The sequence below is a fragment of the Psychrobacter sp. VH5 genome, assembly GCF_050572635.1.
GTDB classification, from domain to species: domain Bacteria; phylum Pseudomonadota; class Gammaproteobacteria; order Pseudomonadales; family Moraxellaceae; genus Psychrobacter; species Psychrobacter celer.
Window position 1 is genome coordinate 115,344 of record NZ_CP192145.1, and the last position, 230,686, is coordinate 346,029.

A 230,686-nucleotide genomic window follows, 5' to 3' on the forward strand; every position below is an offset into this window, starting at 1 on the left:
TGATGATAGATCGAGCTCTAGCTTGCTCGAATACATCGCCGCTGGCGTATCGGCATCGTGCCATAAGCCTTGTGCCTTGGCATATTTTTCGACCAGCTCAATTTGCGCTTCGTTACGGCCTGATAGACGCAGATAGTCAATCGCCATTTGATCAATTGGGAAAATACCACAAGTCGCACCATACTCAGGCGACATATTGGCAATCGTCGCCCGATCCGCTAATGGCATTTGATGCAAGCCTTCACCGTAGAATTCGACAAACTTACCGACCACGCCATGTGCTCGTAGCATCTCGACCACACGCAATACCAAATCCGTCGCGGTGACGCCTTCACTGAGTTTGCCTGTCAGCTCAAAGCCAACCACTTGCGGGATGAGCATCGAAGACGGCTGACCGAGCATCGCCGCTTCAGCTTCGATACCGCCAACGCCCCAACCAAGCACACCGATACCATTAATCATCGTCGTGTGACTGTCGGTACCAAATACCGTATCTGGATACGCCATCAGCTCGCCATCAACATCCGCTGCCATCACGACGCGCGCAAGATACTCAAGGTTGACCTGATGCACAATACCGGTCGCGGGCGGGACAACGACAAAGTTCTCAAAGGCATTTCGGCCCCAATGGAGAAACTCATAACGCTCGTTGTTGCGTTTAAATTCAATTTTTTCGTTGAGATCGAGCGCATCTTCGCGGCCATAAGCATCGACCTGTACAGAGTGATCGACGACCAGCTCACTAGGGATAAATGGGTTAATCTGCTCAGCCTTCCCGCCAAGCTCAACCACTGCATCACGCATCGCAGCCAAATCAACGACTGAGGGCACACCGGTGAAATCCTGCAATACCACACGCGCTGGCATGAAGGCGATTTCTTTTGACGCCTCGGCGCCTGCATCCCAATTGGCAACCGCTTCGATATGGTTTTTGCCGACTGACTGACCATCATCTTCGTTACGCAATAGGTTTTCTAGTACGACTTTCATACAGTATGGTAGCGTATTGATATTGTCATAAGTCTCGGCAAGTTTGGGCAAGCTATAATAGGCATGCTCCTTGCCATCGACCGAAATGGTGTCTTTTACATTAAAAATATCACTCATGGTAGCTTCCTTATCTACAGGGTAGAAATTATTGTTATAACGGTGGCTAATGGATCTGTCTGAGCTATCTTTTTCATACATGACAACATTTGTAGTTGGCAAGTAGAAATATAGATCTGCAGGATTTACTTAAATAATAACATCAGTTTAATTGATTTTAATAAGACGCTTGCTCAACAGAATAGGTGTGCGTTCCTTTTGCTGTTAGTAGCAGCGTTCTTTTACCATAACAAATAAGTAGGCGTTTGTTAACGTCTAGGCGTAGGCATATGGTGGCAGAATCGTAACTGTAACAATGTGTTAGCGAGTTATTAATGAGAGGCTAACCAAATCCATTTTTATTATTTTTTACGGCGACCGCTACGAAAGACAAAAGCGTCCTCATAAAAGCTGACCTCGCTATTGTCGGACCAAAAATGCGGCACACCCAAAATCGGCAAAGGCGCAAGCTGACGCGGAGTGACGCCACTTTGTGCTAGCAAATCATTCATATACTCACTAAGCTTGTCATCCAAATAACTGATACGCTCAAGCTTTGATAAGGCAAAGAAATCTTGGCTAACGTGAATGACCACGCTATGCGCGCACAACGGCTTACGCGGATAGATCAACTGCTCAAGCAGCGCGTGACCGAAGATATAAACCGCAGCTTTAGCCTCTTTATTAGGGCTATCCATTTTATCCCAATATCTTCTTGGTTTGACTAGACTGTTTTGCCAATCAAAGTCGATCAAAGCCTCACCAATGCTAGTATCAGAGGTCACTAAAATTGCGCCGTTCTCATCAAACACGGTGATGGTATCGCGCACGCGGCCACGGTTTTTACTGCCAGTTGGCTCTTCACTACATTTGGCAATCTCAAGCATATGATAGTGGTTTAGCAGGGCTTTGGTCTTAGGAAAAGTCAGCCAAATACTGCCGTTAAATAAGTCGTGTAAGTTATCACGCGTCGGGATATTGCCCGTACTGCCGATGAAGCTCTCGTAAGCCTCGCCCTCTGGCAACGCGTCTTGCGAGACAAACTGTAAAGTCTGCACCTTATGGTTATATGCAGGCTTGGTGTGCGGTAGTTGCTGCTGCACGTCAGCTGCCTGCTGATGCAATGCGGTATTTAATACTTTCGCGATGATGTCTGGCGTGTTTTGGGTGCGGCTGATATCAAGGGCTTGAGTCTCAGGAGCAGAGCTTTGAGCATCAGCGCGCTCCATGCTCCAGTTACTCGCCGCACTAAGCCGAGTGATGGCTTGACTAATGGCATCTAACTGCTGCACATGCCCAAGCCACGGCGCACACCAGTCAATCTGGGCAAAGCTGTCATCAAGTCTACTTGCCGCTACGGCTGACGCCTGTATAGACGAATCGTTTGGCAAAGGCTTGTCAAAACGCGCATCTAAACGATGCAAAGGAGGCAGATTACTGGCAGTCATATCAAACTATCTCTCATAGGCGATGGGCGGCTTATGGTATCATGGTGCGCTTTTTTACGGCTAGACGGGCAGCTCGAAACGTTGTGTTCGCGCGCTATTTATTGATGAGTTTTTATGGCAAATTTTAATACCCACTTAAATGTCGCTTTTATGGTCAGCGGCACCCTGAGTTTGACGGTTTATAAAGCTGGATTGATTGATGATTCAGGGTTTTTAGTATGCGTGGCGCTTGGTACCATTGGTGGATTGCTACCAGATTTGGATTCAGATAATTCAACACCGATTAAGCTGGGTTTTAATATTACCTCGTTTGTCTTTGCCTTTGGCTTGGTCATGCATTGGCGTAGTGATTTGAGCTTGCTGGCATTGATCGCATTATGGCTGGCGGGTTATGGTTTTATGCGTTATGTGATCTTTCATATCTTTACCACCATGACCGTACATCGCGGCGTTATCCACTCTGTGCCTTATATGGCGATACTTGGACTGGGGTTAACCTGTCTAAGCTATTATGGTCTGCATCTACCGCTGACAACCAGTTGGTTTTATGGTCTGTTTTTATTTGGTGGCGCGATGGTGCATTTGGCTCTAGATGAGTTGTATAGCGTCAATTTGTCCAATATGAAAATGAAGCGCTCGTCGGGTACGGCGATGAAGTTTTATCAGCATAAAGACAAATGGTGGTATTTGCTGCTATACGTTATTTTGGCGTTATTGTTATATATAGCGCCGCCGTTTGACACCTTTTGGCAGCAGGTCAGTGATCCTGCAGCTTGGGCAAAGCTTAAGCTCGGTCTATGGCCAGAATTGATCAAAGGCTGGCGAAGTTAAGGCCGCCTCTACCAGCAAAAAATGATAAATAATGAGAGTACACTATGTCGACTTCTGCCGCCCTCCAAACCTGCCCTTGCCAAATCAACCCCGCGTCAGAGACCACCACCGCGCCCCTACTTTATAAAGACTGCTGTCAGCCTTATCATGACAGCCTGTTAAATAAAGAAGCGGATAAAACTGACGGCGTACAGGCAGAAACGGCGGAGCGTCTGATGCGCACGCGTTATAGTGCTTTTGTGCTTATCAAGCCAGAATACATCGTCAAAACCACACTACCCGCGCAGCAAAGCTTACTTGATGTGACAGCAATTGAGGAATGGGCCACTAAGACCGATTGGGCAGGATTAGAGGTTGTAGAACACAGAGCAAAGCTTGGCAAACGACACGCGCAGGTTGAATTTAAAGCTTATTTTAGAACGCCTAATGGCTTGCAAGCGCATCACGAGTTGTCGGCCTTTGTAAAGTTAGTAAATAAAGCCCATCATGATGCGCGTTGGTATTTTCTCGACCCGACCGTTCCTATGACTGTCACACAGAAACAGCCGTGTATTTGTGGCTCGGGTGAGAAGTTTAAGCGTTGTTGTGGATTATATAGTTAATTCACTGTAAAACCGATACAGTGCCTGCCAGCGCTATATAGTTAGCTGAATGTAAAACTGTTATGGATTTAAACGCGCTACTGGTATAAATTTTACTTGCGTGCTGCGTTCCCAGAGGCTGCGCAACCTACGTTTAAAAATAGCATCCCAGTAGCGCTATGACATTTTTAGAGTGTATCGACTATACACTCGCCCCTACCGCACGTGCCACCGCAATCCCTTCGTCAATGGTCAAAAACTTACGCTGGCTTGGACTGTCTTTATAAATAATCTCACCCTCAGAGAATATCAGACACTCATTGACCGCCAACTGTTGCCATTTTTCATTTTCAGTCAATGGCACGGTCACCAAAATCGTCACCTTATCGGTATCGGTGGTGACATCGCTAAAATTAATCGCCAAGTCATCGTCCGCCAGTTTCGCTTCGCCAAATGGCGCTTGGCGGGTGAGATAAAACAATAAGCTACCGGCATACGCCAATTGCCAGCGGCCGTTGGAGATTAGGCAATTAAACAAACCGTTGGCCGACAAATAACGGCACTGCGTGGTCAAAAAGTTAAACAGCGTCTGGTCGTCAGGACGGGTCTTAAAAGTGCTTTTTAAGCGATTGACCAGATAACAAAACGCTATTTCTGAGTCGGTGCTGCCGACAGGCTGACAATGCCCGGCGTTACCATTGTCTTGTAGCCGCTGACAGCGCTCGATAAAGGCTTTATTCATCTGACCATTATGCGCAAATACCCACTGCTCGCCCCAGACTTCGCGGACGAAAGGATGGGTATTTGCCAGACAGTTTTGTCCCTGCGTGGCTTTACGAATGTGGGCGATGACATTCATGGCCTTAATCGGATAGTTATTGACCAAATCAGCGACTGGCGACAGGTGGCTTGGGCGGTTGTCATGAAACAGACGTAGCCCTGTTGAGTCGTTTGCCGTCTCGCCATTATTGGTGCAGTCGCTACGCTCAAAAAAAGCAATACCAAAACCGTCCTCATGACTGTCCGTCATACCGCCGCGACGACGAAACCCTGCAAAGCTAAAGCCAATATCGGTTGGGGTGTTACAGTTCATTCCTAAAAGCTGACACATTTATAGATCACCATCATGATTGTCGTTATGGTCGTCGTTTTTGGTAGGATGTACAGTCGCGCTTGCGCCATTTTCTGCCCCTTCATCAAACATCTCATAGGGCGTCGCGCCTTCGGTATCGATACTGTCCAAGATACGTTTGGCATGCGCCAGCTCGGTATCTTGTATCCACAGCACAATACCTGAATTCATCCCTGGCATCGCGCTTAGCGGCTGCAAGGACACCGTGATACCATTATTACGCAGCAGATTGGCATGCAGCTCACCTTGCATATTGGTGTCATAGCGTGCCAGTTTGTGCCAGTTATCAACTTGATCGGTCATAGGGTCGCCTCTGTGGTTTGGATGCAAAAAATGGTATTGAGCAAAAAAACTTACGCCAATTGATCGAGCGTATATTCTTTGATGCTGATGTCACGACGATTACTTAAAGTAGCACGCGCTTGCTCAGCGTGGGTGATATCACTAAATATACCTATGAGTTGATTGTCACTCTTATCACTTGACAATACAAATACCGTCTTTTGCGCTTTTTCGACATGCGCCCAGTGATAAGCGGCCAGACGCTTCATAAGGTCAGGATTTTTCACCATGATATTGTCGCCCGTCCGACCTTCGGTACGGTTGTAATGAATGACATTAAGACGCAAAAGCCAGAAAATCACCGCCGCTTTGGCAAGCATAACAGGTAACGCGCGTTTTTCATCGCGGTTTAGCGCGCGTTTTGACTCATATCCTTCTAAAAACGCTGCCATCTTACGACGATCAAAATGTACCAGCTCGCCTTGCTCAGCATCACCCCACGTGGTACAAAAATCATTGATGGTAATGGCGATATCCATCACATAGTGCTCGACACTGACCTCAGTAAAATCTAATAGACCTGTTAGCTTTTCCTGCCCTTTAGTCAAGTCCCATAGGGTATTGTCAGCGAACATATCAAGATGACACAAGCCTTTTGGTAAGTCGGTCAGAGGTAGATTTGAATAAGCTTGCCAAATATCGCGCATGAGCTTGGCTTCATCGCCGGGCATAAACTGCATTTCACGGTCGCGCACCTCGCTCCACGGATAGAGGGGCACGCCGTAGTCTTGTGCCGGTTGTAGCGCTTGCAAGGTCTCATGCAGCATCGCTAACGCCGCGCCGATCTCATGACACATCGCAGGCGTGGTCTCTTGCGGATGCGCGCCAGACAAGCACGGCACCAAGGTGATTGCTTTGTCCTCATAATGAATGACATAGCGTTTTTTCGTATCAGCGTTATCATCAGCACCTAATGCTACCAGTGCCAACGGGGCAGCGACCGGCAGCTTGCCATCTAGTTGATTTAATATCACTGCCATTTTTTCGATGTCTTCTGGCGGACGCTCTTCAAACAAGGTGAAGACGTAAGAGTAATCGCCCTCAGCATCATCGGTAGTCTGAATAAACCAGTTAGAGTTTTTGATGCCTTGGGTAATTGGAATGGCGCGGGCAAATGACACGCCAAAACGTTGGCAAAAGGCGGCAAATTGATCATCAGTTAACTGGGTATAGACGGACATGACATCTCACTTTGGCAATTGGATAAGAAGATAAATAGAATAAATCTGGACGCTAATGACAATAATCGTCCCACGCATCAGCGAACCATCATAAAAAGCATAATAATCTTGTGAAAACCTGCCTGATATGGCAGCGATTTTGCTAGACTAGCGCTTATGGTTGAATTGATTATAAGGTGAAAGACCCTATGTTAGCAAAGCGTATCATTCCTTGTTTGGACGTGGACAATGGCCGCGTGGTCAAAGGCGTACAGTTTGTCGATATCAAAGACGCTGGCGACCCTGTCGAAGTAGCGCAGCGCTACAACGAACAAGGCGCTGATGAGATTACTTTTTTGGATATTACTGCCACCAGCGATGAACGTGATACCACCTATCATACCGTCGAGCGTATGGCGGAGACGGTGTTTGTCCCCTTAACTGTGGGCGGCGGCGTGCGCAAAATTGCTGATATTCGTAACCTGCTTAATGCTGGCGCGGACAAGGTGGCGATTAACTCAGCAGCAGTTTTCACGCCTGAGTTCGTCGGAGAGGCGGCGCAGAAATTTGGCAATCAATGTATCGTCGTCGCCATCGATGCCAAACGTGTGGCTGACGTAGAGGTGAATGGCATCCCCACCCCGCGCTGGGAGATTTTTACCCATGGCGGGCGCAAACCGACTGGCATTGATGCCGTCGCTTGGGCAAGCAAAATGGCCGATCTTGGCGCAGGCGAGCTATTGGTCACGTCGATGGACGGTGATGGTACCAAAAAAGGCTATGATTTAGCACTAATGAAGCATATTACCGATCAGGTCAACATTCCGGTTATCGCTTCAGGCGGTGTCGGTAATCTACAGCACTTAGTCGATGGCGTACTTGAAGGCGGCGTCGATGCGGTGCTGGCGGCCAGTATCTTTCACTTTGGCGAATACACCATATCGGAAGCCAAAGCCTATATGGCAGCACAAGGCATACCCATGCGCCTATAAGCTTGGTAAAATACAACTGCCTTGACAAAAAATGTTATCATAGCGCTACTTATTTATTTTTGTCAGTTAACTATTGAAAACAATCGAGATTTTGTACAAAAATTTTGCTTATAATGCTACTTATTCAAAGGATTTTTTATGTCAAATTTACAGCAGCAGCGCAATGATATTACCCATATCGATGGTAACTTGCATCAAAACGAAGCGGCGCGTATCGGTATCGTCGTTGGCCGTTTTAATGGGTTTGTCGTTGAGTCATTAGTCGACGGTGCTATCGACGCCCTATTACGTCATGGCGTATTGGGCAGCAACATCACTGTGATTCGTGTACCAGGTGCCTTTGAGCTACCACTCGTTGCCCAGCGTGCCGCTGAGTCAGATCGTTTTGATGCCATCATTGCGCTCGGCGCGATCATCCGTGGTAGCACGCCACATTTTGACTTTGTCGCTAGCGAGTCTGCCAAGGGTCTGAGCAGCGTTGCGATTGATTATAATATTCCTGTGGCCAACGGTGTTATCACCACCGACAGCATCGAGCAGGCGATTGAGCGCTCAGGCACCAAAGCGGGTAACAAAGGCTCGGAAGCGGCGATGGTCGTCCTTGAGATGCTAGCGGTTTTATCACAGTTAGATGTTGATGACGATTACGACAGCGATAATGACGCGTAGTCGCGTAGTCGCGTAGTATAGTCAGTTGAAAACAAAACTGGCATAAGTTCCAAAGCGCGACTGGGATGAATTTTTCGCAGCCTCTGTGTATACAGCACGCAAGGAAAGTTTATACCAGTAGCGCTATAACATTTTTAAATTGAATCTACCATATCGCAGTCGTTTTATAGATTTATTATTTACTGTTTATTGTTTTACTGTTTTTGATTGGCGCTGATAGGTTAAAAACTCGTGGCGTCAGTGTCTTAAAGCTCGCGGCACTGCCGACAAAACGCTGCAATTTTGCTTTAACACTCGATTGTCATCATCTGCCAGTCGATTACTATTTAACATTTTTAGTTCAAACGTCTATGCTTTTCTTATCACAGGCTATTTTTTACAATCAAGCTGATTGTACCCTGACGCTATTGGTATCTATATTAAATAGTCGTTAAATAATTGATGAATACAGTCAATCAAAAAATAGTTAATAAAAGCAGTTACTCAAAATAGCCACTTAACATTCAGGTATTTACCCCCTATGACTGACCAACTCAAGCGCGCCATCAACGCTGCAAAAACCGCACAAACCAATGACCAACAAGCTGAAGCGACTCGTCTCGCAAGCAGCAGTGCAGGTGAGCAAAAATTTGATATGAGTGAGTCTTCTTATAAGACCAGTCACACCGCTGTGCGCAAAGCAAGACGCTTTGCCATGCAAGGCTTATATGAATGGCTGGTCACCGACCGTCGTTTTGATAAAGACGGTAAGCTTGGCTGGAAAGACAATGCGCCGCACGATATCGCCGCACGCACCCGTGCGACCAATGCCATGCATACGGTACATATCGGCTACTATCACGAAATGATGCGCGATATTCCCGAGCAAATCGAGGCATTAGATGCGCTTATCAGTCAGCATCTCGATCGCGATATCGATAAATTAGACACCGTTGAGCATGCTATTTTATTGATTGGTGCCTACGAGCTGCAAAACCGCTTAGAGATTCCTTATAAAGTGGTACTAGATGAAGCAATGAAGCTCAACACTCACTTTGGCGCCACTGACGCGCACAAGTTAATCAACGCAGTGCTCGATAAAATGGCCACAGATCTGCGCGACATCGAAGTACAGGCCGACATCAAGGCCAACCGCCGTAGCTCACAAAAAGCCGCTGCACCCGCCGCACAGCCGCAGCCGCAAACTACTGATGAAACCAAGGCTGTCACTAACGCTGACGACACTAGCGAAACGCCGACCACAACTGGCAAACCTCGTCTCAGTGCCAATAAAGCCATTAAACGGCCACGTGCTAACAAGGCTCAGGCAAATATCAGTGATTATAGAGCCAGTAAAAAAGCCAGTGCACAGGGACATAATGAGGCAGCAGCCGCGCCTACCCCTGAGAGCACTGCCGCCGATGTTGGGCTACAGGACTCAAACCTTGTCAATTCAGACGAAAAAAGTAAAGACTAACCATGAATGAATTTGAGCTGATCGAGCGCATCTTTGCACAGATGCAAATATCGCCAGCACGCACGGCAACGGACGTCGAAAAAGGCATCGGTGATGACGCGGCGGTGATGAGCGTGCCTACAGGCGCGCGCTTGGTCAGCTGCATTGATACTCTCGTTCAAGGGCGGCATTTTAGCGCCGATTGCGATGAAGTAAATCAATTAGCCTTTCAAATTGGCTATAAAGCGGTCGCGGTCAATGTCTCAGATATCGCTGCGATGGGTGCGGCGGCGCACAGTATTTTGTTGGCGCTGGCATTGCCTGAGCGCTTGGTAAATGAGACTTGGCTCACTGAATTTGCCAAGGGTTTGTTTCATGCCTGCCAGCTCTTTGGCGTGACCCTGATAGGCGGTGATACCACGCGCAGCGATAACTTAGTGTTAAGCGTTAGCGCGCAAGGGTTTTTAGCCGCTGATACACCAGCCGTCTATCGCTCAGGCGCGCAAGTCGGTGATAAAGTCTATGTATCAGGCACGCTTGGGGATGCCGCATATGCGCTGCAGCATCCTGATAGCAGCCAAGGCATAGCACTGGCGCATCGCTTGCACATGCCGACGCCGCGTATCACCTTAGGAACCGCGCTGGCCAAAGTGGGCGCCACAGCGATGATCGATATCTCTGATGGTCTGTATCAAGACCTTGGACATATCTGCGAGCAAAGTGGCGTTGGCATACGTCTTGATTTAGAGCAGCTGCCAACCAGCCAAGCGTTAGCGAGCGTGGATATATCTGAGCGCTTACTATGCCAGCTGGCAGGTGGCGACGACTACGAGCTGGCTTTTACTTTACCTGCTGATATCGAGCCACCCGTCAACGATATCAGTGACACGCCAGTGACTTGTATTGGCGAGGTGATAGCATTGGCCAAGGCAGACACGGCAACCAACGTGCATGCTGAGCTGTATTATCAAGGACAGCAGGTTACACCGACGCACCCTGCCCCTTTTGCTACATGGCCCACGCTGACGGGTTATCAACATTTTATAGGTTAGCCCATGACTGACGACCTGCACAAACCTGATATTAGTAAAGCCAATGACTGCCCGCCGCTGCCAGCGGGTGCAAGTACCCTCGATACTATTGTGTATTGGCTAGGATTAGGTTTAGGTAGCGGCCTGCCGCGCCACGCACCTGGCACCTGGGGCACGGTTGGTGGACTGATTGTCGCTATTCCTTTATTAAGCTTAGGCTTTACTGCCTTTTTGATTATTACCCTTTTGTCTTGTGTCATTGGCGTTTGGATCTGTGATCGCAGCTCAGAGCTAATGGGTGTCCATGATGATCCGCATATCGTCTGGGATGAATGGGCAGGTATGTGGCTCACCTTGCTGCCGATGTCTTATATGGGCGTTGCCGATAGCAGTTTTTGGCAAAATATCAGCCAAACCTCTTCTTTCATCGCGCTTCTTATCGCCTTTATCCTGTTTCGTTTTTTTGACATCATCAAGCCACCACCGATCGGCTGGGCAGATAAAAAAGTCGCCGGTGGCTTAGGTATCATGCTCGATGACATCATCGCAGGCATCATGGCGGCAATTGTTTGGATTGTTCTTTATAGTAGCGTATTATCGCTTGCTAACTGATGCTGCTATGAGTCGTTAGCACATTTCGTGACGCTGCAAATAAGACGTTACAAAGATGTCACGACTTAGCAGTTTGGTTGGTTACGCATTTACGTTATAATTCAAATCACATCTTGTTACATTTGTAGGCCATTATGACTTCTCCTCTTTCGGTAATTATCCTAGCAGCGGGTAAAGGCACACGTATGCAGTCGGCCAAACCCAAAGTCCTGCAGACACTGGCTGGCAAGTCTTTACTCGCTCACGTTTTAGACACCTGTCACCAGCTGACGGTCGATGAGACCATCATCGTGCATGGTTTTGGCGGCGAGCAAGTCAAAGCTGAAATCACCACCCAGTATGCCCAGTCAGCCCTTACTTGGGTGGCGCAAACTGAGCAGCTAGGGACCGGGCATGCGGTCAAGGTCACGCTGTCTGATTTGCCAAAAGACGGTCAAAGTCTGATTCTTTATGGTGATGTACCATTGGTCAGTTGCCAGACGTTAACCGCATTAAAAGCGGCCAACACCGATGGCATGTCGATGCTGACGCTAACGGTAGATAACCCATTTGGGCTAGGTCGCATCAAACGTGACAACAACGGTAATATCGAGGCCATCGTTGAGCAAAAAGATGCCAGCGCTGATGAGCAAGCCATCAAAGAGATCAATAGCGGCATTTACTGCGTCGATAATGCCCTGCTTCATAAATACTTGCCAAAACTATCAAACGACAATGCCCAACAAGAATACTATCTGACAGATATCGTCAAGATGGCCGTGGCCGATGGTATCGCCATCGCTGCGATCGAGCCTGAGCATACCTTTGAGATTGAAGGCGTCAATAACCGTCAGCAGCTCGCCAGCTTAGAGCGGACGTGGCAAGGAAAGTTAGTCGCCGACTTACAAGAAGCCGGCGTGCAGTTTGCCGATCCTAGTCGTGTCGATATTCGAGGAACCCTAAGCGCCGGTCAAGATGTGTTTGTCGATGTTGGCGTGGTGTTTGAGGGTGATTGTACCTTAGGCGACAATGTCTATATTGAGGCAGGATGCGTCATCAAAAACGCTCATATCGGCAATGCTTGTCATATCAAACCCTACTGCGTCATTGATCATGCCAAGATTGGCGCTGGTGTCGATGTCGGGCCTTTTGCGCATTTGCGTCCTGAAAGCGTACTAGCAGACCAGAGCAAAGTCGGTAATTTTGTCGAAATCAAAAAATCCACCATCGGTCAGGGCAGCAAAGTCAATCACTTAAGCTACGTGGGCGACTCGGCTGTCGGAACAGGCGTCAATATCGGTGCAGGTGTCATTACCTGTAATTATGATGGTGCCAATAAGTCACAAACCATCATCGAGGACAACGCCTTTATCGGCTCCAATGCTAGCTTGGTGGCGCCGGTTACCATCGGTGATACAGCGACTGTAGCGGCAGGCTCGGTGATTACCAAGGATGTCGATGCCAGTGCCTTAGCGTTTGGCCGCGCTCGGCAAACGCAAAAAGAGAACTTTCAGCGTCCAACTAAAAAATAAAGACGGCGGTGATCGTTAACTCGATAAAAACGATAGTAAGACCACTAAGACAGTACGACAATAATTTGTGGTGCTGTTTATTTATATTTACAGATTAATGATTATCCATGTATTGGCATCTTTTCAAATCACATGGTATGAGAACATAAAATTTAAGGAATAATTATGTGCGGAATCGTTGGAGCAGTTGCTGAGCGTAATATCGCCAATATCTTACTTGAAGGACTAAAACGTTTAGAATACCGCGGCTACGACTCTGCTGGCCTAACGGTCATTCGTGATGGCGAGCTACATCGAGAACGCCAAGTGGGCAAGGTACAAGCCTTAGTCGATGCCGTCGCCGTCAATCCTGAGTTTTTTGATGGTCATATCGGTATTGCCCATACCCGCTGGGCGACACATGGCGAGCCTGCCCAGCGCAACGCCCATCCGCATATCTCTGGTAAGATCGCGGTGGTGCATAACGGTATTGTGGAAAACTATGCCGAGCTTAAAGAAACGCTGGTAGCAAAAGGCTACGAGTTTACCTCACAGACCGATACCGAGGTCGTTGCGCACTTAATCAATGATATCTATAAAACCACATCTGACTTATTAGAAGCGGTGCGTGCGGTCATTCCCATGTTGCACGGCGCTTTTGCCCTTGGCATTGTGCATATCGATTGCCCAGACGAGCTGATTACCGTGCGCCTAGGTTCGCCATTGGTCATCGGTGTGGGGATCGGCGAGAATTTTATCGCGTCCGATCAGCTAGCACTTCTGCCCGTGACCAACCGCTTTATGTATCTAGAAGAAGGCGATATCGCCAAGCTGACACGCGACAGTATTGACGTATATGCAGACGGTGTAAAAGTAAAACGTCAAATACATGAGATTGACGCCGCCCAGCATAATGCCGATAAAGGCGAGTTCAGACATTATATGCTCAAAGAAATCTACGAGCAGCCAGATGCAGTTGCTCGTACCATTGAGATGGCAGTAGATAGCGATGCGCCATCTAAGCTGCGTGATGATTTTTTACAGCGCCATGAAGCACTGTTAAAAGGCATTAAACAGGTCCAAGTCATCGCTTGTGGTACCAGTTATCACGCAGGTTTGGTGGCAAAATACTGGTTTGAAAGTCTAACTCGTGTGCCGTGCTCAGTCGAAGTGGCTAGTGAGTTCCGCTACCGCAATCCGGTCGTCGTCGATAACACACTGGTCATTTGCATCTCGCAGTCTGGTGAGACAGCCGATACCTTATCGGCGCTACGCGATATTCAAAAACACACCCCAGCCGGTCTTGTGAGCTTGGCACTGTGCAACGTACCGACGTCGTCTTTGGTGCGCGAGACCGATATCTTTTTGCCGACGCTGGCGGGCCCTGAGATTGGTGTCGCTTCCACCAAAGCTTTTACCACTCAGCTGGCCGCCTTGATGCTGCTGGTGTTAAAGGTAGGCGCCGTCCAAGCGCGCATGACAGACGAGAAACTGAGCACGCTGCTAGAGAAATTACAAGCGCTGCGTGGCCAACTGCATGCCAGCTTACACCTCGATGCGCCGATCAAAGTCATGAGCGAGCATTTTGAATATAAGAAAAGCTGCTTGTTTTTAGGTCGCGGTTTACAATTTCCTATTGCACTAGAAGGCGCATTGAAGCTAAAAGAGATCTCTTATATCCACGCTGAAGGCTATGCCGCCGGCGAGCTAAAACACGGCCCATTAGCCTTGGTGGATAAAGACATGCCAATCGTGGTGCTCGCGCCAAAAGACAGTATGTTTGATAAACTCAAAGCCAACATGCAAGAGGTGCATGCGCGCCATGGCGAGCTGTTTGTCTTCGCCAGTGAAGAGAGCAAGATGGTTGCAGAAGATAGAATGCACGTGGTCTATGTGCCTGAGGTTTGCGAGATACTGGCCCCCATCGTCTATAGCATACCTGTGCAGCTGCTGTCCTACCATGTGGCCGTGATGCGCGGCACAGATGTCGACCAGCCTCGTAACCTCGCAAAATCAGTGACGGTTGAATGATACAAATTATTGATTTTAAATGTTTTTTATGAATTAACCATTATATAACACTAACCCTTTACTATCTAGCATTACTAGATCACAAAGGGTTTAGTGAACGTTGTTAGCCAAAATAATATGATTAGGGCGTGTTCTCACTCTAAAGAGAACACGCCCTATTATACAAATATCATTCTCTAAACCAGCCCTTTATACAGAAAATAAAGTCCCACTACGAATAACAATATCGAAAAGCACTTCTTTAACAGTGGCGGTGAGAGCATATGAGCGACTTTTGCCCCAACTTTAGCGGTAAAAAAGCTCATACTCGCAATGCCCAAAAAGGCATAAATATGCACGAAGCCGATGGTATTGGGCACATCTACTTGCTTTTGCATCCCAAAGAACATAAACCCTAGAGCGCCTGCAACCGCAATCGGCAGACCGCACGCCGCTGAGGTGCCTACCGCTTTTTGCATCACCACATTATAACGGGTGAGATACGGCACCGTTAAGCTGCCACCGCCAATCCCAAAGATAGCTGAGGCAATACCGATGACGCCGCCTGCTGCGAGCTGCTTGGGTTTAGACGGTAATGCCACAGGCGTATGACTCGCATCACTCATATGTGTACGTCTTTTACCAGCGGTAAACATTCTATAAGCGACCCACAGTAAAAACACCCCGACAATCAGCTGCAGATATAACCCTGATATTTGCCCTGCTATCCCTGCTCCCAAAAAACACCCTAGCGCCAAACCAGGTGCTAGATTTTTAAAGACCGGCCACATAACGCCGCCCTTTTTATTATGCGCCATCAGCGAGCTGATCGAAGTGACGATGATGGTCGCAAGCGACGTCCCCAAAGCCAGATGCATAATGGTATCGGCATCGTAGCCCATTTGGGTAAAGACGATAAATAACAGCGGTACGATAATGGTGCCACCGCCCACGCCGAAAAGCCCGGCCGCAAAACCTGCTAGTGCACCTATGATTAAAAAAATGAGTAGTTCCACGGGATAGTGTCTTCTTATATAGATTTATTTTCTGAGCAAGTGCTCTATATTAATGCCAGTTATGACTTATACAAGCTCAACTTGACCGACGTAATGATAAGCACGGTTAAAATACACTAAACTCTCATCTTGCCCGCTTGGGGATTCTGGAGGTTTGATAGCGACCACTCGGCACATCAGCACACTATGCGTACCCACTTCTTGAATGTGCTCAATCTCACAATCAAAGCTCACTAGCGCATCTTTCAGGATAGGCGCGCCTGTCACAAGCTCAGTCCAAACTCCTTGCTCGAAGCGCTCATCTGAGCTTAGTTTAGAAGCAAAAGCATTGGATAAGTGTTCATGCTGGGCACCAAGCACATTGACGCTCAAGACTTTATTATCCACAAAATGCCCATGTGAGCGCGCGGCTTGATTCATACATACCAGCAGTGTCGGCGGTGTATCAGTGACGCTACATACCGCCGAGGCAGTGAACCCATGAGTGCCTGACGGACCATTGGTGGTGATCACATTGACCGCCGTGGGCAATAGCGCCATGGCATCTCTAAAATCAGTGGCTTCAATCATATCTTTTATCATTACTACAATCCTGAGAAACGTTAAATCTATAAGTACCTTGTTAACTGAGGCCACTCATAAGCTTAAACAAGTCAAAACTTGTTAAGTTTTGCTAAACGCTCAGCTCTTGCCGCACGATTGCCGCACCAGCGCTCAGCGCATGTAGTTTGCCGCGTGCCACCTCACGAGACAACGGCGCCATACCGCAGTTGGTCGAGGGATACAGCTTGTCCGCATCGACAAACTGTAAGGCCTTGCGTAGCGTATCGGCTACCTCCTCAGGAGTTTCAATATCATTAGTGGCGACATCGATTGCACCAACCATCACTTTTTTACCACGAATGAGCTCTATCAAATCCATTGGCACATGCGAGTTTTGACATTCTAATGAGACGATATCGATATTAGATTGCTGCAATTTAGGAAACGCTTGCTCATACTGACGCCACTCTGAGCCCAACGTTTTTTTCCAATCGTTATTGGCTTTGATGCCGTAGCCATAGCAAATATGTACCGCCGTTTCGCATTTTAAGCCTTCGATAGCGCGCTCTAACGTAGCGATACCCCAGTCGTTGACATCATCGAAAAAGACGTTAAACGCCGGCTCATCGAATTGGATAATATCCACGCCTGCTGCTTCTAACTCGCGGGCCTCTTGATTGAGAATTTTAGCAAACTCCCATGCCAGTTTTTCACGGCTCTTGTAGTGACCATCATACAGCGTATCAATCATAGTCATCGGCCCAGGCAATGCCCATTTGATCGGCTGATCGGTTTGCGTGCGTAGGAACTTTGCATCGTCCACAAATACTGGCTTTTGACGGCTCACCGCACCCACGACTGATGGCACGCTTGCTTCATAGCGATCACGAATTTTAACGGTTTTACGGTTTTCAAAATCGACGCCATCTAGATGCTCAATAAATGTAGTCACAAAATGCTGGCGGGTTTGCTCGCCATCACTGACGATATCGACGCCTGCTTGCACTTGCTCTTGTAGCGATACTAGCAGCGCATCCTGTTTTGCCTGAAGCAATTCTTCACCGTCAAGTTGCCACGGCGACCAAATTTTTTCAGGTTCTGCCAACCAAGAAGGCTTTGGCAAGCTGCCAGCGGTTGAAGTTGGTAATAATATATCCATGTTGTCTCATCTTTTGTATCGTAATATTTAATATCTAAAGCTCTATTAAGCCACTTGTTCATCAGCGCTTTTGTCTACTGCAAAGCCTGCTGCCCACTCATCTAGGATATCTTGATAAGGCGTAATAAATGTCTCTTCGGTGAACTTGCCTTGCTTCACTGCCAGCTGGCTGCGCTCCTCACGGTCATACACCACTTGCGTCTTTGAGTAGTCTTGGTAATTGAGACTGGGCTGATAGACCGCGCCTGCTCTGGAGTTGGCATTATAAATCTCAGGGCGATAAATCTTCTGGAACGTCTCCATCGTCGCAATCGCGCTAATCAGCTCAAGATCACTGTAGTCGCTGAGCAAATCACCGGCGAAATAAAATGCGAATGGCGCTACGCTTCCTGTCGGCATAAAGTAGCGCACCGTAAGACCCATTTTATGGAAATAATCATCGGTTAACGAATACTCATCCTGATGGTACTCCACCCCTAATACCGGATGCTGGTTGCCCGTACGCACATAGGTTCTCTTACTGGACACACTCAAGCAAATCACCGGCTGCTTATCAAACTGAGATTGGTAAGCCTCTGAACGCAATAAATGCTGAAACAGCTTACCATGCAGCACACCAAACTCCGCTGGCGGCTTTGATTCTGGATGGTTGGCAAAATGCGCTGGCAGTAACACACTAAAGTCATAATCGCGCACGTAGGATGAGAAGCTATTGCCGACCATACCGCTGATACGGGAGTTATCCTTGTGATCGACAATCGTGGTTTGTAGCATCTCGATACTGGGGAAAGTATGACCGTCGCCTGCCACGTCTAAGTCTGCCGAGATGATGTCGACTTCTACTGAGTAACGGTCGGCATGAGGGTTGTCCCAATGCGCTAAATCATTAAAGCGGTTGTTGATCATTTTCAAGGTTTTGCGTAAGTTGTCTTGACGACTTGCGCCGCGTGCCAAGTTGGCGAAGTTTGTCGTTAGTCGCGTGCTGTCGGCAGGCTGATAGTGTTCATCAAAACGTATGCGAGATATGGTATAGGTAAATGGCTGAGTCATGATAGTCCCCTTTACTACTCTGATAGCTCTCGTCTCGAGGCTTCAGATAAAAGCTAATTTGTGTATGGGATGAATCATACCTTGAACCTCACATGAATAAAAACGATGTTATTTAAATATAAGATGAATTTAATTCATCTATGCAGGTTAAGTGAGCGGCTATGAGAGTTCAATCACTGGTACCCTCAGCTCAATTGTCTTGCTCACCTCTAGGGCGTGTCAAACCTTCACAAAAGACACTGCTTTGCCCGTTCGCAATGCGAGAGCGATGCTCGAGTGGAGGGCAGAACTCTTTTTTGCCGCGTTATTGGTAACAATAGGCACTTAGAACGACTAAACTTAGCCAAGTAAGCCCGAAAAAATCCTTATTTAAGTGTGCTTATCAGTGCTCGACTGCGGCTTGCCACTCGGCGTCAACCATTTGGCAAACCATCCCGATAAATCATCCATCAATGTGTATACCACCGGAATCACTACCAAGCTCAGTAGTGTCGAGGTGACAAGGCCGCCCAACACAGCTGCGGCCATCGGGCGACGGAACGTCGGATCGGCATCGCCCCACCCAAATACCAAAGGCAGCATCCCTGCGCCCATGGCGATGGTCGTCATGATAATTGGGCGCGCACGCTTGCGACAAGCATCAATGATGGCATCAAAACGAGCCAAGCCGCGGCGCTGAGCGATCAAGGCATAATCCACCAATAAGATAGAGTTTTTGGTGGCGATACCCATGAGCATAATAAAGCCAATCATCGATGGCATCGACAGGCTACTATTGGTAATGACCAAACCCACAAACGCACCACCAATCGAAAGCGGCAACGCCATCAGGATGGTAAAGGGCTGCAATATACGGCCGAATAATAAGATAAGCACGCCCAAAATACAGACCACACCGACCGACATGGCGATGACAAAACCACTAAACAGCTCTGCCATGTTTTCTGCCTGACCTTGGTCAATGATGGTAATCGATGGCGGCAGCGTCTGCATCGCTGGTACCGACTTGACCGCCTGCACCAAGTCGCCAAGCTCGCCATCAGAAGGCTGCACAGTAATACTAATGGCGCGCTCACGATCGAGCCGGTTGATCTGGGCCGGGCCTGTCCCAAAGTTTAGATCGGCCACCTCGCCCACGCGTACCCCTTGTCCTGCAGGCAGCGCGCTTGGCACGTATAGGCCTTCTAATTGGCTGACGTTTTGTTTGGCGACATCAGGCAGTCGCACCACAATAGGAATCTGCCGAGTATCGAGATTAAGCTTAGATAAGCGCTGCTCATAGTCGCCGACTGTCGCCACTCGTAGCGTGGTAGCGATATCTTGCGTGGTGACGCCTTTATCTGCCATCGCCAGTCTGTCAGGCATAACCGTAAGCTCTTGCCTCGGCAGGCTACGGTCACTGGTCACTGCGCCGGCGCTGGGCAGCGCTCGGATTTCGGTCATAATCTGCTGGGCGGTCTGCTCTAGCACCTCTGGATTGGTACTGGTCAAAGAAAAGTTATAGCCCGTCTCGCCGCCGCTCGATAGACCAACGGTAAAGCGTGCGCCAGGTACCTCCGCGAGCAGATGACTGATTTTGCGCTCAATCTCTTGCTTAGAGATACGCTCTGCTCGCGGCGCAAGGACGATATCTAGCCCTGCGATATTTTCGGCTTTGCCACCAGAACTGGGCTCCATAGCAGCTTGCGCCTCCCCTACCGAGGTAAAGATATTGGTCACTTCGGGCATGGCCAAGATACGCTCACTGGCCATCGCTGCCACGCGCTCGGTATCTTCGAGCGCCACATCTGGCGTCAGCTCAATCTCAACACGCGTCTGATCGATATCATTGTCAGGAATAAAGGAGGTCGGTAGCAACTTCACCAGCATCAATGAAGCGACAAACAGCACCAAAGTTGCGCCGATGGTTATCCAGCGTTGTCGTAAGGTCCATGAAACAATCTTAAGATACCAATCCATCAGCGCGCTTTGTTTTTCCACGCGATTTTTTTCTGGCCGCAGTACGTAAGCTGCCATCATCGGCGTGATCAGTCGCGCTACCATCAAGGACGCAAATATCGCCAAAGCCGCTGTCCAACCAAACTGACGGAAGAACTGCCCAACAATACCGCCCATAAAGGCCGTCGGCAAAAACACAGCAATCAAGGTAAAGGTAGTAGCAACGACTGCCAGACCAATCTCATCAGCCGCTTCCATCGCCGCCTCATAAGGCGTCTTGCCCATACGCAGATGACGAATAATGTTTTCGACCTCTACGATGGCATCATCGACCAACACCCCAATCACCAATGACAATGCCAATAAGGAAATAATATTGAGACTAAAGCCAAACAGATACATGCCCAAAAAGGTAGGAATAACGGACAATGGCAACGCCACAGCTGCAACAATGGTCGCACGGATATTGCGCAAAAATAAAAACACCACCACGACGGCCAATAACCCGCCTTCTATCAGCATACGCAGTGATGCTTGATAATCCTCGGCGATAGGGGTGGCTCGATCATAGACTTTTTCGATACTGATATTGCCTGTATCGGCCGCCAGTTTGGCAAGCTCGGCATCGACGCGCTCCATGACCTCGACCTCACTGGCACCGCGCGAGCGGGTGATGTTAAACGCCACCACCGTCTGCCCATCGAGCTTAGCAATCGAACTTGGGTCAGCAGCACCATCGGTGATTTGCGCCATACGTCCAAGCGCTTGCGTGCCACCTGTCGGCACGGCCACTTGTAGGTCGTTTAAGTCGCTTGCGCGCTCGACCGCCCCAAGCACGCGAATGGTTTGCGTGGTTTTACCGACCTCGGCTTCACCGCCTGAGCTGTCCTGCTGAATCCCAGCGATTTGCTGCGATAGCTGAGAGATGGGAAACTTTAAACCACTGAGCGCAATCGGGTCCGCCGCCACGGTGATCTCACGCTGCAGGCCACCGATACGGCTAACGGTACTGACACCAGGGATATCAGATAACCGCTTGGTGACTGTATCATCAACGAACCAAGACAGATCTGCCACATTCATGTTTTCTGCGGCGACAGAATAAGTCACCACCGGAAACCCTGCGGTTGAGACCTTAGTAATAATCGGATCATTGGCCGCGGCTGGCAGATCCCCTCGCACCTCACCGACGGCTGAGCGCACATCATCGACCGCTTCTTGGATGTCTTTTTCTAGGACAAACTCAGTGACCATGGTGGCAGCGCCGGTTTGCAAGGTGGTGCGAATATGCTTGACACCTTCGATACTGGTCAGCTTATTTTCGACTTTTTTGGCAATGTCGTTTTCGAGCTGGGTAGGTGCCGCGCCAGGCAGGGTGACGGTCACCACCACGGCAGGCAAATCAATGTCAGGGAACTGCTGCACCTTCATTTGCATAAAGCCATAAATACCGCCCAACGTCAGCAGTACAAACAGCAAAATAGCAACCAACGGATTTTTAATCGAGTAAGCAGATACATTTAGGCTCATGAGCGCGCCTGCGAAGCTGTATCAGCGTTATTATTGGATTGATTCAGACCATCGACGATGCGCACCAAGTCGCCATCGTTTAAAAAACTACCGCCTTGCTTGACGATTTGACTGTCGCTCGGCAATGGCTCTGTGACCGCCACACTATCGCCGAGGCGCTCACCCAAACTCACACGCTGCTGCTTGATACGGCCTGTTTTTTGCGCTGCGTGGTCGGTGCGGATTTGTGTGACCATCATCACATAGTCATAGCCATCATTGCTGACCACCGCACTGTTAGGAATGGTTTGGGTGTTGCTGCTACCCAATAAAAACTCGCCCGTTTGATACATGCCAGCGCGTACTTTTGCGTTGGCCGCTAGACTAGCATAGATGGTGATTTGGCGATTGTTGTCCGCTGTCGGCGCGATGCGACTGACTTTCCCCATTACAGAGTCGCCTCCTGGCAGGCTGACACGCACAGGCGTGCCAACAGTGACTTCCCCAACAAGCTTTGGATCGATATCTGCGCGCCACTCTAATACCCCGCCTTTTATGATGGTAAATAGTGGTTCACCGCCTGCGACCATGCCGACCTCCACCATTTTGTCACTGATGACGCCGCTGACTGGCGCGACGACCTTAGCGTTATCCAAGGTCAAACGCTGACTGTTGAGCCGCGCTTTTGCCGCCTGCAAAGACGCCCTAGCACGCACCTCAGAGGTGCGATAGCGATCGGCTTCTTGCCTACTAATGGCATCGATGTCTATCAAGGGTAAGACCCGTGCGGCATCGGCACTGGCATTGGCAAGGGTGGCTTCGGCTTCGGCCACGTCGGCTTCGGCTTGCAACACCTGCTGCTCCATCGCATCGGTATCAAACACCGCCAGCACTTGGCCTGCTTTGACGCGATCGCCCTCCTCCACCAAGACGCGCTCGACAGCCACGCCATTGACTTTGGCACTGACATTGGCCGTATCTTTGGCACTAATCGTACCGTCGGCGCTCAAGGTATTGCCAATCGTATCTTGGCTGGGCATTACTGTCTCAACCGATAGCACCGCCTGCGCGTCACTAGCCGCCTTATCCCCTACCTTATTGCTTGACGCGTTAGGCGCAGTGGGAGTATCCGTCGCCGCCGTCTTATCAGCACCCCAATATCTCCCCAACAAGACACCTAACACCAGTACCACCACCAGTACCGGCCACAGCCATAAAGGCGGTTTTGCTGAAACGGTTGCGGGCGTACTGGGTTGACGGTACGGCGGTAGCTCTGTCTCGTTTACGGGTTTTGGGTGCGTCTTGTCAGAATCATTCATGGGTAGTCTCTATCAATACAAGCCATCATAAGATAAAACAGGGCGAGCAATGATGATTGCGCTATTTACTCATAACCTACTGTTTTTTAGTATAGTAATTTATAAAACCATTAAGAATAATATAATTTTGTTATTCTCTTATTACCCGCTGTTTTAAAGCTTTCAGCTGTAAAGTCCTCAGTTTAAAACGCTTCAGGCGACTCAAGCGGCTCAAGCACCTCAAGCATTGGTATAACGGCTGGCCTCAGGCATCCAGCGGTGTATTAATTGGCTGACGTCAGCTTTACGCGCGGGATCTGCTATTAGATGCTTGGCCAAGCGCTGCGCAATAGCAAATAACTGCTCATCGCGAATCAAATCAGCCAAATAATAGCCGACATTGCCTGTTTGTCGTTTGCCCAGCAGCTCGCCTGGTCCGCGCAGCTCCAAGTCTTTTTGGGCAATGACAAAACCATCAGTGCTATCTCGCAGCACATTTAGCCGCTCAGTGCCCGTCTCTGATAAAGGCTTTTGATACAGTAGGACGCAGAAACTCTTGGTTGAGCCACGTCCAACGCGGCCGCGCAACTGATGCAGCTGCGATAGTCCCAGACGTTCGGCGTTTTCGATGACCATCAGCGAGGCATTGGGCACATCGACGCCGACTTCGATGACAGTGGTGGCAATCAATAAATCAAGATTGCCTGCTTTAAACTCCTGCATGATGGCTTGCTTATCAGCAGCTTTCATTTTGCCATGCACCAGCCCGATACGAATATCTAAGCGTGCACTTAAATCCTCAAATGTCGCTTCTGCCGCTTGCGCATCGAGCACGCTCGACTCCTCTACCAACGAGCATACCCAATACGCCTGCCTACCTGCAGCACAGTTCACCGCAATACGCTCAATCACTTCATCACGGCGATTACGGTCAATCGTCACGGTGGTGATGGGCGTACGTCCCGGTGGCAACTCATCAATAATAGAGGTATCCATATCACCATAGACACTCATCGCCAGCGTACGCGGAATAGGAGTCGCGGTCATGATCAGCTGATGCGGCGTACTGCCTGCCACGCCTTTATTAGTGAGCGCCATGCGCTGCTCGACGCCGAAACGATGCTGCTCATCGATAATGACCAAGCCCAATTTGGCAAATTGCACTTGCTCCTGAAACAGCGCATGAGTACCGACCACCACTTGCACGGTGTTTTCACTTACTGCCTCTAGCGCTTCGCGGCGCTGCTTGGCGGTTTGCTTGCCCGCCAGCCAGCCCACACCGATGCCTAATGGCTCAAACCACTGTTTAAAATTTAACAGATGCTGCTCTGCTAAAATCTCGGTCGGTGCCATGACCGCCACCTGCCAGCCACTATCGAGCGCATAGCCCGCCGCGCCTGCAGCAACCAATGTCTTGCCAGCGCCCACATCGCCCTGCACCAGTCTGAGCATGGGGATCGACGTTGCCATATCTGTGGTAATGTCTGTGAGCACGCGCCGCTGCGCACCGGTCAAATCAAACGGCAACGCGGCAAACAGCTTGTCAGCCAAAGGGCTGTGAGCGGCACATTTAGGCGCTTTGTACTGATGCAACTGCTGGCGACGATATAGCAAGCTTAACTGATGGGCGGTCAGCTCCTCAATGATAAGGCGCTGACACGCCGCGTGGCTACGAGCGCTGAGCTGAGTCAGCAGCTGATATTGCTGTCTGGCATCGGTATAAGTGGGCGGGGTATGCAGCAGGACCAATGCTTCAAATATCGTCAAGTTATAAACATTATTATTGGCCGTACTAGCAGCGCTGCTGGACTCATCGGCACCATGAGCTAGAGTATGATCTGGCACACGCCGCGCAAGCGTTGAAAATATATCGTCTGGATAGTCTATCTCTGCGGTCACTGCTGGTTTTGGCACAAAAGGCACCAACGGCAAATCTGCCACCACCGCAAAATCCGCTGGCGTAAATAGCGTCATCGGCAGACCTTGGCTGCGCACCGTCTGGAGTCCCAGCTTAATCAAGGTGCGCAATTTGTTTTGATGCAGGCCTTTGACAGTAGGATAAATGGGTTGCAGGCCGGTATTGGTGATGGCAGTACTATCAGTTAGCACCTGATATTCAGGATGGTGCATCTGCTTGCCATAGCGGCTGACTTTGACCTCACCGAAAAGTTGCAGCCGCGTACCTACACTCATGGTCTGAGCAAGACCACGATAGACCTTAAAAAATCGCAGAGAAATCGTGCCCGTATCGTCATCGACAATGACGGTCATGCCATTTCGTTTGGTATCGACATGCACCACACGTCCCGTAATCAACGCTGCTTGCCCGTGCTCCACATCAGCGATGGCCACCAAGCGGCTACGATCTTCATAATCACGCGGCAGATGAAGCAGCAGATCAAATATCCGCTTGATATTCAACTGCGCCAACTGCGCAGCGACCTTTGTCCCAACACCCGCCAGCGCTGTCACTGGCATATCTAATGGCGAGACTTCGCCTGCTGGCCGTGCAGGTTCGGTAAAATGACTGAGGGTCTGATTGGCGGATGTGGTCATCGAAGATCCTAACAATTTTTTATTTCCATCGACAAAAGCAAGTATTATCATCACACTATAAATCACTGGCTGATTTTATTATAACTGACAACACCATCGATTATGCCAAGCGATTTGATAACACGGTATCTAGCAGTCGCCCCCCTCTAACAATGACATAGCGCTACTGGTATAAACTTTACTTGCGTACTGCGTGCCTTCGATTCAGTCGCGTGCTTAAACAGATAACCACTTTATTTTGAACGGACTAGAGCGTGTCGTGCGCACGTGCTGCAAAGATGCCTAATACGATAAAAGCACCACAATTGATACATTGCAGTGCTTTTTATTCATTTATCTATAGTTAATACACTATAAAAATGACTGTATAAGTAATGTGATGCCATGACTTAACGAGCAGTCATATCATCATCGCCGGCTACGAGGCTACTTGACGCGTGCGCGGTATTTTACTGCCACGGTGTCATTGAGACCGACGCCCTGCAAATCCCAGCGTACGGCTTTGTAATGCTTGAGATCGACATCGACCAGCTGATTGTCTACGCGAGTACGCAGCGGCATGCGAGCAAAGGTGTTACCATCGACGCTGCCGTATGGAAAATCAGGTGCTACTGTACGCAACAGCTCGACCTGCTCAGGTATGGTCATGGTCACGGTCATCTTACGCACGCGGTCAGCGTTGGTATTGGTAAAGTACCCTTGATACTCCAGCACGTTGCCTGACTGCAGGCGGGTGTTGGCATTGACTGGTACCAGCACTTCTTCGCCATTGGCATCGACACTGACCAAAGAGGCGGTGATTTTACTAGTGACTGCTTGAGCGCTTGAATTACCGGCGTTGCTAGTACTCGTTTGTACCGCAGCTGAAGCGTCTACCGTCTGCTCTGGCGTTGGCAACATGGCAGAGGCTTGCGTGACGACCATTGCGCCGATAAGCGTACCAGCAACAACGTGAAATAAGCGATGTCCGCTCCATGCGCTAAATGGACTGGCAAAGTGGTTGGTTTTTTTCATAGTGTTTATTATCCCTCGTTGATATATCGATAAAACGCCGCGCTACCGCTTCACTATCGGTATGACGCTCGCTCATCTATTGAGGCGCGCGTGGCTCTCCGGCATTGGGCAGTATATAGTCAGTTCAAAACAAAACTGTCATAAGTTCCAAAGCGCTACTGGGATGAATTTTTCGCAGCCTCTGTGTATACAGCACGCAAGGAAAATTTATACCAGTAGCGCTATAACCTTTTTAAATTAAATCTACTATAGTTGCATGCCAAAGGCGGCATTTATTTTTCTTGATTATCTTCGTTCGCGGTCTGTAAAGCAATAGCGTTTAGCATAGCAAAAACCCTATGGGTGTACATAAGCCCCGTGTTGCGGTTGTGTATATAGTGCATCAGCTCTGAAAATGATAAACACCACTGAAATAAAAGATGGCTCATAACGGCGTTTTTTGCTATGGTAATTCTTTAGCGATCGGCTTGTTTGCCGCGCCTTTTTTATTCTAACCACTACTGCCCCTATTATGACTACTAGCGCCATGCCACAGATCAATCCTGAATACGTTCATTGGTTTCGCAACTCAGCCCCTTACATCAATACGCATCGCGGCAAAACGTTCGTGATTATGTTTGGTGGTGAAGCGGTCAACCATCCAAATTTTAGCACTCTAATCCATGACTTTGCCTTACTCCATAGCTTAGGTATCAAGCTGGTGCTGGTGCATGGATCTAGGCCACAAATCGAAAAAAACTTAAAAGACGCTGCCATCACCTCGCCCCTGCATCAAGATATTCGTGTCACGCCGCGAGAAGCGATGCCTGCCATCTTACAGGCGGTCGGTGCCATCCGTCTACAGATCGAAGCGCAGCTATCGATGGGCTTGGCCAACTCGCCCATGTACGGCTCTCGTATCGATGCGGTCTCTGGCAACTTCGTCACAGCGCGACCTTATGGCGTCCGTGATGGCGTCGACTACCAAATGACAGGCGAAGTACGCTCGATCGACGTCGAAGCCATCAAAAACAATCTGCTCCACGACCATATCGTGATATTGGGCTCGATGGGCTACTCAGCGACAGGCGAAGTGTTTAATTTGCTCGCTGAAGATGTGGCGCTTAGCACCGCAGTGAGCTTGGGTGCCGATAAGCTTATTTTCTTAGGAGAAGAAGCCGGCATCAATGACAATGATCGCTTGCTACGAGAGATGATTCCAAACGAAGTCGATCGCTTCTTACGCGACCGTGACCTAAACTGTGAGATCAATTATTTCTTACACTGCGCCAGTGTGGCTTGCCGTCAAGGTGTCCATCGCACGCACATCATCTCATACGCCAAAAACGGCGCACTCCTCGAAGAGCTGTTCACCCGTGATGGCTCTGGCACCCTAATCAGCCACGACCCTTATGAAGAAATCCGCCACGCCAACATCGATGACGTGGTCGGCCTGCTCGAGCTTTTGACGCCACTTGAAGAGCAAGGCATCTTGGTGGCTCGCTCGCGCGAGCGCCTCGAGCAAGAAATCGACAACTACAGCGTCATCGAGCGTGATGGCATGATTTTAGGCTGCGCCGCTTTATACCCACTCGATGACGACTCAGCAGAGGTCGCTTGCGTCGCCGTCCATGCCGAATACCGTAACGGTAGCCGCGGCAATGATTTGCTGGCGTTTATCGAGCAGCAAGCACGTAGCCATGGCCTACACAAGCTCTTTGTCTTGACGACTCGCACCGCCCATTGGTTTGTCGAGCACGGTTTTACCGAAGTCGATGCCAGCGCTCTGCCCGCTGCGCGCCGCGAAAAGTACAACAACGGTCGTAACTCTAAGGTCTTTCAAAAAACCTTATAATTAATCTAGGCAGGCTTTAGTTAACTGCCGCGCCAAACCAAAAAAGCCCTCATTTATAAACGAGGGCTTTTTTATCAATACTAAAAAGCGATAGGACAATTTTTTATAGCGAGCTGACTATACTTTATCAATGTCGCTTTACAAATGGCACTTTATAAGTAATGCCTTATAAATGACACCTGCTAGAGACAATCTCGCACAGGTATCAGCCTATCGATGTCAAACATAACACTAAAAGCAATGAATGCCCCTAATGCGTTATTTTACGTTTAATAGCTCAACCGTAAAGATAAGCGTGCTGTTTGGCTCGATACCCGCGTTACCCGCTTCACCATACGCGATGTCTGATGGGATATAAAACTCGTATTTGCCGCCCTCTTTCATCAGCTGCAGACCTTCTGTCCAGCCCGCGATGACTTGATTGAGCGGGAACTCAATTGGCTCGCCGCGCTCGTATGAGCTATCAAATACTGTACCGTCGATCAGCTTACCTTCGTAATTGACTTCGACCACATCGGTGGCTTTTGGTGATTTGCCTGTACCTGCTTTGATGACCTTGTACTGCAGACCAGAAGAGGTTTCTTTTACACCTTCTTTCTTAGCGTTTTCTGCTAAAAAGGCTTCGCCTGCCGCTTTGTTTTCTGTAGCTTTGGCTTCCATGTCTTTAACAAACTTTTCTTCTTGCTCCTTTTGATAATCCATCAAGACTTGTTGCATCTGCTCTTGGGTCAGTGCTGAGTCGTTGCCTTCATAGCCATCGCGAAAGCCTTGCTCAAAAGTATCAAGATTTAGATCACCGACCGCTTCTTTATTACCTTCGGCCATCATATAACCCAAGCTATAGCCTACTTTTTCGTTCGCCGAGCTTTGCTCAGTGATCGAAATGCTTTGCGCTGCGGTTTCTTGATTGCCGTTATTGGTGCTACAGCCTGTAACTAACAACATAGCGCTAGCAAGTGCACCAACGCTTAAGGTAGTGATTTTTTTCATAAAGTACTCTCAAATTGTAAGAATAGTGGCAAGATGTCACATGTTCCTATGATAGCAAATCTTGGTTTTAGGAGCCATGTTTGGCAAAAAATTATCGGGCGAATGTACAGTCTGTGTTAATATTTCCCTGTCACGATAACAAGTTATCACACAAATACAGTAACACGTTAAGCTTTCTATCTTTAAATCCCCTAATACATCAGCTAAGCTGAATGAGTTGAGGTGATAAGTAACCGAGTGTAACTCTTTATCATGGATGATACGACATTGGTAGTACATCAGTTGGTACAAGATAAGCCGATGTTTTTTCGATGAATTTTTACACTTAAAAATTATAATATCGCCGCATAACTGATTTAAAAAAACTATTTATCATAACCATCTATGTTGGTTTCGCTCGCTGATAGCAGTACCTAGCCTATCGTTTGGCGGCTTTTATATGATGATTAAAGGAGGATAAGATGAATCCAATGTATGCGTCTTTTAACGGTTATCTGGGTGGGCCTATTGGTTCCATCATTGGGGCTATTTTGATATTTATTATTGGTTGGCTTGTCGCACTGGGTATCGCGGCTTTGGTTCGCAATGTATTGTCTAAGGTGAATCTCAACCAACGCATGAATTCTTCAACCGGCAAAACCTACGATTTAGAAGGCATCATCTCTAAAATCGTATTTTGGTTTATCTTTATCATCGCCATTTCTGGAGCGTTGAACCAATTGAATCTGAACTCCATTTCGACGCCGTTTGCCAATATGGTCAATCAAGTGCTGGCCTTTATCCCTAATCTGATCGGCGCTATCGCTGTTGGGGTGATCGGTTGGGTCATCGCCACTGTGGCACGTACCGCTATCAATGCCGCCCTTGCTAAAACCTCGATGGATGAGCGCCTAAGCGCACAAGCAGGCGTAAAACCCATGAGCAGCACGATAGCCGATATGGTTTACTGGTTCATCTTATTGGTGGTATTGACCATGGTACTCGGTCAATTAGAGCTTGATGGTTTGTTTGCGCCATTGACCAACATGGTTGATAAAATCTTTAGCTTTATCCCTAACATTATCATTGCTGGCGTGGTGTTTGTCGTCGGCTACATCATTGCAAAAGTGGTGCGCGGTATCGTCACCAATCTTGTGTCTACCTTTAATATACAAGAGCTGGCCTCAAAAGCTGGCTTGAGCGAAAAAAACAGCCTGCCGAATATTGCAGGGTCTTTGGCGTTTTTAGTGGTGATTATCCCGACGATTATCGCGGCCTTAAACGCTTTAAAAATCGAAGTAATTGCGCGCCCAGCGACCAATATGCTAAACAAAATCATGGAAGCGTTGCCAAACATCTTTATGGCAGCAGCTATCTTAGTGGTGACGTTTTATGTGGTGCGTATGGTTGCCAATATCATCAAAGGTTTGATTGAAAACACAGAGATCAATCAGATACCTGCCAAGGTTGGCCTACAAGAAACCATGGGTGATAAGAAAGTCTCTGATCTTGTCGGCTATGCCATTGTCTTTTTTGCCATGTTATTTGCCGCTATCGCTGCTGCGGATTTATTAGGCTTTGAGCCAATCTCAGCCATCATCGCGATGTTTATCGCCTTTGGTGCCAATATTATCTTGGGCGCGATTATTCTGTTCATCGGCTTTTGGCTTGCCAACATCATCGCTGGTGTGGTGGAGCGCTCTGAGCAAGGCTCACAGTTCTTAGCAAACATCGTGCGCGTCTTAATCATGGGTCTCGTACTTGCTATGGGTCTAAAAGCGATGGGCATTGCTGACTCTATCGTCAACCTAGCCTTTGGTCTGACACTAGGCGCAGTTGCCGTGGCCTTTGCTCTCTCGTTCGGTCTTGGTGGTCAAGAAGCAGCTGCTCGCTTCTTACGTAAGATGCAGGACAAAATGGACAAGGAGCAAGAGGAAGCCAAAGCCAAGTCTACGCTACAGCCGAACGCATCAACTCGTGAAAAGTTTGCTGACTCTGTCCGCGAAAACACCCCATCAGCGGCAACAAAGAGCACTGATACTCACACTGATGTCGTCGATACCACTCGCGTCGATACCGATGCTATCGACACCGCTGATATCGATAACGATGTTACCGATGGTAGTATCACTGATGCAGATATCGACAATAACAACTTGCTACCAGGTAGCGGTCTAAACGACGATATCAATAATAAATAATTTGCTCTCGAAATATGTGTTCTTGAGATAAATTCATCAGTTTTATGCTCGCTCAAACCAAAAAAGACAGCTTAGGCTGTCTTTTTTTGTGGGCATAAATGTGTGTTTTATACCTATCAGTCGCTATCAATAGTGCTATTTATTACTTTTACAAGCAGGAATGGTGAGATTCAAGCGAACTTGCGGCAGGGCTTCTGCTGGACGGTCGTTATCCGCAGAAGTGCATGCCACTAGCATTTTTTGCTGTTGCAGCTGTTGTATCTGCTTGGTGAGTTGGCGCTCACGCTGGGTCATGGTCGCAACGGGTTGGATCCACAAATCGATATCGATAAAGGTTTCTTGGCCTTCATTGATAAATTCCACCCCCAAGATAATGACATGATGCAGCGCTGCTATCGGTAAGCGCGTGGCCACATCTTGAGCAATTTTTGCCAAGTTTGGCTGAATGGCTTGTTTGCTATGCTGCCCTTCCTGATTTTGGCCATAAAATATCAGCACATAATGCCGACCCAGACTCTCATACGAGTGCTGATGTACCACGTAACCGGCGCTTTTTAGGTTGTCTGGTTGTTTTGGATGTCGGTATAAAGTGCGTACCAGCTCATGACGAGAAAACAATGACTCGTCGAGTAGCTGCTGCTGCCAATATAAAAAATCAACCTCTGAGGACATTTGGGCACTATTTTTCAGTCGCTCATCACGGCACATCGCTATCATCTGGCCGCTTAGCTGTGACCATAGTGTGGCAGCTTGTGCCATGTGCTGCTGATACATCTGCGCTGTCGCACTTTGATTTTTGTGCGCCAGTGTCATGGCGATCAACGCCGCATTGGGCGCATCTTGCACGCCCGCTTTTATAAGGGCATTATCAATGGTGATGGCATGAGTAAATACAGACGGATTGTACAAAAACTGAGTGACCAAATCTGCCACCCTCTCAAAATGTGCGCGCTGATCGCTAAGTGACTGCTGGAGCTGCTGTAAATGATAGTGAAAAAACCGCCATAGCTCACAAGGCGTCTGTAGCGTTGACGACAGCTTCTGCCAGTCAGCGTAACTGAAGATTTGTAGCGGTCGCGGCTCACCACTCATATCGATGACCAAATCTTCCATAAAATAAGCAGTATCAAAATGATGCGTCAGGCGATTTGCTAAGCGCTGTTTCGGTGAGAGTGTCGGTATATCAGCGCTCATCTCTGTCTCATCAAAAAAGACGATATCAAAGATCAATACATCGCGGCGGCTTTTCTTGTCATGATTTTGAGTATCGCTTTGACCGTTATCGTTTCGATCATGCTTATATTGATTGTCATTGCTATCCGCGACGCAAGAAGTCTTATACCATGCCAGCACCGCCTTTAGCGTCGCCGTTCGCGCCGACTTAATAGTCTTCGCGCTACTATGCCTTGGTAGATACAGTGTCAGATCCAGCCGTTGCAACCGCCCAAGCGGCAGCTGATAGCAGGATTGCCGCGCGTCATAGTAGGCGTTATATTGACACGTCACTGCTTGCATATCGCCAACGCTTACGCCTGCCGCTGCGCCCTGCAGGTAGCAAGCCAAATCCTCAGTTAGGTCAGTCAAATCAGCCACCGTTTCAACCTTTTATGATTATGGCGTGCTCAACACGCCCTAAATATTATGAAAAATTAAACGACATAAACGTCATGAGACACAGTCGCTTTCACCGCAATGAGTTGTTATGATGATATCAGCACAGCAGCGCTTATGCGCATCTTTCTATAGTTTAGGGATTTGACGAGATGAGCCAGACGCGACTCGATACAGCTGATGGTCTTTTACTTACCCTCTCAGCATCTGTCACATCTGACACCTCAAGGATACTCGGCTCACATCGCCCACGATTGTCATATAATAACAAGGATTGAATACCATGAAACGCTTTAAAGAAAAAACCGTCATCGTCACAGGCGCAGGCTCAGGTATTGGCCGGGCGACTGCTATTCGTTTTGCCCAAGAAGGTGCCAATGTCGTCTTGGTCGGTCGTACCGCTGAAACCTTAGAAGAGACTGCAAAAGAATTTCCACAAGACCGTACGTGGATTCATACCGATAACTATCTGACCATCACTTGTGATATCAGCATACAAAGCCAAGTACAAGAGATGATCAAACGCGCCGTCGATAAGTTTGAACAGATTGATATCTTGGTCAATAACGCTGGCAAAGCCATGCAAGGGAAAATCACTGACTTGTCAGCCGAAGACTGGCGAGCTGCCATCGATGTCAATCTAAATGGTACGTTTTATGTCTCGCAAGCCGCCATGCCGCATCTGATTGCGACCAAGGGCAACATCGTCAATGTCTCCTCGCTCTCAGGGGTCGGCGGCGACTGGAACATGGCCGCTTATAACGCTGCCAAAGCCGGAGTGACCAACCTCACCCGCACGCTAGCCTTAGACCATGGGCCAGATGGCGTGCGGGTCAATGCGGTCAATCCCAGCGTTACCAAAACTGACATGAGCAGCGCCATTCAAAACAACGACAATAAAACCGATAAATTTTTGGCACGCTGTCCACTCGGCCGCTTAGCGACACCAAACGATATTGCCGCCGCCATTACTTTTTTGGCCAGTCACGACGCGGCGATGATCACGGGGGTCAACTTACCCGTCGATGGCGGCGTCAGTGCCTCAAACGGCCAGCCACAGTTTTGATCCAGCCATCAATCAAACACCATCAAACCTCATAATTACCGATACCTCGCTCGCTACTAGCCAGCGCTTCTTGTCTTTCTCATAAAAAACAGCCCTTGATATCATCAGATATCAGGGGCTGGTTATATATAAAACCTCAAAGCCTGTGCGGCGTATCAGAACCCATAGCGCTTAATCTGTCGCGCGATTGATGTCTTGCAGAGGCTGCGACAAGCGCTCAGGATGTCTGGGCACCACCCCTTTATACTGCGCATAAATTTTTGGCAAATCAGCGTCGATATCGCCACTCGGATAAATGGGCGACATAAAACGTATCTCTTTGGTTTTATAATCCATCGCCACTGGCAATATAGGCACGCCCGCACCCATTGCCAAGTAATAAAATCCCGACTTCCAGCCTTTGGTGTACTGGCGCGTGCCCTCTGGTGCCAAACCCAAAAACAGCGGCTGACCGGTTTTAAACTTATCGATACTCGCTTGTAGTACCGAGCCTTTGTTGCCCCGATCAATCGGAATCACGCCTATCCAATTTAACAACCGGGCAAAGACAGGTGCTTTAAACAAAGTATGTTTGCCCAAAATACTGATCTTAAGATCCAGCGCAAATAGGCTTGGAATGGCATAAATACCATCGACATTTGAAGTATGAGGCAGTGCCAATACCACCGCTTGTGGGATATTGGGCACCTCGCCGACTGTACGCCAGCCAGCTGCTTTGAGTAAGGCAGAAGCAAGGACAGGCGCAAACTTATTGCCCCGTCTTGGTACCAAATCACCCAGATGTTTTTTGCTAAGTTTTGGTAATGCTTTGACTCGTGCAGACTCAGAGCGGCCCGATTTAGCACGATTAAATAACGTTGATGTCATGACGGCACCATATAATTAAAGATAGCCATATCATAACATTAAGCTTATCGGGCGAGATTATCTTTTATACTTTTATTGCATAGGCGCTCGGCAGACACTGGCGCATGGGCGAGCGAGCGATGACATACATTACGGTATGTCTGCTAAATTACCTTTATTCTCTAACCACGACTTGCGATCGGCGGCGCGTTTTTTGGCCAGTAGCATATCCATCACGCCATTGGTCAGTATCATGTCATCCATATCCAGCTGCACCAGACGCCGCGTATCGCGGTTCATGGTGGTCTCACGTAACTGCTCAGCGCTCATCTCACCGAGTCCCTTAAAGCGAGTAATTTGCGCTTTTTTATTCCCCGGTACGCCCGCTAAAATATGCTCAAGCTCGCCTTCATCTAGCGCATAATGTACCTCTTTACCAATGTCAACTCGATACAGCGGCGGCATCGCGACAAATAAATGCCCGGCATCCACCAGTGCTGGGAAGTGTTTGACAAACAGCGCACAGATAAGCGTGGCAATATGTAGGCCATCAGAGTCGGCATCGGCGAGGATACATATCTTGTCATAACGCAGCTCAGAGAGATCATCTGAGGCAGGGTCAACACCGATAGCGATGGCGATATCATGAATCTCTTGACTGGATAACACGGTATCGGATGACACCTCCCACGTGTTCAAAATCTTACCACGCAGCGGCAATATCGCTTGATAATGTCGATCGCGTGCTTGCTTGGCACTGCCGCCCGCAGAGTCGCCTTCAACCAAAAACAGCTCTGCCCCATCACGCAGATCGCCGCGACAATCGGCAAGCTTACCTGGTAGCGCAGGCCCTTGGGAGATTTTTTTACGGGCGACCTTTTTGGCAGACTTGAGCCGTCGACCAGCTTTATTAATAGCCAGCTCGGCGATTTGAGTGCCTATATCGGCATGCTGATTGAGCCATAGGCTAAAGGCATCTTTTGCGAGGGTCTGCACCGCACCGGCAGCTTCACGGCTTGAGAGACGCTCTTTGGTTTGACCAGAAAACTGCGGCTCAGAAAACTTGAGCGATAGGATATAGTTGACCCCATCCCACACATCTTCTGCCGTCAGCTTCACATTGCGAGGCAATAGATTGTGGATATCGCAAAACTCGCGCAGCGCCTCTAAGATACCAGTACGTAGGCCATTGACATGCGTGCCGCCTTGCGCGGTTGGAATCAAATTGACATAGCTTTCTTGAATCGGCGTACCACCCTCAGGCAGCCACGATAAAGCAAAGGTAATACCCGCGCGCTCGCCGTCTTTTGCCTCATGATTATAATAAAATGGCTCAGGTGGCAGGGTCTCAAGTCCATCTAGCTGCTCACCGAGGTACTCAACCACCCCGTCAGTAAACTGCCAAACGACTTTTTCGTCATTGATATCATCGACAAATTCAATGGTCAGACCAGCGGCCAATACCGCCTTGGCTTTTAGGTTATGTTTGAGCTGTTTGACATTGAATTTCGGCGTATCAAAAAAACTGCCATCGGCCCAAAACTGCACCCGAGTACCGCGTTTGCGTTTATTGGAGCTGACAGACTTAGTCAACGGCGTCACCGCTGCGCCATTTTCAAACGCCATCGCAAACTGCGTACTATCGCGCCATACCGTCACCTCAACGCGTGTTGATAGTGCATTGACCACAGAGATACCGACACCGTGCAACCCGCCCGACACCTCATAATTGGAGGTCGAAAATTTACCGCCTGCATGTAGACGCGTCAAAATCAGCTCAATACCTGACTGACCAAACTCAGGATGGATATCGGTTGGCATACCGCGGCCATCATCTTCGACCGATAGCGAGCCGTCGCTATGCAGCTGTACCTTGATGGTCTTGGCATACCCTGCCAGCGCTTCATCGACGGAGTTATCGATGACTTCTTGGGCCAAATGGTTGGGACGGGTGGTATCGGTGTACATCCCGGGACGACGGCGTACCGGCTCCAGCCCTTCTAAAACTTCTAACGATTGCGCATTATATTGACTCACAAATGCATCCTTAACTGTTTATATACGATGAATTCTATACAGCCATTATAACGAAAAATAACGGCATTAAGGTCAATACTCAGTCGCTCACGTCAGATAATGTCGTCTCTTTAAACCAAGCGACCTTTGACCAGTTGCTGTATGACCTCGATTACTGTGGGCAATTGTGTTTTAAAATCACTAAAGCGATGATCGCCGCCTTTTTGCATATTGACCGTCGCTCCTTGCTTCCTATAGAAGTTGGCAGAAAGACTGCTATTAAGTAATTCATCACCCTCTTTGATTAGCGCGACTACTTTTTTAGGATAGTTAAGGCTCGATAGCTGATGGCACGCAAACCACCTTAAATCAGCATTTGTGATGCGCCAACCACCCAAAGTGCTGTATAGCACCTCAGACGCCTCGTCGTTCGCACTCTCGTCCTTCGCACCGTCATCCTCAGTCTCAGTGCTATGCTTAAATCGCTGCAGTGTCTGATGCGGCTGTATACTAGGGTTTAATAAAAGCGCCGGACAGCCGGTATGATTACTGAGCAACGTAGCAAAATACCCGCCTAATGAGCTACCGACCAAGACCGTATTTTGATCATGAGAGTTTTTGCTCGCCACACTATCGATTAACGACAGCATCTGGTCAAACGCTTGATCTGGCGTCTTATTTAGATCGGGGCGTAACACCTTGATATCGGGATCATACTGGCGGCAATACTCCTCTAATAGCGAGCCTTTTATAGAATTGGCATCACTGTCTAAGCCATGGATATAAATAATATTCACGTATCATCTCACTTATTGGTTTTGTTAAGATGGTTTTATCTCGATAATAAAAATCCAGCATAGCACTGCCGCAAGCAAAACAATAACACTAAAACGGCACACTATTATTCAGTATTTGCGCCATAATAACAGTATCTGACTATACGACGATATAAGTAAAAGGACTAACGACAATAGCAATGGAGCTGCCATGAGTCAGCAGTTTGAACTGTTCGAGATTGCCAATCCCTGTATTGGTGTCTGTCAAAGCAATAAAAAAGGCTATTGCTTTGGCTGTCTGCGTAGTCGTACAGAGCGTCAGCTATGGCATGATATGACGACAGAACAGCGCCGTGAAGTACTACGACTGGTCAATGGGCGCAGACAGCGTATCGAGCAGATGCGCCAGCGCAAGAACGAGCAGCTAGGCTTTGATTTTAATGAAGCGGCTGAGACAGGAGAATTGTTTTAATTAGCTCAAAACAATTAAGTAATATTTTACAATGGTTTTGATAATTATAGAAAAACTACATAGTAGCTATTGAAATATATATCTATATCCTCAAATATATACGAGTAGCCGTTAAAAATGTAGGAGAGCACAATGGATAACAGCCCAACAAATAGCGTAAAAGACACCGTTACCCAATCACGTCAAATCGAGCAGCTTTTTGCTGGGGTCGATACCCAAGACGGTGCTGGCGTTAAATTAACTCGCGTACTGACGCAGCAGCTGCAACAGCGCCTCGATCCGTACTTGATGCTAGATAACTTTAAAAGTGACAATCCAGATGATTATGTCGCTGGGTTCCCCAATCACCCGCATCGCGGCTTTGAAACCATTACTTATATGATCACCGGCCGTATGCGCCATCGTGATAGCGCGGGTAACGAAGGGCTATTACAGAACGGCGGCGTGCAATGGATGACAGCGGCGAGCGGCGTAATCCACTCAGAGCTACCGGAACAAGAAGACGGCGCGATGGAAGGCTTTCAGCTGTGGCTTAATTTACCTGCCAAAGATAAAATGAATGACCCTTGGTATAAAGATTTCCAAAGTGAGGACTTGCCTAAATACACAACTGAAGATGGCGTAGACGTTACGGTAATCGCAGGTAGATCGCATGGCGTAGAAGGTGCAGTCACCCGCGACATTACTGAGCCGACGTATTTGGATATTCATCTACCAGCAGGAACGAGCTTTAGCCAAGCCATTCCAGCCGATCACAATGCCTTTGCCTTTGTATATCGCGGTACGGTAGACATTGAAGGTAGAGAAGTACCAACTAAGACCATGGCTATCTTGAAAAATGATGACAATACGGATGGCGTTACCATTACTGCTGATAGTAGTGAGGATACTAAAGTGATCTTAATCACTGGTCGCCCACTCCATGAGCCCATTGTTCAATACGGTCCTTTTGTCATGAACAGTCAGCAAGAAATCATGCAAGCCGTCACTGATTTCCAAAGTGGTAAGTTTGGTGAAGGGGCTTAGTGATTAGCCTAGTTTGTTAACTACTCTATTAGATGTGAAAGCCCGTATTATTTGTTAATATGGGCTTTTTTATTAAGACAGATGTGTAATTAGAAACTGCTCAATATCTCTAATCATCATAGTTACATCATTATCAGAAAACTCTTCAGGCTTTCCGTGTGCAGCACTGTTTCTTATATCTGCTAAAGCAGTAATTCTTTTCTGTTGAAGCTTATTGTAAATACCTGCTTTAGCAAGATCTGAATTCATTTTGTCTAGTTTACCTATAGGTAGGCTATTTTGATTACACAGATCACGAAGTGTTGTTTCTAAAACTACTCCAGCAATAACCGCCGCTGCTAGTTTATATCCACTAGATAATAACTCTTGAGCCTGTTCAAGCTCGCTATCAAAAACATCGGCTTGTATCAAGTTTTTTATCGATGTCAAATAACCATTTTTATAATCATCCATTGCGGCTATAAATACAGACTTCATTCTTTTGAATGCATCCCATTGCGTTTGATAACCGTTAATTTTCTCTGCCTTTATAAACTCTTGATAGTGCTGTGACTCTAGGCCACACGTAGCTACTAGCAAGTTTTTAGATTTTACTTTCCAAGTTAAAGCTTTATCGTTATCTAGAACATCAATAGTTCCAAAAAGCTGACTATTCTGTTTTCCATGTGTTGCTTCAATCTCTTTAATTTCTTCAAATAATTGTTTATATCTATCAGATAATTTTTTAATCATTTGCATAATCCTATTTTAGTTTAAACTCAATCTACGCAGAAGTTATAAGTTATAGCTACGAAAAAGAGGCGACTAACTAAAAATCTAGACCTATCTACTCTATTATTATTTACTCAACGATACTTTCCTTTTGGTCAGTTAATTCTCGCTTCAAATTAGGTGAAAAGCCGACAACAATATTTAAGATATTTGAACCATGCTCTGATATTTTCTTTACAGAAGATGCTTTCTTAAACTCAATTAACTCCAAATATATCTCATTGTAAGTCTCATCTGCGACATTAGTTGAATCATCTGAAAAATAATCTCTAAATGATTTTAGTTTATTTATAAAATCTAATACTACCTCTGCGTCTAAATTATGAGATATACCAGCTAGTCCTTTAGGATTAGATGAACCATACTTGTTGAATGCTTTTTGCGCTGCGTTTAGTAACGCTTGAAGCTCTGATAGCTCTGAAGTTTTACGATGACTAATAAGCTGATGCTTTATTGATTGCGCCAAATTTGCAGCTTTCTTAGCGACATTTGCCTGTCTTAATGCATAGATTGCACCTAAAATAGAGCAAATCGAACCAATCCAATTGACTATTTCGCTCATCTCAAGCTTCCAATATCAAGGCTATCTGTTCTGTTGTAAGATCAAAATCAAAATTCCGCCATACTTTTAACTGTCTACGATACTGTTCAAGCATTCTAGTATGACTATTAAATTGTGGGAATGACTGACCATACTTTAGTTCTTCAAACCTTTCTAAGTCTAAAACAAAATACTGAACATAGTTTCTTAATGCTGATTCGTTATTGCCATCAAATCCTTTAAACTTAATACTATTAGGAATCTCCGCTCCTGAGTTATTATTGAGCCATGAGAAAGTAATAGATCGATACATATCTAAAATATCTAAAACTTCCTTGCACTCTTCAGTAGTTAAACCTTCGCTTAAATTCTCAGTCAACCAAGAGTACTGTAGTTCAAATCCATACTCTAATGCTTTTCTATTTTTAGCATGATAGTCAGCTTCATCTGGATATAATTTCTCTAGAATCAACAGTTGATTAATTAGTTCATACCTTTTTAATTTGTCCATTTGTTATCCCCTAAAGAGTAGCTATTATTTAATTTAAAACTAATACATTTTAGAAACTCTACCAATATATCATTAATGAACTAAAAATATAAATCTTAAGGATAGATAGTAAATCTAACAAAAAAAAGCCCCCTTAACAATTAAGTTAAGGGGGCTTTTGGAATAGAGAGCTGACGATGACCTACTCTCACATGGCCGGAGCCACACTACCATTGGCGCAACGATGTTTCACTTCTGAGTTCGGGAAGGGATCAGGTGGTGCCATCGTGCTATTGTCGTCAGCAAAGAGGGTTAGATATGAGTCTATGTTTGTTTTACTTAATGACTTAAGTATCACTTATCCTAACTGAATCAAGGATAACGGTGATATCGAATAATTGCTTGATACAAACCACTTGGGTGTTGTATGGTCAAGCCAAACGAGCAATTAGTACAGGTTAGCTACACGCATCACTGCGCTTCCACACCCTGCCTATCAACGTCCTAGTCTTGAACGGCTCTTTAGGGAAATCTAATCTTGAGGTGGGCTTCCCGCTTAGATGCTTTCAGCGGTTATCCCATCCGAACGTAGCTACCGGGCAATGCCATTGGCATGACAACCCGAACACCAGCGGTTCGTCCACTCTGGTCCTCTCGTACTAGGAGCAGATCCTCTCAAATTTCCAACGCCCACGGTAGATAGGGACCGAACTGTCTCACGACGTTCTAAACCCAGCTCGCGTACCTCTTTAAATGGCGAACAGCCATACCCTTAGGACCTGCTTCAGCCCTAGGATGAGATGAGCCGACATCGAGGTGCCAAACACCGCCGTCGATATGAACTCTTGGGCGGTATCAGCCTGTTATCCCCAGAGTACCTTTTATCCGTTGAGCGATGGCCCTTCCATACAGAACCACCGGATCACTAAGACCTACTTTCGTACCTGCTCGACTTGTGGGTCTCGCAGTTAAGCGCGCTTTTGCCTTTATACTCTATGAACGATTTCCGACCGTTCTGAGCGCACCTTCGTACTCCTCCGTTACTCTTTAGGAGGAGACCGCCCCAGTCAAACTACCCACCATACATTGTCCTCGGTATTGTGATACCTGAGTTAGAACCCCAACATGACCAGGGTGGTATTTCAAGGATGGCTCCACCAAGACTGGCGTCTCGGTTTCAAAGCCTCCCACCTATCCTGCACAAGTCAGGTCAAAGTTCAATGTAAAGCTGTAGTAAAGGTTCACGGGGTCTTTCCGTCTAGCCGCGGGTACACAGCATCTTCACTGCGATTTCGATTTCACTGAGTCTCTGCTGGAGACAGCGCTGCCATCATTATGTCATTCGTGCAGGTCGGAACTTACCCGACAAGGAATTTCGCTACCTTAGGACCGTTATAGTTACGGCCGCCGTTTACTGGGGCTTCGATCAAGACCTTCGCATACGCTAAGCCCATCAATTAACCTTCCAGCACCGGGCAGACATCACACCCTATACGTCCACTTTCGTGTTTGCAGAGTGCTGTGTTTTTAATAAACAGTTGCAGCAGCCTGGTATCTGCGACTGCCAATAGCTTACGGAGCAAGTCCTTCACCATCAGCAGCGTACCTTCTCCCGAAGTTACGGTACCATTTTGCCTAGTTCCTTCAGCAGAGTTCTCTCAAGCGCCTTGGTATTCTCTACCTGACCACCTGTGTCGGTTTAGGGTACGATTCGTTTATGACTATCGCTTAGAAGCTTTTCCTGGAAGCATGGTATTTGCCACTTCGTCCTACAAGTAGGACTTGCTATCAGATCTCGGTATGAAATAGCCCGGATTTACCTAAGCTATAAACCTACATCCTTCCACTCAGACAACCATCGCTGAGCTGGCATAACCTTCTCCGTCCCTCCATCGCATCATAAACAAGTATCGGAATATTAACCGATTTCCCATCGACTACGCCTTTCGGCCTCGCCTTAGGGTCGACTCACCCAGCCCCGATTAACGTTGGACTGGAACCCTTGGTCTTCCGGCGTGCGAGCTTTTCACTCGCATTATCGTTACTCACGTCAGCATTCGCTCTTGTGATACCTCCAGCATGCTTTACAACACACCTTCACAGGCTTACACAACGCTCCCCTACCACTTGAAACAAATTCAAATCCGCAGCTTCGGCTCCTAGTTTGAGCCCCGTTACATCTTCCGCGCGGGCCGACTCGACTAGTGAGCTATTACGCTTTCTTTAAAGGATGGCTGCTTCTAAGCCAACCTCCTAGCTGTCTATGCCTTCCCACCTCGTTTCCCACTTAACTAGGAATTTGGGGCCTTAGCTGGCGGTCTGGGTTGTTTCCCTCTCCACGATGGACGTTAGCACCCACCGTGTGTCTCCCGGATATCACTCATCGGTATTCGGAGTTTGCATCGGTTTGGTAAGTCGGTATGACCCCTAGCCGAAACAGTGCTCTACCCCCAATGGTGTTCGTCCGAGGCGCTACCTAAATAGCTTTCGGGGAGAACCAGCTATCACCGAGTTTGATTAGCCTTTCACCCCTATCCACAAGTCATCCCCTGGCTTTTCAACGACAGTGGGTTCTGGTCCTCCGGTGCCTGTTACGGCACTTTCAACCTGCTCATGGATAGATCACTCGGTTTCGGGTCTATACCCTGCAACTAGACGCCCTATTAAGACTCGGTTTCCCTACGGCTCCCCTAAACGGTTAACCTTGCTACAGAATATAAGTCGCTGACCCATTATACAAAAGGTACGCGGTCACCCAACAAGTGGGCTCCCACTGCTTGTACGCACACGGTTTCAGGTTCTATTTCACTCCCCTCACAGGGGTTCTTTTCGCCTTTCCCTCACGGTACTGGTTCACTATCGGTCAGTCAGGAGTATTTAGCCTTGGAGGATGGTCCCCCCATCTTCAAACAGGATTTCTCGTGCCCCGCTCTACTTAATATGTTAACGCTAATGTTTCGAATACAGGACTATCACCTACTATGGTCAGCTTTCCCACGCTGTTCTTCTACATTAGCATTAATCGGCTTCTCCCCGTTCGCTCGCCGCTACTAGGGGAATCTCAATTGATGTCTATTCCTAAGGGTACTGAGATGTTTCACTTCCCCTCGTTCGCTTCTTGTACAAGTACAAGATACTTACCTTATGGTAAGTGGGTTTCCCCATTCAGAAATCTCCGGATCACAGGATATTGCCGCCTCCCCGAAGCTTATCGCAGGCTGTCACGTCTTTCATCGCCTCTGACTGCCAAGGCATCCACCATGTGCGCTTAATTACTTGACCATACAACCCCAAGGGGTCTTTGTCAGCAATTATAACGATATCACCTATGTTTACGCTTGATTCAGTTCTCTTTACTTTGAAGACTAGCCCTTGGGATAACAAACAATGTCGTTAAAAGGCTAGTCTTCAGGTTAACAATAACACGTGAAATGTTATTGCTAACCCAGACTCATATCTATGTTTTTAAATAGTCTCTATGCTTTCGTCAAGTCATAGATTTCCGTATAAAACAGAAAGAAGTAATCGTGTCTTTATTCAAAGATAAATCACTTGTTTCTATTTAATACCTATTGTATTTATTTGCACGCTAAGCTTCCGAGGTTTGTAGTGGTGGAGCCAAACGGAGTCGAACCGTTGACCTCCTGCGTGCAAGGCAGGCGCTCTACCAACTGAGCTATGGCCCCATGTATAATGGTGGGTCTAGGTGGACTTGAACCACCGACCCCCGCGTTATCAACACGGTGCTCTAACCAGCTGAGCTACAGACCCTAGTACGTCCTAAAACGTAAGCTTAAACTAAAGAACAACTTGTTGTGAATTCTTGCTGACCGAATGCTGTCTATAAGGAGGTGATCCAGCCGCAGGTTCCCCTACGGCTACCTTGTTACGACTTCACCCCAGTCATCAACCACACCGTGGTGATCGCCCTCACTAAGTTAGGCTAACCACTTCTGGTGCAATCAACTCCCATGGTGTGACGGGCGGTGTGTACAAGGCCCGGGAACGTATTCACCGCGGCATTCTGATCCGCGATTACTAGCGATTCCTACTTCATGGAGTCGAGTTGCAGACTCCAATCTGGACTACGATAGGCTTTTTGAGATTCGCATCACATCGCTGTGTAGCTGCCCTCTGTACCTACCATTGTAGCACGTGTGTAGCCCTGGTCGTAAGGGCCATGATGACTTGACGTCGTCCCCGCCTTCCTCCAGTTTGTCACTGGCAGTATCCTTAGAGTTCCCGGCTTAACCCGCTGGTAACTAAGGACAAGGGTTGCGCTCGTTGCGGGACTTAACCCAACATCTCACGACACGAGCTGACGACAGCCATGCAGCACCTGTATCACAATTCCCGAAGGCACTCTCGTATCTCTACAAGATTCTGTGTATGTCAAGACCAGGTAAGGTTCTTCGCGTTGCATCGAATTAAACCACATGCTCCACCGCTTGTGCGGGCCCCCGTCAATTCATTTGAGTTTTAACCTTGCGGCCGTACTCCCAGGCGGTCTACTTATTGCGTTAGCTGCGTCACTAAGTCCTCAAGGGACCCAACGACTAGTAGACATCGTTTACGGCGTGGACTACCAGGGTATCTAATCCTGTTTGCTACCCACGCTTTCGAACCTCAGTGTCAGTATGATGCCAGGAAGCTGCCTTCGCCATCGGTATTCCTCCAGATCTCTACGCATTTCACCGCTACACCTGGAATTCTACTTCCCTCTCACCTACTCTAGCTTAACAGTATCAGATGCAGTTCCCAGGTTAAGCCCGGGGATTTCACATCTGACTTATCAAGCCACCTACGCTCGCTTTACGCCCAGTAATTCCGATTAACGCTTGCACCCTCTGTATTACCGCGGCTGCTGGCACAGAGTTAGCCGGTGCTTATTCTGCAGCTAATGTCATCGCTAACGGGTATTAACCGTTAGGTCTTCTTCACTGCTTAAAGTGCTTTACAACCAAAAGGCCTTCTTCACACACGCGGCATGGCTGGATCAGGGTTTCCCCATTGTCCAATATTCCCCACTGCTGCCTCCCGTAGGAGTCCGGGCCGTGTCTCAGTCCCGGTGTGGCTGATCATCCTCTCAGACCAGCTACAGATCGTCGCCTTGGTAGGCCTTTACCCCACCAACTAGCTAATCCGACTTAGGCTCATCTAATAGCGAGAGCAGTAAACTGCCCCCTTTCTCCCGTAGGACGTATGCGGTATTAATTCGAGTTTCCCCGAGCTATCCCCCACTACTAGGTAGATTCCTAAGTGTTACTCACCCGTCCGCCGCTCGACGCCTGGGAGCAAGCTCCCATCGTTTCCGCTCGACTTGCATGTGTTAAGCCTGCCGCCAGCGTTCAATCTGAGCCATGATCAAACTCTTCAGTTTAATCTTTCTGAAGCCTTTACCTATAAATAGGAAGATGACTTCTAATCTTGGCTCATTTATCTAGCAAATCGCTTAAAATTATGTTCGTAATGAATTAACTTTGAGTTTTTCTGCTGAGTAAATGATAATTTTTATAGTTAGATTTAACTCCCGAAAAGAAGTCAAAACCAACTTTATTTTTTAGCATTCTATATCAGCAAAAATCCACACAAGTTGTTCTTTAGTTGTGCTTTTAAATAGTGTCTCTTCACTGTCGTCCAGTTAAAGAGTTATATAACTAATAACTAAGCAATGTGCTTATCGTTATTAGCGAGCCGACTATCATATCATAAAGATTTGGTTTGTCAAGCTTTTTATCTAATTTGTTTCTCAAGGTTCGCTGTGTTGTTACTATGTAATCTACCCTAGTAATGCTTAGCTTGTCCTGATGAGGTGCGTATTATAGACGCTTTATTTGGTAAGTCAAGAACTAATTTGGTTTATTTTAAATTAGTTGGTCAGGCTTGGAGTTTAAGAGTTTAAAATAATAAATCATTCTTTGAATGAGCCACTCTTTAATCCGCCTTCCCTTTCGACTGGGTGGCATTATACGCGTATTTGGATGGGGGTCAAGGGGTGTTTGATCTTTTATTTAAAATAAATAATAACTCATTGAAATATATACATTAAAAACTCAAAATATACCAAGTCTTTAAAACCACAACTGCAACCGTAATCTATATACTCGGTAAACGAAGCTTGCAAACATTGATATTCCCACCGTCTAGCCATAGGGCTCTCTCAATAATAAAAGCTTGTCTATAAGGTAATAGTTTAGAAGGCGATTGTCTGCAAAACAATTGGGATCTAATCTAAAGATTATTTACGATCGCTAAGAGATATGAGAGATAAAAATAAGCTTTAACCCATCATCGTGCACTATTTAAACCTGTTTTTAGATTTTAGATAAAAAAAGCCCCCACTCGGATATGAGTGGGGGCTTTTAGGGAATAGAGAGCTGACGATGACCTACTCTCACATGGCCGGAGCCACACTACCATTGGCGCAACGATGTTTCACTTCTGAGTTCGGGAAGGGATCAGGTGGTGCCATCGTGCTATTGTCGTCAGCAAAGAGGGTTAGATATGAGTCTATGTTTGTTTTACTTAATGACTTAAGTATCACTTATCCTAACTGAATCAAGGATAACGGTGATATCGAATAATTGCTTGATACAAACCACTTGGGTGTTGTATGGTCAAGCCAAACGAGCAATTAGTACAGGTTAGCTACACGCATCACTGCGCTTCCACACCCTGCCTATCAACGTCCTAGTCTTGAACGGCTCTTTAGGGAAATCTAATCTTGAGGTGGGCTTCCCGCTTAGATGCTTTCAGCGGTTATCCCATCCGAACGTAGCTACCGGGCAATGCCATTGGCATGACAACCCGAACACCAGCGGTTCGTCCACTCTGGTCCTCTCGTACTAGGAGCAGATCCTCTCAAATTTCCAACGCCCACGGTAGATAGGGACCGAACTGTCTCACGACGTTCTAAACCCAGCTCGCGTACCTCTTTAAATGGCGAACAGCCATACCCTTAGGACCTGCTTCAGCCCTAGGATGAGATGAGCCGACATCGAGGTGCCAAACACCGCCGTCGATATGAACTCTTGGGCGGTATCAGCCTGTTATCCCCAGAGTACCTTTTATCCGTTGAGCGATGGCCCTTCCATACAGAACCACCGGATCACTAAGACCTACTTTCGTACCTGCTCGACTTGTGGGTCTCGCAGTTAAGCGCGCTTTTGCCTTTATACTCTATGAACGATTTCCGACCGTTCTGAGCGCACCTTCGTACTCCTCCGTTACTCTTTAGGAGGAGACCGCCCCAGTCAAACTACCCACCATACATTGTCCTCGGTATTGTGATACCTGAGTTAGAACCCCAACATGACCAGGGTGGTATTTCAAGGATGGCTCCACCAAGACTGGCGTCTCGGTTTCAAAGCCTCCCACCTATCCTGCACAAGTCAGGTCAAAGTTCAATGTAAAGCTGTAGTAAAGGTTCACGGGGTCTTTCCGTCTAGCCGCGGGTACACAGCATCTTCACTGCGATTTCGATTTCACTGAGTCTCTGCTGGAGACAGCGCTGCCATCATTATGTCATTCGTGCAGGTCGGAACTTACCCGACAAGGAATTTCGCTACCTTAGGACCGTTATAGTTACGGCCGCCGTTTACTGGGGCTTCGATCAAGACCTTCGCATACGCTAAGCCCATCAATTAACCTTCCAGCACCGGGCAGACATCACACCCTATACGTCCACTTTCGTGTTTGCAGAGTGCTGTGTTTTTAATAAACAGTTGCAGCAGCCTGGTATCTGCGACTGCCAATAGCTTACGGAGCAAGTCCTTCACCATCAGCAGCGTACCTTCTCCCGAAGTTACGGTACCATTTTGCCTAGTTCCTTCAGCAGAGTTCTCTCAAGCGCCTTGGTATTCTCTACCTGACCACCTGTGTCGGTTTAGGGTACGATTCGTTTATGACTATCGCTTAGAAGCTTTTCCTGGAAGCATGGTATTTGCCACTTCGTCCTACAAGTAGGACTTGCTATCAGATCTCGGTATGAAATAGCCCGGATTTACCTAAGCTATAAACCTACATCCTTCCACTCAGACAACCATCGCTGAGCTGGCATAACCTTCTCCGTCCCTCCATCGCATCATAAACAAGTATCGGAATATTAACCGATTTCCCATCGACTACGCCTTTCGGCCTCGCCTTAGGGGTCGACTCACCCAGCCCCGATTAACGTTGGACTGGAACCCTTGGTCTTCCGGCGTGCGAGCTTTTCACTCGCATTATCGTTACTCACGTCAGCATTCGCTCTTGTGATACCTCCAGCATGCTTTACAACACACCTTCACAGGCTTACACAACGCTCCCCTACCACTTGAAACAAATTCAAATCCGCAGCTTCGGCTCCTAGTTTGAGCCCCGTTACATCTTCCGCGCGGGCCGACTCGACTAGTGAGCTATTACGCTTTCTTTAAAGGATGGCTGCTTCTAAGCCAACCTCCTAGCTGTCTATGCCTTCCCACCTCGTTTCCCACTTAACTAGGAATTTGGGGCCTTAGCTGGCGGTCTGGGTTGTTTCCCTCTCCACGATGGACGTTAGCACCCACCGTGTGTCTCCCGGATATCACTCATCGGTATTCGGAGTTTGCATCGGTTTGGTAAGTCGGTATGACCCCCTAGCCGAAACAGTGCTCTACCCCCAATGGTGTTCGTCCGAGGCGCTACCTAAATAGCTTTCGGGGAGAACCAGCTATCACCGAGTTTGATTAGCCTTTCACCCCTATCCACAAGTCATCCCCTGGCTTTTCAACGACAGTGGGTTCGGTCCTCCGGTGCCTGTTACGGCACTTTCAACCTGCTCATGGATAGATCACTCGGTTTCGGGTCTATACCCTGCAACTAGACGCCCTATTAAGACTCGGTTTCCCTACGGCTCCCCTAAACGGTTAACCTTGCTACAGAATATAAGTCGCTGACCCATTATACAAAGGTACGCGGTCACCCAACAAGTGGGCTCCCACTGCTTGTACGCACACGGTTTCAGGTTCTATTTCACTCCCTCACAGGGGTTCTTTTCGCCTTTCCCTCACGGTACTGGTTCACTATCGGTCAGTCAGGAGTATTTAGCCTTGGAGGATGGTCCCCCCATCTTCAAACAGGATTTCTCGTGCCCCGCTCTACTTAATATGTTAACGCTAATGTTTCGAATACAGGACTATCACCTACTATGGTCAGCTTTCCCACGCTGTTCTTCTACATTAGCATTAATCGGCTTCTCCCCGTTCGCTCGCCGCTACTAGGGGAATCTCAATTGATGTCTATTCCTAAGGGTACTGAGATGTTTCACTTCCCTCGTTCGCTTCTTGTACAAGTACAAGATACTTACCTTATGGTAAGTGGGTTTCCCATTCAGAAATCTCCGGATCACAGGATATTGCCGCCTCCCCGAAGCTTATCGCAGGCTGTCACGTCTTTCATCGCCTCTGACTGCCAAGGCATCCACCATGTGCGCTTAATTACTTGACCATACAACCCCAAGGGGTCTTTGTCAGCAATTATAACGATATCACCTATGTTTACGCTTGATTCAGTTCTCTTTACTTTGAAGACTAGCCCTTGGGATAACAAACAATGTCGTTAAAAGGCTAGTCTTCAGGTTAACAATAACACGTGAAATGTTATTGCTAACCCAGACTCATATCTATGTTTTTAAATAGTCTCTATGCTTTCGTCAAGTCATAGATTTCCGTATAAAACAGAAAGAAGTAATCGTGTCTTTATTCAAAGATAAATCACTTGTTTCTATTTAATACCTATTGTATTTATTTGCACGCTAAGCTTCCGAGGTTTGTAGTGGTGGAGCCAAACGGAGTCGAACCGTTGACCTCCTGCGTGCAAGGCAGGCGCTCTACCAACTGAGCTATGGCCCCATGTATAATGGTGGGTCTAGGTGGACTTGAACCACCGACCCCGCGTTATCAACACGGTGCTCTAACCAGCTGAGCTACAGACCCTAGTACGTCCTAAAACGTAAGCTTAAACTAAAGAACAACTTGTTGTGAATTCTTGCTGACCGAATGCTGTCTATAAGGAGGTGATCCAGCCGCAGGTTCCCCTACGGCTACCTTGTTACGACTTCACCCCAGTCATCAACCACACCGTGGTGATCGCCCTCACTAAGTTAGGCTAACCACTTCTGGTGCAATCAACTCCCATGGTGTGACGGGCGGTGTGTACAAGGCCCGGGAACGTATTCACCGCGGCATTCTGATCCGCGATTACTAGCGATTCCTACTTCATGGAGTCGAGTTGCAGACTCAATCTGGACTACGATAGGCTTTTTGAGATTCGCATCACATCGCTGTGTAGCTGCCCTCTGTACCTACCATTGTAGCACGTGTGTAGCCCTGGTCGTAAGGGCCATGATGACTTGACGTCGTCCCCGCCTTCCTCCAGTTTGTCACTGGCAGTATCCTTAGAGTTCCCGGCTTAACCCGCTGGTAACTAAGGACAAGGGTTGCGCTCGTTGCGGGACTTAACCCAACATCTCACGACACGAGCTGACGACAGCCATGCAGCACCTGTATCACAATTCCCGAAGGCACTCTCGTATCTCTACAAGATTCTGTGTATGTCAAGACCAGGTAAGGTTCTTCGCGTTGCATCGAATTAAACCACATGCTCCACCGCTTGTGCGGGCCCCGTCAATTCATTTGAGTTTTAACCTTGCGGCCGTACTCCCCAGGCGGTCTACTTATTGCGTTAGCTGCGTCACTAAGTCCTCAAGGGACCCAACGACTAGTAGACATCGTTTACGGCGTGGACTACCAGGGTATCTAATCCTGTTTGCTACCCACGCTTTCGAACCTCAGTGTCAGTATGATGCCAGGAAGCTGCCTTCGCCATCGGTATTCCTCCAGATCTCTACGCATTTCACCGCTACACCTGGAATTCTACTTCCCTCTCACCTACTCTAGCTTAACAGTATCAGATGCAGTTCCCAGGTTAAGCCCGGGGATTTCACATCTGACTTATCAAGCCACCTACGCTCGCTTTACGCCCAGTAATTCCGATTAACGCTTGCACCCTCTGTATTACCGCGGCTGCTGGCACAGAGTTAGCCGGTGCTTATTCTGCAGCTAATGTCATCGCTAACGGGTATTAACCGTTAGGTCTTCTTCACTGCTTAAAGTGCTTTACAACCAAAAGGCCTTCTTCACACACGCGGCATGGCTGGATCAGGGTTTCCCCATTGTCCAATATTCCCCACTGCTGCCTCCCGTAGGAGTCCGGGCCGTGTCTCAGTCCCGGTGTGGCTGATCATCCTCTCAGACCAGCTACAGATCGTCGCCTTGGTAGGCCTTTACCCCACCAACTAGCTAATCCGACTTAGGCTCATCTAATAGCGAGAGCAGTAAACTGCCCCTTTCTCCCGTAGGACGTATGCGGTATTAATTCGAGTTTCCCCGAGCTATCCCCCACTACTAGGTAGATTCCTAAGTGTTACTCACCCGTCCGCCGCTCGACGCCTGGGAGCAAGCTCCCATCGTTTCCGCTCGACTTGCATGTGTTAAGCCTGCCGCCAGCGTTCAATCTGAGCCATGATCAAACTCTTCAGTTTAATCTTTCTGAAGCCTTTACCTATAAATAGGAAGATGACTTCTAATCTTGGCTCATTTATCTAGCAAATCGCTTAAAATTATGTTCGTAATGAATTAACTTTGAGTTTTTCTGCTGAGTAAATGATAATTTTTATAGTTAGATTTAACTCCCGAAAAGAAGTCAAAACCAACTTTATTTTTTAGCATTCTATATCAGCAAAAATCCACACAAGTTGTTCTTTAGTTGTGCTTTTAAATAGTGTCTCTTCACTGTCGTCCAGTTAAAGAGTTATATAACTAATAACTAAGCAATGTGCTTATCGTTATTAGCGAGCCGACTATCATATCATAAAGATTTGGTTTGTCAAGCTTTTTATCTAATTTGTTTCTCAAGGTTCGCTGTGTTGTTACTATGTAATCTACCCTAGTAATGCTTAGCTTGTCCTGATGAGGTGCGTATTATATAGAGTTTCTGACGGGTGTCAACTGCTTTTTGACAAGTTTTTTAATTAATTTCGACAAAAATAAAATAGACTAGTGTTTTCAATATGTTAGCGAAAAAAATTTTTAGGACGGCGCTGCGACTTAAACCATCATCACTTCATTAGTTATATAGTGGTAGCAAAATTGGCGTTATCTATTACCTATTGAAATCTGCTTAATAAATACTTATATAGTCAATCCGATATAAACATGATGCAGCGAGATAAAACGTTATTTTTTATAGCATCGGTAATTAGGATGATTAGATAACCTTGAAGCATCAAGTGCTGCATCGATACTTGAACAGTCACCGTGCTGACGTCGCTTGTTATAATACTTTTGTCACTTTGTATCTATAGTCTACAACCTAGTGTTGCTAGGCAGTGTTTGCTATAATAGTGGCTTTTATGACACTACCTTGCAATACTAAAGTGAGTCTTTAGATAAACTGGCCAAAAGCCTGCTGTTAATATCGTCTCAACTTAGTATTTTGGGTGGTACTTTTCTTAACATATCACAGCAGTTAGATATAATTGATGCGGTCTTACGGTTATATGATTGATGGTTGCAATCATCACTGCCAACGGATCCAAAAAGGTGAATAGATTATGGTAGCGATTACTTTACCAGATGGTAGCGTAAAAAACTTTGAAGGCAATACCACCGTCATGGAAGTGGCGCAAAGTATTGGTGCAGGACTTGCCAAAGCGACGGTCGCTGGGCGCGTTGATGGTCAATTAGTCGATGCACACGATCCGATCACCCATGATGCCAAAGTTGAAATCGTGACGCCAAAAGACGCTGACGGTGTCGATATCATTCGCCACTCCTGCGCCCACTTGTTAGGTCATGCAGTAAAACAGCTCTATCCAGAGGTAAAAATGGTCATCGGACCGGTCATCGAAGATGGTTTTTATTACGACATCTATAGCGAGACGCCGTTTACCCCTGAGCATATGGAAGCCATCGAAAAACGCATGATGCAACTGATCAAGCAAGATTATGATGTCATCAAAAAAATGACACCGCGCGATGAAGTCATCAAGATATTCGAAGCGCGCGGCGAAGATTATAAGCTGAAACTGATCAATGATATGCCGGGTGAAGAAGCCTTTGGTCTGTATCACCATCAAGAATACGTCGATATGTGCCGTGGCCCGCACGTACCAAACACGCGCTTTTTGAAGGTGTTTAAACTGACCAAAATGTCGGGTGCATACTGGCGCGGTGATGCCAAAAATGAGCAGCTGCAACGTATCTATGGTACAGCGTGGGCTGATAAAAAAGACCTAAAGGCCTATATTCAGCGTATTGAAGAAGCGGAAAAACGCGACCACCGTAAAATTGGTAAAGCGCTCAATCTGTTTCATATGCAAGAGCAAGCGCCTGGTATGGTTTTTTGGCACCCTAATGGCTGGACGATTTATCAAGTGCTTGAGCAGTATATGCGCAAAGTCCAACACGATCACGGCTATGAAGAAATTAAAACACCACAAATCGTCGATCGTAGCTTGTGGGAGCGCTCAGGACACTGGGGCAACTATGCCACCAATATGTTTACCACTGCCAGCGAAAACCGTGATTATGCGGTAAAGCCAATGAACTGCCCGTGTCACGTGCAAGTATTTAACCAAGGCCTAAAGTCATATCGTGACCTGCCACTGCGTATGGCAGAGTTTGGCTCGTGTCACCGTAATGAGCCTTCAGGTTCGCTACATGGTTTGATGCGCGTACGCGGCTTTACGCAAGATGATGCGCATATCTTCTGTACTGCAGCACAAATTCAGCAAGAGGTCGCTGACTTTATTAAACTGACCCTAAAAGTCTACGAAGACTTCGGCTTTGACAACATCATCATGAAGCTCTCCACCCGCCCTGAAAAACGTGTCGGCTCTGATGAGTCTTGGGATTTTGCCGAAAAAGCTTTGGCCGATGCTCTCGACAGCTCAGGTCTCGATTGGGAATATTTGCCGGGTGAAGGCGCGTTTTATGGTCCGAAGATTGAATTTAGTCTAAAAGACTCTTTAGGCCGCGTCTGGCAGTGTGGTACCATTCAGGTCGACCCCAATATGCCTGAGCGTCTTGATGCCGAATTCGTCAACGAACAAAACGAGCGTGAAACCCCCATCATGCTACACCGTGCTATCTTAGGATCGTTCGAGCGTTTCATCGGTATTTTGATCGAACACTATGCCGGTTGGATGCCAGTATGGCTTGCACCCAAGCAAGTGGTGGTGATGAATATCACTGACAAGCAAGCAGAGGCTTGTGAAAATGTGGTTAATGAGCTGAAAAACGTCGGTATTCGAGCCGTTAGCGACTTGCGTAACGAAAAGATTGGATTTAAGATACGAGAGAAAACATTAGAACGTATCCCCTATATGCTAGTATTAGGGGATAAAGAGATTGAAACGGGCAGCGTCAATGTCCGGACGCGTGAAGGCGAAAACCTTGGCGTGATGAGTATCTCTGACTTTATGGCATTAGTACAGACCGCTGTCGGTAAAAAAGGCCGACAGACCCCAAAAACAGATGAGGAGTAATACCTATTAAACAGTCCAACCGTTTGAACATCAACGAAGATATCAAAGTCAAAGAAGTCCGACTCGTCAAAGAAGACGGCGAACAAATGGGCGTGGTCGATATCGAAACCGCGATGAAAGCGGCGCGTGATGAAAACTTAGATTTGGTCGAATTGGTTCCTGAAGCAAAGCCGCCTGTATGTAAGATCATGGATTATAAGCACTTCTTATATGATCAAAAACAAAAGGCCAAAGAAGCTAAGAAAAACCAAAAGCAGACTCAGCTTAAAGAGATGAAACTACGCCCTAGTACTGAAGAGGCGGATTATCAAGTTAAGCTGCGTAAAATCATTAGTTTCTTAGAAAATCAAGATAAGGTTAAGATTAGTATTCGTTTCCGTGGACGCGAAATGGCGCACCAAGATATTGGTCGCAAGCAACTTGACCGCATCATTGAAGATACCGCTGATATCTCAAACGTCGAACAATATCCTAAGATGGAAGGTCGTCAGATGGGTATGCTGCTCGGCCCAACTAAGAAAAAGTGATCGACTAACCAGATTGCTATTAGTTAGTGGCAGCTATTAATCGGCATGCTAATCCGTCGATGTTAGATAAGTCGATATTGATTAATATGGATACTTATACTGTTGACCATCAATATGCTACGGGATATTGATGGTTTTTTTGTACATAGGCTTCTCTGCCTATTTATCATAAGCAGTGATACTGCCTTTATTAGCCATGGCTTTTATCACCTATAGTGTTTATCAGTTATAGCGTTTTTAAACACTGTTTTTGGCATCACAAGCTGACGCTATTTTACAAAACCTCTCTTCTCAAGCTTTTCATTACCAGTTAGTCTAAAGCTCAATGGCTCTGTATTTATTCGGCTTTATATAAACCACAGGCTGTGACATACAGGCCGCGACTTGTCTTTTAAATAAGACAATACCCGATATAGTCGACACTACATAAACCGCACGGATGATGTATTACTGATTTTTTCCCTCTAGATATTATAGGAAACTTTATGCAAGAATTGACGCCACCAGAAAATGCCGCTGCGCCAAGCATTTCACTGACGCCGCCTGAGCCCGTCAAAGAAATACAAAAGAGTGAAGCCGACCAGATGGTAACCCTCGATAAAAGCCAGATACCAGAGCTCGATGCTAAAGTTGATGCTTTTGTCGATCATGTCATCACCAACTCTGTACATAGCCCTGAGTTTCAACAAAACGTCCAGTCCATACACAACTTAGGCAATAAAGAGATTCGTGAGTCCGCACAAGTCTCTAATCGTATGCTCGAGCTGCCAGCAAAAAGCATCAACGACAATTTGTTTGATAACTCCCCCATCGCCAAATCTCTGACAGAGCTGCGCGGTATCGTCGAAGATTTGGACCCTAGCAAAAAAGATTTGACCAGCTCACGCAAGCTGTTTGGCCTTATTCCTTTTGGCAACAAGGTTCAAGATTACTTTCGTCAATACGAGTCAGCGCAGTCACATATCAATGCCGTCGTGACCAGTCTCTATAACGGCAAAGACGAGCTGCTCAAAGACAATGCCATGATCGAGCAAGAAAAAGTCAATATGTGGGAGCTGATGCAATCGATTCGTCAGTACATTTATGTGGGCAAAAAAATCGATGAGCAGTTGGAGCAAAAAGTCTATGCCATCGAGGCGACTGACCCAGAAAAAGCACGCATCATCAAAGAAGAGATGCTGTTTTATGTGCGCCAAAAAAACACCGACTTTTTGACGCAGTTGGCCGTCAACGTCCAAGGTTATTTGGCGCTTGATACCATTCGCAAAAACAATCTGGAGCTGATCAAAGGTGTCGATCGCGCGACCACGACGACCATCTCAGCGCTCCGCACGGCGGTGGTTGTCGCACAAGCGATGACCAATCAAAAACTGGTACTTGATCAAATCACTGCGCTGAATAAAACCACCAGCAGTTTGATCGAATCGACCTCTGCGATGCTCAAACGTCAATCGGGCGAGATCCATGAGCAGGCGACCAGCAGCAGTATCGAGCTTGATAAACTGCAAAACGCCTTCAATAATGTCTATGATACGATGGACATGATCAGCAATTATAAAGTTGAAGCGCTAGAAAATATGAAGCAAACGGTCAATACCTTGACCACTGAGGTCGATAAAGCACAAAAATATCTCGACAAATCCAATCAGACCACGGTGCTAGAGGTCTCAAAGGAATTAGACAGCAAAAAAATCACTGATAAGTCTAGTGCGGTGGATATCGATATTTGATGGGCTTTTTCAGCTGTCTTCTGTAAAAGCAGACAGCTTATTGCGACTTAATACAGATTAGGCGATTGACGCAAGATATTGCCTCGTCGTTCGTGTTAAGATAGCCATTATTAATAATTTTAAAAATAGATACGGTAATTTATGAGTTGGAACGATCCAAACGCCTCAAGTGAGGCAAAAAGATATGACAATCCTATCCCTAGTCGCGAGCTGATACTGAGCACGATTAATGAGCATGGCGAAGTCACTCACAAGCAGCTGGCGCAGATCTTTGAGATTGAAGATCCAGATCAGTTTGATGCGCTGGGCAATCGCCTAAAAGCCATGGCACGCGACGGTCAAGTAAGCCGTGAAGGTCGTCCTTATCGTTATCGGACAGTGACCAAGCAAGATGTGGTCACCGGTACTGTGTCTGCGCACCCCAAAGGTTTTGGCTTTGTGCTATTAGAAGACATGCCCGATTTGTTTTTGCACGAAAAACAAATGCGTTGGGTATTTAACGGCGATACAGTAGCCGCAATCGGCACCTCAACAGACAACCGCGGTCGCACCGAAGGCCGCATCGTCGATATCATAGAGCGTCGTCAAAACAACTTCATCGGTACGCTAGCACGTGATGACGAAGGTTACTGTGTCGAGCTTGGTAGTCCAAACCATCACCAACCCATTACTGTCACTGATGACAACGTACAGGCTCTAAACGCCAAGCAAGGCGCACCCGTTAAAATCGACATCATCGATTGGCCAAACCAGCACGAGTTTGCTACTGGCAAAATCACTGAAGTTCTCTCCGATGACAACGACCGCGAGCTGATCATCGAAACGACGTTACTTAATTATGATATTCCATCAGAATTTAGTGAAGCGGCTCTCAAGCAAGCCAATGATTACGAGGAGCCTACTGACAAAGACCTAAAGGGCCGTACTGACTTACGTCACTTACCCCTAGTTACCATCGATGGTGAAGACGCACGCGACTTCGACGATGCGGTATATGCCGAAAAACGTTCAGGCGGTAACTACCGCGTCTTAGTGGCTATCGCGGATGTCAGCCACTACGTCACGCCAAACTCGCCGTTAGATAAAGACGCGTATGAGCGCGGTACGTCAGTATACTTCCCGCATCGTGTCATTCCGATGCTCCCTGAAGTATTGTCGAATGGTCTTTGTTCGCTAAACCCTGATCGTGATCGCCTATGTATGGTGGCTGATATCAAGATATCGCGCGCTGGTAAAATCACAGGCTATGAGTTTTATCCAGGTGTGATGCACTCACAAGCACGCTTGACGTACAACCAAGTCAACGCGTATTTTGACAATCCAAAAGACAAAAGCGTGCCTGATTCTTTGACAGGCAATAAAGACGTCAAAAAATCAATTGATACACTGCATCAACTCTATGAGCTGCTTTTGAAAAAACGCGAAGAGCGTCATGCGATGGAGTTTGAGACAGTAGAGACCTATATTAAGTTTGATGAAAAAGGTGGCATTGAAGCAATATTGCCACGTACGCGCGGCGATGCGCAAAAGCTGATCGAAGAATGTATGCTACTGGCCAATACTTGTGCGGCAAACTTTGCTCTCAAGCATGAGCTGCCTGTCTTGTATCGTAACCACGATCGGCCAGATAGCGAAAAATCCATGCGTATCCATGAGTACGCCAAAAACTTTGGTTTGAGCTTCCCAGAAGAGAGCCCAACGCAGGCCGATTACCAGCGTATCATCGAAGCCACCAAAGACAGACCCGATGCCATTAGCATCCACAGCATGCTGCTGCGCTCGATGATGCAGGCCAACTACGCGCCTGACAACATCGGTCACTTTGGCTTGGCGTATGACGAGTACAGTCACTTTACCTCGCCTATCCGCCGTTATCCTGATTTGATGCTACATCGTGCGATCAAGGCAAAAGTCACGGGTAGCAAACAGCCAGTGATGGATTTTTCACTCGAAGACGCAGGCACGCAAACCTCAGATACCGAGCGCCGCGCCGAAAAAGCCTCGCGTTTTGTGGAGTCATGGCTCAAATGTCACTACATGAAAGATCATGTCGGTGAAGAGTTCAATGGCGTGGTGACCACCGTGACGAGCTTTGGCTTATTTGTCACCTTGACTGACTTGTATATCGACGGTCTGGTGCATATCTCAAACGTCGGTGATGACTTTTTTGTCTATGATGAGACGCAGCAGCAGCTTATCGGTAAAGACAAAGGTACGCTGTTTGGTCTGGGCGATTTGGTCAAAGTCAAAGTCGCAGGCGTTAATATGGACTTGCTACAAATCGACTTTGATTTACAAGCCAAGCTACAAGCCAGTGAGATGAACCAAACCAAAAAAGACCAAGCTAAAAAACCACCAGCCAAAAAATCACCAGCTAAAAAGAGCAGCAATCGCAAAGGCTCAAGCAAAAAAAGCTAAGCTATATAAGATGTGGTAGATAAAAAGGTATTGATAAAAAAGGCTAACCCAGTGTTAGCCTTTTTTTGTTCCCGTTACGCTACTGGGCTTTAGCCACTTGCGCGACTCGCTGCTGCTCGGCTCGCTGTGCTTGCTCTATCTGCGCGGTGGCATCATCCAAGATAGCCTTGGGCTGCTGACCTAACGGCTGATTGGCAATATTTTCGCCAGTGTTTGCACCTGCATCTGTCGCAGTCGCCGACTCAGCGCTATTATTGTTTACTAGTATCTCTCTGTGCTTATCACGCTGATGCCCGCTTATCAGATTAAAACCCAATAATACCACCATGCCCATAAGTGCAAAGATAATCAAATGTTTCATTTGCATAAAAGTGTCTCGTTTCTAGATAGTCATCAAATATCTATTTTATTGCACTTTTTATGCCGTTTTTTAGGGCGTGTTCGCATTTTAAAAATGGTGATAAAAATGAGATAAACTGCCGCTAAACATTTGCCACTAAACAAGGAAGATAGCGCATATAATCTCGAGATATTAGTCAGCTATTTGACCCTGTTTGGCCAGATTTAGCCATTTTTCATTCACTTAGATGGCTATCGATTGAGTTGCGGACAGGCGCTAAGCTGATTATTCTTGCGGGCTATTGTTATTTAGCAAATCAGTCTCATCTGAGTTTTCGGCGATTTCTTGCTCGACCTTTTCCATCAGCTTATCATCGGGGCGGGCATCGAGGACATCGCTGGCACTGCGGCCTTGCAGAATAGTTTTGGCACGCGCTTTTGCTTGCTCTTTATCTTTATCATCGGTGGAGCTTGGCGCTTGATTGCTTGAGGTAGCGCTGGGCACGGTGGTCGTAAGAGTAGCACCCGAGGTGGCGTTGTTTTGTGGCATATGCTCAAAAGCTTGCTCTAATTTATGGTTAAAACGCAGTCGATAAATGGGCTCAGGTAAGCTAAAGCCTTCATTTTCTAGCGCGTGCTTAGTCTCGCGAATAGCGATACTACGCGCTTTAGAAAAATCGGTCTCGGATTGATCCACCCATACCTGAAACTCTAAAATGATATTTGAGTCGCCTACATTGGTAATGACGGCAATCGCTTTTGGCTCATCTAAGACAAACGCCAACTGGTGTATCGCATCTAGTCCAACCTTGATGGCTGCCAGCGGGTCATCGTTGGCGTCCACACCCAGCTCAAAAGTAAAGCGGCGCTCAGGGTTTTTGGTGTAATTTAGAATAGTACCTTTAAAGACCTCGGCATTCGGAATGCGCAGCTGGTTGCCATCTAAGGTCATCAAAATAGTCGCCCGCGATGTCAGGCGCACGACGATACCCTCTTGCCCATTGATGACAATGTGGTCACGCGCGCGAAACGGTTGCCGGATGCTAAGCATGAGTGAGGCAATATAGTTTTCAATCGTGTCTTTGACCGCAAAACCAACCGCGATACCGATCACGCCTGCCCCGCCAAGTAGCGTACCCAAGACAGTCTCTGCGCCGATCAGACTCAGCGCCAAGATCAGACCAAAAATGATAAAAATAACTTTGATGGTTTGAGCCAGTAGCTCTGCCACAAATGGATTTGGCGTCAGACGTTGCCACATGTTTTTGCGATTGGAGAGCCAGCTGCCAAACCAAGTCACCAAGGCAAATAGCACTATACCGACCAATAGTAGCGGCAATGCCTTCACTAGATTGGTCACCTGTGCTTTTAGACCTTGATAGACAGTGGTAACGTTGTCTTGCACATCGAGGGTACGATTGATTCGGTCTTCGACCGTGACCACATCTGTCAAGCGATTGGTCAAGTTGATGGCTTGCTGCGCCTTTTTTTCATTGGGCGTCTCTCCCGTCAGGGTAACCACCCCTTGCGTCACGCTGACATTGACCGCTTGCAACCCGTCTATTTCTGAAAATATGCCAGTGATACGTTGGCGGATATCATTGTCTTTTTGCGGAGTCGGCGTGGTCTCGATTTGCGCGTTATTGGTACTCTCACCACTGATGATAGGCGGCGGGTCAGTCTCAGGTGATGGCTCTATGATCTCTGGCGTCTCAGCTATGCTGTCAGAGGTAGCAGGTGCTGGCTCGGTATTGTCTTCATCAAGCGCTTCTGCATTGTCAACATTGTCACCGCTGAGCGCAGCGCTAATGGAGGCAGCGTCTTCAATAGCTGCATGAGCTGGCAGTTGACCAAGCAGCGCCAATAGCAACAGCAGCTGACCACATATACTGGCCAGACAGCGGATGATGGTGGGCGTTTTTTGCGTGAGATAAATCGACATAAGCATCCTTTGCTTGTTGCATCATTGCCAAAACCTCAAGGTCTTATGCAAGCGTGGTTCCTGCTCTTTGTCTTACTTTATCAGCTAGGCGCGAGTCTATCTACGATAAAGTAAACATACGGCTATGTGCTTGACGCCGCCGCTATGGCGCAGCAAACAGATAGCCGTAGTGCGTTGCCTATCCTCGCCATTGAGCGCTGAGCCCAGCAAGTAAGAACCTAGCGAGTAATTTTTTAGCAAATCTTAGGTGAGCTTAGCTGTCTAGATATGCTTGAGCAGCACGCAAATCAAGTGTGCCTTCGTAGATGGCGCGGCCGGTGATGATACCCTCGATACAGTCGCCATAGGGTTTTAGTAGCTCGATGTCTTTTATGTCGGTCACGCCGCCTGAGGCAATCACAGGCAGGCCACCTTCGCGAGCTAGATTGACTGTCTGTTCGACGTTGACGCCTTGCATCATACCGTCACGGGCGATGTCGGTATAGACGATTGACGATACGCCTACATCGGCAAAGCGCTTGGCCAGCTCGGTAGCGCGAGTATCAGTGACATTTGCCCAGCCATGGGTCGCCACCATACCGTCTTTGGCATCGATACCCACGATGATATGTCCTGCAAACTCACGGCAAGCTTCAGTGACAAAGTCGGGATCTTCGACTGCTTTGGTGCCGATAATAATATACGTCAAACCTGCAGTGATGTACTGCTCGATGGTGTTCATATTGCGCACACCGCCGCCCAACTGGATAGGCAGAGTTGGATAAGCCTTGGCGATGTCATTGACCACTTGTCTGTGTACTGGTACCCCATCAAACGCGCCATTTAAGTCCACCAAATGTAAGCGGCGCGCACCTTCTTCTACCCAGCGCGCCGCCATGGCCACAGGATCGTCAGAAAACACCGTATCATCCTCCATACGGCCTTGCTTTAAGCGCACACATTTACCATCTTTTAAATCAATCGCCGGAATAATGACAGGCACAGCACACATAGGACATTCCTTATAACGCACAAATAAAATAAGTAATCAACATATCACTGAATCAAAATATGACTGATATCGAAATACCATCTAGACAGCCACTTGATATATCGCTGATGACAGAGCTATACCGCAGACCATTTCGAAATCAGTGGCTGACAAAATCAGTCAGAATATAGTATCAGTAAATTCTCTTCGTGTTGGCTCAAATCTGAATAATTCAAACAACGAATAATGCCAAAAACTTAACAATCATAACCATAAGTTTTAGCAGACGGAATCACTGGCAACATTAGGTAAATTCACTTACCGGCTGGCAATTTTAGGTCAATTTAGCGTATAATCCTAGGTAAATTTGTATTTGTTTCTATATGATAGCAACCATGCGCCACACTTTTTTTCAGTTAACCATCACTGAAGTGCTCATGGCGGTCAGGATGAATCGAGCAACAGCTAAATGAACCAGTACAATATTGGCTGACAGTTGGCTAAAAGGGTTAACGTAACAATCTTCAATGCCAGTCTGAGAGCAGACTGCGCTACGCCATTACCCTTGAGACGTCTTTTTATATATCTCCCTTACATCCCTATCATGAGATAACGCCTTAGACAGTCACTCCTATATTCCCAGCGGCAGATGGTCATATATCGTATGTCTACCAGCGGCAGGGCTAGTGTGACTTCGACCAGTTTATCTATCTTTGTAGATTACTTGGCTGCGTTTTTATGTCATTGGCTCTGTAACAAAAAGCCAGTTCATAAAGCGACAATCGTGCTGGTTTACAGGTTTTAATTTTCAATGAAACGTATGATGGAGCTGTTTACGATCAATGCAGTCGCTTTTGGCCAATGCCCAAAGTGAGTGCGTTTGGTTTGATGGTTTTAGCATACACCTTGGTAGCCAGTCGCCAACTTTGGTAATTCGAATAAGACATTAACGTGTTGTTAAGGAGTCTAAGGTCAGCGTTAATACTCTTACTAGCAGTGATATTCTTGCGTTGTTTTCAAAGCCTTATGTATCTCTATCCTACTATAGGAATAGCGAGTTGAGGGCTTTATTAAATGACGCAGATGTTCATGCTACCGATATACCAAACAGGACGTCTGGTATCGTTTTAGACTATGGACTAAGTTTTCGCTTATGATTACCATCAAAAAAGGTTTGGATTTGCCCATCACCGGTGAACCCTCCCGCGAGATATCTGAGCACCAACCAACACATGTAGCAGTCATTGGCTATGATTATGTGGGTATGAAACCCACAATGAATGTCAAAGAAGGTGATGTCGTAGCTAAAGGCCAGCCCGTTTTTGAAGACAAAAAACGTGTTGGTGTTATCTACACTGCCCCTGCTGCTGGTAAAGTCGTCGCGATCAATCGCGGCGAGCGCCGAGTGTTTGAAAGCCTTGTGATTGCGGTCGACCCAAACGGTGAAGAAGTAGACTTCGAGCGCTATGACTCCCAGCAACTTGCTGACCTAGACTCGAAGGTCGTTGAAACCCAACTGCTGGCCTCTGGCGAATGGACTGCGTTTCGTACGCGCCCCTATAGCCGCGCACCAGAAATCGGTGCCCGTCCGCATGCCATCTTTGTCACCGCGATGGATACCAATCCACTTGCGTTTGACCCGATGCTGCTGATCAATGAGGAGCTGCAAGCGTTCAATGACGGCCTCGCAGTATTATCTACCCTCAGCCCTAAGACTTTTGTCTGTCATCATGGTGATGCTAGCCTGACGCCCGTTGCAAAAACCGCGGCAAACAACGTCACTGAGTATCATAGTTTTGCAGGTAAGCACCCAGCAGGACTCGCCGGCACGCACATTCACTTTTTGCATCCAATCATGCGCGATGTCACCGTTTGGACGATTGGCTATCAAGATGTGATTGCTATCGGTAAGCTATTTACCACTGGCCGCTTGTACACGCGCCGTATGATTAGCTTGGCAGGCCCTGCAGTCAATACGCCACATCTGATCGCAACCGAACGCGGTGCTGACATCACAGCATTGACCAAAGGCCAACTGGCCGCTGGTGAAAACCGTGTCATTTCAGGCTCAGTGCTGTCAGGACGCAAGGTATTTAGCAGCATCGCTTATCTTGGCCGCTTTCACAACCAAGTCAGCGCCCTACCTGAAGGCCGTGAGCGTCCAGCATTTCACTTCTTTACCGTTGGTAAAAACCGCTTCTCTAAACTGCCGATCTATATCTCGCAGTTTTTTGGTGGCAAAAAATACAACTTCACCACCACCAGCAACGGCTCACCGCGTGCGATGGTACCCATCGGTGTCTATGAAGAAGTCATGCCGCAAGATTATCTGCCAACACAGCTACTACGTGCCTTGATTGTTGAGGATATCGTTAGCGCCGTTGATTTGGGCGCACTCGAATTGGACGAAGAAGATTTGGCATTATGCACCTTCGTCTCTCCTGGCAAATATGAATTCGGTGATATCTTGCGTGATAACTTAACGCGCATTGAGCTGGAGGGCTAACCACGATGAAATTTTTACACAATATGTTCGATCGTATGGAGCCGTCTTTTACCAAGGGTGGCAAACACGAAAAGTACTATGCCGTCTTTGAGATGTTCGATACGTTTTTGCGTCAGCCAGGTACCACTACCTACGCCTCGTCACACGTGCGCGATGGTATCGACCTCAAACGCATCATGATTACCGTCTGGCTCTGTACCTTCCCTGCGATGTTTTGGGGTATGTACAATATCGGCCACCAAGCATTAACCGCCATCGCTCAGTTAGGCTTGCAACCTGAAGGCTGGCGCACGGTCATCACCAACATGGCAGGCTACAACCCAGATAGTATTTGGGCCAGCTTTGTCTATGGGGCCATGCAGTTCTTACCCATTTATATCGTCACCTTCGCGGTTGGTATTCTCTGTGAGATTATCTTTGCCGTGGTGCGCGGCCATGAAGTCAACGAAGGTTTCTTTGTGACCTCAGTACTCTTCGCGCTTTGTCTACCGCCAGATATCCCATTATGGCAAGTCGCCTTGGGTATCATCTTTGGTGTGGTCGTGGCAAAAGAGGTCTTCGGTGGTACGGGTAAAAACTTCCTAAACCCTGCCCTATCAGGTCGTGCCTTCCTCTACTTTGCTTATCCAGCATATATGTCTGGTGACTCAATCTGGACGGCGGTGGACGGCTTCTCTGGCGCGACCCCGCTTGGTCTTGCAGCGCTTGGCGTCGCTCCACAAGATTTCGTCGATGTCTATGGCAATGCCATCACTTGGAGTGATGCGTTCTTGGGCAACATGCAAGGCAGTATCGGTGAAGTCTCTACGCTCGCTATCCTCATGGGTGCGGCCGTACTACTGTGGACACGTATCGCCTCATGGCGCATCATGGCAGGCTGTGTGGTCGGCCTCATCGCCACCTCGCTGGTCTTTAATATGATCGGCTCAGAAGACAATCTGATGATGAATCTGCCGTTTTATTGGCACTTGGTCATCGGTGGCTTCGCTTTCGGTGCGGTATTTATGGCAACCGATCCTGTCTCTGCTGCGCATACCAATAAAGGCCGCTGGGCGTATGGCATCTTGATTGGTTTTATGACCGTATTGATTCGCGTCGTCAACCCAGCCTTCCCAGAAGGTATCATGCTGGCCATTTTATTCGCCAACTTATTTGCTCCATTGTTTGATTACTTTGTTACCCAAGCAAACATCAAACGCCAAACTGCTCGGAGGGTTCGTTATGTCCAAGCCCAAAAGTAATAACGCAAAAACCATCAGCGTTGCACTGACGCTATGTTTGGTGTGCTCTGTATTGGTCTCGGCAGTTGCTGTGGGTCTAAAACCAGCACAAATCGAAAACGCTCGCTTAGACCGTAACAAAAACATCCTCGTTGCCGCCGGCATGTACAATGCTGAGTCAGATACTGCAAGCGATGTGGCTGAGCGTTTTAAAGATTTTGATGTCGAGATCATCGACCTAAATACAGGTGACTATCTCGATGATGAGGCGCTAAAAGCCGCTGGCATCCCTGATCGCAACGCCTATGACGCCAGTCAAGCGACCAAAAACCAAGCTTTGAGTGAAGACTTGGGCGACAACGATCCTGCTGGTATTGGCCGTAAACCCAAATATGCCAAAGTCTACGTAAAAAGCGACGACGCTGGCAATCCTGAACTGGTGGTACTACCGATTCAAGGCTATGGCCTATGGGGCACGATCTATGGTTTCTTAACGCTTGAGAGCGACATGAATACCATCAAAGGTATCAGTTTTTATGAGCATAAAGAAACCCCAGGGCTCGGTGCTCGTATCGAAGAGCCAGAGTGGCGCGCCCAATGGAGTGGCATCCAGTCGTATGACGAAGATGGCAATGTGGCCACTGGCGTGACCAAAGCTGGCACACCAAAAGACAACTGGGTCGATGGCATCAGCGGTGCAACCTTAACGGGTCGCGGTGTCAGCAATATGATTCAGTTTTGGCTGGGTGAGCAAGGCTACAAGCCTTATCTAGATAAGCTGCGCCAAGACAGTGGTCAAACGATTGACAATGCAGACACACAAGCCAGTCAAGCGACGCTGACAGCTGAACCGAACACCGAACTGGCAGCGCCAGTAGTAAACGGCAAGGAGGCATAACATGGCTGACACCAAAAGTATTTTAACCACGCCTATCTTTGACAATAACCCCATTGCCCTACAGATCCTAGGTATCTGCTCGGCATTGGCAGTCACCACCAGCATGGCCAACGCCATGGTGATGTGTGTGGCCTTGACACTGGTAACAGCGTTTTCGAGCTTTTTTATCTCTATCATCCGTAAGCAAATCCCATCGAGCATTCGTATCATCGTCCAGATGACGATTATTGCCTCGTTGGTTATTTTGGTCGATCAGGTACTAAAAGCGGTGGCTTATGATGTGAGTAAAGGCCTATCGGTCTTCGTTGGTTTGATCATTACCAACTGTATCGTGATGGGCCGTGCCGAAGCCTTTGCCATGAGCAATCCGCCTGTCCCTAGCTTTTTGGATGGGATCGGTAACGGTCTTGGGTATTCAGCGGTATTGTTATTTGTCGCAACCATCCGTGAGCTACTCGGTGCCGGTACCTGGTTTGGTATCACCATCTTGCAGCCTGTCACTGATGGCGGCTGGTATATTCCAAACGGTTTGTTATTACTACCACCGTCAGCATTCTTTATCATCGGTTTGTTTATCGCCATTGTGCGTATCTGGAAACCAGAACAAGTTGAAGACGCTGAGTTTGTCATGAAGCCGCAATCTAAAGGCATGGTACATGGAGGCGGTCACTAATGGGACACTATGTTAGTTTATTTATAACCTCAGTCTTTATCGAGAATATGGCGCTGGCCTATTTCTTAGGTATGTGTACCTTTTTGGCGGTGTCCAAGAAAGTCTCAACGGCCATAGGTCTTGGGGTCGCGGTCATTGTCGTGATGGCCATCACCGTACCGCTAAACAATCTGTTGTTTCAATTTATCCTAAAAAGTGGGGCGCTGTCATGGGCAGGTTTTCCTGATATTGACCTAAGCTTCTTAGGCCTACTCAGTTATATCGGTCTGATTGCTGCGACCGTACAGATTCTAGAGATGTTCTTAGATAAGTTCGTTCCAAGCTTGTACAACGCGCTTGGGGTGTTCTTACCGCTGATTACTGTCAACTGTGCCATCTTGGGTGGTGTTCTGTTTATGGTGGAGCGTGACTACAACTTTAGCGAATCGGTCGTATATGGCGTGGGCGCAGGTTTTGGTTGGGCATTGGCGATTACCGCATTGGCTGGCATCCGTGAAAAGCTCAAATACTCAGACATCCCAGCACCGCTGCGTGGTCTTGGTATTACCTTTATCACGGTTGGTCTGATGTCACTTGGCTTTATGTCTTTTGGCGGTATGTCAATCTAAACCGCTACGCTGAAAAGCCTAGTTAGCGATTTGACCTATTTAATTCATTTATTCGGTAGGGGTAGCAGTAGACGCTGGGCGTCCTGTTACTCCCCTACTCCATAGATTAAGGATACATATCATGGATTATGCTACGGCGATTGGTGGCGTTGCTATGTTTACCTTGATCATCATGAGCCTTGTCGCCATTATTTTGGCGGCGCGCTCAAGACTGGTCAGTTCAGGTGATGTTACCATCCATATCAATGATAATCCCGATAATGACGTTGTGACACCAGCGGGCGGCAAGCTACTGCAAACTCTAGCAAGCGAAGGTATTTTCTTATCTTCAGCTTGTGGTGGCGGTGGTACGTGCGCGCAGTGTCGTTGCCGCGTTATTGAAGGTGGCGGTTCTATCCTGCCCACCGAAGAAGGCTATTTTACACAAGGCGAGATTCGCAATCACATGCGCTTAGCCTGTCAGGTAGCTGTCAAGCAAGACATGAAAATCGAGATCGACCCTGAGTTTTTTGATGTACAAAAATGGGAATGTGAAGTTATCTCTAACGATAACGTGGCAACCTTTATCAAAGAGCTGGTACTTAAAATTCCAGAAGGCGAGGAAGTCAACTTCCGCGCTGGTGGCTATGTACAGCTAGAAGCGCCGCCGCATGAAGTGCACTACAAAGACTTTGATATCGGTGAAGAGTACCGTGAAGACTGGGAAAAGTTCGGCGTCTTCAAATACGTCTCAAAAGTCGATGAGCCTGTTATTCGTGCGTACTCGATGGCCAACTACCCAGAAGAAAAAGGCATCATTAAGTTTAATATCCGTATCGCCAGTCCACCGCCGCGTGGTCCTGAAGGTATCCCGCCGGGCAAGATGTCGTCTTGGGTATTTAGCCTAAAACCTGGCGATAAGGTGACGGTATCAGGCCCGTATGGTGAGTTCTTTGCCAAAGATACCGATGCTGAGATGATCTTCGTCGGGGGCGGTGCTGGTATGGCACCGATGCGCTCGCACATCTTTGATCAGCTAAAACGTCTAAATTCTAAGCGTAAGATTAGCTTTTGGTACGGTGCGCGCTCGATTCGTGAAATGTTCTATGTCGAAGACTACGATCAGCTCGAAGAAGAGTTCGATAACTTTGAGTGGCATGTGGCGCTATCTGATCCATTACCAGAAGATAACTGGGATGGTCCGACCGGCTTTATCCATAATGTGCTACTTGAAAATTACCTAAAAGACCATCCAAACCCAGAAGACTGTGAATACTACATGTGTGGGCCACCGATGATGAACGCGGCGGTAATTGACATGCTCCATAGTTTGGGCGTGGAGGATGAAAACATCCTACTTGATGACTTCGGTGGTTAAATACCCCCGCCAGATAAACTTAAAAGTGTATATAAAAAGAGTCTCAATTGAGGCTCTTTTTTTGTGTGATTTTTAGCAGTCATTGTGGTTGTTGAGACTACAAATCTAACTGGTAGATCAGCATTGCTATCCTATATCATGAACGCTCTAAATATTAAGAAAGGACGCTTATGAAAACCAAATACAAAGATCTGACCATTTGGATCACGGGTGCCTCTAGTGGTATTGGGCAAGCATTGGCGATTGCCTTTGCCAAGCGTGGTGCTAGAATTATTCTCAGTGGCCGTGATAACCAAAAACTAGAATCCGTCAAGAAAAGCTGCAAGCGTGCGAATAGGCATATTGTCATTCCGTTTGATATCAGTGACGCTGCTCAAGCAAAAGCCGCCTATGACAATGCCAAAGCTCAGGCTGGAAACATTGATTGGCTCATCAATAACGCCGGTATTAGCCAGCGCTCACTCATCATGGAAACTGACGAAGACGTCGAGCGTCAGATTATGGAGGTAGATTACTTTGCTCAGACGCGACTAACCAGACTAATACTGCCTGATATGATCGCACAAGGTGGCGGCAAAATCGTCATGGTATCAAGTGTCGCAGGATTACTAGGGACACAATATCGCGGCGCTTATGGCGCAGCCAAAGCCGCATTGCATATGTGGGCAAACAGTTTACGGGCAGAGTTGCATGACAAAGGTATAGAAGTGGCGACGATATTCCCAGGATTTATTCAGACCAACATCTCTATCAATGCCTTGACAGGTGATGGCAGCGCTCAGGGCACCATGGATGAAGCAACCAGTAACGGTCTCACGGCAACTGAGTTTGCAAAGCAAGTGGTGAAGGCACTCTCAAAAGGTGAAGAATATATCGTGGTCGCTGGCAGTAAAGAAAAGCTGGCAACACGGGTCAATCGTGTCTCACCGCCCAAACTTTATAAGCTCATACGCGAGTCGCAAGTAAAATAGCTTGGTATGCATTAGATTAGTATGCATTAGAATTTCACTGGACATTGCCATCATTGGTATTTGTAGGGTCAAGGGGTGTAAAATAAGCGTGTATTGTTTTACACCCTATTCATTTCTGCGTCATACTGAAGATATTATGAAAAATACAATGTACCGTTTACTTTCTAAGAAAACGATCAAAAACACGCTGTTTGGCACAATGAGCCTTACCAGCATCTTAAGCCTCAGTGCTTGCCAGCAAACACCAGATTATAACTATCTGACTGGTGAAACGATGGGGACAAGCTACCATATCAGCTATCAGCTCCCTGATAATGCAGATGAAGCTGCCATACAAGCAGCCATCGATCAGCGGCTGCAACAGATCAATGATAGCATGTCGACCTATCAATCTGACTCTACTATCTCTAAGTTCAACCAGCTAGGAAAAGACACACCCATAGCGATCGATGCCGACTTTGCGCATGTGCTTGAGGTGTCGCGCACCGTCTATCAGCAGTCCGGCGGTGCCTTTGATCCAACAGTGATGCCCCTAGTAGAGACGTGGGGTTTTGGTAGTACCATGACCGTCGAGCGCTTACAAAATCCGCCCACTGCGCTCGAGATCGCTCAAGCAAAAGCCTTGGTCGATTTTGACAGTATCGTACAAGATCAGCAAAGCATCTACAAAACCAAAGAAGGCGTGGGGCTGGATTTTTCTGCGGTGGCAAAAGGCTATGGCGTCGATGTCATCGCTGATGTGCTCAAAAACGACTATCAAATCAGAAACTATATGGTGGAGATAGGGGGCGAGATTGCGACCTCTGGTGTCAACAAACAAAAACAACCTTGGCAAATCGCTATCGACGCCCCTATCGAAGACAGCACTGTCAGTGAGCGCGAGACCATATCAGCGATTCGCCAACCTATCAGCACGGCCAATCAAATGCATCTGGCGACCTCTGGCAACTACCGCAACTCTGTGGTGTTCGATGGCGAGCGCTATAGCCATACCATCGACCCCACCACGGGCACTCCCATCGCGGGCGGCGCGCCTTCTGTCACTGTCGCCGCAGAGTCTGTGGCGCTGGCCGATGCGTGGGCAACGGCGCTGACTGCCATGCCGTATCAGCAGGCGCTAGACGTCGCTCAAAAGCAAAACCTAGCGGCGATGTTTGTGGTATTAGCCGATACCGATAATGATGGTGATAAAAAAACCATCAAAGACGCTGACAATATTGAAAAATGGCAAGTGGTACAGACACCAGCGATGCAAGCATTACGCGCCGACAAACCCTTGTAAACTGCCAGCTGCATGCGCCAAACATCTTGATACACTCAAGCGGCATCTGCAAAAATCTGCTATACTATAGTTAGCTGAATGTAAAACTGTTATGGATTTAAACGCGCTACTGGTATAAATTTTACTTGCGTGCTGCGTTCCCAGAGGCTGCGCAAAATTCATCCCAGTAGCGCTATGACATTGTTAGAGTGTATCGACTATATAAAGGTGTTGTCTTTATAGATGACAGCCCTATTTTTAATACGAGGTTTCCTCTATGTTTACTCAATTGCTCCCCATGCTTGCGATTACCTTTACCGTATTTGTGCTGTTTTTTGTCTTTATGGGTATTGGATATATGGTGAAAAAAAAGCCCCTAAAAGGTTCTTGCGGCGGGGTGGCCAAACTAATGGGCGACGAGTATTGCTCATTTTGTGGCAACGACCCAAACAAGTGCGACTCACTCATCGCCGAGCAGCAAGAAACCGCGCTTAAAGCCGCTCAGTTAGGCAAATCTGTCTAGAGTAGATATAAATACCGCGTTTGTTACCATACGCTGGTAGTATTTAGTCATCAATTGTTCTTATAATAGCGTCAAACTCTACAAAATAGAGTTGGCGCTATTTTTCTTGTGCCATATTCGTTTTGATAGCTTTTATAAGCCGCTGATGTTTTATAAATCTAGAATCAAACCTTCATCGTTATCATCCATATACTAAGTTTGCCCTGCTTGAGAGGGCAGCAAGTTCATATGACAGGCTTTCTGCCCGTGTTGTAAAGTCCTAACAGCTTTTCTAACTCATCGTTTTCATGAGACTTTTCTGGTGTTATTTGATAAGCGGCGCTGCGGCGACGCTATCTAATGACGTGTTTTTTATTTTATATAATAGTCGTGCTGCCATGTCTACCTCCGCAAATCTGTCTGCTTCTCAAACAAAAGCGTCAAAATCCCCCATCCCGCCATCATCACGCTTTACTTTTTGGCTGGTGTTATGTGCGATCGTATTACTTGCGACCAACATGCGCGCACCTATCGTGGCGCTTGGCTCTATCGCACCTGTGGTGCAAGAAGCGCTCGGTATCTCTGAGACTGAGCTTGGCTGGCTGGGCGCAGTGCCGATGCTGACTTTTGCCTTGGGCGCGCTTATCTCGCCTGCCATCAGTAAGCGCTTTGGGCTTGAGAATACCTTGATTGCGATGATTGCCCTGCTGACGATTGGCATGGTCATCCGCTCGGTGATTCCCACTTGGATTGGCTTTTTGAGCGGGACGGTATTACTAACGCTGGCCATCGGTTTTGCCAACACCTTGGCCGCGCCTGTCATCAAACAGCGCACGCCCAATCACATACCGCTGGTAACAGGCTGCTTTAGCTTGACCTTGACCGTCGCCGCAGGCATCGTCGCAGGTGTGGTGCTGCCGTTATCTGAGCAGTTTGGTTGGCAGTGGGCGCTTGGCGGCTGGGCGCTTTTGGGCTTTTTTGCCTTAGTTTTGTGGGTGTTTTTGCGGGTGCGGCTAGGCTCATCGACACGGGTGGTGGCGCCGCTCGCTACCGGCTCATCAGACATTTCGGTATGGCGCTCAGCATTTGCTTGGCAGATTTCGGTCTTTATGGGTCTGCAGTCTTTGTTGTTTTATACGGTTGCCAGTTTTTTACCGTCGATTTGGCTCAGTAAGGGGCTGTCTGCGGTGAGTGCTGGACAAATGGGATCGGTGTTTCAGTTTATGGCACCGGTGGCCATTTTGAGCCTGACGTGGCTGGTCAATCGCGGTCGACCGATTCAGGCACTGGCCGTCTTTGCCGCCGCTTTAAACGTGTTTGGTGTATTGGGCATCATGTACCTATCGACCGACCTTGCTTGGCTGTGGTCTGGGCTCATGGGCATGGGCTGTTCGGCGATTTTTACCTTAAGTATGATGCTGTTTTCGATGCGCACTTATACCGCCAACCAATCCAGCGAGTTGTCTGGTATGGCGCAGGCAGTGGGGTATCTACTGGCGTTTTTTGGTCCGCTTGGTACTGGCTGGATCCATGATGCCACAGGCAGTTGGGACTTGGCGCTGTTTATGCTGCTGATCTTGATGATCATCAACGTCGTGATGGCATGGCTGGTCAGTCGCCCAATCATGGTCGATGGTAAGCACGCTTAACATCGGCTTAACCCTAAATCACGGTAACCTTATCATAATATTGGTCGCGATCTTATTTTGCTACACTGGTTTGATTGCTTATAGGATAGACTACGTATTATGAAACCATCTTCTCGTTTGACTTCGCACCTACCGGTGGCGGCTCTCTTAGCCATGGTGATGGCCACCAATGGTTGTCAAAAATCGCCTGATAATGCTGATACCACGCCAGCCGACAGCACACAACCAACCCCGCCTATCAGCCAAACTACTCAAACCAGTCAGACTGCCGATACATCATCCACCTCACGGTTGGATGAGCAGCAAGCAGCGCTGACCATCTTGGCGCTGGGCGACTCCTTGACCGAAGGCTTGGGCGTGTCGCCTGAAGATAACTACCCTGCCCAACTAGAAGCTCAGTTAAAAAAAATGGGCTATTCCAATATCACTGTCGTCAATTCCGGCTTGAGCGGCGAGACCAGCACAGGGCTGGTCAATCGCTTGGATTGGGTGCTACAGACCAAACCTGATATCACCATACTGACCATTGGTGCTAATGATGCCATGCGCGGTATAGAAGTCGCCACTATCGAAAATAACATTCGTACCGCCATCAAACGCTTGCAAGCAGGTGGCAGCGAAGTCATTTTGGGCGGCATGCAGATTTATGACAATCTTGGCTCAGACTACGTAGAGTCGTTTGCCGCGATTTATCCGCGCATCGCCGAAGACACGGGGGTTACGCTGATTCCGTTCTTTTTGGACGGGGTGGGCGGTGATGCCGCTCTCAACCAAGCGGATGCCATTCACCCGACTAAAGAGGGCTATCGCATGATCGTCAATGAAAATATTTTGCCAGTGCTCACGCCCAAGCTAGAAAAAATAGTCGAAAGTGAGCGTAATTAAAGGCGCTTATCTATAGCTGCTTCACTTCGATGCCTTATGGCCTTAAACCAACCAACCGGAACTGCCCATGACCGCCACACTTACCAGTAACGCCATACTCAGTGCCGAGCATTTACATAAAACCGTGCAAGTCGGTGAGCAACCGCTGGCCATCATCAAAGACGTCAGTATCCATGTCGATGCCGGCGAGTTTGTAGTGATTATGGGCAAATCAGGCTCAGGTAAATCCACCTTACTGGGTCTACTGGCCGCGCTTGATTATCCCGATAGTGGCTCGATTACGCTGGCTGGACAAACGCTAAGCGCTCTTGATGAAGATGCGCTAGCGGTGATTCGTCAGCGCGAGATGGGCTTTGTCTTTCAGTCATTTCATCTACTGCCGACCTTGAGCGTGCGCGAAAATATCGCTTTTCCGCTAGATATCGCGCGGCGTCCTGATCCTGCGCGGGTCGATGCCTTAATCGAAGCAGTCGGGCTCGGCCATCGACGTGATAGCTTGCCCAGTCAACTATCCGGCGGTGAGCAGCAGCGCACAGCGGTGGCGCGCGCGCTGGTCGCCCAGCCAAAGATTGTCTTTGCCGATGAGCCGACAGGCAACTTGGATGAGCAAAACGCCGAGCAGGTCATGCAGCTATTGCTAGACTTGCGTGCGCAGACAGGCTCAGCGCTGGTCGTCGTGACGCATGATCCAGCGCTCGCTGACATGGCCGATCGAGTCATCACCATGCATGACGGTACGATAGATGGGTCAAACGCTGATGAAAAATAAACCAAGCGCTGCTACAACTCAGTCTGCTACAGCCCAGTCTCATGGCCTGATAGGTCCGCTGTTTACTCGCACGTTAGGCGCGCAAGCCCTCACCCGTAGCTGGTGGCGACGCTGGGTGTATCCGGTATTGTTTTTATTGACGCTGACGCTATCACTGGCCACTTATCTGACTCTGGACTCTATCCAGCAGTCCGTTGATCGCTACATCACTGACAATCAGCGAGCGCTGGTCGGCGGCGATCTGATACTCAACAGCAAACAAGACTGGCCAAGCGAGGTCATGGCACAAGTCAACACCCTGCCTGCCAGCCAAGTCGTCTACGATCATCAGTTTAGTGCGATGGTGGTGAGCGCAGAGCAGACATTGCTGACGCAGCTCAAAGCCGTCTCTCCCGCTTATCCATTATATGGCGACGTCGAGCTGGCCTCCGGACAGCCGCTGTGGCAACAGCTGACAGCCGATAGCATCATCGTCGCGCCAGAGGTGCTAAATGGTCTTGGCGCTACCGTCGGCGATGTCGTCACCATCGGTGATGGGCGCTTTACCATCCGCGATGTACTGACCAAAGAGCCAGATCGCCCTTTAAGTGCCTTTGGCTTTGGCGGGCGGGTCCTGATGCAGCAACAAGCGCTGGCAGCCACCAACCTATTGGGGCAGCGCAGCCGTGTCAACTACCGTATCGAGATGGCAGGAGATGCCGAGACAATAGCGGCGCAGCATGCAACGCTTGAGCAGCTACTCGTAAGCCACCCTGATATCGAGCTATCTGACGCTCAGTCAGCGGATACGTCTGTCTCGCGTATTTCTGATAATGTCTTGATGTTTTTAAAGCTATTGGTCATCGCCGTCCTCCTGCTTTCGGCGGTGGCGATGTATGGGGTGATTAGTGCTTTTGTCAGCAAAGAGCAGCCGAACAACGCCATTCGCCTCGCCTTAGGTGAGCCGCTTGCCTCGCTCAAACGCAGCTACTACCAGCTACTACTTACAACCACCGTCATCGCTTGTATCGCAGCGAGTATCCTTGGTGCCGGCTTACTACAGGTCAGTCAGCCCTACCTTGGCGCTATCTTACCTGCCGATGTGGCGCTAGCGATCAACCCCATTAGCGTCCTAAAAACCATCATCATTGCGCTGCTCTTGAGCTTTGTCATCGCCCAGCGCGGTTTACGCCCGCTGAACCACACCAAGCCTGCAACCTTACTCAATCAAGGCGCAAGTCAGTCCAATCAAAACCTGCCATGGTATCGACGCCTGCCGATACTATGGTACGGGCTGATGCTAACAAGTCTGTATGTGTTTTTTGCTTATGAAGTGGGCTCGTGGCTACTGGGCGCGCAGCTGCTGATCGGCCTGATTGGCTTTGTCGCGATATTTTGGCTGCTTGCTCGTGGCTGGCTATGGCTCTTGACACAACTGGCCTCGCGCCGCCGTATCAGCTGGATGCAGCGTATCGCCATTCATAATTTGGCGCGCAAAGGCAACCAATCGGCGCTATTTTTTGTCACCTTATCGCTGTCGGTCGCCGTCCTAACACTTATCACCACGCTTAATCACAGTATCAACGAGCAGTTTATCAATACCTACCCTGCAGACGCGCCCAATATATTTTTGCTCGATGTACAAAGCGAACAACACGACGCGATTAATAACATCATTGGCGCACCGGTCAGCTATTACCCCGTTATTCGGGCGCGGGTGGTGACAGCAGGCGGCGTGCCTGTACAAGATATCGAGCCTACAGAAGGTTTTGATGATCCGTCGCGAGTGTTTAACTTAAGCTACGCCGACACGGTGATGGATACTGAGTTCATCACTGATTCTCTAAAAAAAAACGCGCTCTATGCGCCTATCACCACCGATCATACCGATAATAACAACAACGCCGCACAGACCATAGCACCCCTATCTATCTTGGATACGGCAGCCAGTTTGCTCAATGTCGGCATGGGCGACGAGATCATTTTTAATATCCAAGGGATCAAAATCATCGGGCAAATTACCAGTATCCGCTCGCGCTTCGAGCGTGGCCCGAGTCCGTATTTTTATTTTTTGTTTGAGCCATCGGTGCTGTCCAGCGCGCCGCAAATCCAGTTTGCCACCGCGCATATCCCTGAGGACCGTATCGCCGAGGTACAAGGTCAGCTGGTACGCAAGTTCCCTGCTGTCACCACCATTGACGGTACCGCTATCGCTGAGCAAGTCCAAGATTTGGTCGTGCAAATGAGCCGCTTGGTCTATGTCTTCACCTTACTGGCATTGCTAACAGGCATCATGGTATTGATTAGCTCGCTGCTGTCCACCTCACAGGACCGTATGACCGAGAGCGCCTCATTTCGCCTGCTAGGGATGCAAAAGCGCGACTTGTATATGCTTAATATCTTAGAGATTGGCGTACTTGGTGTTAGCGCCGCGGTGTTTGCGATGACGATTGCCAGCGCTGGCGCTTGGTTTGCGATTACCCAGTGGTTTGACTTACGCTTTAGCGTACCGTGGGCGAATCTGGCTATTGGTGGCGGATTGCTTCTCGCCTTACTGTTGGGTATTGCGATTATTTATGTACGCTTGGTGATTGGACGCGGGATTATGGCTCGGGTCAGGGCGATGATTTAGCGTATTCAATTTTAGCTTTGCAAGAATTCCGCCCCAAATCCCTGATTTCCTAAACCCTCAAATCAAAACGCACACTATGGATATAGTGGGCGTTTTTTTTACTTAAGACACAACTATATAAACCAATATCAACCCCGCACTTTGCTTATTTTATAGCCCTCATTTGCTATACTAGCCTAACTTTATCGATTAAATTCTCCCTTACACCTCTTTAAAACAGCACGGTAACCTTATGAAATTCTCAAAGTTCGGTCAAAAATTTACCCAGCCCACTGGCATCTCACAATTGATGGATGATCTGGGCGATGCGCTCAAAAGCGATAAGCCGGTCAATATGCTCGGTGGTGGTAATCCAGCGCGTATTGAAGCGGTGAATGAGCTGTTTTTAGAGACCTATCAAGCGCTGGGCAATGATGGTAGCTTTCGTGAGGACATTAACAGCACAGCGACGAGTAGCATGGCGAATTACTCCAATCCGCAAGGGGATGCTGGCTTTATAGATGCCTTAGTTGGCTTCTTTAACCGTCATTATGACTGGAATTTGACGAGTGAGAATATCGCACTGACCAATGGCTCGCAAAATGCGTTTTTCTATTTGTTTAATCTGTTTGGCGGTGCGTTCACTGATGAGAAGAATGAATCTGTCGACAAATCCATTCTACTGCCATTGACCCCTGAGTATATCGGCTATAGCGATGTGCATGTCGAGGGTCAGCACTTTACCGCCGTATTACCGCATATCGATGAAGTGACGCATGATGGCGAAGCAGGCTTCTTTAAATATCGCGTGGATTTTGAGGCGTTAGAGAGCTTGCCTGCGCTGACCGAAGGCCGTATTGGCGCGATTTGTTGTTCGCGTCCGACCAATCCAACAGGTAACGTGCTGACCGATGAGGAAATGGCGCATTTGGCGGAGATTGCTAAGCGTTACGATGTACCGCTGATTATTGATAACGCCTACGGTATGCCCTTCCCTAATATTATTTATTCCGACGTCACGCTCAACTGGGATGACAATACGATACTGTGTTTTAGCTTATCCAAAATCGGCTTACCCGGAGTGCGTACCGGCATTATCGTTGCCGCGCCTGAGGTCATCGCAGCCGTCAGCGCGATGAATGCGGTGGTTAATCTCTCGCCGACGCGCTTTGGCGCGTCTATTGCCACGCCTTTGGTTGAAAACGATGCCATTAAAGACTTGTCCGATAACGAGATTAAGCCGTTTTATCAGCAGCAAGCAAAAAAGGCCACTGCGCTGCTTAAACAAGAGCTGGGTGATTATCCATTGATGATTCATAAGCCTGAAGGGGCGATATTCTTTTGGTTGTGGTTTAAGGACTTGCCGATTACCACGCTTGAGCTGTACGAGCGCCTAAAAGAAAAAGGCACACTTATCGTACCGAGTGAATACTTCTTCCCGGGTGTCGATGTCAGTGACTATCAACACGCGCATGAGTGTATTCGGATGAGTATCGCGGCGGATGAGGACACGTTGGCCAAAGGCATTGCGGTGATTGGTGAGGTGGTGCGAAAGCTGTATGATGAGGCTAAGTAAAACCATCTCTTTTTGAATGTAAAAAACGGACTAATAAATAGTCCGTTTTTTTGGATTAAACGCATCAAAACCTGTTAATTAAGCGCTTTTAGTAAAGCTTTAGCACTTATCTTACCAAACTCATTGGCCGCGAGTGGCCCGTCACCTGAGATTAGCTTACGATCTTGATGCGTTTGCCCTGAGGCCAGTTTATTGTCGATGGTAACGCCTAAATCCTCTAACTTATCCGCAAAGTACCATGGCATCGTACCAGGCAGATAGCCAATTTTTGGCATTTGCTTATCCATAACCGTCGGGAAGGCTACCATCTTATAGCCTTTAAAAATAAAGTCACGCTCGGAATTGCCTTCATCAGAACTGTCAGGACTATTAAGGTCAGCCGCCAATAACGCTGCAGGCCCGTGACAAATCGCTAAGGTAAATAGATCATTATCGTGTCCCCAGCGTAGCAATGCACCGAGGTTTTTGTCTTCTGGCAAGCCGAGCATCGCGCCATGACCACCGGGGATAAAAATCGCTGCATAATCATTGCTATCAGCCATGTCATTTTTGACAAGATCCGCGATGCTTTTTGGACTCTCAAACTTGGAATCGTACTCGCTATAGATTTGTTTGACGTCGTCATCGTCCTCTGGCATCGCCCACTGCTCGACCTTGACCGCCTCGCCTGTTGGCGTAAACACATCGACATCGAAGCCTGCTTTTTTGAAATGTAATAACGGCACCATCATCTCCACCGGATGATTACCGGTATCAAATTTATTGCCGTTCTCCATAGTCATATACTGCTCTTCGGTACAGACCATCATGATTTTCTTATCGCCCGTATAGGGATTATCGTAATTAGTATGATCGTAGTTGGTTTTATTCGGCGCAGCTATCTTCAGCGATGATGTTGAGGGAATATAAATGCCTGCTTCAGTTTCTTGCGGCTCTAAGCCTAGAGTATTTTTGGCGTTGTCTAAGGTGTCTTTGGCTTTATCTAATAGATCCTGCATATTCATAGTGGCTTCCTTTTTTATTGCTTATAGTTTTATGACTTGTATTGGCTCATCAAGAAAGATGACACCTATAAAGTAGCAAAATAAGGAGACGTGAAATAGACGAGACTTTTTATGTTTCGTAAGCTTTGTAAAGATAAGGCCGCTTATGAGCCTGCAACTGGCAAAAATTTTTCTTGCGTGCTGTGCCTGCGCCGCTCAAGGCTACGAAAAACCACGTGTCTTCTCGCTGTATCGTTTTTATATCGGATTGACTATAGTGACGGGCGACAGCAAAAGCTAGCTTTAGCCGTCCATTTTTTTATGGCGCTTAAGCAAGGCTTTGGTATGGGGGGTGGGCTGAAATATTTTTAGCCATTTATTGGCCGCATACAGCACCAAGGGCAGCAGGCAGGTGTTTATCAGGTCGTGTAGGCTGGCTTTGATATCCAAGACTCCCAGCGCAAATATCCCTTTTGGAATGATGATATGGCGATTATCCAGATATTCCCCGAGTAGCGCCACGCTCACCACCACCAGCAGGGCCATAAAAGCTCTGAGATTTTGGTTTTTGATAAGAGGGCGCAGTATCAGTAGGCACAGCAGATAGACCCCGACACCGACATAGATGTGCAGCGCATCTTTGGCTAGGCCTGTGACGTCGATGATATTGATTTTAAACGCGGTAAAATCCACTGGTGTTTTCCGTATATAACAGCAAGCAATAGCTGCGGCCTATAAGAAGTGAGCAACGCCGTCGACTCACCTTTCAAGCTGATATCTGTTCAGCGTGACTACTGATGAAAAAGACAGCGTTGTCTGGCTATATATCCCATTCAACGAAGTTCTTTAACAGTTGCAAGCCAGCGGTATGGCTTTTTTCGGGGTGAAACTGGGTGGCAAACAAGTTGTCTTGGATCACGCTGGCACAAAACGGCTGGCCATAGTCGCAAACAGCGGCCACTTGTGCGCTATCGGCAGGCACGCAGTAAAAACTGTGCACAAAATAAAAATACGCATGGTCATCGATACCGCGCCACAATGGATGGTGAAAGTCCATACCGCTAATGGTATTCCAGCCCATGTGCGGTACTTTAATCGTCGCGCCTTGCTCGTCTGTCCACGCCGGATCAAAGGCTTCTACGCTACCGTTTAGGATGCCTAGGCAATTTGTGCCGCCATTCTCGCTTGATTGCTCAAACAGCGCTTGCATACCGACACAGATGGCCATCACGGGTTTGTTAAAGATCGCGTCGCGTACGACATCATCGATACCCGCAGCGGTCATACCAGCCATACAGTCGCGCATGGCACCGACACCGGGGAAGACGATTTTGTCGGCAGCAGCGACAACTTTTGGGTCATTGGTGATAGAGACGTCTGCCCCTACCGCTGACAATGCTTTGCCAGCTGAGTGCAAATTACCCATGCCGTAATCTAATAAGGCGATTTTGGTCATTGATTGGTTCTCGTTTTTGAATCGTTTTTATTATATTTGATAACAGCGGATGAGGTACAGATAAAATCCTGCTACGAGCAAAAGCGCCAACTGTACAAGCCGTGCAATAAGCGCGGCTGTGACCGTAGCAGCACCGCACCTATCCTTAAAACGCCTCTTTGGTCGACGGTAAGGTATTTAGCGCTCGCTCATCATATTCACAGGCCATACGCAGGGCGCGAGCAAAGGCTTTAAAGGTCGACTCGATTTGGTGATGGCTGTTTTTGCCTTTAAGATTGTCCAAATGCACGGTCATCCATGAGTGATTGACAAAGCCGTAAAAGAATTCGCTAAACAGATCGACATCGAATGTGCCGACATGTGAGCGGGTAAATGGAATATCCATATGCAAACCTGGACGCCCTGATAGATCGACGACCGCGCGAGTCAATGACTCATCGAGCGGCGCATAAAAATGTCCGTAACGGCGGATGCCTTTTTTATCGCCCAAAGCTTTGTTAAACGCTTGCCCCAAAGTAATACCGGTGTCCTCGACGCTGTGATGGTCATCGATATAAGTATCGCCTGTGCATTTTATATCTAAATCAAAGAGACCATGACGCTTGATTTGATCGATCATATGATCCAAAAATGGCACCCCTGTGTCGACGACGCCTTGACCGGTGCCATCGAGATTGACCGTACATTTGACTTGCGTCTCAGCGGTATTGCGCTCGACGGTAGCGGTGCGCGCTGGACGGCCATATAGGTTTGGGGGTTGAGGCAAGGACTGTTCAGGGGTATGGGTGGTCGAATTGGCTGTCATGGCTACTCTCTATCAATAAAAGCGGTCAATAAAATGTGCTCAATAAAATAGGACGATAGACGTCCAATAAACACTCGTACGTTGCGAGCGGTGTCAACAAAGTCTGTCAATGACAAAAGATTAAAAAAGACTAAAATATGGCTGGCGCGCATGGGCTAAATGCAGCCTGTCTGCCAGAGACAATACGCGGCCTACCTGCATCATAGCAAACCCTAACCACGACCGCCACGGCCAAGCGCCAAACCACGCACAAAATCTGCGTATTCTGCTAAAATAGTGCATTGAGTTTTATCAATCATCAATGCTGTGACGCTGTGATGCCGCGTGCTATCTTGTTTATACCGACCTGACCTTATCACTGTCTATTTATAACATTCCATTTTTGATAGGAACAACTGCCATGCCTTTAGAAGCCATTGCCATCAACCGCTTAGACGCCCCGCTGATCAAAAAACCTGCACGCGACAATGAGTTAGCCGAGCGCTTGGCGGCACTATATGACAGCGATGAAACCCAGCCTAGTGGTGCAGAAGTGCTTCGGCTCGTTGAGCAAGGGTTTAGCCGTGGGCAATATCTATACGTCGGCATGTTTAATGACAAGCCCATCGCTGCGGTGGCTTGCTTCGATGACGGACAAACTAATGCCAAACGCCTACAGTACCTCACCGTACATCCAGAAAACCGCAAACGCGCGATTGATGCCAAGTTTATCAAGCTGGTCTATGATGCCGAGGTCAAAAAAGGCGTGCGAGAGTTCGTCCCTGCCGATGATGCTATTCATCGTATCATGAGCGAGTATGAGCTGCTGCGCGTCAAAGACTAGGGCGTGTCCTCAATTCAATCACTCAAAGTAAGACAAAACCCGATTATTTCGCTTATATTGACGGATATAGAGACTTTTATCACATAAAATGCAAAAACCCCTTGACAGCAGCGGCGATATTTAGTTTAATAGCGCCTCAACGAAGACGGCTCGATAGCTCAGTCGGTAGAGCAACGGATTGAAAATCCGTGTGTCGGCAGTTCGATCCTGCCTCGAGCCACCATTCGTTTACTAGATTCTAAAACCCCAAACATTGAGAAATGTTTGGGGTTTTTTTATGGCTGATTTTTATAGATTAATACTCACTTAACGCTGGTATAGCCTACCGCGCAATAACAGCTCACAGCGCTCGCGCGAATCCAAATCATACACCGTCGCGCGGTAATCAATACCATGACGCCCCTCAAAAAACACCACCCGATCCCCCACCGCCAAAAAACACGACGTGCGCGCATCATAGATAAAACCATCAATCACAAAGGCCAAGTCACGGTCTATCTCACGTACGGTATAGGTTTCACCCTGCGGGATAAAATGCTCAAACCACGCGCCATATGCCGCCGTGGTACTGAGTACACTGATGAGTAGCGCCGCGACACCCAACCTATATTTTGAAAATAAAATCGAGGTGATGCCAAATGGTTTTATACGTTTTATTGTCATGGTTTTGACCTACTCAGTAATCATCAAACGCTATCTAATGCTGGCTTTAGCGATAAAGCCAGCAGCGGTGATTCATATAGTAATCGCTCACTGTCACGGTTGTATAACACTTTTGCGCTGTTTTTTAGACAGCTGCGCTCAGTATACTCGATAGTAGCCGTAAACATCATACAAAGGATAAGGGCACACGATGCGAGAGTTTGATTATGACTTAGATTATAAAAACCTAGACCTGCGCGCGCAGCCTGAGCTATACCGAGTCGGGCGCGGCGAGCAAGGAGTGCTGTTGGTCGAGCCTTATAAGTCTGAGATTTTGCCATACTGGCGCTTTGCCACTCCTGAGGTTGCCAAGCAAAGCAGCGAGACGATTTATCAGATGTTTTTGGATTACTTGGCAAAGGATGATTTTGTCGGTGCTGACATGGCGCGCAAGTTTATCCAAATGGGCTACACGCGTGCGCGGCGCTATGCCAATCACAAGGGCGGCAAAAAATACAAAGGGGCGGTACCTGACGATAAAAAAGGCCAAAGCGGCGCGCATGGCCGCGAAGAGTTACCGCGTCAGCAAGAAGATCCTATCAAAGCAGAGTCCGCTCGTATTTTTAAGCAAAAATGGGACGCGTGCCGTAAAAATGACACCTATCTACAAATGAAAAAAGCGCACCGCGAGCGCTATAAAGATGTCGACTAGCGATATTTAAGCCTGCATAAAAGTGGGTGCAAAAGCTTAGCTGTGCTATGGTAGCACAGACGATCAAGATAGCTATCCTTGTATAAAATAGATACAGCGCTTGGCTCGCTTGCAGCGCCCCCACTCATTGCACACTGTCGCTTGCCTGCCTTGCCTTATATTGCTTGGTATTGTCTGGGCATCGAAGCTATCTTAAATCCGCTATAGCAACACAAAACCGAGAGGAATAATGGATAAGCAACTGTTGATTTTTGATTTTGATGGTACGCTCATCGATAGCGTACCAGACTTGGCCGATGCCGTAAACGCCATGCTGAGCACACTTGGCAAAGACACCTACCCTATTGATACCATACGTAATTGGGTCGGCAACGGCTCACGCATGCTGGTGGCACGTGCCTTGGTCGGCAAAATAGAGGTACTAGAAGACGAGCTAAATACAGACACTCTGGATCACGCCGAAGCGGTGTTTTTTACGGCTTATAAAGATATCAGCGGTAGCAAAACGGTCGCCTATCCAGACGTCGATGATGGTCTCAAACAACTAAAAGCAGCGGGCTACACACTGGCTTTGGTCACCAACAAACCCATTGGTTTTGTCCCAAAAATCTTACAGTCTTTCGGCTGGCAAGAGCTGTTTAGTGCTGTGCTCGGCGGCGATAGCTTACCGCAAAAAAAACCAGATGCCGCGCCGCTGCTACATGTCTGCCAAACGCTGGGCGTCACGCCAGCACAAGCCATCATGATAGGCGACTCTAGAAATGATATCTTGGCCGGCCAAAACGCCGGTATGGACACGCTGGGGCTGTCTTATGGCTACAACTATGGACAAGATATTCGCAAGCTAAATCCCACCCATGCGTTTGATGACTTTGCCGCCTTAGTGCAATGGATCCTGCAAAACGATGCATAAGCGATAAAATACAGTCTATACATTGATAATAAAGCCTATAGACCTTTAACTTAGGCGAGCCTGATTTGCTCTTATGCTTTGCCCCGATAGCTGAGCGCCTCTGACAAATGAGCGCTGGTGACATCATGACTAGCGGCAAGATCGGCAATGGTACGAGCAACACGTAAGACTCTATGATAGCCACGCGCCGATAAATTAAGTCGCTGCTGCGCCAACTGCAACAGTTGCTGCTCGCCCTCGCCCAGTGGCACATACTTATCGATCTCGCTTGGGCTCAGTGCATTGTTGACCTTGTGTTGCCGCGTTATTTGGCGTTGATGCGCGGCGGCAACACGCTCGCGGACTTGGGCGGAGGTTTCGCCTGTCTGCGCGCTCTGCAAGTCTGCGATGGGTAGTGCAGGTACAGTGATGTGCAAATCAATACGATCAAGTAGCGGCCCTGAGAGTTTGTCTTGATAGCGTTTGATCTGCTCAGGTCGACAGCGGCAGCGTCCCGAGCCATCACCGTCATAGCCACATGGACAAGGGTTCATCGCCGCTACTAGCTGAAAGCTGGCCGGAAAGGTCATTTGTGAGTTGGCACGGCTGATGGTGATTTGCTTGGCCTCCAACGGCTGACGCAAGACCTCGAGCACAGTACGATCAAACTCTGGTAGCTCATCGAGAAATAAAACCCCCTTATCAGCAAGTGTTATTTCACCAGGTTTCGGACGTGAGCCACCGCCCACCAGCGCCACTGCCGATATGGTGTGATGCACTTGACGAAAGGGCCGTGTACCATAATCATAATCATTGTCTGCCACCGAGTAAGTGCTGGCTACCTCCAGCGCCTCCTCATCACTCAAATCTGGCAAGATGCTCGGCAATCTCGATGCCATCAGCGTCTTGCCAGATCCAGGCGGCCCTGTAAACAGTAACGAATGACCGCCTGCTGCCGCAATCTCTAATGCCCGTCTGGCATGATGCTGGCCTTTGACATCAGCCAAATCTACCTGATAGCCGACATGCCGCTGCACGGTGCTGGGCGTGACAATGGGTAAACGCTGAGAGGTCTCGTTTGGGTCAGTCAGTGACTGTAAGTGTTCACACACAGCCTGCAAGCTCTCGGCGGCCAATACATCTACACCCTCGACGCGGCTGGCCTCAGCACCATTATCCATGGGCACGATCAACTGCGGCAGTTTTTGCGCGCAGCCTTTTGGGTCAGCTGTCGTTGTCATCTGCCCTAACCGCGCCGTTACCCCCTCTGCTTTTATCGCCCGTGCTACTGCCAGACTGCCGCTGACTTGGCGCAGCTCGCCATTTAGCGCCAGCTCGCCGATAAACTCAAACGCGGACAAGCCCTCAGGCTCGATCTGACCACTCGCCGCTAAGATACCAATCGCAATCGGTAAATCCAGCCGCGCGCCATCTTTTGGCAGGTCCGCTGGCGCTAAGTTGATGGTCAGACGACGATTGGGAAATTGAAAACCTGAGTTTAATATGGCGGAGCGTACGCGATCCTTACTCTCACGGACGGCCGCCTCTGGCAAACCCACAATGGTGAGTGCAGGCAAGCCTTGCGATAAATGCACCTCAATGATGACCTTGGGGGCATGCAGCCCGACGACTGAGCGGGTATAGACTTGGGCAAACGACATCAGTACTTCCTAATATAGGGAATCAATCGATAATAAAACATTAATTATCAGTGCGCAAATGTCGTGTCTCATTCGCTTTGTTTTCAATGTTAATATCACTTAATACCGATGCGTTAAATAAGGCAGCATTAGCATCATGCTTCTATATTGTTATATGATGAATAGATGCGTCTTAATCTCAACCCTAGACTTAAACGCATGCGCAATAAAAGGATGTTATTGCCTCATAAAGCTGATTGAGTCGAGCTTTGTGTACCACGCTTTTTTTAACCAACCAAGAATGGATAAGTTATGAGCATCAATGTGCTTAGCCATCGGCGTGTGCCGACCCTTACGCTACTGACAGTGGCCGTCTCCTTAGCTCTATTCGGTTGTTCGGATAGTGACAACAGTTTTAATAACGCTGATACCGCCCAGCCCACGACCACCTACGAGGTGGACATCCAGCGCACCGAGTTTGGTATTCCGCATATCACCGCAAAAGGACGTTATCGAGCGGTGGCAGTATCGACGCGACCCAAGCCTGCACAGTGCTGAGCAATTGGGATCGCCGTAATAACTTAGACAGTAGGGGCGCTCATGTCTTTAGAGAGTTTTGGCGCAATGTCGACTTTACCGAAACCACTGATGATGCCTTTAATGTGCCGTTTGATGAGTCTGACCCTATCAACACACCGCGCGATCTTAAAATCACAGCGGGCACCCGTGCCGCCTTGGCAGATGCGATTGCCTACTTTCAAAACAATGGCGTGGCGCTCGATGCCACATTGGGCGAGCTACAATACACCCTTGATGCCAGCGAGTATGCCTTTATCAATAACGGCCCGACATATATGCAAGCGCCGTTTCAAGAGCGTAGCAATTCTAAGCCTTTACACCCCCGCTATCAATTCTCCACATCCCAGTCTTTACCCGACTGCTCTAAGTCGTCTCCCCACTACTGATAGGGATTTGTTATACTAGCGGTAGCAAGTCAGTCATCTCTATACAACCAAAAGCGACACCCAAAACCGCAGCCTGTATGGTCAACCCGAGGAATGCCGTATGACAGAATACTCACAACCAGATACTCAGCAGCCCTACAACCGCGCTGACGAGCAGCCGACGACCACGCGCCCTGTCATGCAGCCTGACAACCCATATGCCAGTACGCGCGGCAGTATCACCAGCAAGCAGCTGCCAGCGTTTGATGAAGCGATGATCCAAAAATACAATCGTTCAGGGCCACGCTACACTTCCTATCCGACTGCTTTAGAATTTACAGAGATAGCTGATGGTTTAGAGACTAAAATCCTTCAAAGCCGTGAAGCACGCGCGCCCTTATCGCTATATTTTCATATTCCCTTTTGTCGCCACCTTTGCTATTACTGCGCTTGCAATAAAATCATCACTAAGAAAAACAGCGACTCAGGCGACTACTTAGAGTATCTCATCGCTGAGATTAAACTCAAGCGGCGCTTGCTGACCACTGAAGGTGGCAAGAACCCAGTCGTCAAGCAGCTGCATTTAGGCGGGGGTACGCCGACATTCTTGCGTGATGAAGAGATGGTTCAGCTCTGGCAGTTCTTACAAACGCAGTTTGAGTTTTTGAGTGATGATGAAGGCGACTACTCTATCGAGATTGATCCGCGTGAGCTGAGCGGCAACACCCTCAAGGTCCTACGCGATCTGGGCTTTAACCGCATCAGCTTAGGGGTACAAGACTTAGATGAGAGCGTCCAAATCGCCGTCAACCGCGTGCATTCAGCGGAATTAATCGAAAACGTACTTACTGAAGCACGCGAATTGGGCTTTCATTCTATCAATATCGATCTGATCTACGGTCTGCCGCATCAAACGCCTGAGACATTGGAGCAAACCATACGTCGCATCATCGAGATGGCACCCGACCGGCTGTCGGTGTTTAACTACGCGCATCTGCCGGAGCGCTTTAAAGCCCAGCGCCAAATCAAAGAAGCGGATTTACCTAGCCCTGCAGCCAAACTGACCATGCTGGGCAACACCATTAACACGCTCACCGAGGCAGGCTATCAATACATCGGCATCGACCACTTTGCCAAGCCCGATGACGAGCTGGCTGTGGCACAGCGCGAGGGTAAGTTGCATCGCAATTTTCAGGGCTATACCATCATGGGCGACTGTGATTTGCTCGGCTTTGGCGTCTCTGCCATCAGTCAAATCGCCAATGCCAATAGCCGCTATATCTTGCAAAACGATACCGACCTGCAAGCTTATCAAGCCACCATCGATGCCGCGCAGCACAATCTGGCCATCATGCCTGCGGTCAAAGTGATCAAAACCTCTATCAAAGATCGCTTGCGCGAGTATGTGATCATGAATCTGCTGTGTCACGACTACATCGACTTTAAAGACGTCAATCAAAAATTTGGTATCGATGCCATCACCTATTTTATTGATGAGATTGCGCAGTTAGGCGCGATGCAAGAGGACAGACTTATCGATATGGATGCCGCTGGTATTCGTGTGCTGCCAAAAGGTCGTCTACTCGGTCGCAACGTCGCCATGGTGTTTGATGAATATTTGGACAAAAAGCATAAAAACCGCTTTTCTAAAGTGATTTAACGTACTTTAAAAAATACTTTATACACAAAAAAGACCTCGTTTTTGAGGTCTTTTGCTATGTCAATATGAGCGCTCAACCGTAGCGTTGTTACACCTTAAACTTATCGCCAACCATACCTTTGACCGTGCTCAAGATATCTGCAGGCAGTACCACCATTTTTGAGTTATCAGACTCTGCAAGCTGACGTATCGACTTGATGTATTGCTCGCCTAGCAGATAAACAATCGGCATCTCTTCATCGCCCATCGCAGCGGTAATCAAGCGAATAGACTCCTCAGAACCTTTGGCCAGTACCACTTGCGCTTCAGCATCACGGCGTGAAGCCTCAAGACGACCATCAGCTTCTAAGATAGCCGCTTGCTTTTGACCATCGGCGCGCGTTACGGTAGCCCTGCGCAGACGCTCTGCTGCGGCCTGCTCTTCCATTGATGCTTGCATAGTATCAGAAGGATTGATGTCTTGGATTTCAACCGTTTTGAGTGTGATACCCCAATCAGCGATGTCTTCTGAGATGGCATGCTTGAGCTTGGTTTTAATCTCCTCACGACTAGATAGTGCGTTATCCAAATCCATCTCACCGATGATCGAGCGCAGGGAAGTCTGTACCAGATTACGGATACCATACTCATAATCTTCGATACCATAGACCGCTTTGTCCGGGCGGACGATATTGATATAAGCCACCGCGTTGGCGATGATTACCACGTTATCACGGGTGATAACTTCTTGCGATGGAATATCAAGTACGATGTCTTTGGTGGTGACTTTATACGCGACGTCATCGACATAAGGGATAATAAGGTTGAGACCAGGCTCTAGCGTCTGGCTATATTTACCCAGTCGCTGCACCACCCACTTATAACCTTGCGGTACGATGCGCACCCCTTTAAACACAGTAAAGACTACCAGTGCAATCAACACCACCATCACAATGCTAAAGCTTTCCATAACTCATCCTTATAATTGACAATTATATTTGACTGGCAGTCAAACTTGCCTATTTTTTTGGCTCAGCGTAGGCGACTGCATACTTCTGACGATCAGCTCATTGCCCACGATATCTGTCACCACCACCCGCTCACCAACTGCAATCTCCTCTCCTGTGGTGCGGCACATCCACTCTGCCGCGCCAACGATAGGGACACTAAAGCGCACGATACCTACGCGCTCGGGCTGCGGTGATAGCACAATCATCCCTGTCTCACCCACGATGACACCACCGCCCAATCCAGCTTTGGTACGGTCCACTGATAAAGGCTTGATAAACTTAAACCATGCCACTAAAAACACCGCCGACAGCACCAACCAAATGACAACTTGCACAAAAAGAGAAATCGGCAGGAGCCAAGCCAATGCTGCGACAATAATGGCAGCGGCACCAAACCACAAGCTGGCGAATGTCGGCACAAACATCTCAACAATCAGCAACAAAAAGCCCAGTACCAACCAGTGCCAAGGCTCAATCATCAAAAATATCTCCATCATTGCCACCCTATTTGAATCATCCTAGCTTGCTATCCTAGCTTTCAATGTAGCATACTTTTAGCATCTATAACCTCTTAAAAATCATCAATATACACCACTCATAACACAACGCCCATATCTTAGATGAAATCAAAAAGCGCCGAATAACCTTTGCCACATAAAAAAACGACCGCCAAAGCGATCGTTTTTGAGCTATTTTTATACTGATTAAAACTTGAAGTGTGCGCCTAATGTGACACCATTGGCATCTAAGTCTTCGCCATCATCAAAATCGATGGTTGGATAAACATTGTACATCACTTCCACACTCGCCATTGGGCTAACGTTATAACCCAAACCAAGACCACCAGCTACACCAGTATCTGACATGCTAAAACTTTCGTTTTCGCTCGCATCAAGCTTGTCTGTATAGTCTACGTCTATCTCGTTTTTTGCGACCCCTAAACGGCCTTTAGCGTATACAGCAGTGTTTGGAAAAGCATAGTCATAAGTTGCGTATAAGCCATACACATCAGCATTATATTCCGATTTTTCAAAGCTATCTTCAAAAGCATCCGTGTCGCTAGTCGTCAAGTATTCAGCTTCAAGACCAAACTCTGGTGTAAACTTATAGCCACCATACACACCATAAGAAAACGCATCATCTTCTGCATCATCTGGGCTGTATTGACCGATTTTCACGCCTGCATAAGGCTGACCTGCATAATTAAGTGCCGCTTGTGCGCTTACGCTCATTAATGAGCCAATTGATAATGCAATTAAAGCTTTTTGTAGGGTATTCATATATCTTCCTATTAAATAAAACTAAAATGTAGTCTGAATGAATGTCACAGAGCGTATAATTTAGATGAACTATTGTTTAATATGGTAGTCTAACAGAATGCTATTTCCTATGCACTTTTTTTTGGTGACTTCAATAGTACGTATTTACAATAAAAAAACGACCGCCAAAGCGATCGTTTTTTGTCTGATATATAAATATAAGGTGTGGTCAATCAATGCCTTAGAATTTCACCTGAGCACCAACAGTCATTAAATCAGCATCACTTCCCAACTTGTCGTATTCAGCTTCAACGCTAAAGTTTGGACTCACTGAATAACCAAGACCAACACCGCCTGCTAGGCTCGTATCACTGTCCGAATAAGTCTCGGTTCTGATTTCAGTATTGCCAATATTGCGCGTATAGTCCCCTTCTATCTCAGTTTTTGCCACACCTAATTTACCTTTGGCGTATAACCCTGTATTTGGGAACTGATAGCGGTAAGTACCATAAGCGCCATAAGACTTAGCATCAATATCGCCACCGCGATAATCTGCATCATCTGAGCCGACATACTCAGCTTCGATACCAAAGTTAGGGTCAAAATTATAACCCCCATAGATACCATAAGCCGTTGGATCATCAGCATCATTGACGTCTAGATCAAATTGACCGACTTTGGCACCGACGTAGGCTTGACCGGTGTAACCATTGCCATAAATGACAGCAGCTTGTGCACCTACGCTGAGTAATGAACCTGCCGCTAAAGCCAATAGTGTCTTTTGTAAAGTTTTCATAATATTCCCCTAATATAGTGTAGTTCGTCAATCTTATATAGAATATTGGTTTGAGAAACGAGGTAGACAACTGTCGTTTCTCAATGACTGCATTTCGCTTATAAAGTTCTAATCCGGTAGACTTTAAGTCATTTCATCATCGATTTAGAATTTTAAATGAGCGCCCACTGTTAATAGTTTGGCATCAACATCGCTATCCATCATGGCGTATTCAGCTTCTACGCCAAAATCAGGATTCACCGAATAGCCCAAGCCAACACCACCAGCGATACCAGTATCACTACTAGAATTTGAAACTTTAACTGGTCCCACAGTGTAATCGCCTTCTACTTCAGTTTTGGCTACCCCTAGTTTGCCTTTGGCGTATAAGCCCGTGTTTGGAAACTGGTAGCGAGCCGTACCATAAGCACCATACGTTTTGGCATCTAGGTCACCATTTATGTAGTCAGCATCGTCTGAGCCGACATATTCTGCTTCGATACCGAAGTTTTGGTCAAAGTTATAACCACCATAAACACCATAAGCTGTTGGGTCATCAGCATCGTCGATATCTAAGTCAAACTGACCGACTTTTACACCCACATAAGGTTGGCCTGTGTAGCCGTTACTATAAGTCGTCGCAGATTGAGCACTGACTGTCAACAATGAACCAGTAGCTAGTGCAAGTAGGGTTTTTTGTAGAGTATTCATGATAAGCTCCTTAAAACTATGACAAACAAGTTATCTATTTATATAGGTTTTTGGCCTTATCGCCTTGTTTGCTAACGATGAATAGATAGTAACAAACTATTTCAAACTCTCTGTCAGTGTTTGATGGTATGAGAGTTAAGATTTGCAAGTATTTATCAGCGTGTGGGTTACAAAGGCAAAGATATGAAATCTTTTGTTACAACCTCCATTTTTGTGCAATAATTCCTACTTATTTCATCGAAAGCGATGGCAGCGTGTGTGTCTGAGCACTAGGTTTTACCGAGCGTATCCTCATATTTCACCCAGTTAGACGATTATCGCTTGATAGAATACATGCCCTAGCCACAAGGAACAAAGAGACCGAAAAAGGCCAAAAAATCGCTTTGTTTTATCAAAATAACAGGAAAAATAGATGATGAGCCTCAAGGACGAGCTGGAGCAAGCACTACAGACGTTAAAGAAAAATGAGCAGTATCGGCAGATACCGACGCTGGCACATGATGGGCGCTATGTTGTTTATCAAGGCAAACGCTTACTAAACATCGCCAGTAATGACTATCTGGGCTTGGGCAGCGACAGTAGTCTACAAAGGGCGTTTTTTGAGCAGATGGATCAATTGTCTGACACACATTATCCTAAGATGAGTGCCACCTCCTCAAGGCTACTCACAGGAGACGACACGCAGTTACAAGCCTTAGAGCTTGAGATGCAAGCGTGGTATCAAACGGCGGTGTGTCAAGAAGATGCCTCTAATAGTCCTAGCAATCTGAGTAGGCCAAAATCTGTGTTGGTATTTAACAGCGGCTACCATGCCAATATCGGTATTTTGCCCGCGCTGACCGCCTTACCCATCAAAACGCTGGTATTAGCAGATAAGCTGGTGCACGCCAGTATTATCGATGGGCTGCGCCTTAGCCAAAACAAAACCGTTGGCTATCGCCGTTATCGTCATAATGACTACGCGCATCTGGCTCGGCTTATCGAGCGAGCTGATAACGATATCAGGCGCATCATTATCGTGACCGAAAGCGTGTTTAGTATGGATGGTGATCGCGCAGACTTACAACAACTGGTACAAATAAAAGCTCAAGATACGCGCATTGAGCTGTATGTCGACGAAGCTCATGCTATCGGGGTCTTAGGGGAGACAGGGCTTGGGCTGGCAGAGGAAACGCAGACACTCGGGCAGATTGATTATTTGGTTGGTACCTTTGGCAAGGCATTTGCCTCCGTTGGCGCTTATATCATGTGTGATGAAATTATCAAGCGCTGGCTGGTCAATCACATGCGCTCACTGATCTTTAGTACCGCATTGCCGCCCATCAACCATGCTTGGACACGTTTTGTGTTGGCCAAAATGCCAAGCTTGACGTCGGCACGGACGCATTTGGCGCTACTGTCTACCGAGCTGAGCGAGGCCATTGCTCGCAAGCACTCTACCAGCGCAGCCAGCAGCGCCTACGCCTCGCCTATCGTCCCTTATATATTGGGCGATAATGCGCGCACACTGGCCAAAGCCCAGCAGCTACAGGCCGCTGGGTTTTATGCACTGCCTATTAGGCCGCCTACGGTGCCTGCCAATAGCGCGCGCATTCGTCTCGTGATGAATGCCAAACTGACCTATGATGACTGTGAGCGGTTAATTCAGCAGCTGTAGTTGTCTTAAATATAGGTTGAATCGCTACTAGCGATGACGTACAGATGCCTTACGATCAGTCACAGACTGATAATATGGTTTAGGAAAAATGGCTCGCCGACAGGATGTAATAGCATAGATGACACACTCAGCCGCACTCAAGCTAGATCACAGAAAGCAAACCATCGCGCGCCATTTTGCCAATGCCAGTCATTATGATGAGCACGCCACTATCCAGCAAAAGATCTGTCACGACTTGCTGGCGACCATCTCAAAAAAAACGCAAGACAGCGTCTTAGAGATTGGCGCAGGTACAGGTCAGATGACCCGCCTATTGGCCGAGCACATTCAAAGCCAGCACTGGCTGATCAATGAGCTATGCGCCGAGCAAACAGCCACCTTGAAAGGCATTTTGCCAAATGCTCAGATCGCCATCGGCGACGCTGAAACTATCGACTTCAAAGGAGAACATAGTTTGGTTGTCAGCGCCAATGCTGTGCAATGGTTTGATAACCCTCTCAGCTTTGTTACCCACTCTGCCTCTCGCCTCCAAGCAGGTGGCCAGCTGGCCTTTAGCACCTTTACGCCTAATAATTTTTTGCAAATCAAAGCCCTGACTGGTCAAGGGCTTCACTATCCTGACATGCAGCAATGGCGCTTGGCATTGCATCACGCTGGGTTTGACAATATTGCGCTATCGACACGGCGCTTTGATGTGACGTTTTCTAGTCCTTATGCGGTACTCAAACATATGAAACTCACTGGTGTATCGACCAATCAAGCGCAAAACAAAGCCAGCCCGCGCGTGGCTTTCGTTTGGAACAAATCGAGCTTACAGCAATTTGAGCGGCGCTACTGGCAGCAGTTTTCGGCGATAGATGAGGCGGGAGACGCTGGTGTCATACTCACTTATGAGGCACTGATTATTAGCGCTCAGCTTATCGGGTCAAATATTGATCGTTGAACCAAATATCGATCGTTGATCAAATGGGTAACTGCCATAAAAAAACGCACCTCGAAAGGTGCGTTTTTTTGTCACATTAATCAACGGTCAGCTTATCAGCCGTTTTATTTTTTGTCGTCTACTTCTGTAAACTCAGCATCGACAACATCATCGTCGGCTTGGTTGTTGCTTGCTGCATCCGCGCCTTGCTGGAACTGGCTTGGATCCATACCTTCTGCGCCTGCACCGCTATCAGCATAGATTTTTTGGCTGATAGGCAAGAAAGCATTGTCTAGCGCTTCAAGTTTGGCTTTGATGTCGTCATGATCATCTTCTTTAGTCGCTGTCTCTAACTCAGAGATTGCCGCTTCTACTGATGATTTTTCTTCTTCAGTGACTTTATCACCCGCTTCTTTTAGCGCTTTTTGTACCGCATGGATACGACCATCCGCTTCGTTACGAACTTGCGCCAGATTTGCAAACTTCTCATCTTCAGCTGCGTTGGCTTCAGCGTCTCGTACCATTTGCTCAACTTCTTCATCCGACAAGCCAGAGTCTGCTTTGATCTGGATGCTTTGCGCTTTACCAGTACCTTTGTCAGTCGCTGAGATGTTCATGATACCATCAGCGTTGATATCGAAAGTCACTTCGATTTGTGGCAGACCACGCGGCGCTGGTGGAATATCTGTTAAGTCAAAGCGGCCAAGCAGTTTGTTTTGGTTAGCGATTTTACGCTCGCCTTGATAAACCTGAATGGTTACCGCAGGCTGGTTGTCTTCTGCTGTTGAGAACACTTGTGATTTCTTGGTAGGAATCATGGTGTTTTTCTCGATGATTGGGGTCATTACGCCGCCCATCGTCTCAATACCAAGCGTCAATGGTGTCACATCAAGCAATAAAACGTCAGTTTTGTCACCAGACAATACCGCGCCTTGAATCGCGGCACCCGCTGCTACTGCTTCGTCAGGGTTTACGTCTTTACGTGGCTCTTGACCGAAGAACTCTTGTACTTTTTGTTGTACAAGTGGCATACGAGTCTGACCACCGACCAAGATCACGTCATTGATGTCGCCGACTTTTAGGCCAGCATCTTCAAGGGCAATCTTACAAGGACCCATGGTACGCTGTACCAGATCTTCGGTTAAGCTCTCAAGCTTAGAGCGGCTGATAGTGATGACCAAGTGCTTAGGACCACTGCTGTCAGCGGTGATGTATGGTAAGTTCACTTCAGTGCTTTGAGCGCTTGATAGCTCGATTTTTGCTTTTTCTGCTGCTTCTTTTAGACGCTGCATCGCAAGTGAGTCACCTTTTAGGTTGACGTCTTGCTCTTTTTTGAATTCATCGACCAAGTAATCAATCAATGCTGAGTCAAAGTCTTCACCGCCAAGGAATGTGTCACCATTGGTCGCTAGTACTTCAAACTGTTGCTCGCCGTCTACATCTGCAATCTCAATGATTGAGATATCAAAAGTACCACCGCCCAAGTCATATACAGCAACGGTGCTATCGCCTTGCTTTTTGTCCATACCATAAGCAAGAGCGGCGGCAGTTGGTTCGTTGATGATACGTTTTACATCAAGACCGGCGATTTTACCGGCATCTTTGGTGGCTTGACGCTGTGAGTCGTTGAAGTAAGCAGGTACGGTTACGACCGCTTCTGTTACTTTTTCGCCCAAATAATCTTCTGCCGTTTTTTTCATTTTTTTCAAGATTTCAGCAGAAACCTGTGGTGGCGCTAGTTTTTTACCGTTTACTTCTACCCAAGCATCACCGTTATCCGCTTTGGCGATTTTGTATGGCACCATGCCGATGTCTTTTTGTACCACTTTGTCATCAAAACGGCGACCGATCAGACGCTTGATCGCAAACAAAGTGTTTTTTGGGTTGGTAACCGCTTGGCGCTTAGCCGATTGACCAACGAGGATTTCGTCGTCTTTATAAGCGACGATAGAAGGTGTGGTACGGGTACCTTCAGCGTTTTCGATGACTTTGACTTTGTCACCTTCCATCACTGCCACACATGAGTTGGTTGTACCCAAGTCAATACCAATTACTTTACCCATAATCAAATGCTCCTAATGTATATTTTAAATATAACTACTTATATCTTCAGACCATAGTCGGTCACTTATTGCTATATATCGGTTTGCCTGTCGATTTTTTCAAGGCAATCATCAAGCAAAAAATTGTCTTTTGTGTGATTTTTTGGCAAAACCCTTTATATAAGTAAGGTTTAGATGCTTAAAATCAAGTAAAAAATCCTACTGACCCACGCGTACCATCGCTGGACGTAGTAGGCGACCATTGAGGCTATAGCCTTTTTGTAGCACTGTACCGACCACATCAGCGTCGGCATCGGCATCGATACCCACCGCTTCGTGAACATCGGCATTGAACTTTTCACCTTGTGGGTCAATCATTTCGATACCGTTTTTGTTGAGGACAGACAGCAGGGCTTTGTGCGTCAGTTGCACGCCTTCGGTAACCGGATCGCTGGCGTCGGCGTTTTCAATCGCACGCTCTAGATTATCAACGACTTCCAATAGCTCTTTGGCAAATTTTTGTAGGGCAAATTTTTTGCTTTTATCGGCTTCTTGCTCCATGCGTTTTTGCGCATTGTAAGCTTCGGCATTGGCACGGGCGGTGGTCTCACGGGCCTGCTTGACCTCGCCTTCGAGCTCAGCAATACGTGCTTTGAAAGTGTCGATATCGATTTCGTTGTCGATGGTGACTTTTTCAGATAAATTGTTTTTTGGATCAAACTCATCCATGGTTTCTTCTAAAATACTGTCATTATGCTCGACATTGTCGTGCGCCACATTGTGCTCAGGGGATTTGTGGTTATTGTTTTGCTCGCTCATGATAGCTCCTTAGAATTTTAATAATGACGATTGATGTATGGCACAACAAACCTGCTGGCAGCAAATCATACTGTGCTCTTATTAGTCTGCGCTTTTATTAGATAATCAACAAATATCACTGATTTTTTGCGAATATGCTTTGATAGCTGATTGATAAAGGTGATGAGGACAAATTTCAAGCCTTGCGCTGAGGATTTTTTCCCATTTACAACAATTGCTGTACCAACGAGCGTGGGACTAGAGATATGGTGCTGACAACGGCATAAACAGTGAGGCCAAACATTGAAACAAAACGTTGGAACAAACAGGCAAATCTAGCCAATCTATTTTGCAAGAGGTACCCTCCTACTGCTATTGATTTACCTTTATAGCTCACACCCGCTACCAAACCTTTAGTTTATTCCAAAATTTTTACGGTTTTCATTCATTCCATTACCAAAATATACTCAATTTTATTTTCTTTTACTTTACTATGGCCAAAAACATCTGTTATTTCAAACATTAACCATCATGTATCCGAGGTGTTATGTCTCACTCAACCATATCGCTCAATACCTTATTAAATAGAGCGTTGATCAATCTAAAGCGCTCAAACGAGCTAGCGCCTGAGATAGAAGCTGTACCAAAAGATAGCGCTAAGCGTCAATGCTTTGCGTTAAAAAGCACGTGTGTGGGTTATCAGCAAGTCGTTCATCATCAAGCGCATACCTTGCATTATGCGATAAAAGGGCTGGGTTATTTGCCATTGCCGCTGTTAGAAAGTTTGGTCAGCTACCTTGGCGGCCCCACTTCTAAGCAATACTTGCATGCCGATGCCCATCTACGGCTGATTTTGGCAATAAATAGTAAGCTAAAAACCCCGCTTGAGCTGACGCCGATGCCTAAGCTGCGTGAGAGGTTCGCTGCCGATGCCGTGGCCATGCAGTCTCCAAAGGTATGGCAACAGACGGGCGATACGCTGATGAATAATATAAAGCGCTTTCGCAAAAAAGGTGAGGTCAGCGTTCGTTGGACTGATAAGGTGATTGCAAATGCTGATGATGGCGATATGACCATTCGCTGCTATCAGCCAGATGCTAGCACTTATAGAAAGACAATCAAAAAAGGCAGCGTGCACAATCCTGATGAGACCGTGTTGTTGTTTTTTCATGGTGGTGGGTTTTGTATCGGCGGTATCGATACGCATCACGAGTTTTGTCATGCGCTGAGCCAGCAGACTGGCTGGCCTGTCGTCAGTGTCGACTATCGATTGGCACCTGAGCACCCCGCTCCAGCCGCGCTAAAAGACTGTATCAGCGCTTATGCTTGGCTGGCCGAGCATTGTCATATGTTTGGCGCGCTGCCATCACGTATCGTCTTGGCAGGCGACAGCGCAGGTGGCGGCTTATCGACCCTTATTGCTCAGCAGCTCACCGCTCCTGCCAAACAAGCTTGGGCAGACCTAGGCGAAGCGGGGCAAGATATGTTTGCGCTGTTAGAGCGTCTGCCTCAGCCACTTGCGCAAATGCCGCTTTACCCTGTTACCGATATCGAGACAGACTATCCAAGCTGGGAGCTATACGGCGAAGGCTTGTTGTTAGATCATGACGATGTGGCGGTGTTTGACGCGGCATGTCTAAAAAACAGCCCCTTACCGCGACAACACATTCTCAACTCGCCTATGCTGGGGGACAACAGCCACGTCTGCCCCACTTATATCGTCACCTCAGAGCTGGATGTCTTACGTGATGAAGCTTTTGCGTATGCAGAGCAACTAAAGACACATGGCATATCGGTGAGAAACTATACGGTACTTGGTGCGCCGCATGGTTTTATTCACTTTATGAGCATTCATCAGAGGCTAGGATTAGAAACCCGCAAAATCATCCACGGTTTTGCCAGTTTTGTCCGTGAGGTCATTCGTGAGCAGGGGCAGTTAGCGGCCTAATGACTGGCTGCTTTGGCGCGCTGACTATGACGACGGCTCAGCAACGGCACCACTGGGCGTCAGGGTAATCATCCAAATCTCAGAGCGTGAGCCTAGTCTGAATGGGATACCCCAAAAGCCATAACCAGAGGATACGACAAAGTGTCCTTTGCCAATCGCCTCGTAGCCATACCCTATTCGATTAATGGCCTTTACAATGAAGTTGGCTGGGAAGATTTGTCCGTTGTGAGTATGTCCTGAAACCTGTAAATCAATGGGCAGCTGACTGTGCTCAGCAATATCACTCGGCCTATGATCCAGCAAAATAACAGGCTGTGAGGTATCAACGCGCGCGAGCAAATCCGTTGTAGCCACACGCTGGCGTTTGTGATTATCAAAGCGTCCGATCAACCAGACCGCTTGCCCCTGATGCTCTACACAAAATACGTTATCATTTAATAAATGTACGCCTGCATCCGCTAACGCTTGACTGATGGGTCGCTCATGACCATACAAATCATGATTGCCCAATGTTGCATAGACGCCGTATGGCAGGCTGCTGCATAGCTCAGCTAAGTTTTTTGCCATATTATAGTTATTAAACGCATCTGTATTGTCATCCATGATATCGCCTGGCATTAGTAAAATATCAGCGTCAACTTTGATTACCAGATGGCGTAATCTATCTATGGCAGCCACGCCAAATAGTCGTCCTATGTGCAGATCGCTTGCGACTGCAATCCGCAGTGGCTTGGCCAAAGGTTTGTCAATACTAATAGATAGCTGACGTACGACTGGCACATAAGCACTATGCAGTGCATAAATAAATAAGCTTATAAATATAACCAGTGCGAACCCTCGAAGCTCTAAGCCAACATCAGTAGAGATATTCGAGACACCGTCCGTGAGCACCCCTAACAATGATGCCCTAAAAACATAGTAGCCATATAGTATACCTATTATCAATGCCGCGAGCAGCATAAAATGCATAACCAGCATCCAACCACTAATCCAGCGATAGCTATTGGCAAATGCCCTTTTGATGCTCAATATCAGCAAGATATTGGTGATGGCGAACACACTAACCCATAGGACGATCTCTAATGTCGGCGTTGCCCAAGGCTGTAACCACCAATGTAAGCTTAGAGCAGCACCCGCACTAAACAGCTGCAAGAGCAAAAAAATGATGATGAAAAATGCGTAACGCATGGATTGTCCTTGAGCGCGATTTTTAATGTTTCACATGAAACAGTCAAGACACAACTAATCTTGTTCCTCTAATGCTTGTCTGAGTGTCGCATGCTTAAACGTGTAACCTGCATCAAGAAGCGCTTGTGGTAGCACCTTTTGACCATCAATTAGTAGTGTCGACATCTCACCAAATATCAGCTTTAGTAAAAATTCTGGTAAAGTAAAGAATGTTGGACGATGTAGCCATGTACCTACGGTTTTGGTAAAAGCATGATTGGTTACAGGGTTGGGCGCAGTTAAGTTGTAGACCATAGCTGGTGTATCATTTGTGGTTTTTAGTGAATTATCATTTGTGGTTTGACTGTTGTTATAATCAGCAAGGTGCTGCTCAATGATAAATATCACAGCGCCGACCCAGTCTGCCCGACTGATCCAGCTCATGATTTGCTTGCCATCGCCCAATTGTCCACCAACGCCCATTTTAAATGGGGTCAAAAGCTTGGCAAGTATCCCACCATCAGGATGAATCACCACACCAGTGCGCACGATTGCCACAGGCACACCATGTTCAGTGGCTTTAAGCGCTAACTGCTCCCAATCATCACATAATTTATGAGCAAAATCTGTCTCAAAACCACTACTTTCTGTCAATGGTTTATCGCCTTGTGTGCCGTACCACCCTATCGCTGAACCACTAATCAATAATTTGGGCTTGCTGCGGCTGCGAGCGATAAATGCCAACAATGCCTCAGTAGGCCGGATACGGCTCGCCATCAGCTGCTCTTTGCGACTATCGCTCCAGCGCGAGTCGGCAATACCTGCTCCCGCTAGGTTTATTATCACATCAAAGCTTTTATCAGTCTTTGTAAGCTCATCATAAGTCATCATATTAATGCCATCAGGATGTGCTTGAGTGCTGTCTCGCGTCAGCCATGTGATGGCAAGATCTTGTCCTGTTTGATAATAACGCTTGATCATCTCATCACTCAGCGCACTACCCAAAAATCCTGAGCCACCACTGATTAACATCTTCATACTCTGCTCCCTTTATGCTTCAGTTATTATCCGCATTACCTATCGTCTCAAAAAAACCAGACTATTACACTATCGTCTACTTTTTGACAGGTTTTATCAAAACGACTTTTACAGGCTTTTGGTAACGTTTTTTGGTCTAGGACATCTCTTCAATTCAATCAATAGCCATCTAAATGGGTTAAAAATAAAGACACGCTCTAATGACCAGCACCTATAAAATAATTGGCCTTTTTTCATCCATTTAGAGATCTACTCGTCTCTAAGCAAAATGCTTACGGATAGGGCACTCACTGTCATTACTGTTTTGATACGTGTCTTTTATGGCACTCCAGCGACGACGCTTCATGCGCTTTATAACAGTAGTGCGGCTGGGTAGTACAGGCGCATTGGTCAAGTGAGGTGCGGCTGCGTCCAAACGCTTGGCAAGCGTTGGCAAATGGTTGGATGGTATCGCAGGAAACAAATGATGCTCTACATGATAAAGCAAATTAAATGTCAGCAGATTTACCAGAGGGTTGCGCTCAGTGCGGGCTATCGTCTCGTCACAGTCGTGATGCACGCCCCATACAGCGATGATACCGACACTGGCGTTGGCCAACATCATCACCACAAGATGGTATAGCACCACCTGCCCAAGCACCGTAGACGCAGCAAACACGCTCATCATCAGGGCGCCCATGATCACCAATGCTATCAATCCAAACTCTAGCCAAGCCAGCATCCTGTGACGGCGACTGCTCAAGCGCAGCCCTTGACGGTAGATAGCCAACCGATACGTGATACCGCCGAGCAGTGCTTGCTGCCATGATGCCTTTGCCAAACGACCCTCAACGTCGTGATCGCCTAATGGGTCTCGATGATGCGCCATGTGAGTGGCTCGGATACTATGTAAGCTGGTCATCAATAGCACACTAAGCAGCAACAAAATAGCAGTGGTCAGACGCCGACCTGCACCTAAACTATGGTGATAACCATCATGCGCTTGACGAAAAGCGGCGGCAAAAAACAGATAAGACGCACCGCACGCCAGTACATACCAAGACTGGCTAGCAAACCACCACGACAACAATAAAAATGGATAAGGCAAAATAATGTTATAAGCGATCTGTCTACCAGTCAGCTGGCGCAAATCTTGCCAGACTATCGACCTCACCACATCCTTGACCTTTTGCTCTGTCTGACTTTGTGTGTTATTTGGTTTCATGTGCCACATCCATTTGTGATTGGTCTAAGACCTCTGTCTAAAGCCTACTATCTAAAGCCTACTATAAGTTATCTTGTCATTATTATTATTTCTGTCAAAACAGAAATAATAACTTAAATTTTTATGAGTCTATGTAGGCCGTGTCCCCTGTCGGCTTAAGCACCGCCCGCAAAAAAATTGAATACCAGTCGTGCTGTACCTGTTTACAGTAGCTTAACTATCGTTAAACCACGCACCATCGCTTGTTTAACACAGACCATTAACGTAAGACTTTTTTTATACTACTACCCAATTTCAATATCTTTTTGAGTACGCTGCTGGGCAATCGTAGCATCTCAGAAGACCACGTGGTCACTGTTTCGACGAATGCTTGTGTCTCACGGAGCCGAGCTTTTACGTCGCTGTTTTCGTGCTCAAACTCTGGGCTGTCTATGAGCGCCTGCAAAAACTGTACTGTCGGCTCAAGCTCACGCTTTTGACGCTCAATCACGATGATACGTGCCAACTCCCAAACGTCGGTATTGGTGGTAAAGTGATCGCGGCGGTCGCCCAGTATTGAGACCTTTTGTACCAGCCCCCAATGTTGTAGCTCTTTGAGACTGTTTGAAACATTTGAGCGTGCAACGCCAAGCGTTTCAGTAATCTGCTCAGCATTTAAAGGCTTTCCAATAATAAACAATAACGCATGAATCTGCGACATGGTGCGATTGATGCCCCACTGCGAGCCCATCTCTCCCCAATGCAAAACGAATTTTTCAGTCACAGGATTTAGTTTCATAATTGATAGATATACGCTATTTTTTAAATTGATAACATTGTCTATCTCCATACTGCGCTATTCTTTTATTTCTGTCAACAGTGAAATCACAAGGCAATATGATAATACAGTGAGTTCAGTATAAAAACGATACAGTGGGACTGAGATAAATTTTACGCAGCATCGAGCAGCGCAGGCACAGCACGCAAGGAAAATTTATACCAGTTCCACGTTGATATATAATGTATCTGTTTTATTTAGAATTGACTATAAGACGATATATAGTCAGATTAATACAAAACCCAGTCCAACCTACTTATGCCGTGTGTCTGATTTTCTGTAAAGCATAAGTAGGCGCTAACGAATAATCAGACCTGTGCGCGCATCACGGATTTGGCTCGGCAGTGTATACCTCAAGGTATCAGCCTGTAAGTAGCCAATTTGCTCAGAAAAATACGCATAAGCTTCAGAGAAAGTCATGGCAGGCGGCTGTCCTGAAGGGTTACAGCTGGTGGAGACCAGCAGGCCAAAAGGGTTTTGCTCACTGACCAACTGCTGGCACAGCTGCTGGATAAGCGGATGAGAGATGACCCGTACCGCCACGGTTTGATGCTGGCCGGTTATCCAATGAGGGATACTGGTGCTTAGTGTTTGCGGAATAGGTAATAGCCATGTATGCGCTTGTTGATACTGCGGCTGGGTGTTGTCGCTGTCCGTCTGCCAGCTCGCCAAAATAGGCTGACGCTGAGCCTGTGTTAAAGGTGCAAGCAGCGGCGCTAAACGCTCGGCACTATCGGTAATGACAATCATGCCTTTGGCGATTGGTCGCTGTTTGATGGTCAAGATGCGTTGTACGGCGGCTTGATTATAAGGGTCACAGCCGATACCCCAGACACTTTCGGTTGGATAAGCAAGTAGCTGGCCATTTTTTAGCCAAGTAGCAGCTTGGCTGACGGAGTCGGCCAAAACGGAGGAGGATGGTTTCATGATGGAGGTACAAAAAATAAAAAGGTAGAAACTTATCATACCACAGCAAAAAGCCAATCTAAGACAGCCACTCGCAAAAATAGCATTTTTTAGACACGCAAGTAACGCCCGCCTTGTACGCTGATGAGACCCAATAGCTCAAGCTCCATCAGCTGCCCGATCAAAACGGGTGCTTCAAGCGTGGTGGCCAGCAACAGCGCATCCAAATCTTGCCCATGCCAGTCAAGCTGCTCATATACTGGCTGCAAGTGTTTGGGAGCCACAGGGTCCGGGTGATTAGCTATCGTAGATGGCAGCGGGCTCTCTGCAGTATTGGCAACCTGTGCTGATGGTGTGGCGTTATCATTATCAGAAGGTGTGCGTTTGTTCGGCGGCACGCGACTACCAAAACCTTTCTGGTGGCTAAGCTGACTGCTGACATCTTCAATAACCTGCTGAGGATGATAAATCAACGTCGCCCCTTCGCGTATCAAATGGTGGCAGCCTTCAGCATTGCTATTGTCAATATGGCTTGGCACCGCAAAGACTTGCTTGCCTTGCTCTGAGGTCAAGCGCGCGGTGATCAGCGAGCCACTTTGAATGGTGGCTTCGGTGACGATGGTCGCTAGACTGAGTCCTGCGACCAAGCGATTACGGCGTGGAAAGGTATGCTTGTGCGGCGGCGTATGCGGTAGCAGCTCACTGATGATACAGCCACCCTGCTCGATGATTTGACTAAATAGCTGGTCGTGATGATTGGGATAATTGACATCAATTCCTGTGCCCATTACCCCGATCGTCCGGCCTTGATGGGCTAAATCTGTCTGTGCCAGTGCACCTAGATGTGCGCGTTTATCCACACCCATGGCCAGCCCGCTGGTGACAATGTAGCCTGCCTGCGCTAAGTACTGCGCCATATCAAAGGTGATTTTTTGTGCGTGGGCGGTGGGCTTGCGACTACCGACGATGGCGATTTGGGCTTGGTGCAGACGAGATAGATTACCGCGATAAAACAACACTGGCGGCGGATCATATATCTGTAGCAGCTGGGCAGGATAGTCCGCTTGATCGGCAAACAGTAATCCATAGCGCCCTTCTACGCGTGCTTGTTGGATTTTGTCGATATTAGCGCGTGTTTGCGCTGGCTGCTCATGGCGTTTGAGATGGGTATAATGAATACCCAGCTGCCGCCAAGCCTCTACTGTCGCCGTCCACGCCAGCTGTGCACTACCAAAGCTCGTCGTCAGCTTGTGATAAGCAGACAATGACGCATTCACCTCATACCATAGCGCCACTATGGCGCGCTGCTCGTCTGATAAAGAAGGGGTGACTGCTGTCATCATCGTTTGGCTCGCCTCCGCTAAGATCGGGTGCTCATCTCAAAACCTTGTACTGTATTTGGCGTGTTTATAAATATGGCGGCGGTAATAACTGATCACCGACATTCAGTGGCAGCTCAGAATCCAGTACATAGGCATAGCTGATATGTTCAAACGTATTAAAAACCATCAGCATCCCACTTGGCTCGTTTGGCAAACGCACTGGCGTATCATTGTCTCTGATATCACGCACCAATGGTCCTTTTTGGTACACAGTCAATACATCACCAGGTTTGGCACCATGCGTACTACCAAGGTTGATGGCGACTACGCTGCCTTTTGCTGCAGAGCTGATCGAATCCATCACTCGTACGATCATACCGCCGCGACTGACGCTGGCTGGGGTTGGATAAAACACAGGCGGGATCGCATTGTCTAACTCTACAAATACCCGATCACCTTCGCGCACTTCTTTGCCATAGCTGTCTGTCAGTTGCAGGCTGGTGACGCCGTTGCTTTCTGTCGATGTCACTAGGCCTGTGGCCACTTGGGTAACTTCAAGACCGATGACTTTTTGGGTTTTTGGCTCGACGTATCTCTCACCTTCACGGTAAATGCCATAGCGTTGCCCCACGATCAGTGGTACGCCTTTGGCATAGACCTTATCACCACTGGCGGTGATTAAGTTGCGGTTTTTAGAAGCCAAGATGTATGGCGTGGTATTAAAATCTTGTGGATCGACGATGATGGTCTTATCGAGCCAATGCTGAATTGCTGACCAAGGAATAGGAGGGATACTGTTGGCCGTTGAGGTCACAGTGACCGCACTGGCGGTGACATCACCCGTCAGCTGCTTTTCGATTCCTGCACAGCCTTCGCCCGTATCGACACCGACCAAGGTTTTACCCTGAATCACGCACAAGATAAGGATGTCGTTTGGGTAGATCAGATGCGGGTTTTTGATGTGTTTATTGGTTGCCCAAATCTCTTTCCAGCGCCACGGGCTGTCTAAGTAGCGCCCAGAGATATCCCATAAGGTATCGCCTTTTTTGACGATGTAGCGATTAGGGGCATCGGCTTTGATGGTAGGTGGTGGATTATTGGCGTGGGCAGTACTCATTAGCATGGCACTGCTAAATGTCGTGATCAACAGTGCTTTTGCTATCTTTTTTAAGCTCATCTTCATTGTTATATCCACAATATGTACCGCTGTCGCCGCCTTAACAAACCCTACTTACGTCTATACCTGTCAAGCCCTTCGATTATATATTCGTAGAGACTCAGCGCAGTTTACAGACACAGCAATGCAATTATTATGACGCCTATTGGGCAGCTGTTTTTTGTAATTGACTGATGTTTATGGCTAAAAAAGCGTCTAACACGATGATGACTTGCCGACGCTGTTCCTCATATTACAATTATATCTACCATAACACAATCATAAACACTTTATTACAATGCCGTAACCTTTATGTGGATGATTTCCTAGATTTACTTTTTACAATGAGCGTTAAATACCTTTATTAATTACGCTGGGTTTGCCGTTACATGTTGACGAATTTGTTCAGCGACCAGCTCAGCGTCATTGTCTAATACCACGACATGCTGCGGCAAGTCCTCTAGCCCCTCAGTATGGGCTGGACGAGCGATCTGAATTTGCCCAACAGCCTCAACAATGGTATCGGCAAACTTTACAGGCAAAGCAGTCTCGGCACATACAATCACTTCGCCTGCGCGTTGTAATTCTTTAGCGACTTTAATCCCATCGGCAGTGTGCGGATCAACCAACTCACCATGCTGCTCATAAAGCGCCTTGATGGTTTGTAAGCGGTCGCTATGGGTGGATTTGCCAGCAGCAAAACCATAACGTGTGTTAACTGCTTCCATCAAATCAGACAAATCAAACCCTTGGCCGGATTTTACGCCTTCAAACAACGCATGGACGCGGGCACTGTCTTTATCGAGCAGTAAATAGACAAAACGCTCAAAGTTAGAGGCTTTTGAGATATCCATCGATGGGCTAGAGGTCACGTAAGTCTGCTCAGCTGGGCGCGGCTGGTAGGCACCTTGATTAAAGAAATCATTGAGCACATCGTTTTCGTTGGTGGCGACAATAAGGCGATCGACTGGCAGCCCCATCTCACGAGCAATGTGACCGGCGCAAATATTACCAAAATTGCCCGATGGTACGCTAAAGCTGACTTTTTCGTCATTGCTTGTGGTGACGGCAAAATAGGCCTTAAAGTAATAAACGATTTGCGCAAGGATACGGCCCCAGTTGATTGAGTTCACCGTACCGAGATTATAAGCGGCTTTGAATGCCGCGTCCTGTTGCAGCGCTTTGACGATATCTTGACAGTCATCAAACATACCGTCGATGGCGATATTATGGATATTGTCATCAGTCAAACTATACATCTGCGCACGCTGAAACTCACTCATCTTGCCATGCGGTGACAGCATAAAGACGTCGATATTTTCTTTGCCGCGTAGCGCATACTCCGCCGCACTGCCCGTATCACCACTGGTGGCACCAATGATGGTAATCCGCGCGCCTTTCTTTTTCAGCACGTATTCAAAGGCATTGCCCAAAAACTGCATAGCCACGTCTTTAAATGCCAGCGTCGGACCATTGGACAATCCCAAAATATACAGGTCGTCTTCAAGTTTGCGGACAGGGACAATCTCATCAGAGCCAAATACGTCAGCGGTATAAGTACGCTCGATGATATCTTGCAAATCAGCCGCCGGGATATCTGTGGCAAAGCGCTGCATAATCGCCATGGCAAGCTGCGGATAGCTCAGCGTACGCCACTCATCAAGGGTAGCGCTATCAATGCTCGGATACTGTTCAGGCAGCATCAAACCGCCATCTGGCGCAAGCCCCATCAAAAGCACATCACTAAAATCCATCGGTGCTGTCTGACCACGGGTACTGATATATTTCATGAGATTGTCCTGTCTACAATGATTTTTTTCAATATTTAAAACGGTTTATTCAGCAGTTTTATGCCATTGTCTTCTGTAGCAGCGCATAATAAAAACCATCGCCACCATCGCGATCTATCGGCAAGCATTGACGCCCGATCGCTTGTTCGATACCCCAACTACACGCCTCGGTAAACGCAACCGCCGCCGCATCGTCATGACGACTGACAAAGTCTTGCATTTGCAGGACGTTTTCTTGCTTTAAAATAGAGCAAGTCACATATAACAAGTAACCGCCGACTTTGAGCTGTGGCCATAGGTTTTGCAATATTTCTGCTTGCAATGATACGGTCTGCTCGACGTCCTTTTCGGTACGCAAGAGGCTGATATCTGGATGGCGACGAATCACGCCGGTCGCCGTACAAGGCGAATCCAGTAATATAGCATCAAATACGCCGCTGTTTTTAGCAGAATCTTGCTTTTTAGACGCACCAGTGCTGCGCCAGCGGGTTGCATCGGCGCAGACGATATCTAGGGCGATACCACTGCTACTTTGTGCCAAGTCTGTCTGGGTAAAGTTAAGGCGCTTTAGGTTGTCATAAATACGCTCGATGCGCGATGCTTCGTTATCGATAGCGGTGAGCTTAATGCCCGTAGGCACTGATGTCGCCGCTGTATCGTCTTGTTTCACGTGAAACAAGACTGACGCATCTTCAGATCTTAATAATTCTAGCCAATGCGCCAGTTTGCCCCCAGGTGCCGCGCAAGCATCTAAGATATGCAGCTCATTATTATCCAAGCCCGCCTGAGACTTATCAGCGCTCACCTTACTCATCAAAGCACGATGGATAATCGGTGCCGCAAGCTGCGCGTGCATGTCCTGCACACTCACGATGCCGTCAGCGAAGTCAGGCAAGGCGCTGACAGCAGTGCTTTGGCGTAGCCGCAGACCTGTAGTCGCTAGGGTAACGGGCGCAGCGTTAGAGGCACTGGGTAGACAAAAACCCGTGGTCATCTCAGTCAGCTCTGTCTCAATCTCTGCCCCGTCTAGCACTTCTTGATACTCTGTAACTGAGGTGGCCGCCGCGTTTACTCGTAAAAACATCGGGGCTGACTGCCGCAGGCCTTGTGTCAGCGCATCATACTGATCGCTCCAGTCTTGCTTGAGCTGATAAGCAAGCCAGTTCGGTAGGCTGTGGTTTTTATTGCATTTTTTGCGAAACTTATTGGGGTTTTTGGCGACCTTGCGCAGGATGGCATTGATAAGACCAGTCGCATGAGCAAAGCCGACCTCTTTTGCCGCCTCCACCGTTTCGTGTATCGCGGCGTGGTCAGCGACTTCTAGATATAGTAGCTGCACCAGACCGACCTGAATGGTGGTACGAACCTCGACTTCATCGATGGGGTTGTCCGCCAAACTATCCAGCAGCCGCGCCAGTGCATGCCACTGGCGTAAGGTGGTCAAAAGTAGCGCATGGGCAAACCCTTTATCACCATCGTGCAAGCTGTTGAGCAAAGGGTCAAGAACGCTTGCCAACGACTGCCCATTTTGAATGGCCAACAAGGTACGTATGACTCGTACGCGGACACTGCCATTCATAATCAGATTGCTTGAGGGTTTATGGTTTTTAGACGCGGGGCTGGGATGTCTCATTGAGTTGCTGTTCCTTGACGTATGCGCGATAGCGTCTGATAAAGGTTAGATAACTTATAACTAAAGTACATTAAGCTTGATTGAATTAGTTTGATTCTTTGGTGAACTGGTCGCCATCATTTAATTGGTTGCCATGGCAGACTTGCTCTGCTGTCATCGGCTTGCCACCTGCAAACTGCAGATGAGTAATGGCCAATGTCCCACTCGCCTGCTCAGTATGACCGGCCGCCAAGCTATCGTCTTTGCCACAAGCGACCAATATCGCTTTGCGTCCAACACTCATGATGGTACCAGCGGGCAGTTCGGTTTGCTGCGAGGGGTTGACAGGTAGGCTGGCCAAAATCTTCACACGCTGACCATTGAAAAAAGTATAAGCGCCTGGCCACGGTGTCAGACCACGAATTTGACGCTCAATCATCGTCGCCGATTGTGCCCAGTCAATCTCGCCTTCGGTTTTGACAAGCTTTTCGGCGTAATTGGCTTGACTGTCATCTTGCGCGGCGGCTTGGGCTTGGTAATGCGCCAAATCCTTTAACACAGTACCGATGGCGTCCGCACCCAATGTTGCCATTTTGTCGTGTAGGCTGGCTGCCGTGTCATCAGCAGTGATAGGCGCACTGACTTTGTAGAGCATATCACCGGTGTCTAGTCCCTGATCCATCTGCATAATGGTAATGCCAGTCTCACTATCGCCTGCCAAGAGCGCACGATGGATGGGAGCTGCACCACGCCAGCGCGGCAGTAGTGAAGCATGAATATTAAGACAGCCGTAAGTGGGTATCGTCAGTACGCCCGCAGGTAGTATCAGCCCATAAGCGGCGACAATCATCACATCGGGCTGATAGCTACGCAGCGTCTGGCGGGCTGCCATGCCTTCGGTGCTCGATTTTTTAAAGGTCGGTGGCTGCTCTACCACGATATCATGGGCGAGCGCCACTTGCTTGACTGCTGAGGCGGCCATTTTTTGCCCGCGGCCCGCTTTGCGATCAGGCTGGGTATAAACCGCCACAATCTCTATGTTGAGTGCTTGTTGCTGGGCAATGAGCGACTCGAGGCTGACTGCCGCAAACTCAGGCGTCCCAGCAAACACCACACGTAATGGCGTGCTAGAAGTCGTGTCGGCAAGGCTAGATGAGGAGGATAACTTAGAAGCAGGAGCAATTGTCGTCATAATCATGCATTATATAGGGTTCGGTGCTTCATTATAGGTGAGTTTGGCGTATTGTGCCATGATTGTAACCTCGCCTACTCAGCGTTACTTACGAGGTCTTTTCGCTTTATAATAGGCGCTATAGACAATAAAACAGCGATTGTTTTGCTATAGATAACCGTCATTGGTTATATTAAAGACATTGACTGCTTTATCATGGTAGTTTTCATGCCACATTTATCCTGCTAAGTGACGATATAGGACCTCGCTTTCATGCAACAGTTTCAGTCCTTACAGCGCTTATTGTTATTTTATGTCCTAACGTTGCTGGTGATGCTAGTACTGTATTATGTTATGTTTTTTGATGGTATGAGGCAGTATCAACAGCAGCACAGCGTCGATACTTTTTTTACCTTACAACACGAGCTCACTGAGCATGCTGTGCTACGAAACGATGAGCTAAAGGGAGTTTTGGCGCATCCGGCACTTAACGGCATCAGCTATCAGCTTATCTTTATGCTGCCCTCCGGACAGACATACATTCATCGTGATACCCGTCCGAACGAGCCTGCGTTTTCGACAGTGACGTTCCCGACTGTCAGAGCCTCTGCTCAGAATAATGGCGCTTATACGCTCAATGCGCGCAATCTGGCGGGCACCATTGAGCTAGATAGTGGCCAACGGATATATATGATATTGCGTCATAAGCCGCTTGATATCGACTGGACCTCTTATAAATACTGGTTGCCACTGATGGCAGCCATTGCGTTATTTATCACTGCACTGCTATACATGCTCAAGCGCCGCACCAACTGGGAGCAGCTATTACGTTATACGGATAATTTGAGTGACAATGCAAAAGAAGCCTATACCCCGCCGCCATTTTTAGAAAGCCAATCGACTGGGGAGTTTTTACGCTTAGGTCATGCGCTCGGCCGTATCAATTATCAGCTACACAACGACTATCGCCGCATCAAAACCCTCAAGCACCGTCTTGAGCGCCTGATTGAGCAAGCACCATTACCGATGGCAATGATCATGCGCCACGGTCAAATCAGTTTTTTTAACCAGCGTTTTGAACAAGTCTTTATCAGACCTACGCACAGCAGTGGCAGCGAGCAGCTGACAGACTTTGTCGCTGGCAAAGACGACCCCACCCAACAACTACTACAAAGGCTGGTTAATCTGCGCGTCACGCGTACGCTAACGGTGCTAGGAATAAAAGACCAACAAACCTATCAGCTGCATGTGACGCCATGGTTTGGTGAGCACGGACAGGTGCATGGCTTTACCGTTTTTATCAATAATATCAATGAGCTGGCCAGCCAAACAGAGCAGCTACGGCTAAAAAACCAGCAATTACAACAAAAAATCGATGAGTTTAGCGAGCTGCGCTCCATCATGGGGCGTAAACTGCGCCTACCGCTGGAGTCGTTGATAGACACACTCGAGCCTATCGACCCTAGCACCTTGACCGATAAGCAAAACCACACGCTTGAGACACTGATAAAAACCAGTCACTATATGCTCACCACGCTCAACGACATGCTAGATATTGGCGATATAGAGGTTCGAAAAACCCGCCTGAGCATAGCGCCTGTCGATATTTATAAGCTTGGACAAGAAGTGGGTGACGCGGCCGTAGATCATGCGCGCCAGCAGGGGCTAGAGTTTATTTATTTCTTTGATCCAGAGTGTCCTCGTGTGATCGATACAGATCATACACGCCTGCGCCAGATACTCTTAAATCTACTTCATAATGCGATCAAGTTTACTCCCTCAGGCTACGTCGCCTTGGCGATCGATGCTATCAGTCCTGAGCAAGTATCTCAAATCAATAAAGGCAGCCTACTACCGATCAATGAACAGGTAAAAGCGCAGCAGACGCACTACTGGGTACGTTTTAGTATCAAAGACTCAGGCACAGGTATCGATATCGCCAAACAGCATCAGTTATTGAGTTATTTTAATAAACAAAGCCCGTCCTTTCAGCAATACAACAACCTCACTTATTACCATGGTATCGAAGCGGGTTTGGGCTTAAATAACGTCAATAGTTTTGCCCGTTTGCTTGGCGGTTTTATTGAGCTAAAAAGCGCGGTCAATAAAGGCAGCACCTTTAACCTCTATCTGCCTTGTCGGCAGCCAAGTTATCAGCCGATTTATCACCCACACCAGCACTTACAGCATATTCATCTTATCGCCGTGGTCAATCAGACCTTGCTGGCCGATTACTTGCGCCGCTTGTGCCACTGTTTATCGATTCCAGCGACGATCTATACCGATGTTGATAGTGCCACCATCGAGCACTTGGCCGAGCGGCTTGGCAAAGACGCCCAGAGCCTAGCGCCCATCTTGTTATTGGATTATGAATACTACACTGACCACACCGCCATAAACCTCTCTGACCCAGTGGCAGAGCAAAGCGACAAACTGTCCGCTGAGACCTCTATCAACGAATCAAAGACCGCACTAAAGAGCCCTGCATCAAAGACACAGGCAACCAAAGAACGCCTGATACTGGCCAGCAACGATAGACGCCAAGCACTACATGATTTATTGTCTAAAAAATCACTACCTAAGATTTTGTGTAGCATGAAGCCTGAGCGCCGTATTCCTTCTGCCCTGCTGGATCAATGCGATGGTTTTTTATTAAAACCCCTAGATAGTGCCCTCCTGCTCTCTGAGCTGACACGACTGACACTACCTGTTCGGCAAACCTTGACCACCCAAACGCCAAAAAACAACATGACGGTGGCCACTCCCCTACACAAGGATGACGTAGAGCCACTGATACTGGTGGTAGAAGACAGCCCAACCAATCAAGAAATTGCCTGTAAAATCTTAAGTAAACTGGGTTATCGCAGTATCGTAGCAGAAGACGGCCAACAAGCACTTGAGCAGCTAAAGGCGCAGCGGGAGGATATCTCGCTTATTTTGATGGATTGCCGTATGCCAGTTATGGACGGACTACAAGCCACGCAAGCGATTCGCGCGCAAGGGGATGATATTGCAATCGTCGCCCTAACCGCGAACAGCTCAGACGAGGATCGCGATGCTTGTATACAAGTGGGTATGGACGAGTTTTTATCCAAACCTATCAATAAGAAAAAGCTCGAGGCTGTGCTAAAAAATCTGATAAAACACTAAAATCCCGCTTACTATAGTCGATGCACTCTAAAAAGCGCATAGCGCTACTGGGATGAATTTTGCGCAGCCTCTGGGAACGCAGCACGCAAGTAAAATTTGTACCAGTAGCGCGTTTAAATTTATATAACAGTTTTATTTTCAACTGACTATATATCTATATCTGTATCTATATCCAAAAAAAATAGCGGGTTAATATCAAAATATTAACCCGCTACCTGACTGGCCTTTGTGCGCATCGTATAGTAAAAGCAAGGCTAATAAAAGTTTTTGCAGCCTCTGTCAGCAACGGCACAGCACGCCAAAAAACGTTTATCAGCCTTGCTGGTTAATCAATGCCTGACTCTTTTATTTAGAATCGACGATACCTACGCTTTAGCTTATCACTACTTCATAAAACCATTATCGGCTAAGAATGCTTCGGTGATTTGGCTTTGCGGACTTGGTGCGTTTATGTCACCAGCTTGCGACTTATTTAACAGACGTTCCAAATAGCGGGCGACGATATCTACCTCAATATTTACCTTACTGCCGACCAGCCAGTGTTTGGCGATATTGGTCACTTGCGCCGTATGCGGAATGATATTGAGACAAACCACATTGTCACGTACTAGGTTGGTGGTTAGACTGATGCCATCGACAGTGATAGAGCCTTTGGTCGCGGTATAATGCGCCAGCTCTTTTGAGATCTCAATCTCGATATAGATAGAGCGCGCGTCTTGTTGCAGTTTACTAACGCGGCCGACCCCATCGACATGACCTGCGACGATATGACCACCAAAGCGCGTGGTGGGTAGCATCGCTTTTTCCAAATTGACGATATCCCCAGGCTTTAAGGTTTCCAATGCAGTACGAGCAATCGTTTCACGTGAAACATCGACAGAGTAAGATTTATCGCCAATCTCTACCACAGTGAGGCAGATACCATTTGAGGCAATAGAATCGCCCAATTTGACATCACTAAAGTCTAGCTCGCTTGACTCTATCGTCAAGCGTATGTCACCGCCGGTAGGCTGCATGGACGTGACTTTTCCAACACTTTCTATAATTCCAGTAAACATAGAGACCTCGTATCCTAATTTTTTGCTGTTATAAGCGTTTAGTAATAGTGACGATTATTACAATGGTATCCAATAGATAATAAATGCTAAATGATGACTACTTATCAATAGACAATGAACGAGCATTGCTTTTATCTAAATATTTCCTAAAAGCACTGTCTTTTAAGCGTGTAAGGGGATAAGTTGTGGATAAGTAACAATAAATCAAGCCCGTCTGCGATAAATCCTTATTTTATACAGAGTTATCCACAAACCTTTGCATTTTTACTATTACACTATCAACAGCATAACATCAACGTAAGCATATGATTTTTATAAATTATTTATAAAACAAACAGTAAATCAGGACCTTTTTAGTTTCACATGAAACAGAGTTATACACAGTTTCATGTGAAACAGGTGCGCCCTTCAGGCAATGCCACTATCTAGATAACTATTTGACCCTTTATCTATAAGGCAGGTATCTTGACCTTAGTATTCAAGGCTTGTAGATAAGGTGTTTATAACTTATGGTCTACAAAGGATACAACGTCAGCTTAAGATCAGGACCGAGTTGCTCATGGCCGCTCATTTTAAAACGTAATTGTTCAGATAAAGACAGCGGATGAAAATTCACCATCGGCCGCGCCGCTGCACCCAACAGACAAGGCGCTTGATAAACAATCAGCTCGTCTACCAGCTGTTGGCATAAAAAACTACCTGCGACTCTAGCACCTGCCTCTACCAATACATCATAGCATTGATGTTCACTGACCAGATGCCTTAACAGCTCGGCTAAATCTTCCTTATGCCAATACAGCGTATCTGCGCGGCGGCATAGTTGGTATTCTGATTGCGCGTTGTGCGCTAAGCGCTGACGCCTATCGAGTACGACCACCTTAGGAGCCGGAACTTGCTCAGCCGGCACGCCCAACTGAGTAGAGCGCACGTTGAGCTGTGGATCATCAGTAACGATGGTCTCACTGCCAGTGATAATGGCGCCACTTAGGGCGCGAAGCTTTTGTACGTCCTCACGAGCCGCTACCGAGGTAATCCATTTTGACTCGCCTGTCGCCATCGCAGTACGGCCATCGAGACTGGTGGCAATCTTAAGCCGAACGTAGGGCATCTGGGTGCGCATCGCCTTTAAAAACCCATGGTTTAATGCTTCTGCTTGCTCTGTCAATACGCCAACAGTGACTGCAATGCCAGCCTGCTCTAACAGCTGTACGCCGCGCCCCGCTACTTGCGGATTGGGGTCGAGACCAGCTATCACCACCCGCTGTACGCCTGCTTTTATCAGACCTAAAGCACAAGGCGGCGTACGTCCTGTATGGCTACAAGGCTCTAAAGTCACATAGGCGGTGGCACCAACCGCTTGCGCACCAGCATCTTTGAGGGCAAACACCTCTGCATGAGGCTGGCCTGCCTTAGGATGAAACCCTTGCCCGACCACCATTCCTGCCTGAACAACCACGCAGCCTACCGCCGGATTGGGTCTTGTGGTATATAATCCTTGCTTGGCTTGCTCAATCGCCAGCATCATAAAATAGCGGTCTTGTGTAGCTTGCGCATGGTTAGAATTCGACATAAGAATTGGCTTCATTTATAAAGAATATGTAGGGTGTGTTGAACATTCAACCATGGCACTGACAGAGACTATTTTTCATTGGGGCGAATATTGGCAAGCTCTTGATGAAACGCATCGATATCCTGAAAATCGCGATAGACACTGGCAAAGCGTACATAAGCGACATCGTCCAGTGTCTTTAGCTCACTCATGATGATCTCGCCCAGTACCTTACTACTAATCTCGCGCTCCCCCATTTGCCTGACGCGCTTTTCTATTCGGCTAATCATTGCCTCTTGTTCATCAATGGTGATGGGGCGCTTTTGTAGCGGCAATAAAATAGAGCGGCGCAGCTTTTCGTTGTCATAGGGCTCAATCTTGCCGCTAGATTTGATGATACGCGGCATCACAACCTCCACCATCTCAAAGGTGGTAAAGCGCTCTTGGCAGCTATTGCACGAGCGGCGGCGACGCACCTGCGCACCCTCTGCCGCCAGACGCGAGTCAATCACTTTGGTATCTGACGCGTTACAGTAAGGGCAGTGCATAGCGTTTCCTTATTTTGATATTAAGAATACATAGCGTCATTTATGAGGCTGAGTTTGATAGCTGACGTACTTTTAAAAGTTGATACGCGAACTTAAATAGCCAATCAGTAGCATTATTTGCCAATACAAAAACTACCAAATATCTTACCTAGTAAGTCATCAGCACTAAACTCTCCGGTGATCTCACCGAGGCTTAGTTGTGCTTGACGCAGGCTCTCAGCCACCAGCTCCCCGGCTTGAAAGACCGTCAGCTGCTCATGCGCTTCTGTTAAGTGCCCAGCTGTCCGTCTAAGCGCATCTATATGACGCGTACGGGCGATGAGGCTATTCTCTGGTGGATGAAAACCAACCTTAGCACACAATGTCTCGATCAATGTCTTGATACCAGCGCCTGTTTCACATGAAACATTGACTTGCTCATAGCCACGCTGAGTGATTTCGTTTTGTGAGCTCGCCATTTGCGCTTTATCGTGGGCATTAGTGAGTAAGTCACTTTTATTGGCGATAATCAGTAGTTTTTTGGCTTCTGGAAGCTTACCAAATAGCTGCTCTGCCAGCTGTAGCGGTGTGCTGTCTTCTGCAAGGTCGCGGCTGACATCGTAGACCATCAGTAGCATATCGGCTTGTGTGATTGCGGTACGCGCGCGCTCAATTCCGATGCGCTCGACAGTGTCGTCGGTATCGCGCAGACCTGCAGTGTCGGTGAGATGAAGGGTCAGGCCGTTGAGGACGACGGTCTCTTGTAGCGTATCTCGCGTGGTGCCTGCCACATTGGTCACGATGGCTCGCTCTTGCCCTGCCAGACGATTAAGCAAGCTTGATTTGCCCGCATTAGGCCGCCCTGCCAACACCACATGAATCCCATCGCGTAACAGCTGGCCTTGTTTCGCTGTTGCCAGCACTTGCTGGATTTTATCTTGCGTTTGCTCAAGCTTGTCTTGAATCACGCCATCCGATAAAAAATCAACGTCCTCTTCATCAGGGAAGTCGATAGCAGCCTCGACGTGCAAACGCAAATGAATAAGTTGCTCTAATAGCTGATTGATCTTTTGCGAAAACTCCCCGCTGAGCGAGCGGATGGCACTACTGGCAGCAGCGGCACTGGTTGCATCAATGGCGTCAGCGATTGCTTCTGCTTGCACCAGATCCAATTTATCATTATCAAAAGCACGATAAGAGAACTCCCCTGCACCCGCTTGCTTGGCACCCAACTCAAATACGCGGGCGAGCAGCTGGTTTTGCAAAATCATGCCACCATGCCCTTGCAGCTCGATCACATCTTCACCTGTAAACGAGTGCGGGCCTTTGAAGTACAGCACCAAGCCTTCATCAACGATGGTACCATCCGCTTGATAAAATCGGCAAAAACTGGCCATGCGCGGTGTAAATGCTGTCTTGCCCGTCAGCTGACACGCAATATCATAGGCACGCGCACCTGATAGCCGTATCACGCCGACACCGCCGCGCCCAAGCGGCGTCGCAATGGCGGCAATCGTAGCCAATCCTGATGGATGAGGCGTATTAGATGTAGCAGGTACGGCTTGCGCCAGCTCAAAAGAATCCACAATCATTCTCATTAGTTAAAAGTCCCATTATAGACGGCTAAAGAGCGACTGACAAAGCCAAACTTAATATAGCAAATCTTGCGTTTACCGGTGTATGACAAAGTGATTGTAAAATACTAACAAATAAAAAAACCACCGCCGCTGCGGTGGTTTTTAATGATAACTAAAAATGTGAAGTGATTTAATCGAGTACCTTAGCGGTACGACGTTTTTGTTCTTCTTCAACTTTTCTGTTGACGATATATTGCTGCGTCATACTAAACAAGTTGTTCACCGTCCAATAAAGCACCAAACCTGCTGGGAAGAACAGCATAAAGGCGGTAAATATAATTGGTAAAAACTTCATTACCTTCGCTTGCATCGGATCAGCTGGCTGCGGGTTTAGCTGTTGCTGTACAAACATCGATGCACCCATCAGCAATGGTAAGATAAACCAAGGATCCATCGCCGAGAGATCTTGGATCCACAAAATCCAAGGCGCGTGACGCAGCTCCACACTCTCAACCAATACCCAGTACAAGGCTAAGAAAATTGGCATTTGCAGCAAGATAGGCAAACAACCCGCCATCGGATTGACTTTTTCTTCTTTATATATTGCCATCATCTCTTGCGACATTTTCATGCGATCGTCGCCGTACTCTTCTTTTAGTGCCTGCAGTCTTGGGGCGATAGCACGCATCTTCGCCATCGAATAGTAACTTTTATTCGAAAACCACATAAGAGCGATCTTCACCAAAATCGTCAGAACAATAATTGACCAACCCCAGTTGCCAATGACTTTATGAATGCCATCAAGAATCGCAAATAAAATTTTAGATATTGGCCATAACAGACCATAGTCGACAGTTTGATTGAGCCCTACGGCGACTTCTTTAAGCTCAGACTGCACCTTTGGTCCTGCGTACAAGGTTGCATTGAGCGTCACTTGCTTGTTTGGCGCGACATTGACAGGCTGGCTATTAAAGCCGATAAAGTAGTCGTTACCTGTTTCGCGGCTAAAGAACTTACCCGTGAAGTTGCCAGGCGTCCAAGCAGAAACAAAGTAATGCTGCACGATACCCACCCAGCCTTTGTCACTGGTAGTAGTCAGCTCACCGTCGTTGAACTTACCAAACTTTAGCTTATTATAAGGGTCGTCAGGCGTACCCCAAGCACCGCCTAGATAAGTCGCCATGCTGAGCGCGCCTTTATCAGACATACCAGGATCTTTGCTGTCATCACGCTTGAGCTGCGCAAACATTTGCCCTTGCCACGCATTGTTAGAAGCGTTTTGGATTTGATAACTGATATCGATCGGATATTTATCTTGGGTAAAGGTAAAGGTCTTAGTGATCGTTACGCCATCTTTTTTGTAGGTGAGCGGTACCGATAGCGTCTGCTGGCCTGCTTCCATCACATAGTTATTGGCAGTGTGGCTATAAACCGCGCGACCTTCTGCGGTGTCGATACCATCTTGGCCAATCAGACCCGACTGCGCCACATATACCCGATTGTTATTATTCTCTAATAACACAAAAGGCTTATCACTATCGAGTGTTGCATCATACTGTTTGAGCGCAGCATAGACGATATCGCCGCCTTCTGGATTGATTTTTATATCATAGCGATCTGTGGTGACTGTGATTAGACCTGCGTCTGTCACTGGCGCGTCAGTGACGCCGCTCGCATCTACAGGCATCGTCTGTACTGGAATGTCACCTGCTGCACCAGTGGTAGACGGGATGTCAGCACCCACTGAGGTGATAGTTTCTGGCACCGTATCTACAGCTGGCGCATCGGCATAATCATCTCGCCATGCCAAAATCAGCAGATAAGCGGTGATTAGCATCGCAATGATGATCATCACCCGAAATATCTTTTGCATAAATCTTTCCTAGATTGAAAAATTAGGGAATGAAAAATCAGGCATGTATCATGACCACCGCACAGTATTCACCCGTGTTTGAAACGGCAATATCAGTAGTCAATCACATAAAATGTTCATCATTTTACTAAAAAACCGCTCTAAATGATACAAGAGTGTGGATAACTTGTGGGTAACTAAAGCGTTATCCTCAGCCAGTCCAAGAGCAGGTTTGCTCAGAGCACGCTCATTAGATGATTTAAACGTGAAACATAGCTTGTGGTGTCTCTAAATACATACAAACCTTGAGCAGTATGCCGAGCAGGGGATAAGTATTGATAATAATAACTAGACAACGGTAACGGCACAAAATCAATGCCATGTCCGCCCAAAGGGTGACAGCGACTCAAGCGCTTTAATAGCAGCCAGCTACCCGACCACCCCCCATGCCATGCCAACGCCTGCTTGCCATAGTTAGAGCACGTTGGATAATAACGACAACGCGCCGGTATGATAGGACTTATTATCTTTTGATAAAAAACAATAAAATAATAAATAAAATTATAAAAAATACTATTTGCTATTTTTATTAAAAACCCCATTTTATTTCTTTTCTATTTTTTTAAAAATATTATTTATTTGATTTTTTAAATCTGTATTATCTATGTCTTTTAAAGGCTTTTTTATTATAAAAACAATATCTTTGTTTTCTAGATTAAAAGACTTGATACGAAACTGCTCACGTATTTGGCGTTTGATTAGATTGCGCATCACGGCCGTGGGTACTTTACGCTTGGTGATCGCCATACCTACGCGTGCACCTCCATGCGTGTTAGTACGTACAAACGCCATCAAATGGCTTTGATGAAGTTTACGCTCTGGCGCATCAAACACCTCTTTGAACGCTGTAGGCGTGAGCAGACGCTGCGCTTTGGTAAAGCGAGCATTGGGAGTCACTAAAGCAGTATGGGGCATAATCAACCTAGTTTTAGAGCTTACGATGGTAGCAAGAATAATAGCGTAAATATCAAAGCAAAGTATAGAGACAAAAAAAGCGCCGATATAGGCGCTTTTAATATATGACGATGTGTTAGTTGTGAAGACTGACTATCGCAATCTATAATTAATAGAAACACAACAAGCACATATGGCCATGCTTATCGCTATCTACTGATTATACAGTAAGGCGATGACGTCCTTTAGCGCGGCGACGGGCTAAGACCTGACGGCCTTTTTTAGTTGCCATACGTGCACGGAAACCGTGAGTACGTTTACGCTTGATCACGCTTGGTTGGAATGTACGTTTCATAACTCACCTATCAAAATAATGGGACTAAATTCGTAATAGCGGAGGATTATACCATTCCCTATTATTTTGGTCAATAAACTAATTTGCTTTATGACATTATCGTTGAATCCGGTAAAGCCCTCTGTACGTCTCAAATAATTTAGACCTTAAACATAATTTATCCATTAGTAACTGTCATCCAAACAGATATTCAAGGATCTCAAAATCGTTTAGTTATCCACAGTTTTCTGCTAACTCTATAATAATTAATTATTAATATATATAGATGTTGTTGTTATTGGGGACGATTTTCTCTGTGGTTAACTTATTATTTCTATTTTATATCAGTAGTTTATGCTATGGGTAAGGTTGTGGATAACTTGTGTATGGATTATGGATAACTGATTGTTTTTACTTGTCCACAAAAGTATCCACAGTTTTATCCCCAAAATAGAGGATGTTATCCACAGGCGATTTGTGGTAGATTATCACCTTGTTTGGCGGGCAAGAGACAGCATGTGGCTGTCTTTTTATTTGATTATCAAAAGCGAGCAAAAATATCGATGCTGGTAGTAGCGAAAGGCTTGCCTCTGGTGTCAGTTGGCTAGGGATTTGATATTAACGAGGTAATGGGTTTCATGATAGATACAGCCACTATTTGGGATAAGTGCCTAAATGACTTGCGTTACAGCGTCAAGGACAACGTATTTACCATGTGGTTACGGCCACTGTCAGCGCATCAAGAGGCCAGTAGTTTAATTATTCTTGCGCCCAATGATTATTTTGTAACTTACATTAAAAAAAATCATTTACAAGATATTCAGCAGCTGGTAGCTAAGCACAGTCAAGGCAGTATCGAAGAAGTGGTGGTGCGTGTAGACAATGCTGGTCGTCAGGTAGAAGATAATCCACAAGCGCAGTCAGGCTCTCTGTTTGTAGAGGATATCCCCTCCCCTACCCTTACTGACCAAAATTTTCAGACCGCGCATCATCATATGGCAAAGGCTGACATCGATACCAATACGCGTCAGGCAGAATTGACTGGCTCTGCTGATGCAAAATCGCTTAGTTATCTCAACCCTGACTTCACCTTTGAGACCTTTGTCACTGGTAAGTCTAACAATTTGGCTTACAAAGCCTGTTATGAGCTTGGAAAACGTCAGTCAAAAAACCGGCACAATCCTTTATTTATATACGGGCCTTCTGGGTTGGGAAAAACGCATTTGATGCATTCCGTTGCACATCGCTATTTAAAAAATAATCAAAGTTTTTATTACTTCACTTCCGAAAAATTTATTAATCAATTAGTTTATTCATTAAGAAATGATAAAATAGAAGATTTTAAGAGAAAAATAAAAAAAGTAGATTTATTGATTGTAGATGATATTCATGTATTGGCTGGAAAGACAAAAAGTAGTAATGAGTTTTTGACGTTATTTGCTGACTTCACAAGTGGAGATAAACAGCTGATTTTGGCATCTGATAGACATCCCTCACAGATGACAGAGTTTGATGAACGCTTTAGGTCGCGCTTTTCTTGGGGGCTGACGGTGGCTGTTGATCCACCTGAGATTGATACACGTGTACAGATTTTGCAGAAAAAAGCGGCTTCTTATGGGATGACGTTGCCTAAAGAATGTGCGCTGTTTATCGCGCAAAACGTCGTCTCTAATGTTAGGCGTTTAGAGGGCGCATTAAACCAAGTATTTGCCAATGCCAACTTAACTGGCGCGCAAATCACACTAGAGATGGTGCAATATGCCCTAAAAGATATCGTTGCCATGCGTGTACAAGCAGTCAATATGGACAACATCCGCAAAATCGTCGCTGAATATTATGATGTGACGGTAAAAGACATCATGGGGCGCAAGCGTACCCGCAGTATCGCAAGACCGAGGCAGATAGCCATGGCTTTGTCACGTGAGCTGACGGGTGATAGTTTTCCAGAGATTGGTCAGTCGTTTGGCGGCCGTGACCATACGACAGTGATGCATGCTTGTGATAAGGTCAATGAGCTGCGTGCAGCAGACCCAGCGTTTGATAAGGATTACAAGACGCTAGCCCTTATGTTACAAGCAGGTTAGCAGCTCTCAGTCTTACTATGTTTTAGCGCCATGATATGGTTTATACTGTAGTCAATCCGACATAACATTGGCATGTTTTATGTCATAGGCTACTGTTATGAATTTTGCGCAGCCTCTGTCGGCGTTGATACAGCGCGCCAGAAAAATGAATACCAGTAGGACAGCACCTATTTTAAAATAGTTTAATTCTATCAATGTCTAGGCAGACGTATGCTTTATAGATTATCGTCAGTAGACAGGGTATGATTAAGCCACTATTTGTATAGTCGATTCACTGTAAAAGCGATATAGTGCAGCTGGTATAATTTTGCCCAGCATCTGTCAGCGTAGACACAGCAAGCAAGGAAAGTTTGTACCAGTTGCACTTTCATATGAGCGTATCGATTTTATTTCGAACTGACTGTAGTTTATTTTTGTAAAAAAAATCCTTTAAATAAGAGTAACTAAGCATGCAATTATCGATTAATCGAGAGTCGTTACTAAAAGCTATTAATTTGATCGCCAAAGCTGCTGATAAGCGCCACAATATGGTCATTTTAGGCAATATTAAGTTGCAGCTATCTGAGTCGCAGCTGATCTTGACGGCGTCTGACCTAGAGGTCGAGCTGACATCGACATTGAAATTGCCTGCCGGTGCTTGTATTGCCGCAGGGACGACCACGTTACCTGCCACTAAGTTAAAAGATATTTGTAAATCGCTGCCAGCTCAAGCTCAGATCAATTTGACCACGCAAGAAAACGAGCGCTGTTTGCTGACCAGCGGCAAAAGCCGCTTCACTTTGGGCACCTTGCCAAGTGAAGACTATCCAAGCCTAGGCAATCCAGAGAACATCACGCCGCTTATCATCAGTCGTAGCCGTCTGACGGATCTGATTCACAAGACTCAGTTTGCGATGGCTATCCAAGATGTGCGTTACTATCTGACTGGTATGTTGTTCGATGTCTCTCAGCAGCAGCTGACCACGGTCGCCACCGATGGGCACAGATTGGCATTGGCGCGTAGTGTGATTGATGTCAGCAGCGACCTAAATATGCAAGCTATTTTGCCTCGTAAAGCGGTCATTGAGCTTGAGCGCTTGGCCTCTGAGCTGGGTAAAATGCTGGGTGATAAAGACAATCCTGTCACTCTAAGCTTTGGCCGTGAGTTTTTGCAAGTCAGCTTGCCATTTGGTGAGGTGGATAGTGCAGGGCAGGTCAGTGATGATCTGGTAGTGACCTTTACCGCGCGCCTGATCGATGGCAAATTTCCTGATTACCGCCGCGTCATGCCGAGCAATACGGATAAGTTGGCGCTGTTTAATCAAGAAAAGATGACAGAAGTACTGCGCCGTGTGGCAATTTTGAGTAATGAAAAGTCTCGCGGTGTGGTCTTTAATTTTGCCACCGACGGTATGGTCGAAGTACGCGCCAACAACGCTGAGCAAGACGAAGCGGTCGAGGTGATTCAGGCCAAATATCAAGGTGAGCCGATGGAGCTGTCGTTTAATGCCGCGTATCTACAAGACGTATTGGGCGTCATCCAAGGCGATGTACAAATGCATATGAGTCAATCCAATGCCTCGGTGTTGGTCAATCAGCTAGGTGATGAGTTTCATCAGTATGTGATTATGCCAATGCGTATTTAGTGTTCGCAGTTTATCCCCACTAAAAGCAACGTGTATGTGATTTTAACAGTATTACTAAGGCGGTTTTTTTGCCAATTTAGGGCAAAAGCATGCCTTAGTAAACTCTAAATTTTCGACTCAAATTAATTCTCAAACCCTTCTTTACCAAACGTTTATCTGCTAAATTAAGCGTTTTTAATAGGCGGCTGTCGCTATCATGATTGAACGTCTACAAATCTCAAATTTGCGTAATCTTACGCAGGTCAATATGCACACTGCCGCCTGTAATGTGATGATTGGTGCCAATGGCAGCGGCAAAACCTCGTTGCTTGAAGCCATATTTTTGTTGTCCAGAGGCAAAAGCTTTCGCCATCATCAGCCTAAACGTTACATTCAGCATCATCAACACACTGCCACCGTTCATGCGAGCTTGAGCGATGGCAATACATTGGCGATCCAAAAGCAAGCCGATGCCACAACGCTGCTGCGGCTCAATCAAAGCACCGTCTATAATCAAAGCATCTTGACTGAGCAACTACCGACACTATTGATTGATCCTTCTAGTATGGACATGCTAGAGCAGGGCAGCGCCAGTCGTCGCCAGTTGTTAGACTGGCTAGTGTTTCACATGAAACAAGGATTCCACCCGCAGTGGCTGGCCTATCAGCGCCTGCTAAAACAGCGCAACAGTTTATTAAAAAAAAGTAAGCATTTAACGCACGTACAGCTTGCTGAGTTGAGGTCTTGGGATAAAGGGCTTGGCAATCATGCCGCGCTTATTCACCATTATCGTCAGCACGTGTTTACAAAGTGGCAACCTTACTTTGCCGATAGCATCGCTCAGCTGTTGCCGAGTTACGCCGAGCAGCTGAGTCTAAGCTACCATGCAGGTTACGATACTGATGTGGCGCTAGAGGTACAACTAGGTGAGCGCTTAGAGCAAGACTTGCAGTTGGGCTATACCCGTATCGGCAATCATCGCGCTGATATCCATGTCCATTGGCGCTCTAATGACATCGTAGCAACCAACGATATCATGCTACCTGACAAGCTACTTGCTGGCTCGGGCAGCAAGCAGGTAATCGCTGACACCTTGCCGATGCTAAAAGAGCAGGCGGCAAACGTCTTGTCTCGCGGCGAAAAAAAGCTGCTCATCACCGCGCTACGTTTATCACAATTGCCTTTATTATTACAGACGGCTAGCACGACACAAGCAAGTACCAATGAAAACGAACGAGTGCTCACCGCCACACCAGTAGTACTACTTGATGATATCACCGCCGAGCTAGATGAGAGAGCGATAGAGATATTATTATCCACGTTAGCCAAACTGCCTTGTCAGGTGTTTATGAGCAGCCTGACCGCTGATATCACGCCTATGGTCAACGGTTTATGGTCAAACCCTATGATGTTTCATGTGAAACAAGGGCAGATTTTGCCTTTCTAAGAGCGCTAAATCTTGTCAAGCAGCCGAAATGAGCTTAACTATATCATCTGCGTTATTTTCTGATTTGATTCTCATACTCAACGGCACTTTATCTCATTTTTATGATCATTTTGAGATGAGGACACGCCATAGGTTTTATCAAAATACCGTCCACCCTAGTATGACTGTCCAAAGCAATAAAACGACCAGTAAACAGTGACTTAGAGGCAAAAAAATGCTAAAATAGGGCTTTATTTTTGTCCTGTTCTCAGCAAGTTGTTTTGTAGCGTCACGCAGTGATTTTTAAGTTTTTAACTGTCTTTAAGTTTATGATAATAAACATGTTTTATTTACTTCTTTAGCTTTGATAAGACATAAAAGAGCAGAGGTTAATAGCAAGAAAATAAAACATGGTTTTTAAGCTTGGCTTAAAGTAAGAAAGCTTTTATAAGGTACTGACGACTCGTACTTTGGCTCACGACATAGCGCTACTGGTGTTAATTCTCCAGATTGGATTTGACATGATGTCATGCGGCTTCATCGTAGTGATGGGTCAATGGCAAACGGCTGATGATGGCTAGATTAAGGAATGCACATGAGTGATTCATTACCTAACGACCACGAGCAACTGACAGTCGGCAGCGTTGCCTCAACGACTGCTACAGCGGAAGGAGTGACTTCAGACTATAGCTCCAAAGATATTCGTGTACTTCGCGGCCTAGAGGCGGTGCGCGTACGTCCTGGCATGTATATTGGTGATACCGATGATGGCACAGGCTTGCACCATATGGTCTTTGAGGTGGTGGATAACTCTATCGATGAGGCGCTGGCGGGGCACTGTGATCAGATTGATATTATCATTCATGAAGATGAGTCGGTTAGTATCATGGACAACGGGCGCGGCGTGCCTGTCGACATCCACCCTGAAGAAGGCGTGTCGGCCGCTCAGGTGATCATGACGGTACTACACGCTGGTGGTAAGTTCGATGACAACAGCTATAAAGTCTCGGGCGGCTTGCATGGGGTCGGCGTTTCAGTCGTCAACGCTTTATCAAAAAAGTTGGAGATGAATATCTGGCGTGAAGGCTATCATTACCATCAGACTTATACTGATGGTGTGCCTGATGCCGATATCGAGCAACTAGAAGCGACCGATAAGACCGGCACACAGATTCGCTTTTATCCCAGTAGTGATGTGTTTACTGGTACTGTTTTTGATTATGATATCTTAGCCAAACGCTTACGCGAGCTGTCTTTTCTTAACTCAGGGGTGCGCATTGTCTTGACTGATGAGCGTATCGACAAGCGTCATGAGTTTGAGCACAAAGGCGGCTTGTCAGAGTTTGTCAGCTATATCAACGCAGGCAAAGAAGGCATCAATGAGGTCTTTCATTTTACCAGTGAGCAAGACGACGGTATCGCGGTAGAAGTGGCGCTGCAATGGACGGATACCTATAACGAAAAGGTACTGTGCTTTACCAATAACATCCCGCAGCGCGACGGCGGTACGCATTTATCAGGGTTTCGCTCAGCGCTCACGCGTGGTCTAAACAGTTATATGGACCGCGAAAATCTGTTTAAGAAAGAAAAAGTCGCCGTCAGCGGTGATGATGCACGAGAAGGGTTAAGTGCGATTGTCTCAGTGAAAGTGCCTGATCCAAAATTCTCTAGCCAGACCAAAGACAAGCTGGTATCAAGCGAAGTCAAGTCAGCAGTCGAATCGGCGATGCACGATAAGTTTAATGATTATTTGCTTGAAAACCCAAGTGCAGCTAAAGCGATTGCCAATAAGATTATTGATGCCGCTAGAGCTCGTGATGCTGCCCGCAAGGCACGTGAGATGACGCGCCGCAAGACTACGTTAGATATTGCAGGTTTGCCTGGTAAATTGGCAGATTGCCAAGAAAAAGATCCATCACTGTCAGAGTTATACATCGTGGAGGGTGACTCTGCGGGCGGATCGGCAAAGCAAGGTCGTAGCCGTAAAACTCAGGCTATCTTGCCGCTTAAAGGTAAAATCTTGAACGTCGAGCGCGCACGTTTTGACAAGATGCTATCGTCAGCTGAAGTCGGTAACTTAATCACCGCACTTGGCTGTGGTATCGGACCTGATGAATATGATCCGGATAAAGTTCGCTATCACAAAATCATCATTATGACTGATGCTGACGTCGATGGCTCACACATTCGCACGCTACTGCTGACGTTCTTTTTCCGTCAAACGCCGGAGCTGATTGAGCGTGGTTATATTTATATCGCACAGCCGCCATTGTATAAAGTGAAAAAAGGTCGTCAAGAGCTGTATCTAAAGGACGATGAAGCACTAAAAGCTTATCTATTGTCCTCAACGATTGATAATACCAAGCTGCACGTCTCTGAAGATGCGCCAGCGATTACTGGTCAAGCGCTTGAGACACTGCTTAACGACTATAACCAAACGCAGCTGATCAAAGCTCGTTTGCAAATTCGTTTCCCAGCGACGCTGTTAGATGCGCTAACGCATACGCCGAAACTGAGCACAGACATGACTTATGATAAGTCAGCGATGCAGGAGTGGCAGGCGCAGCTACAAACTCAGCTGAATCAATTCGGTGATGAGCTAAGCCCTGAGATTGAACTGGTCAATATCCATGAGCAGCAACCAGAAAATATGGACGCTGCTGCCGCTGATCTGCTGGGTATGACCCCCGCATTGACTGCTGATGAGAGTGAGGCGGCTGATAGCGATGCCTTATCGACCAAGGCCCAGTGGCTACCGCGTATCACGGTGTATGTGCATCAGCTGGCGCATCATTACTTGCTTGATGCCAGTTTTATAAATTCGAGCGAGTATAGCAAGCTGCTGCGTTTATCAGCGGAGTGGAATACTCTGTTAGAAGATAGCGCCTTTATTCGTCGCGAAGCAGGTAGTGGTACTACTAAAGATATTCCAATACGCGACTTTGATTACCTATGGCAGCAAATGATGCTCGATGCGCGCCGCGGCCTAGCTATCCAGCGCTACAAAGGTCTAGGTGAAATGAATGCTGATCAGCTTTGGGACACGACGATGGACCCAGAGAATCGCCGTATGCTACGCGTCACTATCGAAGATGCTATTGCTGCCGATCATATGTTCACCTGTCTAATGGGTGATCATGTCGAGCCGCGCCGTGTCTTTATCGAAGAAAACGCATTAACGGTCTCTAACCTTGATATCTAAGGTTTAGCGTTTACATTAAATATAAAATACCGCTTTGGTTTCCAAGGTGGTATTTTTTTAATAATAAGTTTGTTTCACGTGAAACTTTTATAAGTAAATTATCATAAGCTGGCAATTATAATTGATGGACATCAGATGATCGAAGTACTGTTACTCGCTATTGCGCTAGCAATGGATGCTTTTGCGGTATCGATAGGACTAGGCGCTAAATCGCAACAACAAAGCCCGCGCTATACCTTGCGTTTGGCTATTTATGCAGCGTTATATTTTGGCATTGCGCAGGGTGTGATGCCACTTATCGGCTATTTATTAGGCGCGGCACTGTTAGGTTGGTTGGCTGCTGCTGCGCCTTGGATAGGTGGATTTATTCTTATCGGACTGGGTAGCAAGATGCTCTATGAAGTCTTTTTGGCAGATGAGGGTGAGACTTTAGATGAAGGGCTGCGAGTAAATAATGAAGCGGCTGCTATAAACGATAGCCGAAAGAAAAACATCAGTCATCGCACCATGTTTACCCTAGCGATTGCCACCAGTATCGATGCGATGGCCGCTGGTTTTACCTTAAACTTACTCGCTCTCAATGCGTGGCTAGCGTGTGTAATTATCGCGATTGTCACAGCTGTTTTTAGCGCTATCGGCATCTACTTGGGCAAAAAATCAGGTACGTATCTTGAAGATAAGGCAGAAGCTCTCGGCGGCTTTGTACTTATACTCATTGGCTTAAAGGTCATGTTTGTTGGCTAGGGTATGCCCTCAATTCAATCTATAATTCAATCTATATAGTCATCTAAATGGATTAAAAAACCGCTTTGATAGCCAAAGCAGTTTTTTGTTTCACGTGAAACGCTAAAGGTACGCTTTAGCAATAATTACGCTTCGTCAGTATCAAAACGCCAAGCTAAGACCCGCGTGTTTTTTTGTCCTTGGCTCATCTCAATAATACGCATTTGCGCCACATCAAGATCTTTTAGTAGTTGCTGTAAAGGTTTCACGTTTTCAGACTTAGACACTAAGCTGGTAAACCAGCCTACATGTGCAGCAAACTGCTGGCTTTCTCTTATCATATTACTCAAAAAAGCAATCTCGCCACCTTCACTCCACAATTCTTTATGTTGACCGCCAAAGTTGAGGTTTTGCGCCGCATTGCCTGACTTGGTGGAGTGGCGACTGATTTGCGCGCTTTCGTTTTTGCCGCGATGGCGCTGCAAGTTGTGCTGCTTGCGGCTATTGGCGGCCATGGCCTCGTCTAATGAAGCATGAAAAGGTGGGTTGCATACCACCACATCAAAGTAGTCCTGCCGACCGATAATGTTTTTAAAGATATGCTTAGGTTCAGGTTGCAGTTTGATCTTAATCGCGCCTTTGAGCTTGGGATTGGCTTGGCTAATTACCGTCGCCGTATTCACTGAGACCGGATCGATGTCGCTCGCGGTAAAGCGCCAGCCATAGCTTTGGCTGCCAACAATAGGGTAGATAGCACTGGCACCAGTGCCGATATCAAGTGCATGAATATCTTTGCCTGTAGGCGGCGTATTGTCTTCGCTCACATGAGTAGTCTGCGCCAACAAGTCGGCAATATAATGAATGTAATCGGCGCGTCCAGGAATCGGGGGGCACAAATAACCTTCAGGGATATCCCAAAACTTGACGCCATAGTAGTGTGCGAGTAGTGCTTGATTAAGCACGCGTACGGCCTTGGCATCAGAGAAATTAATCGTTGGCTCGCCTTTTGGGTTAGTAATGGTGTAGTCGGCAAGTTCAGGTAGCGCGCGGGTCAATAGCTCAAAATCATAGCGACCTTGATGGGGATTACGCGGATGCAATTGACCGAGTTTTTTGGTGGTTGCTGGGGATCTATTTCTATGTTTTGGACGGTTATTTCTAGAAGAGGGATTAGTCATAGTAGTAGGCTATAAAGTCTGAAGATAACCGTCTAGTTTAGCAGATTTCATCAACGCTAAATGGTTTATCGGCTACGGAAGATCAGGTTTAAGCCCAATACAATCATCGCGCTGCCTAAGATGCGATCTATCCAATGCTGCATGCGGCCAAAACGCTTTAGGATAGCAGGAATGGACAATAACACCACCACCGTGCTAAACCACGCCATCTGTAGCACCATCATCCAAACACCATAAATCGATAACTGCCACAGCGGGATATCGGGTGATAATACTAAAGTAAATATAGCGACAAAGTAGACTGGCGCTTTGGGATTAAAAACGTTGCAAAAAAAACCTCGGCGCAGAGTAGCAAAGCTAGATTCAGTTTTATCTGTAACATTGCTATTACTGTTGCTATTAACATTATTAGTAAAAGTGGTCGTTTCTACTGGTTGTTTGGGTTTAGCGCCAATTCCTTGCCAACCTAAATAAATAAGATAAGCGCCGCCCAACCATTTAATAGCGGTCAATAACGGCTGCGAGTGCGCTATCACTGCTGCCAGTCCTAATACCGAGTAAATAATATGCACGGCTAGACCTAAGGTAATCCCTAAGCTACAAATCAAGCCGGCACGTCGACCTTTGGTTAAAGTTTCACGTGAAACTAAGACGAAATCAGGGCCAGGGGAAGCCGCTGCAAGTAGATGCACGCTCGTGATAAGCAAAAAACCGTGCCAAAATTCCATAAAATGCTCTAGTGGTTACTAAGGAGTATCGTAAGATTAATAATAGTGGCAGCTATTAATTTTAGGGTCAACTGCTACCGATGCTAGTGCTTTTCATCTTGTGTTATAGGGTAAGGCTGTCTATATTAAAAGTCAGTAGCATTATTTTAAAAATGAGATCACACCCTACGATAACGACAAACCTAAAAAGGATATAACCATGACCACCCAAAACGATACAAGCAATCGCATCACTTATGAAACTGACGGCTACATTTGTCTCATCGGGCTTAATCGCGCCGACAAACGCAATGCATTTGACAGCCATATGATCAAACAACTCTCCGAAGCATTAACAGATTATGAGAACGACGATAATCTACGCTGTGCGCTCATCTTCGCACATGGCGAGCACTTTACCGCTGGTCTTGATCTGATGGAGCTACAAGATAAATGGAATAAAGGCGCGTTTGAATTTAGTGACTATGAAATCGATCCGTGGGGTATCGGCGGTAAGCTGCGCACCAAACCTGTGGTAGTGGCGTTACAAGGCACCTGCTTTACTGCTGGGATTGAGCTGATGCTTAACAGTGACGTGGTTATCGCCAGTAGCAATTGCAACTTTGCGCAGATGGAGGTGCAGCGCGGTATCATGCCGTTTGGCGGGGCGACGGTACGCTTTGTCGCGGCGGCAGGCTGGCAAAAAGCCATGCCGTACTTGCTGACAGGTAAAAAATTTGACGCGCAAACCGCCGACAGACTAAACCTAGTCAGTGAAGTCGTACCCAATGGTGAAGAGTACGAGCGCGCGCTAACGATTGCCAAAGAGATTTGCAGCGCCGCGCCACTTGGGGTAAAAGGGCTGCTATCCTCGGCGCAAGATGCCAGCCGTAATGGCGCAAAGTCAGCGCTGGCTAATATTCATGGTTATCTGCCGCATTTATTTCATTCAGAAGACGCAAAGGAGGGTGCGATGGCGATGGTTGAGCGCCGCGAGCCTGAGTTTAAGGGTAGGTAGAGACTCGTAACGCTACCGAACGCATGATGTAAAGCTTTCTTTAACCGTATGACCAAGGACAATACCAGTGCAATATAACTTCGACGAAATCATCGATAGACGCGGTACGGGATCACTTAAGTGGCACTATAGTGACGATACCATTCCGCTGTGGGTCGCCGATATGGACTTTAGAGCCGCGCCGCCTGTTTTAGATAGTGTGCAGCGTGTCGTAGATCATGGTATTTTGGGTTATACCAAACCGACTGATGCTTTGTATAAGGCGATTATTAATTGGCACGGTAGTCGTTATGGTTTGCCGTTAACTAAGGACAAAATCCTATTCTCGCCAGGGGTGGTGCCAAGTCTAGCGCTGATGATGCAGATATTCACCGAGGTAGGCGATGCGGTACTAGTCAATGATCCCATTTATACGCCGTTTATGACTAAGGTGCAGCAAAATAAGCGCACGCTTGTGATGTCTGCGTTAAAAGAAGTCGAGGGTAAATACCAACTCGATCTAAAAGATATCGAAGCTAAAATTATCGAGCATAAGGTTAAGCTATACTTGCTATGCAACCCGCATAATCCAGGCGGGCGAGTGTGGACTGCAGGCGAGCTTAAAGCGCTACTGGCGCTGTGTCAAAAACACAATGTCGCCATCGTCAGTGATGAGATTCATCAAGATTTGACCTTAACTGGTCATAAGTTTGTGCCTTTCTTAAAGTTAGCAGAAGCGGCAGGTTACGCGCATAAGGTGGTGAGTCTCACCTCGATGACCAAAACCTTTAACGTGGCGGGTATCAAAGGCTCGATGATCTTTGCCAAAGATGACGCTTTAATCAAAAAAATCAGCCAACAGCAGCAGCTAAATGATGAATACGAGCTGAATTTATTTGCTTATACGGTGATGCAAAGTGCTTATGAAGAGGGCGGAGAATGGCTGGAACAGGTGCTGGCTTATATTGAACACAATGTCGAGATCACGCTAGATTTTTTAGAAGGGCATCTACCTGATATTAAGGTCATGCGTCCTGAGGCGTCGTATTTGATTTGGCTCGATTGCTCGGCATACGCGCAAGATAATCAGGCGCTTTATGACAAACTGCGTGACGCCAAAGTTGAGCTAAACGCGGGTATTAAATACGGTAGCGAGGGACATCTAAAAATGCGTATTAATGTGGCGTGTCCGAAAACGCTGCTGCGTGAGGGGTTAAATCGGGTTTATGCGGCGTTTACGGATGATTAATAAGCAGACTAAATGATATTGATATTAGAATACAAATATCATTTAACCGGATATCCTGTGATGTCTTGAATGCTCTGATACAACGGTTTTAGGCGCTCGTACATCTTCAGATAGACCTCGTTATAGAGTCGTTTGTAGAGTTGTACGTTGGCTTCAATAGGTAAGAATTCGTCGCCTAAATGGGTCATGGCGTCGCTGGCAGCAGCGTGGTCAGGATAGACGCCGAGACCCACCGCGCAGTTGATGGCAGCGCCAAGGCCAGTGGCTTCAAAAGTGTGCGGGCGGTAAGCGGGCATGGCAAAGATGTCGGCGGTGAGCTGCATGGCAGCGTCGCTTTGGGAGCCGCCGCCTGAGACGCGCAAGTGTTTGATGGGTTTGCCGGTGCGCTTTTCAATCGTATCAAAGCCAAGCTTAAGCTCGTAAGCCAGCCCCTCTAAGATAGCGCGGTACACGTGTGCGCGGGTGTGTACATCGCCAAAACCAATGAGGGCGCCTTTGCCTTCAAGCCCCGGATGCCGGACGCCCGGCGACCAGTACGGCTGCATAATCAGTCCCATGCTGCCGGCTGGAATGTCTTTGACGGCGGCGTCGAGGAGCTTTTCGGTATCGATGCCTTGGGTTTTGGCAAGCTGCTCTTCATAGTGGGCGAATTGTTCTTTAAACCAGCTGACCATCCAAAAGCCGCGATAAATCATGTACTCGTGGTTGTAGTAGTGCGGAGCGGCGGCGGTGTAGGCGGGCATGTGTTTGAGGATTTCGACATAGTCGGGGGAGATGGTATTGATAGTAGCGGTGGTGCCAAAGCTAAGACACGCAGTATCGGCGGACAGTCCCGCTGCGCCTAGGGCTTCGCAGGCTTTGTCACTGGCGGCGGCAATCATCGGCGTGCCCTTTGGGATACCTGTGACTTTGGCAGCTTTGGCGCTTATCTCACCAAGAGTTTGGCCTGGTGGGATGATTTTGGGCATTTGCTCGGGGGTACAGCTAAACAGCCGCCATTTTAGGGTGTTGGGTTTGAGCCATGTTTGCGCTTTGTAGTCATACGGCAGATAGCCGACCGAATGACCATTTGAGTCGATAAGTTCACCTACTAGCTGATAAGTAAGGTAGGCGGAGAGATTGACGTAGTGCGCAGTCTTTGCCCATATCTCAGGCTCGTTTTGCGCGAGCCAATTACAGCGCGCTTTTTGTTGGGCGTCTTTGACTAATTCGCCCATGCCGATGAGTTTGGTTAGCGGGTGTAAAAAACCAATGTCGTGTGTCTCAGCGCGGCGCAAATCCATCCAGACGATGGCAGGACGTAGCGGCTGCTTGTCTTTATCAAGGCAAATCATGGTATAGCGCTGGGTGGCGAGACTGACGCCAGTGATTTGTTCAGGTTTAATCTCGCAGCTTTGCCAAAGTTGCTGACAAGCCTCACATAGCTTTTGCCAATAGTAGTCGGCGTGCTGCTCAGCATAATTGGGCTGCTCGGAGAAATACGGCTCGATAGGCACGCGGGCTTTGGCGATCTCGCTGCCGAATTGATCAAAGATAAGCGCGCGCACGCTTTGGGTGCCGTTGTCGATGGCTAAGAAATAGATGGGGTCGTGAGAGGTGGTCATAGTAGTCCTTTACTATGGGGGATATTTATCAAAATTAGAACGTGCTATTGGTACAAGTTTTCCTTGCTTGCGACCGTCAGAGTTTTCGAGGCTACGCAGCTTTTGTTTTAAAAAAAAGTGCCCTAGCAGCTCTAATCCTTATAATAACTCGATAAGAAGCTAAGCCGCAGGCAGATGATAATAACGTTGCCATAACTCAGTATAGCGAGTGACTTCTTGTTGCCACTTTTGCTCATCCCAGCCCAGCTCCTGCTGGCAAATTTGCTTCAGTCTGGCACTAATCAGTGGTGTCATCGCACCGTGCGGTAGGATTAAGCCTAAGCGCGTCCGCCGCAGTAGTAAATCATCTAAATGTATGACTTGTTCAAAGCGCGCGGCAAAGCGAATCTCCGCCCAAATAGTATTGCTATCGGTGACATAAGCTAAGTCTTCTTCATGCGCCAGCTCAAGTAAAGTATCGAGCTGTAGACCATAGAATCCTTGCAAGCGCTGCTGTAAGAGTTTTGGTAAAGTGGCAAATTTGGCATGAGTCGGCGTAGGATTGTTAAAGACTTGATCGCTATTCGTGTTTAAGTTTTGAGTAGCAGAGTCATCAAGGTCGAGCACTTCTTGACATTTTGCCAGCACATCAAGCGCAATCAGGCGAAAGGTGGTCAGTTTGCCGCCGCTGACGGTCACCAGATTATTATCGAGCCAGACGCTATGATCGCGCTTTTCTTTACTGGGGCTGACGCGTTTACCATTGCCGCTATCTGCTATCAGCGGTCGTACGCCTGCCCACGTGCTGATGATATCTTTGCGATTCAAGTCAGTCTCATTAAATAGCGAGTTAGTCGCGTCTAATAAATAGTCGACCTCTTCATTGGTAATGCCGACCTCTTCGTCATTCAGTGGTGGATGATCCAAGTCAGTGGTGCCAAGTACCGTACGGTTCTCCCACGGAAAGACAAACACCGCTCTTTTATCAGCAGGATGCAAAAAAGTATAGGCTTGCAAGGTAGGTAAGCGCTCTTGACTGACGACTAAGTGACTACCGCGTGAGGGACGTATTTGCTTGTTGAAGCTTTGCTCAGTTTGCTCGCGGGCTTGCATACGTAAGGTATCGGCCCAAGCGCCGGTGGCACTGACCACCACTTTGGCGTGAACCTTATAGGTTTGATCTTTATCTTTAGAAGCGGTGTCTTTTAAAGTTGCACCCACCACCAAGCCCTGCTCATTGGTGATAAGCGACTCGGCTTTAAGATAATTAATAGCGTGCGCGCCGTCATGAATGGCTTCGTCAAGTACGCGCATCACTAAGCGCGAATCATCGGTGATCGCATCGCTAAACTGGCTGGCACCCAAAAATTTATCTTGCTTGATATTAGGATTCAGACGTAAAAAAGCGTCCTTCTTAAAGTATTTAAAATAGCGCTTACCCGCTATTCTGTCATAGACGCGTAGCAAGGTATTAAATATCCACGGCGGCGGAAACTTACCTTTATAATGCGGCATGACGTAATGCATCTCGTTAACTAGACCGCCTGCTTCAGTGAGCATACGTTCGCGCTCGCGTACGCTAAGCAGTGTCGTTTTATAATCGCCTGAGGCAATGTAGCGCAGGCCGCCATGCACCATTTTGCTTGAGCGGCTGGAGGTGCCCCAAGCAAAGTCTTTTTGCTCGATAAGTAATACGGCAAGGCCACGCTTTGCTGCCTCGCGTGCAATGCCCGCACCAGTAATACCGCCGCCGATGATCAGCATATCCCAAGGTTCAGATCGTGCTAGGGGCGCGAGTGCTTGTTGGCGTTGTGTGCTTTGGTTCATAAATTACTCTTCTTAAATGACGTCATTCATTTAACGAACATAAATAGTTAAGCCATTTTGAAATCAGTTCGATATAGTGCTACTGATATTGATTTTGTGCAGCCTCTGGAGTGACGAAGTCGCACAGCAAGCAAGGAAAATTTATATCAGTAGCACGGGATAGACAATCTATCTCTCATATTTTCAATTTCTATTCCTCAAGCAATACCCCTGGATTCATACGCTGCTCAGGATCTAGACTTTTTAGCATATCATGAGTCACTTGTAGTCCCAGCGCGCCTTTTTCGGCAGCCAGGTATGGGGCATGATCGCGGCCAACGCCATGCTGATGCGAGATGGTGGCTTTACCATTGGCAAGGCTCATACTGGCCGCATGTTTGATTTTTTGCCAGCGCTGTAAGGTAGTCGCATGGTCTTTGGCGGCGCGGAAGAAGTAAGTTGTATATAGACTTGCGCCTTGCTTATAGACGTGCGAGATATGGGTAAAGGCCATCACCTCCTCTCCTTCGTCCGCTAAGGCCGTTTTTACCGCCTCTTGCATCTGTGCCATTTGCTCGTCAATACGGCTCCAGTTGGTAGCGGTCTCAAAGGTATCAACCATAATGCCTTTATCCCAAAGCGTACCGCGCAGATATGGGAATTTAAAACGCCCGTGCGCCCAAACACTACCCATAATATTGGTAATTTTACCCGTGACACTACCATTTTGCTTTAACAATTTATTAAACTGCGTCACTGCTAGTTTATTTTGTGCTTTATCTCCTGAGAATCCATAAGTCAGCATCACCTTATCTGAGCTGAGTCCGCGCGCTTTTAGATAAGTGCTAATCGCTAAAAACTGGCTTGGCGTCGTACCTAGATGCAAATGCGCGTCAGTCTCGACCGCATTGCTTAGGCGTAGCATAGAGAGGCGAACATTGTTTTGCACCGCTTGTTTGAGTACCGCTTTGCCCGCTTCCCAATTCGGCAAGAAAGCCACTTTAAATAGCTCTTCTTCAGGTTGCGGTTGCACGCGCATTTTTACCTCGGTAAAGATACCTACGCGGCCCTCAGTACCCATCATCATCTCACGCAAATCTGGCCCTGCTGAGGATGCAGGAATGTCAGCAATCTCTAGCACGCCTTGCGGGGTGACTAAAGTACCACCTGCAAACATCTGCTCGATGCGTCCATAGCCGAGTGATTGCTGACCACTTGAGCGCGCCGCAATCCAGCCGCCAAGCGTCGATAGCTCCCACGACTGCGGGTAATGACCTAGACGGTAACCGTGCTCGCCCAATTGCGCCTCGACCGCTGGCCCTTGGGTGCCCGCACCAAAAGTAGCAATCTGGCTCTCGGTATCTAAGTCAATCAGTTGATCCATTTTACTCATGGCGACGGTCAAAACAGGCCGCGCGCCCTTTTGTGGATTGATATGCCCGACCACCGAGGTACCGCCGCCAAATGGAATGATAATCAGATCGTGCTCTTGGGCGAGCTTGAGTAATTGCTCGACATCACTAGTCGATTCGGGGAAAGCCACGCCATCAGGGAAGGTCTCAAAGTCGCCGCTGTGCATCGCGATCCAATCAGGGAAGCTCTGCCCACGGGCGTGTCTGAGTCTGATCTCTTGATCGGTCGAGACTATATTTAGCTTGGTAATAGCTGCTGGCAGGCGCGATTTGGGTACGGTTTTTAGCACGTCTTTGAGGCTGACAGAAGGAAGTTTTTTGGTTTTGCCGATATGCGATTTGATCAGTTTTGCGCCATGCGGCGAGACTTTTTTATTAATATTGACGTTACCCCAGCCATTCCAGCGCGTTTGCTCTATAGGGGTGTTAAGAGAGGTATTGGTTTTTGCAGTCATGTCTAGATTGGCGTTATCGTTGTTGTCGCTATCAGAGATTTGCAGAGTAGAGGAGGGTTTAGCGTGTTTACGGGTAGGGAGTTTGAGTTTGCGCATAGAGACATACCTGTCGATTGTAATCACTGTACTTGTGGTTAGAGTGTAGCGGCTAGTTGGGTTAAATAGCTCAGCATAAATAGCGTTTATTAATCACCATACTGATGTTTTTGAATGATAGCAACAAAAAAAACTATTGTTTATAAGTTATAACTAGACATGCCCTTTTTGTGTTTGGATGACCCTTTAAACTTTACCCAAATCTTCTAAATCGACAAATTCCTTCTCTCCATGGATCTTGTACATTCTACGTTTGATGTCTGGATAGTTGGTGATATCAATCGGCGGTCTGCTTCCGCCCATAAGGTAGGTGGCGTCTCTATCGCTATCATTACGCATCGAATGCGCTGCACCGTACGCTGGAAAACCAACAAAATCGCCAGCACTTAAATGATAAGTCTTATCGCCATAGCGCAGTGATAGCTCGCCTGATAATACGTAGATAAACTCATCTGACTCTTCATGATAGTGGTGCTGGGTGGTTTCATCGCCCGGCTCAACGCGTACTAGGTGTAAGCCAAAGGCGTTTAGTCCAACAATATTGCTTAGAGATACCGTATGACGAATGGCGTTGTCGTTAAACTGATGCACGTGCTTGGTTTCAGGAATCGCGGCGATATCGGACTTAGTTAGGATATAGTCTTTTGGATCGTCGAATTTGGGCTTGGGTAGGCTAGTCATGGTTTATCTCCGTTATTTTTTCAGGCTTAAGCTTATATAGTCAATATGAAATAAAATCGATACGTTAATAATACCGTGCTACTGGTACAAATTTTCCTTGCTTGCTGTGCGCTTCGCACTTTTCGATGCTACGCAACTGTTATTCAAAACAAGTATTCCAGTAGCACGGTATCGGTTTTAAAGTGAATTAACCATAGTAGCGAATATTTTTTGACTTTATGTAGTGAATTAGGTAGGTATGCTTATGATTCATTTGCAGATGAAACGCTTTTGTTTATTTACCTAATCCACGTTATCTAGTCGCCCATGATTGGCTTAAACTTGTTAAAATAGGCTGATAATTTTACTTATTGATGGACATCGATTTATGACCACTGCCGCTGCTATCCCTACTATCAAAGAAGATCGTATTCTTATTCTTGATTTTGGCTCGCAATATAGCCAGCTCATCGCTCGCCGTGTGCGCGATTCTGGCGTTTTTTGTGAGATGTTTCCTTATGATATCGACACTCAGCGCATCCATAACTTTGGTGCCAAAGGTGTCATCCTATCGGGCGGTCCTGAGAGTGTGCATGCGGAAAACAGCCCACGTATCAATGACGCTGTGTTTGAGCTTGGTGTACCAGTACTTGGCATTTGCTACGGTATGCAGGCGATGGCAGATCGCTTCGGCGGTAAGGTACATGCCAGTGATATCCATGAGTTTGGCGCGGCGACCATCAATGTCAATGGCCACTCAAAGCTTACTGATGGCATCGAAGATAGCGTCAGTGAAGACAAATCGACCACGCTAAACGTCTGGATGAGCCATGGCGACAAGGTCATCGAAGCGCCACAAGGCTTTGATATCATCGCCAGCACACCAAGCTGCCCGATTGCTATTATGGCCAATGACGACAAGCAATACTATGGCCTCCAGTTTCATCCGGAAGTGACGCACACCTTACAAGGTCAGGCGCTGCTAGGCCGCTTTGTCCATCAAATCTGCGACTGTGCTGGTGAGTGGACACCAGACAACATTGTCGATATGCGGGTGGCACAATTAAAAGAGCAAATCGGTGATAAACAAGTGCTGCTTGGGCTCTCAGGCGGCGTCGATAGTTCAGTGGTCGCGGCATTACTGCATAAAGCCATTGGCGATCAGCTCACCTGTGTATTTGTCGATAATGGCCTCTTACGTCTGCACGAAGGTGATCAAGTGATGCAAGTGTTCGCCGAAAACATGGGCGTCAAAGTCATCCGTGTCGATGCTGAAGACTTGTTCCTAGACGCGCTAGCAGGCGAGTCTGACCCGGAAGCCAAACGTAAAATCATCGGCAAAACCTTTATTGATGTGTTTGCCAATAGTGCCCGCGAAATCAGCGCACAAAGCGATGGCACAACCATTGAGTTCTTAGCACAAGGGACGATTTACCCTGACGTGATCGAGTCAGCCAAATCGCACCAAGGTAAGGCGCACGTGATTAAGAGCCACCATAACGTCGGTGGTCTACCAGATGACTTGGCGTTTGAATTGGTTGAGCCGTTACGCGATCTATTTAAAGATGAGGTGCGTAAACTGGGTATCACTTTAGGTCTACCAGAGAAGATGATCTATCGTCATCCGTTCCCAGGGCCAGGTCTAGGCGTGCGAATCCTTGGCGAAGTGAAAAAAGAATATGCTGATATCCTGCGTCTTGCCGATGCAATATTTATGCAGGAGCTGGAGCGCTCTGGCTGGTATGACAAAACCGCGCAAGCGTTTGCGGTATTCCAACCAATCAAATCGGTCGGCGTGGTCGGTGATGGTCGCCGCTATGCGTGGGTCATCGCGCTACGTGCTGTTGAAACTGTAGACTTTATGACCGCGCGCTTTGCCCATCTGCCGTATGAGCTGATCGAGACGGTATCGAATCGCATCATGAATGAAATCGCTGACGTCTCACGCGTGACTTATGATGTGTCGAGCAAGCCGCCTGCTACTATTGAATGGGAGTAATTTTCTAGTTTTAAGCGCATAAAAAAAGCCCATCGTTGTATGGGCTTTTTTGTGGGTGGCATTCTCACATTTGCGGCACACGCTACACTACAAATCTAAAAAGGGCCACCACCACCCAACCGATTAATAATACTTATTAAGGTTTTCAGCTATTAAAATCGGTCATCACGTTCATAAGGCGTATCATAGTGGCACACGATAAGGCAGCACAGGCTATCTAAGCGTGACGCTGCTACCACATAGCACAAGAATCATAAGGATTTTATAATGAAAGTACTCGCCTTTGGTACCAGCAATAGCCGAAACTCAATCAACCAGAAACTGGCCCGCTATGCCGCCACGCAAATCGACGATGCGGACGTGACGTTACTTGATATTCATAATCTTGAGATGCCGATATACAGCGAAGAGCGCGAAAAAGAAAGCGGCATTCCTGCGTTTGCACATGATTTTTGTCAAGCGATTAGCGAAGCGGACGCGATTGTGATTTCTTTTGCTGAATACAATGGCTCGTACACCGCCGCGTACAAAAACCTGTTCGATTGGGCATCGCGCATTGATATGAAAGTGTATCAAAATAAGCCAATGATTATGCTTGCGACCTCACCAGGGGCGGGTGGCGCACAAAGCGTCCTTGCTGCTGCCGAAGGTTCAGCGCCATTCTTTGCCGCTGATGTCAAAGGCGCGCTGTCACTTCCGAACTTCTTTGATAACTTTGATGTCGAGAAAGGGGAAGTGACGGATGAGATATTTAATCAGCAGTTGAATGAGATTATCAGTACGTTATAAGCAGTCACTATAGGCTATAAAAAAACACTCAACTTGGTTGGGTGTTTTTTATTTGAAATTAGCAAATAGTGGTAAAGCCCTTAGTTTTTATTGAACATTTGTTTTTATTAACTATAATGTAATCAACTTTAATTGGTTGTTTAAGATGTGAGTTGAAATAAGGTCAGCAACCATTCAGTAAAAATAAGGGATAAGATGTTTTGTAATTATTGTAATCAAGAAAACTCAAATGGCGCAGGGTCTTGCGCAAAATGTGGCCACCCCCTCTCTGAGGCTCAAGCACAAACACCGCCGCCGCTCACGACTATCAATATCGCAAAAGATGCACAAATCTCAAAAAACCAGTCGGCTTCTGACCCTGAGGCAGCTGACACGTTGCTCGCGGCCTTCGTTGGCAAAAAATATGATGATTTTTACCGTAATAAATGGTTTAAGGACAGTGAGCCACGTTTAGAAGTCAACAAGGATGGTGCGAGTATTCATAGTTTTAATTTTGCTGGACTGCTTTTGGGAACGTCTTGGTTGTGTTATCGCAAAATGTACTTAGTAGCTCTATGTATTGTCATTGGTATTAACACGGTTGATTTGGTTTTGATGCATCTGCTCGGTATGGAAATGTATAGCGCTATAGGTCAAACCAGTTTCTTTATCGCGTGGGCAGTATTAACAGGTATGTTAGGTAATTATTTTTACTTTAATCACAGTATCAAAAATATAAAAGAAGTCATGGGCGATAATATAGACCCAGCTATGCGTGAGCAGGAGTTAGCAAAAAAAGGCGGTACGACATGGGTTGGCGCAATTGTGGGTAGTATCTTGGTGGTATTATTATCAATGGGCCTGAGCTACTTGTTTGCCCCTGATTGGTTTTGGTTGGTGTAGTAGGTCTAATAAATAAAGTTAATCTAATAAGGTGAGACAAGAGCGGTGAAACCATTAAAGCAAGCATATGATTTAGAACTAACGGATAATGATCATGGGTGTGGTTGGGCATTTGGTCGCCCTGTCGGTATTAGCACAGAACAATGGCCGCGAAGCAGGATTAACGGGCTACCAATGGCGCATTTATGGACGATATTAGTGCCTGAAGCGTATCGCGCAAAAGGGAAAGATCTCGTGGCAATATCGCTTTTTCAAGCGGATGATGCCTTTGAAGATAGGGTAGACGGTGTTGAGGATGTTATTAATAAATCAGCTGAGGCAGATGCTTCAGGCGCTACAGCATTTTGGTCGTCACTAAATCGTTACGCTAATAATCGTCACCCTCAAGAAATCTATCTTGAAGACATTATTGGCGGCGGATGGGTATTACTTTGGCTAACTAAAGAAGAGTTTGAAGGTGAAATGACAGCACTGCCTAATAAAGAAGATTGTATATATCCAGACTATGAAATGGAAGCGTGGAGTGGCACTTGCTTTGTCAAAGATCAGCCTGCCAAGTTTGTGGAACAGACAGTCCGTATCAATGATCCAAATATTGGCAAATCGCTAAACGAATGGCTAGATGAAGACGATGAGGATGCTTATATTCCTATGTTTTCTGAAAAAGGGGAGGCGTTAAAGCTTGATAGGTTTCATGCAAAAACCCATTTTGGTGGTACGGCCAACCCCGTTCAAGCGATGCCAGAATTTAGCCCTTTTTATATTGAGTTTGAAGAAATGCTTGGTGATGCCAATATGGGCGGTGGTAATGGTCAAATCGATTTGCTGAATAATGAGTTTGATTGGGCGTGTGGCTAGTTGTTGATAATGTAGAAATGATTGCGTTTGATCGTCAGCCATTCGCTCCATATTTATTTCATCTTACTCATAACAGACTCACGTTAAGATATAGCAATAATCAAACCCAGTGTGAGACTGTTATGACCGCAAAAAATAAAAAATACGTCACATATCTTGTCCTATTTATTCTCTCGGTAAGCTTACTTAACTCTCCCTATTTTGGCAGTTTTGGACCGATTTTGAGTTTGCTGACTCTGCTATTTTTTCTCATTGTTGGGTTATTATTTTCGGTGTTAAATATATTTAGCAAAGGATATAAAAAGCCATCTTCTTATATGCCTTTAGCGATATTTCCCATAGTTACTGTGATTGCATTTTATCTCTCAGCAATCGGTATGGGTAATCAAGTACATTTTTTGCTGAATAAAAGTAATTTACAAGCCATAGATACCCTCAGCCAAGAGGCCAACGTCTATCAAATAAGTAATATGCGGCGTCACCATAAGATACTAAATGATCAGCTTGTCTCCAATGATGATAGCTATACAACTGAGCGAAAGATAGCGGCAGCTTATGCTGGAAAAATTAGAGCAGATAACTTAGAGGTAGAAAAAGTCGCCTTACTGCGTAAGAAGCTAGATCGCTCAGGTATCGTAAGTATGGCCCGAGAGGACGGTTATATCGTGCTAACGATGGGTGGCTTTTTGGATAATGAATTTGGTTACCTAAAAGCGCCGAATAATAATATTGAAGTTGGTTATATGATACCGCCTTATGGACTTACCGTCATATCTCTCACAGAGTTATATGATGGTTGGTATTTCTATTATACGACGTGAGTATGTTTTCAGATGCTGCTCAAGCGTTTAAGATCTCGTAAATACTTTAAAAAAAACAGCACCCCAAAAAGAGCGCTGCCATCATCTAAAAACTCATTTCTCTAAACCAATAACCTAACCCCGCACATTCACCACATAACGTCCTACAGCCTTACCATCAATAAAGCGCTCTAGGTATTCTGGGGTTTGTTCAAGGGTGATTTCTTCCGCGTATTGCTCCAGATTGGGTAGTTTCATATCCGTTGCCACGCGCTGCCAAATCGCTTTTTTGTCCTCAAGTGGGATAAATACTGAGTCGATACCCAGTAGCGATACCGCACGCGTGATAAACGGCAATACGGTCATCGAAAATGACGCTGATGCTGCAAGGCCACAGGTCGTCACTGCGCCACCTGGTTTGGTTTGCTTGAGTAGGTTGGCAAGATAGTCACCGCCGACGGTATCGATGGCGTTGGCCCATAGCGGACGGCCAACAGGGCGATTGCCGACTTCATTGATGGTGTCACGATGGCGCACTTCGGTGGCGCCCAACTCTTTCAAGTGTTCGCTTTGCTCAGGCTTACCAGAGAAGGCGATAGACTCGTAGCCCAGCTGCGAGAGGATGGCGATACTGATAGTGCCCACACCGCCTGTCGCGCCTGATACGGCAACGGGGCCATCGCTTGGTTTTGCGCCCATTTTTTCCAGCTTTTGGATGCTTAGCGCCGCCGTTAGGCCGCCTGTACCATAGATCATCGCTTCTTTTAGGCTCAGCGCTTCAGGGCAAGGCAATGCCCAGTTGGCAGGGATGGCAATCATTTGCCCGAGTCCGCCTGCGGTGTCCATGCCGAGATCATAGCCGAATACCACGACTTCTTGACCTTCGCTAAAAGTGCCAGACTTGTCGCTGACCACCACGCCAGCCGCGTCAATACCAGGGGTGTGCGGGTAGTTTTTGGTGATGCTCTTATTGCCTGAGGCCGACATGGCATCTTTATAGTTGAGCGAGGAGTAATGTACTTCAATCAATAGATCATTGTCAGGCAGGTCGCTGAGGTTGCGCTGTTGAATGCTTTTTTCGAATTTACCGTCGCTGGTTTCTTCGACCACTAAGGCTTTAAAGGTTTTATTATCAGAGTTTGTTTGATTGGACATAATATTATTCCTCTTTTGGTAAATAGACTTTACGGCGATACCTTAAGGCTTAATGAGTATCTTACCTTTTTTGTCTGATTGTACCTCATCAGAGACCGCTTTTTGGATATCGTTTAAATCGTAAACACCGCCAGTCGGTAGTTTTAGGGTGCCATTAGCAGCATTTTCGATTAGCTCACCAGTTAAGCGCTGCATATCGTCTTTACTGATGGTTTGCATCATATCGCTCGCCCAAAAGCCTTTAACTTGCGCCAAATTAAAAATCAGATTGCTAGGATTAAGCATCAGCGGTTTACCTGACATTGCGCCGAGTGACGCCATGACGCCATGTTTACCCAGCATTGATACTAGCTCGCCGCCTGGCTGACCACCAACGGCATCGACTGCGCCACTGATTTGAGCATCGCCAATGATTTTTTTGACTTGCTCTTTCCAGTCGTCGTTATCAGTCACGACGTTGTTGTCAGTAATACCTAAATCGATAAGCTCTTGCTCAGATTTTTTGCTGCGTACTAGATTAATGGTATTGATTTTACGAGTAGGGGCGAGCATCGCCATAGATTCACCGACCGCGCCGTTAGCGGCGTTTTGGATGATCCATTGACCCGGCTTGATGTTTAAAAACTCAATGAGCAGCAGCGCACTCATCGGCATGGCGATTAATTGAGCGGCCATCTCATCATCGATAGCATCTGGTATAGGGATGATGCTTTGGACTGGGGCGATAAAATACTCCGCCCACGTGCCTTGTACGCCTGAGACTACGACGCGCTGACCTTTTTCAAAGCCTGTGACCTCACTACCTAAAGCATCAATAGTCCCTACCGCCTCACTACCGCCTGTCGCAGGCAGTTTAGGTTTATTACCGTACTCGCCTTTGATGGTAACAAGGTCGTGATTATGAATGGAGGATAAGATGGTTTTGATACGGACTTCGTTGTCTTTGGGGTCTGGAGTCGGGCTGTCACTCACGCCAAGCACGTCAGATGGTTTGCCAAATTCGTTATAAGTTGCAGTGCGCATAGAAGCATCCTTTTTATTATTTATCAGTTTGAGCACTTAAAGAGATTATTGAGTACTCAAAGAAATTAAGTTTAACAATTTGCTTTTTATAAACGATAACAACTCAGACTAAGCGTTCTCAACTTGATTTTGGTTACTTAACGTTGTGGCTGACTTAGAATTGTAAGGGAGTCGAGATTAAGCATAAGGCTTTCTTAACGAGTGCTACTTTTGCACCAGAATTAACATTCTGCATAAAAAAACAGCGCTTCTATCATAAGAAGCACTGTTTTGAGTGAGCTGTTAAAGGACTTTAGATCAGGTAATTTACGCGTAGCAAATTCTTATGGTTTTAATAGCCCTTATGGCTTTAACAGCACCTTACCATTTTTACCTGACTGCAATTTGCCATCGACCGCTTTTTTGATATCTGCCAAATCAAACACAGCCTCCACAGGCAGATGGAGCTTGCCACTGGTCGCGCGTTCGATTAGCTCATCGATTAAGCGCTGTTTATTCTCCACACTCATCTCTTGGCTGATTTTACTGCCCCAAAATCCTTTTACGATGGCTTGTTTAAAGATAAGATGCGTCGGATTGAGCGTCATGGGCTGGCCTGACATGATGCCAAAGGACGCCAAGGTGCCACCATGACCGAGCAGTGATAATAAGTCGCCACTGGCGTCGCCGCCGACTGAATCGACCGCTGCGCTGATTTTATTCTCGCCAAGGATGGCTTTGACTTGCTCTTTCCAGTCCTCATTATCAGTGCTGACGTTATTTTCTGCGCCGATTGCTTCTAGCTCTTTTATGACATCGCTGCTACGGACCACATTGATAGTGTTGACGCCGCGCGCCGCTGCTAGCATCGCAAGCGATTTACCGACTGCGCCGTTCGCCGCGTTATGGATAATCCATTGTCCGCTCTTTACTTCCAAGAACTCAAGCAGCATAAGCGCGCTAAGCGGCATGGCGATTAATTGCGCGGCCATCTCATCATCCAAGCTCTCAGGGATGGCAAACACCATGTCCTCGTCAGCGACAAAATACTCGGCCCAAGTCGCTTGCACGCTAGCGGCAGCAACGCGCTGACCGACTTTTAACCCTTTAACGTCACTACCAACGGCGTCAATAATGCCCAGCGCTTCACTACCGCCGATCGCCGGCAGCTCGGGTTTAAAGCCATACTGACCGCGCACGGTGAGCAAGTCATGGTTGTGGATAGAGGCGAGCACGGTTTTGACACGCACCTCGGTGGGCTTAGGTTCTGGGATAGGGCTATCGCCGAGGCTGAGGACTTCGGTTGGTTTGCCAAATTCGTTATAAGTTGCGCTGCGCATAGTAAATCCTTTTTGTCATTTATAAGGGTTTATAAGTATTGTTAGAGTGGGGCGTGTCTTCAATTCACTCGATAGTCGTCTAAATGGGCTAAAAATGGCTAAATCTTGCCAAACATCGTCAAATAGCTGGTTAATATCCCGATATTGTCTACGCTATTTTTTTTGTTTGACGACAATTTATCTCATTTTTATCAACATTTTTGAAATGAAGACACGCCCTAGTATTTATTAAGAAAACAATTTAGAACTACCTTAACAAGGGGTTTGGATCACTGACAAGGCAACTTTGGTTACCTGATGTTGTGAGTGGTCTTAGCTATGAATTTTTTGAAAAATTACAAGGATTCATTATCAATACTCGCTTCATTGTCAAGACTATTCGTTTCAGGGTTACTCATCTTAGGATCGATTACCTTAAACTTCTCATCGACCATATTAGTCAGTAAAGGCTCACCGTCATCATTCACCCGGAATAAGCCATATTCAGCCGCCTCAAAAGCCTCGGCATGACCTTCTTGAAAGAAAAAAGCGTTGGTCGCCAGTTTGAGTACGCCGTTACGGAGACGATAATAAATCGCCCTCTCATTTGTGCTTAAGTTGTCAGGCTTACTCTCTGCCAAGTGCTCAAACTGTCCGACATTATTATTATCCAAAGCGACGATGACATAGCCTTCCTCATGAGTAGGATAGCTGCCTGGATCTGTATTTAAGGCGGCAAATACCTCATTCTCTAGCGCATAACGTAGCGTCATATAGTCGCCCTGCATAAAGCCACGTGGATCAACGGGCGCAAGCTCAAGCAGTACGGTATCACCAGTGGCTAAATGGGTCTCGTATTTGGCGACATTGAGAGTCATTACTACTAAGATAACGATTAAGCCAAACAGCGCAATAGTAATTCTAACCGCTCGTTTTTCAAGCCAGCCAATCGAGCTAAGCAGGGATGAGTTTTGAACCATAGTCTTATTATTCATGACAAGCGCTCCTTATCAGTACTCGTTGCTAATGCCACATTACTGGCAAAGTAACGTTTGATCAGTAGCCAGCGCATCAGCAATAAGCCAACTCCGATAATAAGCATAGAAGCGGCTTTGAGTAATAATGACGTATCGAGCTGATAGTAATACCAAAATATATAGCTGACTAAGGCGATAATACCAAGCGCTAATAGCACTCGCTGACTATTGGCAAACGCTATGACAATAATAAGGCTAGTGGCGAGCAACCCTGAAACGTAAATCGATACTACTCCAAGCACGGCGGTAGCGCCGACTATAATCAGTCCCGTTGCTGAGAGCAGTTGGATACGGTAGCGCTTCAAGATTAAGTAAGCGGCACATAAGCTAGCAAGGGCCAATAATCCTTGCGCTAAATAGTAGTTATAACGAAAAGGGTTACCGTCATTATCGAAGCTGCCACCATATTCAGCAACGATAAAATAGACCGAAACACCAAGCAACACAAGGGCGCCTGCATAGCCAAACGCGCTAATAATAGATTGTGCATAGACTTCATGTGGACGAGGAACGCGCCGTAATAGCGGATAGCGTTGCAACTGCGTCACGATAGTCAAGAGCGCTAATACGCCTAAACTTAGCTCAGGGAACTGATAATAATTGAACAAATAGACCATAAGCCCAAGCACGAGGCTAGCACCTAGCAGTCGATACACCACATTGGGCATGATAAAAGTCAAATAGCTTTGAATAATCAAAAATAGCCAGACTGATAAGGGGCGCTCTACGGCATAAAAGAACAATCCAGCGGCGACATACAACTGTCCTGTGATACTGATAGCAAAGGCTGAATATTCAACGAATAGATTGCGATGTTTGCTTGCGGTATTAAAGAGCCAAAAGGCAAGAGCGCTTAAAGCTAGACCTACTATAATAAGGCCTACAGCGCTTTTTAACACATTACTTTGAGCCAAAAGTAAAGTCAAAAAACCTGTAAAAAACAAACTGGCTAACAAGCCACCGAAACCAATAAAAAGTTGCAGATACCAAGGGGTATGTTTCTGTGAGTCGTCATCTAAATGGTCGTTATATACGCTAAAATCCTTAGCGATTAGACCGATATTTTGCAGCGATGTCAGCGCTTGTTGGTCGTTATTATTCATGATCGGCTCCTTTTTTATTCAAAGGAGTATTCACCGCTTGTAAGATTTTAAGGTCTTCAGAAGGAGAGTTATCTGATTTTATAACTTCAAATAACCACTTGATAGCATAAGTAACCATGCCAATCAGTAGAAGGGTTAAGACGAGTAGGCTGCCTACATCAAAGTCATTAGGTAGTATGTTAACTGCCCAAGACATCACTACAATAATGAGAGAAAAGCAAAGGTAGGTCAGCATCAGTAGATCACTGCGCTGTCGATAAAACCGCCAATACATAAAGGCGCACCAGCCCGCCCAAAGCGATAAAGACAGGAGCGTCGCCAACACACTATCCACATCAAAAACAGTAATAATAGCGAGGAAAGTGATAGCGATAGTGCTGATTAAACCGACAAGATAAGTACTCCAGTGCAAACCTGCTTGAGCTTGCAAGAGTATATCGTCGTAAGTCGTTTTGGAGCTTGAAAGGTTAGGACTAGCAATAGAAGTATCTGAACCAACAATTTCGCTATTAACTTGGCTAGCCATCGCACGTTTTTGACCCAAAAAGATAAGCCAAAGATTTAGGGCAACCAGATTGATCAGTGCCAATATCGCCACTCTTATAACATCTTGATAGCTACTATCAGCGAACGATAGATCTACCATCTCCAAATAAAGCAATAGAAAAGTATTAAGCAGCCCAAGCCACAATAGCCATAGTGCCGGAAAGTGGGCAATAATGACCCAAGGGGTAATCAATACTGCCCAAGCAAAAAACAGCTGCCAAGTATCCGCGCCGGTCTGATATACCTGCCCAAATAGCGCCAGCAAACTACCCGTAATGATACTAGCGACCAGCAATAATAGCTGGCGAATAAAATGAAACCTGCGCCGAAAAGAGAGAGCCACGTAGAGCGCAATAGTGATAACCAGAGCGCCCTCGACCAAAGCGAATTTGCCTAGCTTACCCAAATTTTGCCAGTTATAAGCAATAAAAAACACCAGTGATAATACCAATGCCAGCGCACCGATAATCAGCAAGGCTTTATCAAAGAAGCTAAGCCATGTGCTTTTGCTGGGATAGACTTCTAGGTGTTTGGCAGCAGCCTCTGCATGCTTGAGAGGAAGTTTGTGTTGTTCAATGAGTTGTTCGATAGCACGCCGCGTTTGACTCATAGCGCCCTCTGTTTAACAGAATGTTTAGCTTATCTTAGCAGTTTTTTAGGCGGCATTTATAGAGTTGAGTAAACAGAGGTAGGCGGGTGCAGCTAGAGGGTTTGAGGGTTTTAAGAATAAACTAATAAAACTCAATACGGCTCAGCACGTGCTCTTGGATAAAATATGCGCAGATATACGCACTTGGCCATGCAAAAACAAAGGCCAACCCCCACGAGTGCATCAGCTCGCCAAAAAAGCCATCGACCAAGCCGACTTTTACCAGTAATAGGGCAGTTGAGATAATAAGCGACATCATCATTGCCATTAGTCCAGTAAATACTAGGCGATATAGTTTGCGGCTCATACGTATTCTTAGTTTCGGTAGTGCCATGACGCATTTTTGTCCTAAAGGTTTTATATAGAGCTATCATATAACCTATATGTAACTAGGTAAATTGGTTATTATCAAACACCAAGTTCTTTAAATGTTAACGATATCGATAGCATAAAGCCTGCTGCGACCGTTTAGCCTCTATCTTAAGTTGGTTAATGGCTACCATGAACCTTTTCATGCACTTTGATGATACGGCGCAGCGGTAACCGTCTCCATGGTGTCGTTGGCAAGGCAAATAGCAGCATGGTTTTGGCGATAGACCCTTTGGTAAGGTCACGCGATTTACTGGAGGGCGTACTCGTGTCGCTCAAGGTGCATCCTTTTATGCCACTTTGATTGGGCTTTGATGAGTGTCAGTTGGGTTTAATTAAGAATAGATAGTGAGCTTAGGGTTGTAGTTATAACCACTACTGCTATAAAACGCTCCTATTATAAATGACAACGCTTAAGCTATCTGGGCTAGAAAGGTAAACAAAAGCTAACGATAGTCTTGTATATGAACATAGAAGATAAGGTTTTGACTAGAAAGTTATAAATTAAAAAATCTAGGCACAAGTTTAGCGCTAAAATCAAAGTCAGATTTTATTTCTACCTTAATTCTAAACAAGGATGCCTCCATGCTATTTAAACGCTTAGGTCTTGCCGCACTATTTAGTCTCTCTATCGTAGGCTGTACCACAGCGCCCAATACGCTTGCCGTTAACACCACTCAAAAAATTATCAAATATGAGCGCAATAAGTCTGATCTGGATGTCAAATCATTTACGCTAGCTTCTGGCGACAAGTTAGTTTATGCCGAAAACGCCAACCTAACAGGCGAGCCACTACTTCTCATTCACGGTTTTGGCGGTAATAAGGACAACTTCACCCGTATCGCTGACGAGTTAGAGGACTATCATCTGATCATTCCTGATCTGCTGGGTTTTGGTGAGTCGAGCAAACCTATGAGCGCAGACTACCGCTCACAGGCACAGGCCACGCGCTTACATGAGCTGTTGCAAGCTAAAGGATTAGCAAGCAATATTCACATCGGCGGTAACTCGATGGGCGGCGCGATCAGTGTCGCTTATGCCGCAAAGTATCCAAAAGACGTCAAGAGTCTGTGGCTTGTCGATAGCGCAGGATTTTGGTCAGCAGGCGTGCCAAAATCGCTTGAGGGCGCAACCCTTGAGAACAACCCATTGCTGATCAATAGCAAAGAGGACTTCTATAAGATGTACGATTTTGTCATGTATAAGCCGCCTTATTTGCCCAAGTCAGTCAAAGCGGTATTCGCGCAAGAGCGTATCAATAATAAGGAGTTGGACGCCAAAATCCTTGAGCAAATCGTCACTGATAATGTCGAGGAGCGCGCTCAAATCATCGCGGATTATAATATTCCAACGCTCGTGGTTTGGGGTGATAAAGATCAAGTCATCAAGCCTGAAACGGTCAATGTGATCAAAGACATCATCCCGCAAGCGCAAGTCATTATGATGGAAGATATCGGTCATGTGCCGATGATCGAGGCGGCCACAAAGACGGCTGATGACTATAAAGGGTTTCGTGCAACGCTAAAGGTTCAGTAATTCACAAGTCTTTTGTTAATCGTGTCAGTAAGGCGTCTGTACTTTCGTCTCTGACTAACGTGACGCCTTGCCCTGCCCATAAAGACTGGTGCTCGCCATCGTCGTTTTTCTTTGCATGCGCGCGCAGCGCTTTGGTCATGGCGTTTAATTGTGGATAAGGCGGTAGCGTATCAGCGCTTTCAAACGGCGCAAAGTCGCGCAGATAGTCATTTAACAAACCGCGTGCCTGCTTGCCTGAAAACAGACGGGTTAAGCGGGTTTCGCTACTGCGCTTGCCTATACTGGCATCCAGTAAGGCTTGCTTATAAATATCATTGATACTGCATTTATCTGTCGTCAAAAATGCCGTGCCAATTTGCGCCATCTCAGCACCTGCCGTCTGTACTGCCTTGATATCCTGTCCCGTCATAATGCCACCTGCGGCAATCAACGGAATATCTGTAAAGGCGCGCGTTTGGCTAATCAGCGTCAATAATCCTAGAGGATCGGTTTCACTTTGTGGCAACCAACCACCGCGATGACCGCCAGCTTCTACGCCTTGTACACAAACTGCGTCTGCCCCAATCTCGCTCCATGCTTTCGCTTCCAATGGGTGATTTGCCGTACCGATGACGCGCGTACCGACACGTTGCAGACGCTGAACTTGCTCGGCACTGATAATACCGAAGGTAAAACTGGCGACAGGTACAGGATTGTCATACAGCACTTGTAACTGCTCAGCAAAGCTCTGTGCTGGACGCGTGGGTAGCGTAAATTCTATATTCTGCTCTTGGTAATAATTACTCAGCCAATTCGGCATGGCGGTATCAAAGCTGCTCGACTCGTATTCAGATAACACCATCAGATTGACCATAAAAGGACGGTCGGTCAGCGTCTTAATCGTATCGATTTGGCTATCCAAAACGTCTGGCGCGGTCATACCAGCGCCCAACGATCCTAGTCCACCAAAGTTACTGACACTTGTAATCAGCTCAGGAGTGGTGGCACCGCCTGCCATTGGCGCTTGGATAATCGGATAGGTGAGGTTAAGCGTATCAAGTAAGCTCATGAAGGGCTCCTTTTTATTAGGATATTTGCATGGCTTACTTTAGCAAAGGTAGGCGGTGGGCGTGTTGGATAGTGTTTATTTAGTTGCTGAATAGGGTGGTGGGTTTTGACTATGAATTTGTAGTTAAAATAGTTGACTACGGTTTTGTAGTTAAGATAACTGACTACGTATTAATAGCTAAGTATATATATTCTATGAAAAAAATTACTCTTTAGAGTCAGTAGAAGGTAGCTTGTTAACAGTTTTATCAAAGATACCAATTAGAGGAGCATTATCACCATGCCTTTTATCTAACGTATTCGAAGCGTTCATAGATATAGTTTCAATAGCAGCAGCTAAAAGTTTTTCTAGTAAAGGTTCTTTGTTTTCACTATCAAGCTCTTCTATCTGAAGCTTAAAGCTCTGATAGGACTTAGCCAAAGCTTCCTTATGTGCGTATTCTTGTTTTAGTCTCTCCGCCTCACTTCTTCTTTTAGAAGCAAATACCGCAAACCAGATAATAGGTAGAACAATAGGTAAGCGTTGTAGTAAAAAGACGCCTATATCATTGAGGAAATTACGGCCATCAGCATTTGACGAAAAATCAGTTAAAAGTAAACTATGTATGGTTAAGGAACCTGACACAACTAAAAGAAGAATAAGAGAGATAGTAAAGTATTTGGAATATTTTTCTATAGGTTCGTTAAAAGATATACTTAACTCATGATATGCACTTGCTAATCCAGCACTTGTAGCGCCAGGCAATAGACTTTCGATATTAGATTTTATAACTTTGTATTGATCTGTCTGAGTGGTGATTAAAGAGTCCAAGTTGTTTTTTCTTTTATCAATTTCGAACTTGAGGCCGTTTTCTATATCACCATCTGCATTAGGTTCCCCAAAAATTTTGTCATGAAAGTCATCCAATTCATCAAGTTTTACGGATAAATCATCTCGAATTTTTTGGACTTCTAAGTTTGCATTGGTTATTAGCTCTTGAGCTTCTTCAATTTTAGATTGTATTGAGCCTTCATCTACTAAAAGGGAGCTATAAAAGTTACCTATCTTAGAGTATTGCTCGTCGATAGATTCTTCCAAGCCTTTTAGTTTTGCCTTTAGTGAAAATTCTTCGTCTGTACCTACTAAAAACTCATCATGTAACTTTGAAATACTCTCCTTGTATCCAAGCAGTTCATCATTAATATCTGAAGAAATAATTAGTTTTTGTTGTAACTCTCTAACCAAATCATCATTTTTATTTTTATAATCATCTAGCTGATTTGTGATGTATTTGACATAACTATTAAAAGCAGGCTTCATTGCTTTGATTTTGGCTAAAGAGTCTTGGAAATAGGGAGCAAGTTTAGAAAGTAATACATCTACTGAGTTATTAGCTGTTAGAACAGTCGCTTCAGTTTGGTTGTTGATAGCTTCCTCGACACTTGCTTTGCAGCTTATACAATGATTTTTACATTCGCTCCATAAGGTTAAAGGAACAAGCTCACTATCAATACTTTTTATAGTCTCATCTATATAAGTAATAACTTTTAATAATCGAGCCAATTCCTGAGTAGGGTCAGTTGACTCGCTATTAATATCTACTATAGACACATCGCAAATTTTATTTACTAACTCTTGCCACTCATCCAAGAAGATTTTATATTCACTATTTCTATTAGTCATAAAATTCACGCTTATTGAAGCATATAAGTTAATATGATATTAACATACTAAAGTTTATATATTGATTTAAGTTCTTAAGGTTTTGACGAAACAAAAAAAAGAGCCGACCTTCCCAGCCATCAAAACGATAGCTAAGAAAACGGACCTATTTTTATAACTCAGCAGCTCAACCACATCATCACCGCTAATCGGCAAACTCCAATGATATACCCCAAACAGACTGACTCTAGTTCTCTACTTCAACGAATTTATCGTGAGTATGACGCCGAATCCATCTGGATCAGTTAACTCGATACCGTTTTCATTCCAATACGGATTTTGTGAGGTGATTGGTAGTATCTCTGCCTGCTTCGCTCTATCTATAATGGTTTGGATTTCCTCTTCGCTATCTAAGTAAAATACGACCAAATCGTCCTTGTCAGGATGATGGTTTGTTTTATCAGCGGAATAGGTAAACTCCATATGCCAATCTTGATTGGGAAATCCTAAAAAAACACCATCGTAACCATTATGGTCTTTGAAGCCGCCCAGCTTTTCTAGTCCAATAATATTCTGATAAAAATCAATAAGGGTGCCCAAATTATTGGTGTGCCGTGCATATCGAAATTTCATAAGTATCCTTACTCAATCCTAGTCCTGCGGTGGCCATGGACGATCGGCATCACTGATGATCCACTCTGCCACGTAGCCTGTCGGCGGTAGCTGCCAGTCTGATTGCCCCATCACCTCTAGGATGCGCGCAGTTTTTATTACCTTGCCGCCTTCGGTGACGCCAGTACGCAGTAGGGCGGAGGAGCAGGGTTTGCCCTTGACCCACATTGACTGCTCGATATAGATCCAGCGCTCATCAAACCCCACCACTCTGGTCTTGAGCGTGACTTTATCAAAGGCGCGAATACGCTTGCGGTATTGGATGGTACTGCCAGCGACCACCAAGCCCCAACGCTGCTTGAGCAGCTGACGACCCAGCCCGCTTCGTACTGCAAAGTCCGTACGACCCAAGTCATACAGAGTGAGGACGCGGCCATTATTCATCTCAAGGAAGTTGTCGATATCTGACAGACGACAGCGAAAATGGATTTCGCTGGTATCTTTAAACGTTAAGGTACGGCCTCTTTTTGCTTGTAGCGCAGCATGCGCAATGGTGCTGGCATAACGAATAAATGGATACATAGGACAGTCTCAAAGGGTCAGTAGTCTCAAAAGACAGGGAGTCAGGTAAAAGGTAACGCTAGCGGGATACGATAAAACGCCGCCCGCTCGATTATCACGCCGCAGAGGGCACGCCAATGTGTTTAAAGTACGCGCAGACGGTTTCGGGTAACCAATTGATATCAAATCGGGACTGTGTATACAGAGGCGTCGATTTGTCTTTGCTCGTGCGATAACGAATAAAGCCCACGTGCCCGCCGTGCTCGGTGTCCAAGATAGTGACAGTGTCTGATACGTCATTTTCTGTAGCGGTAAAGCCCAAGAAAGGATCGTCTTTGGCGCTGATGAGCAATAGTGGGCGGGTGACATTGATAAGGTGCGGCAGAGCAGAGGCACTATAGTAATAGTGATTATTTGAGCGGTAGCCGTGGCGCGGTGCGGTGAAGATATCATCAAAATCGCTGATACGATTGACCGCTTTGATCGACGCCATCTCCTCTGGGCTGATGTCGTTGGCGAGGGCTTTTTTGATAATGGGGTTGAGTAGATATGGCGTATAAATGCGATGGCTCAAAAAACTGTGCATACTAAGCGCCGCTGACGACATATCGACTGGTGCTGAAATCACAGCAGCGCCTTTACATAGCGCTTGATCGCCATATTCGCCTAGGTATTTTGCCAAGGCATTACCGCCAAGTGAGACGCCGACGGCATAGATATTGGCATACTGCTCGCGCAGCGTTTGTAGCATATGATGCACCTCGTCTGTGTCACCAGCGTTATAAAACACGCGGCCTTTTGCTGGAATGCCGCCGCAGCTACGAAAATGGGCGACGACGAAATGCCAGCCCTGCGCGTGTACCTGATACGCCAGCGCACGCGCATAGTGACTGTCACTACTGCCCTCCATGCCATGAAACAGGACAATCAATGGGGTCTGGTGAGACATCTGATCCGCTGACTCTGTGAGCGGATGCGCATCGTAAAAGTCATAAGCGATGTCTGTCTCGCCTAGAGAGTCTGGTTTGATGACGCGGCGATAAGTAGGGGGCTTGGGCGCAAAAAACTTCGGTAAAATGCTTTGTAAGTGTGGATTGCTTAGCCAAAATGGCGGCTTAAACGGGGCAGGGGAAAACGCGGTATCAGGGCTAGATGTGGGCATAAAGGCTTCTTATTTAATAGTTATTAAAATTATCGTTAAAATCATCTTTAACAATCAATGCCTTATCATACCGACGGCCGTGGCCAAAACCAATGTTTTTCAGTGAATGCTCAGTGAACGTATGATTACTCAAAATTTATGATGACTCTAAGACGCGCCCATCCATCGCTAGCCGTTCTTTTAAGTCGGCAATATCTGCTTGGGCGAGCGTCGCGGTCAGCATGACTTGCTGACTATAAGCGACATCTTCAATCTGCCCGCCCAAATCCTCAATCACATAGCGGCACTGTGCTTCGGTAGCAAACGTCGCGACTATCTGCACCTTTGCCATCGGTATATAAGGGCTTAGTGTCATTTGGTCGACGGCCGCTTGTGCTGAGCCAGCATAGGCGCGAGTCAGGCCGCCTGCCCCGAGCTTGATACCCCCAAAATAACGCACCACCACGATGATGACGTTGCCGATAGATTTGTGCTGTAGTACGCCCAGTATCGGACGGCCCGCCGTACCATTTGGCTCGCCATCGTCATCAAAGCCTGCGCTGGTGGTGTTGTCAGGGTCGCCGATGATATAGGCCCAGCACCAATGGCGCGCATCAGGATATTGCTCGCGCAGTTGTTCCACGTGAAACATCGCTTGCTCACGCGAGCTGACAGGATAGGCATGAGCGATAAACTCAGATTTTTTGATCTCAAGCCGCGCGGTCACGGGGTTTTTTAAGGTTTGATAGCTCATATTTCATCAGGTTTAGGTTGGATATGATAAACTGGTGGCACTTGTACTGTCAGTGCTTGTTTGTGAATGATCAAACACGCCCTAGCACAGTGTGCAATTAATTTTCATTATAGTACCATGACTCAGCTAAGAAGATAACGAGCCGCTTGTGCTTGCGTACTAAGCGATTTATTCTAAATATCTTGGCGCCAAAGCGCCCAGGATTGATAGATGGGGCTTACGTAGGCTGGGATTGGTAATACAAAACTGATGGTAGCAAATACATGCGTTTAGATAAATTTTTAAGTAAAGCCACTGAGTTGTCGCGCAAAGAGTCCAAAAAGATCTTACACGCCGGCGAGGTGACGGTAAATGATGAAGTGGTCAAAGACCCAGGCCTACATGTCGATATTATCAATGATGAAGTGCTGTGGGCAGGCGAGCCGCTCTCGGTGGCGACGGGTAATCGTTATATCTTGCTGCATAAGCCTGAAGGCTTTGAGTGTACGCTAAAAGCCAAAGAACACCCAATTGTCACCGAGCTGATCGCTGTGCCTGAGCTTGCCAGCTTGCGTATTGCAGGCCGCCTCGATGTCGATACCACAGGCGCACTCCTACTGAGTGATGATGGCAGCTGGCTACACCGCGTCACCAGTCCCAAGCACGAGCACGCCAAAGTCTATGAGCTAACGCTTGCTGATCCTATGAATGAGGAGGAGCAAGCCCACGCAATCAAAAAGGTGGGCGAAGGTATCTTGTTAGAGGGCGATTATGAGCCGACCAAACCGGCTACCCTTGAGTTTATCGATGAGAAACATGCGCGTCTAACCTTAGAGCAAGGCAAATATCATCAGGTCAAACGCATGATGGGGTATTTTGGCAATAAAGTCGTTGAGCTGCACCGTGCCAGTATCGGCCATATCACGCTTGATGGGTTAGAAAAAGGCGACAGCCGCTTTTTGAGCGCAGAAGAAGTGGCCAAATTCTAACATTGAGTTTGAGTGCCGACTGGTCAAAGCGATAACACGTCACTAAAGACACCTCATCAGCAGCCACGTTATGTGTGCTGCTTTTTTTATGAAAAAATCATCTATGGCAGCTTGTGTGTTGTCTATCTCTTAAAGCTGGGTAGCAATTTTGCAAACTTGCGCCCTGAGCGCTTTGCAAATACCCTTCTTGTGCTAAAGTCTTGTTATTCTTTTTACTTCGTTTTTTTACATAATATCGTTGTCTTTATTGATAGCCATTTTTGATAAAACTGTTTTGATAGCGCCTGTGGCAGCACACATATAGTCAGTTTAAAATAAAACTGTTATATAAATTTAAACGCGCTACTGGTATAAATTTTACTTGCGTGCTGCGTTCCCAGAGGCTGCGCAAAATTCATCCCAGTAGCGCTATGCGCTTTTTAGAGTGGATCGGCTATAAGTAATACGTGCCGATGCTTTATTAGCAGCGATTTGATAATAATGCCTATCGCCGTTTGTTTGATAAACACTTGCTATCAATCCACCAAATAGGATGGTCTTTGTGAAACTCCCTGTATTAAAATTTACCAGCTTGATGGCGGCCTTGCTACTTACTGCTACCGCCTGTGCGCAGCCGAGCGCCACCGACGTCAGCAAAAAAACGCCCAATCAAATGCAATCAGCAGGCAGTGTGAGCCAAACGCTCGATAGTCAGTTACGTGAGCGCTTGACCCAAGCGGGTATCAAAGCTCAGATTACGGCGATTGAGCCATCGCAGCTGCCCAATATGTATCAGGTCAGTCTCGCCGGCCAGCCGCCACTACATATCACCGAAGATGGCAAGTACGTCATCCAAGGCGAGCTACAAAAAAACCCCAGTAAGCAGGTGGTGACCAAAACCCCTGCCCGCAGCCGTAGCGAGCAAGCAGGGCAGCCGGTGAGTGCCGAGACCAAATCGGCCATCCTCGCCAATATGAGTGCGCTCAAACACATGAGTGCCAAGACCCCGTTTTTTTATACCGCGGTGCCAGGGGTAATTTGGGGCGCGACGCTAGAGGGCGTGCCGTTTTTGTTGTCCGATGATGCGCAGTACATCACCGACGGCGAGATATCTGTCATCGAAAACGGTCGGTTTATGGGGTTAGATGAGACCTTTGAGCAGCGCAAAAACCAGTTAGTTTTTCAGGGGTTAGACCGTCAGCAGCTTATCACCTATCCTGCCACTACCACCGAAAAAGCGGTGATTTATGTGGCGGACGATGTCAACTGTCCTTATTGCCGCCGCTTCCATCAGCAGCTACCGATGCTCAATGACAAAGGCGTCACGGTGCATATTATTGGTTATCCGATATATGAAGCATCGCCTGAGCAGATGCGTGCTATCTGGTGTCAAGGCAGTGAAGATAGCCGCCGTCAAGCGTTTGACAAAGCTATGCTGCAAGGAGAGATGACGCCTGCCCCAGCAAGCTGCCAGGCCGACCATCTGACCCCCAATCGCGAAAAAGCAGCAGGGCTAGCCGTGATGGCGACGCCAGCTATCTACCGCGAAGACGGCGTGCTGTATCAAGCAAGTTTTGAGAGTCCGGAGTTTTTAGAGTTTTTGGGCGTGGAGTAAATAGATGAGCGGTCGCACGCCATAAATGCTGCGCGGTTTTTTGGTGTTTATTGTATATGCTGGATTTAGCGCAAACGTGTCGTAGCGCTAGTGCTCTCAACCAATAATGACACGGCGCTTATCACAACATACTGATAAACAGAGACTTATGGCAACACAATATCGACGATTTTCCATTCAATCAGACCTTGTCGCTGCATCTCGATGGTCAGCGGATAGCCTTTGATCTGTCCGCTGATGGTAAAACAGTTGATGCCACAATAGCTCAGCGCTGGCTTGTCACTATCATTGCCTTGCACGGCGTGTTTTTCTAGCTCAGCCGCTTGTTTTTGCATGACCTGTTGCATTTGATCTTTGACCACCGCATCGATATCACCGCGATGAATGATGAGGTTTTGAATCAAGTTTTTTAGATTGACCTGATTGCTGGCGATGGCCCACGCCGCCGCTAGCTCTTTGGTCGCGGTATTGGCTTGACCTTGGGTGTTGATGACGGTTTCGATGTTTTGTGCGGTGATGGCACCATTGACGGCCTTTATGATAAAGGTGTTGGCCGCTTGTATTAATGGCTCGCCGCCGAGCTCGGCCACCAACGGGTAGCTGCGTATGGTGGTTGCAAATTGATTGGTGAGCTGGGTTTGTACGCTTGGCCTGACTTGCTCGTAGTCGATGGCGGCCGCAATCGCCGCACCGTCGTTGGCATCATAGGCGTTTTTGAGCTGATAGGCACTGTAGTAAGGCGAGCCTGCATAAACTGTCACCGCAATAACGATCAATAAAACCAACAGCTTTTTCATAAAAAATACTACCTTATCGCCAATCTAAAAGCCTAAATTTAAATGCGTACGAATATGGCGATAAATACTAGCATGAAGCCCTGCCAAAAAGGTATAAAAACCTTTGTGCTATTCTTAACGAACTCTGTTTTGGGCGCCCATCATCTTCTGTCCGACAATTTCGCCTCTAATGCGCTTGATAAATCACCTTACCATCTCCATAAATAGCGCAAACTTTTAATAATTGATTTGGCTAAGCAGCACCCCGCCGCATTCGCTTGTACGATTCAGACGATTCTCTTCTTTGCTTTTTATTGTCTCGCCATGTTTCATGTGAAACAGCATTGCGAGTCTGAATAGCAACAGACGATAATTGCTATGGGTTGATGAATCGATCGATCGGCGGCCCTGCGAAGACGATAGGAGAGCCCATGAGTAAGCGCGATTTTTATGAAGTATTAGGTGTCAGTAAAACCGCTGACAGCAAAGAAATTAAGCGAGCCTACCGCAAGCTGGCCATGAAATACCATCCAGATCGCAACTCTGATGACCCTGATGCCGAAGAGAAATTCAAAGAAGCATCGATGGCGTATGAGGTGCTTAGTGATGAAGAAAAGCGCTCAGCCTATGATCGCATGGGGCATGCGGCGTTTGAAAACGGCATGGGCGGCGGCGGTTTTGGTGGCGGCGGCAACTTCCAAGACATCTTCGGTGATATCTTTGGCAATTTTGGCGATATCTTTGGTCAGTCGCGCGGCGGCGGCGGTCGCTCACGTCGCGGTTCGGACTTGCGTTATGTGATTGAGCTTACCCTCGAAGAAGCGGTACGCGGTACTAAAAAAGAAATCAGCTTTACCGCGCCTGCGCCTTGCGACACTTGTGACGGTAAAGGCGCAAAAGACGCCTCTGATATCGTCACGTGCCAGACTTGTCATGGTCAAGGCCAAGTACGTATGCAGCAAGGCTTTTTTGCTGTACAGCAGTCCTGCCCGCAGTGTGGCGGCTCAGGTAAGCAAATCAAAAACCCATGCCCTGACTGTCATGGTAACGGCGTCAAGGACAAGTCACGCACGCTTGAAGTCTCTATCCCAGCCGGCGTCGATGATGGCGACCGAGTTCGTCTCGCAGGCGAAGGCGAAGCGGGTGGCGCTGGCGTACAAAATGGCGACCTGTATGTCGAGGTACGCGTCAAACCTCATGACGTCTTTACTCGCCAAGGCGCGGATCTGTATATGGATGTGCCCGTCAGCATCACTGATGCCGCTTTGGGTAAAGAAGTGGAAATCCCAACCTTGGATGGTAAAGTCAAAATCAAGGTCGCTGAAGGTACGCAAAGTGGCAAGCTGTTACGCGTGCGCGGTAAAGGCGTGACGCCAGTACGCACCACCATGAAAGGTGATCTGATCTGCCGTGTGGTCATTGAGACGCCCGTGAACCTAACGCGTGAGCAAAAAGACCTATTGCGTCAATTCCAAGACACACTAGATGGTGATAGCAAGCATCAGCAGTCGCCGCACAAAAAATCTTTCTTTAAAAAGATCGGCGATCTATTTGATTGATCAAAGGGTTTTCATCGCGTTGATCACGCATTTGGCTTAGTGAATCAATAACAGACCCCTAGTGTTTCACGTGAAACGCTAGGGGTTTTTAATGGGTGTATAAAAAACCACCCATGCAGGGATATTTGCTAAACTTAGGATAAATGACCTATAAGCACCACCGTTCTAAAAACATAAATATCTAGGACAAAACATGACTCAACAAACCAAAAAACAAACACAAGAACAAACCATCAAAGTCGGCGTCATCGGTGCTGGTGGCCGTATGGGACGCATGCTCATCGAAGCGGTACAAGACAACCCACAAACGACACTGAACGCCGCGATTGAACGTCAAGGCTCAAGCCTTGTCGGTGCAGATGCGGGCGAGGTCGCGGCGATTGGGCATTTAGAGGTGCAAATCGTCGATGATTTAAAGGCAGTGATTCATGATATCGATGTGCTGATTGATTTTAGCTTGCCCGATGCCACTGAGCAAAATATGCAAGTCTGTGCGGCAAATGACGTTGCGATGGTGATCGGCACCACAGGTTTTAATGAGCAGCAAGAGCAAGTGCTAAAAACTGCCAGCCAGCAAATCGCTATCGTCTACGCAGGCAACTATTCAACGGGCGTTAATTTATCGCTAAAGCTGCTCGGTATGGCAGCCAAAGCCTTTGGTGATGACGCCGATGTTGAGGTCATCGAAGCCCATCATAAGCACAAAATCGATGCACCATCGGGCACCGCCTACATGATGGCAGAAGCAGTGGCCGACGCGCGCGGACAGAGATTAAAAGACGTCGCTGTCTATGGCCGTGAAGGGCAGACCGGCGAGCGCGAAGCGGGTAGCATTGGCATTCATGCGATACGCGGCGGTGAGATCATCGGTGATCATACGGTGATGTTTATCGCTGATGGTGAAGTGGTCGAGATTACCCACCGCGCCCGTGCACGTATGACCTTTGCCGCTGGTGCAGTACGCGCCGCAACTTGGGTAATTGAGCAGGGCGTTGGGCAATATAATATGCAAGATGTACTGGGTTTAAATGAGTAGCTCTGCCCGTGCTTATCTTAAAGCGCTCAGTTATGCGGTAGCGACTGTGATGGCAGTCAAACACAGTCGCCGTGTCCTTTATAGCCATGCTATTTATAAAAGCCTACTAGCCACGGCAGTTGGTATAACGGTGCCGCTGGTGACTGTCCAAGCGGCGACTTATGAGACTTATGTCATTGATACCTATGGTGGTCAGGCACTTATACCAGCGGTACGCCAGCAGTTAGAGAGTAGCCGTGACGGTGGTACGGTGACCAGTTATCAAGACAAGCTGGTCATCCGCACCACGCCTGCCAATTACCTAAAGCTGCAGCAGCTACTGTCTTTGATTGATCGTCAGCCGCAAGCGCTCACGGTCGCGGTGCGTGTTGGCAATAGCAGCAGTGTTCAGGATAATATTCGTCAGGGTCAGGTTATTATTACCAATCGCGGTATCCGAGGTGCAGGCGTAATCAATCAATATAACCGCCAGCAACAAGGTAGTAGCTTGTATCAAGTACAAACGCTGTCTGGTAGTGCCGCTAGTATCAGTACAGGTACGCTCTATTCATTGACGCAGAACTATCGTGCCACTATTCAACCGAATTATCATTATCCAGCTGACCGTCAGCCAAGCGCGCAGATTATTATTCATCAGCAGGTACTACTGCCAACGACGCAAGGCATTGCTGTTACACCGCGTCTACTACCGAATGGTCAAGTCGAAGTGAGGTTGTCACAAGTTGAAGAGCGACTGGCGCGATCCAACTCATCCTACAATAGGTACGGCACGAGCAGTAATAGCATTCAAAGTCAAAGTCTGAACAATACAATCATTGTGCCACGTGGACAGTGGGTGACGATTGGTGAGATTTCACAACGCTCAACCAGCAGCGGCAGTCGAATGACCAATAGCATTAATAGTGTACCGATAGCTCTGCTGGTTCAATAGCTCATTACGCAAATGGCTAAATACAAAAAAGCGCGGTGCTGTTATTCATAGCACCGCGCTTCTCTATAGATAGTAGTCGTAAAGACTAGTCAATATAAACCACGTCTAACGGCGGAAAGCCGTTAAACTCGACTGAAGAATACGAGTTGGTATAAGCGCCCGTGGTCAGCCAATAGATTTTATCGCCAATCTCCAGCTCTTCTGGTAGCTGATAGCCCGCTTCTTCGTACATGATGTCGGTTGAGTCGCACGTCGGGCCTGCCAGTACTACGGTGCCTTCGCTTGTTGACGTTTCCATTTTTGGCGTATAAACAGGATATTTGATGGCTTCGCCGAGCGTCTCGATTAAGCCTTGGAACAAACCAACATCCGTATATACCCAGCGAGCCAAATCAGTGTCTGACTTACGAGAGATTAGTACCACATCACTGACCAAGACACCAGAACCACCGACGAGTGAACGACCTGGTTCTAGAATAATCTCAGGCATCTCGTCATCATTATAATCATCAGTCAAATAGCTGGTAATCTCTTCTGCATAGACCTTAATAGGATTGACTTCGCTGATATAGTTGGTTGGGAAGCCGCCACCTAGATTGATCATCTGTAGCTTGATGCCTTCTTCGTTTTTCATCCAGTCAAACATATATTTGACCTTAGCCAGCGCGTCATCCCAAGCGGCCACGTCTTTTTGCTGGCTGCCGACATGGAACGAGATGCCATAAGGCACCAAACCCAGCTCACGTGCTTGAATAAGCAAATCAATGGCCATATTTGGGTGACAGCCAAACTTACGAGATAATGGCCATTCTGCCGTCTCTGACCCCTGTACTAAGATGCGTACAAACACTTTAGAACCCGGTGCATGCTTGGCGATGTTTTTTAGATCCGCTTCTGAGTCAGTTGCATATAGCTCGATGCCTTTATCAAAGGCGTATTTGACGTGCTCGGCTTTTTTGATGGTGTTGCCATACGAGATGCGTGATGGCTCAACGCCGCAATCAAGCACGCGGTCCAGCTCATAGATGGAAGCACAGTCAAAGTTTGAACCCAGCTCTGCCAATAGCTCGATGACTTCAACCGCTGGGCTGGCCTTCATGGCATAGTGGATTTTTGCTTTTGGAAACAGACTGACCATCTCATGATACTTGGCTTTGATACGACTAAGATCCACCACCAAAAATGGGGTTTCGCGACCTTCAGCGGCTTTGGTAAATTTCTGCCAAGCGGCAGAGTCAAAATATTGATCAATTTTGATCATCGTCATATAAAAAACCTTTGGTAAAAGCGAATAGCAAATATGCTTGGCTTATGCGTTAGTGGTTTGCGGCTGTTGTTCAGCAGCATGCGCGCTTTGTTTTTCGCGGATTTTGATTACTTTACGTACTTTATCGCGGGCTCGTGTTTGCTTGAGACGAGACAAGTAATCGACAAAAATGACCCCATTTAAGTGATCCATTTCGTGCTGGATACATACTGCTAGTAGGCCTTCGACCTCTTCGTCTATCTTGTCGCCGTTTTCGTCTAGGGCTTCGATGCGAACCTTGGTCGGACGCTCGACTTTGTCATAGACATCTGGCACTGATAGACAGCCTTCTTCGTACGGTTGTTTTTCTTCAACCAGTGGCGTCACTTTTGGGTTGATAAACACGCGCGGCTGGCTTTTATCTTCAGATAAATCCATGACGATTAGCTGAATATGGCGATCCACTTGACTGGCTGCCAAACCGATACCCTGGGCATCATACATGGTTTCAATCATATCGGCGATCAAGGTTTTGATTTCAGCAGTCACTTCCTTGACAGGCTCAGCGATCGTACGCAAGCGCGGATCTGGATAGTTTAAAATAGGGAGTAATGCCATAATGCTTACCTCAATGCTAAGGATAAAATAGGGTATATATTATAAGGTAAATGGGGACAAAAGTAATGCTTATCAATACTTTCCCCTTATGTTCGCGGGCGTTAGAATTTATGCCGGTACATACAAAAGCCCTGCTAATCGCAAGGCTTTTGGGTAAGATACATATTTTTGCTCGATGAGTGTTGCTTGATTGATTTTGTTCAAAACTATCTTTTTTATCCTTTTTTATCAATGCAGTTTTATCAAGTTATCTGTACCAAATTAGCTAAGTTGCGTTTCTTATACGCGGCGCTTAGTGACGATCATCTCATACAAGAACAGTAAGATGATGGCACCAATGACAGAGAAGATAAGACCTATAAAGCCACCGTCAGCATCGATACCGATAAGCCCTGCAATAAAGCCACCGAGCATCGCCCCGACGATACCTAATACAATCGTCATAATCCAGCCCATGGGATCGCTACCTGGCTTGATAGCACGTGCCAACAACCCTGCGACTAAACCGACGATAATCATCCAAATAAAGCTCATATTATTCTCCTAATTTTTTATCATTTATAATTGTGTGATGTGCTTTGATGAATTTATTGTAGTCATTTTGAGGATTGAAGAGTAAGCACAAAATGTTATCTGTGTATGGGCTATGTGAGGAAAAACCGCTGTTTGCTATCAAGCAGAGGAAATAGGTAAACGGAAGGTTACAAAGGTAGTAAAGTCGCTAACGGGTGGCGAAGATATGTGCTGAAGTAAAAAACGATAAACATCAGACAAAAAAGCGCCGTTTATCATCCATAAACGGCGCTTTGAGTAGGTGATAGGCGGCTTATAACAGTGTTAAATACAATAAATCAGATATAGCCAATTGACAATAAAACGGTGATATACGTTTAAACGCGCGACTGGTATCAATTTGACTTGTGTGCTGCGCCTATCGCTCGCGTAGGGCGGTGAGTAGTCGCTGATGAATTTCTTCAAAGCCGCCATTAGACATAATGACGATGGCATCACCTGACTGCGCATACGCACAGAGATGCTCAATAATACCCTCAATACTACAAAGTACTTGCTGATGACCGATGGTACTATCCTCGGCCATCGCGGTATCAACAACTTCTTTAAGCCCCCACTCCAGCCCGGACGGCTCATACCAGAGCGTATCGTCGGCTAGCGCTGCTGACTGTGCAAGGCTGTCTTGATGAATGCCCATCTTCATGGTGTTGCTACGCGGCTCGATGATGGCCCAAATGCGTCGGTCCGCCAGCTTCTTTTTGGCACCGTCTAAGGTAGTGGTGATCGCAGTTGGATGATGGGCAAAGTCATCGAAAACCAAGATATCATCGACATTGCCAATCAGTTCCATACGGCGCTTGATACCTGCAAAGTCTGATAGAGCAGCACACGCGGTCTCTACACTCACGCCCACATCGTAGGCGGCGGCGACTGCGACGAGGGCATTGTTGACATTATGCATACCGCTCATCGACCACTCTACAATCGCTGCTGCGTTATCGGCAGGATAGCTGAGCTGAAAACGACTACCGTCAGCGGTTAATAGCTTAGCATGCCAGTCGCTACGAGCCGTGGCGCTGTCTGAGGCAGTGATATTTGTATCATCAATCGCGGTGCGCCAGACTGGCGTCCAGACGCCTTTTGCCAAGGTCTCCTCTAGGTTGACTGTGGCGGTAGGCATGATGATTTTACCCGTACTAGGAATCATGCGCACCATATGATGGAACTGCGTTTGAATCGCATTGAGATCGGCAAAGATATCGGCATGATCAAACTCAAGGTTGTTTAAGATAGCCGTACGCGGACGATAATGGACGAACTTAGAGCGCTTATCAAAGAATGCAGAGTCATACTCATCGGCTTCGATGACAAAATAGCCGACGTGTTTATCCTCACTGTCTTTATTCGCTGTAAGTTTGTCTGCACCAAGATAGCTGCTGTGGGCAAACACTTGCTGCAAGTGCGTATCAGGCGTATCGACCAGTGGCACGCCGCCGATCAAAAACCCTGCATCGATACCAGCATAGTGCAGTATCCAAGCGAGCATCGTCGTGGTCGTGGTCTTGCCGTGTGTACCGGCTACCGCGATGACGTGACGCGACTGCAATACTTGCTCAGACAAAAACTGCGGACCTGAGGTGTAGCGCAGTCCTTCGTTTAGTAGGTACTCGATGACATCCATACCGCGTTTCATGGCATTGCCTACCACCACTAAGTCTGGCGCCGGCTGTAAATGCTCGATCAGGTATCCTTCTTCGATGACGACGCCGGCATTTTGTAGTTGGGTCGACATCGGCGGATAGATATTGGCATCGGAGCCGGTAACCTTGTGCCCAAGCGCCCGCGCCAGCAATGCCAGCGACCCCATAAAAGTACCACAAATGCCAAGGATATGAATATGCATAGACGTTCCGTACGTGCTGAAGTAAAAAGGTGGACTCTCAAGCTGGTAGACCCAAAGACATAAGGTCTATCGGGGCAAACTGACTGGCTGAACCTTGCTGGCTAGACTTGCTGATTAGAGTTCGTCTGCAAGGTTGGATGTGCAAACGTTTGGTGCCCAAGAGTGGGATTCATTGTAAAGTAAACGTCGTTCGATGACCAATAAAAAACACCTAATGGGTAGGTGCAGTATTGAGGCTTTATCATAACAGGCATGAGTCAGCAACAAACGGATACGCTATTTACGCGATAAAACATAATCGTCATCGAGCTGTTTGTCATTGTCCATCAATATCAGATGATTGTCTTGAATACGGTAGGTCTCTATGTTTTCTTGCTCATAAACGATGGTAATGAGGTCGTTATCTTGACGATAAATGCCAGACTCAATCGTCGGGACTTTGGGCTGGGAAGGGTTGTTATACAGACTGGTTTTTAGGACGGAGCCATCGGCAAATAGGTTTAGGGTGATATCGATACTGTCACAAAAAGAGCAGGGCAACATACCGCCGTAGTCGCCTATTAGCGTGGCTTGTAGCGAGCCATAATTGGCAGTGTCTCCATCCCTATCTACAGTGTCAATGCTGCTATCGGCAGTTGATTGCGCTGCCATGATCAGCGAGCGACCTTCTACGGCGTCGAGCTCGTCGGCATCAGCCTTAGGTTTAGATAGGCTGTCTGCCAGATCGACGGTAGATGGGCTGCTGTCTGCAGCGTTATTGACCGGCGCAACCTTAGTACTCACTTCTTTGTTGGTATTAGAAGAGGCGCTATCGCAGCCAATCACCAACACGCAAAGCGGTATACCTAAGAGCAGACGATGAAAGCGTCTGATCGTCGATACATTAAAAGAGCAACTAGGCGCACGGTATATCATGGTCACACCAAAAACAGTTTTTTAAACAACATCTGAAAAGACTGCCTATCATATCGGCAAGTTCAGGGTATTGTCAAAATCGAGAAGTAATGAAAAAACCAGACAAACCATCAAAAACCATGATTTTTATGAGGCGATTATCATGTGACTCATCGTTGGTTTTGAGGTAGATAAACAGCGTTCAATCGCTTGGCAATTCTATAAAGCGGCGTATGTCACGCAGGTCTGCTTATCAGCAAATAGAATAAGCTGTGACAAGATATCAAAGGTTTAGAATATCTTTGTAGCGTTTTTGTTATTGGTTATTTTTATAAAATCATGCCATACCGATAGGCGTATCGGTATGGCATAGGCATAATATGGGGATAAAGAGGACTATTTAGAGGCGATAGGACGTACGATACGCCACAACACCAAACCGTGGACGACCAGCAATAGGCTAAACAAAATCAAAGACTGCTCAGGGATACTCAGTCCCATAAACGTCCAGTCGATAGCGGCGCACTCACCAGAGCCGGCAAAAACTTCTTTAAACACCTGCAAAAGAGGTAAGGTATCTAGCCAGTAGTCTAGCCCCGGGCCACAAGAAGGCACTTGATCAGCAGGTAGGTGCTGTAGCCAGACATGACGGCCTGCCACCACAGTCGACCAGCCAATACCCACCAAGCTACCTAGCCATAATACCAGACGCACCGCCATAGATTTGGGGTGAAATAAAGCCGCCATTAGGGCAAACACGCCCATCACAATCAGCCCGATACGCTGAAAAATACAAAGCGGGCAAGGGGTAAACCCCATATAGCGCTGCAAAAAGAACAGCGCAAAGCTCATACCTATCACGGCCATAACGACCAAAAATATTTGTAGATTGCGATAAGTGGTCAGCGGTAGCATGGGACAGTCACTCTTATTAGGTCGTTGTCTAAGGTATCAAACCAGTGGTTAAGTTGGTTGCTAGCGGTATTGTTGTAAAAAGTCCATAAAGTCTTCTGTCTCGGCAGACTCAATCTCTGCTTGTTGCAAAATAGACTTTTCTGCCAATACCTCATATTTGGCTTGGGCGTTTGGGCTCAAGGTCTGCTGCAACAACGCGTCACGATGCTGCTCTGCCAAGGTAAAGCCAAGTTGCCATAAGCTGCCCAAGCGTTTGCTATCGGCATTGACTTGCGCCGAAATCGTCGATTCTGGATGACTGGCTTTGCCTTGCATCAAGGCCACGGCTGCTCGGTAGTCATTGCCACCGTAGTGCGCGTCAAATAGCTCGGCAAGTGGCTGCATACGATCTAAATGCATAAGCATCCAGCTCTCAAGCGATTGCTCTTCGCCGTTATTGATGATGTTTAAGCCCTCGCGGCGACCTTCGTTTACCACGCGCTCAAGATTGATTGCCAGCGCTTCTTCTTCCTCAGGGAGCAAGTCAGGCGAGTCATTTAGCAGACAGTACAGCGCCATGACTTCTAAAAAACAAGCGCTAGAGAGACGGATACCGACATCGCTATACGGGTCGAGATCGATGGCGCGAAACTCGACATAGGCGATACCACGGCGCTCTAGTGCCTCGGTTGGCGTCTCACCGCTCATGGCGATTTGTTTGGGGCGGATAGGACTATAGTACTCGTTTTCTATTTGCAAAATATGATTGTTAATCTGAATAGGATTGCCGTCTGCATCATCCAAACCCAGTTTTTTAAAGCTCTCATGCGGCGTCTGAATCGCGCGGCGCAGTCCTTTGATATACTCAGGCAAGTTGTTGTAGCGGATGTCGAGCTGCTCTTGTACGCTGTTGGTATAGCCAAGTTTGCCCATCCGTAGGCTGGTGGCGGTAGGTCTGTAGTAGGTCGAGTCATTGAGGCGCTCTAGGTCATGCTCGCGTCCCGCCAAAAAACACGGACAAACGCTGGGGCTGGCTCCCAATAGATACAGCACCAAGCTGGTTAGGCGCTTAAAATTACGGATCAGTCCAAGATACTTATCGTTTTTAAACTCCGTCAGCGTCAGATTTTGCGCCGCTGGCGTCTTTGCTTGCCAAGCCGCAAACAAATCATCACCAAACGACAAATTATAATGCAAGCCTGCGATGGTCTGCATACGGCGACCATAGCGGATACCAAGCCCGCTGCGATACAGTGTTTTTAACTTGCCCGTATTAGAGCTGCCATAGTCGGCCAGCGGAATATCTTCATCGTTTGATGACAGCATACACGGCATGGATAACGGCCACATCAGCTCACCCTCAGGCATACCTTGATAGACCAGCAAATGCAGCTGGCGCAGCATGTTTAAGGTTTCTTTGGGAGAGGTTTTTGGGTCAGTAATCAGCTCAAGCAGACTTTCTGAGTAATCTGTGGTAATAAACGGATGAGTAAGTTTGGAACCCAGTTTGGCTGGATGCGGGGTTTGTGCCAAAAAACCATCAGGTTTAACACGCAAGCCTTCTTTTTCGATACCGCGGAGCATCCCAGTCAGATGCTGATGGTCAAACCAATTGGGGATTTCAAAGTTCACAAAGCTACTCACAAAATTACTCATAATAGGCATCTATTGTTATTGATTATGGCAGACCAAAACACGACGGGCGTTTGACCATAAAATAGGTAAATATAAGGATAAAGAATTTGGTCAGTTTAGCTCAAAGCCGTCTTGAAAACCACGGACAATTACAAATACGATAAGCTTTATCCAAGGCGGTTTTGGCTGGTTTTACTAAAAAAATTGACACACAAATCACAGGAAAAAGCAGTCTGGTTTACTGCCCATGTAGCGAATGGGCAGGCACGAGACGAAAAAGCACCTATAGATAAGATAGAAGCCTTATCCATAGGTGCTTGAACCGTCGTTTTCAAACCGCAAAAAAGCGTCATTTAGATAGAGAATGACGAGCCGCAGCCACACGTCGTGGTGGCGTTGGGATTGGTCACGATAAAACGCGCCCCCTCTAAGCCCTCGGTGTAGTCAACGGTAGAGCCTTGCAGGTATTGATAGCTCATCGAGTCGACGACTAAGGTCACATCGCCATTATCAAAATTGGCGTCGTCTTCGTTTAGGTCATTGGCAAAATTAAAGCCATAAGAAAATCCTGAGCAGCCGCCACCGGTGACATAGACGCGCAGCATCAAGGTGTCATCGCCTTCTTCTTCGCGCAGGCGGCGCACTTTTTGAGCGGCGCTGTCCGTTAGGTTTAAAACCGTTGGGTCTACAGGCTGGGCGGCGCTTGGGTTAAATTGATTGGCTGATTCGTTCATATCTACCTCAGTTACTAGGATCAAAGGCTGTCGTCCTGTTTGGGTTTGCAAGCACAGTCATGCAAAAAAAGATACGCACGGCGTTTGATTCAATGGAATGCTGTCATTATGGCAAAGCGATGCGCGCGTTATCAATCCTCGTTATCAATATAATACGAGTGTCATCACTCACGCGCTAAATACATGCTCGGCCACCCCCATTATGGTATCGCAGTATATCATAATGGGGGTGTTGATTCGTTTGTCAAGAGTGACGCTTGGTTATGCGCTATTAATAAACAAAACTGCCTTCGCGATGCTGCCGTACGGCCTCACCGAGGCGACTATATTAACCGACTGTGTTAACCGACCACGTTTAGAGATTCCGTTTATCAACTATTTTTACCGACCACGCTTAGCGATTCTGTTTAGCGATGATAGCCCTCATAGCAATCAAGATTTGCTTTTAAAATAGTGATTTAATCGTTTGCCTATCGGTGAGGCGTTTGAAATAATAGCCGGCAGTAAACATGCCAGACGTGTGTTTTTTATTGCCTTGAGTTTTATATTATTGTTGAGATGAAGAGATTATATGATCGAATTTAAAGACGTAAGCGTACGCCGTGATGGTCGAGAGTTGTTTGCAGGGGCAAGCTTTCAGCTCCATCCGGGTCATAAAGTCGGCCTAACGGGCAATAATGGCACCGGCAAATCTACCTTGTTTGCGCTACTGCTTACGCAAATGGGTACGGGGGACACCGAGGTCACGCTGGACAAAGGCGAGGTGAGTATCCCTGATAGTTGGCAGGTGGCGCACATGGCGCAGGAGGTCGGAGCCAGTGATCAGACGGCGATTGATTACGTGTTGAGCGGTGATGAGCAGTGGTACGAGATTAATGCTGCGCTCAGTGATTTAAGCGCTGTCAGTGATGAGCAAATTGGGGTGTTGCATCAGCAGTTCGATGAAATCGATGGCTACCGTACACCGACCAAAGCGGCACAAATCATGGCGGGCCTTGGGTTTAACACCAGTCAGCACGAGCTGCCTGTCTCAGGGTTTTCGGGTGGCTGGCGCATGCGCTTAAACCTCGCCAAAACCTTGATGAGCCGCGCTGATTTGATGCTGCTCGATGAGCCGACCAACCATTTAGACTTAGACGCCATTCTCTGGCTTGAGACTTGGATCAATGCTTATACCGGACTGGTCATCGTCATCTCGCATGACCAAGCGTTTTTGGATGCTACTGTCGGTCATATCTTGCACGTCGAACAACAAAAAATCACTCTTTATACCGGTAATTATCAGCAGTTTATTCGTACCCGTCACGAGCGTATGGCGCAGCAGCAGCAAGCGTTTGAAAAACAGCAAGCGACCCGCGCCCACCTGGATGACTTTATTCGTCGTTTCCGTGCCAAAGCCAGTAAAGCGAAACAGGCACAAAGCCGTATCAAGCAGCTTGAGCGTATGGCAGAGCTGTCGCCGATGATGGCGGACAACCCGTTCTCTTTTCGCTTTTATGAGCCAGCCAATATGAGCTCGCCGCTGATTGAGATGACGCACGCCGATATTGGCTATAGCGATACGCCCTTGCTTCGTGACGCCAATGTGCAGGTCACGCCTGATACGCGTCTTGGGCTACTGGGTATGAATGGCGCCGGTAAGTCGACCTTGATTAAAGCCTTGGTCGGTGAGCTGAAGATTTTGTCAGGTACTTACCGCGTGTCCGATAACTTAAAACTTGGCTACTTTAACCAGCATCAAATGGACGCTTTAGATGCGGCGGCCACCCCGCTACAGATGATGCGCCGCCTAGCTGGTAAGACATCAGACGCCGATTTGCGTTCGTTTCTCGGTAGCTTTGATTTTCGTGGTGATCGTATCGATACGCCAAGTGAGCTGTTCTCTGGTGGCGAGCGCGCTCGTCTGACGCTGGCTTTGATTGTCTGGCAGCGTCCAAACGTGTTGGTCCTCGATGAGCCGACCAACCATTTGGACTTACAAATGCGTCAGGCGCTGAGCCTGGCCTTACAAGGCTTTAAGGGAGCGGTAGTGCTGGTCTCGCATGATCGTGAGCTGATTGCCAATGTCTGTGACGAGCTATATTTGGTGCATGACGGGCAAATCGATGCGTTCGATGGTGATATCAGCGACTACGGAAAATGGCTGAGCGAGAAGCGCAAACAAGAAAATAGCTCAGACAAAGCAGCAGGCAAGAAAAAAAGCAAAAAAGAGAGTAAAAACTTTGTTTCACGTGAAACGCGCGATAGCCTAGCAAATACAGCAGCGCCTACTGTTGCAGCCAAAGACAACCCTACATCGCCTGCTTTGAGCAAAGAAGAGCAGCGCAAAATGGCCGCCGAACAGCGTAAACTGACTGCACCGGTTCGCCGCGAGATTGAAGATACCGAAAAAGTATTGGCTAAGACTGAAACGGCGCTAACAGCCATAGAAGAAAAGCTTGCCGATACCAGTCTGTATGAAGAAAGCCGAAAAGCGGACTTGCTAAAACTGCTGGATGAGCAAAGCAGCCTACAGCAGCAGCAAAGCGCTAATGAAGAAAAATTACTGCTGGCCATGACAACGCTGGAAGAGATGGAAGCAGGTTTTGAATAGAGCCGTACCTATAGCCAGCTGAATGTAAAACTGTTATGGATTGAAACGCGCTACTAGTATAAATTTTACTTGCGTGCTGCGTTCCCAGAGGCTGCGCAACCTACGTTTAAAAATAGCATCCCAGTGGCGCTATTACATTTTTAGAGTATATCGACTATAGATAAAGCGCCGCACATAAAAAAAGGGAGAGCATAGGCTCTCCCTTTTGTTTCACGTTATTCTTTACGGTATTTACCATCACCATAAGACAGTATCTCCATGGTAGTGGTGCACAATTGGCAGTTGATTTGACCAGCAGCGGCTTTCGACAAATCTAAAATACGGCCTCGTATAAAAGGCCCTCTATCCGTGATTTTGACGATCACGCTTTGCTTTGTCTTTTGATTGGTCACTTGTACCTTAGTACCGAAGGGCAGCGTACGATGCGCAGCGGTTAAGGCATTCATATCAAAAATACTGCCACTGGCAGTACGCTTTCCGTGAAACTTGCTACCATAATAACTGGTGTTACCTGCAAAAACGCTGGTGCTTAGTAGCAGTGACAAGGTGATAACCAAAGACTTGATTAAATACGACATTCAATACCTTTATACAGTTTATAAAATAGACAGATAACTTTGCCTATATCATTGATACTCCCTGTGAGTATCAAAGTTATATTCATTTTATAGTACATAGATTGTCGTATCCTTACGGCTCTGTTAAAAAACGCCCCAGTTCAAATATCAGCATTCATAAAAAATCACTGCTTTTTTTAACAAAATCAGTTGGATAATGTTCTTTATTAAATACCTTGAAAGCATTGCTAGATATCACGTCTGCGCTGAGCGGGGTTTGTTCAGGTAAGTAAATAAGTAGATAGTTAGACGTTTGGCTGGTAATGATATAGGTAGTGGTTTTGTTTGGGTTATATAAGAGGGTAGCGACCACAATAAAGATATATCAGCCGGAGCGTTAAAAAAAATAAGGGCTAAGCCAGCGGGTCGCCGCAGGATAGTAGCAACCAGGCAGTATCGATAGTACTGTAAAAATTATTGCTGAAATATTAATACTTTGTAATAAAAAGTATATTCTGCTTGTTTTGCTTATTAAAAGAGATGGGCTATTTTCCATTAAATGGCTCGTTGCCCTAATAAAGGTAATAAATAAGCCCAGTAAGAGAGTAAGAAAAATTACGCCCAGTGGCCCTGTACTTATTTTATAGCGGATCGATGATATGAATTAGTATAGATAAAGTGGACAAGTGTAAATTTTGCCCAGCCATGATGTGGCTGTGCTATGGTAAACACTGAAATATTGCCGCATCATCCCTATATTATGTATTAAGTAAATCGTTAACAATAAATGCGATAAGGAAAAAATAATATGGCAGAAAAAAACTACTACGACATTTTGGGGGTCAAAAAAGACGCCTCAGACGCTGATATCAAAAAAAAATACCGTAAACTGGTTCGTCAATATCACCCCGATGTGAGCGACGACCCAAACGCGGATAATAAAATCGCTGAAATCAACAACGCTTATGAGACGCTTAGAGATAAAGACAAGCGTGCGCAATATGATGCTATGCTCGACAACCCATTTGCCGGTCAAGGCAGTGCTGGTGGCTTTGGCGGGTTTGGTGGTCAGTCGGCAGGCGGACAAGGTGGTTTTCGCTGGGAGGATATCAGAGATCAGTTTGGTGATGGACAAGCCTTTGGCGATGGCGGCTTTCGCTTTGATGATATATTTTCGGCATTTGGTCGCGGCGCGCGTGGCTCAGCTGGTGGACAGGCAGGAGGCCGCACGCAAGGTAGCGGCTTCGAGCAGTTTGGGGGTGGCTTTGGCGCGCAGGATAATAAAGGCCAAGATCAGCACGCCGAGATTACGGTGGACTTGGCCTCAGTCTATAGCGGTGACGACTATAGTATCAAACTAAACGTGCCGGTACGCCAGCCCGATGGCAGCGTGGATTATGAAAATAAAACCCTTAAGATTAAAATCCCAAAAGGCATCACTGATGGCAAGCAAATCCGCCTAGCAGGTCAAGGCTCAGCTGGCATGGGTGGCGGCAAAAACGGTGATTTGTTTTTAAAGGTGAAAATCCGCCACGACCCCAATATCCGTATCGAGGGCGCTGATGTCTATCAGACAGTAAATATCGCGCCATGGGAAGCGGCATTGGGTGGCAAAATCAATGTCAGTACGCCCGCTGGCACCCTTGGCGTGACCATCCCCAAAAACAGTAAATCTGGCAGCAATTTACGTCTAAAAGGTAAGGGCATCCCTGCCAAACAAGCGGGCGACTTATACTTAACTCTCAATATCGTCAACCCTGATATCACTGATAGCAATAGAGAGGCTGTAACAAAAGCCTATGAGCAGCTAAAGCAAGCCTTTGCTGATACCAGTATCAATCGCTGATAGCTGCCGCGCTGCTATCGACAGAGATCAGCGAAAAGCGATAACGGGGAGAGATGAAAACGATCACGATGACATAAAGCACAAATAAGGATAGCAACCAAAAGAGGATAATAATAATGAAACACTCGCCTGAATTTACCGATATTATCATGAGCTTGGATGAGCTGGTATCTGCCTGTGGTCAAGAGCGTCAATGGGTCATTGAGCTGATGGAAGAAAACATCATCGAGTACGACGTGCCAGAGCGTGAGCAGTTTACCGGCTATCAGCTCACCACGGTGCGCCGCGCCTCTCGTCTGAGCCGTGACTTTGATGCCAGTGTGCCAGCGATCGGCCTGATACTGGAGCTATTAGAAGAAGTCGAGCAACTGCGTCAGCTCAAACGTCAGCTAGAAGGACAGACGCCAATCATTGAAGTGGATACCGAGCATCTAAAGTAACCAAACCATTGACAAAGCACCGCTCATAAAAAAGGCCTCATTGCGATCATTGAGGCCTTTTGTTTTACAGTGTGTGATGTACAGATACGGATTGCGCCGGCTTAACGCGCGTATTTAGGGTCGGCTGCCGCAGTAAACAAGACGTCAGTTGACGAGTTGAGCGCGGTCTCGGCCGAGTCTTGAATCACGCCGATGATAAAGCCGATAGCAACCACTTGCATGGCAATGTCATTGGGGATACTAAAGAGGCTTGCAGCCAGAGGAATCAGCAATAACGACCCACCAGCGACCCCAGAGGCACCGCAAGCACTAATGGTCGCGACCAAACTCAATAAGAGCGCAGAGGCAAAGCTCACCTCGATACCGAGCGTATGCGCTGCCGCCAGCGTCAAGACGTTGATGGTAATCGCCGCCCCTGCCATATTGATAGTTGCACCAAGTGGAATGGTGACAGAGTAAGTGTCTTCGTGTAGGCCCAGTTTGCGTGCAAGGTTCATGTTTACAGGGATGTTGGCCGCCGAACTACGCGTAAAGAATGCTGTAATCCCTGACTCACGTAGGCAAGTAAATATCAGAGGGTAAGGGTTTTTGCCGGTTTTGAGTAAGACGATAATAGGGTTGGCAACGAGGGCAATAAATATCATACAGCCGACCAATACCATCAAGATACGAGCATAACCTGCCAATGATGCAAATCCCGTCGCAGCGACCGTGTTGGCAACCAAACCTAAGATACCAAAAGGCGCGAGAGCGATGACCCATTTCACCACTTGTGAGATGGCATCAGCAAAATCGCCGACGACCGTACGCGCGGTGTCGCTGGCTTGACGCAGTGCAAAGCCGATGATAATCGCCCAAGCCAAGATACCGATATAGTTGGCCTCAGCGATGGCATTGACAGGGTTTGCCACCAGATTCATCAGCAGGTTGGTGAGTACTTCTTTGAGGTTGGCCGGTGGTACTTGCTCGACAGTTGTGTTGACGAGTACCAGCTCAGTTGGGAATAAAAAGCTGGCACCGACAGCGGTCAATGCTGCCAAAAATGTGCCAAACATATACATGATGAGCACTGGTTTGACATACACTTCGTTGCCACTACGATGCTGACTAATCGCCGCCATCACCAGCACAAAGACCAATATCGGCGCGACTGCTTTTAGCGCACCGACAAATAGCGTCCCCAACAATCCTAAGGCGATACCAACGCTTGGTGCTAGCCAGCCTATTAGCACCCCTAATATTAAACCGATAATAATGAGCGGTACCAGCCCTATACGCTGGTACATCGCAATCAATGAACGCATTTGTACACCCTCGAGTTAGTCAGTCAGAAGTAAATAAATCATAAAAATAGAAAAACAATCGGAGGATAGTAGCATTTTTTCGGATACTCGCCTACCAGTCAGACTGGACGCGGCAAATCAGACGGCAATCAACCACGCTGTAAAAACCATAAAAAGGGTAGGTAAAATAAAGGAAAGGAAAGGCAGGCAGGCGCGCAGGGAAACTGAGCGAGGCGAATGATAAAATAAAGCTACTGAGATAAAGTCAAGATGGCAAAGTTAAGATAGCAAAGCTGGAAAACAAACCAGCAGACAGCCCGCAAGTAACATGTATAGCAGTAGCGTTGTGTCGTCTTTAGAACAAATCAGCTGTATAAGCTACACCGTATAGTGCGTCAGCTCGTAGCCGAGCTGTTTATAATGCTTATATTTATGACGGCCCTCTTGCATACTTTTGGCATCAGGTTTTATCAGCTCAAGTATTCGAGTGGGTTTGGCAGGACTGGTCGCGGCTATAAAATCGCTGACAGGCTGCAATGTGGTATTGAGAACGATACCTGAGAAGTCCGCTGGCATATAACTGCCGAGCATGACGGGCGCTGATACTGCCTCATCGATATCGGAGGTATCAGGCGTTGCGGCATCAGACTCCATCGTATCAGGTTCTATGGAGTGAGGATCGCGGCCCAAAAGGCGCTGGTGCGGGATAAAGCTGGTCGCGTCGTGCGTCCATAGCGCTTCATCAAGCAAGCTGAGTAATGCCTCATCTTGAGACAAAATCAGTAGCGATTGGCTGCTTTTATTGAGCGCCGTTTGGGTCAGCTGACAAATAAAGCCCAAGATTTCTTGGGCTTTACGCTCGCTTAATACATAAAAACTTACGTTCATAAATTGGTCGTCATCACTGCATTAAGCGTTGTTTGCGCTGTTTTTTAAGTACTGCATAAATAAAGGCACAGGGCGACCGGTTGCCGCTTTATCTTTGCCTGAGTTCCATGCGGTGCCTGCGATGTCTAGGTGCGCCCATGGCTGACCTTCTTCGACGAAGCGTGATAAGAAGCAAGCTGCAGTCACAGCACCTGCGCCTTTACCACCGATGTTTTGCATATCAGCGATGGGTGAGTCAAGCTGCGCCTGATAGTCGTCATCTAATGGCATGTGCCAGATGAGGTCACCTGATGAGTAGCTGGCGTTTTCTAATTCAAACAATACATCTTCATCATTACTAAAGACAGCTGAGCGTACATGCCCTAAGGCCACCACGCAAGCGCCCGTCAACGTCGCCACATCGATGATGGCTTTTGGCTGATAGCGCTGGACGTAGCATAAGGTATCGGCCAACACCAAACGACCTTCAGCATCGGTGTTTAAGATTTCAACCGATTTGCCGTTCATGGCTTTGACGATATCACCAGGACGCGTGGCCTCACCTGATGGCATGTTTTCTGCACAAGCGAGTGCCCCCACGACATTAATTGATAGACGCGCCTCGCACAGCGCTTTGATGGTACCCAATACAGACGCTGAGCCGCCCATATCGAACTTCATCTCATCCATGGCCGCGCCTGGCTTGATAGAGATACCGCCTGAGTCAAAGGTCACGCCTTTACCGACCAACACGATAGGCGCATCGTCATGGCTGCTATCAGTGTTTTTGTCTGATTTTTTGCTAGGCAGTTTGGTGGGGAGCTTGTCAGCCAACGCTTTTAGACCACCGGTGACTTTTGCACTGCTATTGCCGGCTGTATAAGTATCAGTCGCGCCTGCTTTGGCGCTAAAGTTAGACTTGCCGCGATACTCGAGTAGTACCAATTTGCCTTCTTTGCTAGAGCCTCTAGCCACCGCTAAAAAGCAGTTCATGCCAAGCGCCGACATCTCATCTTCGCCCAGCACCGTCACTTTTAGGAGGTCAGGATAGGTCTTTGCAAGCGCTTGGGCTTGTTCTGCCATATACGCTGGAAAGCAGATATTGCCTGGCTCATTGGCGACGTCACGAGTCAAGCTTTGACCGGCGAACACCGCTTGCGCGAAGTCTAGCGCTGGCTGCAATGCTGCATCGGCCAACAAATACACATCTGTAAGTACCAGTGTGGTTTGCTCAGACTTGTATTTATCAAAACGATAGCTGGCCGCTAGTAGATTTAGCGCAAATTGGCCAAAGTGGTTTTCTTCTAGATCATCGCCGAGCGCGACCGTGATAGAGGCGACGCGTTTTTGCGTATTGCTATAGATGGTTTTGGCGATTTTTTGTAGGACAGTGTGGTTGAGCTTGTCAGTATTACCGACACCGACCAACAATAACTGAACTGGGTTTTGCTTGGTGGTTTTTTTGTCACCGGCCAATGCCAAGTCAGCAACGGTTTCGCAGGCTTTACCACTAAAGTGTGACACTTCCATCAATTGCTCAATACGAGCGCTATAGTCAGCTAGCGCAGACTCAGCGAAGAGATTTTTTTTGTCATCCACCAACACCACCAAACAAGCCGCGTCTTTACTCTTCGCTTCTTTTTTGAGGATTTTTTGGGTATGGGTTTTGGGGAGCTGCTGAGTTAATTTGATATTCATATAGTTATCCTTATTTGAATGGTCAATAGATGCCGCCTTTTAATCGGGGTACGAAACAATCAGGTTGTTAAACAATCAGATTGTTAAACAACCAAATTATTAAACAACTAAGTTGCTAAATAGCTAAGCTGCTAAATCAGTTAAATCAATTATCACCGAGCCAAGCAGCCGTTTATCACCAGCTTAATTTTTCGTAAGCTTAATGTCTCACAGACTCAGTGCAATAGCCGCACGACAAATGACTGCCAGACGCTGCCTGAGATTATGTGTATGGTTCGAGGTGATAAGGTGATAAAAACATAGAGTCATCTTGCCCAGCCGAAATCTGATCGCTATGCTCAAACCAACGATAAAATCCAAGATTAAGCCATTGGTTCAGTCAAAGCATTGGAAGGTTGGGCGCTTGTTGTAGTGTAGCATATCAGGTAATCAGCGTGCTGTCGGCATCGGTTAAGTAATGTTTTCGTATATATTTGCTGCGCGATCTTAAGAGCAAATGCTGCATAAACCACCGCCTCAATCTTAGCAAGGGTTAGGTAATGTTTTAGCACATTTTTCACAGCCATTTTTTGCCAAAACATGCTAGCATTAACGGTTATATTCAAGGCTTATATTTGTGTAGTATCGCTAACGATACTACTGTTAGTTGTTATTATCTGTTAACTATCGGCGAGCGGTACAAACCTGCCGCCCAAAAAAAGCCATTATAATAGCCAAATAAGCGCCACGCCTGAGCCAGCGCTCTATCATACAGCACGCGCATACCAACTGTTTAAGAGTCCCTATTGTGATATTACGCCGCTACATGACCCAACAAGTTGCCTCGACCACCGCTTTGGTGTTGGGGTTTTTAGTGGTAATGATGCTCGGTGGGCGCTTGATTCGTTACTTTGGGATAGCTGCTGAAGGTCGTTTAGACATCAGTTTGTTATTTACCATTATCGGCTACAATCTGCCGTACTTTTTAGAGCTTATCTTGCCATTGGCGTTTTTTATTGCGCTGATGCTGGTATTTGGCCGTCTATATGTTGATCAAGAAATGGCAGTCATCAATGCCAGCGGTGTGTCGCGTGGTAAGCTGGCACGCTTGATGACGCCATTTATCCTCGCGCTGTTTGTCGGCGAGGCGGCGTTGTCTATCGTTGGTAAGCCGTGGGGGGTGCGCTCATCTGAGGCGGTGTGGCAACAGCAAGCCTTGACCAGTGCCTTTGATTTGATTCGCCCAAAAGAGTTTATCAGTAGTGGTAATTATCATCTGTATGTCGGCAGCCTGAGCGAGGACAAAAAGCAGCTGCAAGATGTGATATTGATCCAATCAGAAAAACCAGAAAAAGGCAGTCAGCCCAAAAACGCGGCGGCCAATACAGCAAAAAATGAGCGTGATCAAAGCGCCGCGGTCTCTGTCGATAATCGCATCGACCCCAAAACCGCTGAGCAGTTGGATATTCCAGAGCTGCCAGAGACACTCGTCAATCATGATATCAGCAAAGACACCATCACCTTAGCCAAACGTGCCGAGCAGGTCGATACAGGGAGCCGCGGCGTGACGCAATTGGATTTGTTTCAAGGACGACGATACGAAGTCGGCGCAGGGAGTCTAAAGTACAATCAAGTAGGCTTTGATCGCTACCGTATCAGCTTGACTGAATCTGCCAAAGACGTCATCACTGAAGACAATATCGAAACCCAAGCCATCGGGCCGTTGTGGCAAGCGGCAACCGGTAGCGGCAGTACACAAGTGAGCACGGTCGAGGCCAAGCGCGCTGCGCAAGGTGAGCTCGGTTATCGTTTTGCGCTGCCTTGGCTGATGATTATCGCGCCGATGCTGGCGGTACCGCTGGCACAAGTGCGTCCCCGTCAAGGTCGCTGGTTGCGTTTGTTTCCCGCGATTTTATTGTTTGTCAGCTGCGCACTGGGTATCATTTCGCTCAAAAACGCGGTGAGTAAAGGCAGCGTCAGCGTGTGGGCGTATGCGTGGCTAATCCTAGGGTTTATGGCGTTGGCGCTGTATATGAACTGGGGCAGCCGCGTGCAGCACCGCCTGCGCTTTCGCAAACCTCAGCAGCCGCAAACAGTGGCCGACAGTTGCGCCAATCCAAATGACAGCACGTCAGGAGGGCAATCGTAATGCGCTCTTTATTTGCCAAAACACCTAGCGCCGAGCCACTGGCCCAAAAACCCGGTCAACTAAAAGTGCTCGGCCGCTATGTCAGACGCAATGCGCTGCTTGCTATCATCGGGGCCGTTGTCGGTCTATGGGCCTTGCAGCTTACTTTTTCTTACTTATCTGAGCTTGATTCGCTCGATGATAGCTATACGATGAGTGAAGCGATTAAGTATATCTTTTATCGCTCGCCTTACTTTTTAGAGCAATTTATTCCGACAGGGGCGCTACTTGGGGCGGTCGTAGGTTTGGGGCTGCTGGCCAACAAAAGCGAGCTGGTCGTCATGCGTGCCGCTGGTGTCAGTATCTATCGCATCGTCGGTTGGGTGCTACAACCCGCTCTAATTTTTGTGCTGCTTGCCTTAGCGCTCAATCAGTTTGTCTTGCCACACTCCAATCAGTTGGCAAAAGACATCAATGATGAGGACAGCCGCTCGCTTGTGACCTCGGTACGCGGCTATTGGACGGTGCAGCCACGCTTTGAAAATGCACAAGATGGCAGTACAAAGCCTGCTGGCAGCGATATTTTATATATCGACTATGCCGACGTACAAGGCAACATCGGTGAGGTGAAGCGCTGGCATTTGGACAATGATGGCAATTTGCAAACCGCTATTCATGCCAAAGATGGGCAATATGTCGGCCGGCAAGCTCTAGATAGCAGCAGCGGCACACCGAGCGGACAGTATCGTTACGAGTGGCAGCTCAATGACATGACCACGCTTAGTATCAACCAAGGCTTTGAGAGTAGTCAAGCCGTCTTCGCCTCCGATACGCTCAGTTTGCCATTTGCCCCAGAGTCGGTGTATCTACTGACGCGTAAGGCAGAGGATTTGTCTCTGACGCAACTATATGAGCATCGTCAGTTTATGCGAGAGCAGGGCAATCGCTCTTTAGAGCATGAGCTGGCATTTTGGCAAAAGCTGCTGTCGCCGCTATCGATTTTATCGCTGGTGATCGTTGCTTGCTCATTTGTCTTTGGCTCGCTGCGTACGCACAGCTTGGGTCTGCGTATCGTTGTCGCGCTACTGTTTGGTTTGCTATTTAGCTATGTGCAAGATTTGGTTGGCTTTATCTCATTAGCGACAGGATTTTCGCCATTATTGATGGTGCTATTACCGATACTTGGCAGCGCCGCCTTGGGATTTTATCTGATAAAACGGCAGATGTAAGACAATGTGGTAAGTGGTATGCCATCTTTAATGCCCTAAGCAAGAGAATAAAAAAACAAAAATCCCGCTAACATGCTGATGTGTTGGCGGGATTTTTGTTTGTGCAGCTTTTAAGTTACTGAAGCTTATTCTTTGGTCGCCATAGTAATGGTATAGGTTTTGCCCTGTTTGACCTTTTCGCTATTACCAAATACTTCGGTAAACGAGCGTTTCATAAACTGGCGCAAACCATTGATGGTCACCACATAAAACCGCCCACCTTGACGCATACGCGCATAGGCATCGAGGAAGTATAGATAGTGCTGCTCTTTGCCGACTTTGGCTGGCAAGTTTGACATCACAAGGCTAAAGTCTTTGTCCGCTGCCACATGATTGAAGCCGTTTGATAAATGTACATCGACATTTTTTAGACCGTTTTGCACGCAGTTACGGCGCGCATATTCTACCGCCATAAAGTCTTTATCAATAAGTGTATGCTGACCGTTCGGGCACTCACGCGCTGCCGTCATGCCGAGCACGCCATAGCCGCAGCCTAAATCGATCGAATCATCATCCGCCCGAAAATCCACATAATCGAGCAGCATTAGGCTACCGTCATCGAGCTTTTGTGGTGAAAAAATACCCCACGTGGTCGCAAAATCAAACGGCTTACCCAGCACATCTTGCTGAAAATGAATGTCTTCGCGCCAGTGTTCGGCGTTTTTTAGCAGGTCGGCAGGGGGACGATGGTTTGTAGGGTGGCTCATGGAATTCTCAAATAATAGATAGGTAAAAGGTTAATAAGCTATGGTAGGTATTGTAGCGAGAAAAGGGTCAGTTTGCAGCTAGGGATTGATAGAGCAGACTCTATACTTTGCCGCCTCTATCTCAGATTGTGCTCTGCATATCAAATCTACAATCTCGCTTTCACCACATAAGTATAGGTTTGAGTCATAAAGTTTTTTAATTTTACTTTCGCAAACGCTTTTTTAAAAAGTAATCAAACACAAACGGGCCAAATGGCAAAAATGAGCCGAGCACGCCAGCCGGCATGGCCCATAGCGGCAGCCTTATTTTGCTGGCTGTGAGCAGCAGCATCAGGATATAAGCGATAAATAGTGCGCCATGCGCCATACCGATGTATGTCACCGCCTCAGAAATGCCGAGCATATATTTTAGTGGCATAGCGATACCAAGCAATAATAAAAAAGACGTGCCTTCTAAATAACCGGTTATGGTCAAGTTTTTGAGGGCAGCATGCTGTCCTTTGGTGAGCGTAGGCTGCAAAGATGGCTGAGCTTGCGACACGTTATATTCCTCTTACAATCTTCAATAAATAGTCAGTTTTTATGTTGACGGTTCAATACTAGCCGCGTGGATGATGTTCGGCATGCAATTTTTGCAGTCTCGCTGTCGCCACATGGGTATAGATTTGCGTTGTGGACAAGTCACTGTGTCCAAGCAATAGCTGTACGCTGCGCAAGTCGGCACCGTGGTTGAGCAAATGGGTGGCAAAGGCATGGCGCAGCGTATGCGGTGACAGTTCCTTATCGATACTGGCGACTTTGGCATAACGCTTGATAAGATACCAAAAGTTTTGCCGCGTCATATAGCCGCCTTGCGCGGTCAAAAACACTGCTTGGCAATTGCCTGACTTGAGATGTGCAATCAGCTCGCCACGCCCGTGAGACAGATAGTCCTCGAGCGCATCGCTGGCGTATTCACCGAGTGGTACCAGCCGTGTTTTATTGCCTTTACCAGTGATTTGTAGCCAGCCTGAGTTTAGGTTGACTTGCTCAAGCGATAAATTAATCAGCTCACTGACGCGCAGGCCACAGGCATAGAGTACCTCTAACATGGCCTTGTCCCGTAGGCCAAGCGCGGTACTGGTGTCAGGGGCGGCCAGTAGATTGTCGACATCAGCTTCGCTCAAATCCTTTGGCAATGGACGACCAAGCTTGGGGCTTTTGATACGCTCGCAGGGATTGTCCTCGCGCAGGTTGCTGGCAATCATCCATAGATAGAACTGGCGCAGGCTTGAGAGCATGCGCGCTTGGGTGCGCGGGGTTTTGTCCTCTATAGCGAGGGTAGATAGGCAGTGCAGCACGTCATCCGCTTGCCATTTGATCAATGGCGCGGTGTTGGTCAGCTCACAGGTACGCAAGTCACGCACATAAGCGTTACGCGTCCGCGTTGCCAGACCGCGCGCCAGCATGGCTTGGCGAAACTCGGTGATATAGGCGGGCTCGTCATCGACTGCCAGCGCTTTGGGCTGACGCTGTTGTACGGCGCGGTCACGGCTCATAGGATGCTCGGATATAGGTCAGATATAAGTTAACCACTTTTTTTCTTCACCACATAACGATACAGCGTCGCGCTTGCTGGCGTGGTGTCATCGCCATCAATAGTGATTTCATCGGGATCAGCGTCTAGGTTGATGTTTTCTGCCAGTGTTTCTTGAGTCATCAGCTCATGACCCAGATGACGACAGAAATTTGGAATGTCGCGGGTGGTAGCAGGGTCAGTTGCCAGTATCTCAATCACCTCACCGCTATCTGCTTTTCGGATGACTCGGTGCAGCATCATCACAGGCTCAGGACAGATCAGCCCTTGCGTATCTAGGTGATGGTCAATGTCAGTATTTGGTATTAAAGTGGTCATAGTCATTATCGTAAAGCTAAATAGGTAGGTTAAAGAAAGGATCGTTTGTTTAATCGCTTACTGAGGTGTACTGTCTAGATCGTCTACGGCTGCTGTCTCTTTGTCAGTATTTGCCACGTCTAAGAAGTTAAAAAAGCGCTTGAAACTGACTTTAAACAAAAACGCCACACCCAACCAGCAAGACAGTCCTAGCCAAGCCGTATCAGCAAATAATAAGCCACCGATCAATATGATGGTCGATACGCCAATACTCATGGCAATCATCGAGGGTTGGTTTAAGCGATAACGATAAACCACAAAAGCATCATAAAGCGTAATGGGAATGGTCAGCGCCACCAAGGCATAAGGCAGGTTATAAAATAACTGATAAAGCAGCTGATTGTCATGAAATGCCTTGATGCTAGCGATGGTGCCAAAGACCACAAAAGCAAAAATGGCCGCATAAATCAGATAAATCGCCAGCTGGTTGGCTCGCTGTGCGCCCTTGATACGAGCGATAGCAAGCGGCGCAAAACCATGTCGCGACTTATTGGATACAGGTTGGTTTAAAGCGGTGGTCATAATCATCAGTCGTATATATTGGTTTAGAGGATGGGCGTGGCAATACCTAAGCGTTAAGTACTAGCCGTCCGCTTGTGCGCGACTACCTGCGCGTCATTGCTTGAGGACACGCCCTAGTCAGGCTTGATCGCATCGATAGCCAAGCTGCTATTTGGATCGGCAAAATACGTCGACATCAAAATACACGCAGAGATATCATCAATCGGGTCGCGCTCGTTTTGGATCCAGCCATTCTCCCACGCGATTTCGCGCGCTGCTACCGACGTCAGACGCTCATCACACAGCGTCACAGTCACTGGTAGGCGCTGCTCCATAACTCTATGCGCCAGCCGCCGCGCAAATTTGTGCGCCCGTTTAGAGAGCATGGAGCTGCTACCGTCCATATTGAGTGGTAAGCCGACCACCACCTTTGCCACGCCCCATACTTTTATGATACCCAGTAAGTTGTCCCAGTCAGGTTGACCATTGTTCATCGCCAAGATATCAAAAGCGCGTGCGGTTTGGGTCAAGCTATTACCGAGTGCCATGCCCATTTTTTTTACACCATAATCTAGCGCTAAGATCAGATGCGGTTTGACACTCGGTTCGGTAGCGCTCGGCTCGGCTGTATTATTATCGATATCGGTGGCGACATGGGGTGCTTGCGTGCCCTCATCGTCTCTCATCTTTGCGTTATCATTCATAAAAGAACGGTCTACCATAATCAAAAAATTTTCCTGTGTTACAGCTTAGTAGCGAGCTTTGGTGTCTGGGTTTGGCTGAGTCACTGCCATTAAGCGTGGCCGATATCACTGCTTAAGTAGTCGAAATTTACGCCAATTTTATCAGCAGCGATCTGCCAGCGCTCCGCAAACGGGGTATCAAACAACAAGTTGAGATCCGCTGGACACACCAGCCAGTCACCACTTGCAAGCTCACGCTCTAACTGGTCTTTGCCCCAGCTGGCATGCCCCAAGCACAGATGATAGTGACCAACGCCTTGGCCTGCGGCGATACGCTTGAGGATATCTTGGCTGGTGGTGATACAGACATTCTCTGAAATAGCAAACGACGATGCCCACTCCGGCTGGCCAGTATGCAGCACAAAACCGACCTCAGGATACATCGGCCCGCCTTCTAAGGCCACGTCTTCCATCACTTGCGGGTCGGTCACTTCGATGCTCAGATTCTCTAATAGCTTGCCCACGCGCGACTGCTCTAAGGGGCGATTGACCATCAGACCAAGCGCGCCATGCGCATCGTGACGACAGATATAAATCAGCGCCTGCTCAAACCGTGGGTCTGGCAGCTCTGGTGCCGCGATTAAGAAATGATGGGTCAAATTGGCTTTAAACATAGAAGCAACTGCAACCTAATAATAAAATCAACAATAAAAAGATAAAGACATTACTACATTAAAAACACAACCACACTGGCAAGAGAAGGTTATATGGCGATGATGACCAAAAAAATCAACCAAAGCAAATATTTAGCAGCGGTTTGGTTTTAGTGGTCTCGCTCTCAATGGTTTTTTAGCCCTGCGCTCGCTGTTTTAAAATAGGCTAACGATATCCCCCTATGCAGAGCAGAGAGGGTACTGTGCAGGATAGCAAACGCCTTATTTGACATCCGTTAGTAAGCTACGAGCGTGATCACGAGTGACCTCCGTGATGGTCACGCCGCCCGACATGCGTGCCAGCTCATCGACTTGCGCGCTATCTGTCAAGATGACCAGCTCACTTTCGGTTTGCTCGTCATGATGTTTTTGTACCAAAATATGTTGGTGCGCTTGCGCGGCGACCTGTGCTTGGTGCGTGATGGCCAGTAGCTGCTGAGTCTGCCCCAGTTTACGCAGGAGCTCACCGACCACCTGCGCGGTGCCGCCACTGATACCAACATCGACCTCGTCAAAGACTAACATAGGCTTGGCGGCATCATTGTCCGCATTGGTGGCTTGTAGCACTTGCATCACCAGTGCCATCCGCGACAGCTCCCCACCTGAAGCGATTTTATGCAGCGGCTGCATGGGCATACCGACATTGGCGCTAAACAACAAATCGATATCATGACAACCTTGCGCATTATACTGGCTTGGGTCGGGTTTTTTGGTAAAGACAAACTCACAGCGCGCATTGGGTAGCGCTAGTGGCTGCAGCTGCTGGACCAGTTGTTTGCTGATATGTGGCGCGGCTTTTTCGCGTGCTTTTTGGAGTTTGGTGGCCAGCAGCAGATATTGCTGCCACGCTTGCTCGATTTGCGCAGCCATGGCATCACTACTTGGTTCGTTTTCTAATTGTTCTAATTGCGCTTGCCAGTGGTTGGCTTCCTCAATCAAATCAACGGCGGGTAAGGCGTGCTTGCGCGAGAGGCGATGACCGAGGCTGATGAGCGTGTCTAAGGTTTGCAAGCGCTCAGGGTCGGGCAGTTGTTGTTCGGCATAGTCTGATAGTAATCCTGTGACTTCGGTGATTTGCTGCTGAGCTAGATGTAGCTGCTCTGAGGCTTGCTCAAACGTCTGACTGACTCCCAGTTGATTATCACACAGCTTGATCGCTTGTCCAAGCAGGGTCATGACGTCTGGCTCATCGGTATCGTTGTCGAGCAGATGCAGGCCATGACTGGCTTCCATCATCAAAGCTTCAATATTAGACAGCTCTTCGTGCTCAGCTTCGATGTCGGTATAATCAACAGCAAGGAGCGGCTCGATGTCTGCCAGCTGGCTTTGTAACAGCTGGATACGGTCATGGCGCAGCGCTTCGCGGCTGGCAATCTCATCAGCGCGGCGTTTTAGCTGCTGATAGTGTTGATAGCTGCTCGCGGTTTGCGCAGCCAGTGTGGTGGTTTGTGCCATGGCATCCAACCACTGCACCACAAACTGCGGCTTTAGCAGTGCTTGCTGGGCGTGCTGGCTATGAATATTGACCAACAGTGTACCGAGGCTCTTTAGCTCAGCTAAGCTGACGGGCGTACCATTTAACCAAGCCTTTGAGCGCCCTGTTTGGCTAAGCTGGCGACGAATCAACACATCTGGCTCATCTAAGGCGCGATCATGCTCGGCAAACCACTCTGCGACAAGTGCATTGTTTGCCACATCAAACTGAGCATAGATATCGGCATGTGCCGCCCCATGTCTGATCATGGCGCTGTCGGCTCGCTCACCTGCACACAACGACAGCGCATCGAGCAGCAGCGACTTACCGGCACCTGTCTCACCGGTGATGACGTTAAAGCCTTCCGCCATACTCAGCTCATGCTGAGCGATCAATGCAAACTGATGTAAAGTGAGTGATACTAGCATCAACGCCTCTCATGACAGACAATGAGTTTCACCGATTATTTAGATGAAGTCATCGCTAAAATAGAATAAATACAACGATAAAATGGCTCGTTTATGGTACTCAATAGACTATAGTGATTGGCAAATATTATGGTGGCAAACGCCGCTAAATACAAATCATAAAGCCGCGCAATAACATAAATCTCTGCAGCCCGCTTTGGATAAAGTCAGCGGCCCACCGGTGGTACCTCTTGCGCCTGCCGCAACATTTTCCTTGCCCCTGTAACAAACTTTATAGATATAATGTGGTAGCATAATCTCACATAATGACAAACGCTTGCTAGCTTGTTTTATGCTTGTCGTCTGATAATGATAAGTCATCTTATCGTAATATCTCATCGATACCATAGTCGGCATACGCGGGTAGGTATCTTAAGTTGTCAACCAGATACTAAGGCTGATGTCAGTATGTGCGAGAGTCTGTGTCCTCGATTGGGCAAAGACTGTCACTCGATCGAATACAGCACATTTATATAGTAGGCTAGGCCGCTTGCAATGCTGATTCATAAAGTCATTTCATCTGTACTTATTTTTTAGTTTTACCATAATTATTTGATAAGGAAGCCACTATGACAGCGGCGCAATTTACCAATGTAACAGTCAATGCTCATGCGACGGTCTCTTATGATGGTCGTTGCTCAAGCCATACCATTATGTTTGAGGATGGACGTCATAAGACGCTAGGCATCATCTTACCTTGTGATAATTTGGTGGAGCATTATCATTTTAGTACCAATACTTCTGAGCGTATCGAGATCACCAGCGGGGAGTGCGAGGTCAAAATAAATGGTGAGGAAGCGTTTAGCTACTACCGTGCAGGCCAGTCATTTGTGGTCGAAGGCAACAGCGGCTTTAACCTCAGAACCGAAGAGATCGTACAGTATATCTGTCATTTAGAAGGCTAAAGACGCATACACTAAGCCAGTGGCGCAAGTCCGCGCCTACCTGCATTTTGCTAGATAATCTACATATAGCCTTCTTAGCAAAATCAACCAAATTACGTACTCATCAAGCGTCACCCCAAGTAAAAACCTCAATCGATCGCGGATAAACCATATCAGTCGGTATGGTTTATTTGTTTTTGATGAGGCTGCACTGTTTTTTTATTGTTGTTTTTTATCGTTACTTCTTATCGCTTTAGCGATATCCATTTGATACTTAAGTAGGCCTATTATGGCAAAACCCATTTATTTTTATGGCATCCATGCAATTGATGCCTTACTCAAACATCGTCCGCTCGATGGTCTTAGCTTGTTTGTCCAACAAGGCCGTGACAGCGACCCTCACGTGCAAGCAATCATGGTCGAAGCCGAGGCCAATGGCATCAGTATTCAGCCCACACAAAAAGACAAGCTGACCCAGCTGTGCGGCAGTCCGCAGCACCAAGGCGTGGTGCTTAATGCCCGCCCTCTAGGTTTTGCTGACGAAGCGCTGCTAGACACCATTGCGGGGCGCGAGCAGTGTTTGTTGCTGATACTCGATCAAATCACTGATGCGCATAACTTCGGTGCGTGTTTGCGTACGGCTGTTGCGATGGGCGTGGATGCGGTGGTTTGTCCAAAACATCACGCCGCCAGCCTCACCCCAACAGTGGCAAAAGTCTCTGTAGGCGCCGCTGAGCTGATGCCGATTGTCAGTGTGACTAATTTGGCTCGTACGCTTGACCACATCAAAAACGCTGGTGTATTTGTGTTTGGTACGGCGCTTAGTGATGCAGCCAAGCCCATACATGCAGCGGACTTGACCGGCAAAACGGCCATTATCATGGGTTCAGAAGGAGAGGGCATGCGCCGGTTGACCACAGAGCGCTGTGATGAGCTGGTCTATATCCCGATGTCGGGCAATGAGCATGGCAACTTACAAAGCCTAAACGTCAGCGTGGCTACTGGTATGGCGCTGTATGAGGTCAATCGGCAGCGTACTTTAGCTGCTCGGCAAGCGTAAGATAGTTTTGGTGTAGCGGCTCCAGCTGTGCATACAGAGCCGCTAGGTCGCGATCGTTTAAGATGACATCATCAGCGTGACGGTTGCGCGCTTCGCGGCTTAATTGATTGACCATGATGGCTTTGATCTTTTGGACACTTTGCTCATCACGCTGGCTGGCGCGCTCAAGCTGGGTGTCTTCGCTGGCATCAATCACCAGTACTCGTTGGCACAAGTTTGCCAGCCCCGCTTCTGCCGCCTCTATGAGTAGCGGCGCGGACAGCACCACATAGGGCGAAGTGCTGGCGGCTAGCTGTGCTTTTGCCGCTTCTCTTATCGCTGGGTGAGTAATGGCTTCAAGCTCGATGAGCGCCTCAGGATGAGTAAAAACGTGCGTACGCACCGCCGCTCTGTCCATCGAGCCATCGCCATTTAGCACCCAATCGCCAAATTTTCTTTGAATTTTGCGCAATGTCGCGCTGCCTTTTGCCACCACCTCATGGGCGATCACATCAGCATCGATAATATCGATGCCTTGCTGCGCAAACCAGTCACTAGCAGCAGATTTGCCACTACCGATACCGCCTGTCAATCCGACCACCAGTGTCTTGCTTTGCTTTTGGTGGGTTTGCGGCTTGTGAGAATAAGGTGAAGTGTTAGCGTTTGACATAATAATGACTTATCTGACCGATATGATAGAGATGAAAACGTGCCCAGCTGTCTTGCCCCAGCTGTGCTGATGATTTGAGGTTGGCACAAAGATGAGAGAGATAAGCGCCATTGCCACTTACCCTGCTACTTTTACAGTATGTTTTTTAGAACGTATGGTAAAACTCACGCCTGTTTTAGTAAGTATACATGCCTAAGTACCAACTGACGATATCTGTGCCATATAATAAGGCGATAATACCGGCAATAGCAATGTAAGGGCCGAAGGCAAAGGGTCTGCTCTCGCCTTGTTTTTTCATTAAGATCAGCCCGACGATAGAGCCGAGCAGGGAGGAGAGTAAGATGATAAGCGGTAGCATCATAGGCCCCAGCCAAGCGCCCAATACGGCCAACAACTTAAAGTCGCCCTGACCCATGCCGTGTTTTTTGGTGATCAAATAAAAAAGCTTTACCACCACCCATAATGACAAAAACCCCAACAGCAACCCCCAAATAGACTGGCTGGGTGAGACAAACCAGCCTTGGCTGTTGACTGCTAGACCTAGCCCCGCCAAAGGGAAGGTTAAGCGATCAGGGAGGAGCTGAGTATCAAAATCGATACCGGTTAAGGCGATTAGCGTCCATACTAAGACCAATGCCGATAAGCCTGTTGCACTCACCCCAAATTGATAAATGATCAGCACAGAGAGTAGGGCGGTGATCAGCTCCACCAGCGGATAGCGGATACCGATGGCGGCGTTACAAGCAGCGCAGCGCCCGCGCAGCATCAGCCAACTGATCAAAGGGATGTTTTGATACCAGGTGATTTTATGAGCGCAGTGCGGGCAGCGCGACGCCGGCCGACTCAAGGTAATGGCGTTGTCGCCTGCGACGATACGGGTCAGTGGCTGCGTATGCTCGCGCGGCATGTCTGCTTGCTCAGCCAGAAACTGACTACATTCTTGCCGCCAGCTTGCAAACATCATCAGCGGGAGCCGATGGATGACCACATTTAAAAAACTACCGACACAAAGCCCTAATAACCCAAATACGACCAAAGCCACGGTCGTATTGTCTTGTAATAACTGTATAAATTGCATGAAATCGCAGTCCTTGAGTGAGGTATTAGCCGACCACTGAGCCCATTTGGAAGATCGGTAGATACATCGCAATCACGAGGCCACCGACCAATACCCCAAGCACCGCCATAATCATAGGCTCCATCAAACTGGTCAGGCCATCAACCGCGTTATCGACTTCGCTTTCATAATAGACCGCCACCTTGTCTAGCATCTCCTCTAAGCTACCAGACTCCTCACCGATACCGACCATCTGTATGGCCATACTAGGAAATAAATTGGTAGAACGTATTGAAAACTGCAACTGCTGACCGGTAGAGACGTCGTTTTTGATCTGCTGAGTGGCATTATAAAACACCACGTTGTTGGTCGCGCCTGCTGTGGAGTCCAGCGCATCGATGAGCGGCACCCCAGCGGCAAAAGTCGTTGAGAGGGTGCGGGCAAAGCGGGCGATAATCGCTTGATAAGCGATATTACCAAACACAGGTACCTTCAAAACAGCGCGGTCCAAAAAGTCACGGAATTTTTTGGAGCGTTTTTTCGCTTCTGAAAACCCGATAATGGCGCCGCCGATGAGCACAATCAAAACAAACCACCATGACTGCATCCACTCAGACATACCCACCACCATTTGGGTAAAGGCGGGCAGCTCAGCACCAAAAGACTCAAAAAGATCAGAGAACACGGGTACCACTTTGATGAGCAAAATCATGGTCACGATGATGGCGACGATAATAACGGCAATCGGGTATTTGACTGCTTTTTTGATTTTGGCTTTGAGCATCTCACTTTTTTCTTTATAAGTGGCCACCCGCTCGAGCATGGTCTCAAGTGAGCCGGATTGTTCACCAGAATCCACCAACGAGCAAAACAGGTCATCAAAGTAGCGTGGATGCTTGCGTAGGGCAGAGGCAAAGGTACCACCAGATTCGATATCAGATTTTATTTGCAATACCAAATCTTTCATACTGGGATTGTCTAATGAGTCAGCGACAATCTCAAAAGACTGCGTCAAAGGCACCCCAGCTTTCATCATGGTGGCCAATTGACGAGAAAAAATCGCGATATCGATGGGTTTAATGGCTTTTTTAAACGTATAAAGCGGCTTGGGTTTTTTCTTGATGCCCTTAACCGTAATACCCTGTTTGCGCAAGGTGGCTTTGGCCAGCTCTAAGCTGCGACTGGTGGTTTCGCCTTTTACCTTTTGTCCGCGCCGGTTTACGCCATCGTAGACAAAGTCTGACAGCATGTCGGTCTTCACTTTTGCCATGTTTCTACCCTCAAAAATTGTCTTATTAGATATTGCAAATATATAAACGATGGTTCGCCAATAACGTTGACTTTAGCCACTTTTATAACAGTGATTTTATGGCACCGCTCTTGTAAATACAGCTGGGCACAGCGTAGTAGCGATAGCACAACCTTTTGCATTTCCTACTTTATTTTAGCCTAAAAAACCAGTACTCATCTGTTTTATTTTGAAATATATCTGGTAGATATTATTGCTAGTTTATAAAAGAAAAGCCATACCTACTTATGACTGGCAAATGATGACCAAGATTACTGCTGCTGTCTTTGATAAAAATACCATTTAGCAATGACGCAGTATGCTCCTCTTTGACGCGATGAGAGTTGGTGCTATTCAGAGGTTACTCGCATCATCTCTTGAATACTGGTCACCCCTTGTAATACCTTTAAAATGCCAGAGCGGCGCAGATCGCGAAAGCCGTTTTTGAGCGCAGCGTCTTTGATATCCATAGCATTGCCATCTTCCATAATGATGCGAGAGATGTCTGGGCTGACCTTCATGACTTCATAAACACCCACTCGGCCTTTATAGCCTTCACGGCATTCATTACAGCCGACAGGCTCATAGATGACGTTGTCTGGATCGTCTAGATCGGCATCCGTAAAGCCAAGCTCAAGCAAGCTTTGCCGCGGTACATTGATGGCTTTTTTGCAGTTTTTACACAAGCGCCGTGCCAAACGCTGAGCAATGACCAAGTTGACAGAGGTGGCAATGTTAAAAGAAGCCACCCCCATATTGCGTAGACGCGTCAACGTCTCAGGGGCAGAGTTTGTGTGCAGGGTTGAGAGTACCATGTGGCCTGTTTGCGCCGCTTTTATTGCAATCTCCGCAGTCTCTAAATCTCGAATCTCACCGACCATGACGATATCAGGATCCTGACGCAAAAACGACTTCAAAGCATTGGCAAAGGTTAGGCCAACTTTTTGGTTGACGTTGACCTGATTGATGCCTTCAAGGTTGATCTCCACTGGATCCTCGGCAGTGGAGATATTGGTTGCTCCCGTGTTGAGGATGTTGATACCAGTATATAGCGATACGGTTTTACCAGACCCTGTCGGACCTGTGATCAACAGCATGCCCTGTGGCTTATGAAGAGCCTCTAAAAACATCTCTTGCTGATCTGGCTCATAACCTAAGGCATCAATCCCGAGCATGGCCGATGAGGGGTCCAAGATACGTAGTACGATTTTTTCGCCAAACAGCGTCGGCAAGGAGTTTACCCGAAAATCGATGGCTTTGTTTTTTGACAGTTTTAGTTTGATACGGCCATCTTGCGGGATACGGCGCTCAGAGATGTCCATTTGTGACATGACCTTTAGGCGCGCTGCGATCTTACCGGCAAGCTGGACAGGCGGGCTGGCCATTTTTTGCATGACCCCATCGACACGAAAGCGTACGCGGTAGGTCTTTTCATAGGGTTCAAAATGCAGATCTGAAGCTCCCATACGAATGGCATCCACCAGCATCTTATTGACAAACTTAACGACAGGGGCCTCATCGACGCTATCACTGAGCTTGGTCTCGCCCTCATCAGCCGCGTCATCCCCTTCTTCAAAACCGACGTTTAAATCGCTATCAGAAAAGCTATCAAGCCCCTGCATACTGTCTGCATAAAGCGCTTCGATGCGTTGTTTGAGCTTATCTTCTTCGACCACCACCGTTTCGATAGACAGCCGCGAGTTAAACGCAATGGCATCAATGGCATCGATACGTGTTGGATCACTTAAGGCGACAAACAAACGTTGACCGCGCTTAAACAAAGGCAAGGCATTAAACTTACGGACGATTTTTTCATCGACCAAGTCTTTAGGGATGACATCGAGGCTCAGGGCGTCTAAATCAAACAAAGGATCGCCAAAAGCTTGTGAGAGCATTTGTGCCAAGTGATAGGCGTCGGCCAGCTTGTTGTCTACCAAGTATGACACCAGTCCTATTTGCTGCTGCTGTGATTCTGTTTGTGCAGTTTTCATATTTGCTTCGCTAACGATGCCTTCGCTAATCAGCTGCTGCGCTAAACCACCATATTTGCTGGTTGTGATAGACATGACGACCTCTCCTCAATAACAAACGTTTTGTATCGTTATCTGCTGTTGCACGAATAAATAGGTAGTAAACGAATGCTACTATGCAGTTTTTTTGGGTATTAGGGTAATAATATAGAACATTACTTTAGTTTAAAGAACTTATGGCAACTATTAAACTGTTTATTGACGACACCAAAAAGATAATAAGAGGTCAATAAATAGCGTCAGATGGCTTAGTGCGGTCAGCCGCTGCAGCCATATCAAGCCATGACAGCCGATGCAGCACCATACTATAGCAGTTGTGAATTATTTGTTATACTGGCGCGCACATTAGCCGAATTGGCATAAATACTTAAGACAGGGTAACTACAGATGCAAGCTTGGGTAATTGGTAATTGGAAACAAAATCCTGCAACGAGCGATGATGTCCAGACATTATTAAGCGATTTATTGGCGACTGCTGATAAAGATGATGGTGCCAATAGCGCTGGTTGCCAGTTAATGGTGGCCCCTAGCTGTATCCACTTGGCCAGTGTCAGCGACCATCTACAAGACAGCCCAGTACTGTGTGCTGCGCAAGATATCAGCGCGCATAGTGGCACTACAGGTGCCTATACGGGGGATTGCTCCGCGCAGCAGGTAGCAGACGCTGGCGCAACTTGGACATTACTTGGTCACTCTGAGCGTCGTCAGTATCATCAAGAGATGCATGCTTGTTTACTCAGTAAAATGACCCATGCGTTTGACCAAGGCCTAGGCGTGGTGTTTTGTATTGGGGAGACACAAGCACAGTATGACGCTGGACAAACACTTGCGGTTATCGATGAGCAGCTCACCGTCATAAAAGACATACTAACGCAGCAGCCTGCGCTTGCTGACACCTTATCCGATCGCCTTATCATCGCTTATGAGCCAGTATGGGCCATTGGCACAGGTAAAGTGCCTACCGTGGCCGAAGTCAGCGCGACGCATCAGCATATCAAGCAGACGGTTGCAGACTATGGGGAAGCATTGGACAATATCACAGTCTTATATGGAGGTAGCGTCAATGCTGATAATGCCGATAGTTTTGCGGCAGATGCTATGATTGATGGCGCACTGGTCGGCGGCGCTTCATTAAAAGCTGCCAGCTTTTTGGCAATTGCGCAAGCTTTTGGCAATGGGCAAGCCTAAGGCGTCTGACATTACGCCTAATATCGCAGCTGGGTCACTGTTATGTATAGTGCTGCTGGTACTGACGCGGGCACTATAAGCATACGGTTATGGTAAGGTCATCATTTGTATACAAAATGTCTTTATCAGTTGATAAAAGTGGGTTTAACAGTGCCCTTGTAATCGTGTACAATGCGCCTTATTTATATAATCTCATATATAAGCGGGTCGGGCAGTGACTTTTGCGCAAAGTCGCCTCTGTGCTTGCATAGTAGGTAAAGTAGAGTTAGTAGGTAACGTAAAAGGTTGGCACTAAAAAGTTAACATTGTTATTTGCTAATATTCCAGACTTTTAAGTTGCCTTGTTAGATTGTCGCTTTGTTAGACTCAAGTCAGCTTATATATTGATTCTTAGATTTATTTTCCGTTATCAGTCGTCATTACGCGGCAAAAGAGGCCAGCATGTTTACGTTTATATTAGCCCTGCATATTATTGTGGCGATTGCCATGATTGGCTTGATTTTGATACAGCATGGTAAAGGGGCAGACGCTGGGGCTTCTTTTGGTGCAGGCTCGTCTGGTACCGTCTTTGGGGCGGCAGGCTCAGCAAACTTTTTGACGCGCGCGACCGCTGTTTTGACAGTGATATTTTTTATTACCAGTATGACACTCGCGGTCCATGCGCGTAAACAAGCAGAAGATCAGTTTCGCTTAGATGCACCTGTGTCAGCGCCGCAAACGCCGCGCCCCTTGACCCAAAACCCTCAATAACGGCTGGCTCACTATCGGCCTATAGGGGAAGCCTTGTAGGCGATAGAGTAGTAAGTGGTTGGTTTTTTATGGATTGGGGTTTGAATGATGGTCTTTTTTTCAGCAGTACTTGCTATTTTTAGACGTTAGATTTACAATGCCTTTTCTGTTTTTCGCAGTCCAGCTTTAGAGTGGCTTATATAGACACTTAATAAGCTCAATAGCAAGTAAAAGCAGTAGAAAACGCGATTGTGGTGGAATTGGTAGACACGCCATCTTGAGGGGGTGGTAGCGCAAGCTGTGGGGGTTCAAGTCCCCCCAATCGCACCAAGTTTTATGACGCAGCATGACGTCAGGGCAGATTGATTGATGATAGATGGCTTGTTTAAATTTTATTTAAAATAGGCATTGACAATCATACAAACCTTCCTTATAATATGCGTTCTAGATTGATGCGGGGTGGAGCAGTCTGGTAGCTCGTCGGGCTCATAACCCGAAGGTCGTTGGTTCAAATCCAGCCCCCGCTACCACTTTTTATACTGATGTTTTGTACACTAAATTTGTCAGTAACGATTAACCCACCATAATGTTTGTGGGTTTTTTTGTATCTGAAGGTCAGTGTTATCGCGGTATCTATCCTACTTATGCTAAGCTCTATATCTATAGAGCACGATACGGGTCGTCACTTGCCGCCATTGGCATGATTGTTTCGTAAGCACACTATCTTTTATTCCTCACTCCTTTATCGATAGTACTGCTTTATGAATAATAAAAGCAATGTTTGGCTGAGCTTGATGTTTTTTTGCTCAGCCTTATATAAACGTGCATACATACAACGATCTGTCTTGGTTTACAATATATGAGTATGACTCATCACGGTGAGTGATTATCATCGGTAAACGATCAGCATAACTTTAATAGAGTTTGTGAGTACGATAGATAAGTGAACAGGAAAATATAAATAAATTATGAAGCTTTCGACCAAAGTTGCAGAACTGACCAATATCATCGCGCCTGCAGTTGCTGCTTGTGATGTGGCGCTATGGGGCATAGAGTTTGCGCCGCAAGGCCGTCGCTCGTTGCTGCGCATTTATATCGAAGCACTGCCAGAAGAGCAGGCTCAGGGCAAACACGTCACTATCGAAGACTGTGCGGCGGTGAACCATCAAGTCAGCGGTATTCTTGAAGTGCATGATCCCATCGCAGGTGAGTACGTCTTAGAGGTGTCATCGCCTGGTTTTGATCGCGCGTTTTTCTCAGATGAGCAAATGCATGCGTATGTTGGTCAAACCATCAGCCTGCGCTTGATCCAAGCGATCGGGACAGGTGAGCAAAAACGCCGCAAAGTGACAGGTACGCTAGACAGTATCGATGCCACTTCATTGAAGTTGACGGCGGCTGATGGCGAGCAGTTTGATATTGCGTTAAGTAATATTGATAAAGCCAATCTGGTATACGAAGATGCTTAGGTGGCCTACCTGAGCGACTGCACAAATGACCTAGATGTTTTATGGTGAAAAACAACGTTAATACATTAATGATAAAATTTAAGTCAATTAAAAAATGATAGGACAGATATAGCATGAGTCGTGAAATCTTAACGGTAGTAGAAACTGTCAGTAATGAAAAGGGCTTAAATCCTGAAGATATCTTTGAAGCTATAGAAGATGCTTTGGTGGTATCAACCAAGAAAAAAGTATATACCGACCAGCCAGAAGTGGCAGTACGCGTATCAATCGACCGTGCAACTGGCGACTATGATACTTATCGTTATTGGACAGTGGTTGCCGATGAAGATCACGAAATGCCTGCTTGTCAGTTGGCCATCAGTGACTTAGATCAAGACGAGTGGTCCATCGGTGACATCAAAGAAGAGCAGATTGAGTCGATTGAGTTTGGCCGTATCGCTGCCACACAAGCCAAACAAGTCATTATCCAAAAAATTCGTGAAGCGGAGCGTGCACTGGTTGCAGACGCTTTTGAGCCACGTATTGGTGAGATGATGTATGGCGAAGTAAAAAAACAAACTCGCGATGGCTATATCATCGACTTAGGTGATAATGCCGAAGGCTATTTGTCACGCGATCAGATGTTGCCTCGTGAGCAGTTACGTCCAAAATCACGTATCAACGCTATTTTATATCATGTTAACCGTGAAAACCGCGGTGCCCAGCTGCTTTTATCACGCACGCACCCTGAGATGCTCTCAGCCTTGATGCAAAAAGAAGTGCCTGAAATTGCAGAGCAAATCATCGAAATCCGTAACGTCGCTCGCTTGCCAGGGACTCGTGCTAAAATAGCAGTCAAGACCAACGACCATCGTATTGATCCAGTTGGCGCTTGTATTGGTATGCGTGGTACGCGTATCCAAGCGGTGCAGCAAGAGCTCGATGGTGAGCGTATCGATGTGGTGGTGTGGTCAGATGACCCAGCCCAATTTATCATCAGTGCGCTAGAGCCAGCCGATGTTAGCAGTATCATCCTCGATGAAGACACCCAGACCGCTGACATTATTTTTAGCACCAACGACCAGCTCGCGCGTGCGATTGGCTCACAAGGTCAAAACGTCCGTCTGGCCTCAGAGCTGACTGGTTATAAGCTCAATATGATGCTAGAAGAAGAGTATCAGCAGCGTCAAGAAAATGAATCCAAAGCCTTTATTGAGCTGTTTTATGAGCGTTTGGAGGTCGATCATGATCTGGCACAAGCGCTGGTGGATATTGGCTTTACCAGTATCGAAGAAGTCGCCTACGTACCTGTAGAGACTTTTTACGATATCGAAGGTTTGGACGACGAAGCGATTGACATCATTCAAGAGCGTGCAAAAGAAGTGGTCATCGCAGATGAACTGGTCAAACAACAAAACATGAAAGAGCCGAGTCAAGAGCTGCAAGAGCTTGAAGGTATGACGGTCAGCTGGGCCTATAAAATGGCACAAAAAGACATCATCACCGTAGATGACTTGGCAGAACAAGCCGTCTTCGATTTAGAAGATATCGAAGGATTAGATTCTGAAACTGCAGGACAACTCATCATGAAAGCTCGGGAATCTTGGTTCGATGAATAAGCGGTAACTGCATATCGCTGTCTTTTGGTGATATGCTATTGAAAATAAAGCGCTGATAACAGGCACTCATACCGTCACAGGCATTATTGCCGTATAAATACGGACAGATGAGCGCATGAAATCAGCCTTACCCCAATCATTTGTAGCCAACAACTGAATTGAACATATAGCAAATAATAGACAGTAGGTGATAATAAATGGCAGATAAGACCGTCAAAGAACTGGCAGATATGGTAGGCAAAACTGCAAGTGCTGTAAGACAGCAACTGGTGGATGCTGGGCTGCCTGCTCGCGCAGAGGATGACCCAGTCACCGAGCTTGAGCAAGAGAAGTTGGTGACGTATTTAAAGCAAAGTCATGGTCAGCAAGAAAAGCGCCGTATTAGTCTGAAGTCTAAGACGACTAGCACTGCGCGTGTGACCGGCTCTTCAGGTAAGTCTAAGAGCGTCAATGTGGAAGTGCGTAAAAAGAAAGTCTTTGAAAAACCCAATCCAGAAAAAATGGCTGAAGAGTTGGCTGCTCGTGAGCAAGCCTTAATCGAAGCCCAAGCTCGTGCTGCTAAAGAAGCAGAAGAACGTGCTGCTGCTAAGAAAAAAGCAGAAGAGCGTCAAGCGGCAACACTGGCCGCTATGCGTGCAAGCCTAGGTTCAAGCAAAAAGTCTGACGATAAAAACGACGATATTTCAGCCTCTGTGGTGGTAAAAAAAGGTGGCAAAGCAGCCACTGAAGTGAAGCCAAAAGAGCAACCGAAGAAAAAAGCCGCTGCGACCAAACCGAAGGTAGAAACCGCTGCTGAGCGTAAAGCTCGTGAAGCACGCGAAGCTGAGGAAGCGCGTCTGCGTGAAATTGAGGCAGAAACACGCCGCAAGCAAGCAGAAGAAGCGCAAAAGCGTACGCTTGAGCAAATGCGTAAAATGGCAGGCAAATATACCGATCGTGAGCCTGTGACAGAAGTGCGTAAAGATGAGCCGTTGGCCGAAGGTCTGGTCGGTGATGCTCTAGAAGAGTCGTTTGAAAAAGAGCGCCGTGAGATCAAGCGTGGTGCTAGTAGCACGGGTGCTCGTGGCCGCCGCCGTAAAAACCAAGATGAGCGTGAATTCAAAAACCGCAAAAACGGTTTACGTTCAACGCAAGCCTCACAGCACAAGTTTGAAAAACCTGTCGAAAAAATCGTCTATGACGTCGAAATCAGTGAGCACATCACTGTTGCAGATCTTGCACAGCGTATGGCAGTCAAGGCTCGTGAAGTCATTAAGTTACTGATGAAAATGGGTGAAATCGCTCGCGAATCAGACACCATCGATCAAGCGACAGCAAGTCTGATCGTTGAAGAGATGGGTCACAACCCTGTCCTTGTCAGTGATACCAAGGTCGAAGACGATCTACAAGATGCTGTCGATGAGCGCAGCAGTAATGTGCAAACCCGTCCACCTGTCGTCACTATCATGGGTCACGTTGACCATGGTAAGACCTCATTGCTCGATAAGATTCGCGAGACCAAAGTAGCGACTGGCGAAGCGGGCGGTATCACTCAGCATATCGGTGCTTATCATGTTAAAACTGACCGCGGTGTGATTACTTTCCTTGACACCCCAGGTCACGCAGCATTTAGTGCCATGCGTTCGCGCGGTGCGCAAGCGACAGATATCGTCGTCTTGGTCGTGGCCGCTGACGACGGTATGATGCCGCAAACAGCAGAAGCCATCGACCATGCGCGCGCTGCTGGTACGCCGATTATCGTTGCTATCAACAAAATGGACAAGCCAAGTGCTGACCCAGATCGCGTCCTCAATGAGCTGACCACCAAAGAAGTGGTATCAGAAGATTGGGGCGGTGATACCCCGATGGCACGTATCTCTGCTAAGACAGGCGACGGTATCGACGAGTTGTTAGAGCTTATCGGATTGCAAGCTGAGCTGATGGAACTAGAAGCACCGCTTGATGGTTCAGCGCAAGGTGTGGTCATCGAGTCAAGACTAGAAAAAGGTCGTGGTCCTGTGGTGAGCGTGTTGGTCAAAAAAGGCACACTCAAGCAAGGCGACTTGGTATTGGCAGGTGAATACTACGGTAAAGTGCGCGCCATGACAGATGAGCGCGGTCAGCGTATCAAGTCAGCTGGCCCTTCTATTCCTGTCGAGATTTTAGGTTTACCTGAAACGCCAGCCGCTGGTAGCGAGTTCTTAGTCGTCACTGATGAGAAAAAAGCACGTGAAGTTGCGGACTTTAGAACCAATCGTGAGCGCGAGCGTCAACTCGAGCGTCAGAACAAAATGCGTTTAGAGAACATGTTTGATCAGATGGAACAAGGCGATGTATCGACCTTAAACATCGTGCTAAAAACGGATGTTCGTGGCTCATTAGAAGCCTTACTGGCCGCCTTAAACGAATTATCAACGGACGAAGTCAAAGTCAGAGTGATCAGCTCGGGTGTGGGCCCTATCTCTGAATCTGATGTCACGCTTGCTGAATCTAGCGAAGCGGTATTGCTCGGCTTTAACGTCCGCGCAGACAGCGCCGCACGCCGCAAAGCCGATGTCGCCAATATCGATATCCGCTACTATAGCGTCATCTATGGTCTAATCGATGATGTCAAAGCGGCAATGAGCGGTATGCTAGCGCCTGAGCATCGCGAACAAATCCTTGGTATCGCTGAGGTTCGCGAAGTCTTCCGCTCTAGTAAGTTTGGTGCTGCTGCTGGTTGTATGGTGGTCGAAGGTACAATCTACCGTAACAAGCCTATTCGCGTCTTGCGTGATGACAAGGTTATCTTTACCGGTCAGTTGCAGTCATTACGTCGCTATAAAGAAGACGTCAATGAAGTACGTACTGGTATGGAGTGTGGCCTTGCGGTTCGTGGCTATGATGTCGAAGTGGGTGATAAAATCGAAGTCTTTGAAATCCAAGAGTTCGCTCGTACTATCTAAAAACAAAGCTAGATACAAACACCCCTCAGACCATAGGCTCTGTCAGCTAAGTCTGAAAGGTGTGGTGGATAGACCGTAGTACAGAGGCCTAACAGGTACATCCTGCTAGGCCTTTTTTACCATAGATAAGTCCTCATAACCAAGTCACTTAACCAATAAAAATAAGCCATATTAACTAAGCCATACTAATATTAAGGTAATAACATGAATCAACGTTTACAACGCTTAGCCGATCAAATCCAGCGTGAGCTTGCCGTCCTTATCCGCGACGAAGTCAATGATCCGCGTCTGACCGGTTTTGTCACGATCTCTAGTGTCAAAGTCAGTCCTGATTTGGGTTACGCTGACATTTATGTCACTATCATGGAGCCAGGGCTCGATGATGCGATGACCAAGACCAATCATGAAGAGAGCATCAATGTGCTCAATAAAGCAGCAGGATTTTTGCGTACCGAGCTTAGCCACAGCCTAAAAACGCGTACAACCCCGCGTTTGCGTTTTCACTATGATGAAGTGACAGCGCATGGTAATTATATGATGGACTTGATCAATCAGGCTGTCAGCAAAACCGAAAAAAACGAGCATGACGAGTAAGCCCATATTATGTCTATCCCAGTGAAGCAAAATGATAAGATAAAAGTCTCAGGGGTTCTTTTGGTAGATAAGCCCTATGGTCTGACCTCGCAGCAAGTGGTGTCCAAGGTTAAGTATTTGTTTAAATCCCCAAACCATGACAGCAAAAAAGCAGGCCATACGGGGACGCTTGACCCCATGGCCACCGGTTTGCTGCCGATTTGTCTTGGAGAGGCCACCAAGTTTAGCCACTATCAGCTAGATGCCGACAAATCTTATCAAGCCACCATTTTGCTTGGCGGCCAGACAGATACAGGGGATGCTCAAGGTCAAGTAATTGCAACGGCCTCTGTGCCGACATTTGATGCTGCCGCTTTAGAGGAGCTGGCCCAGCAGTTTTTAGGCGCGCAGCAGCAGATACCACCGATGTACTCTGCCCTAAAAAAAGACGGTAAAAAGCTCTACGAATATGCCCGCGCTGGTATCGACGTCGTGCGTGAGCCGCGAGATATTATCATCCGCTCTATTCGCCTAACAGCACTCGATCATGAGCAGATTCAGCTAACCGTCACTTGTAGCAAAGGCACTTATGTGCGCGTGCTGGGTGAAGACATCGCTAAAGCGCTCGGTACACTCGGCCATCTCACCGCCCTGCGCCGCTTACAAGTTGGCAGCTTTAAGGTTGATAATGCCATCACTTTATCTGCTCTAGAAGATCTGCCATTGGTCGAGCGTTTCACGCAGTTGATGCCGATAGATGCCTGTATCGAGATACCTGCACAAATGACGCTGACGGCCGAGCAATGTCAGCGTGTCCATATGGGACAGCGTCTAAATGTGTCTGCACAATTGACAGATGAGCTACATGCTTATATATCCCAACAGATTCTCCAATCTACCAGCAGCCAAGTAATAGCAGTGGCTACTGCGGCTCACGAAACGACTGTCAGCAACACAGCTCTCGCCTCTGATGTACCAGTAGATATTCGTCTGCTAGATGAACAAGGTCAGTTTTTGGGTTTGGGTGCTGTCAGTCTAAACGGTAGGCTACAACCGAAAAAGCTTATTCAACGTTAATGTTACCGTTTTGGTTGATCAGCGGCTTATTGCCCGGTTGGCTTACTAACAGTTTACACTAATCACATATCGTCACATTTTATTGCAGGTTTCGCCTATGGTGAGACCTGTTTTTTTTGTACATTGATTAAGTCAGCGAGGGAAACGTGACATCATAATAATAAACAACTCGTGATAAAAATAACAATTAAGCGTTTTATTAAGATAAGAAAAAACAGGACGTTTGAATGAAATATAAAAATAATAATAAAGTATAAGAAAAACCAGAAACGCATTATAGTTTTACTATAGAGGACTGAGAGGGAAGATAATAATAATTATCAATAAAAATATAAGTAAGTGAAAATAACGGATTATGGTTTTGCTATCTAAAAATAGAATAGTAAATACGTGGCTATAAATCGATAAAAAGTAGTTTCTAACAAAGACAACGATAAGGATACAGATAACGATGAAGACCATTGCATTTTTATTACATAATCACTTTGAACAAGCTGAGTATGAAGATGTCGATAATCAGCTAAAAGATAAGGGTTATCAGACAGTGTTGATTACTACCAACAAAGACAAGCAAGTCCAAGCGATGCAGCAAGACGTCGATAAAGCAGATACGTTTACTGCTGATATTTTTGCTAACGAAGCAGACGCAAACGACTATGACGCGCTGGTCTTGCCGGGCGGTACCGTCAATGCTGATACCATACGCGGCAAGCAAGACGCCCATCGGCTGATTCATGCTATTAATAATGCTGGTAAGCCTCTAGCGGCGATTTGCCATGCGCCTTGGGTGCTTATTAATGCCGGCATCGCAAAAGGTAAGACGCTTACGGCTTATCATTCGCTAAAGACAGACTTGCAAAATGCTGGGGCAGACTTTGTAGACCAGACCGTACAAGTCGATGGTAATTTGATTACCTCACGTAATCCAGACGATATTGACAACTTCGTTGCTGCTATTGACAAAGCATTATCGTAACTGTGTATGTGCAATATTTTGTCTATAGTCGATACACTCTAGAAATGTCATAGCGCTACTGGGATGCTGTTTTTAAATGTAGGTTGCGCAGCCTCTGGGAACGCAGCATGCAAGTAAAATTTATACCAGTAGCACGTTTAAATCTATAACAGTTTTACATCCAGCTAACTATATTACTTGTTCTGTCTAATGACCTTTAAACGCTAAGACTTATTTTACAATCAAGTTTTATCATCAAGAGGAAACTATTATGGCTAATTCAAATCCAAACGATACAAAGCTAGAACAACAACGCTCAGAATCAGCAAAGGCGGCACTAAAAAGCCAAACTGAAGACAATCACACAGAAGATTCTGAGGCGGCGACTGATAGAATTGCTGATAATTTAGAAAATGTAAAAAAAGATCAGTAATCAATACAGCTGATTTATCATTGAGTTTAGCTGTAGCTAAACAGAAATAATAAAAATAGGAGGGATTATGAGTCAGTCCACAGATAATATGGATCAGCAAGAACAAGAAGTTGAAAAACTGGCTGAGGATATCAATCCACGTGAAGATGCGACGCCAGATAGCTTAGCAGAAGCTACCACGGTGCCTTTAGAGGACAATGAGCTGGGCGCGCATGCAACACAAAAAGATGCAAAAAAATAGAAGCCTTTTATAGTCAGTTGAAAACAAAACTGTCATAAGTTCCAAAGCGCTACTGGGATGAATTTTTCGCAGCCTCTGTGTATACAGCACGCAAGGAAAATTTATACCAGTAGCGCTATAATTTTTTTAAACTGAATCTACTATCATCTTTTGACGCGTTTGAGTCGGTTTGTATCTTACGCTTTTTATCACAAACTAATATGAAAAACTGCTGCGAGTTCAGCAGTTTTTTGTTATAATTGCCGCCACATTTAAATTTGGTTTGAAGATAGCATTAGGCTTAAATCATTGCGCTCATAAGGAGCGAGATAGAGCCGTGACTTATCTGCCTTTTTTAGATGATGATCTTATGTGATTGAGCTTAGCGACACTAGGTCAACTCTAGTAATGCAGGGTTGTCCTGAATGTCGTATAAGCTGTTTTACTTTTTATTTTACTGCTCTATATATCGCTCAAATTCGAGCATATTTAAAGCTTTTAGCATTGCCGGAGATATTTATGCTAACCAATACTGATCGCGAACAAATCATTGCCCAATACCAGCGCAGCGAAAACGACACGGGTTCTCCAGAAGTACAAGTAGCGTTGTTAAGTGCACGTATCAATGATTTGCAAAACCATTTTAAAGAGCACAAAGCTGACCATCATAGCCGCCGCGGCCTTATCCGTATGGTAAACACGCGTCGCAAATTGCTTGATTACCTAAAAGGTAAAGATCTTGGTCGCTATACCACTCTTATTAGCCAGTTAGGTCTACGTCGTTAATACAGCGACGATAGTACGAGCGCTTCATTCAGATAAGTAACGCCCCTTTAGGCGCTAACTGTCAAGCTTTGAGCAGAGCGCGTCACACTTACTTGCTGATATCGATACAATAGATTTTTCTAAAAACGGTGTGGAATAGTTTCACGCCGTTTTTTTATGCTTATTTATAAGAAATTAAGAAGTAATACTGTCTGCATCGGTGATGCGTGTGGCACGTGTGCTGTGTGTTATTCTTACTGTCTGTTATATTGATAATGGCCAATCGTCAGCGGTGGACGTACCGTTTTGCAATTGATTGGTCAATAGCCACAAATCACTGTAAAATAATGCATTGTTAACTTGATGGCTTAGCGATTGTTAGATAGAGGACTTGCCAGTGAGTAGGGTGTTTATGCAGGGAGTGCCAATAAGGCAGTCATCATAAATATATTGCACAAGGTAGCATAAGATGCAGGTAGCTAAGCGTGCTGCATCAGTTTTAGATAATAGATCGATCAAGCGTAGTAAGACCACATTTGCACAGCCACATATACATACCAGCAAAATATCTGTGGCAGGCATGGATACAAAGATCGTAATAAGATATGTCGCCGCGGCGATGACATAGTAAACGATGTCAGTCAGCAGGCGGCTATATTCAAAGAATTTTAATGACAGATATCAGCTTTATACGATGCTGATATTAGTTTTTGTCAGTCAACATTAGGAAGATTATATGACAATGTTTAATACCATTAAGCGCGAATTTCAGTATGGCGACCAGCAGGTTGTCATCGAAACAGGACGCGTGGCTCGTCAAGCCAACTCTGTTTTGATTCATATGGGCGGGGTGACTGTCCTTGTAGCAGCGGTAGTAAAGTCAGAAGCCAAAGAAGGTCAAAACTTCTTTCCGCTCACCGTAAACTATCAAGAAAAAATGTATGCCGCGGGTAAAATCCCAGGCGCCTATGGCAAACGTGAAGGCCGCGCCAGCGAGTTTGAAACTCTTACCTCGCGTCTTATCGACCGTCCGATTCGCCCGTTGTTTCCTGAAGGCTATGTAAACGAAATCCAAATCACCGCCACCGTGGTGTCATCAGACAAGACTCAGTCTGCTGATATCGCAGCGCTTATCGGTGCGTCAGCGGCACTTGCTATCTCTGATGCGCCATTTAATGGCCCTGTCGCGGCAGCGCGTGTTGGTTTTATCAATGGTGAATATGTACTCAACCCAACGCTTGAGCAGCTAGAGAGTAGTGATCTGGATTTGGTGGTTGCCGGTACCAAGTCAGCAGTGTTGATGGTAGAGTCTGAGGCTGCAGAGCTGTCAGAAGATCAGATGTTGGGCGCTGTGTTATACGGTCATCAGCAGCAGCAAATCGTCATCGACAATATCGCCTCTTTGGCAGAAGAAGTCGGCACTGCCAAGCAAGAATTTGCGGCACCTGAGCGAGATCAGACGCTTGAGAGCAGCATGAAAGCGCAGTTTGGTGAGCAAGTGGCTGATGCCTATACCATCACCAATAAACAAGATCGCTATAGCAAACTTGATGATATTAAAAATGCTGCCATCGAAGCGCTGGCAGGGGATAGCGAAGCAGAAGACTATGACAGCAAAGTTTCTGAGATAAAAGACATCTACGAAGATCTGAAATACCGCACCGTTCGTGACAATATCTTATCAGGTAAGCCGCGTATCGATGGCCGTGACCTTGAGACCGTGCGTGCGCTAGACGTGCAAGTTGGCGTATTACCTTATACCCACGGTTCTGCGCTATTTACGCGTGGTGAGACGCAGGCGCTAGTAACCACGACGTTGGGTAACAGCCGTGATGTCAATATGATTGATTCACTAAGCGGTACGATTCGTGATCATTTCATGCTGCATTACAACTTCCCGCACTTTTCTGTCGGCGAGACAGGCCGTGAAGGTATCCCTAAGCGCCGTGAGATCGGTCATGGTCGCCTAGCGCGCCGCGGTGTTCAAGCCATGCTACCAGATAGCGAGCGCTTCCCGTACGTCATTCGTGTGGTATCGGAGATTACCGAGTCAAATGGTTCGTCTTCTATGGCGTCTGTGTGCGGTGCTAGCTTGGCATTGATGGATGCTGGCGTGCCTCTAAAAGCCCCTGTGGCAGGTATTGCTATGGGTCTGGTAAAAGAAGGCGATCGCTTTGCTGTTTTATCAGATATCTTAGGTGACGAAGATCATTTGGGCGACATGGACTTTAAAGTGGCGGGCTCAAAAGACGGTATCACTGCGCTACAGATGGATATCAAAATCGAAGGCATCACCCCTGACATCATGGAGCAAGCGCTAAAGCAAGCGCATGCTGGTCGTATTCATATCCTTGAGGCGATGAATAAAGTCTTGCCGCAAAGCCGTACTGAAATCAACGCGCATGCACCAAACTATGCGGTCATCGAGATCAATCCAGACAAGATCCGTGATGTCATCGGTAAAGGCGGCGCCATGATTCGTCAGTTGACTGAAGAGACTGGTGCAGTCATTGATATCGATGACGGTGGTACGATTCGTATCTTTGGTGAAAACAAAGCAGCGACCAAAGCGGCAATTGGCAAAATCGAAGCGTTGACGGCTGAAGTGGAAGTAGGCAAAACGTATGCCGGTACGGTTGCCCGTATCGTAGACTTTGGTGCCTTTGTCAATGTACTGCCAAACACCGATGGCCTTGTGCATATCTCACAAATCGCAGAAGAGCGCGTCGAGAGCGTATCAGACTATCTGAGCGAAGGTCAGACAGTTAATGTCTTGGTTCAAGACGTCGACAACCGTGGTCGCATCAAGCTAACCATGAAGGGTGTTGAGCAAAATTAAGCTGTCGTTATAAGCGTGTGATGCGTTTTATAAACACCCAAAACCGCTTTAAGTTGTTCTTTATGAACGCTTAAGGCGGTTTTTTTTGGCCGTTATAAAGCCGATAGCTCATACAACACAATCAATATAGTTAGCTGAATGTAAAACTGTTATGGATTTAAACGCGCTACTGGTATAAATTTTACTTGCGTGCTGCGTTCCCAGAGGCTGCGCAAAATTCATCCCAGTAGCGCTATGACATTTTTAGAGTGTAACGACTATATACATGTTGCTGGTGCCGGCTGGTGTGTCGGTTAGACTTAAGCAAGCACGGATGCTATTTGGTAGATTGTCTTAATGGATGCTTAAAGGTCAAAATGCTTGGGGACGTGTATATCGATACGCAGTTTGGGCAGAGCTTGTAAATGCTGCATCAAAAGCGGTAATGTCTCTGTAGCCCAATCTGGCGGTACGGCGTTTGCTAAATGCGCGGTAGCAGGTGAGTGCTGCCGCGTAGTATCATAAATTAAGGGACGGGCCAGAAGAGCGGCCCTACGCATTCCTTGATAGCGTATCAGCGGTATCAGCTGCTCACGTAACTGTATCAACGCGGCAGTCAGCCAGCGCATACGAGCCGAATGGTAGGGATGGTCTGATATCACAAGATTGGCAATATGGCTTGGCTGATTACCATTACTACTGGCTGCAAGTCCCGCTTGCTCGCGCATGCGCTTATGCAAAAGACAGCTGCCTACGTGCAAGCTACCGTCGCGGCAGGCACGATGATAGCGCTGGTAGTTGTCAGGAAACAGCGTTTTGGCGCGCGTGAGAATAGGGTCTAACAAAATGCCAGCAGTATTGACAGGCAGGATAAGCAGCTGCGCGCTACTATTTAAGATAGGGGCGTGAGTGAGTTGGATGCTTGCCATGATCAGCCCCTGAAAAATCCGATGTTTATTGCTCAGCGGTTTTGCTGGCGTTATCCGCTTCTAGCTGGGCGATTTGCTGTTCGAGTAGAGCGATTTGCTCTGCTTTCATATCTGCAAGTTTTTTATTCATTGCTAATTGCTCAGCGGCCAGTTTTTCTTGCTCGGCGAGACGTTGGCGCTCATCTTCTAACCGATCAATCTCTTCTTTGGCTAAGCTATTATTCTGTGGTAGCGGTGCTTGTAGGATGGCTTTTGGATCTGGTATTTGGTTGCTGGCCATCGCAGCGCTATTGTTTTCGGTATTTATCGTATCATTATCACGGCTGGTGCCATCATCAGCCGTGTCATCTATACTACCTTCTACAGCACTCTTTTCTATATCGCTCTTTATATCATCTGGTGAGACATCGGGAGACGCTACTGTATTTGTTGTTTTAGTCTGTTCAGCTAAGGCTGACGAGGATTGGTCGATAGGCTCGATTACTTTAGGCTGAGACTGCGTCCAAATAAAGTAACCAAAAGCTGCAACAAGCAAAACCAATATCACAGCGACTGCGGCTTTTGAGTGCGATTTAGAGGGTTTGTTGTTTAGATGCTTATTTAATAAAGGGTGCGGTTTTTTGTTTTTCATACTTTGGTCGATTTATGTCAAAGATATCAGTGCCCATACTATAGCAAACTCAAAATAAAAAGCCTATCTATTAAGAGATAGGCTTAAAACACCGTTAAAGAATAAAACACGTCGCTATCATCAAATAGCGACATGTGCCGTTTAGGGCTTAAACTTTACTGTTCCGCTGGTACCTGTGGTCATGGCATCGCGAGCGATCTGGTCTTCCACATGGTTCTTGGCACTGATGGCATCAGGGTCTGGACGGCGCTCTGTGTGCCCGCACTGGGTACACTCGATATATTCATCAGCTACGGGCGTGACGATATTTACCTGCACTACCGCATCCATCGCCTGACATTTAGGGCAACGAACGCCTGCTAAAAATCGGCGCTTGGGGGTTGATGATTGATAACGCATTTAGATGCCCTCGCGCGTGCTGTGACGCGTGCTATGAGTAGTATCGGTATTTTGCATGCCTTGAGTCGCGACAAAACCGCTATGGCGCAATAAAGCATCAATACTGGCACTACGGCCACGGAAGTTTTCAAAGTTGGTCTTGGCAGGGAAGCTACCACCGACCGACAAAATCGTCTCACGAAACGCCTTACCAGTGATAGGGTTAAAGATACCCTCTTCTTCAAACTTACTAAAGGCATCGGCAGAGAGTAGCTCTGCCCATTTGTACGAGTAGTAGCCAGCCGCATAGCCGCCTGCAAAGATATGACTAAAGCCATTGGCAAAACGGTTGTAGTCAGGGGTTTGCATGAGAGCGACGTCACGACGTACCGCATCTAGTGTCGCCAAAATACCCTCATAATCAAGTGCTGGCGTGTGTGCATGAATCAGCAAATCAAACAAGGCAAACTCGATTTGACGTAAGGTCTGCATGCCGCTTTGGAAGTTTTTTACCGCCAGTAGGGCATCAAGCTTATCGGTTGGTAGAGGCTCGTCAGTATCGACGTGACTACTAATCAGCGCGATGCCCTCGCTGTCCCATGCCCAGTTTTCCATAAACTGACTGGGCAGCTCGACGGCGTCCCATTCAACCCCATTGACCCCAGCCACATCGCCGACCGTCACTTGGGTCAATAAATGATGGAGACCGTGACCAAATTCATGAAATAAGGTCAATACCTCATCATGGGTTAATAAGCTTGGCTTGCCATCTAAGGCAGGGGTGAAGTTGCCAACCATAAAGCAAACTGGTAGCTGCTGATGCTCTGTGGCCTCATGACGATAGCGCGACTGAAAGCCACTCATCCATGCGCCGCCGCGCTTGCCACTACGAGCAAACAAGTCGAAGTAAAACCCTCCAAGCAATGTATCATCGGCATCAAACAACTGATAAAAACGCACGTCATCGTGCCAGCGCGATACCGACTCGCTGTGCTCTTGTACCTTGATACCGTATAAGCGCTCAACGATTGCAAACAAGCCGCTGATGACCTTTGGTAAAGGGAAATATGGACGGATCTCTTCTTGCGACAAGCTAAACTTGCTTTGTTTGACTTTTTCGGCGATATAAGCGCTGTCCCAGGGCTGTAGCTCATCAATGCCGTAGTCTTGGGCGCATGTCTGTAGCTGCGCTAAGTCCTGCTGCGCCGCTGGCGTGGCCTGTGCGGCCAAGTTGCGTAAAAAGTCTTCGACCTCTGTCACACTGTCCGCCATCTTGGTCGATAAAGAAACCTCTGCATAATTATCAAAACCCAACAGCTTGGCTTTTTGTTCACGCAGCTGCAAAATCTGACTCATGATATCCGCGTTATTTAGCGACTCGCCTTTGGCATTGGTATGCGTGTCAAACTCTGAGGCACGGGTCACATATGCACGGTATAGCGTCTCGCGCAAATCACGGTCGTCGGCATGGGTCATGATGGCCAAATATACAGGGATGTTTAAGCTGGCTACATAATAAGGCGTTGGTAGTGCATCGACATCGGCCTGTGAGAGCGTACCACGAGCCAGCTCACGCGCTTTATATTGTTCACCGGCATCTGCTAGCAGTGCTAAGCCACTGTCGGTTAACCCTGCCAACTGCGCTTGGCTAAGCGGCAGAGTATAAGCTTGAGTGGCGTCCAATATATGGTCTGAAAACGTCGCAGATAAAGTTGAGAGCTTGCTTTGAATATCAGCAAAAGTGGCTTGCTCCTCTTTTGGCAATGCCACGCCTGATAGCTCAAAGCTACGCAGTGCCAGATCAATCGCCCGTGCGCGCGCAGGCTCAAGCGCTGCAAAAAACGCTGTGTCATTTTTGATGGCTTGATAACGGCCAAAGAGCGGTTGGTGTTGGCCGACACGTGTGCCATAAGCAGAAAGCTTGGGGAGCAGCTCGTGATGTACCTGACGGATATCATCATTACTCATCACGCTATTTAGATGCGACAAAATGCCCCAACTGCGGTCCAACGCCAGATTGATATGGTCAAAGCTCATCACATCTGCCAGTGCTTGCTCAGCACTGATTTGGCGGTCAGCTGGCAAGGAGTCTAAAGCGGGCATTGTATCTAAAAAAGCATTGGCCGCATCAATGGCGCTGCGGACTTGGTCTTGTAGAATGGCGGGTGAGACGTTGTCAAAATCGACAAGGTGTAATGCTGGAGAAATGGCTGTCATAGCGGCGTCCGATATCTGATATAAATGAATAATTGACAATCATGCGTTTGGCATGAGCGTGTAGGCGGCCTTATTGTTTTATTTATAAGCTGTATAAAAGATGGGTTCGTTTGCCAAAAATACAACCTACGCGCCAGTCATACCGCAAACAGCGCAAAATCGCAAAATCCCAAACGGTGTAAACAGTGCAACAAAACAATGAGCGCACAAAATCATGTAAACAATCCGTCATTTTTTGAGTCAGGCAAGTTTATATACAATGATTTATACAATAAAGAGTGCTTCGCTTACAAAGCGCTATCATTTGCTTGCAAAGTCACCCTATAGAGTGTGAGGTTTAGCTGTTAGCATCAAGGTAATGGACTATCAGCACAGACATGACAGACAGTACAACATAAAAACAAGCAGCTCTGTCTTTTAAATGGATGTTTTTCTAAGTGGTTTTTTTTAATAGAAGACACCATTTAATGAAAATAAGTGTAATAAGTATTAGGTTTAATAAACACTAAAAAGCCATGAAACCATAATAAAACAAGGAGCAATATATGAAAGCAACTCTAAAGAGCTTACGTGAAACCAAAGCCAACCCTGCGGTCAGTATCTTTGTAAAAACGCATCGTGAGCACCCTGCCAACGATCAAGACCCTATTGCCCTAAAAAACCAATTAAAAGTCGTCGAAGAGCGCTTAAACAGTGAATATGATAAGCGTACGGCTACTACTATTTTGGACAATATCTACGCAAAAACCAAAGAGCTCAACCATAACTATAACCTTGACACCTTAGCGATATTTGCCAGCACCGATGATGTAAAAGTCATCCGTATGCCGATCGATACCCAAGAGCGCGTCGTTATCTCAGATCGTTTTGCCACTCGTGATCTAGTGCGTGATATGGCAAGTGCTGTCCACTACTACACCGTGGTGCTAACCCGCGAACATGCGCGCCTCATCGAAGCCTCGAACGATCGCGTCATCAGAGAGTTTGACAAAGATGACGATGCACAAAACAACATGGAAAACATCCCATTTCCTGTAGAAAATAATGGCCCCTATACCACAGGCGATGGTGGCTCAGATCGCTCATCAAACAACGAAAGCAGCTATCTCAAAGAGTTCTTTAATCAAGTTGATAAAAGCGTGCAAGAGCTGTGGGGCGAGAATAAAATGCCGCTGGTCATCGTGGGTGATGCCAAAAACATCGGCTACTATAAAGAAGTCTGTGACCGTCCTGACAACATCATTGCTACCGTCACCAATGCGACCAACCTAGAAGATGGCAGCGCTCAGCATATCATCGATAGCGTACAAGAAGCGGTCGAGGGCTATCGCTCGTCGCTACATCAAGAAGCCCTCGGTGAGATAGATAAAGCACGTGGCGCCAGTATGCTCCAGACTGACTTGCAAGAAGTCTATCGCAGTGCCTATCAAGGCGTAGGCGAGACCCTCTATGTCCGCCGCGGTTATATCCAGCCTGCAAAGATAGATGAACAAGCGCAGACCCTGAGCCTCGCAGACGACCCAGCTGCTGATGGCGTGACGGATGATGCCATCGGTGAAATCATTGAGCATGTCATCCATAATGGTGGCAAAGCGGTGTTTATGCCACAAGATATCATGGGTGCAGACCAACCGATTGCTCTGGTGACTCGCTATTAAATCGGGGCTGCCAGATACTGGCTTGATACGATGACGTATTAGCCATCGGCGGCAGTTAGGTATAACATAAGAGCATTGGTTCACAACGAATCAATGCTCTTTTTACGTCGGTTTTGGCTCACCGCAGACCATGCCGCCCTTATCCTACCATACTGAGTTTATGACCAAACCTATGACTACCACGACTTCTTTTGTTTTAACCAGCTATAACATTCATAAAGGCATGTCGCCGATGAACCGCCAAGTCAAAATACAAGGCATCGCGCAAGCGCTCGATATCATAGGTTCTGATGTGCTGTGTTTGCAAGAAGTGCAGGGTCAAAACCTAAAGCGCAATATGCAATACAATGAGTACCCTGACCAGTCTCAGCATGAGTGGTTTGGCGAGTACCTAAAACTGCAAAACAGTTACGGCAAAAACTCAGAGTACGAAAATGGCCATCATGGCAACGCGGTACTCAGCCGCTTTCCATTAGACCCAAAGCATAACGTCAATATCACCGTCAATAAGCTAGAGCAGCGCGGCGTTCTCCACTGTGAAGTACAACCTATCGGCTGGGAGCGGCCATTGGTGGTATTGTGCGCGCATCTAAACTTGTTTGAGCGCGACCGTATCAAACAGTATGAGGCCATCGCCAACTATGTACGTAACGAAATCGATGACGACCAACCTCTGGTTTTGGCCGGGGATTTTAATGACTGGAAAAAAATGTCTTGTGATAAGCTGGCGGCCAGCCTCGGCATGACGGAAGCCTTTAAGCACTGTCATGGCAAGCTCTTGCCCACCTTTCCAGCCAAGCTACCAGTGCTCAGCTTAGATCGTATCTATGTGCGTAATCTGACGGTCAAAGACGCATGGGTACACACGGGCAAGCCTTGGTCGACCCTATCTGATCATCTGCCGCTCAGTGCTGAGCTGACCTTATAGCGGGTGCAACTTATAAGAGTGACGACACCGACCCTGATGTATGATTACGTGTATAAACATATGTATAAAAAGCCAAAAATACTTTAACCAATAGACGGATAAGGATATATACCATGTCTAATTTAACAACCGAAAAACAACTGCCAACCACGCAGCACGCTGTCCTCATCAAAGAGTTTGGTGCACCTGAAGTGATGCAGTATCAAGACGGGGTGGCGATGCCATCGTTGGCAGACGAGCAAGTTTTGATTGAAGTGGCGTATGCAGGGATAAACCCCGTCGATTATAAGACGCGTCAAGGCAAAGGCTGGGGCGCAGAGGCGATTCAAAACAATAAGTTTGATAAAAATGAGCCAGCAATTTTGGGTTTCGATGTCGCAGGTACGGTGGTAGATAGCCGTAGTGATAAATTTGCCATCGGTGATCAGGTGGCGGCTTTGAGCTTTGAGGGCAGCTGCTACGCTGAATATGTGGCAGTGGATGCCAAACTGCTGGCCAAAGTGCCCAATCCTGTCACACTAAAGCAAGCAGGCGCACTGCCTTGTATTGGTCAAACCGCGCTACAGTTTGTTGAGTTTGCTGCTATCAAAAAAGGTGAGCATGTCGTCATCAATGCACCCGCAGGCGGGGTGGGGCACCTAGCGATACAGCTATTGATGGATAAAGTAGACAACGACGATATCAAGGTCACGGTCATTTGCTCACCTGAGAAGTATGACAAGCTTGCAGACTTAATCGATAAAGACAAGCTGGCAGGCTGGATTGACTATACCAAAGACGCGGCGTTTCCTGATCTACAAGCTGATGTGCTACTGGATCTGGTCGGTGACGAAGCAGGTGTACGAGCGCTGAGCGTGCTCAAGCCTGCGGCTCGGGTTTTTGTTTTGCCGACTATCTGGGTTGATAAACTCAAAGCAGCAGGTGAGCAAAAGCAGCTAACGGTCACAGGCTACAAAGCGCAGCGCAGCGGTGATGATATGGCACGCGTTTTACAACTCATCGCTGATGGAAAGTTACGCTTAAAGATTCAAAGCGTCTACCCACTCTCTGAAGTGGTGGCGGCGCATCATGAGCTACAAAAAGGCGATGCCTTTGGCAAGATAGTCTTACAAGTAAAACAAAAAAGCGATTAGCCAGACCCATGCAATTATATTCGTTAAGTTGGCTGTAGGTGCCGAAAGGTTAGGCTGATGCGCCCATCGGCGACGGTCTTTGTCTTAGTGATGCTGTGTTTCCAAAAGCGCTGCGTCTCGCCATGCATGACGATTAGCTGACCGGACTCAAGATAAAGTGCGACTTTTTCTTGAGTTTTTTTGTGCTTAAAGACAAATTTGCGTGTGGCACCCAGTGATAAAGAAGCAATCACAGGCTGCGCGCCCAACTCTTTTTCATCATCGGCGTGGTAGCCTATGCCATCATGCCCTGTCGGGTAGTAATTGAGCAGACAAGAATTGAAGTTGGCATCAATACCGATCCTTGATAGTTGCTGTTCGATATAAAGTTTCACGTGAAACACGGTGTCTGACCATGGCAGGCTTTGTCGGGTATGACCTGAGTACTGATAGCTAAGCTCTTTTTCACCCATCCATACCACTTGGCGAGTGGTGATGTGCGTCTTACCAAATAAGGTTACGATATCAGGCTGCCATGGTAGCTCGGTCAATAATGCGTCGTAGAGCTGGCAGTCATCATCGATGATGCAGCCGAAGTCATTTACCCTGCCATCATAAGGCAATAAGTTATCGGTTGGGGCAGGGGCAAAAAGGTCGCTCATGGCTTACATTGCTCAGCTTAGTGACTGTTTTCATAATGCCCATTGATAATTTGTGCGCACAGTTTGGGCGCTTCCATTGGCAAAAGATGGCCGTAATCTGGTAAAGAGATGATACTGTCGGCAGGGACGAATTTTTGCCACTGCTTACGGACTTTATTGCTGATAAATAAGGTTGGCTTGCCCGTGATCAGTGTATAAGGGCAGCGAAGGTTTTTTAGAGCGGTGTCGATATGCGGCGCACCAAAATAGTTGGCAAGCTCTTGCTCTGGGGCAAACATCAGCGTGTGGCTACCATCGGCATTGACGCTCAAGCTTTGCTCAGCAAACACGTATAAATGCGCATCGCTGATGCGTTTGTAGGCTCGGTTGGCGCGTAGGGCTTGATAGTACGCATCAACGCTCGTCCAAATAGCGGGTTTGGTCAGTGTACTTTTAAAAGGCTCTCGACTGAGCAAAAACCGCCGCGGCAATAAGTTATACAGTCGTGCTTGGTTTTTGGTAAAGGTGACCGGCTCTATCAGATACAGCTGGGAGAATAAATCTGGACGTTTGGCGGCGGCCATGGCAGTGGCAGTGGCACCTTGCGAATGACCGATACCCACCACAGGCCGATCTTGGGTGCGCTCCAAAAACTCAATCAATAGCTCAGCGTCTTGCTCTCGAGTGAGGCGGCGTTTTTGCGGCTTATCGTACCAGTAGCCGCGTAGGGCAAG

The 230,686-nt window shown here is 47.1% G+C and carries 189 protein-coding genes, 7 tRNA genes and 6 rRNA genes (2 of these 202 only partly in view); 86 read left to right on the top strand and 116 right to left on the bottom strand.

All coding sequences use genetic code 11. The annotated features are described in order from the left end of the window. Window positions 1–1,107: the start of an aconitate hydratase AcnA gene (gene acnA / locus ACNFVB_RS00510; RefSeq protein WP_430737727.1), read on the bottom strand. Its footprint begins 1,734 nt before the window's first position; 1,107 of the gene's 2,841 nt are visible here — the first part of the coding sequence; it begins with the start codon at window positions 1,105–1,107; the stop codon falls past the left edge of the window. Between the two features lie 341 nt (window positions 1,108–1,448). Further along, the gene (locus ACNFVB_RS00515; RefSeq protein ID WP_430737728.1) at window positions 1,449–2,534 is read right to left on the bottom strand and encodes a DUF3025 domain-containing protein; all 1,086 of its coding nucleotides are present in this window, start codon (window positions 2,532–2,534) and stop codon (window positions 1,449–1,451) included. Window positions 2,535–2,648: 114 nt separating this feature from the next. Here ACNFVB_RS00515 and ACNFVB_RS00520 point away from each other — a divergent pair, with 114 nt between their 5' ends. Together ACNFVB_RS00520 and ACNFVB_RS00525 are read left to right on the top strand one after the other, a co-directional pair. Next, window positions 2,649–3,365 (top strand): metal-dependent hydrolase, encoded by a 717-nt coding sequence (locus ACNFVB_RS00520; protein WP_430737729.1) that lies wholly within the window; start codon window positions 2,649–2,651, stop codon window positions 3,363–3,365. 44 nt (window positions 3,366–3,409) lie between these two features. After that, window positions 3,410–3,967, top strand: a complete 558-nt coding sequence (locus tag ACNFVB_RS00525; protein WP_430737730.1) for a YchJ family protein — start codon at window positions 3,410–3,412, stop codon at window positions 3,965–3,967. Between the two features lie 181 nt (window positions 3,968–4,148). On the opposite strand, the gene ACNFVB_RS00530 is transcribed toward ACNFVB_RS00525, so the two are convergent. The 3 genes from ACNFVB_RS00530 to ACNFVB_RS00540 are packed head-to-tail and all read right to left on the bottom strand — an operon-like array spanning window position 4,149 to window position 6,601. Further along, a complete protein-coding gene (locus tag ACNFVB_RS00530; RefSeq protein WP_274632688.1) occupies window positions 4,149–5,057 on the bottom strand; it encodes a class II glutamine amidotransferase in 909 nt (302 codons plus the stop codon). Next, the gene (locus tag ACNFVB_RS00535; RefSeq protein WP_227526354.1) at window positions 5,058–5,381 is read right to left on the bottom strand and encodes a hypothetical protein; all 324 of its coding nucleotides are present in this window, start codon (window positions 5,379–5,381) and stop codon (window positions 5,058–5,060) included. Between the two features lie 50 nt (window positions 5,382–5,431). Beyond that, window positions 5,432–6,601: a homoserine kinase gene (locus ACNFVB_RS00540; protein ID WP_430737731.1), complete on the bottom strand. Its 1,170-nt coding sequence runs from the start codon at window positions 6,599–6,601 to the stop codon at window positions 5,432–5,434. Between the two features lie 188 nt (window positions 6,602–6,789). Here ACNFVB_RS00540 and hisF point away from each other — a divergent pair, with 188 nt between their 5' ends. From hisF to glmS, 7 genes are all read left to right on the top strand, one after another. Further along, on the top strand, window positions 6,790–7,572 hold the full coding sequence (gene hisF / locus ACNFVB_RS00545) for an imidazole glycerol phosphate synthase subunit HisF (protein ID WP_430737732.1): 783 nt from the start codon (window positions 6,790–6,792) through the stop codon (window positions 7,570–7,572). Between the two features lie 138 nt (window positions 7,573–7,710). Beyond that, window positions 7,711–8,241 carry a 6,7-dimethyl-8-ribityllumazine synthase gene (gene ribH, locus ACNFVB_RS00550; RefSeq protein WP_430737733.1) on the top strand — a complete coding sequence of 177 codons (531 nt, stop codon included), beginning with the start codon at window positions 7,711–7,713 and terminating at the stop codon, window positions 8,239–8,241. A gap of 520 nt (window positions 8,242–8,761) precedes the next feature. Next, window positions 8,762–9,697: a transcription antitermination factor NusB gene (gene nusB / locus ACNFVB_RS00555; RefSeq protein WP_430737734.1), complete on the top strand. Its 936-nt coding sequence runs from the start codon at window positions 8,762–8,764 to the stop codon at window positions 9,695–9,697. Between the two features lie 2 nt (window positions 9,698–9,699). Then, on the top strand, window positions 9,700–10,728 hold the full coding sequence (gene thiL / locus ACNFVB_RS00560) for a thiamine-phosphate kinase (protein ID WP_430737735.1): 1,029 nt from the start codon (window positions 9,700–9,702) through the stop codon (window positions 10,726–10,728). A gap of 3 nt (window positions 10,729–10,731) precedes the next feature. Beyond that, window positions 10,732–11,319, top strand: a complete 588-nt coding sequence (locus ACNFVB_RS00565; RefSeq protein ID WP_430737736.1) for a phosphatidylglycerophosphatase A family protein — start codon at window positions 10,732–10,734, stop codon at window positions 11,317–11,319. Between the two features lie 134 nt (window positions 11,320–11,453). Next, window positions 11,454–12,830: a bifunctional UDP-N-acetylglucosamine diphosphorylase/glucosamine-1-phosphate N-acetyltransferase GlmU gene (gene glmU / locus ACNFVB_RS00570; RefSeq protein ID WP_430737737.1), complete on the top strand. Its 1,377-nt coding sequence runs from the start codon at window positions 11,454–11,456 to the stop codon at window positions 12,828–12,830. A 165-nt stretch (window positions 12,831–12,995) separates the two neighbouring features. Further along, entirely contained in the window at window positions 12,996–14,840 is a 1,845-nt protein-coding gene (gene glmS, locus ACNFVB_RS00575) for a glutamine--fructose-6-phosphate transaminase (isomerizing) (RefSeq protein WP_430737738.1), read from the top strand. A gap of 176 nt (window positions 14,841–15,016) precedes the next feature. Here the strand turns inward: glmS and ACNFVB_RS00580 are convergent, their stop codons facing one another. The 8 genes from ACNFVB_RS00580 to ACNFVB_RS00615 all read right to left on the bottom strand — a co-directional run bounded on the left by ACNFVB_RS00580 (window position 15,017) and on the right by ACNFVB_RS00615 (window position 26,902). Further along, window positions 15,017–15,835, bottom strand: a complete 819-nt coding sequence (locus ACNFVB_RS00580; RefSeq protein ID WP_430737739.1) for a sulfite exporter TauE/SafE family protein — start codon at window positions 15,833–15,835, stop codon at window positions 15,017–15,019. A 66-nt stretch (window positions 15,836–15,901) separates the two neighbouring features. Beyond that, entirely contained in the window at window positions 15,902–16,405 is a 504-nt protein-coding gene (locus ACNFVB_RS00585) for a flavin reductase (protein ID WP_025646795.1), read from the bottom strand. Between the two features lie 103 nt (window positions 16,406–16,508). Then, the gene (locus ACNFVB_RS00590; protein WP_430737740.1) at window positions 16,509–17,537 is read right to left on the bottom strand and encodes a methionine synthase; all 1,029 of its coding nucleotides are present in this window, start codon (window positions 17,535–17,537) and stop codon (window positions 16,509–16,511) included. A 45-nt stretch (window positions 17,538–17,582) separates the two neighbouring features. Beyond that, window positions 17,583–18,587 carry a DUF1852 domain-containing protein gene (locus ACNFVB_RS00595; RefSeq protein ID WP_430737741.1) on the bottom strand — a complete coding sequence of 335 codons (1,005 nt, stop codon included), beginning with the start codon at window positions 18,585–18,587 and terminating at the stop codon, window positions 17,583–17,585. 369 nt (window positions 18,588–18,956) lie between these two features. Beyond that, window positions 18,957–22,055 carry an efflux RND transporter permease subunit gene (locus tag ACNFVB_RS00600; protein WP_430737742.1) on the bottom strand — a complete coding sequence of 1,033 codons (3,099 nt, stop codon included), beginning with the start codon at window positions 22,053–22,055 and terminating at the stop codon, window positions 18,957–18,959. After that, window positions 22,052–23,353 (bottom strand): efflux RND transporter periplasmic adaptor subunit, encoded by a 1,302-nt coding sequence (locus ACNFVB_RS00605; RefSeq protein WP_430737743.1) that lies wholly within the window; start codon window positions 23,351–23,353, stop codon window positions 22,052–22,054. Before ACNFVB_RS00605 ends, ACNFVB_RS00600 begins: the two co-directional genes overlap by 4 nt. A 219-nt stretch (window positions 23,354–23,572) precedes the next feature. Further along, window positions 23,573–25,888 carry an ATP-dependent DNA helicase RecG gene (gene recG / locus ACNFVB_RS00610; RefSeq protein WP_430737744.1) on the bottom strand — a complete coding sequence of 772 codons (2,316 nt, stop codon included), beginning with the start codon at window positions 25,886–25,888 and terminating at the stop codon, window positions 23,573–23,575. 426 nt (window positions 25,889–26,314) lie between these two features. Next, entirely contained in the window at window positions 26,315–26,902 is a 588-nt protein-coding gene (locus tag ACNFVB_RS00615) for a hypothetical protein (RefSeq protein ID WP_075102501.1), read from the bottom strand. A gap of 511 nt (window positions 26,903–27,413) precedes the next feature. Between ACNFVB_RS00615 and argA the strand changes: the two genes are divergently transcribed. Beyond that, window positions 27,414–28,736 carry an amino-acid N-acetyltransferase gene (argA, locus tag ACNFVB_RS00620; protein WP_430737745.1) on the top strand — a complete coding sequence of 441 codons (1,323 nt, stop codon included), beginning with the start codon at window positions 27,414–27,416 and terminating at the stop codon, window positions 28,734–28,736. A 258-nt stretch (window positions 28,737–28,994) separates the two neighbouring features. Here the strand turns inward: argA and ACNFVB_RS00625 are convergent, their stop codons facing one another. Beyond that, window positions 28,995–29,726: an FKBP-type peptidyl-prolyl cis-trans isomerase gene (locus tag ACNFVB_RS00625; protein ID WP_201586917.1), complete on the bottom strand. Its 732-nt coding sequence runs from the start codon at window positions 29,724–29,726 to the stop codon at window positions 28,995–28,997. A gap of 461 nt (window positions 29,727–30,187) precedes the next feature. On the opposite strand from ACNFVB_RS00625, the gene ACNFVB_RS00630 reads away from it, so the two are divergent. Continuing rightward, the gene (locus ACNFVB_RS00630; RefSeq protein WP_430737746.1) at window positions 30,188–31,906 is read left to right on the top strand and encodes a mechanosensitive ion channel; all 1,719 of its coding nucleotides are present in this window, start codon (window positions 30,188–30,190) and stop codon (window positions 31,904–31,906) included. A gap of 135 nt (window positions 31,907–32,041) precedes the next feature. On the opposite strand, the gene ACNFVB_RS00635 is transcribed toward ACNFVB_RS00630, so the two are convergent. Next, entirely contained in the window at window positions 32,042–33,499 is a 1,458-nt protein-coding gene (locus ACNFVB_RS00635) for a hypothetical protein (protein ID WP_430737747.1), read from the bottom strand. Window positions 33,500–33,800: 301 nt separating this feature from the next. Here ACNFVB_RS00635 and ACNFVB_RS00640 point away from each other — a divergent pair, with 301 nt between their 5' ends. Continuing rightward, window positions 33,801–34,583 (top strand): SDR family NAD(P)-dependent oxidoreductase, encoded by a 783-nt coding sequence (locus ACNFVB_RS00640; protein ID WP_075102459.1) that lies wholly within the window; start codon window positions 33,801–33,803, stop codon window positions 34,581–34,583. Between the two features lie 171 nt (window positions 34,584–34,754). On the opposite strand, the gene ACNFVB_RS00645 is transcribed toward ACNFVB_RS00640, so the two are convergent. The 3 genes from ACNFVB_RS00645 to ACNFVB_RS00655 form a co-directional block, all read right to left on the bottom strand. Beyond that, on the bottom strand, window positions 34,755–35,450 hold the full coding sequence (locus tag ACNFVB_RS00645; RefSeq protein ID WP_430737748.1) for a lysophospholipid acyltransferase family protein: 696 nt from the start codon (window positions 35,448–35,450) through the stop codon (window positions 34,755–34,757). Window positions 35,451–35,579: 129 nt separating this feature from the next. Next, window positions 35,580–37,466 (bottom strand): DNA topoisomerase IV subunit B, encoded by a 1,887-nt coding sequence (parE, locus tag ACNFVB_RS00650; protein WP_430737749.1) that lies wholly within the window; start codon window positions 37,464–37,466, stop codon window positions 35,580–35,582. A gap of 110 nt (window positions 37,467–37,576) precedes the next feature. After that, window positions 37,577–38,242 carry a YqiA/YcfP family alpha/beta fold hydrolase gene (locus ACNFVB_RS00655; RefSeq protein ID WP_430737750.1) on the bottom strand — a complete coding sequence of 222 codons (666 nt, stop codon included), beginning with the start codon at window positions 38,240–38,242 and terminating at the stop codon, window positions 37,577–37,579. 190 nt (window positions 38,243–38,432) lie between these two features. On the opposite strand from ACNFVB_RS00655, the gene ACNFVB_RS00660 reads away from it, so the two are divergent. Together ACNFVB_RS00660 and ACNFVB_RS00665 are read left to right on the top strand one after the other, a co-directional pair. Beyond that, complete coding sequence (locus tag ACNFVB_RS00660; RefSeq protein WP_105244387.1) at window positions 38,433–38,693, top strand: DUF1289 domain-containing protein; 261 nt, start codon at window positions 38,433–38,435, stop codon at window positions 38,691–38,693. Window positions 38,694–38,825: 132 nt separating this feature from the next. Continuing rightward, complete coding sequence (locus tag ACNFVB_RS00665; protein WP_430737751.1) at window positions 38,826–39,719, top strand: pirin family protein; 894 nt, start codon at window positions 38,826–38,828, stop codon at window positions 39,717–39,719. A gap of 72 nt (window positions 39,720–39,791) precedes the next feature. On the opposite strand, the gene ACNFVB_RS00670 is transcribed toward ACNFVB_RS00665, so the two are convergent. From ACNFVB_RS00670 to ACNFVB_RS00730, 13 genes are all read right to left on the bottom strand, one after another. Next, window positions 39,792–40,451, bottom strand: a complete 660-nt coding sequence (locus ACNFVB_RS00670; protein WP_430737752.1) for a DUF4145 domain-containing protein — start codon at window positions 40,449–40,451, stop codon at window positions 39,792–39,794. A gap of 109 nt (window positions 40,452–40,560) precedes the next feature. Next, window positions 40,561–41,052, bottom strand: coding sequence for a hypothetical protein (locus ACNFVB_RS00675; protein ID WP_430737753.1), 492 nt, complete (start codon window positions 41,050–41,052; stop codon window positions 40,561–40,563). Window position 41,053: 1 nt separating this feature from the next. Next, the gene (locus tag ACNFVB_RS00680; RefSeq protein ID WP_430737754.1) at window positions 41,054–41,542 is read right to left on the bottom strand and encodes a YfbU family protein; all 489 of its coding nucleotides are present in this window, start codon (window positions 41,540–41,542) and stop codon (window positions 41,054–41,056) included. Window positions 41,543–41,710: 168 nt separating this feature from the next. Beyond that, window positions 41,711–41,825 (bottom strand): 5S ribosomal RNA (rrf, locus tag ACNFVB_RS00685). A gap of 123 nt (window positions 41,826–41,948) precedes the next feature. Continuing rightward, window positions 41,949–44,803 (bottom strand): 23S ribosomal RNA (locus ACNFVB_RS00690). A gap of 328 nt (window positions 44,804–45,131) precedes the next feature. Further along, window positions 45,132–45,207, bottom strand: a tRNA-Ala gene (locus ACNFVB_RS00695). Window positions 45,208–45,215: 8 nt separating this feature from the next. Then, window positions 45,216–45,292: transfer RNA gene (locus tag ACNFVB_RS00700), tRNA-Ile, on the bottom strand. Window positions 45,293–45,365: 73 nt separating this feature from the next. Further along, window positions 45,366–46,901 (bottom strand): 16S ribosomal RNA (locus tag ACNFVB_RS00705). A gap of 995 nt (window positions 46,902–47,896) precedes the next feature. Beyond that, a 5S ribosomal RNA gene (rrf, locus tag ACNFVB_RS00710) occupies window positions 47,897–48,011 on the bottom strand. 123 nt (window positions 48,012–48,134) lie between these two features. Then, window positions 48,135–50,986: ribosomal RNA gene (locus tag ACNFVB_RS00715) — 23S ribosomal RNA — on the bottom strand. Window positions 50,987–51,314: 328 nt separating this feature from the next. Further along, window positions 51,315–51,390: transfer RNA gene (locus ACNFVB_RS00720), tRNA-Ala, on the bottom strand. 8 nt (window positions 51,391–51,398) lie between these two features. Continuing rightward, window positions 51,399–51,474 (bottom strand) — tRNA-Ile (locus tag ACNFVB_RS00725). 73 nt (window positions 51,475–51,547) lie between these two features. Then, window positions 51,548–53,081, bottom strand: a 16S ribosomal RNA gene (locus ACNFVB_RS00730). The 16S, 23S and 5S rRNA genes sit together here with 4 tRNA genes alongside, the layout of an rRNA operon. Before the next feature lie 1,071 nt (window positions 53,082–54,152). Between ACNFVB_RS00730 and thrS the strand changes: the two genes are divergently transcribed. The 4 genes from thrS to rnr all read left to right on the top strand — a co-directional run bounded on the left by thrS (window position 54,153) and on the right by rnr (window position 60,762). After that, window positions 54,153–56,087, top strand: a complete 1,935-nt coding sequence (gene thrS, locus ACNFVB_RS00735) for a threonine--tRNA ligase (RefSeq protein ID WP_075101251.1) — start codon at window positions 54,153–54,155, stop codon at window positions 56,085–56,087. 23 nt (window positions 56,088–56,110) lie between these two features. Beyond that, complete coding sequence (gene infC / locus ACNFVB_RS00740; RefSeq protein WP_105244391.1) at window positions 56,111–56,614, top strand: translation initiation factor IF-3; 504 nt, start codon at window positions 56,111–56,113, stop codon at window positions 56,612–56,614. Window positions 56,615–57,099: 485 nt separating this feature from the next. Continuing rightward, window positions 57,100–58,344 (top strand): toxic anion resistance protein, encoded by a 1,245-nt coding sequence (locus ACNFVB_RS00745; RefSeq protein WP_288996315.1) that lies wholly within the window; start codon window positions 57,100–57,102, stop codon window positions 58,342–58,344. A 141-nt stretch (window positions 58,345–58,485) separates the two neighbouring features. Then, on the top strand, window positions 58,486–60,762 hold the full coding sequence (gene rnr / locus ACNFVB_RS00750) for a ribonuclease R (protein WP_430737755.1): 2,277 nt from the start codon (window positions 58,486–58,488) through the stop codon (window positions 60,760–60,762). Between the two features lie 79 nt (window positions 60,763–60,841). Here rnr and ACNFVB_RS00755 read toward each other — a convergent pair whose 3' ends face one another. From ACNFVB_RS00755 to hisA, 3 genes are all read right to left on the bottom strand, one after another. Beyond that, window positions 60,842–61,129, bottom strand: coding sequence for a hypothetical protein (locus tag ACNFVB_RS00755; RefSeq protein WP_430737756.1), 288 nt, complete (start codon window positions 61,127–61,129; stop codon window positions 60,842–60,844). Window positions 61,130–61,387: 258 nt separating this feature from the next. Continuing rightward, window positions 61,388–63,043 carry a mechanosensitive ion channel domain-containing protein gene (locus ACNFVB_RS00760; RefSeq protein WP_430737757.1) on the bottom strand — a complete coding sequence of 552 codons (1,656 nt, stop codon included), beginning with the start codon at window positions 63,041–63,043 and terminating at the stop codon, window positions 61,388–61,390. A 253-nt stretch (window positions 63,044–63,296) separates the two neighbouring features. Continuing rightward, complete coding sequence (hisA, locus tag ACNFVB_RS00765) at window positions 63,297–64,034, bottom strand: 1-(5-phosphoribosyl)-5-[(5-phosphoribosylamino)methylideneamino]imidazole-4-carboxamide isomerase (protein WP_192995118.1); 738 nt, start codon at window positions 64,032–64,034, stop codon at window positions 63,297–63,299. A 1,132-nt stretch (window positions 64,035–65,166) separates the two neighbouring features. Here hisA and ACNFVB_RS00770 point away from each other — a divergent pair. The 14 genes from ACNFVB_RS00770 (at window position 65,167) to ACNFVB_RS00835 (ending at window position 81,478) form a co-directional block, all read left to right on the top strand. Beyond that, on the top strand, window positions 65,167–66,519 hold the full coding sequence (locus ACNFVB_RS00770; RefSeq protein WP_430737758.1) for a Na(+)-translocating NADH-quinone reductase subunit A: 1,353 nt from the start codon (window positions 65,167–65,169) through the stop codon (window positions 66,517–66,519). Window positions 66,520–66,524: 5 nt separating this feature from the next. Then, window positions 66,525–67,760, top strand: a complete 1,236-nt coding sequence (locus ACNFVB_RS00775) for an NADH:ubiquinone reductase (Na(+)-transporting) subunit B (protein ID WP_288996323.1) — start codon at window positions 66,525–66,527, stop codon at window positions 67,758–67,760. Beyond that, window positions 67,741–68,637 (top strand): Na(+)-translocating NADH-quinone reductase subunit C, encoded by an 897-nt coding sequence (locus ACNFVB_RS00780; protein ID WP_430737759.1) that lies wholly within the window; start codon window positions 67,741–67,743, stop codon window positions 68,635–68,637. The genes ACNFVB_RS00775 and ACNFVB_RS00780 overlap by 20 nt, the downstream gene beginning before the upstream one ends. A 1-nt stretch (window position 68,638) precedes the next feature. Continuing rightward, window positions 68,639–69,310 carry an NADH:ubiquinone reductase (Na(+)-transporting) subunit D gene (locus ACNFVB_RS00785; protein WP_075101260.1) on the top strand — a complete coding sequence of 224 codons (672 nt, stop codon included), beginning with the start codon at window positions 68,639–68,641 and terminating at the stop codon, window positions 69,308–69,310. Further along, window positions 69,310–69,918, top strand: coding sequence for an NADH:ubiquinone reductase (Na(+)-transporting) subunit E (gene nqrE / locus ACNFVB_RS00790; RefSeq protein WP_430737760.1), 609 nt, complete (start codon window positions 69,310–69,312; stop codon window positions 69,916–69,918). Before ACNFVB_RS00785 ends, nqrE begins: the two co-directional genes overlap by 1 nt. A gap of 121 nt (window positions 69,919–70,039) precedes the next feature. Then, window positions 70,040–71,275, top strand: coding sequence for an NADH:ubiquinone reductase (Na(+)-transporting) subunit F (gene nqrF, locus ACNFVB_RS00795; protein ID WP_105244401.1), 1,236 nt, complete (start codon window positions 70,040–70,042; stop codon window positions 71,273–71,275). 170 nt (window positions 71,276–71,445) lie between these two features. Beyond that, a complete protein-coding gene (locus ACNFVB_RS00800) occupies window positions 71,446–72,246 on the top strand; it encodes an SDR family oxidoreductase (RefSeq protein WP_223334970.1) in 801 nt (266 codons plus the stop codon). A gap of 199 nt (window positions 72,247–72,445) precedes the next feature. Next, window positions 72,446–73,528 carry an FAD:protein FMN transferase gene (locus ACNFVB_RS00805; protein ID WP_430738445.1) on the top strand — a complete coding sequence of 361 codons (1,083 nt, stop codon included), beginning with the start codon at window positions 72,446–72,448 and terminating at the stop codon, window positions 73,526–73,528. A gap of 256 nt (window positions 73,529–73,784) precedes the next feature. Continuing rightward, the gene (gene nqrM / locus ACNFVB_RS00810) at window positions 73,785–74,030 is read left to right on the top strand and encodes a (Na+)-NQR maturation NqrM (RefSeq protein WP_430737761.1); all 246 of its coding nucleotides are present in this window, start codon (window positions 73,785–73,787) and stop codon (window positions 74,028–74,030) included. Between the two features lie 287 nt (window positions 74,031–74,317). Then, window positions 74,318–75,658, top strand: a complete 1,341-nt coding sequence (locus tag ACNFVB_RS00815; RefSeq protein ID WP_430737762.1) for a CynX/NimT family MFS transporter — start codon at window positions 74,318–74,320, stop codon at window positions 75,656–75,658. A 99-nt stretch (window positions 75,659–75,757) separates the two neighbouring features. Then, on the top strand, window positions 75,758–76,543 hold the full coding sequence (locus tag ACNFVB_RS00820; RefSeq protein WP_430737763.1) for an arylesterase: 786 nt from the start codon (window positions 75,758–75,760) through the stop codon (window positions 76,541–76,543). A gap of 67 nt (window positions 76,544–76,610) precedes the next feature. Next, window positions 76,611–77,312, top strand: a complete 702-nt coding sequence (locus ACNFVB_RS00825) for an ABC transporter ATP-binding protein (protein WP_430737764.1) — start codon at window positions 76,611–76,613, stop codon at window positions 77,310–77,312. After that, complete coding sequence (locus ACNFVB_RS00830; protein ID WP_430737765.1) at window positions 77,302–79,923, top strand: ABC transporter permease; 2,622 nt, start codon at window positions 77,302–77,304, stop codon at window positions 79,921–79,923. Before ACNFVB_RS00825 ends, ACNFVB_RS00830 begins: the two co-directional genes overlap by 11 nt. Window positions 79,924–80,155: 232 nt before the next feature. Continuing rightward, the gene (locus tag ACNFVB_RS00835) at window positions 80,156–81,478 is read left to right on the top strand and encodes a valine--pyruvate transaminase (protein ID WP_430737766.1); all 1,323 of its coding nucleotides are present in this window, start codon (window positions 80,156–80,158) and stop codon (window positions 81,476–81,478) included. 74 nt (window positions 81,479–81,552) lie between these two features. Here the strand turns inward: ACNFVB_RS00835 and ACNFVB_RS00840 are convergent, their stop codons facing one another. Next, a complete protein-coding gene (locus ACNFVB_RS00840; RefSeq protein ID WP_430737767.1) occupies window positions 81,553–82,482 on the bottom strand; it encodes a DJ-1/PfpI family protein in 930 nt (309 codons plus the stop codon). 145 nt (window positions 82,483–82,627) lie between these two features. Between ACNFVB_RS00840 and ACNFVB_RS00845 the strand changes: the two genes are divergently transcribed. Beyond that, on the top strand, window positions 82,628–82,762 hold the full coding sequence (locus ACNFVB_RS00845) for a hypothetical protein (protein ID WP_430737768.1): 135 nt from the start codon (window positions 82,628–82,630) through the stop codon (window positions 82,760–82,762). A 2-nt stretch (window positions 82,763–82,764) separates the two neighbouring features. Here the strand turns inward: ACNFVB_RS00845 and ACNFVB_RS00850 are convergent, their stop codons facing one another. From ACNFVB_RS00850 to hisB, 3 genes are all read right to left on the bottom strand, one after another. Then, the gene (locus tag ACNFVB_RS00850; RefSeq protein WP_430737769.1) at window positions 82,765–83,154 is read right to left on the bottom strand and encodes a hypothetical protein; all 390 of its coding nucleotides are present in this window, start codon (window positions 83,152–83,154) and stop codon (window positions 82,765–82,767) included. Window positions 83,155–83,281: 127 nt separating this feature from the next. Continuing rightward, the gene (gene hisH / locus ACNFVB_RS00855) at window positions 83,282–83,917 is read right to left on the bottom strand and encodes an imidazole glycerol phosphate synthase subunit HisH (RefSeq protein ID WP_430737770.1); all 636 of its coding nucleotides are present in this window, start codon (window positions 83,915–83,917) and stop codon (window positions 83,282–83,284) included. 145 nt (window positions 83,918–84,062) lie between these two features. After that, complete coding sequence (hisB, locus tag ACNFVB_RS00860) at window positions 84,063–84,722, bottom strand: imidazoleglycerol-phosphate dehydratase HisB (RefSeq protein ID WP_430737771.1); 660 nt, start codon at window positions 84,720–84,722, stop codon at window positions 84,063–84,065. 400 nt (window positions 84,723–85,122) lie between these two features. On the opposite strand from hisB, the gene ACNFVB_RS00865 reads away from it, so the two are divergent. Further along, on the top strand, window positions 85,123–85,545 hold the full coding sequence (locus ACNFVB_RS00865; protein WP_207969955.1) for a hypothetical protein: 423 nt from the start codon (window positions 85,123–85,125) through the stop codon (window positions 85,543–85,545). A gap of 147 nt (window positions 85,546–85,692) precedes the next feature. Next, a tRNA-Phe gene (locus ACNFVB_RS00870) sits at window positions 85,693–85,768 on the top strand. Window positions 85,769–85,851: 83 nt separating this feature from the next. Here ACNFVB_RS00870 and ACNFVB_RS00875 read toward each other — a convergent pair. Beyond that, window positions 85,852–86,208: a hypothetical protein gene (locus ACNFVB_RS00875; protein WP_430737772.1), complete on the bottom strand. Its 357-nt coding sequence runs from the start codon at window positions 86,206–86,208 to the stop codon at window positions 85,852–85,854. Between the two features lie 190 nt (window positions 86,209–86,398). Between ACNFVB_RS00875 and ACNFVB_RS00880 the strand changes: the two genes are divergently transcribed. Together ACNFVB_RS00880 and ACNFVB_RS00885 are read left to right on the top strand one after the other, a co-directional pair. Further along, the gene (locus ACNFVB_RS00880; RefSeq protein ID WP_105244414.1) at window positions 86,399–86,899 is read left to right on the top strand and encodes a DUF4385 domain-containing protein; all 501 of its coding nucleotides are present in this window, start codon (window positions 86,399–86,401) and stop codon (window positions 86,897–86,899) included. A 229-nt stretch (window positions 86,900–87,128) separates the two neighbouring features. Next, window positions 87,129–87,812 (top strand): phosphoglycolate phosphatase, encoded by a 684-nt coding sequence (locus ACNFVB_RS00885; RefSeq protein WP_430737773.1) that lies wholly within the window; start codon window positions 87,129–87,131, stop codon window positions 87,810–87,812. 71 nt (window positions 87,813–87,883) lie between these two features. On the opposite strand, the gene ACNFVB_RS00890 is transcribed toward ACNFVB_RS00885, so the two are convergent. Continuing rightward, window positions 87,884–89,452 (bottom strand): YifB family Mg chelatase-like AAA ATPase, encoded by a 1,569-nt coding sequence (locus ACNFVB_RS00890; protein ID WP_430737774.1) that lies wholly within the window; start codon window positions 89,450–89,452, stop codon window positions 87,884–87,886. Between the two features lie 291 nt (window positions 89,453–89,743). On the opposite strand from ACNFVB_RS00890, the gene ACNFVB_RS00895 reads away from it, so the two are divergent. The 3 genes from ACNFVB_RS00895 to hemN all read left to right on the top strand — a co-directional run bounded on the left by ACNFVB_RS00895 (window position 89,744) and on the right by hemN (window position 92,035). Next, on the top strand, window positions 89,744–89,989 hold the full coding sequence (locus ACNFVB_RS00895; protein ID WP_430737775.1) for a hypothetical protein: 246 nt from the start codon (window positions 89,744–89,746) through the stop codon (window positions 89,987–89,989). Then, complete coding sequence (locus tag ACNFVB_RS00900; protein WP_430737776.1) at window positions 89,983–90,396, top strand: penicillin acylase family protein; 414 nt, start codon at window positions 89,983–89,985, stop codon at window positions 90,394–90,396. The genes ACNFVB_RS00895 and ACNFVB_RS00900 overlap by 7 nt, the downstream gene beginning before the upstream one ends. A 178-nt stretch (window positions 90,397–90,574) precedes the next feature. Continuing rightward, the gene (gene hemN / locus ACNFVB_RS00905) at window positions 90,575–92,035 is read left to right on the top strand and encodes an oxygen-independent coproporphyrinogen III oxidase (protein WP_430738446.1); all 1,461 of its coding nucleotides are present in this window, start codon (window positions 90,575–90,577) and stop codon (window positions 92,033–92,035) included. A gap of 88 nt (window positions 92,036–92,123) precedes the next feature. On the opposite strand, the gene ACNFVB_RS00910 is transcribed toward hemN, so the two are convergent. The 5 genes from ACNFVB_RS00910 to ACNFVB_RS00930 form a co-directional block, all read right to left on the bottom strand. After that, window positions 92,124–92,984 (bottom strand): SPFH domain-containing protein, encoded by an 861-nt coding sequence (locus tag ACNFVB_RS00910; RefSeq protein WP_075101278.1) that lies wholly within the window; start codon window positions 92,982–92,984, stop codon window positions 92,124–92,126. Between the two features lie 39 nt (window positions 92,985–93,023). Then, window positions 93,024–93,521: an NfeD family protein gene (locus tag ACNFVB_RS00915; RefSeq protein WP_430737777.1), complete on the bottom strand. Its 498-nt coding sequence runs from the start codon at window positions 93,519–93,521 to the stop codon at window positions 93,024–93,026. A gap of 207 nt (window positions 93,522–93,728) precedes the next feature. After that, window positions 93,729–94,304 (bottom strand): porin family protein, encoded by a 576-nt coding sequence (locus tag ACNFVB_RS00920; RefSeq protein WP_288996359.1) that lies wholly within the window; start codon window positions 94,302–94,304, stop codon window positions 93,729–93,731. Between the two features lie 220 nt (window positions 94,305–94,524). After that, entirely contained in the window at window positions 94,525–95,079 is a 555-nt protein-coding gene (locus ACNFVB_RS00925) for a porin family protein (protein ID WP_430737778.1), read from the bottom strand. 144 nt (window positions 95,080–95,223) lie between these two features. Further along, complete coding sequence (locus ACNFVB_RS00930) at window positions 95,224–95,769, bottom strand: porin family protein (protein ID WP_198336286.1); 546 nt, start codon at window positions 95,767–95,769, stop codon at window positions 95,224–95,226. Window positions 95,770–96,184: 415 nt separating this feature from the next. On the opposite strand from ACNFVB_RS00930, the gene ACNFVB_RS00935 reads away from it, so the two are divergent. Both ACNFVB_RS00935 and ACNFVB_RS00940 read left to right on the top strand, forming a co-directional pair. Next, the gene (locus tag ACNFVB_RS00935; protein ID WP_430738447.1) at window positions 96,185–97,426 is read left to right on the top strand and encodes an 8-amino-7-oxononanoate synthase; all 1,242 of its coding nucleotides are present in this window, start codon (window positions 96,185–96,187) and stop codon (window positions 97,424–97,426) included. A 118-nt stretch (window positions 97,427–97,544) separates the two neighbouring features. Then, complete coding sequence (locus tag ACNFVB_RS00940) at window positions 97,545–98,369, top strand: methyltransferase domain-containing protein (protein WP_334221811.1); 825 nt, start codon at window positions 97,545–97,547, stop codon at window positions 98,367–98,369. 104 nt (window positions 98,370–98,473) lie between these two features. Here ACNFVB_RS00940 and dnaK read toward each other — a convergent pair whose 3' ends face one another. Together dnaK and grpE are read right to left on the bottom strand one after the other, a co-directional pair. After that, window positions 98,474–100,411: a molecular chaperone DnaK gene (dnaK, locus tag ACNFVB_RS00945; protein WP_105244441.1), complete on the bottom strand. Its 1,938-nt coding sequence runs from the start codon at window positions 100,409–100,411 to the stop codon at window positions 98,474–98,476. 198 nt (window positions 100,412–100,609) lie between these two features. After that, window positions 100,610–101,209 carry a nucleotide exchange factor GrpE gene (gene grpE / locus ACNFVB_RS00950; RefSeq protein WP_430737779.1) on the bottom strand — a complete coding sequence of 200 codons (600 nt, stop codon included), beginning with the start codon at window positions 101,207–101,209 and terminating at the stop codon, window positions 100,610–100,612. A gap of 526 nt (window positions 101,210–101,735) precedes the next feature. Between grpE and ACNFVB_RS00955 the strand changes: the two genes are divergently transcribed. Beyond that, the gene (locus tag ACNFVB_RS00955) at window positions 101,736–103,136 is read left to right on the top strand and encodes an alpha/beta hydrolase (RefSeq protein ID WP_192993025.1); all 1,401 of its coding nucleotides are present in this window, start codon (window positions 101,736–101,738) and stop codon (window positions 103,134–103,136) included. Between the two features lie 24 nt (window positions 103,137–103,160). Here the strand turns inward: ACNFVB_RS00955 and ACNFVB_RS00960 are convergent, their stop codons facing one another. The 10 genes from ACNFVB_RS00960 to fmt all read right to left on the bottom strand — a co-directional run bounded on the left by ACNFVB_RS00960 (window position 103,161) and on the right by fmt (window position 115,340). Next, a complete protein-coding gene (locus ACNFVB_RS00960) occupies window positions 103,161–104,324 on the bottom strand; it encodes a metallophosphoesterase (protein ID WP_430737780.1) in 1,164 nt (387 codons plus the stop codon). A gap of 54 nt (window positions 104,325–104,378) precedes the next feature. Next, window positions 104,379–105,341, bottom strand: a complete 963-nt coding sequence (locus ACNFVB_RS00965; protein WP_430737781.1) for a TIGR01777 family oxidoreductase — start codon at window positions 105,339–105,341, stop codon at window positions 104,379–104,381. A 259-nt stretch (window positions 105,342–105,600) separates the two neighbouring features. Further along, window positions 105,601–106,545, bottom strand: coding sequence for a fatty acid desaturase family protein (locus ACNFVB_RS00970; RefSeq protein WP_430737782.1), 945 nt, complete (start codon window positions 106,543–106,545; stop codon window positions 105,601–105,603). A 259-nt stretch (window positions 106,546–106,804) separates the two neighbouring features. Next, entirely contained in the window at window positions 106,805–107,323 is a 519-nt protein-coding gene (locus ACNFVB_RS00975) for a GbsR/MarR family transcriptional regulator (RefSeq protein ID WP_100748948.1), read from the bottom strand. Window positions 107,324–107,659: 336 nt separating this feature from the next. After that, a complete protein-coding gene (locus tag ACNFVB_RS00980) occupies window positions 107,660–108,289 on the bottom strand; it encodes an L-threonylcarbamoyladenylate synthase (protein WP_075101289.1) in 630 nt (209 codons plus the stop codon). An 89-nt stretch (window positions 108,290–108,378) separates the two neighbouring features. Then, window positions 108,379–109,611 carry a DNA-processing protein DprA gene (gene dprA / locus ACNFVB_RS00985; protein WP_430737783.1) on the bottom strand — a complete coding sequence of 411 codons (1,233 nt, stop codon included), beginning with the start codon at window positions 109,609–109,611 and terminating at the stop codon, window positions 108,379–108,381. Between the two features lie 64 nt (window positions 109,612–109,675). Then, window positions 109,676–110,773, bottom strand: a complete 1,098-nt coding sequence (locus tag ACNFVB_RS00990; protein WP_201585343.1) for a LysM peptidoglycan-binding domain-containing protein — start codon at window positions 110,771–110,773, stop codon at window positions 109,676–109,678. Between the two features lie 341 nt (window positions 110,774–111,114). After that, window positions 111,115–112,536 carry a threonine synthase gene (gene thrC / locus ACNFVB_RS00995; protein ID WP_430737784.1) on the bottom strand — a complete coding sequence of 474 codons (1,422 nt, stop codon included), beginning with the start codon at window positions 112,534–112,536 and terminating at the stop codon, window positions 111,115–111,117. 58 nt (window positions 112,537–112,594) lie between these two features. Then, window positions 112,595–114,169, bottom strand: a complete 1,575-nt coding sequence (locus tag ACNFVB_RS01000; RefSeq protein WP_430737785.1) for a transcription antitermination factor NusB — start codon at window positions 114,167–114,169, stop codon at window positions 112,595–112,597. Between the two features lie 85 nt (window positions 114,170–114,254). Continuing rightward, complete coding sequence (gene fmt, locus ACNFVB_RS01005; RefSeq protein ID WP_430737786.1) at window positions 114,255–115,340, bottom strand: methionyl-tRNA formyltransferase; 1,086 nt, start codon at window positions 115,338–115,340, stop codon at window positions 114,255–114,257. A gap of 252 nt (window positions 115,341–115,592) precedes the next feature. On the opposite strand from fmt, the gene ACNFVB_RS01010 reads away from it, so the two are divergent. Then, window positions 115,593–118,469, top strand: a complete 2,877-nt coding sequence (locus tag ACNFVB_RS01010; RefSeq protein WP_430737787.1) for a response regulator — start codon at window positions 115,593–115,595, stop codon at window positions 118,467–118,469. A gap of 383 nt (window positions 118,470–118,852) precedes the next feature. Here ACNFVB_RS01010 and ACNFVB_RS01015 read toward each other — a convergent pair whose 3' ends face one another. From ACNFVB_RS01015 to rpmH, 8 genes are all read right to left on the bottom strand, one after another. After that, the gene (locus tag ACNFVB_RS01015) at window positions 118,853–119,527 is read right to left on the bottom strand and encodes a riboflavin synthase (protein WP_430737788.1); all 675 of its coding nucleotides are present in this window, start codon (window positions 119,525–119,527) and stop codon (window positions 118,853–118,855) included. Between the two features lie 514 nt (window positions 119,528–120,041). After that, the gene (ribD, locus tag ACNFVB_RS01020; protein ID WP_430737789.1) at window positions 120,042–121,097 is read right to left on the bottom strand and encodes a bifunctional diaminohydroxyphosphoribosylaminopyrimidine deaminase/5-amino-6-(5-phosphoribosylamino)uracil reductase RibD; all 1,056 of its coding nucleotides are present in this window, start codon (window positions 121,095–121,097) and stop codon (window positions 120,042–120,044) included. A gap of 68 nt (window positions 121,098–121,165) precedes the next feature. Next, on the bottom strand, window positions 121,166–121,624 hold the full coding sequence (gene nrdR, locus ACNFVB_RS01025) for a transcriptional regulator NrdR (RefSeq protein WP_288996390.1): 459 nt from the start codon (window positions 121,622–121,624) through the stop codon (window positions 121,166–121,168). 113 nt (window positions 121,625–121,737) lie between these two features. After that, window positions 121,738–123,195 carry a tRNA uridine-5-carboxymethylaminomethyl(34) synthesis GTPase MnmE gene (mnmE, locus tag ACNFVB_RS01030; RefSeq protein WP_430738448.1) on the bottom strand — a complete coding sequence of 486 codons (1,458 nt, stop codon included), beginning with the start codon at window positions 123,193–123,195 and terminating at the stop codon, window positions 121,738–121,740. A gap of 175 nt (window positions 123,196–123,370) precedes the next feature. Then, window positions 123,371–125,053, bottom strand: coding sequence for a membrane protein insertase YidC (gene yidC / locus ACNFVB_RS01035; RefSeq protein ID WP_288996393.1), 1,683 nt, complete (start codon window positions 125,051–125,053; stop codon window positions 123,371–123,373). Window positions 125,054–125,268: 215 nt separating this feature from the next. After that, the gene (yidD, locus tag ACNFVB_RS01040; protein ID WP_288996395.1) at window positions 125,269–125,634 is read right to left on the bottom strand and encodes a membrane protein insertion efficiency factor YidD; all 366 of its coding nucleotides are present in this window, start codon (window positions 125,632–125,634) and stop codon (window positions 125,269–125,271) included. Between the two features lies 1 nt (window position 125,635). Further along, window positions 125,636–126,007: a ribonuclease P protein component gene (gene rnpA, locus ACNFVB_RS01045; protein ID WP_288996397.1), complete on the bottom strand. Its 372-nt coding sequence runs from the start codon at window positions 126,005–126,007 to the stop codon at window positions 125,636–125,638. A gap of 199 nt (window positions 126,008–126,206) precedes the next feature. Beyond that, a complete protein-coding gene (gene rpmH, locus ACNFVB_RS01050) occupies window positions 126,207–126,341 on the bottom strand; it encodes a 50S ribosomal protein L34 (RefSeq protein WP_007394757.1) in 135 nt (44 codons plus the stop codon). A gap of 617 nt (window positions 126,342–126,958) precedes the next feature. Here rpmH and dnaA point away from each other — a divergent pair. The 5 genes from dnaA to ACNFVB_RS01075 all read left to right on the top strand — a co-directional run bounded on the left by dnaA (window position 126,959) and on the right by ACNFVB_RS01075 (window position 135,380). Then, a complete protein-coding gene (dnaA, locus tag ACNFVB_RS01055; protein ID WP_430737790.1) occupies window positions 126,959–128,404 on the top strand; it encodes a chromosomal replication initiator protein DnaA in 1,446 nt (481 codons plus the stop codon). 449 nt (window positions 128,405–128,853) lie between these two features. Continuing rightward, window positions 128,854–130,029 carry a DNA polymerase III subunit beta gene (dnaN, locus tag ACNFVB_RS01060; protein WP_288996401.1) on the top strand — a complete coding sequence of 392 codons (1,176 nt, stop codon included), beginning with the start codon at window positions 128,854–128,856 and terminating at the stop codon, window positions 130,027–130,029. A 196-nt stretch (window positions 130,030–130,225) separates the two neighbouring features. Then, window positions 130,226–131,455, top strand: a complete 1,230-nt coding sequence (gene recF / locus ACNFVB_RS01065; RefSeq protein ID WP_430737791.1) for a DNA replication/repair protein RecF — start codon at window positions 130,226–130,228, stop codon at window positions 131,453–131,455. 574 nt (window positions 131,456–132,029) lie between these two features. Further along, complete coding sequence (gene gyrB / locus ACNFVB_RS01070; RefSeq protein WP_430737792.1) at window positions 132,030–134,636, top strand: DNA topoisomerase (ATP-hydrolyzing) subunit B; 2,607 nt, start codon at window positions 132,030–132,032, stop codon at window positions 134,634–134,636. 135 nt (window positions 134,637–134,771) lie between these two features. Beyond that, a complete protein-coding gene (locus tag ACNFVB_RS01075; protein ID WP_430737793.1) occupies window positions 134,772–135,380 on the top strand; it encodes a manganese efflux pump MntP family protein in 609 nt (202 codons plus the stop codon). A gap of 125 nt (window positions 135,381–135,505) precedes the next feature. Here the strand turns inward: ACNFVB_RS01075 and rlmF are convergent, their stop codons facing one another. Then, complete coding sequence (gene rlmF, locus ACNFVB_RS01080; RefSeq protein ID WP_430737794.1) at window positions 135,506–136,537, bottom strand: 23S rRNA (adenine(1618)-N(6))-methyltransferase RlmF; 1,032 nt, start codon at window positions 136,535–136,537, stop codon at window positions 135,506–135,508. Between the two features lie 65 nt (window positions 136,538–136,602). Beyond that, on the bottom strand, window positions 136,603–137,265 hold the full coding sequence (locus ACNFVB_RS01085; protein ID WP_430737795.1) for a LysE family translocator: 663 nt from the start codon (window positions 137,263–137,265) through the stop codon (window positions 136,603–136,605). A 199-nt stretch (window positions 137,266–137,464) separates the two neighbouring features. Here ACNFVB_RS01085 and ACNFVB_RS01090 point away from each other — a divergent pair, with 199 nt between their 5' ends. Beyond that, window positions 137,465–138,262 carry a crotonase/enoyl-CoA hydratase family protein gene (locus ACNFVB_RS01090; protein WP_430737796.1) on the top strand — a complete coding sequence of 266 codons (798 nt, stop codon included), beginning with the start codon at window positions 137,465–137,467 and terminating at the stop codon, window positions 138,260–138,262. A gap of 67 nt (window positions 138,263–138,329) precedes the next feature. Then, a complete protein-coding gene (locus ACNFVB_RS01095; RefSeq protein WP_430737797.1) occupies window positions 138,330–139,490 on the top strand; it encodes a MalY/PatB family protein in 1,161 nt (386 codons plus the stop codon). A 38-nt stretch (window positions 139,491–139,528) separates the two neighbouring features. Here ACNFVB_RS01095 and ACNFVB_RS01100 read toward each other — a convergent pair whose 3' ends face one another. From ACNFVB_RS01100 to ACNFVB_RS01115, 4 genes are all read right to left on the bottom strand, one after another. Then, on the bottom strand, window positions 139,529–141,094 hold the full coding sequence (locus tag ACNFVB_RS01100; protein ID WP_430737798.1) for an FGGY-family carbohydrate kinase: 1,566 nt from the start codon (window positions 141,092–141,094) through the stop codon (window positions 139,529–139,531). 159 nt (window positions 141,095–141,253) lie between these two features. Next, a complete protein-coding gene (locus tag ACNFVB_RS01105; RefSeq protein ID WP_430737799.1) occupies window positions 141,254–142,900 on the bottom strand; it encodes a glycerol-3-phosphate dehydrogenase/oxidase in 1,647 nt (548 codons plus the stop codon). Window positions 142,901–143,090: 190 nt separating this feature from the next. After that, on the bottom strand, window positions 143,091–144,842 hold the full coding sequence (locus ACNFVB_RS01110) for an FAD-binding oxidoreductase (RefSeq protein WP_430737800.1): 1,752 nt from the start codon (window positions 144,840–144,842) through the stop codon (window positions 143,091–143,093). A gap of 186 nt (window positions 144,843–145,028) precedes the next feature. Next, window positions 145,029–145,523, bottom strand: coding sequence for a cupin domain-containing protein (locus tag ACNFVB_RS01115; protein ID WP_430737801.1), 495 nt, complete (start codon window positions 145,521–145,523; stop codon window positions 145,029–145,031). A gap of 367 nt (window positions 145,524–145,890) precedes the next feature. Between ACNFVB_RS01115 and guaA the strand changes: the two genes are divergently transcribed. The 5 genes from guaA to ACNFVB_RS01140 all read left to right on the top strand — a co-directional run bounded on the left by guaA (window position 145,891) and on the right by ACNFVB_RS01140 (window position 150,851). Next, complete coding sequence (guaA, locus tag ACNFVB_RS01120) at window positions 145,891–147,501, top strand: glutamine-hydrolyzing GMP synthase (protein WP_430737802.1); 1,611 nt, start codon at window positions 145,891–145,893, stop codon at window positions 147,499–147,501. Window positions 147,502–147,768: 267 nt separating this feature from the next. After that, on the top strand, window positions 147,769–148,290 hold the full coding sequence (locus ACNFVB_RS01125; protein WP_430737803.1) for an NADPH-dependent FMN reductase: 522 nt from the start codon (window positions 147,769–147,771) through the stop codon (window positions 148,288–148,290). 195 nt (window positions 148,291–148,485) lie between these two features. Then, complete coding sequence (locus ACNFVB_RS01130) at window positions 148,486–149,172, top strand: DUF2628 domain-containing protein (RefSeq protein WP_430737804.1); 687 nt, start codon at window positions 148,486–148,488, stop codon at window positions 149,170–149,172. Window positions 149,173–149,217: 45 nt separating this feature from the next. Continuing rightward, window positions 149,218–150,030: a hypothetical protein gene (locus ACNFVB_RS01135; protein WP_430737805.1), complete on the top strand. Its 813-nt coding sequence runs from the start codon at window positions 149,218–149,220 to the stop codon at window positions 150,028–150,030. 122 nt (window positions 150,031–150,152) lie between these two features. Further along, window positions 150,153–150,851, top strand: coding sequence for a hypothetical protein (locus tag ACNFVB_RS01140; protein WP_430737806.1), 699 nt, complete (start codon window positions 150,153–150,155; stop codon window positions 150,849–150,851). Window positions 150,852–150,965: 114 nt separating this feature from the next. Here ACNFVB_RS01140 and ACNFVB_RS01145 read toward each other — a convergent pair whose 3' ends face one another. The 8 genes from ACNFVB_RS01145 to ACNFVB_RS01180 form a co-directional block, all read right to left on the bottom strand. Continuing rightward, window positions 150,966–151,985, bottom strand: a complete 1,020-nt coding sequence (locus tag ACNFVB_RS01145) for an oxidoreductase (protein WP_289055426.1) — start codon at window positions 151,983–151,985, stop codon at window positions 150,966–150,968. A gap of 42 nt (window positions 151,986–152,027) precedes the next feature. Further along, complete coding sequence (locus tag ACNFVB_RS01150; RefSeq protein WP_430737807.1) at window positions 152,028–153,008, bottom strand: zinc-binding dehydrogenase; 981 nt, start codon at window positions 153,006–153,008, stop codon at window positions 152,028–152,030. Window positions 153,009–153,349: 341 nt separating this feature from the next. Beyond that, window positions 153,350–154,327 (bottom strand): zinc-binding dehydrogenase, encoded by a 978-nt coding sequence (locus tag ACNFVB_RS01155; protein WP_430737808.1) that lies wholly within the window; start codon window positions 154,325–154,327, stop codon window positions 153,350–153,352. A gap of 335 nt (window positions 154,328–154,662) precedes the next feature. Beyond that, window positions 154,663–155,301, bottom strand: a complete 639-nt coding sequence (locus tag ACNFVB_RS01160) for a GDYXXLXY domain-containing protein (RefSeq protein WP_430737809.1) — start codon at window positions 155,299–155,301, stop codon at window positions 154,663–154,665. Continuing rightward, entirely contained in the window at window positions 155,298–156,446 is a 1,149-nt protein-coding gene (locus tag ACNFVB_RS01165) for a DUF4401 domain-containing protein (RefSeq protein WP_430737810.1), read from the bottom strand. The genes ACNFVB_RS01160 and ACNFVB_RS01165 overlap by 4 nt, the downstream gene beginning before the upstream one ends. Beyond that, window positions 156,439–157,602: a DUF2157 domain-containing protein gene (locus tag ACNFVB_RS01170; protein WP_430737811.1), complete on the bottom strand. Its 1,164-nt coding sequence runs from the start codon at window positions 157,600–157,602 to the stop codon at window positions 156,439–156,441. The genes ACNFVB_RS01165 and ACNFVB_RS01170 overlap by 8 nt, the downstream gene beginning before the upstream one ends. Window positions 157,603–157,723: 121 nt before the next feature. Further along, window positions 157,724–157,948, bottom strand: a complete 225-nt coding sequence (locus ACNFVB_RS01175; protein WP_430737812.1) for a DUF2798 domain-containing protein — start codon at window positions 157,946–157,948, stop codon at window positions 157,724–157,726. Between the two features lie 182 nt (window positions 157,949–158,130). Continuing rightward, complete coding sequence (locus ACNFVB_RS01180; protein ID WP_192994479.1) at window positions 158,131–158,289, bottom strand: hypothetical protein; 159 nt, start codon at window positions 158,287–158,289, stop codon at window positions 158,131–158,133. A 306-nt stretch (window positions 158,290–158,595) separates the two neighbouring features. Here ACNFVB_RS01180 and ACNFVB_RS01185 point away from each other — a divergent pair, with 306 nt between their 5' ends. Beyond that, window positions 158,596–159,546 (top strand): alpha/beta hydrolase, encoded by a 951-nt coding sequence (locus ACNFVB_RS01185; RefSeq protein ID WP_430737813.1) that lies wholly within the window; start codon window positions 158,596–158,598, stop codon window positions 159,544–159,546. Between the two features lies 1 nt (window position 159,547). On the opposite strand, the gene ACNFVB_RS01190 is transcribed toward ACNFVB_RS01185, so the two are convergent. The 6 genes from ACNFVB_RS01190 to ACNFVB_RS01215 all read right to left on the bottom strand — a co-directional run bounded on the left by ACNFVB_RS01190 (window position 159,548) and on the right by ACNFVB_RS01215 (window position 165,303). Then, on the bottom strand, window positions 159,548–160,594 hold the full coding sequence (locus ACNFVB_RS01190; RefSeq protein ID WP_430737814.1) for an NAD(P)H-dependent flavin oxidoreductase: 1,047 nt from the start codon (window positions 160,592–160,594) through the stop codon (window positions 159,548–159,550). Window positions 160,595–160,798: 204 nt separating this feature from the next. Beyond that, the gene (locus tag ACNFVB_RS01195) at window positions 160,799–162,256 is read right to left on the bottom strand and encodes a hypothetical protein (RefSeq protein ID WP_430737815.1); all 1,458 of its coding nucleotides are present in this window, start codon (window positions 162,254–162,256) and stop codon (window positions 160,799–160,801) included. A 234-nt stretch (window positions 162,257–162,490) separates the two neighbouring features. Next, on the bottom strand, window positions 162,491–162,868 hold the full coding sequence (locus tag ACNFVB_RS01200) for a VOC family protein (RefSeq protein WP_430737816.1): 378 nt from the start codon (window positions 162,866–162,868) through the stop codon (window positions 162,491–162,493). Window positions 162,869–162,886: 18 nt separating this feature from the next. Continuing rightward, window positions 162,887–163,429 (bottom strand): acyl-CoA thioesterase, encoded by a 543-nt coding sequence (locus ACNFVB_RS01205; RefSeq protein WP_430737817.1) that lies wholly within the window; start codon window positions 163,427–163,429, stop codon window positions 162,887–162,889. 94 nt (window positions 163,430–163,523) lie between these two features. Beyond that, window positions 163,524–164,570 (bottom strand): YheT family hydrolase, encoded by a 1,047-nt coding sequence (locus ACNFVB_RS01210; RefSeq protein WP_430737818.1) that lies wholly within the window; start codon window positions 164,568–164,570, stop codon window positions 163,524–163,526. 136 nt (window positions 164,571–164,706) lie between these two features. After that, window positions 164,707–165,303 (bottom strand): YigZ family protein, encoded by a 597-nt coding sequence (locus ACNFVB_RS01215; RefSeq protein ID WP_430737819.1) that lies wholly within the window; start codon window positions 165,301–165,303, stop codon window positions 164,707–164,709. A 263-nt stretch (window positions 165,304–165,566) separates the two neighbouring features. Here ACNFVB_RS01215 and ACNFVB_RS01220 point away from each other — a divergent pair, with 263 nt between their 5' ends. Then, a complete protein-coding gene (locus tag ACNFVB_RS01220) occupies window positions 165,567–166,271 on the top strand; it encodes a pseudouridine synthase (RefSeq protein ID WP_430737820.1) in 705 nt (234 codons plus the stop codon). A gap of 532 nt (window positions 166,272–166,803) precedes the next feature. Continuing rightward, window positions 166,804–167,865 carry a disulfide isomerase DsbC N-terminal domain-containing protein gene (locus tag ACNFVB_RS01225; RefSeq protein WP_430737821.1) on the top strand — a complete coding sequence of 354 codons (1,062 nt, stop codon included), beginning with the start codon at window positions 166,804–166,806 and terminating at the stop codon, window positions 167,863–167,865. Window positions 167,866–168,011: 146 nt separating this feature from the next. On the opposite strand, the gene ACNFVB_RS01230 is transcribed toward ACNFVB_RS01225, so the two are convergent. Continuing rightward, complete coding sequence (locus ACNFVB_RS01230) at window positions 168,012–168,662, bottom strand: DUF2939 domain-containing protein (RefSeq protein ID WP_288996456.1); 651 nt, start codon at window positions 168,660–168,662, stop codon at window positions 168,012–168,014. 410 nt (window positions 168,663–169,072) lie between these two features. On the opposite strand from ACNFVB_RS01230, the gene dnaJ reads away from it, so the two are divergent. From dnaJ to ACNFVB_RS01245, 3 genes are all read left to right on the top strand, one after another. Beyond that, entirely contained in the window at window positions 169,073–170,200 is a 1,128-nt protein-coding gene (gene dnaJ, locus ACNFVB_RS01235; RefSeq protein ID WP_288996458.1) for a molecular chaperone DnaJ, read from the top strand. Between the two features lie 193 nt (window positions 170,201–170,393). After that, the gene (dapB, locus tag ACNFVB_RS01240; protein WP_430737822.1) at window positions 170,394–171,236 is read left to right on the top strand and encodes a 4-hydroxy-tetrahydrodipicolinate reductase; all 843 of its coding nucleotides are present in this window, start codon (window positions 170,394–170,396) and stop codon (window positions 171,234–171,236) included. Then, the gene (locus ACNFVB_RS01245) at window positions 171,229–172,167 is read left to right on the top strand and encodes a hypothetical protein (RefSeq protein ID WP_430737823.1); all 939 of its coding nucleotides are present in this window, start codon (window positions 171,229–171,231) and stop codon (window positions 172,165–172,167) included. The genes dapB and ACNFVB_RS01245 overlap by 8 nt, the downstream gene beginning before the upstream one ends. 85 nt (window positions 172,168–172,252) lie before the next feature. Here the strand turns inward: ACNFVB_RS01245 and ACNFVB_RS01250 are convergent, their stop codons facing one another. From ACNFVB_RS01250 to erpA, 8 genes are all read right to left on the bottom strand, one after another. Beyond that, window positions 172,253–173,428: a type III PLP-dependent enzyme gene (locus ACNFVB_RS01250; protein WP_288996578.1), complete on the bottom strand. Its 1,176-nt coding sequence runs from the start codon at window positions 173,426–173,428 to the stop codon at window positions 172,253–172,255. 48 nt (window positions 173,429–173,476) lie between these two features. Continuing rightward, window positions 173,477–174,031: a peptide deformylase gene (gene def / locus ACNFVB_RS01255; protein ID WP_288996464.1), complete on the bottom strand. Its 555-nt coding sequence runs from the start codon at window positions 174,029–174,031 to the stop codon at window positions 173,477–173,479. A gap of 279 nt (window positions 174,032–174,310) precedes the next feature. Then, window positions 174,311–174,565: a GlsB/YeaQ/YmgE family stress response membrane protein gene (locus ACNFVB_RS01260; protein ID WP_198336133.1), complete on the bottom strand. Its 255-nt coding sequence runs from the start codon at window positions 174,563–174,565 to the stop codon at window positions 174,311–174,313. Window positions 174,566–174,962: 397 nt separating this feature from the next. Beyond that, window positions 174,963–176,447 carry a UDP-N-acetylmuramate:L-alanyl-gamma-D-glutamyl-meso-diaminopimelate ligase gene (gene mpl / locus ACNFVB_RS01265; RefSeq protein WP_430737824.1) on the bottom strand — a complete coding sequence of 495 codons (1,485 nt, stop codon included), beginning with the start codon at window positions 176,445–176,447 and terminating at the stop codon, window positions 174,963–174,965. A gap of 276 nt (window positions 176,448–176,723) precedes the next feature. Further along, the gene (locus ACNFVB_RS01270; protein ID WP_288996470.1) at window positions 176,724–177,362 is read right to left on the bottom strand and encodes a copper resistance protein NlpE N-terminal domain-containing protein; all 639 of its coding nucleotides are present in this window, start codon (window positions 177,360–177,362) and stop codon (window positions 176,724–176,726) included. A 375-nt stretch (window positions 177,363–177,737) separates the two neighbouring features. Beyond that, window positions 177,738–178,256, bottom strand: coding sequence for a disulfide bond formation protein B (locus tag ACNFVB_RS01275; protein ID WP_430737825.1), 519 nt, complete (start codon window positions 178,254–178,256; stop codon window positions 177,738–177,740). A 60-nt stretch (window positions 178,257–178,316) separates the two neighbouring features. Continuing rightward, the gene (gene gshA / locus ACNFVB_RS01280) at window positions 178,317–179,891 is read right to left on the bottom strand and encodes a glutamate--cysteine ligase (RefSeq protein ID WP_430737826.1); all 1,575 of its coding nucleotides are present in this window, start codon (window positions 179,889–179,891) and stop codon (window positions 178,317–178,319) included. Between the two features lie 332 nt (window positions 179,892–180,223). After that, window positions 180,224–180,604 (bottom strand): iron-sulfur cluster insertion protein ErpA, encoded by a 381-nt coding sequence (erpA, locus tag ACNFVB_RS01285; RefSeq protein WP_105244487.1) that lies wholly within the window; start codon window positions 180,602–180,604, stop codon window positions 180,224–180,226. A 571-nt stretch (window positions 180,605–181,175) separates the two neighbouring features. Between erpA and ACNFVB_RS01290 the strand changes: the two genes are divergently transcribed. Continuing rightward, on the top strand, window positions 181,176–183,197 hold the full coding sequence (locus tag ACNFVB_RS01290) for an ATP-binding cassette domain-containing protein (RefSeq protein ID WP_430737827.1): 2,022 nt from the start codon (window positions 181,176–181,178) through the stop codon (window positions 183,195–183,197). 215 nt (window positions 183,198–183,412) lie between these two features. On the opposite strand, the gene ACNFVB_RS01295 is transcribed toward ACNFVB_RS01290, so the two are convergent. Next, the gene (locus ACNFVB_RS01295) at window positions 183,413–183,775 is read right to left on the bottom strand and encodes a septal ring lytic transglycosylase RlpA family protein (RefSeq protein ID WP_192994510.1); all 363 of its coding nucleotides are present in this window, start codon (window positions 183,773–183,775) and stop codon (window positions 183,413–183,415) included. Between the two features lie 787 nt (window positions 183,776–184,562). Here ACNFVB_RS01295 and ACNFVB_RS01300 point away from each other — a divergent pair. Next, window positions 184,563–185,600, top strand: a complete 1,038-nt coding sequence (locus tag ACNFVB_RS01300) for a DnaJ C-terminal domain-containing protein (protein WP_430737828.1) — start codon at window positions 184,563–184,565, stop codon at window positions 185,598–185,600. A 116-nt stretch (window positions 185,601–185,716) separates the two neighbouring features. Then, on the top strand, window positions 185,717–186,040 hold the full coding sequence (locus tag ACNFVB_RS01305; protein ID WP_075101342.1) for a chaperone modulator CbpM: 324 nt from the start codon (window positions 185,717–185,719) through the stop codon (window positions 186,038–186,040). A gap of 101 nt (window positions 186,041–186,141) precedes the next feature. Here the strand turns inward: ACNFVB_RS01305 and sstT are convergent, their stop codons facing one another. The 3 genes from sstT to ACNFVB_RS01320 all read right to left on the bottom strand — a co-directional run bounded on the left by sstT (window position 186,142) and on the right by ACNFVB_RS01320 (window position 189,888). Then, window positions 186,142–187,344, bottom strand: coding sequence for a serine/threonine transporter SstT (gene sstT / locus ACNFVB_RS01310; protein WP_430737829.1), 1,203 nt, complete (start codon window positions 187,342–187,344; stop codon window positions 186,142–186,144). A 357-nt stretch (window positions 187,345–187,701) separates the two neighbouring features. Further along, complete coding sequence (locus ACNFVB_RS01315) at window positions 187,702–188,211, bottom strand: DNA polymerase III subunit chi (protein WP_430737830.1); 510 nt, start codon at window positions 188,209–188,211, stop codon at window positions 187,702–187,704. 21 nt (window positions 188,212–188,232) lie between these two features. Next, complete coding sequence (locus ACNFVB_RS01320) at window positions 188,233–189,888, bottom strand: leucyl aminopeptidase (protein ID WP_430737831.1); 1,656 nt, start codon at window positions 189,886–189,888, stop codon at window positions 188,233–188,235. A gap of 805 nt (window positions 189,889–190,693) precedes the next feature. Between ACNFVB_RS01320 and ACNFVB_RS01325 the strand changes: the two genes are divergently transcribed. Both ACNFVB_RS01325 and lptG read left to right on the top strand, forming a co-directional pair. Then, window positions 190,694–192,016 carry an LPS export ABC transporter permease LptF gene (locus tag ACNFVB_RS01325; RefSeq protein WP_430737832.1) on the top strand — a complete coding sequence of 441 codons (1,323 nt, stop codon included), beginning with the start codon at window positions 190,694–190,696 and terminating at the stop codon, window positions 192,014–192,016. Then, window positions 192,016–193,224: an LPS export ABC transporter permease LptG gene (gene lptG, locus ACNFVB_RS01330; protein ID WP_430737833.1), complete on the top strand. Its 1,209-nt coding sequence runs from the start codon at window positions 192,016–192,018 to the stop codon at window positions 193,222–193,224. Before ACNFVB_RS01325 ends, lptG begins: the two co-directional genes overlap by 1 nt. 125 nt (window positions 193,225–193,349) lie before the next feature. Here the strand turns inward: lptG and ACNFVB_RS01335 are convergent, their stop codons facing one another. The 8 genes from ACNFVB_RS01335 to recN form a co-directional block, all read right to left on the bottom strand. Then, window positions 193,350–193,970, bottom strand: coding sequence for a class I SAM-dependent methyltransferase (locus ACNFVB_RS01335; RefSeq protein WP_105244499.1), 621 nt, complete (start codon window positions 193,968–193,970; stop codon window positions 193,350–193,352). Window positions 193,971–194,172: 202 nt separating this feature from the next. Beyond that, window positions 194,173–194,511, bottom strand: a complete 339-nt coding sequence (locus tag ACNFVB_RS01340; protein WP_430737834.1) for a DUF3817 domain-containing protein — start codon at window positions 194,509–194,511, stop codon at window positions 194,173–194,175. Window positions 194,512–194,569: 58 nt separating this feature from the next. Beyond that, window positions 194,570–195,508, bottom strand: a complete 939-nt coding sequence (gene xerD, locus ACNFVB_RS01345; RefSeq protein ID WP_430737835.1) for a site-specific tyrosine recombinase XerD — start codon at window positions 195,506–195,508, stop codon at window positions 194,570–194,572. 29 nt (window positions 195,509–195,537) lie between these two features. Continuing rightward, window positions 195,538–195,864 carry a sulfurtransferase TusA gene (gene tusA, locus ACNFVB_RS01350; protein ID WP_430737836.1) on the bottom strand — a complete coding sequence of 109 codons (327 nt, stop codon included), beginning with the start codon at window positions 195,862–195,864 and terminating at the stop codon, window positions 195,538–195,540. Between the two features lie 57 nt (window positions 195,865–195,921). Then, a complete protein-coding gene (locus ACNFVB_RS01355; RefSeq protein WP_430737837.1) occupies window positions 195,922–196,425 on the bottom strand; it encodes a hypothetical protein in 504 nt (167 codons plus the stop codon). Between the two features lie 113 nt (window positions 196,426–196,538). After that, the gene (gene ruvX, locus ACNFVB_RS01360) at window positions 196,539–197,126 is read right to left on the bottom strand and encodes a Holliday junction resolvase RuvX (RefSeq protein WP_430737838.1); all 588 of its coding nucleotides are present in this window, start codon (window positions 197,124–197,126) and stop codon (window positions 196,539–196,541) included. 71 nt (window positions 197,127–197,197) lie between these two features. Further along, complete coding sequence (locus ACNFVB_RS01365; protein ID WP_430737839.1) at window positions 197,198–197,761, bottom strand: YqgE/AlgH family protein; 564 nt, start codon at window positions 197,759–197,761, stop codon at window positions 197,198–197,200. Window positions 197,762–198,022: 261 nt separating this feature from the next. Then, complete coding sequence (gene recN, locus ACNFVB_RS01370; protein WP_430737840.1) at window positions 198,023–199,702, bottom strand: DNA repair protein RecN; 1,680 nt, start codon at window positions 199,700–199,702, stop codon at window positions 198,023–198,025. 608 nt (window positions 199,703–200,310) lie between these two features. On the opposite strand from recN, the gene ACNFVB_RS01375 reads away from it, so the two are divergent. Continuing rightward, window positions 200,311–200,646, top strand: a complete 336-nt coding sequence (locus tag ACNFVB_RS01375) for a pyrimidine/purine nucleoside phosphorylase (RefSeq protein ID WP_075101358.1) — start codon at window positions 200,311–200,313, stop codon at window positions 200,644–200,646. 268 nt (window positions 200,647–200,914) lie between these two features. Continuing rightward, window positions 200,915–201,685: a 23S rRNA (guanosine(2251)-2'-O)-methyltransferase RlmB gene (gene rlmB, locus ACNFVB_RS01380; protein WP_430737841.1), complete on the top strand. Its 771-nt coding sequence runs from the start codon at window positions 200,915–200,917 to the stop codon at window positions 201,683–201,685. Here the strand turns inward: rlmB and coaE are convergent. The 4 genes from coaE to pilB form a co-directional block, all read right to left on the bottom strand. Next, the gene (gene coaE, locus ACNFVB_RS01385) at window positions 201,648–202,334 is read right to left on the bottom strand and encodes a dephospho-CoA kinase (protein ID WP_430737842.1); all 687 of its coding nucleotides are present in this window, start codon (window positions 202,332–202,334) and stop codon (window positions 201,648–201,650) included. The two genes, rlmB and coaE, sit on opposite strands and share 38 nt — an antisense overlap. Before the next feature lie 175 nt (window positions 202,335–202,509). Next, window positions 202,510–203,412 carry a prepilin peptidase gene (locus ACNFVB_RS01390; RefSeq protein WP_430737843.1) on the bottom strand — a complete coding sequence of 301 codons (903 nt, stop codon included), beginning with the start codon at window positions 203,410–203,412 and terminating at the stop codon, window positions 202,510–202,512. A 25-nt stretch (window positions 203,413–203,437) separates the two neighbouring features. Continuing rightward, the gene (locus tag ACNFVB_RS01395) at window positions 203,438–204,661 is read right to left on the bottom strand and encodes a type II secretion system F family protein (protein ID WP_430737844.1); all 1,224 of its coding nucleotides are present in this window, start codon (window positions 204,659–204,661) and stop codon (window positions 203,438–203,440) included. A 368-nt stretch (window positions 204,662–205,029) separates the two neighbouring features. Continuing rightward, a complete protein-coding gene (gene pilB, locus ACNFVB_RS01400; protein ID WP_430737845.1) occupies window positions 205,030–206,745 on the bottom strand; it encodes a type IV-A pilus assembly ATPase PilB in 1,716 nt (571 codons plus the stop codon). 351 nt (window positions 206,746–207,096) lie between these two features. Between pilB and tpiA the strand changes: the two genes are divergently transcribed. The 14 genes from tpiA (at window position 207,097) to pnp (ending at window position 221,479) form a co-directional block, all read left to right on the top strand. After that, window positions 207,097–207,897, top strand: a complete 801-nt coding sequence (gene tpiA, locus ACNFVB_RS01405) for a triose-phosphate isomerase (RefSeq protein ID WP_430737846.1) — start codon at window positions 207,097–207,099, stop codon at window positions 207,895–207,897. Window positions 207,898–208,338: 441 nt separating this feature from the next. Next, window positions 208,339–208,647, top strand: coding sequence for a preprotein translocase subunit SecG (gene secG / locus ACNFVB_RS01410; protein WP_075101365.1), 309 nt, complete (start codon window positions 208,339–208,341; stop codon window positions 208,645–208,647). 224 nt (window positions 208,648–208,871) lie between these two features. Continuing rightward, a tRNA-Leu gene (locus ACNFVB_RS01415) sits at window positions 208,872–208,956 on the top strand. A gap of 123 nt (window positions 208,957–209,079) precedes the next feature. Then, a tRNA-Met gene (locus ACNFVB_RS01420) sits at window positions 209,080–209,156 on the top strand. 438 nt (window positions 209,157–209,594) lie between these two features. Beyond that, window positions 209,595–210,095, top strand: coding sequence for a ribosome maturation factor RimP (rimP, locus tag ACNFVB_RS01425; RefSeq protein ID WP_075101367.1), 501 nt, complete (start codon window positions 209,595–209,597; stop codon window positions 210,093–210,095). A 113-nt stretch (window positions 210,096–210,208) separates the two neighbouring features. After that, window positions 210,209–211,693: a transcription termination factor NusA gene (gene nusA, locus ACNFVB_RS01430; protein WP_105244514.1), complete on the top strand. Its 1,485-nt coding sequence runs from the start codon at window positions 210,209–210,211 to the stop codon at window positions 211,691–211,693. Between the two features lie 197 nt (window positions 211,694–211,890). Further along, entirely contained in the window at window positions 211,891–214,617 is a 2,727-nt protein-coding gene (gene infB / locus ACNFVB_RS01435; protein ID WP_430737847.1) for a translation initiation factor IF-2, read from the top strand. 204 nt (window positions 214,618–214,821) lie between these two features. Next, the gene (locus tag ACNFVB_RS01440) at window positions 214,822–215,211 is read left to right on the top strand and encodes a ribosome-binding factor A (protein WP_192994550.1); all 390 of its coding nucleotides are present in this window, start codon (window positions 214,822–214,824) and stop codon (window positions 215,209–215,211) included. A 9-nt stretch (window positions 215,212–215,220) separates the two neighbouring features. After that, window positions 215,221–216,267 (top strand): tRNA pseudouridine(55) synthase TruB, encoded by a 1,047-nt coding sequence (truB, locus tag ACNFVB_RS01445; protein WP_430737848.1) that lies wholly within the window; start codon window positions 215,221–215,223, stop codon window positions 216,265–216,267. A 451-nt stretch (window positions 216,268–216,718) separates the two neighbouring features. Beyond that, complete coding sequence (locus ACNFVB_RS01450; RefSeq protein ID WP_430737849.1) at window positions 216,719–217,243, top strand: type 1 glutamine amidotransferase domain-containing protein; 525 nt, start codon at window positions 216,719–216,721, stop codon at window positions 217,241–217,243. A 250-nt stretch (window positions 217,244–217,493) separates the two neighbouring features. Further along, entirely contained in the window at window positions 217,494–217,655 is a 162-nt protein-coding gene (locus ACNFVB_RS01455) for a hypothetical protein (protein WP_430737850.1), read from the top strand. Window positions 217,656–217,722: 67 nt separating this feature from the next. After that, entirely contained in the window at window positions 217,723–217,896 is a 174-nt protein-coding gene (locus ACNFVB_RS01460; protein ID WP_288999093.1) for a hypothetical protein, read from the top strand. Window positions 217,897–218,394: 498 nt separating this feature from the next. Then, window positions 218,395–218,661, top strand: a complete 267-nt coding sequence (gene rpsO, locus ACNFVB_RS01465) for a 30S ribosomal protein S15 (RefSeq protein WP_075101373.1) — start codon at window positions 218,395–218,397, stop codon at window positions 218,659–218,661. A 715-nt stretch (window positions 218,662–219,376) separates the two neighbouring features. After that, window positions 219,377–221,479 (top strand): polyribonucleotide nucleotidyltransferase, encoded by a 2,103-nt coding sequence (pnp, locus tag ACNFVB_RS01470; RefSeq protein ID WP_430737851.1) that lies wholly within the window; start codon window positions 219,377–219,379, stop codon window positions 221,477–221,479. A 344-nt stretch (window positions 221,480–221,823) separates the two neighbouring features. Here pnp and ACNFVB_RS01475 read toward each other — a convergent pair whose 3' ends face one another. From ACNFVB_RS01475 to ACNFVB_RS01490, 4 genes are all read right to left on the bottom strand, one after another. After that, a complete protein-coding gene (locus ACNFVB_RS01475; protein WP_288996517.1) occupies window positions 221,824–222,387 on the bottom strand; it encodes a hypothetical protein in 564 nt (187 codons plus the stop codon). A gap of 25 nt (window positions 222,388–222,412) precedes the next feature. Then, a complete protein-coding gene (locus ACNFVB_RS01480; RefSeq protein ID WP_288996519.1) occupies window positions 222,413–223,018 on the bottom strand; it encodes a hypothetical protein in 606 nt (201 codons plus the stop codon). 141 nt (window positions 223,019–223,159) lie between these two features. Next, window positions 223,160–223,417: a YheV family putative metal-binding protein gene (locus tag ACNFVB_RS01485; protein WP_289055507.1), complete on the bottom strand. Its 258-nt coding sequence runs from the start codon at window positions 223,415–223,417 to the stop codon at window positions 223,160–223,162. Then, complete coding sequence (locus ACNFVB_RS01490) at window positions 223,418–225,613, bottom strand: M3 family metallopeptidase (RefSeq protein WP_430737852.1); 2,196 nt, start codon at window positions 225,611–225,613, stop codon at window positions 223,418–223,420. Between the two features lie 545 nt (window positions 225,614–226,158). Between ACNFVB_RS01490 and ACNFVB_RS01495 the strand changes: the two genes are divergently transcribed. The 3 genes from ACNFVB_RS01495 (at window position 226,159) to ACNFVB_RS01505 (ending at window position 229,332) form a co-directional block, all read left to right on the top strand. Beyond that, on the top strand, window positions 226,159–227,271 hold the full coding sequence (locus ACNFVB_RS01495) for a hypothetical protein (RefSeq protein ID WP_274631616.1): 1,113 nt from the start codon (window positions 226,159–226,161) through the stop codon (window positions 227,269–227,271). Window positions 227,272–227,443: 172 nt separating this feature from the next. Continuing rightward, on the top strand, window positions 227,444–228,199 hold the full coding sequence (locus ACNFVB_RS01500) for an endonuclease/exonuclease/phosphatase family protein (protein WP_288996524.1): 756 nt from the start codon (window positions 227,444–227,446) through the stop codon (window positions 228,197–228,199). Window positions 228,200–228,312: 113 nt separating this feature from the next. Then, complete coding sequence (locus ACNFVB_RS01505) at window positions 228,313–229,332, top strand: NADP-dependent oxidoreductase (RefSeq protein ID WP_430737853.1); 1,020 nt, start codon at window positions 228,313–228,315, stop codon at window positions 229,330–229,332. 23 nt (window positions 229,333–229,355) lie between these two features. Here ACNFVB_RS01505 and ACNFVB_RS01510 read toward each other — a convergent pair whose 3' ends face one another. Both ACNFVB_RS01510 and ACNFVB_RS01515 read right to left on the bottom strand, forming a co-directional pair. Continuing rightward, complete coding sequence (locus ACNFVB_RS01510; RefSeq protein WP_430737854.1) at window positions 229,356–229,973, bottom strand: alpha-ketoglutarate-dependent dioxygenase AlkB family protein; 618 nt, start codon at window positions 229,971–229,973, stop codon at window positions 229,356–229,358. A 17-nt stretch (window positions 229,974–229,990) separates the two neighbouring features. After that, window positions 229,991–230,686, bottom strand: partial view of an alpha/beta fold hydrolase gene (locus tag ACNFVB_RS01515; protein ID WP_192993388.1) — the 3' portion only. 195 nt of this gene lie beyond the right edge of the window; the window shows 696 of its 891 coding nt (coding positions 196–891); its start codon lies off the right edge, out of view — the gene reads right to left on this strand; the stop codon is at window positions 229,991–229,993.

Coding starts and splice junctions, on each gene's coding strand:
- ACNFVB_RS01175 (WP_430737812.1), bottom strand. CDS start 157,948: ATGAGCCGCAAACTATATCGCCTAGTATTTACTGGACTAATGGCAATG.
- ACNFVB_RS00990 (WP_201585343.1), bottom strand. CDS start 110,773: ATGAAGATGAGCTTAAAAAAGATAGCAAAAGCACTGTTGATCACGACA.
- ACNFVB_RS01090 (WP_430737796.1), top strand. CDS start 137,465: ATGACCACCCAAAACGATACAAGCAATCGCATCACTTATGAAACTGAC.
- rnpA (WP_288996397.1), bottom strand. CDS start 126,007: ATGCCCCATACTGCTTTAGTGACTCCCAATGCTCGCTTTACCAAAGCG.
- ACNFVB_RS00885 (WP_430737773.1), top strand. CDS start 87,129: ATGGATAAGCAACTGTTGATTTTTGATTTTGATGGTACGCTCATCGAT.
- ACNFVB_RS01085 (WP_430737795.1), bottom strand. CDS start 137,265: ATGGAATTTTGGCACGGTTTTTTGCTTATCACGAGCGTGCATCTACTT.
- ACNFVB_RS00630 (WP_430737746.1), top strand. CDS start 30,188: ATGAATCCAATGTATGCGTCTTTTAACGGTTATCTGGGTGGGCCTATT.
- ACNFVB_RS01320 (WP_430737831.1), bottom strand. CDS start 189,888: ATGAATATCAAATTAACTCAGCAGCTCCCCAAAACCCATACCCAAAAA.
- ACNFVB_RS01105 (WP_430737799.1), bottom strand. CDS start 142,900: ATGAACCAAAGCACACAACGCCAACAAGCACTCGCGCCCCTAGCACGA.
- ruvX (WP_430737838.1), bottom strand. CDS start 197,126: ATGGTAGACCGTTCTTTTATGAATGATAACGCAAAGATGAGAGACGAT.
- ACNFVB_RS00895 (WP_430737775.1), top strand. CDS start 89,744: ATGAGCATCAATGTGCTTAGCCATCGGCGTGTGCCGACCCTTACGCTA.
- ACNFVB_RS00760 (WP_430737757.1), bottom strand. CDS start 63,043: ATGTCGATTTATCTCACGCAAAAAACGCCCACCATCATCCGCTGTCTG.
- rimP (WP_075101367.1), top strand. CDS start 209,595: ATGAAGCTTTCGACCAAAGTTGCAGAACTGACCAATATCATCGCGCCT.
- ACNFVB_RS01365 (WP_430737839.1), bottom strand. CDS start 197,761: ATGTTTAAAGCCAATTTGACCCATCATTTCTTAATCGCGGCACCAGAG.
- dnaN (WP_288996401.1), top strand. CDS start 128,854: ATGCAATTATCGATTAATCGAGAGTCGTTACTAAAAGCTATTAATTTG.
- ACNFVB_RS00845 (WP_430737768.1), top strand. CDS start 82,628: ATGAGCCTGCAACTGGCAAAAATTTTTCTTGCGTGCTGTGCCTGCGCC.
- ACNFVB_RS00935 (WP_430738447.1), top strand. CDS start 96,185: ATGAGCCTCAAGGACGAGCTGGAGCAAGCACTACAGACGTTAAAGAAA.
- pilB (WP_430737845.1), bottom strand. CDS start 206,745: ATGTCTATCACAACCAGCAAATATGGTGGTTTAGCGCAGCAGCTGATT.
- ACNFVB_RS01505 (WP_430737853.1), top strand. CDS start 228,313: ATGTCTAATTTAACAACCGAAAAACAACTGCCAACCACGCAGCACGCT.
- ACNFVB_RS01010 (WP_430737787.1), top strand. CDS start 115,593: ATGCAACAGTTTCAGTCCTTACAGCGCTTATTGTTATTTTATGTCCTA.
- guaA (WP_430737802.1), top strand. CDS start 145,891: ATGACCACTGCCGCTGCTATCCCTACTATCAAAGAAGATCGTATTCTT.
- rlmF (WP_430737794.1), bottom strand. CDS start 136,537: ATGACTAATCCCTCTTCTAGAAATAACCGTCCAAAACATAGAAATAGA.
- ACNFVB_RS00675 (WP_430737753.1), bottom strand. CDS start 41,052: ATGAGCGAAATAGTCAATTGGATTGGTTCGATTTGCTCTATTTTAGGT.
- dnaJ (WP_288996458.1), top strand. CDS start 169,073: ATGAGTAAGCGCGATTTTTATGAAGTATTAGGTGTCAGTAAAACCGCT.
- ACNFVB_RS01480 (WP_288996519.1), bottom strand. CDS start 223,018: ATGAAAAACAAAAAACCGCACCCTTTATTAAATAAGCATCTAAACAAC.
- ACNFVB_RS00595 (WP_430737741.1), bottom strand. CDS start 18,587: ATGACTCAGCCATTTACCTATACCATATCTCGCATACGTTTTGATGAA.
- gshA (WP_430737826.1), bottom strand. CDS start 179,891: ATGAGTAATTTTGTGAGTAGCTTTGTGAACTTTGAAATCCCCAATTGG.
- nusA (WP_105244514.1), top strand. CDS start 210,209: ATGAGTCGTGAAATCTTAACGGTAGTAGAAACTGTCAGTAATGAAAAG.
- ACNFVB_RS00600 (WP_430737742.1), bottom strand. CDS start 22,055: ATGAGCCTAAATGTATCTGCTTACTCGATTAAAAATCCGTTGGTTGCT.
- ACNFVB_RS00665 (WP_430737751.1), top strand. CDS start 38,826: ATGGATAACAGCCCAACAAATAGCGTAAAAGACACCGTTACCCAATCA.
- ACNFVB_RS01195 (WP_430737815.1), bottom strand. CDS start 162,256: ATGACTAATAGAAATAGTGAATATAAAATCTTCTTGGATGAGTGGCAA.
- hisF (WP_430737732.1), top strand. CDS start 6,790: ATGTTAGCAAAGCGTATCATTCCTTGTTTGGACGTGGACAATGGCCGC.
- ACNFVB_RS00680 (WP_430737754.1), bottom strand. CDS start 41,542: ATGGACAAATTAAAAAGGTATGAACTAATTAATCAACTGTTGATTCTA.
- ACNFVB_RS00835 (WP_430737766.1), top strand. CDS start 80,156: ATGAAATTCTCAAAGTTCGGTCAAAAATTTACCCAGCCCACTGGCATC.
- ACNFVB_RS01495 (WP_274631616.1), top strand. CDS start 226,159: ATGAAAGCAACTCTAAAGAGCTTACGTGAAACCAAAGCCAACCCTGCG.
- ACNFVB_RS00645 (WP_430737748.1), bottom strand. CDS start 35,450: ATGACATCAACGTTATTTAATCGTGCTAAATCGGGCCGCTCTGAGTCT.
- ACNFVB_RS00925 (WP_430737778.1), bottom strand. CDS start 95,079: ATGAAAACTTTACAAAAGACACTATTGGCTTTAGCGGCAGGTTCATTA.
- ACNFVB_RS00875 (WP_430737772.1), bottom strand. CDS start 86,208: ATGACAATAAAACGTATAAAACCATTTGGCATCACCTCGATTTTATTT.
- recN (WP_430737840.1), bottom strand. CDS start 199,702: ATGCTAGTATCACTCACTTTACATCAGTTTGCATTGATCGCTCAGCAT.
- ACNFVB_RS01130 (WP_430737804.1), top strand. CDS start 148,486: ATGTTTTGTAATTATTGTAATCAAGAAAACTCAAATGGCGCAGGGTCT.
- ACNFVB_RS00800 (WP_223334970.1), top strand. CDS start 71,446: ATGAAAACCAAATACAAAGATCTGACCATTTGGATCACGGGTGCCTCT.
- ACNFVB_RS00670 (WP_430737752.1), bottom strand. CDS start 40,451: ATGATTAAAAAATTATCTGATAGATATAAACAATTATTTGAAGAAATT.
- ACNFVB_RS01260 (WP_198336133.1), bottom strand. CDS start 174,565: ATGAGCTTTATTTGGATGATTATCGTCGGTTTAGTCGCAGGGTTGTTG.
- ACNFVB_RS01250 (WP_288996578.1), bottom strand. CDS start 173,428: ATGATCAAAATTGATCAATATTTTGACTCTGCCGCTTGGCAGAAATTT.
- secG (WP_075101365.1), top strand. CDS start 208,339: ATGTTTACGTTTATATTAGCCCTGCATATTATTGTGGCGATTGCCATG.
- ACNFVB_RS01510 (WP_430737854.1), bottom strand. CDS start 229,973: ATGAGCGACCTTTTTGCCCCTGCCCCAACCGATAACTTATTGCCTTAT.
- ACNFVB_RS01160 (WP_430737809.1), bottom strand. CDS start 155,301: ATGAATAATAAGACTATGGTTCAAAACTCATCCCTGCTTAGCTCGATT.
- ACNFVB_RS01440 (WP_192994550.1), top strand. CDS start 214,822: ATGAATCAACGTTTACAACGCTTAGCCGATCAAATCCAGCGTGAGCTT.
- ACNFVB_RS00625 (WP_201586917.1), bottom strand. CDS start 29,726: ATGAAAAAAATCACTACCTTAAGCGTTGGTGCACTTGCTAGCGCTATG.
- ACNFVB_RS00755 (WP_430737756.1), bottom strand. CDS start 61,129: ATGCAAATGAAACATTTGATTATCTTTGCACTTATGGGCATGGTGGTA.
- lptG (WP_430737833.1), top strand. CDS start 192,016: ATGCGCTCTTTATTTGCCAAAACACCTAGCGCCGAGCCACTGGCCCAA.
- yidC (WP_288996393.1), bottom strand. CDS start 125,053: ATGCAAAAGATATTTCGGGTGATGATCATCATTGCGATGCTAATCACC.
- dnaA (WP_430737790.1), top strand. CDS start 126,959: ATGATAGATACAGCCACTATTTGGGATAAGTGCCTAAATGACTTGCGT.
- ACNFVB_RS00920 (WP_288996359.1), bottom strand. CDS start 94,304: ATGAATACCCTACAAAAAGCTTTAATTGCATTATCAATTGGCTCATTA.
- ACNFVB_RS00915 (WP_430737777.1), bottom strand. CDS start 93,521: ATGATGGAGATATTTTTGATGATTGAGCCTTGGCACTGGTTGGTACTG.
- nqrM (WP_430737761.1), top strand. CDS start 73,785: ATGTTTACTCAATTGCTCCCCATGCTTGCGATTACCTTTACCGTATTT.
- tpiA (WP_430737846.1), top strand. CDS start 207,097: ATGCAAGCTTGGGTAATTGGTAATTGGAAACAAAATCCTGCAACGAGC.
- thrS (WP_075101251.1), top strand. CDS start 54,153: ATGGTAGCGATTACTTTACCAGATGGTAGCGTAAAAAACTTTGAAGGC.
- ACNFVB_RS00605 (WP_430737743.1), bottom strand. CDS start 23,353: ATGAATGATTCTGACAAGACGCACCCAAAACCCGTAAACGAGACAGAG.
- ACNFVB_RS01155 (WP_430737808.1), bottom strand. CDS start 154,327: ATGCGCAGCGCAACTTATAACGAATTTGGCAAACCAACCGAAGTCCTC.
- mnmE (WP_430738448.1), bottom strand. CDS start 123,195: ATGATTGTGGATTCTTTTGAGCTGGCGCAAGCCGTACCTGCTACATCT.
- ACNFVB_RS01125 (WP_430737803.1), top strand. CDS start 147,769: ATGAAAGTACTCGCCTTTGGTACCAGCAATAGCCGAAACTCAATCAAC.
- ACNFVB_RS01290 (WP_430737827.1), top strand. CDS start 181,176: ATGATCGAATTTAAAGACGTAAGCGTACGCCGTGATGGTCGAGAGTTG.
- ACNFVB_RS01115 (WP_430737801.1), bottom strand. CDS start 145,523: ATGACTAGCCTACCCAAGCCCAAATTCGACGATCCAAAAGACTATATC.
- dprA (WP_430737783.1), bottom strand. CDS start 109,611: ATGATGACAGCAGTCACCCCTTCTTTATCAGACGAGCAGCGCGCCATA.
- ACNFVB_RS00525 (WP_430737730.1), top strand. CDS start 3,410: ATGTCGACTTCTGCCGCCCTCCAAACCTGCCCTTGCCAAATCAACCCC.
- ACNFVB_RS00970 (WP_430737782.1), bottom strand. CDS start 106,545: ATGAAACCAAATAACACACAAAGTCAGACAGAGCAAAAGGTCAAGGAT.
- ACNFVB_RS01145 (WP_289055426.1), bottom strand. CDS start 151,985: ATGTCCAATCAAACAAACTCTGATAATAAAACCTTTAAAGCCTTAGTG.
- tusA (WP_430737836.1), bottom strand. CDS start 195,864: ATGACCACTTTAATACCAAATACTGACATTGACCATCACCTAGATACG.
- ACNFVB_RS01335 (WP_105244499.1), bottom strand. CDS start 193,970: ATGAGCCACCCTACAAACCATCGTCCCCCTGCCGACCTGCTAAAAAAC.
- ACNFVB_RS00815 (WP_430737762.1), top strand. CDS start 74,318: ATGAGACTTTTCTGGTGTTATTTGATAAGCGGCGCTGCGGCGACGCTA.
- ACNFVB_RS01220 (WP_430737820.1), top strand. CDS start 165,567: ATGCGTTTAGATAAATTTTTAAGTAAAGCCACTGAGTTGTCGCGCAAA.
- pnp (WP_430737851.1), top strand. CDS start 219,377: ATGACAATGTTTAATACCATTAAGCGCGAATTTCAGTATGGCGACCAG.
- hemN (WP_430738446.1), top strand. CDS start 90,575: ATGCAGCCTGACAACCCATATGCCAGTACGCGCGGCAGTATCACCAGC.
- mpl (WP_430737824.1), bottom strand. CDS start 176,447: ATGCATATTCATATCCTTGGCATTTGTGGTACTTTTATGGGGTCGCTG.
- rnr (WP_430737755.1), top strand. CDS start 58,486: ATGAGTTGGAACGATCCAAACGCCTCAAGTGAGGCAAAAAGATATGAC.
- ACNFVB_RS01315 (WP_430737830.1), bottom strand. CDS start 188,211: ATGAACGTAAGTTTTTATGTATTAAGCGAGCGTAAAGCCCAAGAAATC.
- gyrB (WP_430737792.1), top strand. CDS start 132,030: ATGAGTGATTCATTACCTAACGACCACGAGCAACTGACAGTCGGCAGC.
- hisA (WP_192995118.1), bottom strand. CDS start 64,034: ATGTGTGCTGTGCCTGTCATTATTCCGGCGATTGATTTAAAAGATGGT.
- ACNFVB_RS00840 (WP_430737767.1), bottom strand. CDS start 82,482: ATGAATATGCAGGATCTATTAGATAAAGCCAAAGACACCTTAGACAAC.
- ACNFVB_RS01245 (WP_430737823.1), top strand. CDS start 171,229: ATGAGTAGCTCTGCCCGTGCTTATCTTAAAGCGCTCAGTTATGCGGTA.
- ACNFVB_RS01165 (WP_430737810.1), bottom strand. CDS start 156,446: ATGAATAATAACGACCAACAAGCGCTGACATCGCTGCAAAATATCGGT.
- nqrF (WP_105244401.1), top strand. CDS start 70,040: ATGGATTATGCTACGGCGATTGGTGGCGTTGCTATGTTTACCTTGATC.
- ACNFVB_RS00530 (WP_274632688.1), bottom strand. CDS start 5,057: ATGTGTCAGCTTTTAGGAATGAACTGTAACACCCCAACCGATATTGGC.
- ACNFVB_RS00930 (WP_198336286.1), bottom strand. CDS start 95,769: ATGAATACTCTACAAAAAACCCTACTTGCACTAGCTACTGGTTCATTG.
- ACNFVB_RS00825 (WP_430737764.1), top strand. CDS start 76,611: ATGACCGCCACACTTACCAGTAACGCCATACTCAGTGCCGAGCATTTA.
- ACNFVB_RS00940 (WP_334221811.1), top strand. CDS start 97,545: ATGACACACTCAGCCGCACTCAAGCTAGATCACAGAAAGCAAACCATC.
- ACNFVB_RS00745 (WP_288996315.1), top strand. CDS start 57,100: ATGCAAGAATTGACGCCACCAGAAAATGCCGCTGCGCCAAGCATTTCA.
- ACNFVB_RS01210 (WP_430737818.1), bottom strand. CDS start 164,570: ATGCCCACATCTAGCCCTGATACCGCGTTTTCCCCTGCCCCGTTTAAG.
- ACNFVB_RS01395 (WP_430737844.1), bottom strand. CDS start 204,661: ATGGCAAAAGTGAAGACCGACATGCTGTCAGACTTTGTCTACGATGGC.
- ACNFVB_RS00515 (WP_430737728.1), bottom strand. CDS start 2,534: ATGACTGCCAGTAATCTGCCTCCTTTGCATCGTTTAGATGCGCGTTTT.
- ACNFVB_RS01455 (WP_430737850.1), top strand. CDS start 217,494: ATGGCTAATTCAAATCCAAACGATACAAAGCTAGAACAACAACGCTCA.
- ACNFVB_RS00770 (WP_430737758.1), top strand. CDS start 65,167: ATGATTACCATCAAAAAAGGTTTGGATTTGCCCATCACCGGTGAACCC.
- ribH (WP_430737733.1), top strand. CDS start 7,711: ATGTCAAATTTACAGCAGCAGCGCAATGATATTACCCATATCGATGGT.
- ACNFVB_RS01490 (WP_430737852.1), bottom strand. CDS start 225,613: ATGACAGCCATTTCTCCAGCATTACACCTTGTCGATTTTGACAACGTC.
- ACNFVB_RS00910 (WP_075101278.1), bottom strand. CDS start 92,984: ATGGAAAGCTTTAGCATTGTGATGGTGGTGTTGATTGCACTGGTAGTC.
- ribD (WP_430737789.1), bottom strand. CDS start 121,097: ATGTCGAATTCTAACCATGCGCAAGCTACACAAGACCGCTATTTTATG.
- hisH (WP_430737770.1), bottom strand. CDS start 83,917: ATGACCAAAATCGCCTTATTAGATTACGGCATGGGTAATTTGCACTCA.
- thrC (WP_430737784.1), bottom strand. CDS start 112,536: ATGAAATATATCAGTACCCGTGGTCAGACAGCACCGATGGATTTTAGT.
- dapB (WP_430737822.1), top strand. CDS start 170,394: ATGACTCAACAAACCAAAAAACAAACACAAGAACAAACCATCAAAGTC.
- ACNFVB_RS00880 (WP_105244414.1), top strand. CDS start 86,399: ATGCGAGAGTTTGATTATGACTTAGATTATAAAAACCTAGACCTGCGC.
- ACNFVB_RS01460 (WP_288999093.1), top strand. CDS start 217,723: ATGAGTCAGTCCACAGATAATATGGATCAGCAAGAACAAGAAGTTGAA.
- hisB (WP_430737771.1), bottom strand. CDS start 84,722: ATGACAGCCAATTCGACCACCCATACCCCTGAACAGTCCTTGCCTCAA.
- ACNFVB_RS00955 (WP_192993025.1), top strand. CDS start 101,736: ATGTCTCACTCAACCATATCGCTCAATACCTTATTAAATAGAGCGTTG.
- ACNFVB_RS00890 (WP_430737774.1), bottom strand. CDS start 89,452: ATGTCGTTTGCCCAAGTCTATACCCGCTCAGTCGTCGGGCTGCATGCC.
- ACNFVB_RS01500 (WP_288996524.1), top strand. CDS start 227,444: ATGACTACCACGACTTCTTTTGTTTTAACCAGCTATAACATTCATAAA.
- ACNFVB_RS00590 (WP_430737740.1), bottom strand. CDS start 17,537: ATGGATATATTATTACCAACTTCAACCGCTGGCAGCTTGCCAAAGCCT.
- nqrE (WP_430737760.1), top strand. CDS start 69,310: ATGGGACACTATGTTAGTTTATTTATAACCTCAGTCTTTATCGAGAAT.
- ACNFVB_RS00565 (WP_430737736.1), top strand. CDS start 10,732: ATGACTGACGACCTGCACAAACCTGATATTAGTAAAGCCAATGACTGC.
- ACNFVB_RS00785 (WP_075101260.1), top strand. CDS start 68,639: ATGGCTGACACCAAAAGTATTTTAACCACGCCTATCTTTGACAATAAC.
- glmS (WP_430737738.1), top strand. CDS start 12,996: ATGTGCGGAATCGTTGGAGCAGTTGCTGAGCGTAATATCGCCAATATC.
- ACNFVB_RS00535 (WP_227526354.1), bottom strand. CDS start 5,381: ATGACCGATCAAGTTGATAACTGGCACAAACTGGCACGCTATGACACC.
- rpsO (WP_075101373.1), top strand. CDS start 218,395: ATGCTAACCAATACTGATCGCGAACAAATCATTGCCCAATACCAGCGC.
- ACNFVB_RS01190 (WP_430737814.1), bottom strand. CDS start 160,594: ATGAGCTTACTTGATACGCTTAACCTCACCTATCCGATTATCCAAGCG.
- rpmH (WP_007394757.1), bottom strand. CDS start 126,341: ATGAAACGTACATTCCAACCAAGCGTGATCAAGCGTAAACGTACTCAC.
- def (WP_288996464.1), bottom strand. CDS start 174,031: ATGGCATTACTCCCTATTTTAAACTATCCAGATCCGCGCTTGCGTACG.
- recF (WP_430737791.1), top strand. CDS start 130,226: ATGATTGAACGTCTACAAATCTCAAATTTGCGTAATCTTACGCAGGTC.
- argA (WP_430737745.1), top strand. CDS start 27,414: ATGACTACTAGCGCCATGCCACAGATCAATCCTGAATACGTTCATTGG.
- ACNFVB_RS00830 (WP_430737765.1), top strand. CDS start 77,302: ATGAAAAATAAACCAAGCGCTGCTACAACTCAGTCTGCTACAGCCCAG.
- xerD (WP_430737835.1), bottom strand. CDS start 195,508: ATGAGCCGTGACCGCGCCGTACAACAGCGTCAGCCCAAAGCGCTGGCA.
- ACNFVB_RS01390 (WP_430737843.1), bottom strand. CDS start 203,412: ATGCAATTTATACAGTTATTACAAGACAATACGACCGTGGCTTTGGTC.
- ACNFVB_RS01075 (WP_430737793.1), top strand. CDS start 134,772: ATGATCGAAGTACTGTTACTCGCTATTGCGCTAGCAATGGATGCTTTT.
- ACNFVB_RS00975 (WP_100748948.1), bottom strand. CDS start 107,323: ATGAAACTAAATCCTGTGACTGAAAAATTCGTTTTGCATTGGGGAGAG.
- ACNFVB_RS00615 (WP_075102501.1), bottom strand. CDS start 26,902: ATGAAAAAAACCAACCACTTTGCCAGTCCATTTAGCGCATGGAGCGGA.
- ACNFVB_RS00640 (WP_075102459.1), top strand. CDS start 33,801: ATGAAACGCTTTAAAGAAAAAACCGTCATCGTCACAGGCGCAGGCTCA.
- recG (WP_430737744.1), bottom strand. CDS start 25,888: ATGACCACATCCGCCAATCAGACCCTCAGTCATTTTACCGAACCTGCA.
- fmt (WP_430737786.1), bottom strand. CDS start 115,340: ATGACGACAATTGCTCCTGCTTCTAAGTTATCCTCCTCATCTAGCCTT.
- ACNFVB_RS01100 (WP_430737798.1), bottom strand. CDS start 141,094: ATGACCACCTCTCACGACCCCATCTATTTCTTAGCCATCGACAACGGC.
- ACNFVB_RS00865 (WP_207969955.1), top strand. CDS start 85,123: ATGCCTTTAGAAGCCATTGCCATCAACCGCTTAGACGCCCCGCTGATC.
- ACNFVB_RS01230 (WP_288996456.1), bottom strand. CDS start 168,662: ATGAAAAAGCTGTTGGTTTTATTGATCGTTATTGCGGTGACAGTTTAT.
- sstT (WP_430737829.1), bottom strand. CDS start 187,344: ATGCGTTCATTGATTGCGATGTACCAGCGTATAGGGCTGGTACCGCTC.
- ACNFVB_RS01225 (WP_430737821.1), top strand. CDS start 166,804: ATGGTCTTTGTGAAACTCCCTGTATTAAAATTTACCAGCTTGATGGCG.
- rlmB (WP_430737841.1), top strand. CDS start 200,915: ATGGCAAAACCCATTTATTTTTATGGCATCCATGCAATTGATGCCTTA.
- dnaK (WP_105244441.1), bottom strand. CDS start 100,411: ATGGGTAAAGTAATTGGTATTGACTTGGGTACAACCAACTCATGTGTG.
- erpA (WP_105244487.1), bottom strand. CDS start 180,604: ATGAACGAATCAGCCAATCAATTTAACCCAAGCGCCGCCCAGCCTGTA.
- ACNFVB_RS01110 (WP_430737800.1), bottom strand. CDS start 144,842: ATGCGCAAACTCAAACTCCCTACCCGTAAACACGCTAAACCCTCCTCT.
- grpE (WP_430737779.1), bottom strand. CDS start 101,209: ATGAGCGAGCAAAACAATAACCACAAATCCCCTGAGCACAATGTGGCG.
- coaE (WP_430737842.1), bottom strand. CDS start 202,334: ATGTCAAACGCTAACACTTCACCTTATTCTCACAAGCCGCAAACCCAC.
- nusB (WP_430737734.1), top strand. CDS start 8,762: ATGACTGACCAACTCAAGCGCGCCATCAACGCTGCAAAAACCGCACAA.
- ACNFVB_RS01375 (WP_075101358.1), top strand. CDS start 200,311: ATGACAGCGGCGCAATTTACCAATGTAACAGTCAATGCTCATGCGACG.
- ACNFVB_RS01215 (WP_430737819.1), bottom strand. CDS start 165,303: ATGAGCTATCAAACCTTAAAAAACCCCGTGACCGCGCGGCTTGAGATC.
- ACNFVB_RS00965 (WP_430737781.1), bottom strand. CDS start 105,341: ATGAAGATGTTAATCAGTGGTGGCTCAGGATTTTTGGGTAGTGCGCTG.
- infB (WP_430737847.1), top strand. CDS start 211,891: ATGGCAGATAAGACCGTCAAAGAACTGGCAGATATGGTAGGCAAAACT.
- ACNFVB_RS01355 (WP_430737837.1), bottom strand. CDS start 196,425: ATGACCACCGCTTTAAACCAACCTGTATCCAATAAGTCGCGACATGGT.
- ACNFVB_RS00660 (WP_105244387.1), top strand. CDS start 38,433: ATGAGTCAGCAGTTTGAACTGTTCGAGATTGCCAATCCCTGTATTGGT.
- nrdR (WP_288996390.1), bottom strand. CDS start 121,624: ATGCACTGCCCTTACTGTAACGCGTCAGATACCAAAGTGATTGACTCG.
- ACNFVB_RS01000 (WP_430737785.1), bottom strand. CDS start 114,169: ATGAGACATCCCAGCCCCGCGTCTAAAAACCATAAACCCTCAAGCAAT.
- ACNFVB_RS01205 (WP_430737817.1), bottom strand. CDS start 163,429: ATGTATCCATTTATTCGTTATGCCAGCACCATTGCGCATGCTGCGCTA.
- ACNFVB_RS00780 (WP_430737759.1), top strand. CDS start 67,741: ATGTCCAAGCCCAAAAGTAATAACGCAAAAACCATCAGCGTTGCACTG.
- ACNFVB_RS01140 (WP_430737806.1), top strand. CDS start 150,153: ATGACCGCAAAAAATAAAAAATACGTCACATATCTTGTCCTATTTATT.
- ACNFVB_RS01295 (WP_192994510.1), bottom strand. CDS start 183,775: ATGTCGTATTTAATCAAGTCTTTGGTTATCACCTTGTCACTGCTACTA.
- ACNFVB_RS00820 (WP_430737763.1), top strand. CDS start 75,758: ATGAAACCATCTTCTCGTTTGACTTCGCACCTACCGGTGGCGGCTCTC.
- ACNFVB_RS01450 (WP_430737849.1), top strand. CDS start 216,719: ATGAAGACCATTGCATTTTTATTACATAATCACTTTGAACAAGCTGAG.
- ACNFVB_RS01150 (WP_430737807.1), bottom strand. CDS start 153,008: ATGCGCACTGCAACTTATAACGAATTTGGCAAACCATCTGACGTGCTT.
- ACNFVB_RS01300 (WP_430737828.1), top strand. CDS start 184,563: ATGGCAGAAAAAAACTACTACGACATTTTGGGGGTCAAAAAAGACGCC.
- ACNFVB_RS00585 (WP_025646795.1), bottom strand. CDS start 16,405: ATGATTGAAGCCACTGATTTTAGAGATGCCATGGCGCTATTGCCCACG.
- ACNFVB_RS00980 (WP_075101289.1), bottom strand. CDS start 108,289: ATGAAACCATCCTCCTCCGTTTTGGCCGACTCCGTCAGCCAAGCTGCT.
- ACNFVB_RS00960 (WP_430737780.1), bottom strand. CDS start 104,324: ATGCGTTACGCATTTTTCATCATCATTTTTTTGCTCTTGCAGCTGTTT.
- ACNFVB_RS00805 (WP_430738445.1), top strand. CDS start 72,446: ATGAGCCTTACCAGCATCTTAAGCCTCAGTGCTTGCCAGCAAACACCA.
- ACNFVB_RS01170 (WP_430737811.1), bottom strand. CDS start 157,602: ATGAGTCAAACGCGGCGTGCTATCGAACAACTCATTGAACAACACAAA.
- ACNFVB_RS01270 (WP_288996470.1), bottom strand. CDS start 177,362: ATGATATACCGTGCGCCTAGTTGCTCTTTTAATGTATCGACGATCAGA.
- ACNFVB_RS01200 (WP_430737816.1), bottom strand. CDS start 162,868: ATGAAATTTCGATATGCACGGCACACCAATAATTTGGGCACCCTTATT.
- glmU (WP_430737737.1), top strand. CDS start 11,454: ATGACTTCTCCTCTTTCGGTAATTATCCTAGCAGCGGGTAAAGGCACA.
- ACNFVB_RS01485 (WP_289055507.1), bottom strand. CDS start 223,417: ATGCGTTATCAATCATCAACCCCCAAGCGCCGATTTTTAGCAGGCGTT.
- ACNFVB_RS01305 (WP_075101342.1), top strand. CDS start 185,717: ATGAAACACTCGCCTGAATTTACCGATATTATCATGAGCTTGGATGAG.
- ACNFVB_RS01015 (WP_430737788.1), bottom strand. CDS start 119,527: ATGTTTACTGGAATTATAGAAAGTGTTGGAAAAGTCACGTCCATGCAG.
- ACNFVB_RS00520 (WP_430737729.1), top strand. CDS start 2,649: ATGGCAAATTTTAATACCCACTTAAATGTCGCTTTTATGGTCAGCGGC.
- ACNFVB_RS01325 (WP_430737832.1), top strand. CDS start 190,694: ATGACCCAACAAGTTGCCTCGACCACCGCTTTGGTGTTGGGGTTTTTA.
- ACNFVB_RS00540 (WP_430737731.1), bottom strand. CDS start 6,601: ATGTCCGTCTATACCCAGTTAACTGATGATCAATTTGCCGCCTTTTGC.
- ACNFVB_RS01185 (WP_430737813.1), top strand. CDS start 158,596: ATGCTATTTAAACGCTTAGGTCTTGCCGCACTATTTAGTCTCTCTATC.
- ACNFVB_RS00775 (WP_288996323.1), top strand. CDS start 66,525: ATGAAATTTTTACACAATATGTTCGATCGTATGGAGCCGTCTTTTACC.
- yidD (WP_288996395.1), bottom strand. CDS start 125,634: ATGGGGTTTTTAATAAAAATAGCAAATAGTATTTTTTATAATTTTATT.
- truB (WP_430737848.1), top strand. CDS start 215,221: ATGTCTATCCCAGTGAAGCAAAATGATAAGATAAAAGTCTCAGGGGTT.
- ACNFVB_RS01475 (WP_288996517.1), bottom strand. CDS start 222,387: ATGGCAAGCATCCAACTCACTCACGCCCCTATCTTAAATAGTAGCGCG.
- thiL (WP_430737735.1), top strand. CDS start 9,700: ATGAATGAATTTGAGCTGATCGAGCGCATCTTTGCACAGATGCAAATA.
- ACNFVB_RS01275 (WP_430737825.1), bottom strand. CDS start 178,256: ATGCTACCGCTGACCACTTATCGCAATCTACAAATATTTTTGGTCGTT.